This window comes from uncultured Roseobacter sp. (genome assembly GCF_947492555.1).
Classification (GTDB): Bacteria; Pseudomonadota; Alphaproteobacteria; order Rhodobacterales; family Rhodobacteraceae; genus Roseobacter.
On sequence record NZ_CANLNE010000003.1, the window covers coordinates 896,282 to 1,121,558 of the forward strand.

Below are 225,277 nucleotides of genomic sequence, written 5' to 3' on the forward strand. Positions count from 1 at the left end.
CTCGTGGTCCCTGCCCTGCGCGCGCACGTGGTGGAAGGTCGCGCCATCGGCCACGTCCACCTCCATGCATTTGTTGAACCGCGCCGCCGCTGGGCCGCTTTCCAGCACGGTCACTTCCGCGCCTGCATCCACGCGGATCACGTGATGCAGGATCGCGTCCGAGGTTTCAGACCGGTGGTGATAGGTCAGATTGATCGGCTTGGACGGTTTGCCAGTCACATGAATCACAACCCCATCGCTCGCAAAAGCCGTGTTGAGCGCGGCCAGCGGGCGCGGCACGGGGTTTTGCCCTTTGGCTTCCAATACGCCGTAGAGGTCGCGCGCCCAGTGGATGTCGGTTTTTGCCTCGGCCAGCCGGTCGATGGTCACCCCTTCGAGGCTCAAATCGTCAGAGGCTTGCCGATCAAACACCCCGTCCACGAAGACGATGTTCAGACGGTCCATGTCGCCAAAGATCGGTGCCTCATCGTTGTCAAAGAGCGCGGCGGGGACAGCACCAGCTTGGGTCAGCGTGTCCGGGCGGGTGTACTTCCAGTATTCATCCCGACGCTCCGGCAGACTCATTGCCTGCACGCGCGCCAAGGCGTCCTTGCGCGCCGCCTCGGACCAGCCTCCGACAGGCAGGGACAAGCCGCCAAGACGCGCGTCGGTGGTGGAGATTTTTTCTGCAGCGTCAGCCATCACGCCACCTCTGCAAGGATATCGCCGTAGCCGTTATTCTCGACTTCCAGCGCCAGCTCCGGGCCCCCGGATTTGACGATCTTGCCGTCGGCCATGATGTGCACCACGTCCGGCTTAATGTGATCCAGCAACCGCTGATAGTGGGTGATCACCAGAAAACCACGCCCTTCGGAGCGCAGTGCGTTCACCCCTTCGGACACCAGTTTCATCGCATCGACATCAAGGCCGGAATCGGTTTCATCCAGAATGCACATCCGGGGCTCCAGCATCGCCATCTGCAGGATTTCATTGCGTTTCTTCTCACCCCCGGAGAAACCGACATTGACCGGGCGTTTCAGCATGTCGGCGTCGATTTTCAGCTCCTTGGCGCGTGCACGCACGGCCTTGAGGAAGTCGGCGGCGGACATCTCTTCTTCGCCGCGCGCCTTGCGCTGTGCGTTCACGGCAGTGCGCAGGAAGGTCATGTTGCCCACGCCGGGAATTTCGACAGGGTATTGAAATGCCAGGAACAGGCCAGCAGCAGCGCGTTCTTCAGGCTCCATCTCCAAAACGTCCGCGCCTTCCAGCATCGCGGTGCCATCGGTCACCTCGTAGCCATCCTTGCCGGACAGCACGTAGGAAAGTGTCGATTTACCCGAACCATTCGGCCCCATGATCGCGTGCACCTTGCCCGCTTCGATCTCCAGATCGACACCTTTGAGGATCTGCTTGTCCTCTTCTTCCAGTTTCACGTGCAGGTTCTTGATGCTCAGCATTTCGTTCGTCCTTCTATCGGTTCCGGCAGGCGGAAAGTGTTCTTGTTCAGCGTGTTATATCTTTTTGTTCAGGTGATCGTCACGGCGGTGCCGGATACGGAGACCATCAGCATGGAGTCCCCGATCACCTCATAGTCGAGGTCGATGCCGACCACGGCATTCGCCCCCAGTGCGGCGGCACGTTCTTCGATCTCATGCATGGCCTCGTCGCGGGCGTCTTTCAGCTTGCTCTCGTAAGCGCCCGAGCGACCGCCGATCACATCCGTCACGGAGGCAAAGAAATCCCGCACGATATTCGCGCCCATGATCGCTTCGCCCACAACAATGCCGTGATAGGCCGTGATACGGCGCCCTTCGATGGTGTTTGTGGTGGTGAGGATCATACTAGATTTCCATCCCTGTCGCCTCGAGGAGTTTTCTCTTGGCAAGTTGAACTGCGATTTCTCCAAGCATTTTCAAAGTCGCGCCACCGGCGTTTGCAGCCACGTCCTTGACCCTAATCCATACAGTGTCATTGCGCGTTACTTCGATGAAGTCATGACCACTGTTGGTCAGGCGGAAGGAATGTGCAGCAGACGTTGCTCGAACTACCAGGCCAGCATCCTCAAGCAGCAATAAATGGTAGCGCTCCTTTTGGTCGTCAAGGTCCGAGTCCAGCGTCTCCACGTTCATGAAGTAGTAGTCGTCTTGCGCCTCCATTCGAAAAAGCAGATCGCGCGCAAAGTCGTCGTCGCGTCTCACCCAACTGACCCCTCCAGCGAAATCGCCACCAGTTGCTGCGCTTCCATGGCAAACTCCATCGGCAGCGCCTGCAGCACGTCCTTGCAGAACCCGTTGACCACCAGCGCCACGGCCTCTTCCTCGTCCATCCCGCGCGAGCGGCAATAGAACAGCTGATCGTCATCCACCTTGGAGGTCGTCGCCTCATGCTCCACACGAGACGAATTGTTCTTCACCTCGATATACGGCACTGTATGGGCGCCGCAGTCGCCTCCGATCAGCAGGCTGTCACACTGTGTATAGTTGCGCGACTCCTTGGCTTTCGGGTGCATCGAGACCAGCCCGCGATAGGTGTTCTGCGCCTTGCCCGCCGAGATGCCCTTGGACACGATCCGCGACTTCGTGCGCTTGCCCAGATGCACCATCTTGGTGCCGGTATCGGCTTGCTGCATGTTGTTGGCGATGGCAATCGAGTAGAACTCACCCTGCGTGTCATCCCCGCGCAGAATGCAGCTGGGGTACTTCCAGGTCACGGCCGAGCCGGTCTCGACCTGCGTCCACATCACCTTGGCGCGGTCGCCCCGGCAATCGGCGCGTTTGGTCACAAAGTTATAGATGCCGCCCTTGCCGTTCTCGTCACCGGGATACCAGTTCTGCACGGTGGAATACTTCACCTCTGCATCTTCCTCGACGATGATCTCAACGACCGCCGCGTGCAGCTGTGCGATGTCGCGCTGCGGGGCGGTGCAGCCTTCCAGATAGGACACATACGATCCCTTGTCGGCGATGATCAGCGTGCGTTCAAACTGGCCTGTATTCTCCGCATTGATCCGGAAATAGGTCGACAGCTCCATGGGGCAGCGCACGCCCGGCGGCACATAGACAAACGATCCATCCGAAAAGACCGCCGAGTTCAGCGTTGCATAGTAGTTGTCGCTGACCGGCACGACGGTGCCGAGGTATTTCTTCACCAACTCCGGATGTTCCTTGATCGCCTCGGAAATCGAACAGAAAATCACGCCCGCTTTCTTCAGCTCGTCCTGAAAGGTCGTGCCGACCGAGACGGAATCGAACACCGCATCCACGGCCACCTTGCGCGGCTCGTCACCCAGTTCCTCAGCACCTTCAACGCCGGCGAGGATCATCTGCTCTTTCAGCGGAATGCCGAGCTTCTTGTATGTTTCCAGCAGTTTGGGGTCGACCTCGTCCAGCGACTTGGGCTTGACCTCCATCGATTTAGGGCGCGCGTAGTAGTATTGGTCTTGGAAATCGATCTCCGGGTAATCCACCATCGCCCACTTGGGCTCTTTCTTCTGCAACCAGCGCTCGTAGGCGGCCAGGCGCCATTCGGTCATCCACTCCGGCTCTTCGTTCTTCTCGGAAATCAGGCGCACGATATCGGGCGAGAGGCCCTTGGGCGCGTACTCCATTTCGATGTCCGTGGACCAGCCATATTTATACTTGCCACCGACCTCGCGCACCGCATCCACGGTCTCCTGATCGACGCCTTCCTTGACTTGTACTTCGTCCAAAGGTTGGTCCAGTGCAGCCATCTTTCCCTCCAAAACTCACGCCGCCCGGGCGCGAAATTTACGTTCTTTCGCCAGCCAGACCTCAGCAAATCGCTGCACATCCTCGGCGGTGTTATTTAATCCCAGCGACACCCGAATGGCGCTGCTGGCCGTCTCTTCATCGTAGCCCATTGCGCGCAAAACAGAGCTTGCGCGCACCTTGCCGCTGGAACAGGCAGACCCTGCGCTAATGGCAAAACCTGCAAGGTCCATCTGGATCACCTGGCTCTCGCCTTTCCAGCCCGGCGTGGCGAAACAAGAGGTGTTCGGCAGGCGGTTTGCGCCTTTCCCGACAAAAATAGTTGCATTTGTCGAAGCTGCAAGGGTGTTTTCTAGAATCTTTCTAAGTTCTTCGATTTCTTCCCACCTGCCCGCCGCCACATCCCGTGCCGCCGCCTCTGCCGCCGCACCGAATCCGGCGATGCCGATGACGTTCTCAGTGCCGGAGCGTCGTCCCATCTCCTGGCCGCCGCCCCGCACGAGCGCGGACACATCCATGCCGCGCCGCACAATCAGCGCGCCAATGCCCTTTGGCCCGCCCAGCTTGTGGGCTGACAGGATCGCCATGCGGGCCCCGCTTTGCGCAAAATCGACTGGGATTTTTCCAGCTGCCTGAACGATGTCAGAAAACCCAAGGCCCAGCGGCACGTCCTGGATTACGCCCGTCTCGGAATTGGCGGCTTGCAAGGCCACGGTGTCGGGACGTTCAAATCCCGACACGCGCCCGTTTTCATCTGCACGCAAGGTCTCCATGCATAGCAGCGACACGCAATCGTGCTCAATACCCGCTGCCTCGAACGCAACCGGCCCGTCTGCAATGCCCGGACCTGCGTGCAGGCCCAGGGCCGCAGCCTCTGTCGCAGAGCCCGTAAAAACAACTTCCCCCGGCGCACAGCCGACCAGTGCTGCCACCTGTCCCCGCGCGCGCTCGACCAATGCCTTGGCCGCGCGGCCCTCGGCGTGCACGGAGGAGGGGTTGCCGACGATATCCATGGCCGCAAGCATCGCGTCCCGCGCTTCGGGACGCAGAGGAGCGGTTGCGTTGTGATCAAGATACACGCGGCGCATGCTTCTATCCTTTTTTAGCGGGGTAACGCGGCAGGCATCCCATATTGCTTATTCATCCACGACATCAAAGAGGATCGGCACCGCCGGGCATGGCGCCAACTCATTGGCGACCACATCGGAGAGCCGGGTTTGATGCAGAAACACGTAGACATGGGCCGAAAGCCCCTCCCAGAGCCGGTTTGTCAGCGATTGCGCCCGGCTGCCCGAGGCCCCGCCCGACGCGCCTGCACCCTTGTGCATCGCATCGACCGTCTCATCGACGGCGGCCAGCACATCCACGACCCGGATGTCGGAGGGGCGTTGCGCCAGCCGGTAGCCGCCACCCGGACCGCGTACAGAAGATACCAGCTCCGCCCGCCGCAGCTTCACGAAAAGCTGTTCCAGATAGGGCAGCGAAATCGCCTGACGCTCGGCAATTTCACCCAGCGTGATCAGGCTGCCTTCGGGCTGCAGGGCGATATCTGCCAGGGCGACCATCGCATAGCGTCCCTTCGTTGATAGTTTCACGGCGGAACCCTCCCCCGGCCGGTCTGGCCTGCAATTGATTGACGCGGGGCAATTAAATGCCTAAGTCCAGATTTCGCACTCCGACACGCGAAGCGCGCGAGAATTAGAACCGTTCTAAAGTGCCTGAGCGAAGCCGTCAAGATTTCGCAAGGCTCACGTAGACATTGTTACAGGGACGCCCATGCCCGAGGTCATTTTTCCCGGACCCGAAGGCCGCCTCGAAGGCCGCTACCACCCCCAAAAAGAACGGGATGCGCCCATCGCCATCATCCTGCATCCGCATCCGCAGTTCGGCGGCACGATGAACCATGTGATCGTGCATCGGATGCATTACGCCTTCTACAACATGGGCTTTACCGTGCTGCGGTTCAATTTCCGCGGTGTCGGGCGCAGCCAGGGGGAGTATGATCAGGGGATTGGCGAGCTGTCTGACGCGGCCTCCGCGCTCGATTACTTGCAGTCGATGAATAACAACTCCAAACACTGTTGGGTAGCGGGTTTTTCATTTGGTGCGTGGATCGGGATGCAGCTTCTGATGCGCCGCCCCGAGATCACGGGCTTCATCTCGGTGGCCCCGCCCGCGAACATGTACGACTTCTCCTTCCTCGCCCCCTGCCCCGCCTCGGGCCTGATCATCAACGGCACCGCCGACCGTGTCGCACCGCCCAGCGATACGGAATCGCTGGTGGCAAAGCTGCATGAGCAAAAGGGCATCACCATCACTCACGAACAGGTCGACGGTGCCGGGCACTTTTTTGAAGAACCGCACATAGACACATTGATCGACACGACGACATCCTACGTGAAGCGCCGCCTGACAGAGACAACGCGGTAGGCTTATGGGGATTGTCGAAGACGTCGCGGACGAACTGGCGCTGGAAAGCCTCAAGATCATCAACGCAACGGGCGACGATGCCTTTGTGCAACGTGTCGCCGATACCATCGGTGGCTCGTCGCAGACCATGGAAGAGGCCTATCTGACGGCGGTGCGTGTGCGCCGCGCTGAACAGCGGGCGCGTGAGATGCTCAAGACGATCAAGGACGAGATGGCCCGCAGTCTGGAGCCCCCGAAGGATGGGTGACCGTCTGGCGGCGCAGATCGTCTTTCTGAACGAAGCGGACCGGCTGAAATCCGTCCTGCGTGCTTCGCGCCTGCACGACAACAGCCGGTTCGAGAACTCCGCCGAGCATTCCTGGCACGTGATGCTGCACGCCTTTGTGCTGGCCGACCACGCGCCGGAGGGTGTGTCCATTGACCGGGTTCTGAAGATGCTGCTGATCCATGATCTGGTGGAGATCGACGCGGGTGACAACCCTATCCACGGTAATGTGGATACAGTGGCCCAGGACGCGGCGGAACGGGCGGCTGCGGATCGTCTTTTTGGTCTTTTGCCGCACGATCAGGCCACGACCTACCGAGCGCTTTGGGATGAATTCGAAGCGGCTGAAACCCCGGATGCGCGGTTTGGCAAGGCCATCGACCGATTGACTACACCGCTCGCGAATATGGAAAACGGCGGCGGGTCATGGCGCGCCTACGGCGTCACGCTCGACCAGCTCGACACAAGGGTCGGCACCCCGATGCAGCGCGGCGCACCTGTTATCTGGGGCTGGCTGCGCCCCAAGCTTGCCGCTTATTTCGACCGCCTGCGCGCCTGAACATCGCTTTCGGCGCCAATCAGTCGCATTTTCAAGATTTTGGTTTGGTATACATATGTATACATTCTTTTAAACCGCAGTCATCTGCGCTACACCGCGCGCAGGCTGACTCGAACCCCCACGCAGGAGAACTCCATGACAAAGATCAAGGTAGACAACCCCGTCGTTGAACTCGACGGCGATGAGATGACCCGGATCATCTGGGACTTCATCAAGAAGAAACTCATTCTGCCTTATCTGGATGTAGACCTGAAGTACTACGACCTCGGTATCGAGGCACGCGACGAGACCGATGACCAGATCACCGTCGATGCCGCCCATGCGATCAAGGAATTCGGGGTTGGCGTGAAATGTGCCACCATCACGCCGGACGAGGCGCGGGTCGAGGAGTTCGGCCTGAAACAGATGTGGCGCTCGCCCAACGGCACCATCCGCAACATCCTCGGCGGTGTGATCTTCCGCCAGCCGATTATCTGCAAGAACGTGCCGCGCCTTGTGCCCGGCTGGACCAAGCCCATCGTGGTTGGCCGTCATGCCTTCGGCGACCAGTACCGCGCCACGGACTTCAAATTTCCCGGCAAGGGCAAGCTGACGATCAAATTCGTGGGGGACGACGGCACCGAGATCGAAAAGGAAGTCTTCGACGCGCCCGGCGCCGGTGTGACCATGGCGATGTACAACCTCGACCAGTCGATCATCGACTTCGCCCGCGCGTCCATGAACTATGGTCTGTCGCTTGGCTGGCCGGTGTACCTGTCGACCAAGAACACGATCCTCAAGCAATACGATGGCCGGTTCCTTGAGCTTTTCCAGCACATCTACGAGACAGAATTCGAAGAGAAATTCAAGGCCGCTAGCATCACATACGAACACCGCCTGATTGACGATATGGTCGCCTGTGCGATGAAGTGGAACGGCGGCTACGTCTGGGCCTGTAAGAACTACGACGGTGATGTGCAGTCAGACACCGTGGCGCAGGGCTTTGGCAGCCTTGGCCTGATGACCTCCGTGCTGATGACCCCCGATGGCCAGACGGTCGAGGCCGAAGCGGCGCATGGTACCGTTACCCGTCATTATCGCCAGCACCAAAAAGGCGAAGCGACCTCGACCAACTCCATCGCGTCGATCTACGCTTGGACTGGCGGCCTCAAGCACCGTGCGAAGCTGGACGACAATATGCCGTTGATGAACTTTGCCGAGACGCTGGAAAAGGTCATCGTGGATACCGTGGAAAGCGGCTTCATGACCAAGGATCTTGCCCTGCTGGTCGGGCCCGACCAGAAATGGCTGACCACCATGGGTTTTCTGGAAAAAGTGGACGAAAACCTCAACAAGGCGCTTGTCGGCTGAGGCTCTCGTCATTCAGGTATGTGGGGGGCTGTGGCAACGCAGCCCCTTTTTTCATGCCACCTGCGCCGGTTGTGGAGGGGCAAAATCTGAAATCTCGACCGCGTCTTTGGTGAAGCGACAGAAACTCCCCGCAGGAACGGCGTGCCACTCAGCGGCATCTTCTTCATAGGGTTCGGAAACGACAGCCCAGCCGCGACGGGCGTCGTGCCATTGATAGTAAAGCGACGGGGCGAGGTGATCAGACGCGTAGCGGATCGCGTAGAGTGTCTCGCCATCCGAGAGCGCCGCCGTGCAGCGGATGAGCGGCCCCTTAAAACCAAATCCCGCGGCCATGGACTGCAGCCTTCCCACCGCAGCCTCCAACGCGCCACGCGGATCATCATCGAGCCCTAGGGCGCAGGCAATCAGGAACAGGGCCTCGCTGTCCGTGGCGCCGCGTCGCGCCGAATAGAGGGCGTCATCAATCATCATATCGGCGGATTTGCGGAAGTGTTCAAAACCGCCCACCTGCCCGTTGTGCATGAAGGACCAGCGCCCCTGCACGAAGGGATGGCAGTTGTTGCGGCTGGTCGCCGTGCCGGTGGAGGCCCGCACGTGGGCCAGAAACAGCGGCGATTGCACCTGATCAGCGAGAGCCGCCAGGTTGGGATCGGACCACGCCGGGTAAACATCCCGGTAAAGGCCCGGCTCCGGCCGTTTATCATACCACGCCAGCCCGAAGCCGTCCGCGTTGATCGTCGTCTTGCATTCGGTGGCAGCCCGCGACTGAATGATCAGCGAGTGCGCGGGGGCCGTCAGAATCTCGGACAGGAAGATCGGCGCGCCGTGATAGGCGGCCCAGCGACACATCAGTGTCCCCGATTGTGGATGCGTCCATAGAGGCGGGTGATGATCCGGCTGGCCGTCTTCTCAAAGAGGCAGGGCACAAACGCATGCACAAGCGCCGCACCGGCGGCTGCAAACAGCGATAGGGCGAACCGCAGGGCAAAGAGCATGTGCTGAAAGAACGTCTCATCGACGGTTGCCGGGTGAGAAAGGAAAATGCGCTGGAACATGGGGGCCTCCTGTTGTGTTTCGATACATATATCGAATGGATCAGGGGAATTTGTCCCAATTTGCTACGCGAGATAGATTGACTGCGGGATTTTTTCAACCATAAGCTCCGATCATGATGACAATCGATGAAACGGACCGCCGAATCCTCTCCCATTTGCAGCAGGATGCCAGCATGCCACTGGATGCATTGGGCGAGGCTGTGCACCTCAGCCGAAACGCCTGCTGGCGGCGCATCAAGGCGCTGGAAAAATCCGGCGTGATCGCCAAACGCGTCACCGTACTTGATCCCGACAAAGTTGGCCTTGGGCTGATGGTTTTCATCATGATCCGCACGAACGCCCATGCGCCTGACTGGCTGGAGGCCTTTCGCAAAGCCACCCGCGCCATGCCGGAAATCCTCGGCGTCTACAGAATGTCGGGGGACCTCGACTATTTGATCCGGGCGCGCGTGGCGGATATGCCGGATTATGATCGGCTTTATCAGGCGTTGATCAAACGTGTGCCGCTGTCGGATGTCTCTGCCAGCTTCGTGATGGAGCAGATCAAGGACACCTCGCAACTACCTCTCTAGCAAGGGTTTTCATATGCCGCCACACTACCTCTATCTGATCGCTGCGGTTGTGATGGAAACCATCGGAACAACGGCGCTGCAGGCCTCCGCCCAGTTCAGCCGGTTCTGGCCCTCGGTGCTTGTGGTGGTGGCCTATGGCATCTCGTTCTACCTTTTGGCGCTGACCCTGCGGTTCATGCCGGTGGGGGTGGTCTACGCGATCTGGTCCGGGCTCGGCATTGTCTGTATCGCCTCCATCGGCTTTGTGATCTTCGGCCAAAGGCTCGACGGGCCTGCAGTGCTGGGGCTGGCGATGATCATCGGCGGGATCGCCGTGATCCATCTCTTTTCGGCCACCACGTCGCATTAACCAGCGGCGATTTCCCCTAGCATTCTGCGCCGCAGCGGGGTATGCGCGCCCCAACCCGCACGCTCAGGCGTGTCTTTCCCATTTCAAAGGCTCTCTTCATGGACCTGCGCAACATCGCAATCATCGCTCACGTTGACCACGGCAAGACGACGCTGGTGGACGAACTGCTCAAGCAATCCGGCACCTATCGCGAAAATCAGGCCACGACAGAACGCGCGATGGACAGCAATGATTTGGAGCGGGAGCGCGGGATCACCATCCTGGCCAAGGCCACGTCTGTCGAATGGAAAGGCACGCGGATCAACATTGTCGACACGCCCGGACACGCGGATTTCGGCGGCGAGGTCGAGCGTATCCTGTCCATGGTGGACGGCGTTGTGCTGCTTGTGGATGCTGCCGAAGGGCCCATGCCGCAGACCAAATTCGTGACCTCCAAGGCGCTGGCACTGGGACTGCGTCCCATCGTGGTGCTGAACAAGGTCGACAAGCCGGATGCGGAGCCTGACCGGGCGCTGGATGAGTGTTTCGATCTTTTTGCCAACCTTGGCGCAGATGACAACCAACTGGATTTCCCGGCGATGTATGCCTCTGGCCGCAATGGCTGGGCGGATATGGAGCTGGACGGACCGCGCGAGGATCTGTCCGCCCTCTTCGATCTGGTGGTGGATCACGTCCCTGCCCCGACGCAGGTGGAACAACGTGAGGCACCTTTCCGGATGCTGGCAACCACCCTTGGCGCGGATCCTTTCATTGGCCGTATCCTGACGGGCCGTGTCGAATCCGGCACGCTCAAGGCTGGTGAGACGGTCAAGGCGCTGTCACGGGACGGGGATCAGGTGGAAAATTTCCGCGTCACCAAAATCCTCGCTTTCCGGGGCCTGACGCAACAGCCGATCGACCTGGCCGAAGCGGGCGATATCGTCAGCCTTGCCGGCATGTCCAAGGCCACCGTGGCCGACAGTATCGTTGCCCCGCAGGTAACGGAGGCCCTGCCCGCGCAGCCCATTGATCCGCCCACCATCACGGTCACCTTCGGCATCAACGACAGCCCGCTGGCGGGCCGGGATGGCAAAAAGGTGCAATCCCGTGTGATCCGCGAACGCCTGATGAAAGAGGCGGAATCCAACGTCGCGATCAAGATCAGCGATACCCCCGGCGGCGAGGCTTTCGAGGTCGCAGGCCGTGGTGAATTGCAGATGGGCGTACTTATCGAAAACATGCGCCGCGAAGGGTTCGAGCTCAGCATTTCCCGCCCGCAGGTTCTGTTTCAGGACATCGACGGCCAGCGTCACGAGCCCATCGAAGAAGCCACCATCGACGTGGACGATGAATACTCCGGCGCTGTGATTGAAAAAATCACCGGCGTTCGGCGCGGCGAGCTCGTGGAGATGAAACCGGCAGGCGCAGGCAAGACCCGGATCGTGGCGCATGTGCCATCTCGCGGGTTAATCGGCTATCACGGCGAGTTCCTGACCGACACGCGCGGGACCGGCGTGCTGAACCGGGTCTTTCACGGCTGGGCACCGCATAAGGGGCCGATCCCCGGGCGTCGCGCCGGTGTGCTGATCTCTATGGAAAACGGCTCTTCGGTGGCTTATGCGCTCTGGAACCTGGAAGAGCGTGGCAGGATGATGATCGGCGCTCAGGCGGATGTCTATACGGGCATGATCATCGGCGAGCATAGCCGGGAGAACGATCTCGAAGTGAACCCGCTCAAGGGCAAGAAGCTGACGAACGTGCGGGCCTCCGGCACCGATGAGGCGGTGCGGCTGACCACGCCGATCACGCTGTCGCTGGAGGAAGCCATCGCCTACATCGACGATGACGAGTTGGTCGAGGTCACGCCGAATGCGATCCGTCTGCGCAAACGCTATCTGGATCCGCATGAACGCAAACGCATGGCCAGAGCCAGCTAAGCGTCACTTTTTCTTTGGTTCCTTCCCGTCGCCCTCATCTTCCGGTGAAGGCATCGGGAGCGGTTCTGCCTCCTCCATCTCCTTTTTGGTCCAGGGCTTCTGCTCTGGCTGGGAGGGGGAGCCTTTGTTGCCACCTGAGCTGTGCATATCTGACGTCCTTTCTATGCGAACCTGCCCCGACCCAACGCGCCGGGGCAGAAAAGGTCATACAGATCAGTTAATGTTGCGCACCGTATCAAACAACGATTTGGCGTTGTTGTTGAAGTAGGGCGAGTACATTTCCTGCGGTTTCGAGCTGCGGCGATAACTGTTCACGCCGTTGAGATAGTTCGACGTGCCGAACTTCAGCACCCATGGCCCGCCCGAGGACCCCCCCGTCAGATCGCTGCCGACGCCAATGGGCTTGGGGTTCGCACCGACACTGCCATGATAGGCAAAGGAGGAATGGTTGGCGATCAGGCGGCGTCCGTTGAAGGGGGATGCAGCCGGATAGCCGTACTGACACCAATGCTGATACTTTGACCAGTTCCACGCAAAGCCAAGCCAGCCGACGACCTGGCTGATCTTCTTGCCGTTCCTCTTATGCAGAACCGCGGCCCCCATATCCTGCGCGAGGCCCTTTGAGATGCCATGTTTGTACCACGACGTCCGAACGAAAAGTTGCTTGGCCTGCCATTGGCCATAGGGCGCCTGCCCATCGCGATAGGCCGGTACAAAGACCACATTGGTGGCCCACCCGCTGGAGGAATTGTTGCCCGCATGCAGGCAGTGCCCGGCAGAGTAGATCGCGTTGTTGCCAACCGAAGAGGCAGAGCAGACGAAATTGCGCCCGCCCCGTTTGAAGAACAACTTGCCCATGGCCCGATAGGGATACTGGGTGTAGGGGGTGAAAACCTCGTACCGCGTGAAGGGGCCGGGGTAGTTGTATCCGCCCGAGGTGGCCTGGGTGTCTTCCTCGGCGGCCTCGGCATCGTCATCCGGTGCGCCGCCTTCGACGACGGTGCCACCACCCGCGTCCTGCGTTTCCGCAGGGGCCTCATCCTCTGCCAGATCGTCGTCGTCAATCTCGATGATATCGCAGGGCGTGGCGTCTTCCATTTCTGCCGCGGTCCAAAGCTCATCCGATCCATCGTCGGTGGTCTGCATCGCGATCATGGGGGTGGACATGTTGCCTTCGGTGGCGTCCATTTCGGGTTGGCGGCCGCCGTCGCCGCCACTGCCTTTGCTTTTGTCAGCCATTTTAAAGTCCTTCCAATAAAGTATTTTTGCGAAAAATGCGGAAAGAAAATTCCGGTCGCCGTCGAAAATAGATTTTGAAAAAATGCCGGAAAATTCCCGCATACCAAGAATGCAGGGGCACCGGGCCTCTGTCCAGACGGGCTTTTAGAGTAATTTTGTGACTTTGAAAAATACTTAAAAGTCAGATTATTGCGCGCAGAGCTGCGTCCCGGCCCCAAGCTTATCGGCAAGAAACCGCCCAAAAAATGGGCGCTTCACTGCGGGGAACGATTCGGTGCGCGCAGGCCGGAAGGCTAGTCTTCGGAGGTTTCGATGACCATCAGTTCACGCTCGGACGCATCCCGCGCGTGGCTCAGCGCCCGCTGATATTCTGGGGAGTTATAGCAGTTTTCGGCCGCTTCGACGGATGGAAACCTGGCGACGACATTGCGCGGGCGCGCCTGCCCTTCCAGCTGCACGAACCTGCCGCCACGCGCGATGAAGTGACCACCGTGAGCAGCAATCGCCTCGGTCGCAAGGGCTGCGTATTTGCCATATGCCTCGTCGTCGGTGACGGTGACATGGGCGATCCAGAGTGCTCCCATTGATCTATCCTTTCAAAACCTGTTCCGCCGCTGCAATCGCCGCATCGGCATTGGCCACATCGCGCGCGCCGCCCTGGGCCATATCGGGGCGCCCGCCGCCGCCCTTGCCGCCCAATTCGACCACAACCGACTTTACGATGTCCACGGCGGAGAGTTTGCCGGTCAGATCCGTGGTGACGCCGGCGGCCACGGCAGCCTTGTCACCGGTATCTGCAATCAGCAAGACCGCGCCGCTTCCGATCTTGTCCTTGAACTGATCGACCAGCGCGGGCAGATCCTTGCCCGTTACGCCCGACAGAACCTGCGCGATGAAGGGGATGCCAGCGACGTCCCGCACTTCGGGTGCGGCTGTGCCGCTGCCGCCGGACATGGCGAGCTCCCGGCGCAGTTGAGCAACCTCATTGGCAAGGCTGCGCCGCTCTTCCAGCAGACCGCGCACCCGGTCGGGCACATCGGCAGGCTGTGCCTTGAGATCAAGGGCGACCTCGGCCAGCCGGTGATCCTGCGTGCGCAGATAGCTCATGGCGGCCGCCCCGGTCAGCGCTTCGATCCGGCGGACACCGGCACTGCTGGCGCTGTCGCTCAGGGTCACGAAGGCGCCGATGTCACCGGTCTGGCGCACATGGGTGCCGCCGCAGAGCTCCAGCGAATAGGTGTCGCCATCAGTGCCCTTGCCGGAGCCGTCCTTGCGCCCCATGGACACCACCCGCACTTCATCACCGTACTTCTCGCCAAAGAGCGCCTGCGCGCCAAGCGCCCGCGCGTCATCGGGCGTCATAATCCGCGTATCGACCGGGGCGTTCTGGCGGATATAGCGGTTCACATCGGTCTCGACACGCTCCAACTCCTCTTGCGACAGGGCCTGAGTGTGGCTGAAATCAAACCGCAACCGGTCCTCGGCATTGAGCGAGCCGCGTTGGGCGACGTGGTCTCCCAGCGCCTCGCGCAGCGCTTCGTGCAAGAGATGCGTGGCGGAGTGGTTGGCCCGAATGGAGGTGCGGCGCGCGTGCATGACCTCGAGCTGAATCGCGTCCCCGGCTTTCAACGTGCCCGCCTCTGCCGAGACATAGTGTGCAAAGAGCCCGTCACCGCGTTTTTGCACATCGCTGACCTGCCCCAGAAACCGGGTCTCGGAGGCTTCATGCGTGCCCTCCAGAACGCGAACATACCCGTGATCCGCAACCTGCCCGCCGGACTCCGCATAAAACGGTGTCTGGTTGAAAATGACCCAAGCCGGGCTGTCGGTCGTCAGCGCATCGATCTCCTTGCCGTCCTCGACAATCGCCAGGACCACGCCTTCGGCGATCTCGGTGTCATAGCCGAGAAAATCCGTGGCCCCATGTTTATCCGCCAGATCGAACCAGATGGTCGCATCCGCCGCTTCGCCGGACCCGGCCCAGGCTGCGCGAGCCTTGGCCTTTTGCTCTGCCATCGCCGCATCGAAGCCATCGGTGTCCACTGCCCGGCCCTTTTCACGCAGGGCGTCCTGCGTCAAATCCAGTGGAAATCCGTAGGTGTCATAAAGCTTGAACGCCGCAGCACCCGGCAGCTCCGCGCTCTCGGCAAGCCCTGCCAGTTCATCATCCAGCAGCTTCAGGCCGCGATCCAATGTCTGACGGAACCGCGTTTCCTCCTGCAGCAAGGTCTGTTCGATCATGCTCTGGGCCTGGCCAAGCTCGGGGTATGCGGCCCCCATCTGACGGACAAGCGCGGGCACCAGCTGGTGCATCAGCGGATCTTTTGCCCCCAGCAGATGCGCATGCCGCATGGCGCGACGCATGATCCGGCGCAGCACGTATCCTCGCCCGTCATTGCTCGGCATCACGCCATCGGCCATGAGGAAAGAGGTGGAGCGCAAATGGTCGGCGATCACCCGGTGATGGGTTTTGCCCGGGCCATCGGGGTCGGTGCTGGTGGCATCGGCCGAGGCCTCGATGAGGTTGCGCATGAGATCCGTGGCGTAGTTGTCGTTGGTGCCCTGCAGCAGAGCGGCAACGCGCTCGATCCCCATGCCCGTGTCGATGGATTGCGCGGCCAGATCCCGCCGCGTGCCGTCCTCGAACTGCTCATATTGCATGAAAACGAGGTTCCAGATTTCCACAAACCGGTCGCCATCCTCTTCAGGACTGCCGGGAGGCCCCCCCCAGATATGATCCCCGTGGTCGTAGAAAATCTCCGTGCAGGGACCACAAGGGCCCGTCGGTCCCATCATCCAGAAATTGTCATTGGTTGCGATGCGGATGATGCGGTCTTGCGGAACACCAATCTTCTTCCAGATCTCTGCCGCTTCGTCATCGGTGTGGTAGACGGTGACATAGAGCCGGTTCTTGTCGATCCCGAGATCGCGCGTAATCAACTCCCAGGCGAACCTGATGGCGTCCGCCTTGAAATAGTCGCCGAAGCTGAAATTCCCGAGCATTTCAAAGAAGGTATGGTGGCGCGCGGTATAGCCGACGTTGTCGAGATCATTGTGCTTGCCGCCCGCGCGCACGCATTTCTGCGCAGTTGTGGCGCGTTTGTAGTCCCGCGTCTCCACCCCGGTAAAGAGGTTCTTGAACTGCACCATACCGGAGTTCGCAAACATCAGCGTGGGGTCGTTGCGCGGCACCAGCGGGCTGGACGGCACAACCGCGTGACCCTGCTTGTCGAAATAGGACAGGAAGGTAGAGCGGATATCGTTCAGCGTTTGCATGGCGGGCCTTTGAGCGTGTTTACCGGTTTGCGTCAAATAGCCCGCCCGCTGACGGCTGTCCACGGGCGATTGTGGACGAAAACGGGGCGTACCGTGATGATACGCCCCGTTTGAGAATGCTCCGAGACGGTCGCGCCGGTTGCCGGACCGTCGCGTCTGGTCAGGTCAGGCCTCCAGAATGTCGTCATCTTCCTTGCGTTCATGCGCAGGCATGTCGAAATCAAGCCCATGCGCCGCGCGGATCTTGTCCTCGATCTCCAGCGCCATCTGCACGTTTTCGCGCAGGAAGCTCTTGGCATTTTCACGCCCCTGCCCGATCCGCTCGTCACCATAGCTGAACCAGGAGCCCGACTTGTCCACGACGCCAGCCGCGACGCCGAGATCGAGCAATTCGCCCATCTTGGAGATGCCTTCGCCGTACATGATGTCGAACTCGACCTGCTTGAAGGGCGCGGCGACCTTGTTCTTGACCACTTTCACGCGGGTGTGGTTGCCGACCACCTCGTCGCGGTCTTTGAGTGCGCCGATGCGACGGATGTCGAGGCGCACAGAGGAGTAGAATTTCAGGGCGTTGCCGCCCGTGGTGGTTTCAGGCGAGCCGAACATCACACCGATTTTCATCCGGATCTGGTTGATGAAGATCACCATGCAGTTGGAGCGGCTGATCGAGCCGGTCAGTTTGCGCATCGCCTGGCTCATCAGACGTGCCTGCACGCCGACCGAACTGTCGCCCATATCGCCCTCAAGCTCGGACTTCGGGGTCAGCGCGGCCACGGAATCGACGATGACCATGTTCACCGCGCCGGAGCGGACCAGCGTATCGGTGATCTCGAGCGCCTGCTCGCCGGTATCGGGCTGGCTGATCAGCAGCTCATCGAGATCGACGCCAAGTTTCTTGGCATAGGTCGGGTCCAGCGCGTGTTCCGCATCCACAAAGGCACAGACGCCCCCCGCCTTTTGCTGCTCTGCAACGCAATGCAGGGTGAGCGTGGTCTTGCCCGAGCTTTCCGGTCCGTAGATTTCGACAATACGGCCCATAGGCAGACCGCCAATGCCAAGCGCGATGTCCAGCCCCAGGGAACCGGTGGAACTGGATTTGATGTCCTGCACAGCCCCTTCCTGGCCCAGTTTCATGATCGAGCCCTTGCCGAACTGGCGTTCGATCTGCGCCAATGCGGAATCCAGCGCCTTCTGCTTGTCTGCCGATTTCTTACTATCCATGCTCAATAAATCTGCCGTTGCCATTGCGTTTCCTCTTAGTGTCATACTTCGCGAAACTCGGCAATGATTGCCGGCGCGCCTGATCGTAATGTTCTCATTACGTTCCTTATGAGATCAAAAAGAGAACATTTCAATCAAAATTTCGATAAACTATCTTTTGTCGAATCTGGTTAAGGAGAGGTTTAAGCAGCTCAACTTCTTTGCGCCGGGTGCGGCTGCGGGCTGAAAATTGTTTTTTGTTAAAGGCTTACAATGCTCTGGAGCGGCTGCGCCGCCGTCTGGAAGGGCGGGCAGGATGATCGATAACTGTCAGGGTGGGCGCCCGTTTTGCAGTCAGCAAACCATCTGGCAGTTTGCTGTCAGTGCAGCTGCTGGTGCACCGTATCGGTTAGATCGTTCAGAGAGAATGGTTTCGGCAGGAACACGGAGTTCGGAATCTTGATCTGTGTCTCACCAAAACTGTCTTCCGCATAGCCGGAGACAAAGACCACACGCACCCCCGGCCGGTCTTTCAAGGCTTCGCGGACCCAGCTTGGGCCGTCCATGCCGGGCATGACCACATCGGTAACAAAGACATCCACGTTGAGCGATGCATCTTCCAGCGTTTTCAGCGCGGCCTCGGCGGAATCTGCCTCCAGCACCGTGTATCCGCGCAGGCGCAGGGCACGGCTTGCGAAGGCCCGTACTGGCGCCTCATCCTCGACCAGCAGGATCACGCCATCGCCGTGTTTTGCCGCCGGTTTCGGTTTCTCTTCCCGCGCCACCGGTGCCGCGACTTCGGAGGCTTCGAGCACCGGGAAATAGAGGGTGAAACAGGTGCCTGTGCCCACCGTGCTATCGACAAAGATATAGCCGCCGGTCTGTTTGATAATGCCGTAGGCGGTCGAGAGACCAAGCCCGGTGCCCTCGCCCGTTCGCTTGGTGGTGAAGAAGGGTTCAAACACCTTTTGCAACTTGTCCGATGGAATGCCGACCCCATCATCTGAAACCTGCACGGTCACGTACCGCCCCGGCGGGACACGCACGCGATCCCGTTCCAGCGGCTCAGTCAGATCAGTACATTCGGTCACGATCCGGATCTGGCCGCCTTGCGGCATCGCGTCGCGCGCGTTCACCACGAGGTTCATCAGAACCTGTTCCAGCTGGCGTTTGTCCGCGCGGATCGGCTCCAGCACCGGGTCATGGCTGAGCGTCAGGGTGATCTTCTCACCCACCAGCCGGTTCAGCAGATGCGTCAGATCGGAGAGCGTATCGCGCATGTCCAGCGTTTCGGGGCGCAATGTCTGTTTGCGCGAGAACGCCAGCAGCTGACCGACCAGCGCCGCGGCGCGGTTGGCGTTCTGGTTGATCTGCACCAGATCGCTGAAATCCGGGTCGCCCTGGTCATGCCTCAGCAGAAGCAGGTCACAGTGGCCCGAAATCGCCGTCAGCAGGTTGTTGAAATCATGCGCCACGCCGCCCGCCAGTTGCCCGATGGCCTGCATCTTCTGGCTCTGCACGAACTGCGCCTCAAGAGATTTGAGCTCGGTTGCGTCGTTCAGCACAGCAATCAGGGCGGGGACACCTTCTTCCGTCACCCGGTTCAGGGTGACCTGCACAAAAACTTCCTTGTCCGTGCGTTTCAGACGCAGGAATTCAGATTGCTGTGGCGCCCGCCCCGCCAGGGTTTCGCCCAGCCAATCGGTGATCGAGCGCCCCAGCCCCTCCATCAGTTCGGAGAGGTGAACCCTGTCCTTCAACGCCACACCAATGAGACTGGCCGCCAGACGGTTGTAGGCCTGCACGTCGCCTTCCTGACTGATTTTCAACAGGGGAACAGGCAGATCCTGAAAAACATTCCAGCCATCCTTGGCCATGGTTTCGGCTCCCGGCGGCAGGAGATAAAGCGCGCGGCGCCCTGCCCCGGCGTCGACTTCGCTGACCAGCGCGCGGGTGGGTCCTTCTGCCCCGGAAACATCACAGACCGTCCCCGGAATAACCGGCAAATGCTTAAAAAGGCGGTCCAGCGTCTTGACGCGTCCACCTGCTATTTTCCGGGCCTGTTCATTCATGTAAAGCACCGCATTGGTGCGCCCGACAAGGATCATGGGCAGGGTGGGCCCATCCGCCGCCTGTGCTGCCGTCGGCACGTCTTCCAGGCGCCACAGATAGGTCTCCGCCCCGGCCTGATGCACCGCCAGTCGAAGATGCCCGCGCCGTGTGACCAGATCCTCGCGGGCGGAGCCCTCGTGATCGGCGCGTGACTGCAGGCGGAAAACGATACCGCTGGGATTGGCCAGCGTGTTTTTCAACATCCCGCTCAGCGTGTCATCAACGTCATTCTCGAACCGCTTGCGCGCCGTGAGGTTGGAGGAAAGGATTTCTCCGTTTTTGTCAGCCAAAAAACTTGGTGAGGAGTCGTTGGCAATAAAGTCGGACAGCGTGGCGATCATGGCCGTGCGTCTTTTGTTATACCGCTGAGCAATCGACATCAGGATACAGCTTAGAGCAAGGAGGGACAGGCAGGCGGCAAAGAGTGTACGCCGGATCAGCAAATCCGGAGACGCCAGCGCCAGAACGCCCAGCAGGACAGCCAGCAGCACCAAGGTTCCCAAGCGCTTTTGCGCGTTCAGTGCAAATTCCGTAATTTTGGAAGGGGTCAACGCGCTGCGCGGCAAAGTCAGGCTCCAAGAAGATTCGAATCGCATCTGCATTTACACGCCTGATGTCTTAATCTTAACTTAACCACGACAGGCAATGCTCGCAGAGGTTGAGTATGCCCACAGTTTGACGCGCGTCAAGTGTGCTGTGAAGAATCCATGCCAGTGTTGCGCGACGTCGAAACAGCCTTGAAATCTGCGGCGCAAGTCCCTGTGGCGTGCAAGGAAAACAGCTCGTCAGTAATTTGTTTTGCCCTGTACAAACGCATGTGGCAGCGCCAGAGCCCCCTATCGGCAAGGAGAGAGCGAAGACCGTTTAAAAGGTGGCACTCCGGAGAGTTTCAGACAGTTCGCTGATCAACGGTACGGGGGCTGAGCCTTGCCAGGACAGAAATCGTGAGGACAAAAATCTGACCTCTCCTGGTCCACATCTCACGCGGAACGACAAAGCTGTATCCGCGATGGATCGGCGGAGCGTCCCGATCCGTATCGATCTAAAACTGCACGACGAGAAGAAATGGCGCGAAGGGATGTCAGTTCAGGAAGATGACCCCGGATAATCTCTTCAGAAGTCCGGGCCTGGCTGCTAGATCGCGAGAAGCTTGGCAGTGAATTGACAAAGCTTGAGGCCGGGCTTGAGACTGGCAGTCGAAATCACAATGTCGACGGTGGTCTCAAGGCGAAGAACTGATGGTAGTAGGACATATTTTATGACACCGGCAGCACGCATAAGCGCGGCCATTGACTTGATGGATGTTATCCAAGGCGGCGCACTCGCGGACCGTGCCCTGACAGATTGGGGACGCAGGAACCGGTACGCGGGATCCAAGGACAGAGCGGCTATTAGAGACATTGTGTTCGATGTTTTGAGGAGGAGGCAAAGCCTTGCATCCCTTGGCGGTGACGAAACGGGACGGGCCCTTTTACTTGGTTACATTCGCTCGAACGGGCAAGATCCTGAAAGCATCTTTGGCGCACACAAGTATGCACCGTCCGAATTGACCGACGCCGAGCGGATATCCGGCCGTTCTGTTCAGGTCCACAATGACGAAGCTGTCGATTTTCCCGACTGGCTGTGGCCGGACCTCTTACGCTCTCACGGGGACCGAACGCAGGCGATTGCGCAAGCCATGAGAAACAGGGCCCCGGTTCATCTACGGGTAAACCTTGCGAAGCTGAGCCGCGAGAAGGCAATCACCTCACTTGCCGACCAGGGGATCATTGGCGAGGCCCACGCGTTGTCTCCATCGGCCGTGCAGGTTCTGGAAGGGGCACGGAAGATCAGAAACTCGACGTCCTACCTGAACGGAGAAGTCGAGTTACAGGATGCGTCATCCCAGGCAGTGGCCGATTTGGTCCCGCTTCAACAGGGTGAAAGACTGCTCGATTTTTGCGCTGGTGCCGGTGGCAAGGTCTTGGCTGTGGCCGGACGCGTTGCCGGAAAATTCTTTGCGCATGATGTAGATCCGCGCAGAATGACGGATTTGCCGGTCAGGGCTTCCCGCGCCGGCGCGTATATTACGCAAGTGTCGTTCGAGGAAGCCAAGCAGGGCCCACAATTTGACACCGTTCTGGTCGATGCACCTTGTTCGGGCAGCGGGTCCTGGCGCCGTGATCCGCAAGGCAAATGGTTGCTGACCAAAGACAAGCTTGATCGTGTCGTGGCTTTGCAAAAAGAAATCCTTGAGCGGGCCGCCGGACTGGTCAGGCCGCAAGGCCACCTTGTCTATGCGACCTGCTCTTTGCTGGAGTGCGAGAACGAACTGCAAGTAAAAGAGTTTCTGAACCGAAACACAGCATTCTCGGTCACTGTCGAACGACAGTTTACGCCGCTGGCAGGCGGCGACGGTTTCTATTGTTCTGTCCTTCGCAGGCAGTGAAAACGTCGGGTGACGCGGATCATTCATCAAAGCATCACCTGGTGGATAAGGCTTGTTCATCAACATGATAAACGCGTCTGACATAGCTTTGGGCTGAACAGGAGGTCCCGTAGCGCCATAGAACGTTCTGGACAGAACCTCTCCGTTTACTGGGCGTCTTTGACATCCTTGGCAAATGACCAAATGGGCGAACACGTTTGCGAGGATCACACCCTACACTGGCCGGTTGATCAGGGTCGCCGTTGCAAAATACAGTTGCTTTTGCACCCGCTTCCGGGCTCATAGTGTGATCGTACCTTGGCAATAAAGGCATTGCGCGCTGCTGTCTTGGGTGAGCGGAGTCTTCCCGCCCGAATTGAGGCCTGGATTGGCCCAAGCGTGCCTTGACTCCCTTCATGTGACAACCGGCGGTGTGCCGCCACAGCCTGGAGGTAAACCGTGCTACATAACGACCAACTGGAAAAATGGGACCGCGAGAGTTTTTTTCATCCATCCACTCACCTGGCGGAATTTGCCCGCGGGAAACTGCCTCATCGTGTGATCACCGGCGCATCAGGCTGCCATATCGAGGATCGGGATGGCAATCGCATGTTGGATGCGTTTGCCGGGCTATACTGCGTCAACGTCGGATATGGGCGCCCCGAGATTGTCGAAGCCATCGCTGAACAGGCAAAGGAACTGGCATATTATCACGCCTATGTCGGCCATGGGACCGAGGCGTCGATCACACTGGCCAGGATGGTTCTGGAGCGCGCGCCCGAGAACATGTCCAAGGTTTACTTCGGGCTCTCCGGCTCGGATGCAAACGAGACAAACATCAAGCTGATCTGGTACTACAACAACATTCTGGGACGGCCCGAGAAAAAGAAGATCATCTCCCGCTGGCGCGGGTATCACGGGTCGGGGCTGATGACGGGCTCGCTGACGGGGCTGGACCTTTTTCACCAGAAATTCGACTTGCCCTTGGCACCGGTGGTCCACACGACAGCACCCTACTACTTCCGGCGCGAGGACCAGAACCAGGCAGAGGCCGGGTTCGTCGCCGATTGCGTTGCGGATCTGGAAGCGCTGATTGATCGCGAAGGGGCGGACACGATTGCTGCTTTCATCGGTGAGCCGGTTCTGGGCACCGGTGGGATTGTCACGCCGCCAGAGGGATACTGGGCTGCCGTCCAGGCGGTCTTGGACAAGCATGACATCCTTCTGATTGCGGATGAGGTTGTCACCGGGTTTGGCAGGCTCGGCACGATGTTTGGTTCTGAACACTACGGGATGCGCCCGGACATCATCACCATCGCCAAAGGTCTCACATCCGCTTATGCGCCCCTGTCAGGCTCCATCGTGTCGGACAAGATGTGGTCCGTGCTGGAACGGGGAACAGATGAAAATGGCCCGATTGGCCACGGCTGGACCTATTCTGCGCATCCCATTGGGGCCGCGGCAGGTGTTGCGAACCTGCAGCTCATCGATGCGCTTGGGTTGATTGAAAGCGCAGGCAGCGTCGGAGCATACCTGAACGCGGCGATGCGCGACGCGCTGGCAGATCACCCCAATGTCGGAGATGTGCGTGGCGAGGGCATGCTGTGTGCGGTTGAGCTTGTGAACGATAAAGACAGCCGGACGTTCTTCGACGGCTCTGACAAGATCGGGCCACAGGTTGCGGCCAGGATGCTGGAACAGGACAGCGTCATCGCGCGCGCCATGCCACAGGGCGACATCCTCGGATTTGCGCCGCCGTTCTGCCTCAGCAAGGAAGAGGCAGACATCGTGGTTGCATCAACAAAACGCGCCGTCACAACCGTCTTGGGATGACCCCCGTTGCGACCGAAAGGAGGTCTTTCGTCATGTCAAACGCACCCTTCAGCAAGATCGAATACGACCGGCGGCTGGCGAAGACCCGCGCGGCCATGGCCTCGGCCAGTCTTGACGTGCTATTTGTGACCGACCCCTCCAACCAGGCTTGGCTTACCGGCTATGACGGGTGGTCCTTTTACGTGCATCAGGGCGTGATCGTCACCATGGAAGGTGAACCCATCTGGTGGGGCCGATACATGGATATGATGGGCGGCCGCCGCACCTGCTGGATGACCCACGACAACATTCTGGGCTACGGGGATCACTATGTGCAGTCGACGGTGGTTCATCCAATGCAGGATCTCGCCGGGCATCTGAAGGCCCGGAGGCTGGACCGTGCCCGGATCGGGGTAGAGATGGAGAACTATTATTATTCGGCCAGGGCGCATCAGGTGTTCGCGGCTGAATTGCCCGAGGCCACACTCATCGACGCGACCGCATTGGTGAATTGGCAACGGTTGGTAAAATCGGAAGAAGAGATCGGCTTCATCCGCAAGGCCGCCCGCATCTCCGAGAAAGTGATCGAGACCGCGATCGAGCGCGCCGCGCCGGGGGTGCGTAAGAACGATCTGGTGGCCGACATCATGCACGCGGGAATAACCGGCGTGGGCGATGACTGGGGAGACTACCCCGCCATCGTACCCCTGACGCCCTCGGGCCTTGACGCGACGGCTGCGCATTTGACCTGGAACGGGGCCGCAATGAAAGAGGGCGAGGCCACCTTTTTCGAGTTGTCGGGCTGCTATCGCCGCTATCACGCGCCGCTGTGCCGGACGGTCTATCTGGGCACGCCACCCGATGAAATGATCCGAGCAGAGGCAGCACAAATCGAAGGGATCGAGGCCGGCTTGGACGCCGCCCGACCCGGCAACTGCACCTGTGACATCGCGAACGCCTTCATGGAGGTTATGGCCAAATACGGTATCGCGCGGGACGGCCGCATGGGCTACCCGATTGGCCTCAGCTACCCGCCCGATTGGGGCGAGCGCACGGCCTCGATCCGATCAGAGGATTCCACCATTCTGGAGCCTGGTATGGTCTTTCACTTCATGCCCGCCTTGTGGATGGACACCTGGGGCCTAGAGACCACGGAGACGATCCTGATCCGCGACGGCGGCCCGGCGGAAACGCTCTGCGATGTTGATCGCAGACTTTTTGTGAAAGGGTGACGCCTTGCTTGACCGAACCATCGAGATCCTCTCTGATCTGATCGCCTTCCCGACGGTCTCCTCTGACAGCAACCTCGAGATGATGGCCTATCTCGCCGACCGGCTGGAGGCTGCCGGTGCCAAGGTGGATGTCCTGTCCGATGCCGTCGGGCGCAAGGCGAACCTGTTTGCTACTCTCGGTCCCGAGATCGATGGTGGCATTGTCTTGTCCGGCCACAGCGACGTCGTGCCTGTCACCGATCAGGTGTGGTCCACGGACCCTTTCAAGATGGCTGAACGAGACGGTCGGCTCTTTGGGCGTGGCACCTGCGACATGAAGGGATTCATCGCGGCGACCATCGCAATGGCACCAGTCTTCGCCAAAAAGATACAGCACAGACCGCTGCATTTCGCCTTCACCTACGACGAAGAAACCGGATGCATTGGGGCGGGTCATTTGGCCAAGGAACTGAAACAACGCGCCTTCAGACCAAGCGCCGCCATCATTGGCGAGCCGACCGGGATGCGGATTATCGAAGGTCACAAGGGGTGCTATGAATATACCACCCGTTTTCAGGGCCTTGAAGGTCATGGGTCGATCCCGGATCAGGGCGTCAATGCCGTGGAATACGCGGTGCGTTATGTTGCGCGGTTGCTGGACCTGAAAAACGAACTGAGATCCAAGGCCCCTCCGCGAAGTCGTTTTGAACCGCCGTGGACGACAATCAATATAGGTGCGCTGAATGGCGGAACCGTTCATAACGTGATCGCCCCAAAAGCGCAGGTGGATTGGGAGATGCGCCCCGTTCAGGTCTCGGATGCCACCTTCGTGAAAGAGGATTTGAAGAGGTATTGCCGGGAGGTGCTGCTACCTGAGATGCAGAAAACACACGCAGACGCCGATATCACGACCGAGATCATCGGCGAGGTGGATGGGCTTGTGCCGGTCGACCACAACGAGGCCCGTCGGATCGTGTCAGAGCTGACGGGCGCAAACGGCGCAGACCTTGTGTCCTTCGGGACCGAAGCGGGCATATTCCAAAATCTCGGAATGGACGTGGTTGTCTGCGGCCCCGGTTCCATTGAGCAGGCACACAAGGCTGACGAATACCTGGAACGGGATCAACTGGCGCAATGCCTCAAACTTCTTGAGCGCCTTGCCGACAAGTGCGCGGCACCTGCTCCTGGCTGACCCGAGGTGCTGTCGCTGGCGATGATCCACTTACCGATTGGCGGCGTAGTCCGGCAGGCGCTGGGGCTGGTGATCCAACAAATCGGCTTTGGCAGGCGCGCTGGGGCAGCGCCCGCGTCGCCGGGTTCCGAGCTGTCGATTGTCAGGAGCGCGGATCGCAGACGCCGCAACCGTGTCGGGGATTACCGGTGCCTCCTAAGCATCAGACCAATGCGTTGACAAAGACATCTACCGTCATCCAACCCGATAGTTCGGGCTTTCGCGGGTGATCTGAACGTCATGCACATGGCTTTCTTTGAGCCCTGCCCCGGTGATCTTCACAAAGGAACAATTGGTCCGCATCTCATCGACGGTGGCACAGCCTGTGTAGCCCATTGCCGCGCGCAATCCGCCCACGAGTTGATGCAGAACGGCCCCGGCGCTGCCCTTGTAGGCCACCTGCCCCTCGATGCCTTCAGGCACCAGCTTGTCGCTGGCGGCATCCTTCTGGAAATACCGATCCGCCGAGCCGCTGGCCATGGCACCCAAGGAGCCCATGCCGCGATAGCTCTTGAAGCTGCGGCCCTGGTAGAGAATCACTTCGCCCGGGGACTCGTCTGTTCCGGCGATCATGCTGCCGACCATGGCACAGGACGCGCCTGCCGCAATTGCCTTGGCGAAATCACCGGAGAACTTGATGCCGCCGTCGGCGATCACCGGGATATCGCCCGCCGCCGTGGCGCAATCCATGATCGCGGTCAGCTGCGGCACGCCCACACCCGCCACCATGCGCGTGGTGCAGATGGAGCCGGGACCGATGCCCACCTTGACCGCGTCCGCACCTGCGTCGATCAGCGCGCGTGTGGCCTCGCCCGTGGCCACGTTGCCCGCCACGATCTGCACCTCGTTGCTGAGCGCCTTGGCCCGGCGCACAGCCGCCGCCACCCCTTCGGAGTGCCCATGTGCTGTGTCGATCACGATCATATCGGCGCCTGCGTCCACCAAGGCCTCAGAGCGCTCAAAGCCCGCATCCCCCACCGTGGTCGCCGCCGCCACCCGGAGACGGCCCAGCCCGTCCTTGCAGGCCGTAGGGTTCAGCACCGCCTGTTCGGTGTCCTTCAGGGTCAAGAGGCCGGTCAGCTTACCCTCCCCATCGGTGATCAGCAGCTTTTCGATGCGTCGTGCTTTCATCAGGCTGATGGCCTCTTCGCGGTCCGCAGGTTCGTGCAGAATTGCGAGGTTGTCGGAGCTCATCATCACCGAAACCGGCGTCTTGTCATCGCTGGCAAAACGCATGTCGCGGTTGGTCACGATGCCGACCACGCGGCCTTTCTCATCCACCACCGGGAAGCCGGTGACGCGGTAGCGATCCTGCAGCGCCTTGGCATCGGCCAGGGTCTGGTTGGCGCGCAGCGTGATCGGGTTGTAGACGATCCCGCTCTCGAACCGCTTCACGCGGCGGACCTCTCTGGCCTGTTCGTCGATGTCGAGGTTGCGGTGCACCACGCCGATACCGCCTGCCTGCGCCATGGCGATGGCCATGCGCCCTTCGGTCACCGTGTCCATCGCGGAACTGAGCAGCGGGATGTTCATCGAAATGGCGCGTGTCACGCGGGTGCGCGTGTCTGCGGTCGAGGGTAGAACCGAGGATGCTCCCGGCACCAGCAGCACATCATCAAAGGTCAGGGCCTCACGAATCTCCATTAGCATACCTCGCGCGCGGAGTGTCTCATTTGGCAGTTTCCTATTTCACGGAGCGGGGAAAATGGAAAGAGGGAAAACCACCAAATCTGGCGTATCGGCCATTGCCTGCGTCTTCATCTGGGGCGAAACTGGCGCAGGCGTCACTTAAAGGAAACAAATGCCATGGCGGGACACGGATATGAGGGCGGCAGGCTGGACCTGCCTTTTGTGGGCATCTCGACCTTCGGCAAGCGGCCCTATATAGCGGATTGGCAGGCGATTGATGCAGAGGTTGCGGTTTTGGGCGCACCGTTTGATGCGGGCACGCAATGGCGAGCTGGCGCGCGTTTCGGGCCGCGCGGGGTGCGCGAGGCCTCAACGCTTTTCAGTTTCGGCCACGCCGGGGCCTACGACCACGAGGATGATGCAACCTATCTGCCCGCGGATGTGCGCATCGTGGACATTGGTGACGCCGACATCGTGCACACGGACACCGACCAGAGCCACGCCAATATAGAGGCGGGCGTGCGGGCGATCCTGCGGGCGGGCGCCCTGCCCGTCGTGATCGGCGGCGATCATTCGGTGAATATCCCCTGCATCCGCGCCTTTGATGGCGCAGACTACAAGGGCGGTGCTTTTCACATCCTGCAGATCGATGCGCATCTGGACTTCGTCGATGAACGCCACGGGGTGCGGCACGGCCACGGCAACCCGATGCGTCGCGCGGCAGAGCAGCCTTATGTCAGCGGGCTGACACAGGTGGGTATTCGAAATGTCAGTTCCACCGCGCGGGAAGGCTATGTGCAGGCGCGGGCCATGGGGTCGCAGATCATCTCGGTCCGGCAGGCCCGTCAGATGGGTACGCAAGGGGTGGCAAACACTCTGCCAAAGGGCGCCGACGTCTATATCACAATTGATATCGATGCCTTCTGCCCGTCCATCGCGCCCGGCACCGGCACACCAAGCCACGGCGGGTTTCTCTACTACGAGGTGCTGGAACTGCTGCAGCAGGTGGCGCAGCAGCACCGGATTGTCGGGATCGATCTGGTCGAGGTGGCGCCTGACTATGATCCCACCGGCAGTACCTCCATTCTGGCCGCGCAGGTTCTGCTGAACCTTCTAGGGTTCATCTTCCACGCCCGCGCCTCCACCCCCGAATTGGCGGGGTAACACCCGCCTTCAACTGGATTTCATAATGAATATGACAATTTCAGACGCGCAATGCCGCGGCAGGCGCATTATGTGACGCGGACCGGCGCTCGCACGCCTCTGCCGCCCCTATCCTGGCGTCAGACAATCAACAGGTGACCAAGACTTATGAGCAACGACCCCCTTGTCGTCTTCACGCCCTCCGGCAAACGCGGCTACTTCCCGACCGGCACGCCGATCCTGACGGCGGCGCGCCAGCTAGGCGTCGATCTCGACTCCGTCTGCGGCGGGCGGGGCATCTGCTCTAAATGCCAGATCACCCCCAGCTATGGGGAGTTTTCGAAACACGGCGTCACGGTGAAAGAGGACGCGCTGTCGGCGTGGAACAGCGTCGAGCAGCGCTATGACGAGAAACGGGGGCTGATCAAGGGCCGCAGGCTGGGCTGTCAGGCCACGGTGCAGGGTGATGTGGTCATCGACGTGCCGCCCGAAAGCCAGGTGCACAAGCAGGTGGTGCGCAAACGCGCCGAGGCCCGCGAGATCGTGCTCGACCCCTCGACCAAGCTCTTCTACGTGGAAGTCGCCGAACCGGACATGCACGACCCCTCGGGCGATCTGGAACGTTTGCGCGACGCGCTGGAAAGCCAGTGGGATCTGGCGGATGTCACCGCCGATCTGCATATCCTGCAGTCCATGCAACCGGTTCTGCGCAAAGGCGACTGGAAGGTGACCGTCGCCGTGCATCTGGGCGATCAGGAAAACCGCCCGCGCATCATGAACATCTGGCCGGGGTATTACGACGGTACCGTTTACGGGCTGGCGGTCGATCTGGGATCTACCACCATCGCGGCGCATCTCTGTGACCTGCAAACGGGGGAGGTATTGGCCTCTTCCGGTGTGATGAACCCGCAAATCCGTTTTGGCGAAGACCTGATGAGCCGGGTTTCCTATTCGATGATGAACGCCAAGGGGGCCGAGGAAATGACCCGCGCGGTGCGCGAAGGCATGTGCGGGCTCTTCACCCAGATTGCCACAGAGGCGGCGATTGACAAGGAACTGATCGTCGATGCGGTCTTTGTCTGCAATCCGGTGATGCATCACCTGCTGTTGGGCATCGACCCTTTTGAGCTAGGGCAAGCGCCCTTTGCGCTGGCCACCAACAATGCGCTGCGCCTGCGGGCCGATGATCTGGAACTGAACATCCACCCCTCTGCGCGCATCTACCTGCTGCCCTGTATCGCAGGTCACGTGGGTGCGGATGCCGCGGCGGTGGCCCTCTCCGAGGCGCCGGATAAATCCGATGATCTGGTACTGGTCGTCGATGTAGGCACCAATGCGGAAATTCTGCTGGGCAACCGGGAGAAGGTGCTGGCCTGCTCCTCGCCTACGGGACCTGCTTTCGAGGGCGCACAGATCAGCTCGGGTCAGCGTGCCGCCCCCGGTGCCATTGAACGTGTGGAGATTGATCCGGTTACCAAAGTGCCGCGCTTCAAGGTCATCGGGTCAGATCTGTGGTCGGACGAAGACGGCTTTGACGACATGATCGGGGTGACGGGCATCACCGGCATCTGTGGCTCCGGCATCATCGAGATGGTGGCCGAGATGCGCATGCACGGGATTGTCGACGCGCCGGGTCTGATCGGCTCGCCGGAGCAGACGGGCTCGGACCGGGTGTTTCAGGACGGGCGGACGTATTCCTATCTGGTGCATGACGGCAGGGCGTCCGGCGGGCCGCGGATCACCATCACCAATCGCGACATCCGCGAGATTCAGATGGCCAAGGCCGCGCTGTACTCCGGCGCCCGCCTGTTGATGGATAAATTCGGCGCCGACAAGGTGGACCGAGTGGTGCTGGCCGGGGCCTTTGGGGCGCATATATCGACCAAACACGCCATGGTGCTGGGCATGATCCCGGATGCGCCGCTGGACAAGGTCACATCGGCGGGTAATGCGGCTGGCACCGGCGCGCGGATTGCGCTGCTGAACACTGGCGCGCGGGCTGAAATCGAAGCGACCGTGCGGGCAATCCACAAGGTCGAGACCGCCATCGAACCCCGTTTCCAGGAGCATTTCGTGAATGCCTCGGCGATCCCCAATGCGGTGGAGCCCTTTCCCATTCTGAATTCCATCGTCACCCTGCCAACGGCGACCTTCAACACCGGCGGCGGATCGGATGATGCGAGCGGTGGCGGACGGCGCAGAAGGAGACGCGGATGAGCCAGGACAACAGCGATCAGGCGGAATTCTGGACCACGAGCGCGGGTCAGAAATGGGTCGAGCAGCAGGAGATGCTGGATGCCTTCATGCAGCCGGTACTGGATGGGTTGTTTGAGCGCGCGCCTCTGAGGCCGGGAGACCGCGTGCTGGACATCGGTTGTGGCACGGGGGCGAGCACCCTTCAGGCCGCTGAGCGCGTTGGCGCAGCAGGCACTGTTCTTGGCGCCGACATCTCGCCCACCATGCTGGCGCATGCCTCGGCGCGGGCGGGTGCAGCCAATAACGTCACCTTCGAGGTCGCAGATGCGTCAGACTACACCTTTGACGCAGAGAGCTATGATCACCTGATTTCTCGATTTGGCGTGATGTTCTTTGCCGACCCTGTCGCGGCTTTCAGGAATATCCTCAGGGGGTTAAAACCCGGTGCTGATGTAACTTTTGCCGCTTGGGGGCAAATTCAGCAGAACCCGTGGTTCACCATTGCCGCACAGGCGGCAAAGGAGGAATTGGGCGCGCCACCGTCGGTCGATCCCGATGCGCCCGGCCCCTTTGCCTTTCGCGACGTGGCGCGGGTGACTGACATTCTGACGGATGCGGGCTTCACCGATGTTTCTGCTGACGTGGTTGCACTCCACCTGTCTCCACCGGGCCGTTTGCCCGACGTGGCCCGCATGGCGACAAGCGTCGGTCCAGCCGCGCGCACCGTCGAGTATTTCCAGGGGTCTGCTGCCGATGCAGAAGCCATTGCGAACCGGGTCGAGAAGGCCTTTGAAGCCTTCCAGACGGATCAGGGCGTGCGTGTCCCGGCAGAGATCAATTTCTTCAGGGCGCGCCGGGCGGATCGTTGACGGCCCTTGACCGCATGAGGTGGAAATAATACGTCAGCGGCAGAGCGCGGGTATGGTGAAAAGGTATCACGCGAGCTTCCCAAGCTTAAGTTACGAGTTCGATTCTCGTTACCCGCTCCACATAAGAAACATGAAAACCCTATTGTTTTCAATTTTTTGCTTTCTGTAAGTCGCGTTGCAGCGCGCGCCACGGACGGCGACATAAAAATGGGGTGCGCGCGGGAGCATGCCCGTCGTGGCAATACCCCTCTGCGACCTCGACCCAGCTTTGAGCCTGCAAGGGGTGACCATTGGCGCAAATGGTCAAATTGAATGGATCGGTCGCCTGCAACCTCAAGAATGAGCCTTAGGACGGTGGATGTAGTCACGCTGGACTTTCCAAGCAGGCGCACCGGCCTGCCGCAATTGATCTCTGCGAAGAGTGATTTCAGGCCGATAGGATGGTGACTACAGGGCAAATCTTATGCGCCACGCAGCCCCATGTCCCAGAATCCGGCCTCAAGTTCTGTTGCTACGGTGAACCGTGTTTGCAGCCGTGTCCAACGAGGGTTTTGCCTGTAGTCCGGTCCAAGCCTTCGGATGACGGCGGCATCCATCATCTGACCCACAGCAATCATCACCTGCTGGTAGTCGTCGTTCGCATAGGTCGCGATCCAATCGGCATAGGGTGTGTCCGGTGTGGCATTCACCGCCAGTGTCAATCCGATTTCCCCATATCCAAAGCAGCAAGGTGCGAGGGCAGCGATCAGATCGAGGAAATCGCCCTGTAGCCCGCTATCCATGACAAATCGGGTATAGGCGAGGTTCGCGACTTCCTCTTTTGCTCCAAAAAGCTTTTCCTCATCAATGCCTTCGGCTGCACAGGTTTTCACGTGCAACGCCATTTCGTGGTTCACAAGTGCATTCACGGTGCTGGCGCAGATCTTCATCTCGTCAAGGGTCTCCGCCTTGACCACGCCAAGGGACCAAGCGCGGGCGAAGTGAACAAGAAACACGTAATCCTGAACCAGGTAGTGTAAAAACGCGGTGCGCGGCAGCGTCCCGTCGCCCAAACCGATTACAAAGGGATGCTGTGTGTAGGCGGCCCATGCTGACGGGCATCCATCCTTTAGCGCCGCAAAGACGTGGCCATAGCGCGATGCAGTCATGATGCAGTCACATCAATGGCGATGGCGAAGATCGGATTGATGCCAGTGATCGGATCAGCCACGCAGAAGGAGGCGCAAAGCCGGATATTGCGCCCAATATCCAGCGCCGTCATGCGCAGCGAAAAAAGGGGCAGCGTGTCGATCCAGGCGCGTTCATTTGGCTTGTGACGTTCAGGGGAGAATGCCGCAGGATTCCGGTGGCCCACTTGCAGATGATTTTCGATAAACTGCATCGCGTCCAGAACCACTTTTTCAACGTCATCCAAAAACAAGTTGACCTTTTGACCCGCTGGATCAGCGGGCGTCTGGATCGGACCGCCTTGCAACTCCGGCAAGCCGTCGACCGGTGCCACTTCCAGGGTTTCAATGCACTCCGACGGCTGGCCTTCGTGGATTTGCAGGCAGAGCTGAACGGGGCTGGAGATCATGATGCCGGCCTGATCCGTCGCAACGATTTTGGGTGGAGCAAACGGGTCAGTAAACGCAACAGCCTCCGCGCCAAGATCAATTTTCGCGGAATAGCCGGGGTCCTGAACAATAATGAATGGCCGTTGATCGGGACAGATGGACCCGTCAAACATGGCCTTTGCCGGGTGCTGTGCCATTGCCGGAACAGTGACGAGCGTCAAAAGGGGCGCAAGGGACGTCAGTTTCATGGTTCAGACCTCACTCGTAGAATTTGGCGAAGTGGTGGGTCGGGCCGTGGCCTTTGCCAACAGACAGGGTATCTGCGTCTGAGATAGCTGCGGAGACATAGGCTTTGGCCGCCGTCACGGCCTCAGGCAAGGCCGCACCTTTACCTATGTGTGCTGCAAGAGCAGAGGACAGGGTGCACCCCGTGCCATGGGTGTTTTGCGTTAACGTACGCGATGCTTCGAACCACTGCGCCCTCTCTGACGTGACCAGTACATCGGGGCTTTGGGTGGCATCGAGATGCCCTCCCTTCATCAAGACGGCCTTCGGGCCGAGTGTGCAGAGCGCCCTGCCCTGTGCCTCCATTTCCGCTCGCGTTGCGGCGGGTGCGCGATCGAGCAGATGAGCTGCCTCTGGCAGGTTTGGCGTGAGCACCGTCGCCAGTGGTAGCAGTTTCTCGCGCAGTGTTGCGATTGCATCCGCCGCCAACAGGGGAGCGCCCCCCTTGGCGATCATCACGGGGTCTAGGATCACCGGCACCTCTGGATGAGCGCTGATGGACTTTGCTACCGCGCTGGCAATCTGCGCATTCGCGATCATACCGATTTTGATTGCAGCGACATGGATATCTGCAAAAACTGCTTCGATTTGGTCTGAAACAAACTCAGGCGGTATGAGATGCACACCGCTGACACCTTGGGTATTCTGAGCCGTCAGAGCGGTGACAGCGGCCATCGCGAAGGCGCCATTTGCTGAAATTGCCTTGATATCTGCCTGAATCCCGGCGCCACCGGAAGGGTCGGACCCGGCAATTGAAAGAACATTCACGATCATTTTGCGCTCCTGTTGTCTGGGCAAAGGAATGCGGCTGCGGCCAGCTGCGGATCTGTTTTCCCGCAGATGGCAGACACAACGGACAGGCCATCAACGCCTGTTGCCATCACAACGGGCACATGGTCTGCCTTCAAACCGCCAATTGCCACTGTTGGTAGATCTGTTTCCGCAACCAAAGCAGCCAGACCGTCAAAGCCTATCGGACGCTCGTGATCCCTCTTGGTTCCGGTCGCAAAGACCGGCCCCAGACCCAGATAGTCGACGGGGGCAGTTTTCGCGGCCCGCACGGCCTGCGGTGTTTCGCAGGACAGACCTAAAATGCGGTCTGGTCCCAGCCTTGCACGTGCCTGATCGGGCGACCCATCACCTTGTCCGATATGCGCCCCGTCAGCGCCAGACGCGACAGCCGCCTCCAGATCGTCGTTGACGACCAGCGGGACGCCGGTCCCTTTGAGAGCCAGCATCAAAGCGCGCGCCAAGGCAATGCGCTCGGCCGTGGTGGCAGGTTTGTCGCGCAGCTGCACCATCGTGACCCCGCCAGCGACAGCCCGTAGCACCGTGTCCACCACGCCCAGGTTCTTGCACAGCAGGGGATCGGTGACGAGGTAGAGGCGCAATGCCGCACGGTTCAATGCCATTGGATCAACGCGTCCCCGGCAAAGTTGACAGGTTTGGTCTGCGATAACGCATCCAGGAAGGCGACTTGAAAACTTCCGGGGCCATTGGCGGTCCGCGCTGCGCGCTCGCCTGCATATCCGAACATCGACAGGGCCGTCAGTGCCGCCTCGAAAGGCGGCGCGACGGCCACACAGGCCCCCATCAATGCGGTCAGGGAGCAGCCCATCGCAGTCACCTTTGGCATGAGTTCAGACCCACCAGCGACATGCGCCTTTCGGGTGCCATCGGTGACAAAATCCTCCTGACCCGTTATTGCCACGACGCACCCCTGCGCCTTTGCAAACGCGGTGGCGGCACCCTCGGCATCGGCCACACTGTTTCCGCTATCGGCCCCTTTGCCTGCCGTTGCCGTGCCGCTCAGCGCCAGAATTTCAGAGGCGTTCCCCCGCACAATCGCAGGGCCCCTTGCGATCAGATCCCGCACAACCTGGCCGCGATAAGGTGTCGCAAAATGGGCCACCGGATCGAGCACCCAAGCTGTGTCCGACGCTGTGGCCGTATCTGCGGCCTTTTGCATCGCCCTGACCCAGGCCGGGGACAATGTGCCGATGTTAATGGTCAGGGCGCCGCTGACAGGTACAAAATCCGCAACCTCTGCCTCGGCATGAACCATGGCAGGCGACGCACCTGCCGCCAGCAAGACGTTAGCGGCGATGTTCATGGCAACATAGTTCGTGATGCAATGAACAAGTGGGGATTGCCTGTGCAAGGCTGACACTACGTCTTCTGTCTTCACGGTCTCTTCTCCGACCGGCGAAACAAGGAAGACCGCGAAAAAGCGACTTTTACCCTCCCTCCGCCAGCATTATCTGGTTCAGGTTCAAAGGGTACTTCTCAGCCATCAGGCGCCCCCGGTCATGCCTTGGTAGTCAAGCCTTGGGAGATCTGTCAACCGTTGCAAGCGTCCGCAGGTCAGGTTTTCCGTTGCTGAGATGCAATCCTTGCAAGGCCGGCATCCAGTCGCATCGCCGCTATGACCACAGTATCCGCAAAACCGGGAGTGGAGGTCCCCTGGGCGTAAAGCTCAGACAACAACCAAGCGGTCAAGCGTGCACAGCGGGCAGTATTACAGGTCTCGCTTCCCTGTTCTCAACGGCGCGGACCAGGCGGTACCCGCAGCTAAGATGGGTTCCATCGAGGCGATGTTGTAAGGATATGAGAAACTTAAACAAAAAAACTGTAAGGTTCTGTTATCATTACAATTAGTAAGTTGTTATTCGATGTTCTCGACATTAAGAGAATAGCTTTTCACGGCTTAGCGGATACAGCGCATGCCGGTTGTGGCGTCTGAGCGGTACAAATGTTTTGCATCCTTGTCGACAGCGCCCGGTGCCGCCCCGGGTTGTCCTCGGTCACTCAAGCGAAAAGTCGGTGCGCAATCGCAGTATCGTGCATCTGAAAGAGGCGTGCTTTCCGCGTTGGCAAGTGATGTAGCGACGCTCTCCGCAAGCGGCACCGCTTTGGTTTTGTCGCCGGGATACGTCCAACTGGTGGGGTATATTTGGATTTCAATCGTCCAGACTGGTCGCGTCCGCACTGGTTTTGGGCTTCATCGCTGGACCCGTGCGCGTCGCATCAAGCGCCTTCTGCTGAGCTGGAGCGATCATTGGATGTGAGTTGGGGCACTAAGACGCCGGGACGGACGACTTCCGTCTCCAGGGCTTCCGCTACGTGTTTACCGCCGGACGCTGCGCCACTCCAACAGTCTCACACGGGCTTCGCAGCTTGTTGTTCACAACCTGCCTGCGAAGACGGTCAACTCCGGTCCATTCCCAACAGTTGTTTTACGACCGCATCAGAGAGTTTTTACACCACGCCCCCGTCGTGGCGGAGAAAGGTGTCAAGAACATGATGGTCGCTTGCCAAGACAGGCCACAAGGGGGCGAAGGCCACCGCCCATCCCATTGTGATTTTTCGCAATCGCCGGGCTTAGTCCAGCTCGAACGTGATACCGAAAGTCAGCACGCCGTCCGTTGATTGCCCGTCTGCGGGCAGCAGTTGCGTAAAGAAGTTCCGGTAGCGCGCCTGGAGACCGATGAGCGGGATCACGTCGCCAATGGAATGATCGAACCGGTCGCCTTCGCCGGGATAGACGGCGAGGCCCGCGAAGACGCCAACCTCGAATTCCGTCGCAACCTCCACATCGTAGCCGATCGAGACCAGCGGCGAGACATTGGAATAGCTGTTCTGGAAAACGCCGACAGTGTAGTCGAACACCTCCCGCTCCCAAGTGAGGAACACACCGGGATTGAATTCGCGAAAATCTTCAGTGGCATTGAAGTGCTCTGACCCCAACAGGATCGACACACGGTCTGGGCCTGCGAGCGCAGTGGTCGGCAGCGCCGCGGCAAGGATCAGGGCAGGCAACTTCATAGCGTGTCTCCGGGGGCGAAAGTGTAATCACAGGTAGAAACCCTTCTAGGGCACTTTGTCGGACCTTTGGGTTAAAAGAGCCTTACGTCAGCAAGATCTTTGCAAAAGTGTCCCGCAAGTCACGTTTCAGGACTTTGCCCGTCGCATTGCGCGGCAGGGCATCGGTGAATACGACCTTGTCCGGGATTTGCCATTTGGCGATCTTGCCCTCGAAGAAGGCGAGCAGGTCATCCGCGTCCGGCTCCACGCCTTCCGCCTTGACCGCAACCAGCACCGGCCGTTCGTCCCATTTGGGATGGGGTGCGCCGATCACCGCGGCATCGCTGAGGTGCGGGTGGCCGATCGCGATGTTTTCGAGCTCTACCGAGCTGATCCATTCGCCCCCTGATTTGATGATGTCCTTGGACCGGTCGCGGATGGTCAGATAACCCTCCGGGTCCAGAGTGGCGATGTCACCGGTGTTGAACCAGCCGTTCTGCAGGGTTTCGTGCGATGTTGTGCGGAAATAGGCATCCAGTATGAAGTGTCCGCGCACCAGCAATTCGCCCTGTGTCTTGCCGTCATGCGGCAGAGGATTTCCAGCCTCGTCGACAATGGCCAGCTCAACACCCCAAGGCGGCCGTCCCTGATTTTCACGCAGCCGGTGCAACGCCTCGGTCTCAAGATCCAGATGTTTGGCCAGCGGCTGATTGACGGACCCGATGGGCGACATCTCCGTCATGCCCCAAGCGTGGATGGTTTCCACCCCGAAGGTGTCGCGAAACGCCGCGATCATCGAGGGCGGACAGGCAGAGCCGCCGACGACCGTTCGTTGCAGGCTGTTCAACGTACTGCCTGCCTTCTCTGCTTCGCCCAGCAGTCCCAGCCAGATGGTGGGCACCCCAAGGGCGATGGAAACCTTGTGTGTGTCAATCAGGGCCACCAGCGATGGCCCGTCCAGCCCAGGACCCGGAAGAACCATCCGCGCGCCCACCATCGCGCAAGCATATGGCGTGCCCCAGGCGTTGACATGGAACATCGGCACAACCGGCAGCACCACGTCCATGGCGGAAAACCCGAGGCTGTCCTTCAGGTTGCAGGCAAGGCTGTGCAGCACGGTGGACCGGTGCGAGAAAAGCACGCCCTTGGGATTCCCGGTGGTACCGGAGGTGTAGCAGAGACTGGACGCGGTCAGCTCATCGAAGTGCGGCCATTGATACTCCGCGTCCCCCTGCGCCAGCAGATCGTCATAGGCGGTGATGCCGGGCAGAATTTCTGCGGCAGCACCCACGGTGTCGTCCAGCAGCACGATGTGTTTCAGCGTGGTCAGCTGGTCACGGATGGAGGCGACTAGCGGCGCAAAGGTGGCGTCGATGAACAGCACCTCATCCTCGGCATGGTTGATGATGTAGACAAGCTGATCTGGAAAAAGGCGCGGGTTGATCGTGTGACAGACAAAGCTGCCGCCTGACACACCGAAATAAATCTCCAGATGCCGCCGATTGTTCCAAGCGATGGTGGCGCAGCGGGTCTGGGGTCTCAGCCCGAGGCTATCCAGCGCGCTGACCAGTAGTTTTGCGTTGCGGTTCACCGCGCCCCAGCTGGTCGTCTCATGCCCACCGCCGGTATTGACGGAGACGATTGGCGTGTCGCCGTGATAGCGCGCCGCATGATCGATGAGCGAAGAAATCAGCAAAGGGGCTGTCATCATCTGGCCAAGCATTGTGATCTCCCGTCACGTGTCGGTCTTGGTGTACGGAGCGCAGGTGCAGGCCCGTCCCCTACCCTGCCTTGAGGGCCGCGCGCTGGCAAGTCTTGGCAAATTCGCTCCCAGTGCGTAAGGGAGCGGTATGACCCTCCAATACCACACGCCGCTGTCCCTTGAGCGCCAATTGGCGCTTGGCATTGATCCGCCCGCACCGCTCGCAATGGCGGACCGGGTGCGATTTTCAGAGCTGGATGTGCTCAATCACGTGAACAATGCGGTCTATATGCATTGGTTCGAAACGCTGCGTATCAAGTACACGCAGGAGTGGGGCTTGTCGCGTTATATGGGCAGTGAAGATGACCCGCGGATCGTGATCCGGTCAGGCCAAATCCATTACCGGCAGGAAATGCGCATGGATGAAGACTATGTAGTGACCTGCGGCTGTATCGGGTTCCGCACCACGTCGTTTTCACTGGCGCAGACGCTCTGGGCTGGCGGCACACTGCGCGCTACGTTTGACTGTGTGCTGGTACTGCTGAATGCGGACGGATCAGGCCGCTATCCGATCCCCGGGGACGTGCGGCGGAAAATGATCGATATCGACGGCGCACAACCGCATCGCTAAGGGTGGCCTGAAGCCCACCCTACCTGCCATTCGAGACGGTTTCAGCCAGCAGGTAAGGTGGGCTTCAGGCCACCTTTGCTCAGGCTTGGTGTTGGCGTATGAAGGTGACCAACTGGGCGGTTGACCCATCCTTGCCCTGCGGATCGGCGGACCCTTCGACCACAGGCTGTAGGGATGTCGCTAATTCCTTGCCCAACTCCACCCCCCATTGATCGTACGAGTTGATGCCCAGAACCACGCCTTCGACAAAGACGCGGTGTTCATAAAGCGCCACAATTTGCCCCAGCGTGAAAGGGTCCAGTTTCGGATAGACCAATGTGGTCGAGGGGCGGTTCCCGGTGAAAACACGGTGATGCGCTTGGCGCTTCAACTCTTCCCCTGTGAAACCCGCTGCCTGCATTTTGCCCCGTGCCTCATCAAGACTGCGGCCCCGCATCAAGGCTTCGGATTGGGCCAGACAATTCGCAATCAGCAGCTGATGATGATGCGCCAGTTCTGCCTCATGCCCCTCTGCCGCAATCATGAATTCACAGGGCACCACGCGCGTGCCCTGATGGATGAGCTGATAAAACGCGTGCTGTCCGTTTGTCCCTGCTGCGCCCCAAACCACAGGACCACTTGGGACCGCGACGGGCGTGCCATCCATCTGCACACCCTTGCCATTAGATTCCATTTCAAGTTGCTGCAAGTAGTCGGGCAGCTTTGCCAACCGCTGATCGTAGGGCAAAACCGCGCGGCTGGCATGGCCGCAGACCTGTGCATGCCAAAGGCCCACCAGCGCGAGCATGACCGGCAGATTCTCTGCCCATTCAGCGGCGCGGAAGTGCCTGTCCATGTCTTGGCCACCCCGCAGGAAAGCGTCGAACCCCTTGGGTCCAATGGCGATCATCAGGGACAGGCCAATCGGTCCCCAGACCGAATAGCGCCCGCCAACCCAATCCTCGAACCCAAAGACACGCTCTGCCGGGATGCCGAAGTCGCGGGTCTTTTCTTCGGAGGTACTCAGCGCCGCGAACTGCGCTGATGGATCACCCCCGTGATCCTGCATCCAGGCTCTGGCCGTGCGGGCATTGGTCATCGTCTCGATGGTCGTGAAGGTCTTGGAGGCCACGATCACCAGCGTCGTCCTGGCATCCAACCCGCGCAGCGTGTCGGCGATATGCGCGCCGTCAACGTTCGACACAAAATGGCAGCGCGGCCCGTCGTGGTAGGGCGAGAGCGCCTCAACCGCCATCGCTGGACCCAGATCGGAGCCGCCGATGCCGATGTTCACCACATCGGTGATCTCGCTGTCCCGCACGTGATTGGCATAGATCCGCATCCGCTCCAGCGTCGCCAGCACGTCGGGCATGACATCGAAACCGTCCACCAGAACCGGCCCACCGTCGAGATTGCGCAAGGCGGTGTGCAGCACCGCACGCCCTTCGGTGTCATTGATGGGCGCCCCTGAGAACATGGCCTCGCGTTTCTCTGCAACACCCGCCGCCTGCACAAGATCGATCAGGGCCGCACGGGTCGCGTCGTCGATGTTCGTCTTGGAATAGTCAAAGAGCATATCGCCCGTCTGTGCGCTGAATTGCGCCGCACGATCAGGCGTTTCAAAAAGGGATAAGATCGACCGCCCCTCGGTTTTCTCAAGGCGGATCCGCAAAGCGTCCCATTGTGCAGTCATGCGGCCCAATGCACCGTTCCTTCCGTGATGACAGCCGAAATAGGAGCCTCAAGCGGCGACAGTCGTTGCGCCTTTTCAAACGCGGCGCGCTTGTCGTCGCCAAAGATCACCAGATGTTTATTCATCGCCCCGTCCAGCGCCTGCGCGCTGAAGGTGATGCGCTCTTCCGGTTGATCCGCAGGGGTGACGGCACAGACAAGCGGCGCATTGCGCGCCATGGCCGCCTCCACCCCCGGCGCGCCGGGAAAAAGCGATGCGGTGTGCATGTCCGCCCCCATGCCCAAGAGCAGTACAGAGATCGGCATCTCCGTGGCAAAGTCGTCTGAGACGCCCAGGGCGGCCTCCTGCGCCGTCATCCCCTCGCGGTAGAACGACAGAAATGTCGCCGCTGCCGCATTGCCGGTCATCAGCCGCGCTTTCACCAGACCGGCATTCGACCGGGGGTGATCTTCGGGCACCCAGCGTTCATCGGTCAGCATCACATGCACCCGGTCCCAGTCGAGATCCACCGAACTCATCGCATCAAAGATCGGCCCCGGTGTTGTGCCCCCGGGCACTGCAAAGCTCGCAAACTCGTGGTTCAGCAGGCATTTGCGCAAATCGCTGGTCACCGCATGGGCCACGTTCATGATCGCCATATCGCGGTCTGCATTTTCGTTGAAGTTCATGGGGTCACCTCTCGCCATTCCCGATCGTCCCGACGCATCAGCTGAGCGGAGGCATCAGGGCCTGCGCTGTGGCTGTCGTAAGGCTTGGGCACATCCCCCCGTTTTGTCCAGCCTTCGATGATCGGATCGGTCCAGGCCCAGGCCGCTTCCACCTCATCGCCGCGCATGAAAAGCGTCTGGTTGCCACGGATCACATCCATGATAAGCCGTTCATAGGCATCGACATTTTCCGCCCCTTCCGGCCCCAGCGCATCAGCAAAGGTCATATCGAGCGGGACATCCATGAGCCGCATTCCGCCGGGTCCCGGTTCCTTGATGGTCACGCCCAGCTTGATGCCCTCATTGGGTTGCAGCCGGATCGACAATACGTTGCGGTGCCGCCCTGCTTCCTCGCCGAAAATCGAATGCGGCGTGTCCTTGAACACGATAGAAATCTCCGAGGATCGCGCGACCAGCCGCTTGCCTGTCCGCAAGTAAAACGGCGTGCCCGCCCACCGCCAGTTGGCGATATGGGTCTTCATGGCGATGAAGCTTTCGGTCTTCGATTTCGGGTTTTCGACAGCGGTACGATAGTCGGGATGCTCCTCGGGGTCTTCGGGGTCCGCGTCATATTGGCCGCGTACGATGTGATGCGGCTCCACGTCCTCCAGCGCCCGGATCACCTTGAGCTTTTCGTCACGCACCGCATCAGGATCGAACCGCGCCGGCGGCTCCATCGCGATCAGGCACAAAAGCTGCATCAGGTGGTTCTGCACCATGTCGCGCATGGCACCTGACTTGTCATAGTATTCACCGCGCCCGCCCACGCCGACGGTTTCCGCCACGGTGATCTGGATGTGATCGACAAACTGGCTGTTCCAGAGCGGCTCGAACAACATGTTGCCAAAGCGCACGGCCATCAGGTTCTGCACCGTTTCCTTGCCCAGATAGTGATCAATGCGGTAGATCTGCCCTTCGTCGAAAAACGCCGCCAGATCGCGGTTCAACTGACGCGCGGTCTCCAGATCCCGGCCAAAGGGTTTCTCCACGACGATCCTGCTGTCCTTATCCGTCAGCCCGTGGTTGTTGAGCCGTTCGGCCAGATCACCAAAGAGGCTTGGCCCTACCGAGAAATAGAACGCCCGCACCACCTTGTGGCGCATCTGGTCCGCCAGTTGCCGCCAGCCGTTCTCCCCCCGCGCGTCGATGGCCACATAAGAGAGATTTTCCAGAAAGGAGGTCAGCTTGCCCGCATCGATGTCACTGGTGCCGCCGAATTCCCGGATCGCTTCGCCCACCATCTCGCGGTATCCGTCATCGTCCATTTCGGCGCGTGCGGCCCCGATGATGCGGGCCTCGGGGGGCATCTGCCCGGCACAGTAGCGCCGAAACAGCCCCGGCAGGATTTTGCGCCGGGCCAGATCGCCGGTGCCGCCAAAAATCACGAGGTCGAAAGCATCGACCGGAATGACGCGCGAAACCATGAGAATTCATCCTGAAGTACCGGCCCCTCGGGCCTTGGTTGATGTTAGCGCAAACATGCCCCGAATGAATCTCGATCACAAGAGCGTGCACGCAAATGAAAACCTGTTTTCTTGCCTTTACCTATCCCCTAGCACACATTCACGGCAAATGATGACCAAAGGCACCCTCCCCCATGAAAGATCTGGCAACCGCCAATGCAGGTAAATTCATCGATCCGACATGGACGGCAAAGGGAGAGAAACGGGCCACTGTCAGTCTGACGGCCCCCAAGACGCTGTGGTTCAACACCGGCACGCTGTGCAATATCGAATGCGTCAATTGCTATATCGAGAGCAGCCCGTCCAATGATCGGCTGGTCTATATTTCCGCCGCAGAGGTGGCCGCCTATCTCGACCAGATCGAAGATCGCAACTGGCCGGTGACCGAGATTGCCTTTACCGGCGGGGAACCCTTCATGAACCCGGAGATGATCGACTTGGCGCGCAGTGCCCTGGCACGCGGGTATGACGTTCTGATCCTGACCAACGCGATGCGCCCGATGATGCGGCGCAAGATGCAGGACGGGCTCAAGAGCCTGAATGATGCCTATCCGGGCAAGATGACCCTGCGCGTCTCGCTGGATCACTATGATGCCGCGCTGCACGATGCTGAGCGCGGTCCGGGTGCTTTTGCCAAGACGCTCAAAGGGATGGAGTGGCTGCGCGACGCTGGCATTCGGATGGCCGTGGCGGGCCGATCGATCATGGCGCACAGTGACGCGGAAAGCCGTGCGGGATATGCCGATTTTTACACGCGATACGGATTTGCAATTGACGCGCAAGACCCTGGCATGACGGTCCTTTTCCCAGAAATGGACGAAACGGTAGAAGTGCCCGAAATCACGACCGGCTGCTGGGAAATACTGAACAAATCCCCCGATGCGCTGATGTGCGCGTCGTCGCGGATGGTGGTCAAACGCAAGGGCGCCGCGCATCCGACGGTTCTGGCCTGCACCCTGTTGCCCTATACGCCCGAATTCGAGCTGGGCCAGACGCTTGAAGAGGCAGAGCGCGACGTGGCGCTGAACCATCCGCATTGTGCAAAGTTCTGCGTGCTGGGCGGGGCCAGCTGTTCGGCCTGACGGGACCTAGTGCAGGGTGAATTCACCCGTCACATTGCGCCACTCGCCCGGGCTGATCATCTTGCGATGGGTGAACCGGACCGAATGCAGCGGTCCTTCGATTTCTGCCTGCCAGAATTCGACGAATTCAAAGAGCCGCGGGTGGTCCGGCGCAAGGTCATATTCCTGCCAGACGAAGGTGTTCAGCACATGCGTATAGTCCGGCATGTGATAGAAAAACTCCGCCGTGGTCAGGCCGTAGCCTTTCAGCATCAGTTCGGTTTCGGATAGGGGCATTTTCGTCCTCTTGACTGCTTCTCGACCTAAGCATGACACGAACGAATTACTTTTCAATGAAAACAGCGTGTTATCACTTTGCACCACCGGCTGCCAGCCGCAGACGCAGTGAGGGATTGCACCTTATATGTCCCCTCTGATAAGGTTAATCCACAATATATAGACCCTGCGGCAATGATGGGCAGCATACGTGAGCGATACACCACAACCTCCTGAAAATGATGATGAAATGATGCCGGAACGCCCCGCGTACGATGGGCCTTCGGTCAGCATCGAGCACGAGATGCGCACTTCGTACCTCGATTACGCGATGTCGGTCATCGTCAGTCGCGCCATTCCCGATCTGCGCGACGGGTTGAAGCCGGTGCACCGCCGCATCCTGTTTGCCATGCATGAGACCGGGAATACACACGACAAGGCGTACCGCAAATCTGCCCGCCCAGTGGGCGATGTGATGGGGCAATACCACCCGCACGGGGATTCAGCGATCTACGACGCTTTGGTGCGGATGGCGCAGGATTTCTCCATGTCGCTGCCGCTGCTGGACGGGCAAGGCAACTTTGGCTCCATGGACGGCGATAACCCCGCTGCGATGCGCTATACCGAAGTGCGCATGGACAAGCCCGCTGCCTATCTGCTGGCGGATATCGACAAGGATACCGTCGATTATCAGGACAACTACGATGGCAAGCAGCAGGAGCCGACCGTGCTCCCGGCACGCTTCCCGAATATGCTGGTCAATGGCGCGGGTGGTATTGCTGTGGGCATGGCCACAAATATCCCGCCGCACAATCTGGGCGAGGTTGTGGATGCGACACTGGCGCTGATCGAAGAGCCGGACCTGACCTCCGAACAGCTGATCGACTATATCCCCGGCCCTGATTTCCCCACCGGTGGCATCATGCTGGGGCGAACGGGCGCGCGCAAAGCCTATCTTGAAGGGCGCGGATCGGTGATCATCCGCGCCAAGACCCGTATCGAGGAGCTGCGCAAGGACCGCTGGGCCATCGTCGTGGACGAGATTCCCTATCAGGTCAACAAATCCACGATGATCGAAAAGATTGCCGAGCAGGTGCGCGAGAAGAAGATCGAGGGCATTGCTCATGTGCAGGACGAATCCGACCGCAACGGCGTGCGCGTGGTGGTCGAGTTGAAACGCGATGCCACGGCGGAGGTGGTCCTGAACCAGCTTTACCGTTTTACGCCGATGCAAACCTATTTCGGCTGTAACATGCTGGCCCTGAACGGCGGGCGGCCGGAACAGCTGACCCTGCGCAAATTCCTCACTTATTTCATCGACTTCCGCGAAGATGTTGTGGCCCGCCGCACGGCGTATCTGCTGCGCAAGGCACGTGAACGCAGCCATATCCTCTGCGGTCTGGCCGTGGCCGTCACCAACATCGACGAGGTCGTGGCCACTATCCGCGCCTCTGCCGACGCCGCCGAGGCGCGCGCCAAGCTGATGACCCGGCGCTGGCCGGCGCAGGACATCCTGCCCTATATCGCGCTGATCGACGATCCGACCCATACGGCCAATGATGACGGCACCTATAACCTGTCGGAAACCCAGGCCCGCGCCATTCTGGAGCTGCGTCTGCAGCGCCTGACCCAGATCGGTGTCAAAGAGGTCACGGACGAGCTCGAAGAACTGGCCGGTAAGATCAAGGAATACCTGGAAATTCTGGGCTCCCGCGACCGGATCATGGGTATCATCGCGGATGAGCTGCGCGAAGTGCGCGAGCTCTTTGCCGTGCCGCGCCGCACAGAGATCGTGGATTGGTCCGGTGACATGGACGACGAGGACCTGATCGCGCGCGAAGACATGGTCGTAACGGTCACTTCTGGCGGCTATATCAAGCGCACGCCGCTGGCCGATTTCCGCAGTCAACGGCGCGGCGGCAAGGGTCTCGCTGGCATGCAGACCAAGGAAGAGGATGTTGTCACCACCCTCTTCGTGGCCAATACGCACACGCAGCTGTTGTTCTTCACCACCGACGGCATGGCCTACAAGCTCAAGACCTGGCGCCTGCCGCAGGGCGGGCGGACGTCCAAGGGCAAGGCAATTGTGAATATCCTGCCGATCCCGACAGGCGTGTCCATTGCCGCGATTCTGCCGATTGACCGGGATGAGAAGGACTGGTCTGAGCTGCAGATCGTCTTTGCGACTTCTGCAGGCACTGTGCGGCGCAATGCGCTGAGCGATTTCACCAACGTGAAGTCCAACGGCAAGATTGCGATGAAGTTCGAAGACGAACATGCGCAGACGACGCTGATCAACGCGCGCATCGCCTCGCCGGATGAAGACGTGATGCTGGTCACGGCCTCGGGCCGTGCGATCCGCTTCCCCTCGACGGATGTACGGGTCTTTAATTCGCGCAGTTCCGTGGGCGTGCGCGGCGTCCGGCTGACCGGTCAGGACAAGGTCGTGTCCATGTCGATCATCCGCCATTTCGACGCAACCTCGGACGAGCGCGCGGCCTATCTGAAAATGCGCCGCGCGATGGCAGGCCTTGCCGATGATGCGGATGGATCGACCTCGGATGAGGAAGAGACGGATGCCAACGCCACCATCAGCCCCGAGCGCTACGCGGAGATGTCAGCGGCGGAAAACCTGATCCTGACATTGACCTCCAGCGGGTCGGGCAAGCTCAGCTCCAGCCATGATTACCCTGTACGGGGACGCGGCGGCATGGGTGTGCAGGCGATGGATAAAGCCATGCGGGGCGGTGCGCTTGTCGCCTCCTTCCCGGTGGAGATGGACGATCAGATCATGCTCGCTACCTCCAAGGGCCAGTCGATCCGCGTGCCGGTCGATGGTATTTCCTTCCGGTCCCGCTCCGCAGGGGGTGTGAAGGTCTTTGACACCGGCAAGGGCGAGGAAGTGGTCAGCGTCGCGTGGATCGCCGATCAGGGTGATGCCGAAGAAGAAGGCGAGACATCTTAACGTCGCCTCAAGCATTTGTCTGCAAAATGAGCAGGCTCAAGTGCGCGAGGTGCCCAGATGAACGTTTATTGCTGCATGATCACGCTCAAGGACGATGCGAAAGCATTGCTCTTTGCCAAGGCGTTAGATGACTGGATGGGTCATCTGAAATCGGCTGGCGCCATCGGGGACTGGCGCCTGATGCGGCGCAAACTGAACCTGGCCGCCGACTGTTACCGCGATTTCATGCTGGAGATCGAGGTGGATGGGTTGTCCCAACTGGACGATGCTTTCCGGCTGACAGGTACGCATGATGATGACGTCGCCCAGATGCACCGCGCTGTGAACGACCTGATCGCCACGGCGGAATTTGCGCTCTACCGCCCCTACCCGGATATGGAGCGCGCCGAGCGTATGGCGCTTCTCTAAGCGTTATAGCCCATAGATGCCGGTGAATTTCTCTTTCAGATAGGCCAGCAGCGGTGCCTCCGACGGGGCCGCACCGCGCGCCCGCGCCATCACGTCGCGCGGCTCGTAGAGCCCGCCGTGCGTCTGCACATTCTCGCGCAGCCATGCCGTCGCGCCCGAGGTATTGCCCTGGGCAAGCTGGCTGTCGAGATCCGGCAAGGCCGCACGCATCGCCTCATGCAAGCACCCGGCATAGACATTACCCAGCGAATAGGTCGGGAAATAGCCAAAGAGCCCGACAGACCAGTGCACGTCCTGCAAGACGCCATTGGACGCCTTGTCGACGGCAAAGCCGAAATCCGCCTCGAACCTGTCATTCCAGGCCGCTTCCAAATCATCCACCTGCAGATCGCCGGACATCAGCGCACGTTCCAGATCGAAGCGCATCAGAACGTGCAGATTGTACTGTAATTCATCCGCCTCTGTCCGGATGTACCCGTCGGAGACGCGGTTGACCGTGCCATAAAACGCCTCCTCATCCTTTATGCCGAAATCGCCAAAGGCATCACGCATCTCGCCATAGAGCCAGCCGGTAAAGGCGCGGCTGCGCCCGATCTGGTTTTCGTATATGCGGCTCTGGCTTTCGTGCACGCCCATGGACACGCCCTCTCCCAGCGGCGTCAGCAGGTAGTCGCGGTGGATGTTCTGCTCGTAGGCCGCGTGGCCCACCTCGTGGATGGTCGAATAAAAACAGTTAAACGGGTCGGTCGCACTGGTGCGCGTGGTGATCCGCACATCAAGGCCGGACCCGGAACTGAAAGGGTGCACGGCCTTGTCGACCCGGCCATGGGTCATGTCGTAGCCAAAGGTCTTGGCCAGCTTGCGGGTCAGCTTCATCTGGGCCGCTTCGTCAAAATTGCCCGAGAGCTTTGCCGGGGCCTCCGCGTCCAGCACCGCCGCGCGCAGCGCCGCCAGTTCCGGGCGCAACGCGCCAAACATCGCCTCCAGCTCGGCGCCTGTGGTGCCGGGCTCATAATCGGCCAGCAAGGCGTCATAGACATCGCCGCCATCCGCAAGCGCCTGCCCCTCTTCGCGGCGGAGGGCGATGACTTCCTGCAGGGTTGGTGCAAAGGCGGCAAAATCATCCGCCCCGCGCGCCTCGGCCCAGATGCCCTGCGCCTCCGAGGTCAGTCGCGCGATTTTGGCGGCCAGCGCGGCGGGCACTTTGCTGGCCCGATCATAGCTGCGGCGGATGTGGCGCAGCTGGGCCGAGGCCCGGGCGTCCAGCTCTTCACCGTCCAGCGCCGACAGCCACTGGGCCACCTGCGGATCCACCCGGCGCGCGTGCAGCACGCCCGCGATGGCGGCGCATTCCTCGCCGCGCTGCGGGGCCGCCCCGCGCGGCATCATGGTTTCCTGATCCCAATCCAACCGCCCGGCGATCTGCGCCAGCGCCTGCGTTTCACGGGTGTAGGTCATAAGGGCGTCATAGGCGGTCATTTGGCATTTCCTCTCAGGGACGTTGCGATGGGATAGCCACTCAGGAAACGCGCCCGCAGGATTAGTACCCAGAGAACCACGGCAACCAATTGGTGAACAAGGGCGATATGCACGGGCGCACCATAGAGCACCGTGGCGATGCCGATGGCGATCTGCAAGGCAACTGCGGCGATCACGGCATTGAAGGCAAAGCGCGTCGCCGCATGTGATGATTTCCGCCCGCGCAGCCAGACGACGATGGCAAAGGCGGCCAGCAGGTAGCCGGTGATGCGGTGGATGAACTGCACCAGCCCCGGACTTTCAAAGAAATTCCGCCACATCGGTTCCAGGGTGAAGGCCGTGGCGGGGAAGACCTGCCCGCCCATCAGGGGCCAGTCGGTATAGCTGCGTCCGGCGTCGATGCCAGCCACCAGCGCACCGATCAGGATTTGCAAAAAGGTGAAATGCAGCAAGCCCGTGGCCATGCCCCATTGCGTGCCTTCCTTGGCGCGGCGTGCCTGCATCAGATCGCGTGCGGACCGGCCCAGATGCAACACATACCATGTGATGAACCCCAGGATCACAAAGGCCAGCCCAAGATGCGTTGCCAGCCGGTAGCTGGCCACATCCGTGGTGCTTTCCCCCTGCGTCACACCCGAAGCGACCATCCACCAGCCAATCGCCCCCTGCGCGCCGCCCAAGGCACCCAGCAGCAGCAGTTTCGGGGTCCAACCGGCAGGGATCTGGCGACGCACCGCGAACCAGCCAAAGCCAAGTGCCCAGACCAGACCGATCACCCGGCCAAGCTGGCGATGCCCCCATTCCCACCAGTAGATGACCTTGAAATCGTTAAGTTCCATCCATTGGTTCTGGATGCGGAACTCGTCAATGGCCTGATATTTCTCGAACTCGGATTGCCAGTCGGCGGCGCTCATCGGCGGCAGCGCCCCGGTGATCGGACGCCATTCGGTGATGCTGAGCCCGCTGTCGGTCAGACGCGTCAGCCCCCCTACAGCAATCATCAGAAAGACGAGGGCAAAGAGGATCATCAGCCAGATGCGGATGGCCCCGCGGGCGCCTCCCTGCCCCTGATCGATCAGCCCCGGTTGCGCCACCGGTCGGGCGTCCTCGGAACTCTGCACCTCTTCGAAGAGCTTGCGCTTGCTGCTCATCTGCACGTCCTTGTTTTACTCTTGCGCTGCATACCTAATTCCTGTGTGCAGGCGCGTCCAGCGCGTCTAATCACCGCGCATCTTCCAGCGGACCAGCTGGCGCAGCATGCCGTGCATCATCTGCACATCCGCGCGGGTCAGCGGCATCCGGCTCCACATGTTGCGCAGGTTGGTGCGCATCGAGTGGGCCTTGTGTTCGGGAAAGAAGAAACCGGCCTCTTCCATGCGGTCCTGATAGTGGTTCGCCAGATGCTCGATCTCGATCGCCTCGGCCCAATCGGTGCCCGCCATCTCGGTGGTTTGGGCCGTCACGTCCCCCACCGCGCGCATCCATTCATAGCCCACCAGCAGCACACATTGTGCGAGGTTAAGCGAGGCAAAAGCCGGGTTCACCGGCACAGAGATGATCGCATTGGCGCGGGCGATGTCGTCGTTCTCCAACCCGGCACGCTCAGGCCCAAAGAGCACCGAAACCCGTTGTCCTTGCGCGATTTTCTCGGCGGCAAGGCGCATGGCGGCTTCGGGGCTGTAGATCGGTTTGGTCAGATCCCGCGACCGCGCGGTGGTGGCAAAAACAAAGGTGCTGTCGCCGATGGCCCCGGGCAGATCGTCACTCAGCAGGGCTTCGTCCAGCAGCCGCCCCGCGCCGCTGGCCATCGCCACGGCGCTCTGGTTGGGCCAGCCGTCGCGCGGTGCCACAATGCGCATACGGTCCAGCCCGAAATTCCACATGGCCCGCGCGGCAGCTCCGATGTTTTCGCCCATCTGCGGGCGCACGAGGACAAAGGCGGGGATGCTGGAGTGTTCGACAGGCAGGCTCATACCGGCCTCATACGGGGCGATGCGCCCTGCCGCAAGCGCGGGCGTTTTTTGCGGCGTCGAAATGGTCCTTATGATGGCATAAAAGTTTTCATTCACCGTTACTTGCGCTACTGCTCGGAAAAAGACTTCCAAAGGACGGCCCATGGACACGCCCGAGCAACCGCAGCTCTACCTGATAACCCCGCCAGAGGTTGAGCTTAGCAGATTTCCCGACCTTCTTGCCTCGGTTCTGGATGCTCATCCCGTGGCCTGCGTGCGGCTCGACCTGGCCACCCGCGATGAAGACCGTCTTGCCCGCACGGCGGATGCGCTGCGCGAGGTGACCCATGCCCGCGACATTGCCCTGGTGCTGACCGATCACACGCTGCTGTCGGACCGGTTGGGGCTGGATGGCGTGCATCTGACCGATGCGGCCCGTTCCGTGCGCGATACGCGCAAGGCTCTGGGCGAGGATGCGATTGTCGGCACCTTCTGCGGGACCTCGCGCCACGACGGGATGAGCGCAGGCGAGGCCGGTACGGACTACGTCAGCTTCGGCCCGGTGCAGGCCTCTGCCCTCGGTGACGGCAGCTTTGCCGATATGGACCTCTTTCAGTGGTGGTCAGAGGTGATTGAGGTGCCCATCGTGGCCGAGGGCGCGCTGGATGCGGCGATGATCGCACAGCTTGCACCCTATACCGATTTCTTTGGCCTCGGCGAAGAAATCTGGGCCAGCGAGGACCCGGTCAAGGCGCTCGGCGCGCTTGCCTCCGCCATGGCCTAGCGCGTCAGAGGAAGACCCGCTCCATGAACCAATAGGCACCAACCGCCGCGATCACGCAGGAGGCAGGCACCGCGATCCGCGCCCGGTACCATGTCTTTTTTGCGAACCAGCCGACCAGCAAGAAGGCGATGGCGATCACCGTCAGCTGCCCGATTTCCACGCCGATGTTGAAGCCGATCAAGGCAGGCAGGAACTGCCCCGGCGGCAGGCCGAAGTCCCCCAGCACCGAGGCGAACCCAAGGCCGTGCAACAGCCCGAAGGCAAAGATCACCGCCGGGCGCCAGGGGTTCAGGCCAGAGGTAAAGACATTTTCGATGGCCACATAGACGATGGAGGCGGCAATCAGGGGTTCCACGATCTCGCCGGGGATGTTCACCCAGCCGAGCGCGCCGAGCGCGAGCGTCACGGTATGCGCCAGCGTGAAGGCGCTGACCTGCCAGATCAGGGGCCGTAACCGGGTACTGAGGAAAAAGAGCCCAAGGACAAAGAGGATGTGATCCAGGCCTTTGGGCAGAATGTGATCGAAACCCACCGGGATATAGCCCAGAAACGCCTGCATCGACGTTTCGGCCCCGCCCCCTGCGATGGCAATTGGCGGGCTGCTCTCGCCGCCGTTGAGGTACCCGGTATAGGGTTCTTCGACGCCCTGCTGGCGCAGGACCAGCGCCCCCGAACCCGCAGGCCAGTTCACCCTCACCTCCGCCGCCCCTTCCGGCAATGGCGCGGTCAGCGTCAGCAGGGAAATGCGGGGCAGTTCGATATCGATCCCGTCCGGCACATCCAGGCCGGTCTGGCTGAACTCCAGTGCCGCGCCGGCCTCCGCAAGGGGGGCGGCGTTCCAGAGTGCTATCAGCTGGGGCACCTGTTCCGCCAGCGCTTCCGGCGTCAGGGCCCGCAGGTTCGTGTAGACATCGCCCGCGTCGTCGTCATTGGTGTTTTCCACCGCGTCGAGATCGACGCCGGAGAGAAATGCCTCCAGGTTGATGCGCAGATCCAGAACCACCCGCTCTCCCTCCTCGACCGACAGATCGGCAATTGTCGGGACAAGTTCATGTGCCGTGCCGCGTGAAGGTGCGGACCACAGGCTCACGGTTGACAAAAGCGCCAAAAGAAACAGCTTGAGCAGGGTAAGTTGAATGGATGATCTCATGGGTGTCTCACGAATTTTTTTCGTTGCGTTACTGCTAACCTCTACGTCTGCCGTTGGCCATGAGTTTTGGATTGAGCCAAAAAAATATCTGATCGCCCCGGGTGCACCGGTGGTGGCGAGCCTGCGCAATGGCGAGAACTTCAAAGGCACGTCGCTGGCTTGGTTCGACAATCGCTTCACCCGCTTCGAGATGGCAATGGGCGAAAAGGTCACGGCGGTGGCTGGCCGGATGGGCGATACGCCCGCGCTGCAGGGCACGGCCCCGGATCAGGACGGGTTGCTGGTGGTCCTGCACGAAACCGTGCCCTCGCGGCTGACCTACAAGATATGGGAGAAGTTCCTGAAATTCGCCGATCACAAGGATTTCACCACCGCCGCAAGCGATCATCTGGCCGCCGGATGGCCGCAAGAGGGATTCCGCGAAAGCTATACGCGCCATGCCAAGGCGCTGGTCGCCGTGGGCAGCGGGACAGGACAAGACCGGGCGTTCGGGATGGACACCGAATTTGTGGCCCTGACAAACCCCTACGACCCAGAGTTCGACGGGCAGATGCGGGTGCAGGTGCTCTATCAGGATGTGCCGCGTGCAGATGCGCAGGTGGAAATCTTCGACCGTGCCCCGGATGGCGCGGTGACTGTGAGCCTGACCCGGACCGATGCCGCCGGTGAGGCCAGCGTGCCGGTGACATCCGGGCACAGCTACCTGCTGGATGCGGTCGTGCTCCGCCCCAGCCCGGAGGCGGGCACCTCGGAGACGGCGCCAGTGTGGGAAACGCTCTGGGCGGCGTTGACATTTGCCGTGCCGGAGTGAGGCACCCTTGAACCTCGCCACATTCCCGGTCAGAAGACCTTTATGACTGCGACACCCGATATTCTGTGCATTGGTTCTGTCCTCTGGGACGTGATCGGGCGTTCGGCAAGCGCCATGCGGCAGGGATCGGACGTGCCCGGGCGCATCACACGGCTGCCGGGCGGCGTGGCGATGAACATCGCCATGACACTTGTGCGCTTTGGCCTGACCCCGGCGCTGTTGACCGCCATTGGCCGCGATGCGGAGGGCGATGAGCTGGTGGCCGCCTGTGCTGCGCGGGGCATGATCACCGAGACCATCTATCGCTCCGACGACCTGCCCACCGATATCTACATGGCGGTTGAGGGGGCCAACGGGCTGATCGCCGCCATTGCCGATGCGCATTCACTGGAGGCGGCAGGCTCCAAGATACTTGCTGCGCTGACTGACGGGCGGCTGGCCACATCCGAGGCGCCCTTTGAGGGTCTTGTGGCCCTCGACGGCAATCTGAAACTGGATCTGCTGAGCGATATCGCCCGCAGCCCGGTGCTGGCCAAGGCGGATTTGCGCGTGGCCCCGGCCTCGCCCGGCAAGGCGGAACGGCTGGCGCCTTTCGTGCAGGGCGGGCGCGGTACGCTCTATGTGAACCTCGAAGAGGCCGGCCTGCTGTGCCAGCGCAAGTTCGGCGAGTCCCGCAGCGCTGCCGAGGGACTGCTGACACGGGGTGCGGCGCGCGTGCTGGTCACCGATGGCGGGTCCGATGCAACCGAAGGGCGGCCAGATGGCTTGCTGACCCAGACACCCCCGCAGGTGCTGGTGACCCGCGTCACCGGTGCCGGTGATACCTTCATGGCTGCCCATATCGCGGCCGATGCCGACGGCGCGACAGCCGAAGACGCCCTGCGCCGTGCCCTGCATGCCGCCGCCACCTATGTTTCCGGAGAAACTGCCCTATGACCCCCCTGCCCCTGCTTCATTCCGCCGAAGTCTCCGCCGCCCTTGCCACCGGCAAGCCCGTGGTTGCGCTGGAGAGTACGATCATCACGCACGGCATGCCCTATCCGCAAAACCTCGAGGTCGCGCGGCAGGTGGAGGACGATATCCGCGCCGCCGGTGCAACCCCGGCCACCATCGCGGTGATCGACGGCATGCTGCACATCGGCCTCGATGACAGCCAGCTGGAAACGCTCGCGCAGGCCAAGGGAGTCGCCAAACTGTCACGCGCCGATCTGGCCGCCTGCATGGCCAGCGGCGGCACCGGCGCAACCACCGTGGCGGCGACGATGATCGCTGCGCATCTCGCGGGGATCGAGGTCTTTGGCACCGGGGGCATTGGCGGCGTGCACCGCGGTGCCGAGGATAATTTCGACATCTCCGCCGACCTGATGGAACTGGCCCAGACCCCTGTGACGGTTGTTGCCGCCGGGGCCAAGGCCATTCTGGACGTGGACAAGACGCTGGAAGTGCTGGAGACCCAGGGCGTGCCGGTGATCGTCGTGGGACAGGACAGTTTCCCGGCCTTCTGGAGCGCCTCGTCGCCCCTCAAGGCCCCCCTGCGCATGGACAGTGCCGCCGAGATCGCACGGGCGCAGTACATGCGCGGCCTGCTCGGCCTGCCGGGCGGCCAGCTGGTGGCGAACCCGATCCCGGCAGATGATGAGATCGCGGCGGCCACCCTTGCGCCGATCATCGCACAGGCGCAGGCGGATGCGGATGCCCATGGCATTCGCGGCAAGGCGGTGACCCCCTACCTGCTGCAGCGGATTTTCGAGCTTACGGAAGGTAGATCCCTGACCGCGAACATCGCGCTGGTGCGCAACAACGCCCGGTTGGCTGCCGAGATTGCATCGGAATTGGCCACGCTTTCGCGGGATACGGGAAGTTGATGCGCGGCTGTTGCAATTTCATTGTGCAGCCCGGGTATTGCCCCTACCTACGAGGGACGTCAGTTAGAGAAGCGTTATGAATACTCCGTTTGATCCAGAGCCCCCCGCGCGGGGCAGCCTCCTGAGCCGACTGCGCGCATCGTTTCTGACAGGGCTTGTCGTGATCGCTCCGGTGGGCCTGACGATCTGGCTGATCTGGTCGGTTGTGGGGTGGATCGACGGCTTTGTCCTGCCGCTGGTGCCCGGAAACTACCAGCCTGACCGATTGCTGCAGGACTGGCTGGGGCTCGACCCGGAGATCCAGATCAACATCCGCGGCATCGGCGTCGTGATTTTCCTGATCTTCACGATCATTGTGGGCTGGATGGCCAAGGGGCTTATAGGACGCTCCCTGATCCGCTACGGCGAAAGCCTGGTGGAACGCACGCCGGTGGTGCGCACAATCTATTCCGGCATCAAGCAGATTTCCGAAACCGTTTTTGCGCAGTCCGAGCGGTCCTTTGAAAAGGCCTGCCTGATCGAATACCCGCGCAAGGGCATCTGGGCGATCGGCTTCATCTCGACCACCACCAAGGGCGAAGTGGCCATGCGCGGCAATGATGGCGCGCCGATGCTCAGCATCTTTGTGCCCACCACACCCAACCCGACGTCGGGCTTTCTGCTGTTCTTCCCGGAAACCGATGTCATCGAGTTGGACATGACCGTGGAAGATGCCGCGAAACTGGTGATCTCCGCCGGGCTGGTTTATCCGAACGGCAAAGACCCGAGCACTCCGGTGCCTGAAATCAGCACCTGACCTACTGAAACATATCAACCAGATCGACCGAGCTGCGCTTGTTCAGGTCTTTTTTATGATGGGTGATGAAGGTCTCGGCGGCCTGTTGCCCGGCGGTCTTGAGCCGTGACAGCGTGAAGGGCGTCGGCACAAGCTTGGTCGCCACCGACAGCTCGTTCATCAGCGCGTCATCGGCCACCATATGGATCAGCACGCGGCTTTTCTGCTCCGTCGACAACTCGCCGCGTTCCAGCAGCCGTTGCACGAATTCGATGGCGCGCAATTCGCGCAGCAGCGAAGAATTGAAGCTGATCTCGTTGATGCGGTTCTGGATCTCCTGCGCCGAGCGGGGCAGTTCCGTGCGTTCCAGCGGGTTGATGTTGATGATCAGGATATCGTCCGGCAGCGACGGGTTGAAAAGCGGGAAAAGCGCCGGATTTCCGGTGTACCCGCCGTCCCAGAAGGCTTCGGTCAGCCCGGTTTCGGCGTCTTCAACCTCAACCGCCTGAAACACCGTCGGCAGACAGGCAGAGGCGAGAATGGCATCGGTGCTGATCTCACTGTCCTTGAAAACACGCACCTTGCCGTTGCGCACACGGGTAGCACAGATGAAGAGGCACGGACCTTTACCGCCTTCTTCATGCACCGCGTCCAGATCGAATTTCTCGACAATACCGCGCAGCGGATTGCGGTAGAGCGGACCGTAGGCATAGGGCGAGACTGCCCGCGACCAGGCATCGGCCGCCATCACCGGCCAGGAATACTCCAGCGCTTGGCTAAAATCGCCCAGCGAAAACGGCACCATCCAGGCCGGCAGATGCAAATCCGGCCGCGCACCAACCTCTTTCCAGAGCCAGTCCAGCCGATCCCGCGCCCCCTGTCGCCCGCCTTCGATCATGCCCGCCTTGAGTGCGGCCCCGTTGAGCGCCCCCGCCGAAGTGCCGGAAATCGCGGATATCTCGATATCCTCTTCACACAAAAGACGGTCGAGAACCCCCCAGGTAAAGGCGCCATGCGCGCCCCCGCCCTGCAACGCTAGATTGATCCGCTTTACCGCCATCGCCCGCGTCCTTCCTTGTTTCTTCTGGCTGAAAATATCCCCGCCGGAGGCAAGAAATCTCTTAAAGCGCCGTCCAGCCGCCATCGACGCTGATCGTCGTGCCGGTGATCTGCGCGGCGGCATCCGAGCACAGGAAGGTCGCCGTGCCCCCCATCTGCTCGACGGTGGCAAATTCCTTGGACGGCTGCCGCGTCAGCATGACATTCTCGATCACTTCCTCGCGGCTCATGTCATACTCCTTCATCGTATCGGGGATCTGTTTCTCCACGATGGGCGTCAGAACATAACCCGGACAAATGGCATTGGCAGTGATCGGTTCCTTGGCGGTCTCAAGCGCGGTGGTCTTCGTCAGGCCGACAACCCCGTGTTTCGCCGCGATATAGGCTGATTTGTAGGGCGAGGCCGTCAGCCCATGCGCCGAGGCGATGTTGATCACCCGCCCCCATCCGGCCTCGCGCATCATCGGCAAGGCAATGGCCGTGGTGTGAAAGGCTGACGACATGTTGATCGCGATGATCGCGTCCCATTTCTCCACCGGGAAGTCGGGGATCGCTGCGACGTGCTGGATACCTGCATTGTTCACCAGGATATCGCATTGGCCCGCATCATCGATCAGGCGGCGGCAGTCTTCACCTTTGGACATGTCCGCCTGAATGTAGCGTGCAGTGACACCCGTGGCCTCCGCCATCTCCCGGGCCAGCGCATGATCTTCATCAGTATCGGTAAAGGAATTGAGCACGATGTCCGCGCCCGCCTTGGCCAATTCCCAGGCGATGCCCAGACCAATGCCGGAGTTTGACCCGGTGATGACGGCGGTTTTTCCGGCCAGTGAAATCTCGAATGCCATGGTGGGGACCTTTCCCTGCAAAATGAAATGCTGCGTTGCACGCATCATGCCTTGCTGCGCATGCAAAGGAAACGCCTTTCACACCTGTAGTTGTGATCAGCGCCGGCGCGCACAACCCAGTGCAGATCATTTTCAAAACAGGATGGGCTAAAAAAAAACGCCTGCACAAGGCAGGCGTTAAGTTATTGAGGCAGGTTTCATACAGGCAAGAAACCTATCGAGCAGTGACTTGTTTATAAGCAATCTGACGCCGCAGGCCAAGCTAAAAGTTTGATAAGACGGAAATACCTCGGTAGGCTCAGGTCCAACAAAACAAGGGCAGCAGGGGATTGTCTCCAAAATGGGTATTGTTTTTTTCCGCCCGGTTTCACGGTTTCTGGCGGCTTTTGCGGCGATTCTCTCGGCCGCTTCTGTCTTGGCACAGCCAACGCACGGGATATCTATGTACGGTGCCCCCGCACTGCCACCTGATTTTGTGTCTTTGCCCTATGCGCGCGCGGATGCACCGAAGGGCGGCAGCATTACGCTTGGCAACTCGGGCGGTTTTGACAGCCTCAACCCGTTTGTGCGCAAAGGCACAGTCCCCTGGCAGCTCAGATTTTTCACTCATGAGAGCCTGATGGGGCGCTCCTGGGACGAACCTTTCACGCTTTACGGTCTTCTGGCCGAATCAATCGAGGTGCCGGAGGACCGATCCTGGGTCGCTTTCACCCTGCGTGAAGGCGCAGAATTCTCTGACGGCACGCCGGTGACCGTGGACGATGTGATCTTCAGTTACGAGATCCTGGGCAGCGAAGGCCACCCCCGCTATCTCGGACTGGCGGGCCAGATCGACAGCATCACCCAGACCGGGCCGCGCTCCCTGAGGATCGAATTCAACACCGACAACCGGGAACTTGCTCTGCTTGCCGGGCTGCGCCCGATCCTCAGCCGTGCGCAGTGGGAAGGGCGTGACTTTGCCAATGCGCCGCTCAGCGAGGTGCCCCTTGGTTCCGGCCCCTACAGTGTCACGGATTATGAGGCCGGACGCTTTGTGCAGCTGACCCGCAATCCGGAGTATTGGGGGGCCGACCTGCCGTTTCGCCGCGGCACCTTCAATTTCGACGACATCCGCATCGATTTCTACGGAGACACGTCCGTTCTCTTTGAAGCGCTGAAGGCAGGTGAAATCTCCGCACTGCGGGAGTTCAATGCGGAGAAATGGCAGACGCAGTATAATTTCCCCGCTGTCCGGCAGGGCAATATGGTCAAGTCCGAAATCCCGCATCAGAAGCCCTCCGGCATGACCGGTTTTGTCATGAACACGCGCAAACCGCCCTTTGACGACTGGCGGGTGCGCGAGGCGATGATCCAGGCGTTCAATTTCGAATACATCAACGATACGCTCACGGGGGGCGTGCAGCCGCGCATCACCTCCTACTTCTCCAACTCCGATCTGGCGATGGCGCCGGGGCCTGCGGATGACGTCGTGACCGCCCTGCTCGCCCCCTATCGCGACGCGCTGCTGCCCGGCACGCTGGAGGGCTATGCCTTGCCCGTCAGCGATGGCTCCGCCCGCAACCGCCGGGGCATCCGCACAGCGATGAAGCTGCTGGAGGAGGCAGGATGGACGCCGCAGGATGGCATCATGCGCAACGCCGACGGCGCGCCGCTGCAGTTCACCATTCTTGTGGAGCAGAACAATAGCGAGCACATGGCGATTGCCGATCTTTATCTGACGGCGCTGAAACGGCTTGGGTTGGACGTCAGGATTGAAACCACGGATAGCGCGCAATTCACCGAGCGAGAGAGCGCTTTTGACTTCGACATGACGACCTTCCGGCGCGCCGTGTCCCTGTCCCCGGGCAATGAGCAGCGGTTCTACTGGGGCTCGAAGGCCGCGACGCAACCGGGCTCGCGCAACCTGATGGGTGTGGCTTCTCCGGCGGTGGACGGGATGATCGACGTGATGTTGTCGGCGCGCAGTGAAGAGGAGTTTACCGCCGCCGTGCGCGCGCTGGACCGGGCGCTGACCGCGGGGCGCTATGTGATCCCGTTCTGGCAGTTCACCAAGGGCCAGATCGCGCATATCAGGGAGATGAAGTTCCCCGAAACCCTGCCGATTTACGGCGACGGGCCCGAATACATGCCGCAGGTCTGGTGGTACGGCCCGTCCTGAGCCTAGGTCAGGGAGGTGACCCAGAGGATGTTGGCATCCTCTTCGCTGACCGACACCACGTTGTGGCCCATGGTCGCGTCGTAATAGGCGCTGTCGCCGCGCCGCATCTCTACCGGCTCGTAGAACTCGGTATAGAGCCGGATCACCCCGGTCAGCACATAGAGGAATTCCTCGCCGTCATGGCGCACCCAGCCTTCGAATTCTTCCATCTTCCGGGCGCGCACGCGGGCGCGATAGGGCAGCATCTGCTTTTTGGTCAGCGTATCGGCCAGCAATTCATGCTCATATGTGACCGTGGCCTGCGCTGCACCCTGCCCGCTCTTGGTCACCGCCATCCGGCCATTGACCTGCCCGGCGCGCGGCGGCGTAAAAAGCTGCGGCACCGAGATTTCCAGCCCGATGGCCAGCTTTTTCAGCGCGTCGTAGGTCGGTGACATCTGGCCGTTTTCGATCTTGCTCAGCGTCGAGCGGGCAAGCCCCGCCTGGCTGGCCGCCTGTTCCAGCGTCCAGTCGCGGGCCTTGCGCAACTCGCGGACGCGCTGGCCCAGATCGACGGGCGTCCCGTGATCGGAGCCGCCGCTTTCGCGGGCAATCTTGATAAGTGTCTTAGGGTCAGCATTGGTCATCCAAAATCTATAGGACCTCGCGCGCAGGCTTGCAACGTGCCCGGCACCGGGCTAGCACCCGCTCATGTTATCCCTTTTCGATGAGGGGCCGCCCGCGCCCTGCCCTGCGCCCTTCAACATGGCCGCCTATGTATTGTCTGCAGCAGAGCGGGTGCCCGACAAGGATGCGCTGCTGATCCTGGGCGAGACCGGCATTGAACGGTGGCGGTACGACGCGCTGGAACGTGCGGTGCGCGGCACGGCGACTGGTCTGCTGGGGCTGGGGCTGGTCCCGGGGGACCGCGTGCTAATGCGGCTCGGCAATACCGTCGATTTCCCGCTGGCCTATCTGGGCGCATTGGCCGCAGGGCTGGTGCCGGTGCCGACCTCCGCCGCGTTGACCCGGCCGGAAACGGCGCAAATAATTGCCAACATTCAGCCAAAGGCGGTGTTGCAGGACCCGGATGTCGCCTGCGCGGATCACCCCGTGAAAATAGACCTTCAAAGGCTGCGGGGGTTCCGTGATTTGCCGCCCGCGCCTTACGACATGGGCGACCCCAACCGGCTGGGCTATATCATTTACACCTCCGGCACCTCGGGCGTGCCGCGTGCCGTCGCCCATGCCCACCGTGCGATCTGGGCGCGGCGGATGATGTTCGATGGCTGGTACGGGCTGACCCCACAGGACCGTGTCCTGCACGCCGGGGCATTCAACTGGACCTACACGTTGGGCACCGGGTTGATGGACCCCTGGACGGTCGGCGCGACGGCGCTCATTCCGGCGGCAGGCACTACAGCATCTGCGTTGCCAAGGCTTCTGGCAGACCACGAGGTCACGATTTTTGCCGCTGCCCCGGGGGTCTACCGACAGATGTTGAAATCGGGAGATGCCATGCGCTGCCCCGCCCTGCGCCACGGTCTCAGTGCTGGGGAAAAGCTTGCGACCCGCGTGGCGGAGAGCTGGCGCGCGGCCAGCGGGACGGAGGTGTTCGAAGCCTACGGCATGTCGGAATGCTCCACCTTCATCTCCGGCGCGCCTGACAGCCCTGCCGCTGCCGGCGCGCTTGGCCAACCACAACCGGGACGTCGCGTGGCGCTTCTGGGGCCGGACGGTCCCGTGCCGGTGGGAGAGGAAGGCACCATTGCCGTGCACCGAGATGATCCGGGCCTGATGCTGGGATATCTCGGCGCCGAGGCCGAGACCGCCGCGCGCCTGCAGGGGGAGTGGTTCCTGACCGGCGATCAAGCGGTGATGTCTCAAGATGGTCAGATCACCTATCTGGGCCGCAACGACGATATGATGAACGCGGGCGGCTACCGCGTGTCACCCATCGAGGTGGAAACGGCGCTGGCCACCCTGCCCGGGATCACCGGCGTGGCGGTCACCGATGTGGAGGTCAAGGCGGATGCGCGTGTGATCGCGGCCTTTTACACGGCACCCGCCGCACTGGACGAAACCACCTTTGAGACATATGTGAAGGCGACGCTGGCGCGCTACAAGCAACCGCGCCTTTTCATTCACGTGCCAGAGCTGCCCATGGGCGCCAATGGCAAAATTCTCCGGCGGGCCCTGCGTGCCGGATTTGAGGCCCGCAATGACTGACCCCATCAAGCTCGACATCATGTCCGATCCGATCTGCCCCTGGTGCTATATCGGTAAAACCCATCTCGACAAGGCGCTGGCCGATCATCCCGACCACCCGTTCAAGATCGAATGGCACCCCTTCCAGCTCAACCCCGACATGCCGCGCGATGGTATGGACAGGCGTGCCTATCTCGAAGGCAAGTTCGGCGGCAAGGACGGGGCGGTGCGCGCCTATGCCCCGGTGGTCGAGCATGCCGAGGCGGCGGGCCTCAAGATCGACTTCGAAGGTATGAAACGCACACCCAACACGCTGGATGCGCATCGGCTGATCCACTGGGCGGGCATTGAGGGCCGCCAGACTGCCGCCGTTTCCGCCCTCTTCACCGCCTATTTCGTTGAGGCCCGGGACATTGGCGATCACGATGTGCTGGCCGATATTGCCGATGGCATCGACATGGACGCCGCCGTGGTGCGCAAACTGCTGCTGTCGGATGCGGATGAGGAAGATATCCGCGCGCGGGATGCGCACAGCCGCTCCATGAGCGTGAATTCCGTGCCGACGTTCATCGTTGCGGGCAAACACGCGGTGCCGGGCGCGCAGCCGCCCGAACTCTGGACGAAGGTCATTGGCGAGCTGACAGCCGCTGCCTGACTTGCACGGGCGCAGACGCGACTGTGTGAAAATGTGACGTTGTCTGCCCTACAACTGTGGGTTACACCGATTCCAGGCGCAGCTGATCCCCGTCGGGGCTGCGACTGGGGAGTGAAAAGCGTGTCGACATCAGGATCGCAACCGGCCATGGGGCGGGTTGAATTCATCGCATTGATGGCAATGATGTTTGCCACCATCGCCTTTTCCATTGATGCGATGCTGCCCGCTCTGCCCGATGTTGCGCGCGAGCTGACACCCGAAGAACCCACACGCGCGCCCCTGATCATGACCTCCTTCGTGCTGGGCATGGGGATTGGGACGTTTTTCACCGGGCCGCTGTCGGACGCCTTTGGGCGGCGCACGGTGATGGTCTGTGGCGCAGGGCTCTACATGGCGGCCTCGGCCATCGCCTGGGCCAGTTCCACCTTCGAAATTGTACTGGCCGCGCGCATCCTGCAGGGTCTGGGCGCTGCAGGGCCACGCGTCGTCTCCATCGCCATCATCCGGGACCTCTATGCCGGTCGGGAAATGGCCAAAATCGTGTCCATCGTGATGATCATTTTCACGCTGGTGCCCGGGTTTGCGCCGACGCTGGGCTATTTCATCATTGCCACCGAAGGATGGCGCGGGATTTTTGCGGCCTTCATCGTGTTTTCCGCCATATCAGTGCTCTGGCTGGGCCTGCGCTTGCCCGAAACACTGGCGCGCGAAGACAGACGATCGTTCAGGCCGCGCCTGATGCTGGCCGCAGTGCACGAGATGTTCGCCCACCCCATCGTGCGCCTGTCGATCGTGGTGCAGACGCTGTGTATGTCGATGTTGTTCACCGTGCTGATGCTGATCCAGCCAGTTTATGAACAGATTTACGACAAGCAGGATACCTTCCATTTCTGGTTCGGGGGCATTGCGCTGGTCTCTGCAGGCGCCAGTTTTCTCAACGCAATGCTGGTGATGCGGCTGGGCATGCGGCGGCTGATTACCATGGCGCTGGCAGTACAGATTGTGCTGTCCATCACCGTTCTGATTCACAATGAGACCCATGGGGGCACGGCCTTTGCCATTTTCGCCCTTTGGCAGGCCTATCTGTTCTTTCAGGCTGGGTTGACCATCGGCAATCTCAACGCCATCGCGATGGAACCGATGGGGCATATCGCGGGCATGGCCGCCAGCGTGATCGGGTCCGTCTCCACGGTGCTGGCCGCCGCCATTGCCTCGCCCATCGGGCTACTCTTCGACGGCACGGTGCGGCCGCTTGTAGGGGCGGTCTTCGTGATGGCCTGCTGTGCGTTTCTGGTGATGCGCTACATGGGGCGGATCGAGGCGCGGCTACCTGCCGAGTGATCAACTTGCCTTGGCGCGTTTGGCTTTCTTTTCGGCCACGACCTTTTCCGCCAGATCACGGGCAATGGCAAAGGCCCCCTTGATCTTATCCGCATCCGCTTTCCAGTCACGGCGCACGACAATCTTGTTGTCCTTGACCTTCGCCAACCCGCGCTGATCCTGAATGAACTCGACCAGCCCCTTGGGGGAGGCGAATTTATCGTTGTGAAACTGGATCGTGGCACCCTTGGGCCCGCCATCGAGCTTGGCAATCCCGGCCCTCTTGCACATCGCCTTTATCCGCACCACGAGCATCAACGTATTGACCTCCCTTGGTAATTTTCCAAAGCGGTCAATCAGTTCAGCGGCAAACCCTTCCAGTTCGACCTTTGTCGTCAGGCTGCTGAGGCGGCGATAGAGGCCCAGGCGCACGTCGAGATCGGGCACATAGTCTTCGGGGATCAGCACCGGCACGCCAAGGTTGATCTGCGGTGCCCATTGATCATCCGCCTCGCTGAGACCTTCCATCTCGCCTGCACGGATCTTGGCAATCGCCTCCTCCAGCATGGATTGATAAAGCTCGAAACCGACGTCACGCATCTGGCCAGATTGTTCCTCGCCCAGCAGGTTGCCCGCGCCGCGAATGTCCAGGTCCTGGCTGGCCAGCGTGAACCCGGCGCCCAGCGTGTCGAGGCTGGAAAGCACCCGCAGCCGCTTTTCCGCCGTATCCGTCAGCTTGGTGCGCGGTTTGGTGGTGAGATAGGCATAGGCGCGGGTTTTTGACCGCCCGACCCGCCCCCGGATCTGGTAGAGTTGTGCAAGACCGAACATATCCGCCCGGTGCACGATCATCGTATTGGCGGTAGGGATATCGAGGCCGGATTCCACAATGGTCGTGGCCAGCAGCACATCGAATTTCCCGTCGTAGAACGCATTCATCCGGTCGTCGAGCTCGCCCGCCGCCATCTGCCCATGCGCCACCACATAGGTCAGTTCGGGCAGCTGATCCTTGAGGAATTCCTCGATCTCCGGCAGGTCGGAAATGCGCGGCACCACGTAAAAGGACTGCCCGCCGCGATAGTGTTCACGCAGCAGCGCCTCACGCAGGGTGACGGTGTCGAATTCGCTCACATAAGTGCGGATCGCCAATCGGTCTACCGGCGGCGTGCCGATGATGCTGAGGTCGCGCACGCCGGTCAGGCTCAGCTGCAGGGTGCGCGGAATCGGTGTTGCGGTCAGGGTCAGCACGTGGATGTCGCTGCGCAGCTGCTTCAGCCGTTCCTTGTGCGTCACGCCGAAATGCTGTTCCTCATCAATGACCAGCAGGCCGAGGTTCTGGAACCGAATGCCCTTGGCCAGCAGCGCGTGGGTGCCGATCACGATATCCACGGTGCCGCGCGACATGCCGTCCCGGGTCGCGTTCGCTTCTTTGGCAGAGACAAAACGGCTGAGCTGGCGCACGTTGATCGGGAAACCTCGGAACCGTTCGGCAAAGCTCTTGTAGTGCTGCCGGACCAGCAACGTCGTCGGTGCGATCACCGCGACCTGCACGCCGGACATGGCCGCCACGAAAGCCGCACGCATCGCCACCTCGGTCTTGCCAAAACCCACGTCGCCACAGACCAGCCGGTCCATCGGGTTGCCGGAAGTCAGATCGTCAATGACCTCGCCGATGGCGCGCAGCTGATCATCGGTTTCCTGATAAGGAAAACGCGCGGAAAAGGCATCCCACATGCCCGGCGGCGGCTCCAGCACCGGCGCCTTGCGCAACGCGCGCTCGGCGGCAATGCGGATGAGTTTATCAGCGACTTCGCGGATGCGCTCTTTGAGGCGCGCTTTCTTGGCTTGCCACGCGCCCCCGCCCAACCGGTCGAGCAGGCCCTCTTCATGACCGTATTTCGACAGCAGTTCAATGTTCTCGACCGGCAGATAAAGCTTTGATCCTTCAGCATATTCCAGCAGGATACATTCATGCGCGGCCCCCGCGGCGGTGACCACCTCCAGCCCCTTGTAGCGGCCAATTCCGTGATCGACGTGCACGATCAGATCGCCGGGGCTGAGCGATTGCGTCTCGGTCAGGAAGTTTTCCGCACGGCGTTTCTTGGCCGGGCGCCGGATCAGCCGATCTCCAAGCACGTCCTGCTCGGAAATCACCGTGAGCCCCGGCGCCTCGAACCCGTGCTCCAGTGCCCAGACCGCCAGATGCAGCCCGCGTTTGCCGATGCGTGTGGCGTCCGGGACCGGGATCGCCTCGGCGACACCTTCGTCTTCGATGAGGCCGGTCAACCGCTCGCGCGCACCCTCGGAGTAGCTGGCGATCAGGACCGGCCCTTCCGCCAACTTTACCTTAACATGTGCCGCCAGAGCCCCGAAAAGGCTCAGCGATTCCTGTTGTCTCTCTGGCGCAAAACTGCGTCCGATGCGGGCACCTGCATCGGTGACACCCAGGCCCGTCGGTTGCGGAAGGGCGGCCAGCTGCAGCATGCGTCGCGCGTTTGTTGCCTGTTCCCAGGCGGCGTCATCCAGATAGAGCGCGTCCGGCGGGCTTGGCTTATAGACGCTGTCCATCTTGGACCGGTTCGCCATGGCAAGGCGCCGGGTCTCGTATTGATCCGCGATGCTCTCCCATCGGGCCAACCGGCTGGGCGTGACCTGATCATCCAGCGTAACGACGGCGTCCGGCAGATAGTCGAAAAGCGTCTCCAGCCTGTCATGAAAAAACGGCAGCCAGTGCTCGGCGCCCTGATGCTTGCGCCCGGCGCTGATGGCCTCATAGAGCGGATCGTCGGTGCCTGCGGCGCCAAATTCGATGCGGTAGTTCTGCCGGAAACGGGTGATTGCTGCTTCGTCCAGAATGACCTCCGACACCGGGGCCAGTTCCACCAGACCCAGCTTTTCGGTGGTCCGCTGCGTGGCCGCGTCGAAACGGCGCGCGCCATCCAGCACGTCGCCAAAGAAATCCAGCCGCACCGGCCCCAGATCGCCCGGCGGATAGATGTCGATGATGCCGCCCCGAATTGCGTAATCGCCCGGTTCCGTCACCGTGGGGCTTTGCACGAACCCCATGCGCACGAGAAATTGCCGCAATGCCGCCTCGTCCACGCGGTCCCCCACACGGGCGGTAAAGGCCGCATCCTGGAGGGTCGCGCGCGCCGGCACACGCTGGGTCGCGGCGTTCAGCGTGGTCAGCAGGATGAACTGCGCCGGCATGCCGTGCACGAGCCCCGCCAGCGTCGCCATGCGCTGCGCAGAGATATCAGCATTGGGCGACACCCGGTCATAGGGCAGGCAATCCCAACCGGGAAAGGTGATGACCGGCATGTCGGGCGCAAAGAATCGCAAGGCAGCCCGCATCGCCGCCAGCCGCTTGTCATCGCGGGCGACGTGCAGGATCGGTGCCTTCTGCCGCTCCAGCTCGGACAGCAGGAAACGCGCGTCATACCCTTCGGGCACGCCGGAAACGGTGATATGCTTTGGATCAGCCATGGCCTGCTTCAATTGGCTTTTGACCGCGTGGTGTCAACTGCTCAATGGGCCAATGGACAGGTTTTGATACATGCCCCAGAGCGCGGTGACGAAAATCGAGATCATGCCAATGATCTGAACATAGAGGCGATGTCGTGTCAGACGACGGCGTAACAACTCTCCGTTGGCGCTCTCCTGGTGGATGAGCCGCGCGGTGGAGAGCGATAACAGCCCCACGATGGACATTGGCAAGCCCATTAAAAACAGCGCCTGCGCGATTTCCAATGCGTAAAAGAAGCCAAGCACCCCGAACGCCGTGAGCAGGAAACACCCAAGCCCCAGCAGCCAAAGGCCAGAGACATTGGCGATGAACAAGAGCCGGTTGGTGTTGATGCGCACCATATCCTCAAGGTCCTGTTCTGCCTGCCCACCATAACGGCGCGCGCGCAGGACCATATCGTAGGGCACGCCAAGCACCCAGTGGCTGGCGGTGGACCACAGAACTGCCAAGGCGATCCAGAACCACAGGTTCGAGAAGGACCGCATGTCTATGAGTTCAAAAACGTTCTGGTAGAAGCTCAAGGGGGTACGCTTTTGTTATGTGTTTTGACCCTCTTAGCGATAGGGCGCGGCAATTCCTACCCTTGGCTTGCGGAAAAATACATGGCAGTCATGAAGTGTCACCCAAACTGGACATCTCCCATGCGCCCTACTCAAAGCTCCTTTCCAGCAACCCGATTGCGCCGCCTCCGGCAAACGCCAGCTATACGTGCGCTGACCCGTGAAAACAGTCTGAGCGTGGATGATTTCATCTGGCCGGTCTTTGTCCGTGCAGGCACCGGAATCGAAGAGCCGATCCCGTCCATGCCGGGGGTCTTCCGCCGCTCGGTCGACAAAGTGGTTGGCGCCGCACGCGAGGCGGCAGATCTCGGGATACCGGCAATCTGCATCTTCCCCTACACCGGAATCGAAGAGCGGACGGAGGATTGCGCCGGAGCCTGGGATCCGGACAACCACGCCAACCGGGCCATCCGTGCAATTAAAAAAGCGGTGCCGGAGATCGCGGTGATGACGGACGTGGCGCTCGACACCTATAACATCAACGGTCATGACGGATTTGTCGAAAACGGCGAAATCGTGAATGACCGCACGGTTGAGGCGCTGGTCAAGATGACGCTGGCGCAGGCGGACGCGGGCGCGGATATCATCGGGCCATCGGATATGATGGACGGGCGGGTCGGCGCGATGCGGCAGGCGTTGGAGGCGGCGGGGCATCAGAACGTGATGATCCTGAGCTACTCAGCCAAATACGCCTCTGCCTTCTATGGCCCGTTCCGCGATGCGGTTGGGGCATCGGGCGCGCTGACCGGCGACAAGAAAACCTATCAGATGGACCCCGGCAATTCCGATGAAGCCCTGCGCCTGATCGAGCGGGATTTGCGCGAAGGGGCGGATATGGTCATGGTGAAACCGGGCATGCCCTACCTAGATATCTGCCGCCGGGTGAAAGACACCTTTGGCGCCCCCACCTACGCCTATCAGGTCTCGGGTGAGTTCAGCATGATCCAGGCCGCGGCCGAACATGGGTGGATCGACGGCGAAAAGGTCATGATGGAAAGCCTGATGGCGTTCAAACGCGCAGGCTGCGACGGCATTCTGACCTATTTTGCGCCAGCGGCGGCGCGGGTGCTGAACGGACAGCGATAAGCTGCGCAATCACAGACGTTTTCAGTGACACCGTCCCGCAATCAGCGTATGTTCGCGCACAAGTCGGAAAAACCGGCAATCGAGCAACAAAGTACAGGCGGATGACATGAATACTCCAAATTTCTCTCGCAGGGGGTTTACCCTTGGCGCGTTGGCGACCGTGTCGGTCACGGCGGCTTGCGGCAATGGGATCGGGTCGCGCGGTGCGGACACGATTGATGCGCGGGTCGATGCGACCCTGGCAGAGATGTACCGAAGCTATCCGAACACCCGAAATCTTGCGGATAAGGCGAACGGCCTGCTGGTGATGCCACTGGTGACCAAGGCAGGCTTTGGCTTTGGCGGTGCCTATGGGCGCGGCGCGCTGCGGGTCAACGATGTGACAGTGGACTATTACTCCACTACGCAGCTGTCAGGCGGGTTGCAGATTGGTGCACAGCAATACGCACATGTGCTGTTTTTCCTCACCGAAGAGGCGTTGACCAGCTTCCGTCAGTCTCCCGGCTGGGCCGTGGGTGGCGACGTCGAATATGTGATCTCGGATCAGGGCGATGGCGTCAAGGCGGACAGCACCACTGCCCTCGCGCCGGTTCAGGCGGCGGTTTTTGGACGCGCTGGCCTGTTGATCGGGGCGACGCTGCAAGGCACGAAATACAATCGCATTATTCCCTAAGGCATAAAGCCCCGCTATCTGGCGGGGCTTTATTACTCGGATCAGAGCGCCTGCAGACGTTTGAAGAGGCTGGAGGTATCCCAGCGCCCGCCGCCCATTTTTTGAACATCCTTGTAGAACTGATCGACCAGCGCCGTGACCGGCAGACTGGCGCCCGTCTCATTTGCGGTAGACAGGCAGATGCCGAGGTCCTTGCGCATCCAGTCGGTGGCGAACCCGTGGTCGAAATGGTCGTCCAGCATGGTCTCGTAGCGGTTGTCCATCTGCCAGCTGCCGGCCGCGCCCTGGCTGATCACCTCGACCACGGCGCGACCGTCCAGACCGGCCTTGTCGGCGAAATGCAGTGCTTCGCTCAGCCCCTGGACCAGACCGGCGATGGCAATCTGGTTGCACATCTTGGTCATCTGGCCCGCACCGCTGTCCCCGATGCGGCGGCAGATCTTGGAATAGACCTCCATCACCGGCAGCGCCCGGTCATAGGCACCCTCGTCGCCGCCACACATGATCGACAGCGCCGCATTCTCGGCCCCCGCCTGCCCGCCCGAGATCGGCGCATCGACAAAGCTCACCTGTTTTTCGTTCGCCGCGGCATAAAGCTCACGGGTCACGGCGGCGGACACCGTTGTGTGGTCCACAAAGACCGTCCCGGAGGTCATCCCGGCAAATGCCCCGTCCTCTCCAAGACAGACCGAGCGCAGGTCATCGTCGTTCCCAACACAGGACATCACGAAATCCGCGTCCCTGACGGCCTCGCGCGGGGTTTTTGCCATCGTACCACCATAGGTGGAAACCCAGTCGTCCGCCTTGGTTGCAGTACGGTTGTACACGGTCACGTCGTGGCCAGCCTTCTGCAAATGCCCGGCCATCGGCCCCCCCATGACGCCCAGTCCCAAAAATGCCAGCTTGGCCATATGATTACCCTTCCCGTATTCAATGTTGCTTTACGTTCTTCTCCTACCTAACAGTCAGGGCAATAGGGTCAACAAAACGACGCATATTCGATAGGTGATGCACAGATGGGTCTGCTCTTTACTTGGTTGATGCGATTGGCAGCGGCATCGGTGGTGCTCGTGGTGCTGGGTGTCTGCATGGTGTACTACCTCGCCTCGCGGTCCCTGCCGGATTACGACAAGGTGCTGAAGCTGCCCTATCTGACGGCGCCGGTCGAGATCGTGCGGGACAATGCCAATGTGCCGCATATCTTTGGCGAGGCCGATCCGGACGTGTTCTATGCCCTCGGCTACGCCCATGCGCAGGACCGTCTGTGGCAGATGACGATGCTGCGCCGCACCGCGCAGGGGCGCCTGTCAGAGGTGTTTGGCACGGCAACCGTGAACATCGACAAACTGGTGCGGCGGCTGGACATCTATGCGCGCGCTGTCGCCTCGGTCGATGCGCAGGATGACCGTACGATGCTGCTGTTACGCGCCTATGCCACCGGGGTGAATGCACGGCTGGACGAGATCAATTCAAGCGCTCTGGGCCGGGGCGCGCCGGAAATGTTCATCTTCAACGCGCCGGTGTCTGCGTGGCGTCCGGCGGATTCGCTGGCGATCATCAAGCTGATGGGGCTGCAGCTGTCGGGGCATCTGGACAAGGAAGTGCTGCGCGCGCGTATGTCGCTTGCGCTCTCTGATGCGGACCGGCTCGCCGATATCCTGCCGGATGCGCCCGGTAGCGGTATCGCCGCCCTGCCGGAATATGCGCAGCTGGTGCCCGGCGTGTCGCGGTTCGCCGAAGCAACCGAGATGCCCACGCATCCGCTGTCGCCTTTCAACCGCAGCGTCTTTGCGGGGGCGTCCAATGCCTGGGCTGCTGCCCCCACGCGCTCGGCCTCGGGCGGGACCCTGCTGGCCAATGATCCGCATCTGGGCTTTACCGCCCCGGCGATCTGGTATCTGGCGCGGCTGCAGCTGCAATCGGGCGGTGTCATCGGGGCCACGATCCCCGGCATGCCTCTGGTGCTGAGCGGCCGCAGCGAGGCGCTTGGCTGGGGGCTGACCTCGGCCGGGATGGACGATCAGGATGTCTACATCGAAGCGTTGAACCCGGAGAACCCGGAAGAGTACCGCACGCCCGATGGCTACAAGCGGTTTGAGACCCGGGGGTCCATCATCAACATCAAGGACGAGACCCCGATCACCATTACGCTGCGCTGGACGGATAACGGCCCGGTGTTGCCTGGCACACATTACAATCTGGCGAGCATCACCCCGCCGGGTCATGTCGCCTCGCTCGCCTGGACGGTGCTGAGCCCGAAGGATACCTCCATGGCGGCTGCCCTGCGTTTGATGGAGGCGCAATCGGTGCAGGACGGCATAGACGCGATCGAAGGGTTTATTGCGCCTGCCCAGAACCTGATGCTGGTGGACCGTGAGAACATCGCGATGAAGATGATTGGCGCAATGCCAAGGCGGGATGTGCAGCACCAGAGTCAGGGGCGTTTGCCCAGCCCCGGCTGGATCGAGGCGAACCGCTGGCAGGGCCGCCTGCCCTATGCGTCGAACCCCTCCTTTGTGGCGCCCAATGGCGGGATTCTGGGCAATTCGAACAACAAGATCGTGGACAGGCCGTTTCCGAACCACGTTTCCTTTGACTGGGGCGACACGCAGCGGGTGCAGCGCTGGCAACGGTTGATGCAGGCACGCGAGGTGCATACCCGCGACAGTTTCATCGAGGCACAGCTGGACACGGTCAGCTTCACCGCGCGGTCGCTGCTGCCGCTCATTGGCGCGGAACTGTGGTTCACCGGGGAAGCGGCCCCGGAAGGTACACCCCTGCGCAAGCGGCAACGCGCCCTGACCTTGCTCGCGGGCTGGTCGGGCGAGATGAACGAACATATGCCCGAGCCGCTGATCTATATGGCGTGGCTGCGCAGCCTGCAGGCGCGCATGGTGCAGGACGAGCTGGGGCCGCTGGCCAGTGAACTGACCCATGTAGAGCCGCTTTTTATCGAGCGGGCTTTTCGCGACATCGACGGTGCCTCTGTCTGGTGTGACGTGATTCAATCCGCGCCGGTGGAGACCTGCGCCGATATGGCGCGGCTGGCGCTGGACGACGCGCTGATCTGGATCGAGGAGACCTGGGGCCCGGCGCTGGAGACGCTGCGCTGGGGCGATGCGCATCAGGCGACCCATGATCATCCCGTGCTGGGAGAGGTGCCGATCTTGCGGTTCTTTGTGAACATCCGACAATCCACCAACGGGGGCGACAACACCCTGCAGCGGGGCCTGACCAGTGGTTCGGGGCCTGATCCCTTCCATAACGTGCATGGTGCGGGGTATCGCGGGGTCTATGATTTTGCCGATCCGGACAGTTCGGTCTTCGTGACCTCGACGGGACAGTCGGGTCACTTCCTGTCGCGGCATTACGATGATCTGGCCCAGTTGTGGCGGCGCGGCGAATATATTCCGATGTCTCTGGATGAAGATCTGGCGCGGGCGGCAGCCGTGGGTGTCACTGTCCTGCAGCCGCGCCCCTGACGCCATGGGCCGCGTCATCCTGTTTCACAAGCCCTTCGGCGTGCTGTCGCAGTTCACCGACAAGGGGACGGCAGGATCGCCGCGCCCGACGCTCTCTGCTTACATCGACGAACCCGGCTTTTACCCGGCGGGGCGGCTGGATAAGGACAGCGAAGGCCTGATGGTGCTGACCGATGACGGCAAGCTGCAAGCGCGGATTGCCAATCCCAAGTTCAAGATGGCCAAGACCTATCTGGTTCAGGTGGAAGGTACGCCCGATGCCGCGGCGCTGGAGGCGTTGCAGCGCGGGGTCACATTGAAGGATGGCGTGACCAAACCTGCGGAGGTCGATCAGATTGAAACCCCCGACCCGCTTTGGCCCCGAAACCCGCCGGTGAGGTTTCGCAAGACCGTGCCCGATGCCTGGCTGCGCATGACCATTCGCGAAGGGCGCAACCGGCAGGTGCGGCGCATGACGGCGCATGTAGGGTTGCCCTGTCTGCGGTTGATCCGGGTGCAGGTCGGGATATGGAAGCTGAATACGCTGAGCCCGGGCGCGTGGCGGTTCGCGTCGGAAGGTGGCCCATAGGCCCACCCTACCTGCTGTTTGCGGCTGTGTCAGAGACGCTCGAACTGGGCCTCTTGTTGCACGGTCCAGCGCACGGTGATGTCAAAGCCGTCCTCGGTCTGCTGTTCCGCCTCGACCAACTCGTGATCGAAGAGCCATGCGCGCTTTTTGCCGTCAGCGTAGCTGAGATGCAGGTCGGCCTGACGTTTGGCGCCCTGTATCTGCGTCGTGATCGCATCCAGCAATGGGGTGACACCCGTACCTGTGAGGGCGGAGATGGCAAAGACCACGTCGTCCCGGTCTGCGCGGGCGCGCATCGCGTCTGCGGCCTCTTCGTCGAGCAGGTCCAGCTTATTCCAGACCTCGAAGCTGGGACGCTCCTCTTCCACGCCGAGAGAAGTCAGAATATCCCGTACGTCCCGCGCCTGCTCTTCTGTTTCCGGGTGCGAGATATCGCGCACGTGGCAGATCACGTCCGCGGCCAGCACCTCTTCGAGCGTGGCGCGGAAGGAAGCGACGAGTTCGGTCGGCAGATCGGAAATGAACCCCACCGTGTCCGAGAGGATCACCTCCGGCCCGTCGGGCAATTGCACCCGGCGCATGGTCGGGTCGAGCGTGGCAAAGAGCATGTCTTTGGCCATGACCTCCGCCCCGGTGAGGCGGTTGAAGAGAGTGGATTTGCCAGCGTTGGTATAGCCCACCAGCGCCACAATCGGATAAGGCACCTTGGCGCGGGCCGCGCGGTGCAGGGCGCGGGTTTTCACCACCTTGTCAAGTTGACGGCGCAACCGCACAAGCTGCTCATCGATGGCGCGACGGTCCGCCTCGATCTGTGTCTCGCCGGGACCGCCGACAAAACCCAACCCGCCCCGCTGGCGCTCCAGGTGGGTCCAGGCCCGGACCAGCCGCGTGCGCTGATAGCTCAGCGCGGCCATCTCCACCTGCAAGACGCCCTCGCGGGTTGCGGCACGGTCGCTGAAAATCTCCAGGATCAGCCCGGTGCGATCAAGGAGCTTAACACCCCAGGCCTTTTCAAGGTTGCGCTGCTGCACGGGGCTTACCGGGCCATCCACCAGTACCAGTTCGATCTCCTGTTCGTGCAGGGTTTCCTTGATGTCGTCGATCTTGCCGGAGCCGAAGAGCATGCCGGCACGGACAGTCTTGAGCGGCACGACCTCGCCGCCGACCACCTCGAGCTCCGGCAGGGCGCGGGCCAGCGAAATCGCCTCGGCCAATCCATGATCGGCCAGACGACGGTTCGGATCTGATTTGATGTCGGGATGCAAAACCCAGGCGCGGGTGACCCGCGCGGCCTCGTCATTCTCGACTTGAAATGGCGCTTTGCTCAAGAAGCGTCTTCGCCCTCATACAGGCTGATCGGCTGGCTCGGCATAATGGTGGAGATCGCGTGCTTGTAGACAAGCTGGGATTGACCATCGCGACGCAGCAACACACAGAAATTGTCGAACCACGTGATGACACCTTGCAGTTTCACCCCGTTGATCAGGAAAATTGTCACAGGAACTTTTGTCTTGCGCACATGATTCAGGAACGCATCCTGAAGGTTCTGTCTGTCCGACGCCATTTTAGCACTCGCCTTTTTTCTTGCCGGAGCCCGCAGATCGAGCCCGCCCCTCTGGCGCAATTATGGAACGCCAGTCAAGGAGATTCCACCCCAAAAAACAGTCCGTTACGGACCTAAAAAATGGGACCGTTCAGGCCCGCCACAAATCAGGGGTCAAAAGGGCGACAATTGCAAGGGTTTCAAGACGGCCAAGCACCATGGCTGCGCAGAAAACCGCCTTGGCCGCGGTGCTGAGTTCCGTCAGGACGATGGGTGCGTCGGCCGCCAGTGCGGTCAGCGGGCCGGTGGTGGACAGACCTGCGATGCTGAGGACCAGCGCATTTTCAAAGGACACGCCGAGCAGCGCCAGCAGGATCGTCAGCAGGGCCAGCGTCAGGGCAAAAAGCATGAAGAAAATCCATGCGATAAAGGCCCCGTTGCGCTGCAGGCGCCGGGTGTCGCTGCCCGCACCGCTGACCGAAGAGGGGTGTACCAGACGCTCCATTTCGCGCAGCCCGTTCAGGTAGAGCGCAAAGACGCGCAGCAGCTTCACGCCGCCCGCCGTTGTGGCCACCCCGCCGCCGATCAAGGCCAGCCCCATGAGGATCAGCCCCGGTGTGTCGAGACCGGACCAGGCTTGCGTCTGGGCCCAGTGTTCACTGGCAAAGCCGGTGGTGGTCAGGAAGGACATCACGGTGAAAACCGACCCCCAGAGCGCCAGAGCGGCCTGCGACAGATCGTCTTCGGCGGCGACATCAAAGGCGCCCAGCCAGTGGCGGAAGAAAAGAACCAGCGGCACACCAAGGATCAGGACGAGCCCAAGACGGAATTCAGGATCGGTGCGCAGCCCGCCCTGTGTCGCGGTGATGGTGTCGGAGGAAAAGGTCAGTCGCGACAGGGCAAAGAACATGAAGAGCAGCGCCAGCGCCTCGCCTGTGACGCCCGAGCCGCTGAATTCCACGCCGCCCACCGGGGAAATCCCCGACGTGGCCATGACCGACATCGCATGGCAGAGCGCGACGAGAGAGGCGTCACCGCTGATCATCAACAAGACCCACAACAGCAGCGTCAGGCCGATGTAGATTGGCAGCAAGGCGGCAGTCACCCGCACCAGCCTTTCGCGCGGGTTGGCTCGGCCATTCAGGCTGGTGGCGGCTTCGCGTTGCCCTGGCTCGGCCTGTGCCGTGACCTCGAAGCCGCCCAGATTGAGCGGGGCGAGGATTGCCGAGGCGGCGATCCACATCACGGCACCGCCCATCCAGCCGACCTGTGCGCGCCAGAGGTGCAATGTGCCGTCCAGCCGCTCGGGGTTCTGAAAGAGGGTCGCGCCGGTTGTGGTGACAGCACTGACCATTTCCATGTAGGCGTTCATGAATGTGGTGGTGCCCAGGCCTTCGTAGAAGGGAATGGCCAGGAAGGCCGGCAGAAACACGAAAGTGGCAAACAATGACAGCAGCGTGCCAAGGGCACCGTGACGCGGCCTGCGGCCTGCATGGGCAATGGCGATCAGCACGAAAGCGGTGATGCCGAGGATGCCACTGTAGAAAAACATCCGTGCGGTATCGAGGTTGCGCACCACGCCGCCGTGCAGCGCCGGGACCAGCATCGCGACTGCGGCAGCACCGAAGATCAGCAGGAACAACGGCAGGTCCATAAGCTGATCAAAGGCGCTGCGGCGTTTCTGGATGGAACGAATCCGGCCCACGGGTCAGAAGAAATCGATGGAGACCTGCATCAGCCGCTCCACCTCTGGCACGTCGCCCGCCAGCGCAAAGATCGCCACCACATCGCCTTCATCGATGCGGGTCGAGCCCAGCGGGCGGATCACCTCTTTGCCCTTGCGCACCGCGCCGACCAGCACGCCCTCGGGGAAATCGATCTCGGAGATGCGCCTGCCCGCCAGCGGCGAGGTCGACATTACTTCGGCCTCGATCACTTCGGCCTCGGCATCGCCGATGGAATAGACCGCGCGGACCCGGCCATGACGGATGTGACGCAGGATCGAACTGACGGTTGTGGCGCGCGGATTGATGTAGGCGTCGATCCCGAGCGGGGTCATCAGCGGCACCAGCGTCGGGTCGTTGATCAGCGCGATGGTATAGGGGCAGCCCTCGGCCTTGGCGCGCACGCAGGCCAGCATGTTGGTCTTGTCGTCATCTGTGATCGCCAGCATCGCGTCGGCGCGGGAAATTCCCGCCTCGGCCAGCAGCCCCGCATCGAGACCATCGCCGTTGAGCACAATGGTGCGTTCCAGCGCTTCGGCAGCCTTCTCTGCGCAGATGCGGTTTTTTTCAATCACCTTGGCGCGTACGCGTTTGGCCCGCGCCTCCAGCGTCTGCGCCACGGCCAGTCCGACATTGCCGCCGCCGACCAGAACCACGCGCTCCTGTTTGGTGACCTTCTTGCCAAAGATCTCCAGCGTGCGGGGAATGTCATCCACATGGGTGAAGACATAGCAATCATCCCCGACAAAGAGCTGATCCTTGGCCTCCGGCGCGAAGAGCGATCCCTCGCGGCGCACGCCCACAACCGTGGCGCGCAGGGTGGAGAAGAGATCGGTCAGCTGCCGCAGAGGCGTGTTCACCACCGGGCATTCTTCCTCGATGGTGATGCCCATCAGATGTGCCTGCCCGTTCATGAACACTTCGGTGTCAAAGGCCGCAGGCGCCGAGAGACGCTGCAGCGCCGCGGCGGCAACCTCCTTTTCCGGACTGATCACCACGTCGATGGGCATGTGGTCGCGGCGGTAGAGGTCGGAATAGATCGCGTCCAGATAGGATTTGCTGCGCAGCCGGGCAATCTTGCGGTTGATGCCGAAGACGGAATGGGCCACCTGGCAGGTGACCATGTTGACCTCATCCGAATAGGTCGCGGCAATCACCATCTCCGCATCGCGAGCCCCTGCCCGCTCCAGCACATCCGGATAGCTTGCGAAGCCCGCAATCCCCTGCACGTCCAGCGTATCGGTTGCCCGGCGCACCAGATCGGGGTTGTTGTCGACCACGGTGACATCGTTGCGTTCGCCCGACAGGTGGCGTGCAATTTGCCAGCCGACCTGCCCCGCGCCACAGATAATCACTTTCATGCGCTCTTACGTCCTTCGAGCCATTTCGCGGTCTTCTGAATGGCAGATGCCCTCTGGGCGGTCAATTCAATTGTCCTTTCCCGCGCGGCAGGGCAAACTGGGTGCATGATCTCTTTGCGTTTTCTCTTTGTGCTTGGTGTTGGTCTGCTGGTCTGGACCGCCTGTGCCCCTCTGTCGATCTATCATCGCGAAGGCGTGCCCGTCAGCCGCATGCAATCCGATCTGCTGGCCTGCGAAATCTCGGCACTGGCCGATGTGCCGGTCGCCAATCAGGTGCGCCGTGAGCCGCCGCGCTACATTCCCGGTCGCCGGATCTGCAACGCGGATGGATCGTGTTACACGCGGGGCGGCTATTATGTGCCCGGCGAGGTGTATACGGTCGACGTCAATCTGGGCCTGCGTAACCGTGCAGAGCAACAGTGCATGGCCAACCAGGGCTACAGCCCTGCGACCATTCCGAATTGTCCGAACGGCGTATCCCGCGCCGCGCCAAAGGGCGCCACGCAGGTGCTACCGCGTTTGTCCTCGCAAAGCTGCGCGATCCGCAATGATGACGGCTCGTGGCAGATTGTGACCCAGGCGGGCTGATCAGGTCGCATTTGGGCTGGAAGTCGGGGCGCGGCCTTTCTACAGCTTGGCCCATGAACATCCCGAATCTCCCGACACCCGATCTGCAAGCCACCAAATCCGTTATCCGTGACCACTACGCGGCGCTCTCCCAGGCGACGCCGCAGGATGTGGCCACGATCCTGTCGCAGCACATGGCCCCGGACTGCCATTGGTACGGGATGCATCCATTTCACGAACAGACCGGGCCTGCTGCAATCGCGGAGGCGTTTTGGGCACCATTTCTGCAGGCGTTCACCTCCGTGCAGCGCCGCGAAGACATCTTTTTCGCAGGGTTGAACGAGATGGATGGGTTCCAGGGGCAATGGACCTGCTCCATGGGGCATCTGATGGGTCTTTTCGATGCGCCCTTCCTCAATATCCCAGCCACGCGCAAGATGGGGTTTCTGCGCTACGCGGAATTCAACAGGGTGGAAAACGGCCGGATCACGCAGAGTGCGCTGTTTGTCGATTTGCTGCATCTGATGCTGCAGGCGGGCCTGAACCCGCTGCGCGCGCCGCAAACCGGGGTGCATCTGATACAACCGGGTCCGATGACCCACGACGGTTTATTGCTCAGCCCGCAGAACGCGGCGGAAACGGCGCGCAGCTTGTCGCGCATCAATCAGATGATCGGGTCCATCAATCACGCCAATGCAAGCCCCGATCCGCTGCCACCCGAACAGGAACTGGCGCAGAACTGGCATGACGACATGATCTGGTGGGGGCCTGCGGGCATCGGGGCCACCTATACCATCGACCGCTACATCGAACAGCATCAGGGGCCGTTTCGCCGGGGCATATCCGGGCGCGCTTTCAACGGGCATCTTTGCCGGATGGCCGAAGGTACCTATGGCGGGTTCTTTGGCTGGCCCAACCTGACGCTGACCAATACGGGCGGCTTCATGGGCGTGCCGAAAAACGACACCCGCGCTGATATGCGTGTGGTGGATGTTTACCGGCGCGACGGTGACAAGCTGGCGGAGAACTGGATTTTCATCGACATGCTGCATTTTCTGAATATGCAGGGCGTCGATGTGCTGGCCGAGATCGCCGGGTAGCCTACTCCGCCGCCGTTTCCGTTTCCTCATCCACATGCGCCACGCGCGCCCCGGATTTGGCCGAAGTGACCACGCCCAGCGATTTCAGCTTGCGGTGTAGGGCGGATCGCTCCATGCCCACAAAATTCGCGGTACGGGAAATGTTGCCGCCGAACCGGTTGATCTGCGTAAGCAGGTATTCGCGTTCAAAGGCTTCGCGCGCCTCGCGCAGCGCCAGTGTCGCCAGGGCCCCGGAAAGCACCACGCGATTCTCGTCACCGCTGCCTTCATCGACACCGGGCAGCTCGCGCGCCTCGATCGCATCCTGACCATCGCCGAGGATCAGCACCCGCTCCACCAGGTTTTTCAACTGCCGCACGTTGCCGGGCCAGACCATGGTCTGCATCAACGCCTGTGCATCCTCGCTGATCTCGCGCAGCGGTAGACCCTGGGACGCGTTCATCTCGGCAATGAAATGTGCCGCCAGCGCCGGAATATCCTCGCGACGTTCTTCCAGCGACGGCACCGGGATCGGCACCACGTTCAACCGGTGATACAATTCCTCGCGGAAGGTCCCGGCCTGGATCGCCTGCTCCAGATTGCGGTTGGTAGAGGAAATCACCCGCAAATCCACCCGCACCTTGTCATTGCCGCCAACGCGCTGGAATTGCTGATCCACCAGCACGCGCAGGATCTTGGATTGCGTCCCCACCGGCATATCGGCCACTTCGTCGAAATAGATCACCCCGCCGTGGGCTTCCTCCAGCAGGCCGGGCTCCACCCCACGCTCCGGCGTTTCGCGCCCAAAGAGCACCTCTTCCATCCGCTCCGGCGCGACCCCTGCGCAGTTGACCGTGACAAAGGGCGCCGAGGCGCGGTTCGAATTGGCGTGGATATAGCGCGCGGCAACCTCCTTGCCGCACCCTGCGGGACCCGTCAGCATGACGCGCCCGTTCGATTTGGTGACCTTGTCCAGTTGCCCCACCAGCGCCCGGAAGGCCGCCGAGGTGCCGATCATATCCGATTTGGTCACGTCCCGGCGGCGCAGGCTCTGGTTCTCGCGGCGCAGGCGCGAAGTTTCCATGGCGCGGCGGATCACCACCAGCAGCTGTTCGATGTTGAAGGGCTTTTCGATGAAATCATAGGCCCCCTGTTTGATCGCGGCGACCGCGATCTCGATATTGCCGTGGCCGGAAATGATCACCACCGGCACATCCGGGTTGTCGCGCTTGACCGCCTTGAGGATATCAATGCCGTCCATCCGGCTGTCCTTGAGCCAGATGTCGAGGACGATGAGCGCGGGCGCCTCGGCGTTGATGGCGGCCATCGCATCGTCGGAGTTCCCGGCCAGCCGGGTGGCGAAGCCTTCGTCCTTGAGAATATCCGAAATCAGTTCCCGGATATCGCGTTCGTCATCCACAATAAGAATATCGCTCATCGGTCAGTTTCCTCCTGCTCAGGATGTGTTTCGGCGTCTATGGGGGAGCACGGCAAGGTGATCACCGCCATGGCGCCGGCATGGGTGTGGCCGTCAAAAAGCGGCGCATCTTCGAGGGACAGGCTGCCGCCGTGCTCCTCCATGATCTTCTTCACGATGGGCAGGCCCAGGCCGGTGCCTTCGCTTCGCGTGGTAACATAGGGTTCAAACAGCCGGGCCCGGTCTTCGGGCAGCCCGATCCCATTGTCTGCAATGGTGATCCGGGCCCGGTTCTCATCCGACGTCAGTGAAACTTCGATCCGCGGGGAATGATCTTCCGGCGCGCCCTTATTTTGAAGAGATTCAATAGCTTCCCCGGCGTTTTTGATCAAATTCGTCAGGGCCTGGCTGATCATGGTGGCGTCGAGGTCGGCGGTGATCGGCGTGTCTGGCAAGGTCATCGCAATCTTCACGCCCGGCTGTCCGGTCTGTTGCAGCAGCACCGCATCACGCAGCAGATCCTTGAGGTTCACCGGTTTGCGTTCTGGTTCCGGCATGCGGGCGAATTTGGAGAACTCATCCACGATCCGCCGCAAATCCGTGGTCTGGCGGACAATCACATCGGTCATCTGATCCAGCGTTTCGCTTTCCTCGCCCACCTTCGGGGAAAACTTGCGTTTGATACGTTCGGCGGAGAGCTGGATCGGGGTCAGCGGGTTCTTGATTTCATGCGCGATGCGGCGCGCCACATCGCCCCAGGCGGCCATGCGCTGTGCGCTCACCAGATCGGTCACATCATCAAAGGACACAACGTAGCCCTCCAGCGCACCGTCCTGGGCGCGCCGCGTCGCCATCCGAACCAGAAGGTTCTCCAGACGGCCCTGCCGCGACACCTTGACCTCGCCCTGGGCTACTTCGTTGCGCGATTGCACGATGGTTTCGAACATGGGGCCGAATTCGGGCACGGCGACCTTGAGCGCCAGCGATTCCTGACCGCCCTGCCAATCCAACAGGCGTTCCGCCGCGCGGTTCACGAAGGTCACCCGCCCACGCGGATCTAGGCCTACGACGCCGGAGGTAACGGAACTCAGCACGGAATCGAACAAGCGGCGGCGGCGTTCGATTTGTTCGGTGTTCTCCACCAATGTCTCACGCTGTGCTTTAAGTTGTCGGGTCATCTGGTTGAAATAACGACCTAACATCGCGATTTCGTCGTCACCTTCCTCCTCGCGTACCTGCACGTCGAGATCACCGGCCCCGACATGCTGCGCCGCCCCCGTCAGACGTCCGACCGGTCCGCTCAAACGTTCGGCAAACCAGAGCCCCAGCCAGATCGCTGCGAGGATCAGGATCAGGGCAAAGGCAAGATAGAGCAGCCCGAAATCAAAGAGCAGACGACCGCGTTCATCCTCCAGCTGCTGGTAGAACAACACGGTTTCCTTGGTTTCATCCAGCAGCGAGAGGATCTCGCCATCCACGTCCCGGCTGATATAGAGGAAACGGTCCACGAAGGCCGACAGTCGGACAAGCGCGCGAAACTCATTGTTGTCCCAATCCTCTATGACAACGACATCCTGTTCATCGGCGGCCTGCAGTTCCGCAAGGCTCGGGGGCTCATAGTCAAAGAGGTAGGAGCGATCCCCCCGCGCCCGAATTTCCCTTGTGCCGTCAATAAGATAGGCCTCGCGCAACCCGCGCTGGATCTGCCGCTGGCCTTCGCCAAGCATTTCGCTGTCGGAGATGTTGATGCCGGAGCGGCGCGCCTCATCCAGGCTTTCTGCAAGGGCCAGCGCATCTTCGGCTAGATCGCTCCGCTGTTCCGCCTCATAGGCTTGCGCTGCTGCAAGGGAGCTGCCCACCACTTCGCGCACCCGGTCGGAAAACCACCCCTCCAGCCCGACGTTCACCGTAAGCCCGGCAAAAATTGCCACCGTGACCGTGGGTATGAGGGCCAGCGAGGCAAAAACCCCGGTCAGCCGCAGGTGCAGCCGGGAGCCTGCAGATTTCGCCCGCCGCGCGGCGATCAAACGGCCGACCTGCGCCAGCACCAGCGCCGCCACCACAAGGACATAGACGAGATCGGCCAGAAGAATGAGGCGCAGTCCCAGCGTGTTGCTCGCCTGACCCAAGGGACCGAGCACCAGATAGGTCGAGAGCGCCAGAACCGGCCCCAACACCACAAGGCCGAGGGTCGCGAAATTGCGCACCTTGCGAATGCGGCGCAAACGCCCCAGCCGCAGCCATAGTGACCTTTCTACACGGGGATTCACCCGAAGCCCTCACTCATGATGTGGCGCTTGACGCGCCTTACCGCCTTATCTTGTGGTCCTGATCAGGGGTGTCCCCCAATGGCCACGCTTTGTGTGGCAGTTTTACATCAATTTTCGGCGGCGTGTCACCTCTATATCGAGGTCGGTGATCTTTTTTCGCAGGGTATTTCGGTTGATTCCGAGCAAATCGGCGCATTTTGCCTGATTTCCGCCGGTCGCTTCGAGGGAAATTTCGATCAAAGGCGCCTCCACCTCGCGCAGAATCCGTGTGTAGAGGCCTGCTGGTGGCAGCATGTTCCCGTGCAGGTCGAAATATCGCCGCAGGTGCCGTTCCACCGAAGCGCCCAGCTTCTCGGTATTGCCCGAGGCGCGCATCGGCTCCAGATCGGGCTGGGCGCCCAAGACTTGCTCCACCTCGCTGGCGCTGATTTCCGCCGCGCGGCTGGTGAGCCCCAAACGCCGGATCGCATTTTCAAGCTGGCGGACGTTGCCGGGCCAGGAATAGTTGCGGAAGATATCCCCGGCCTCGCGTGACAGCGCGCGCGGGGCGGCCCCGGCGGCTTCGGCCTTGGCCAGAAAATGATCCGCCAGGATCGGGATGTCATCCACCCGTTCGCGCAGCGCCGGGACCGTCAGCGTGGCCCCGCTCAGCCGGTAATAGAGGTCCTTGCGCATCTGGCCCGCCTCCATGGCGGCGTTCAGGTCCGACTGGCTGGTGGCCAGAAACCGCGGCGCGTACTCGCCGGGTGTATCCATCATATGCACCAGCCGCGCCTGCAGATCGGCGGGCAGATCAGCGATCTCTTCGACCAGCAAGGACCCGCCCTTGACCCGCGCCAGCAGCCGCGCCGGCCCCTCCAGATCCTGCAAATCCTCGGAAGACGCGGTGATGAACGGCAGGTTGCGCCGGTCGGAGAAATCATGAATTGCCCGTGCGATCAGCGATTTGCCCGTGCCGGACTCACCCCAGATCAGCACCGGCAGATCGGTGTTCATGACCCGCGCCACAACCCGGTAGAGCGCCTGCATCACCGCCGTGCGCCCCACCAGCGGCAGATCATCGGGCCGCGCCTCCGCCTCATCCGACATACGCCGGTTCTGCGGGCGCGTCTCCAGTGCGCGCGCCGTGCGTTTCATTAGGTCTGGCAGATCAAAGGGTTTGGGCAGGTAGTCATAGGCCTCTGCCTCCGCCGCCTTGATCGCCGTCATGATCGTGTTCTGCGCCGAGATCACGATGACCGGCAGGCCTGGGCGATCCTGCGAAATCTTGGGCAACATCTCCAGCCCGTTTCCGTCTGGCATCATCACGTCCGAAATCACCACGTCGCCCTTCCCCTCGGACACCCAGCGCATCAGCGTCGTCAGGCTGGAGGTCGCGTGCACCTTGCAGCCCGCGCGGGTCAGCGCCTGCGTCAACACTGTGCGGATCGTCCTGTCGTCGTCGGCGACCAAAATTGTACCATCCATCTGTCGGAACTCCTTTTACTGGCTTTGCTGAGCGGCCTTGGGCGCGCGAGGCAGGGAAATGCGAAAAACCGTCCGGCCGGGAATGGAGGTCACGGAAATCCATCCCCCATGGTCGGAAATGATCTTGCTGACGAGGGCGAGGCCCAGACCGGTGCCGTTCTCCCGCCCCGAGACGAAGGGATCAAAGACATCGCCCTTGATCGCCTCCGGAAGGCCCGGACCGTCGTCGATGATCTCGATCTGCAAGGGCAGCGATTGGCCGGTGCCATCGGCGCGGCGCAGGCGGAATGAGTGTTCGTAGTAGCTGTGCAACCGGATGGTGCCCTTGCTCTCGCCTGCCGCTTCGGAGGCGTTTTTCAGCAGGTTCAACACCACCTGCAGCAGCTGGTCCGGGTCGCCGTGCGCCAGCGGCAGCGAGGGGTCGTAATCCTCCACAATCTTCATATGCGCCCCGAACCCCAGGAGCGCGGAACGCCGCGCCCGGTCCAGCACATCATGCACATTCACCGGCTGAAAATCGGGCACGGAGAGGTTGCCAAACTGTTCCACCTGCCCCAGCAGTTTGACGATGCGGCGGCTTTCCTCGACAATTAGATCTGTCAGTTCAAGGTCTTCCGCGCCGAGATTCATGCTGAGCAGCTGCGCGGCGCCGGTGATGCCCGCCAGCGGGTTCTTGATTTCATGCGCCAGCATTTCTGCCATGCCGATCGCGGATTTAGCTGCGGATTTGACCGAATGGTTCTGCGTCATCCGCCCTGCCAACTCGCGCGGCGAAATCATCAGGATCATGTGATCGGGATGCCCGACAAGGGGCGCGACCTGCAGATCGGACTGCATCGGCGCGCGCTCCCCACTGCCCACATCGACATCATTCACAAAAAGCGGTGTGCCGCTGACACGGGCCCGCTCAAAGGCCGCCTCCAGCGGGTCGTTGACCGCGATCTGGTCCCAGACCGGCACGTCCCGGACAGATTTGGCCGAGACGTTCAGAAAGCCTTCGGCGGCGGAGTTGATGTCCACGATCTGGTCGCTCGGGCCGATGATCAATGTCGGCACAGGCAGGCTGGCCCAGATGGCGCGATCAGAGTTCATGCGGCCACCGAGTGTTCGGAATAACTGACCTCACGGAGCAGACGCATCGTTGTGTCAACGCTGTCCGCAGTCAGGATAGCCCGACGCAAGTGGTCCGCGGTGCCACAGATGTCCATGTACCACCCCAGATGTTTGCGGGCGACGCGCAGCCCGAGATCCTCTCCGTAAAACCGGATCATCGCGTCATAGTGGCTCTGCACCATTTGCGAAAAATCACCGCCTTGCGGGATGACAGGGGCAGCCGTGTCAAAGAGCTCATGCGCGATCTGCGCCAGCAGCCAGGGTTTGCCACGTGCGCCGCGGCCCACCATGACGCCGTCCGCGCCGGACAGCGTCAAAGCCTCGCGCGCCGACGTCCTGTCGACAATATCGCCATTCGCAATGACCGGGATCTGCACCGCATCCTTGACCTGCCGGATAGCCGCCCAATCCGCTTGGCCCTTGTAGAACTGGCACCGCGTACGCCCGTGAATGGTGATCATGGCAATACCTGCCTCTTCGGCCCGTTTGGCAATCTGCGGCGCGTTCAGCATCGTATCGTCCCAGCCCAGCCGGGTCTTGAGCGTCACCGGGATATCGACCGCCCTCACCACCGCCTCGATCAGCGTGAGCGCGTGATCGGGCGTGCGCATCAGCGCGGAGCCGGAATAGCCTTGGGTGACCTTTTTGGCGGGACACCCCATGTTGATGTCGATGACCTGCGCGCCCTGCCCTTCGACCATGCGCGCAGCCTCCGCCATTGGCGCAGCCTCGCGCCCGGCCAGCTGCACCGCCGTGCCGACATGGCCCAGGCCCAGCTCTGCTTTCTCCCGGCTTCCGGGGCGCGCGTTCAGCATATCGTGGCTGGCCACCATCTCCGACACCACCAGTCCCGCACCAAAAGACGCCACCAGCGTGCGGAACGGCAGATCGGTGATTCCGGCCATGGGCGCCAGAAGCACGGGAGGTGTCAAATCGAACGGCAGAGCAACTGAGGTCAAATGCTTAATCCTTGGGCACTGCCAACGCTTTATCAATTGAGCCGTATTTCCTCAATATTCCAAGGGGCTCAGGCACCGGCTGTCCGGTCAGTATGCACATTTTTTAAGCAAACAGCAGGATCAATTGCCTCCGTCCTCGCAAAGGCCTAGATACGGGGCATGTGGGAGCCAGCAGATACATGAAAATCGCCGCCGTGATTGTTGCCGCCGGGCGTGGTCTGCGCGCGGGGGCAGGTCAGCCCAAGCAATGGCGTCCCCTGGCGGGTCATTCCAGCGCCTATTTTGCCATGCGGGCGTTTGCTGATCACCCGCAGATCGACCGCCTCGTGCTGGTCGTGAGCGCGGATGATTTTGCCACGGGAGATTGGCCAACCGAGCCTGCCGCCGACATTGTCGCGGGCGGCGCCTCGCGCAGCGCGTCCGTCTTTGCAGGGCTTCAGGTGCTGGAAGGTACATGCGATCAAGTGCTGATCCACGATGCCGCGCGGCCCTGCGTGTCGCGCGGCGTGATCGATGGGGTGATTGAGGCGCTACGCGATGGACCGGCAGCAGCCCCTGCGGTGCCCGTCGTTGATGCCTTGTGGCGTGGCGACGGCGGCACGGTGGCCGCCGCCGTCCCGCGTGATGGTCTCTATCGGGCGCAGACCCCGCAGGGGTTTCATCTGGCAGAGATTATCGCCGCGCACCGAACCTGCCTGCAGGGGGCCGCGGACGATGTCGAACTGGCGCGTCGCGCCGGTTTGACGGTTGCCATTACGCCGGGCAGCGACGACAATCTGAAAATCACCGTACCGGAAGATTTCATCCGCGCGGAACGTATCCTGAGGGCAAGAGATGGACATCAGACTGGGTAACGGATTTGACGTGCACGCCTTTGGTCCGGGCGATCACGTTGTCCTCTGCGGTGTGAAAGTCCCCCATGGTCAGGGGCTTGTGGGGCATTCCGATGCGGACGTGGCGCTGCACACGATTGCCGATGCGATCTATGGGGCGCTGGCGCAAGGCGACATCGGCCAGCATTTCCCGCCGAGTGACCCGCAGTGGAAGGGGGCGGCCAGCGACATCTTTCTGCGCCATGCCGTGTCGCTCGCCACCCAGATGGGGTTTGGCATTTCCAACGTGGATTGCACGCTGATTTGCGAATCCCCCAAGATCGGTCCCCATGCCACCGCCATGCGGGAAAATCTGGCGCGGATCATGGGGCTGGATGTGGAACGCATATCGGTCAAGGCGACCACTTCGGAACGGCTTGGCTTTACCGGGCGCGGCGAGGGCATCGCCTGCCTTGCCACCGCTGCGCTGGTGAAACCATGAACCGCGCGGCGACCTTGATTGCGACAATGATGGGGGTGGGCTACATCCGCCCTGCGCCGGGCACATGGGGGTCGCTGGTCGCCCTGCCCTGGGGCTGGTTGCTGCATGTTCTGGGCGGATTCCCCCTCCTCCTGCTGGCTGTTCTGGTCGGGTTCGCCAAGGGCTGGTGGGCGACAGCTATCATGACAAAGGACAGCGTAGATCACGACCCCTCGGAGATCGTCGTGGATGAGGTGGTCGGCCAGTGGATAGCGCTGCTGCCGCTGTCCTACGCCGCGTGGTCGATGGGGATGAACATCCTTGCAATGTGGCCCGGCTGGATCGCCGCCTTCCTCCTGTTCCGCCTCTTCGACATCCTGAAACCGGGGCCGGTTGGCTGGGCAGACCGACGCGGTGACGCCTTGGGCGTCATGCTGGATGATGTGATCGCGGGCGTTTTCGCGGCGATCGGGGTTCTGATCCTCGCCGGTCTCTACCACGGCGTTTTGGCATGAGCCTCGCGCGCGATGTCCTTGAAAAGGCTGCGGCAGCGCAGATGATGATCACGGCCGCCGAAAGTTGTACCGGGGGCATGGTGATGGCGGCGTTGACCGACATCCCTGGGTCCTCGTCCGTGGTTGAGCGGGGCTTTGTCACCTATTCCAACGAAGCAAAGACAGAGATGCTGGGTGTGAAACCCGCCACCCTCACCGCCCATGGGGCCGTCTCCGAAGAGGTGGCGTCCGAGATGGCGCGCGGTGCGCTCGCCGCATCGCGGGCGCAGATTGCGGTGTCGATCACCGGCATCGCCGGGCCCGGTGGGGCGGAGCATAAACCTGAAGGTCGGGTCTGTTTCGGAGTGGCGCGCGGCGACACGGTGCAGACGGAAACGGTGGAGTTTGGTGCGCGCGGGCGGGACAATGTACGCGTCGCCGCACGCGACCACGCGCTACGTCTTTTGCGCGACGGGCTTTGATGTCTGCAAAACTGTCGTAAAACCTGCAAGATCGCCAGACGCGACGGACTGCCAGAGCACATCGGCTTGTTTCTCGCCCAGAAATCCGCGCGCCTTGTCTCTCAGTTTTTGACGTCGGACGTCAAAGGGCACGGGCGAGGCCAGATCGTAACAACCGTTGATGACCTCTCCGGACGTCAACGCAAGCTCGATACGACATTGCATTTCTGACAGCAGCGCATCCTCCGCGATGTCGATCTTTTGCCGCAAGGCAACCAGTGCCGGATCCTGCGCCATTGCGTCGGAGAAATTTTCGGTGCGGCCTGTATCGATGCCTGACAACGCCATCGCTGCCGTGTGGCGATAGCTGAATTTGGCCGCAAGCCCGGTGTCGGGATCGGGCTTGTTGCAGACGCTCATCCATCTGGGATGCGTGAATACCGAAACGCGCTCAATCTGTTCGATCTCAATATCAACCTCGCGCAGCGCCTCCAGCATCGCGTGGAGCCCGTGGCAGCAGGCGTGGAATTTGTGGCTGATGGTCATGATTTGCCAGGGCGGCGTGCTCAGATGTGCCAGATGCTCCGTTGATCCGGTTGCGTGATGTGTCTCTGCAAAGCCCAGCGGTCCGGCAAGCCCGTCCGCGGCACCGGTCAGCCCGGCCCGCGCCCAGAGGGCCGCTTCCACCCCGCTGCGCGCGGCAAGGCCTGCGTTCATCGGCTTGCCGCCCGTGCCGAATTGCGCCTTCAGACCAGAAGCCAGGGAGGCGCAAAGCCCAAGTGCGTGACGAATCTGACCCGGTGACAGCGCCAGCAAACGGGCCGCTGCCAGCGTCGCCCCGAAAGCGCCCGCCGTCGCGGTCTGGTGAAACCCCACCTGGTAGTGATCCCGGCCCAGCCACAGCCCCACGTGGATCGAGGCCTCGACCCCGATCAGCGCCGCCGCCAGCAGATCGTCGAAGGACGCCCCCGACCGTTCCGCAACCGCCAGCGCGGCGGGGACAACGGCAACTGACGGGTGACCGATATGCGCAAAATGAGTGTCGTCAAAGTCCAGCGCATGGCTCAGCGTGCCATTGACGAGGGCCGCCGTGGAGGCAGGTGCAGCGCCGCCGCCTAAGATCGTTGCCTCTGTCGCACCGCCCGCCCGGGTCACTGCGGCACAGAACCCCGCGAACTCGGCCTCCTGCGCGCCGGCAATGCCGCATGTCGCCCAGTCAAAGAGAGACAGCCGCATCATCTCCAGCGCGTCGCGGTCGGGATCTGCCCCGGTGAAGGCGATCAGTCTGTCGGTGATCCCCATCATTGCCGGTCCTTCGCTGAGCAGATCAAACCTGCTGCGTACCGTAGAGCGCCTGGGCGCGGGTTTCAAAGGCGCGCACGATCCGCTGCATCGCCTCATTGAAGACCACCCCGATCAGGCGCTGCAAAATCATGTTGCGAAAGGCAAAATCGACAAAGAAGCTGACCTCGCAGCCCTCCGGCACATCGCGAAACGCCCAGTTGGATTTCATGTAGCGAAACGGCCCGTCGAGGTATTCGGTGTCGATCTTCTTGTCGTCGGGCATCAACACCACGCGGCTGGTAAACCGCTCGCGGAAAACCTTGAAGCTGATCACCAGGTCGGCCTCCATCACCTGCGTGTTGCCCTGCGGGGTCACCGACTTTACCCGTGCCGCGGAACACCAGGGCAGAAACTCCGGATAACTGCCCACATCGGCCACGAGATCATACATTTGCTGGGCGCTGTAGGGGAGTGTTCGGGTTTCGGCGTGCGTGGGCATTGATTTGTCAGGTTGTGAAGGTTAGCCATCCATGTGCTTTGTCCGCTTGCCAAGATCAAGGTCTAACCCATGCCCACGCGTCCTTATGTCATAGACGAAATGATCTCGGCCAAGGCGATTGCCGCGCGGATCGAGGATCTGTGCCGCGAGATTCAGGGCGAGTTCAAGGACACCGACAAGCTGGTTGTTGTCGGTCTGCTGCGCGGCAGCTTTGTCTTTATCGCCGATCTGGTGCGCGAGCTGGATCTGCCGATCGAGGTCGATTTTCTCGAAGCCTCAAGCTATGGAGACGGCATGGAAAGCACGCGGGAAGTTCGCATTCTCAAGGACTTACGCGGTGCCATCGAAGGCCGCGATGTGCTGGTGGTCGAGGATATCGTCGACACCGGCCACACGCTGAACCACGTGACACACCTCCTCGACAGCCGCCTGCCCGCACGCCTGAAATCCATTGCCCTGCTCGATAAACCCAGCCGACGAGAAGTGGACTTCAAAGCCGATTGGACCGGCTTTGAAATACCAGATGAATTTGTCGTGGGCTATGGGATCGATTTTGCCCAGCGGAACCGAAATCTGCCGTTCATCGGCAAGGTGAGGTTCACGCAGGACTAGGCGCGCCGGAGGTCAGACTTTCGCCCGGCCCTGGCCAGTTTTCCGCACAACGGAAAGAGTATCCTGCGCGTCGCGTGCCATGATGGCAAAAATCGCGTCATCAATGTGGTGGCTTGCAACGTCATAGCGTTTTCGGTCGAGTGCGCAATTAATGTCACGCAGGGCCAGAATTGCCCAATGGATATCGGTCATCTTATCTGCCTTGGAGAGTTTACAATTACCCTCCCCGACTACACAACCATCGCGATAAATGTCACGGGAATGAAACGGGGAATTTCCCCCATTAACGCAACGTCACGTTGATCAGGCGATGCCCAGCTTGCGATTCCGGGCTGCGCGGAGTTGGGCGAAGTCGTCCCCCGCGTGATAGGATGACCGTGTCAAAGGCGTGGCCGAGACCATCAGAAAGCCTTTGCCGTAGGCTGCCTTTTCATAGGTCGCGAATTCGTCCGGGTGTACGAATCGGTCCACGCGGTGGTGTTTCGGCGTGGGCTGCAGATACTGCCCGATGGTCAGGAAATCGATGTCGGCGGCACGCATGTCCTCCATCACCTGCATCACGGCCTGCTTGTCCTCGCCCAGACCCACCATGATGCCCGATTTTGTGAACATTGACGGATCCAGTTCCTTCACCCGTTGCAAGAGCCGCAGGGAATGGAAGTAGCGCGCACCCGGGCGGACCTCGGGGTAGAGGCCGGGTACCGTTTCGAGATTGTGATTAAAGACATCGGGACGCGCCTCGACAACGACCTCCAGCGCTTCCGGGCCACATTTGATGAAATCGGGTGTCAGGATTTCAATCGTGGTGTCGGGGCTACGGTGACGTATGGCGCGAATCGTCTGGGCAAAGTGATCGGCACCACCGTCTTCCACATCGTCGCGGTCCACGGAGGTGATGACCACGTGATTCAACCCCAGCTTCTCAACGGCATGGGCGACACGGCCGGGTTCAAAGGCGTCCAGCGCTTCGGGCGGTTTGCCGGTGGCGATGTTGCAGAAGGTGCAGGCGCGCGTACACACCTCGCCCATGATCATCATGGTGGCGTGACCCTGGCTCCAGCATTCGCCGACGTTGGGACATCCGGCCTCTTCACAAACGGTGACGAGATTATTGTCCCGCATGATCCGCGCGGTTTCGGCATATCCCTGCCCGCCCGGTGCCTTGACGCGAATCCAATCGGGTTTCTTGGGCTGCGGATTGTCCGGGCGCCGCGCCTTTTCAGGGTGGCGCTGTTCGGGGATTTTCAGATCGCGTGGGGCCATGAAAAATGCTCCTTCACATCCGGATGTATGAGACATCCCGGGTCGATCAAGGTGTAGACGATGTCAGGGGTGAGGTTCAACCACGAGGCAATGTCGCGGGCTGCATGGCAGATGTGCGTCAGACGCCATGCAAAACGGGGCGCGCTTTTCAACGCCCCCCGTCTCAGGTCTCGATTGCCTGCCTTGTTATTCTATCCGATGAGCGGCCCGCCGGGGCCGATGGTTTCATCATAGTGCCGTTTCAGCCGCATCAGCGCGATCCGCAGCACGATCTTGCCCGACCGCGCGGACCAGCCCAGCTTTTTCTCGGCCGTTTCAAGCCCTTCGAGGTAGCAGCAGCAGCGTAACACCACATCCGAGAGGCCCGGCCCAAGGTCGGACAGCGCATCCGCCACCCGTTTGCGCGCATTGGAGGGGCCGTCACCCACGCCGCTGTCCGGCACGAAACTGCCCCGCCCGCCTGCTGTCAGGAATCGATCCCAGTTTTGAGCCACGCGCGGGCCCATTTGCGCCAGCTCAAAGTCCTCGCGCAGGCGTTCGCCGACGGTGACCAGATCGTCGTTGAGGAAGGGCTCGCCGTTCTTATCCCGCCGCCGGGCCAGGGCCGTCAGCGGGCTTTCCGCCAGATTGTACCGCATGCGGCGCGGACGTCCGGTGTCGATATCAGGCAATATTTTTTCGCCCCAGCTGCGATGCTGGCCGGCGAAATCAGTTGGTGCCTCGGCAAATCCGCTTGCCGTGGTGCCGCCTTCCTCGTCCAGCATGTCTTCGAGCGCCGCGCGCCCGGCCGGGGTGATCGAATATCGGGTGATTTTACCCGTCGTCTGGGCCGAAATCCATTCCTTCAGCGCCATGGCTTCGGCAATCTGGCGGGACACAACCCCGGTTCGCGTCGCCTGTCCGCCGGCCCCGTCCCGCACGATCACGGCTTTCTCCATCTCGGCGGCCACGGCAAGCACTGCGCCGGTCTCACATAGGCGGCGCAGAACGCGTGCGCCTTCCGCCATCAGCACGTCTTCACTGGGCGGGTTGTCCGAAGGTGACGTCGGAGCAGATATTCTGTCTTGGAAGCTCATGCGCGGAAGATCCTTTTCGTTCACTTTGGCGGCGTTGGAACGGGGAACAAAATGCGCGGCACCCAGTGATTTGAGCGCCGCATCGACCAATGGATCGTCCCGCCTCGTTTCAACCCGCCGTATCTGGCGTAGAATGGTTGAGGCGTGGCAGCCTGCCGCCCGGGCGAGGGCCCGGATTGGCAAACCGGCTTCGGTATGAGCCAGATACACCTGTGCCGCTGCGGGTACCCAGTCGGGCAGTGTTGCCTCGAGTGTGTCGCAGCCGCGTGAGGGGGTCATCTCCAGCTCTTTCATATGATCCGATCCGGCGTCATAGCATGCCTTAGTTGTGCCATAATTCAAAACACAACCTAAAGACGAATTGGTTACCCGTTCGTTAACAGTTTCTGATTTGAGGATTATTGTCTCTAAATTATAAACAGTATTTAAACCTCCGCGCGGCGCTAAACGCGCTGCCGCAACAGGCAGGCAACCGGGCGAACTCCGCATTCTGCGGGCCAGTTGGATATTTCGATCCTTGTCTAAATTCCCACCCTTCTCAGAGTGTTAACAAGTTCCTAAGCCCCCCGAGCGTGGCTCTACGTGCCTGCGCAACAGGCAGGACGCCCGTGTAATATCGCAATCGTCGGGGAGAAAATCCCCTGGGGATAGACGGTACAAAGGAATGTCCAATGCAAGACCTGCTCTCAATGCTGCACGCCATTCGTCGGCCACAACTTTTGATGCGCGCTGCGCGGATCGGCGCGGAGGACTACCGACGCACGGTACATTTGCCCCGGCTGCTGGGGTATGGTGTTTTGCCGCGTCACGGGGCAGCATTGTTTCGCTTGATCGAGATTGAAGCCGATCTGAACGCGCAGCGGACTGGTGGGGATACCAGTTACAGCCTGATCCGCCACGTGGACGTGTTGATCGCCATGCTGGGTGAGGCCCGCGTGCTGCGCGCCTCGCAGGCTGCATAGATCACATGAAACTGTCGGGCTCGGCGGCCTTCTTGCGTGCAATATAGTCCGAAAGCGCTTCGTTGATCGATGGGTCAAGCGCTGGCTGCTTGTAGTCGGCCAGCATCTTCTCAACCCGCAGGCCGGCGAGTGTTTGAGTGTCCCGCGCGCCTTCGTCCTCCCAGGTCTCGAAGGGCTTGTAATCCAGCAGATCTGATTTCCAGAAAGCGGATTTGAAGTTGCGTTGCGTGTGATCACATCCCAGGTAATGCCCGCCGGGGCCAACCTCGCGGATCGCATCCAGGGCCTGGGCGTCCTCATCCACCGAGACGCCTCGTGCAAGATGATGCAGGGTGCCCAGTTGATCCGCGTCCATGACAAACTTCTCAAAAGAGGACACCAGCCCGCCTTCCAGCCAGCCGCAGGAATGCAGCATGAAGTTCACCCCTGCCAACAGCCCCATGTTCAGGCTGTTCGCAGTCTCGTAGGCGGCCTGTGCATCCGGCAGCTTGGATCCGCAGAAGGACCCGGCGGACCGGTAGGGCAGCCCCAAACGGCGGGCAAGCTGCCCTGCACCGTATGTGATATGCGCAGCCTCCGGCGTGCCGAAGGTCGGCGCGCCCGAATTCATGTCGATGGAGGTCACGAACGCCCCCATGATCACCGGCGCACCGGGGCGGATCAGCTGGCTATAGGCGATGCCTGCAAGGCACTCGGCCAGCACCTGCGTCAGCGTACCGGCCACCGACACCGGCGCCATCGCCCCACCCACAATAAAGGGGGAAATGATGCAGGCCTGGTTGTTCTTTGCATAAATCTCCAGAGCGCCCATCATCACATCGTCGAATGTCATCGGCGAGTTGATGTTGATGAGCGAGGTCATCACCGTGTTGTCCTGCACGAACTCCTTGCCGAAGAGGATCTCGCACATCTCCACCGAATCCTGTGCGCGGCTAGGCTCTGTCACCGAGCCCATGAACGGTTTGTCGCTCAGCGTCATATGCGCGTGCAGCATATCCAGATGGCGCTTGTTCACCGGCACATCCGTCGGTTCGCAGACCGTGCCGCCGGAGTGGTGCAGCCATTTGGACATGTACCCCAGCTTCACGAATTTGCGGAAATCCTCCATCGTGGCGTAGCGACGCCCGCCCACCGCGTCGCGCACGAAGGGCGGGCCGTAGACCGGGGCCAACACGAGGTTCTTGCCCCCCACGACCACGTTCCGTTCCGGGTTTCGGGCGTGTTGCGTGTAGCTTGACGGTGCCGTCGCGCACAGCTTGCGGGCCAGGCCGCGCGGGATACGCACCCGTTCGCCATCCACATCCGCCCCGGCATCGCGCCAGCGCGCCAGCGCTGCCGGGTTTTCCACGAAATTGACACCGATTTCCTCCAGCACCGTTTCGGCATTGGTCTCGATGATTTCCAGCGCCTCTTCGGTCAGCACCTCGAAATTGGGAATGTTGCGTTCAATGAAACGTGCGGTTTCAAAGGACACCGCACTGCGTTCCGCGCGTCGTGCTGCTCCACCGCCGCCACGTCCCCGTCTACGCTCCGCCGCCTGTGCCATGTACATACTCCCGATGTCTTACTTGCGCCGGTGCTATAGTATTCCATCAGGCGTCCTCATCCGTATAGCGGCCTTGCAGGGAAAAAAGCGACATGCTGACGTCTTTCGCCCTTTATAATAAGACTATGCACAAGTGTTGGGCATTCGGCCTCTTGCCACTGCGACCGCGCGCGCCTAATCAGCACCCATGAGCACATCCGAACACGACCGCCTCCTCATCATCGATTTCGGCAGCCAGGTGACGCAATTGATTGCGCGCCGCCTGCGGGAACTGAGCGTCTATTGCGAAATCCACCCCTTCAATATGGTGACGGACGCGTTCCTGCGTGATTTCGCCCCCAAGGCGGTGATTTTTTCCGGGGGGCCGTCGTCTGTCTTTGCCGAAGGCGCGCCGATGCCGCCCAAGAGCGTATTTGATCTGGGCGTGCCGATTCTGGGGATCTGCTATGGCCAGCAGGTGATGATGCACTGTCTGGGCGGCAAGGTGGAACGTGGCCACGGCACGGCAGAGTTCGGACGGGCCTATGTGACGCCGGAGGCGCGCAGGCTGGCGCTGCTGGAGGGGTGGTTCGCCGCAGACCGCGAGCAGGTCTGGATGAGCCACGGCGATCACGTCAGTGAAATCGCGCCGGGGTTCGATGTCTATGGCACCTCTCCCAATGCGCCTTTTGCCATCACCGCGGACATCGACCGGAATTTCTATGCGGTGCAGTTCCATCCGGAGGTGCATCACACGCCCAACGGCGCCAAGCTCTATGAGAACTTCGTGCGGCTGGCCGGGTTCAAGGGCGACTGGACCATGGGCGCCTACCGCGAGGAAGCCATCCAACGCATCCGCGATCAGGTGGGCGACGGCAAGGTCATCTGTGCCCTTTCAGGAGGCGTCGACAGTTCGGTTGCCGCCGTGCTGATCCACGAGGCCATCGGCGAGCAGCTGACCTGCGTCTATGTCGATCACGGGCTGATGCGTAAAGATGAAAGCGAACAGGTCGTGGGCATGTTCCGCGAACACTATAACCTGCCGCTGATCCATGCGGATGAATCCGACCTGTTTCTGGGCAAGCTTGAGGGCGTCAGTGACCCGGAGACCAAGCGCAAGATCATCGGTGGTCTGTTCATCGATGTCTTCGAGAGGCACGCCAAGGAGATGGGTGGCGCGGATTTCCTTGCCCAAGGCACGCTCTATCCGGATGTGATCGAATCGGTCTCCTTCAGCGGCGGACCTTCAGTGACGATCAAATCGCACCACAACGTGGGCGGCCTGCCCGAGCGCATGAACATGCAGCTGGTGGAACCGCTGCGCGAGCTTTTCAAAGACGAGGTGCGCGCGCTGGGGCGTGAACTGGGCCTGCCGCCGAGCTTCATCGGACGCCACCCCTTCCCCGGCCCGGGTCTAGCCATCCGCTGCCCCGGCGAGATTACCCGCGAAAAACTCGACATCCTGCGCGAGGCCGATGCGGTCTACATCGACCAGATTCGCAAGCACGGGCTCTATGATGATATCTGGCAGGCCTTCGTGGCGATCCTGCCGGTCCGCACAGTCGGTGTCATGGGCGATTACCGCACCTATGATTATGCCTGTGCGCTGCGCGCAGTGACCTCTGTGGACGGGATGACGGCGGACTACTTCCCCTTCTCCCACGAATTCCTCGGCGAAACGGCCACGCGAATCATCAACGAAGTGCCGGGGATCAATCGGGTCACCTATGACATCACGTCAAAGCCTCCGGGCACAATCGAATGGGAATGAGCCGGTGATGTTCAGGCTGCCGCCACGCGGGCGACGATCCGGGAACATCATCTAAACCTGCCCCTCGCGACCCTCGTCCAAATCAAGGTATCCTCATGTCCCCCATTCTCAAGGCCGCGCTGTGGATGAGTGGGGCCATCGCCTCCTTCTCCACCATGGCCGTTGCGGGACGCGAAGCCGCCTCCCAGCTCGATACCTTTGAAATCATGATGTATCGCAGCCTGATCGGGGTGGTCGTGGTGGTGGCGGTTGCCTGGATCACCGGCACATGGCGACAGATCAACCGCGACAGTCTGGGCGCACATCTGGTACGCAACCTGGCGCATTTCACCGGGCAGAATCTGTGGTTCTATGCGGTCACGGTGATCCCGCTGGCGCAGGTCTTTGCCCTGGAATTCACCTCGCCGCTCTGGGTGATCGTCCTGTCCCCGCTGATCCTGGGCGAGCGACTGACCCTGGTGCGGGGGATCGCGGCCATCATGGGCTTCATCGGCATCCTGATCGTGGCGCGCCCCGATATGGCGGGCATCAACGCGGGCGTGGTTACGGCGGCGGCCTCTGCCATCTTCTTTGCGTTGACGATCATGTTCACCAAACGGCTAACGCGCAGCCAGAGCATCACCTGCATCCTTTTCTACCTGACCACGATGCAGGTGGTGATGGGCCTGATTGCCGCCGGGTACGACGGCGACATCGCCCTGCCGGATGCAGCCAGTCTTCCTTATGTGATCATGATTGGTTTTGCGGGCCTGCTGGCGCACTACTGCATAACAAACGCGCTATCGATTGCCCCCGCGACGGTGGTGGTGCCGATCGATTTCATCCGCCTGCCCGCCATCGCGATCATCGGCATGCTGCTCTATAATGAGACCGTCGACGTCTGGGTTTTTCTGGGGGCCGGAATCATCTTTGCAGGCAACTATTTGAACATTTGGGTCGAAACCCGGCAAAAGACTTGATTTTACGTGGGGTAACAGCCGAGGCTTCCCTAGCGTCACGAATTGACCGGACCGGGGATCGTGATTTATTGCCCCTGCCTACTTGAAAACATCACGCAGAATTATAGGCGCATCTTCTGGGGAGGAGATTCATGAGAAACTACCTAAAAAGTGTAACGGCAATGTGTCTTGCCGCAGGCGGCGCGCATGCCGGTGCATTGGACCGGACGGGACAGTCTGTTGACGTGCTCTTCGAGGACGGTCGGTATGTAGAGTTCAGCTTTGCTACCATATCGCCGACGCTGAGCGGTACAGGAACAACCCTCACACCTGGGATCGGGTCTGGCGATATTTCACCCGCTTACCAGCAATACGGTGCCGCGTATAAGGCGGATATCAATGACCGGCTGTCCTATGCAATTATCCTTGACCAGCCGTTCGATGCCTCGGTCGATTACCCCACGGGCACCGGTTACTTTGCGGCCGGCTCTTCAGCCGAATACGATTCGATGGCACTGACTGGCCTCTTGCAATACAATGTCGGCAATGGCGCGAGCGTTTACGGCGGCCTGCGGCTGCAATCCGCAGAAGCCAATGCAACGATCCAGTTCAACACTCCTGTTCCCGCGCTGAACCTTGACTACGCCGTTGATGCCTCTCGCGATTATGGTGTGGGATATGTTTTCGGTGTCGCTTATGAGAAGCCCGAAATCGCGCTGCGTGTCTCTTTGACGTACAACTCCGAGATATCGCACGCCAACGACACCTTCGAGACGAGCGTGGCTCTGGGAACAAGATCGTCCGTCACCGAGTTCGAAACACCACAGTCGCTTAATCTCGCGTTTCAAACCGGCATTGCGCCCAACACACTCTTGTTTGGGGGCATCCGCTGGGTGGACTGGTCCGACTTTGCCCTGACCCCCTCCTTGTACTTCCAGCGCACCGGCGGCGCATCTTTGCTGAGCTACGCTGAAGATGTGACCACCTATACACTCGGCGTCGGGCGGAAACTGAACGACACATGGTCCGTCGCGGCCTCCTTGGGATACGAGCAGACGCAGGGCAATCTGTTCACCAACCTCGGCCCCTCCGATGGCCAGCGCAGTGTCGGCCTTGCCGCGATCTACACGCAGGGCAAGATGAAGATCACAACCGGTATCCGCTACGTTCGGATCGGAGATACAACGACCGTTGCCGGGCCGTTCTCCCCGGCAGGCACATTCGAAAACAACGATGCTGTCGCCATTGGCGTCAAGATCGGCTACACCTTCTGACGTACTAGACGACCGAACAAACCCGAGAGCCCCGTGGACGAAAATCTGCGGGGCTTTCGCGCATGATCCGGGTGGCTATTCGACCCGGCCCTGCCTAGGCTCCCGGCATGACACAGCAAATGACCCTCTCGACCAGGACCTGGGCTGCACTGATCCTGCTCGCGATGATCTGGGGCGCCTCCTTTCTGTCGATTCGCATCGCATTGGATGAAATCGGCCCGCTGACCTCTGTGGCGCACCGCACCTTCTGGGCGATGCTCGTGCTCTGGCTGGTGGTTGCGGTCATGCGGCTGCCGGTCCCGCGTGATCCTGCCGTTTGGATGGCGTTCCTGATCATGGGACTGCTCAACAACGTGATCCCCTTTGGCCTGATGGCCTGGGGACAGCTGCATATCGAAACCGGGCTGACCTCTATTCTCAACGCAGCTACGGCCGTGTTCGGGGTCATCGCAGCGGCGATCTTCTTTGCGGACGAGCGGTTGAGCCTGCGGAAAGCCATTGGCGTCACGCTTGGCTTTACCGGTGTCGCCACGGTCATCGGGCTGGAAAACCTGCGGGATTTCAATCTGCAATCGCTCGCCCAGCTTGCCGTGCTCGGCGGGACGATCTCCTACGCATTGGCCAGCGTCTGGGGCCGCAAGACCCTGTCGGGGCTTTCCCCACAGGTGGCCGCCGCCGGTATGCTGACTGGCTCGACCCTCGTCACCCTGCCCCTTGCCGTGGTGGTCGAAGGCCCGATCCAATTCGACCTCGCACCCGTGACGCTGATCGCCATTGCCTACTACGCGGTGATCGCCACCGCCGGGGCTTATCTGCTTTATTACTACGTGCTGGCCCGCGCGGGCAGCGGCAACCTGATGCTGGTCACCTTGCTGATCACCCCCTTTGCCATCCTGCTCGGCGCGCTGGTGCTTGATGAAAAGTTGAGCCCCAATGTTTACGCCGGTTTTGCGCTGCTGGCGCTGGGGCTTGCGGTGCTGGACGGGCGGCTCCTGCGCAGGCGTCGAAAATCGCCGCGGGTTGTCGCAGACTGATTGACCCCTTCCATGGTCGCAGCTAGGACTGAGGGCCACTCACGCCGTCAGGACGGACCACATGCTTTATTCTTCCGCTGCCGACTGGCGCGCTGCCCCGCGTAAATCCGTGCTGGTCTACGGTATGTCCGGTCTCGGCAAGACCCATATGTCGAACCTGCTGCGCGCCAGCGGTGACTGGTTCCACTACTCTATCGACTACCGCATCGGCACCCGTTACATGGGCGAATTCATTACCGACAACGCCAAGGCCGAGGCGATGAAAGTGCCCTTCCTGCGCGAACTGCTGATGAGTGACAGCATCTACATCGGTTCCAACATCACCTTTGACAATCTGGCCCCTGTCGCCACCTATCTGGGCAAGCCCGGTGACCCCTCGAAGGGCGGTTTGCCATTGGCGGAATACACACGTCGACAGGACCAGTTCCGGCAGGCGGAAATCTCCGCACTCTATGATACCGCGCATTTTGCTGAGCGGGCCGAGGCGCTTTATGGCTATCCGCATTTCATCTGCGACACCGGCGGGTCGATCTGTGAATGGGTCGATGCGTCCGATGACGATGACGCAATGCTGGCGGATCTGGCCAAACACTGCCTGCTGATCTGGATCAAGGGGGATGAGGCGCACACGCAGGAGCTGATCCGCCGATTTGATCGCGCGCCCAAACCCATGGCCTATCAGCCCGAATTTCTGACCCATGTCTGGCAGGAATACCTCAGCGAAAACAATTGCGTCGAGGCGGATGTTGATCCAGACGCCTTTGTGCGGTTCACCTATGCCCGCGCACTGGCACACCGGCAACCGCGCTATGAAGCGATGTCGCGCTGGGGGGTGACCGTGACCGCCGATCAGGTGGCTGCCCTGAAGACCCCGGAAGACTTCGAGGATTTGATTGCCGCCTGCCTGTAAGACTGCGTCACCGACCTGTGAGACCGCCCCCCTTGAGACAGCCCCGCCAAGGGGCTATCTGACTGCTCTGACATAGCGCCGGAAGAAGACCATGCCGATAAAGATACCTGCAGACCTGCCCGCTTATGATGTGCTGACGCGCGAAGGTGTCATGGTCGTCGATGAGGATCAGGCGGCGCGTCAGGATATCCGGCCCCTGCGCATTGCGCTGCTGAACCTGATGCCCAAGAAGATCCAGACGGAGAACCAGTTTGCCCGGCTGATCGGAGCAACGCCGTTGCAGATCGAACTGAGCCTCATCCGCATGTCGGAACATCAGACCAAGAACACCGCTGCTGCGCATATGGAGAGCTTTTACCGCCCGTTTCAGGAGGTGAAGGACCAGAAATTCGATGGTCTGATCATCACTGGCGCGCCCATCGAGCACCTGCCTTTTGAGGAGGTGACCTATTGGGAGGAGCTGCGCGAGGTGATGGACTGGACCCAGACCAATGTGCATTCCACCTTTGGCGTCTGCTGGGGCGGGATGGCGATGATCAACCACTTCCACGGCGTGCAAAAGCATATGCTGGACGGCAAGGCGTTTGGGTGTTTCCGGCACCGCAACCTGGCACCGGCCTCGCAATACCTGCGTGGTTTTTCCGACGACTGCGTAATCCCCGTCTCCCGCTGGACAGAGATGCGACAGGATGAGATTGACGCCGCCCCCGGGCTGAGGACACTGCTGGGGAGTGATGATGTCGGCCCTTGCCTTGTCGAGGATCCGGGCCATCGCGCGCTCTATATTTTCAACCATTTCGAATATGATCGGGATACGCTGAAGCAGGAGTACGACCGGGATGTTGCCGACGGCAGTGCCATCACCCTGCCCGCGAACTACTATCCCGAAGATGATCCCACCCAGATGCCGCTAAACCGGTGGCGCAGTCACGCGCATCTTCTTTATGGCAATTGGATCAATGAGATGTACCAGTCCGCCCCTTTCGAGATGGCGCGCATTGGGACGTAACGTGCTGCTCTTCGCCCTCCTTTTGATCCTGTTGGCCGTGGCATTGGTCCAATGGCGTGCTGTGGCGCGTGAAACGCAGGCTGAAACCGCCTATCCACCCTCCGGTCAATTTATCGAGGTGGATGGCACGCGCGTTCATCTGCGCATCGAAGGGCAAGGCCCCGATCTGGTTCTGATCCACGGCGCAAACGGATCAATGCGCGATTTCACCTTCGACTTGATGGGGCGGCTGACGGACCGCTACCGCGTCATCATGGTGGATCGCCCGGGACTGGGCTGGAGCAGTCGCGCGGGGGAGAGCTACAGCGGCGTGTTGAACACCTGGGCCGAGCCGCCGGCGGTGCAGGCGCGCGTGCTGCAAAAAGCGCTGGATCAGGTTGGGGTGACACGTCCGATTGTTCTGGGCCATTCCTACGGCGGCGCTGTGGCGCTGGCCTGGGCGCTGGAACGGCCGGAGGATACGGCAGCGTTGGTCCTGCTCGGGGCCGCCTCCAACCCCTGGCCCGGCAACCTCGGCCTGCTCTACCAGATCAATTCGACGCGGATTGGCAGCGCGTTGATGATCCCCCTGATTGCAGCCTTTGCCCCCGCGGCGCGCATTGAGGAGGCGGTCGCCTCCATTTTCGCGCCACAAGCGACACCTGACGGGTATCTCGATCACTTCGGGCCCGAAATGACATTGCGCCGCCCCACGCTGCGCGCGAATGCGCAACAAGTCAACAGCCTGCGCCCGCATGTGGTCGAGATGGCAACGCAGTATCCTAGCCTGAGCCTGCCCGTGGAAATCCTGCATGGCACCGAAGACACTATCGTCCCGCTGCGCGTCCATTCGGAGCCATTGGCGCAATTGTTGCCCAATGCGACGCTGATCCGGATGCAAGGTGTGGGCCATATGCCACATCACGCCGACCCTGATGCCGTCGAAGCGGCCATTGACCGCGCGGCAACCCGCGCAGGTTTGCGTTAAGCCTGTTAACATCCCATATTAAAATCAGAGCACCTGCCCCGGAGGGCCCATGAACCTGCCATTTGACGGCGCGATCAGCACCTACTTTGCCTCAGAAGCCCCCAAGGACATCCGCGACGCCATCAAGCGGAGTGAAAAGGGCGATATCCTGTCCGACACCTACCCGCACAGCGAGCGTATGGCGCGCAAGCCCTACGAGAAGGAGCTGGCCGCCCTGCAGATCGAACTGGTCAAGATGCAGGCCTGGGTCAAGGAAAGCGGTGCCCGTGTCGTGATCGTCTATGAAGGTCGTGACGGCGCCGGAAAAGGTGGTACAATCAGCCGATTCCGCGCCAATCTTAATCCACGCGGCGCCCGCATCGTCGCCTTGCAGAAGCCGACAGATACCGAAGCCGGACAATGGTATTTCCAGCGCTATGTGGCCCATCTGCCGACAGTTGGGGAAATGGCCTTCTATGATCGCAGCTGGTACAACCGCGGCGTTGTCGAGAAGGTCTTTGACTTCTGCACCGACACCGAACGGGAAAACTTTTTCACGCAGGTGACACCCTTCGAGGACACGTTGGTGGAAGATGGCGTACATCTTTTCAAATTCTGGCTGAATGTGGGGCGCGCCGAGCAACTGCGGCGCCTTTTGGCGCGGGAATGCGACCCGCTGAAACAGTGGAAACTCAGCTGGATTGATGTTGAGGGCCTCAAACGCTGGGACGCCTACACGGACGCGATTGGAGAAACCCTGACGCGGACCCACAGAGAAGCGACCCCCTGGACCATCGTGAGATCAGACGACAAGCGCCGCGCGCGGCTCAACGCCATCCGCACGGTGCTGCACGGGTTGGACTACGCGCGCAAGGATGCCCGCGCGATTGGCAAGATCGACACATCGATTTGCGGTGGGCCGGACATCTGGGATGCCTAAACGCGGCTATCATCATGGCAACCTGCGTCAGGCTCTGATTGACGCGGCGCTGCAGCTGATCGAGGCGCGGGGACCGATGGGCTTCACCCTGTCAGAGGCGGCCAAACAGGCGGGCGTAACCCCTGCTGCCGTCTACCGGCACTTCGAAGGGCGTGAGGATCTGATTGCCGAAGCTGCGCTGCAGGGCTACGAGATTTTTGCCGACCTGATGGAATACGCGTATGAAAAAGGCCAACCCTCTGCGCTGGCGGCCTTTTCCGCAACCGGGCGTGCCTATCTGGCCTTCGCGCGCAAATATCCCGGCCACTACATCGCGATGTTTGAAAGCGGGATTTCGGTGAACCGTACGCCCGAACTGGCCGCCGTCGCCACCCGCGCCAACAGTGTTCTGGAAAAGGCGGCAACCGACCTCAGCCAGCATATCCCCGAAGACAAACGCCCCCCGGCGTCGATGTTCTCCGCCCATATCTGGGCCCTGAGCCACGGGGTGGTTGAGCTTTTTGCGCGCAACTCACCGGGACGGGCCTCGCCCTTCCCGGCGGATGATCTGTTGGAAACGGGGATTGGTATCTATTTGCGCGGGCTTGGTCTGATCAACCCGGACGACTAGTCAGGCTGCGAGGTAGGAGCGCAATGCCGCAGCCTCGCGGCCGTTCAGGGTCATCGTTGCGGTCACGCCGAAGCTTTCAAAACCACTGCCCAAAACGGGGAAAAGCGCGTCCAGTTCCGCGCGCTGTGCCGCTTCCAGGGTGCCGAGCGCGTTTTCTCCGTAAAAGAAGCTTTCGGTCAGGGCCCCGTTGGCGCGGACGATCTGGTGGCTGTCGAACATGAAATGCGTGTAGGTCACGCTCTCTCGCGGATCCAGACGCACGCCCGGCACGCCGACTAAATGTTTGGCCGCCACCAACACTTCGGACTTGCCGAAGAGAAGGTCGGCCATGGCGTTCTTTATCCAGATGCGGTGCTGCTGAGAGACGGTCAGCGGTGCATTGTTGCCGATTGCCCCCGCGTCGAACACAACCGGTGCAAAAGCGCCCTGCCCGGTCACGGTCGTGCTGGCCACCCATTGCACCGGCAAATTGCCTTTGTCCAGGGTCCAGAGCGCCTGGCCAACCCTGATGTCCTCGACCGCAATCTCTCCGTCTGCCGTCGCGATCCGCGTACCTTCCGCAAAGCAGGTGACATAGTTATTGTAGCGCGACGTCCCGGTGTTGTTGCCCCCGATCTTGACGTATGACGTGCCGTCCTGAAGCAGTTCGCTGGTAGCAAAGCCCCAGACATCACCGAAATTGCCGTTTTGCGAGAAGACATAGACGCTGATTGTCGGGCCCGTCTGGTTCCCGTTGTCGTCCAGGGCGCGGATGCTGATGATCGATTCCGATTCAACCTGCGTGCCGTCGGCAACCAATCCATTGCCATCGGTTATGACGTGGCTGCCAGGCTGATCGTCGTTGAAACGCCCGCCCCCCCCGCCGGTGTCGTTCAGGGACACTTCCGTTCCACTGCCACCGGTGTATTCAAAAACCGTGCCGTTGGGCGTCGAGGAGTTGTTGATGATTGGATTGCCGACGATGCTCCCATTGGAACTCGACTGTACGACGAGGCTTTCGCTGTCGAAGGCTATGAAATTCCGTATCACCATATCACGTCCAAACGTATTGAATTACCACATTAAAGTAACGGGGAATTATGCCGTAAGTGCGACTCGGCCAAGCAAGATTAGCGAGAAATTGCCTAAAACTCGATGGCTTTGCATCAGGGATCGCCCACACCATCCAGATGCGTCCTAGGTTGGGCCTTGAAACGCAAAAGGCCGCCCGGGGTGGACGGCCTTCTGATATCTGTTGGAAAAGCTTAACGCTTGGAGAACTGGAAGCTCTTGCGCGCTTTGGCCTTGCCGTATTTCTTCCGCTCAACCACGCGGCTGTCGCGGGTCAGGAAGCCGGCGGCTTTCAACGCGCCCCGCAGGGACGGATCGTAAAGCTGCAGCGCTTTTGACACGCCGTGCTTGACCGCGCCGGCCTGACCGGACAGACCGCCGCCCTTGACAGTGGCCACCACGTCAAACTGGCCTTCGGTGCCGGAAACGGTGAACGGCTGTGCCAGGATCATCTGCAGCACGGGGCGCGCAAAATATTCGTTCTGCGGCTTGCCGTTCACGGTGACCTTGCCAGAGCCGGGCTTGATCCAGACACGGGCAATCGCGTCTTTCCGCTTGCCCGTTGCGTAGGAGCGACCCAGATCGTCACGGACCGGCTCGCGCGGCGTTTCGATCACTTCGGGGGCAGCTTCGAGACCTGCGGCCTGGCCGAGCTCTTCGAGTGTGTTGATTTCTTCAGCCATGCTCATGCACTCCGGGTGTTTTTGCTGTTCATGGATTTCACGTCCAGAACTTCGGGGCTCTGCGCCTCGTGAGGGTGTTCACCACCTGCATAGACGCGCAGGTTGGTCATTTGCTGGCGGGACAGACGGTTGCCGGGCAGCATGCGCTTGACCGCGAGGGTTACGACGCGCTCGGGGTGTGCGCCCTCAAGGATTTGCGCCTTGGTACGGGATTTGATCCCGCCCGGATGGCCGGTGTGCCAGTAGTGATGCTCTTCACGCTTCTTGCCGGTCAGCTGGATCTTGTCCGCGTTGATGACAATCACGTTGTCGCCCATATCCATGTGCGGTGTGAAGGACGCTTTGTGTTTGCCGCGCAGACGTTGCGCGATGATCGAGGCAAGACGGCCCAGAACAACGCCCTCGGCGTCGATCAGGATCCATTTCTTGTCGATATCTGCGGGTGTTGCAGAAAAGGTTTTCATGGACGGTTCCCCGTTTGAGGTGAAAGACTGTGCTGTCGCATCAGTCCAAATTCGATTAGGGGGTTATACAGCAGCCAAATTGCGGGTCAAGCAGCAGAACTCAGGTAATATTCAGCAATATCAATGGTTTAAAAATAAGGTATTATTTTACCCCAGTGACTTGATGACTTATTTAGTCGCAACCATTGCGTCGTATCAGGGGGCTCTGCGATGTGATGCGCGTACAGCAACACCTATCGTCAAATCCAGGTCACTGAATGTACGCCGTTGGTGCAAAGCGCCAAGCCTCAATTTCTGTTTCCCAATTCTCGTTAAAATCGTCAGTGAACGATTGTAGTTGCTGTGCTGTCTCATGAGCTTTTTGCGACGAAACCCGCAAGTATGATCTGTAAGTATTGTCTACATACAGCTGATCCAGCGCAGTCTTAGCCATAGCCAAATGAATGATAGGCCAGTCTTGTCCATGCTGTCATCGACACTCTGAGGCTGGTCAAACTTCGCTGTTGCATCAATGATCCACGGCATTGCAATTCTTATCATCGGCGGCCTTCGGTGCTTGAATGTTTCCTGCCTCGAAGGTGCCTTACGTGCCGGGAATACCGTAAGTGGATGGTGTCGAACCTCAAACGCTGATCTGCTCCGGCGGGTTGTCCAGAAGCTGGCACAGCCGTGTTATCGCAGCTTCAAAGCTGCCGAGCGACACGCCGGCGTTGACCGCCATCCGCACCGCATGGGGCGCGCGCGCGTCGCGGCAGACGAACTCCTCGGCGGATCTGATCTGAACACCCACCGCCTCGGCGGCCTGGCAGAATGCCCCTGCCCGCCAGCCCATCGGCAACCGCAACCACAAAAACGGGACATCCTCCCGCCAGCTCAGATCGTACCCGCCCAAGATATTCACGGCGCTTTGCACGTAGATGTTGAACGCGCGGCGGGTCTCCTCGGTCAACGTATCGATCTGCGGATGCATCAGCAGCAACGCGGCCACATCGCTCATCGGGGTGGCCAGGCCAAAGAAGCTGTGCTCGGCATTGCGGCGCAGCACCGACCATTTGCCCTCAGGGGCAATCGCAAAGCCAAAGCGCAGAGCGGGTGTGACCGTCTTGGCAATCGACGAGACGTACCAGCCGCGCTCCGGCGCCAGCATCCGGTACGACGGGGCGCGGTTCACGCCCATCCGGTAACAATCATCTTCCAGGATCTGCGCATCGTATTTGCGTGCGATCCGGGCAATCTCTTCACGCCGGGCCAGAGGGGTGAACCCGCCCGTCGGGTTGTGCACTTCCGGTGAGGTACACAGGACCTGCGCATCATGGGATCGCATCGCCTGCTCGAAGGCGTCAGGCAGGATCCCGTTAGCATCCATCGCAACCGGCACAACATCGGCCCGCAACATCTCGGCTGCGCGGCGGAACCCGGGATAGGCCAGTTCCTCGATCAACACCGTCGGTCTGCGCCCCTCTAGGATCGATTGCAGCACCATTAGGACAGCGTTCTGTCCACCATGGCAGAGCACGATATCCTTGTCGCCGAGCGGGCCCAGCGGCGTCCCTTCCAACCAGCGTAACACCGCACGCCGCGCCGGGCGGGCGCCGGCACGGCTGGGATAGTGCATGACGCCCGAGGGCGGGTCCTCTGCCACCTGCACCATCAACTGCCGGATCAGCTTGTCCTGACCAACGCAGGGCAGATGCGGCGAGAACAGGCTGACATTGTACTGCTCGCCATCTTCTTCTGCGTCATGCGGCACAACGTCGATCTCAATGGGTGCATCCGATACCCGCGTATGGTGCGGCGGGGCCACGAAGGTGCCGCGCCCGACCTCGGCATTCAAGATGCCTTCGTCTGTCAGGATCGTATAAGCGCGCGCCACGGTGCCGGGTGTGATGCTCAGCTTCCAGGCCAGATCGCGCACGGGGGGTAGCTTGTCTCCGGGCTTCAGATCGCCCGCCTCTATCCCCTGTCGGATACTACTAACAACCGATTGATACTTTGGGCCCTGCCCGTCGATCAGCGCTGGCTGCCAAATTGTACCCATTACAATGTTTTCCTAGCACGTTTGTATCAATTATCGTATCAAGATTTCATAGCTATACCGCTATATTGTGTCAATACAATTCAGGAGATTTCCCATGACACACGCACAGACACCATCGCCCCGGACCCTGGCTTTCCTCAACGAGGCCAAAGAGATGCCAACACTGGCCATCGTCGCGATTGAGTTTGCTGTCTGCGTGACGAAATGGGCCACACGCTACCGTACCAGACGCGCGCTGAAACAGTTGACGGTCTGGCAGCTGGACGATGTGGGACTGACACCAAGGCAGGCTCGTGACGAGGCGGCCAAGGTGTTCTGGCGCGCGTAACCTCCCCGGTACGCGACCAGACCTCTTCCTCAAGGCCGGGTTTTATCCCGGCCTTTTTTTATAGGGTGTCTCGGAGATCTCGATGCATTCGATGCTGGTCAGCTCCGGCTCACCGCCACGTGCGCCGCTGCCCGCCGCGATCCAGAGTTTGCGATCATACACACAGCAGTTTGTCCCGTGTCGCGCCCGGTTGAGGCTTGGCCCCATGCGCCAGGTTTCTGTGATCGTATCGAATATCTGCATCTCGACAAAGGCCTCCATGCGCCCGGCCTCGCCCCCCACATAGTGGATTTTGCCATCAATCACACCCGTCCCGCCAGCGGCGGTTTCAACGGGCAAGGGTTCATCATGAACGGACCATGTGCCGGTCTTGAAATCATAGACATCGACATCACCGATCGTGGCAAAGAACAGCGCATTATAGTCCTGCCCGTTGTGGCGCCCGGTCTCCCGTCCACCAAAGAAGTACAGTTTATCCGCCACAATGGCGCAGGGCGCGTGGTCGCGCTTGTTCGGCGCATCGGGCAGCACCTGCCACTCACCTGTCTCGGGATTGATCCGGTCAAACCACGCCTGTGTGCCAGAGTGATGCCCGTCGATGATCCCGCCGACCACGTAGATCCAGCCATCCGTATGCAGCGCGCAGCCCGCCGCCCCGCGCCGCCGCGCCTGCGGGATACGCGGCCCCTCTCTCCAGGTGTCGCTATCGGGTTGGTAGATATAGACCGTCTCCAGCGGCGTTTCGCGCGGGAACTCCCCTGTCATTGTGCCCAGCAGCCAGATCTCGCGCCCGACGATAACCGGTTGAAAGTGGTGGATTTCCATCGGGGGCGGCGCGGCGGACGTCCAGGTATTGGTGTCGGGATCGAAGATGTCGACCGGCTGAATGCGCCGCCCGCCAAAGAGGTAGAATTTGCCGTCGAGGGCCGCAAATCCGTTTTCGTGCCGACAATGTGGCGTGCCCGTACAGTCCAGCGTGATCCAGTCCGACATCGGTTCCTCCCTTTTCAGGTCAGAGATGACCAGATTGGCGCCCCTTGGACAAGGTCCTGTTATATCGACGCTTTTGCCGGCGGAATGGCGTAGGTGAGGCTCGCCCGGGCAACGGGTGCATCGACGCCTTCGGAATAGATCAACACATCGCTGACCGACAATTGCCTGCCCAGTTTCAGCAACCGCACCTTGCCGATCAGATCGACACCTGCTGCAGGCTTGCGCATGAAGTCGATGCTGCAGTTGGTTGTCACCGCCAGCGCCTGCGGGCCGATCCGCGCGAGCGTCATGAGATAGGCCCCAACATCCGCCAGCGCAAAAAGTGTCGGACCCGAAACGGTGCCACCCGGGCGCAGATGCTTGTAACTGACATTCAAACGCACTGTCAGCGTCTCGGGCGCCACCTCCTCAACGGTGAAATCACCGGCCACCTGCTCAAACACCTGATCCAAAAAGGTATTCAACGCGGCTGCGTCCATTTTTATGTCCATGCAGATGCTCCCTTGCCCTGCCGTCACGTTGAGCGAATTCTCCCCGCAGAGCAAGCCAGCGCATGAGCTGGGAACATTTGACGCCACGTCGCACGATTGTTTCCAAATCGGAGCAGCAGAGTTTCTACCTGCGGTATTTTAATTTGGGCAGGAACGTGGCAACTATAGGGCAAGGCGGAAACGTCTTGATGCTTTTGGGTCGCCGTGGGCGGAAGGTCCCTCCAAACCAGTCTCTCGCTGGTTCGACATTCCCGCAGCGGCGACCCCAAAAACTTCCCTCTCATATCACCACGCAGGAGTAGTACCGCCTTGCTGGCGGTTGCACCGCGTGGGGGCCTGCCTTACATGGCGAACATGACAGAAGAATTGCATATCGTCGGCGGCGGCATGGCCGGATCAGAAGCGGCCTGGCAGGCGGCGCATATGGGCGTGCAGGTTGTGCTGCACGAAATGCGCCCCGAGGTCGGCACCTTTGCCCATCAGACCGGGTTGTTGGGCGAGATGGTGTGTTCCAACTCCTTTCGCTCCGACGACAGTGAACAAAACGCCGTTGGGCTCTTGCATTGGGAAATGCGCGCTGCCGGTGGTCTGATCATGCAGATGGCGGACAAACACCGCCTGCCCGCAGGTGGCGCGCTGGCGGTGGACCGTCATCCCTTTGCGCAATCGGTCACCGATGCGCTGGTCGCGCACCCGAATGTGCGTGTCGAATATGGCGAGATCACCGAGCTGCCCAGCGACGGCCAGTGGATCATTGCAACGGGCCCGCTGACCTCCGGCGCGCTGGGACAGGCCATTGCGGCGGAGACCGGGGCCGAGGCTTTGGCCTTCTTCGACGCCATTGCGCCCATCGTCTATTTCGACAGCATCGACATGTCGCGCGCCTGGATGCAATCGCGCTATGACAAGGGCGAGACGGAGGAAGAGCGCACCGCCTATCTCAACTGCCCGATGGACCGCGACCAGTACGAAGGGTTCATCGATGCGCTAATGGCGGCCGACAAGACCGAATTCCACGAAGGTGAAACAGCCGGGTATTTCGACGGCTGCCTGCCCATCGAGGTGATGGCGGAGCGCGGGCGCGAGACCCTGCGCTTTGGCCCGATGAAGCCCGTGGGCCTGACCAACCCGCATCAGCCGGACGTGAAACCCTATGCGGTGGTGCAGCTGCGGCGCGACAACAAGCTCGGCACGCTTTACAATATCGTCGGCTTCCAGACCAAGATGAAATACGGCGCGCAAACAGATGTTTTCAAACGCATTCCGGGCCTGGAAAATGCCAGTTTTGCCCGGCTGGGCGGCATCCACCGCAACACGTTCCTGAATTCCCCGACGTTGCTCGACGGGCAGATGCGGCTGCGCTCACGTCCGAACATTCGCTTTGCCGGCCAGATCACCGGGGTCGAAGGGTATGTGGAATCCGCTGCCATGGGCCTGTTGGCGGGGCGTCTGGCGGCCAGTGCCATTTTGGGCAGCCCGATCGAGACACCGCCTCCCAGCACGGCAACCGGTGCGCTGATCACGCATATCAGCGGCGGGGCCGAGGCCAAGACGTTCCAGCCGATGAATGTGAACTTTGGGCTCTTCCCGCCGGTCGAGGGCCTGAAGGGCGGCAGGCGTGGCCGCAAGGACCGCTACAAGGCCTATACGGACCGGGCCAAGGCGGCCTGGCAAGAGTGGCTTGGCACCGGCGCACTGGACGCCGCCTAGTCAAGCCGGTTACCCTTGGGCCATGACACAAAAATTTCTGGACAAGGTCTACGACGCCCGCGATGCGGATGAAACCCGCACTCTCTATAACGACTGGTCTGCCAGCTATGACGCCGAAGTCGGCAGTCAGGGGTATGCGACCCCGGGCCGATGCGCCGAGGCTCTGGCGCAGTTCATGAAGGATCAGACCCTGCCGGTGCTGGATTTCGGCTGTGGCACCGGGCTTTCGGGGCTGGCGCTGAAGCTTGCCGGGTTTGCCACCATCGACGGTGTGGATCTGTCCGAAGAAATGTTGGCCAAGGCCCGCGCCAAGAGACTCTACCGCACCCTCACAGTGATCGAGGCGGATGCACCGCTCCCCGTCACGCCGGGCGACTATGCCGCGATTGCTGCCATCGGGGTGATCGGGGCGGGTGCCGCGCCGATTTCGGTTTTCGACGACCTGATGAAGGCCCTGGCCCCGGGGGGCTTTCTGGTGCTGTCGCTGAATGATCACGCGCTGCAGGACCGCGCAAACGAAGCCCGTCTTTGCGAGTGGATCGACTGCGGTGCCGCCCGTCTGCTCTTTCGTGACAGCGGCCCGCATTTACCCGGGATCAACTTGAACTCCAACGTCTACGTGCTTGAGAAAAATTGACAATTCGCACCCGGTTTGCCCCGTCACCGACAGGGCCTCTGCATCTTGGTCATGCCTTCTCGGCGCTTGTTGCCTACGACATGGCTCATGCGGCAGAGGGTGATTTCCTGCTGCGGATTGAAGACATCGATACATCACGCGTCCGGCCCGCCTGGGAGGCGCAGATCTATGAGGATCTGCAGTGGCTCGGCCTCGACTGGCCGACACCCGTATTGCGACAGTCGGAGAATATGGCAGCCTATGAAAGCGCCCTGGACCGGCTGTGGCAAGCTGGCCTGCTCTACCCCTGCAGTTGCAACCGCCGGGATATTCTGGAGGCGATGTCCGCCCCGCAGGAAGGTGCGACCCTGCCCATGGGACCCGATGGGTTGATCTACCCCGGCACCTGCCGGGATATCCCCCGGGGTCCGGGCGCAGAACGTCCCCGGGATAGCGCGCTGCGGCTCGATATGCGCCGCGCCGTGGCACAGCGCCTCTTTGCCTTTACCGAAACCGGTGCGGGACCTGGGGGTGAAACCGGCCTGATCACCGTGACGCCCGATCAATTGATACAGCACGTCGGAGACGTGGTTTTATCCCGGCGCGACATGGGCACCTCTTACCATCTCTCGGTCGTGGTGGACGATGCGGCGCAGGACATCACCCATGTCACCCGCGGCGCTGATCTCTTTGAGGCGACGGCGATTCACGTGATCCTGCAGGATCTCCTGGACCTGCCGACACCGCTTTATCATCACCACCGGCTGATCCGGGATGAGGCTGGCAAGAGGCTGGCCAAGCGCGACGACGCGCGCGCGCTGGCCACCTACCGTGATCAGGGTCTGCAGCCCGCCGACATTCGTAGCATGCTGGGCCTGCCCTCGACGGCAGGCTCACAGGGGCTGTGACAGCTCCACCTCACCGGCTTCGGACACGCCCGTATAAAAACAGCTGCGCCGTCCGGTGTGGCAGGCCGCGCCCACCTGCCGGACCTGCATCAGAAGGCAATCGCGGTCGCAGTCCACGCGCATGTCCACCAGCGTCTGGTGATGTCCGCTGGTCTCGCCCTTGACCCAAAAGGCCTGTCGTGACCGGCTCCAATAGGTGACCTTGCCTGTCGCAAGTGTCTGCATCACGCTCTCGCGGTTCATCCAGGCCATCATCAGCACCTCGCCATTGTCGGCATCCTGCGCAATTGCGGGGATCAGACCGGCCGCGTCGTAGCGCAGGCTATCGGGGTCGAAGGGAACGGGATCGTGAGACATGCGAAAAACCTTTTTGCATCTGCTGCGTCAGGACTTATGTATGAAAGTCGAAAACAACGGAAGGCCGTCTGGGTCCCATGTCTGGTGAAAACGATCTGATCAAACTCTATTCCGGCCGTATTCTGGCCCTTGCGGCGGATATCCCGCATCTGGGACAGCTTGATGCGCCGATGGCCCGGGTCAAGAAGCGCTCGCCCCTCTGCGGTTCCGCCGTCACGGTCGATCTGAATGTCGAGAATGGACAGGTCAGCGCCTATGCGCAGGATGTGAAGGCCTGTGCGCTGGGGCAAGCGGCGGCTGCCGTCACGGGCGGTGCGATCATTGGCCGAACCCTGCCGGAGCTTGAAGCGGCGCGTGATGCATTGCGGGCCATGCTGAAAGACGTAGGCCCGGTGCCCGCCGCCCCCTTTGACGGGTTCGAGGTGTTGGAGCCCGCGCGGGACTACAAGAACCGTCACGCCTCCATCCTGCTCAGCATCGAAGCGGCTTGCGAGGCAATGACACAGGCGCTTCAGGCCGACTGCGCCTGAGATCAGGGCCTGTATTAGCAATTTTTAAGTAAATTCGTGACAGTAAGTTCCGCAGGCAAATCTGCGGGGCAGCATGAACATCCAACCTCAGTTTGACGACAACAGGCATGCGGATCGATTAACGCAGGCTGCGGCAGCGCTTGGATATGAAATCGTTGACATTGCCGGGTTTCTCGATCTGGTGGAGGAACACGCAAGGGCGCAGCGCCGGGGGTTGAGCGTGCTGGATGAGCGTGCCAGCGAAATGGGCAAGGCCAATTCCGATGTGCGCGACGCGGTGCAGACCATGGCGCAGAACACCGATGAGACCGCCCGCGATGTGAAATCTTCCGCCGAACTGGTCCGGACAACGGGGGAAAAGACTCGCAGTGTTGCCGGATGGGTGCAGGACCTGTCCCAGAAAACCGAAGCGGTCGGCGATACGCTCTCAGCGGTGAAAACCAACAACCAGCAGATTGCCGGCATTGCGACGCAGGTGAACACGCTGGCGATCAACGCCAAGATCGAAGCGGCCCGCGCCGGGGATGCGGGGCGTGGCTTTGCCGTGGTGGCCGATGCCATCAACGAGTTGTCCCAGAAAACCCGCGATGCAGCGGTCGAGATTTCGAACAACATCGAATCCCTGGCGGACTGGATTTTGGAGCTTGGCAAGGAAGCGAGCGGGATTGCGACACAGGCCGCTGACGTGCTGGAAAATGCCGGTGGCACGGACACGGCGCTCAGCCGGATGGAAACCTCGATCACGTCGGCCAACCAACAGGCGCAGCGGATCGCCGAGCAGGCAGAGCGTATGCATTCCGCCATGTCTGATTTCGAGCCCGCCCTGAAGGAGATCGACACCGCCGTGCAGTCAACCTCTTCCGGTATCGAGAAGACCCATGAACGGGTGTTGCGCCTGATCGACACCTCGGAGACGATTGTTCAATCGACTGCCCTGTTGGGCGGCAATTCCGTCGACACGCCTTTCATTCAACGGGCGCAGAACCTTGCGCGCGAGTTGGGTGACCGCCTGGAGGAGGCCGTGGAGAGCGGGACCACCACGATGTCGCGCCTGTTTGACCGCAACTATCGCCCGATCCCGGGATCCGATCCGGAGCAGGTCATCAACGAGTGTACCGAAGTGATGGACCGTATCCTGCCGCCCTTGCAGGAACCCGTTCTGGAGATGGACAGCAAGGTCGTTTTCTGTGCAGCCGTCGATACAAACGGGTATCTGCCGACGCACAACCGCAAATTCTCCCATCCGCCCAGCGACGATCCGGTGTGGAACATGGCCCATTGCCGCAATCGCCGCATTTTCGACGATCGGGTCGGGCTGAAGGCGGGGCGCAACACCGAGCCGTTCCTGCTGCAGGTTTATCGCCGGGACATGGGCGGCGGAGAGTTCAAGATGATGAAAGACCTATCCGCGCCCATTTTTGTGCAAGGCAGGCACTGGGGCGGGTTGCGGCTGGCCTACACTTTCTGACGCCCTTGCGAAAAAAAACGCCGCACGTCCCGAGCAGGACGGCGGCGTCAGGTTAAGCGTCTCTCGCGGGGGAGTCCTGTACATGCGGCAGGGGGAAGACCCTGATGAGACGTGGAACAGGCAGTGTTCGTCTCAAGCACCGGATTGGGAAAAGTGCTGGCACATACGAGGCGCGAGATCGCAGGCAGAAATCAGGTAAGAGACGGCAGGTGTAACCCCACCACAAGCATCACGATGAGTGCCGTTGCCCCTGCTGCATCCTGAAGCAACGTCGCGTGAGACCGCGATGCGATGTCTTTGATCTGTAGCAGTATGGACATGACAACCCTCCGTTCTGTTGCCCCTTTGTTCTCATAATTTTAATCAACTGTAAAGAACTTAATGAGAACATTCGCGAACAAAAGTGCTTTGGTTCGCCTAACCGACTGAAATCAAACGGATCGCTTCTTCCTGCCGCATCAGCCAAAGCAGCAGGCGCGCGGCCTTGCCCCGCCCGCTCTCCAGTTTGGGATCATCCGACAGCAGACGCCGTGCATCCGTCTGCGCAACCGCCATCAACCCGGCCTGCCGTTCCAGATCAGCCACGCGAAAGCGCGGCAGTCCCGACTGCGCCGTCCCGATCAGATCCCCCGCCCCCCGCATCTGCAAGTCGGTCTCGGCAATGACGAAACCGTCTTCGGTCTCGCGCAGCACCTCCAGCCGCTTGCGACCATTTTCAGACAGCGGCGATTGATAGAGCAGGAGACAGGTGGAGGCCGCCTCCCCACGCCCCACGCGACCCCGCATCTGGTGCAATTGCGCCAGGCCAAACGTCTCCGCCCGTTCGATGACCATGATCGTCGCATTGGGCACGTTCACGCCGACCTCGATTACGGTCGTCGCCACCAGCACCTTGGTGTCACCGGCAACAAACCGCGCCATGGCCGCGTCTTTCTCCGCAGCCGGCATTTGCCCGTGCACCAAGCCGACGACCCCTTCGCCCAAGGCGGCGCGCAGCTGTTTGAACCGGCCTTCTGCTGCCGTGAGATCAACAACCTCACTTTCTTCCACCAAAGGACAGACCCAATAGCATTGGCGCCCGCCCTCGATCACCGCGCGCAGACGGTCGACCACTTCCTCCATCCGGCCCGTGCTGATCAACGCGGTCTTGATGGGTTTGCGCCCTGGGGGCTTTTCATCGAGTACAGAGACATCCATGTCGCCATATTGGGCCAGCGACAGCGAACGCGGGATCGGCGTGGCCGTCATCACCAGCACATCGACCGCCTGCCCCTTGCGTCCAAGCTCCAGCCGCTGCCGGACACCGAAGCGATGCTGTTCGTCAACGACCGCGAGGCGCAGGTCAGCAAAGTGGACATCCGCCTGGAACACCGCGTGGGTTCCGACGAGAATCTGGATGTCACTGCGGGCCAGCGCGTCGAGCTTGCGCCGCCTATCCGTGCCCTTATCGCGGCCCGTCAAAACCTCCAGCACAACCCCGGCCTCCTCGGCAAGGGGTTGCAGGGATTCAAGGTGCTGTCGTGCCAAGATTTCAGTGGGGGCCATCAGGACCGCCTGCCCGCCCGCCTCCACCGCGCGCAGCAGCGCCATGAAGGCAACAAGTGTCTTTCCCGCCCCCACGTCGCCCTGCAGCAACCGGTTCATCCGGGTCTCGGCGGCCATGTCAGCATTGATTTCGACAATCGCCCGGTCCTGCGCGCCCGTCGCCTGATAGGGCAGTGAAGACATTACTCTGGCTTGCAAGTGACCGTCACCGTGACTGGCGCGCCCGGGCTTGCGACGTTCGATCGAGCGCGCGAGCGCCAGTGTCAGCTGATGCGCCAGCAACTCGTCATAGGCCAGCCTTTCCCGCGCGGGTGCCGTCGCTGCCAAATGGTCCAGCCGCGCGGGGCTGTGCGCCGCCCATACGGCCTTGTGAAAGTCCGGCCAGCCAACGCGCGCCTTCTGGGTCGGATCAATCCATTCCGGCATATCCGGTACAAGGCTTGCCGCAGCACGTGTCGCCTTGAACATCAGTTTTTGCGTCACACCGGCAGTTAGTGGATAAACCGGTTCGAAATCAGGGAGTTGCGCAGCATCAGCCTCTGCAACGATGTGATCGGGGTGCACCATCTGGGCGATGCCGTCAAACAACTCAACCCGCCCGGAGACCACGCGCCTGCTGCCCTCCGGCAGCGTTTTTTGCCAGTAGTCGCCGCGCGCATGAAAGAACACCAGTTGAAAGGAGGTCTCCGTATCCTGCACATGAATCCGGTAGGCCCCGCCTTTTGTTCGCGCCTGTGTGTGCGTCCCGATCTCTACGGCAACTGTCAGGGTCGCAGGCAACACTGCGTCCTGAATGGTCGACCGCAGATGCCGATCAATCCCCGACTGCGGCAGGGTGAACAGCAGATCGCGCGGCGCGTCGACCCCAAGGGCCGCCATATGAGCAGCGGTTTTGGGCCCGACGCCCTTCAGCGTTTTCACCTCCGCAAACAGGGGGTAGAGGCATTCGGGCCGTCCGCTCATGCGTCCGAAATCAAGGTCAGCCAGCCATCTTCGTCCAGCGTTTCAATGCCCAGATCGGCGGCCTTCTTGGCCTTGGACCCGGCCCCCGGCCCGGCAACCAGGATGTCGGTCTTGGCGGAGACGGAACCCGATACCTTCGCGCCCAACCGCTCGGCCCGGGCCTTGGCCTCGGCGCGTGTCATCTTTTCCAGGGTGCCAGTAAAGACCACGATTCTTCCGGCAACCGGGCTGCCTTGCGTGTCAGGTCGCGCGACGGGCTGCACATCCAACTGCGTGATCAGGCGATCAATCGACGCCCGCTCCGCCGGTTGCGCCAGCGTGTGCACAAGCGACCCGGCCATGACTGCGCCGACACCATCGATGTCGATCAGATCCTGCCAGGCCGCGCCCTCCTGATCCTGCGCGGCTTGCATCGCGGCATCGAACGCGTCCCATGTTCCATAATGCAGCGCGATGAGGTTCGAGGCCGCCTCCCCCACATGCCTGATCCCAAGAGAAAAAATCAGGCGGGACAGAGAGATCTTGCGTTTCTCGTCAATGGCGTCGAAGAGGTTATTCGCCGATTTTTCCCCCCACCCTTCGCGGTTCTTCAGCTGCTTCATACCGGTGCCGAAGTGCTCTTTCAGAGTGAAGATATCTGCGGGTTCCTTGATCCACTTGTCGCCGTAGAATTGTTCGACCTGCTTTGCACCCAGTCCTTCAATGTCAAAGGCCGCTCTGGAGACGAAGTGCTTGAGCTTTTCCACCGCCTGAGCCGGGCAGATCAATCCGCCCGAACACCGCCGTACCGCATCCCCGGGTTCGCGCAGAGCATCGCTGTCGCATTCCGGGCAACGGGTGGGAAACGCGTAGGGTTGTGCATCATCGGGCCGCTTGCTCAGATCAACATCGGCAACCTTCGGGATCACATCTCCTGCACGGTAGACCTGAACCCAGTCGCCGACCCGGATATCCTTGCCCCCGCGAATGTCGCCTCCCTTGTTGTCACGCCCTGCGATGTAGTCTTCGTTGTGCAGCGTCGCATTGGAAACGACGACCCCGCCGACAGTCACCGGGTGCAGGCGCGCGACGGGCGAGAGCGCACCGGTGCGCCCCACCTGAATGTCGATGGCCTCCAGCCGGGTCCAGGCCAGTTCAGCCGGGAACTTATGCGCAATCGCCCAGCGGGGTGTCGTGGATCGGAAGCCCAGTCGTTCCTGCAGCGTCAGGTCGTTAACTTTGTACACGACCCCATCGATGTCATATCCAAGTGTCGCGCGCTGCGCCTCGATCACATCGTAATGCGCTACAAGTTCCGATGGTCCGGCACATGTTCGGGTCAATGGGTTTGTTGCAAAGCCCATTTCGGCCAGACGCTCAATGGCCTCCATTTGCGTTGTGGCCAGAGGTTCGGACAGGGCGCCCCAGGCATAGGCAAAGAAGCGCAGCGGCCGCGCGCGGGTGATGCTTGCATCGAGCTGCCGCAAGGATCCTGCGGCTGCATTGCGCGGATTGGCAAAAACCTTGCCACCTGTTTCAGTCTGGCGCGCATTCAGAGCTTCAAAGTCCGGGTGAGACATGTAGACCTCTCCACGGACTTCCAGCACCTCGGGCGCCTCTGCAATTTGCGTTGGGATATCACCAATCGTACGCGCATTGGCCGTGACATTTTCACCGATAGAGCCATCGCCCCGCGTTGCTGCCTGCACCAGTTTCCCGTTTTCAAACCGCAGCGACAGTGAAAGTCCGTCGATCTTGGGCTCGGCGGTATAATCCAGCTGTGTCTCTTCCGGGATACCCAGATATCTGCGAACACGCCCATCGAAGTCGGCAATATCTTCGGCGTCAAATCCATTGGCAAGCGAGAGCATCGCAACCGCGTGCTCTACCTTTGAAAAGCCCTCGGACGGCGCGGCCCCAACCTGATCCGTCGGGCTGTCGGTGCGTTTGAGATGAGGGAATCGCGCTTCAATCGCGATGTTGCGCTTTTTGAGCGCGTCATACTCCGCATCTGAGAGGTCCGGGGCATCGGCACCATGGTAGGCTGTATTTGCCTGCGCCAGCACTTCCGACAGCCGCGCCAGTTCCTTCTTTGCGGCGTCTTCGTTCAATTCTTCGATTTCTGCCAGAGACGCCAAGACCTGCCCCTTTCCTTGTCGCATACCCGATTAGATATGCGGAGGTCCGGGTCAGGTCCAGTTCATTTCGTTTGGAAGACTTCACTGCGTCGGGTCCGGCACAAGCCCCCTTGGCCGGACCATACAGCGAGTGATTAAGCGCCGACTGCCAGCCGTTGCGGATCATCGACCTGGTTGGGTTCAGGATCCCGCAAAACGTAGCCACGCCCCCAGACGGTTTCGATATAATTTTCGCCACCTGTCGCGGTGCTGAGTTTCTTGCGCAGCTTGCAGATGAAGACGTCGATGATCTTCAACTCAGGCTCGTCCATGCCGCCGTAAAGGTGGTTCAGGAACATTTCCTTCGTCAAGGTCGTGCCTTTGCGCAGCGACAGAAGTTCCAGCATCTGGTATTCTTTGCCTGTCAAATGCACCGGTTTGTTGTCCGCACTGACGGTCTTGGCATCCAGGTTCACCGAAATCAGGCCGGTGTCGATCACGGATTGGGAATGCCCTTTCGAGCGTCGGATAATCGCATGAATGCGGGCCACCAATTCTTCGCGATGGAATGGTTTGGTCAAGTAATCATCCGCCCCGAAACCAAAGCCCTTAATCTTGTTCTCAGTATCATCAGCGCCCGACAGGATCAGAATTGGCGTCTCGATACGCGACAGGCGCAACTGACGCAGCACCTCGTGCCCATTCATGTCCGGCAGATCGAGATCAAGCAGAATCAGATCATAATCGTACAGTTTTGCAAGATCGATCCCTTCCTCCCCCAGATCCGTCGCATAGACGTTCAGATTGGCGTGTGTCAGCATCAGTTCGATGCTCTTCGAGGTTGTGGGGTCGTCTTCCACTAGCAGTACGCGCATGATTTTCTCCGCATCGGGTGAACGTTTACATCGGAATTAACCGTGAAGAAAAAAGGTTAATCACACGTTACCGTCTGCAAGAATATTACGCGAACAACTTATGGTTGTCTATATTTTTGTAAGGCTGTGGCCTTCAGGGCATCTTCACCATGCTCTGAAACAGCCTTTACCCACTCGTGAAATTCATCTTCGCTGATCTGATAGCGCTTCAGCGCATCGCTCTGTGTGATCAACCCATAGGCCACACCTCGCACGACCGCAGCTTTGCGCGATGCCACCCAACGTTTCGTACGCGCAGGCGGAAGGTCGGCCTGTGTCATGACACTACCGTCCGCCAATGTTACCGATCGTGGCCCATCCACTTTCTTTAGATACATCACTCATACCCGTTCTTACTCTGTTGGACAGACCTTGACGCGAGGGCCTTAAAGACCGATGAAGCGCGCTCTTGAGAGTAATTAGGATTTTCCTATATTTCCTCAGAAGTCCCGGAGAACCCTGATGCCGCTTGATCAAAAGCCCCCATTGAATTCGCTTGGCTTTGCCAAGGCGCCCGCCGACACGCGGGTCGTCGTTGCGATGTCGGGCGGCGTCGACAGCTCTGTTGTTGCAGCTATGCTGGCCGAAGAGGGCTATGACGTCGTGGGCGTGACCCTGCAACTTTACGATCATGGTGCCGCGCTGGCCAAGAAAGGCGCCTGCTGTGCCGGGCTTGATATTCACGACGCGCGACGCGTGGCCGAGACGATGGGTTTTCCGCATTACGTGCTGGATTATGAGAACATTTTTAAAGATGCCGTGATTGACGAGTTCGCAGACAGCTATCTCGGCGGGGCAACACCGGTGCCCTGCATCCGCTGCAATGAACGTGTCAAGTTCAAGGACCTGCTGGAAACGGCCAAGGATCTGGAAGCCGATTGCATGGCGACGGGGCACTATATCCAGCGCAAGACAGGCGCGCAGGGGGCAGAGCTGCACGCCGCAGCCGACAGCGCCCGCGATCAGAGCTATTTCCTGTTCTCCACCACGCCCGAGCAGCTCGAATTTCTGCGCTTTCCACTGGGTCATCTGGCCTCAAAAGGTGACACCCGCGCATTGGCGGCAAAATACGGGCTGAGCGTGGCAGACAAGCCAGACAGCCAGGACATCTGCTTCGTGCCCAATGGCGATTATGCCTCGGTGATCCGCAAGCTGCGACCGGAAGCGGCCGATCCCGGTGATATCGTGCATGCGGACGGGCGCGTGTTGGCGCGTCATGACGGTGTCATTAACTATACCATCGGTCAACGCCGCGGTCTGGGAATCGGCGGGCTGGCCGAACCACTTTATGTGGTGAAACTCGACGCGGACACGAAAACCGTGGTGGTTGGACCGAAAGACATGCTCGCCACCCGCACCGTGCCGGTCCGCGAGATCAACTGGCTGGGGGATGCTCCCTTCGAGAGCCGCGCCGAATGGCACCTCGCGGTCAAGGTGCGCTCCACCCGTCCCCCGACCGAGGCCATCATCCGCCCAATCAGCGCAACAGAAGCCACCGTTGAACTGGTGACACCCGAAGAAGGTGTCTCGCCCGGACAGGCCTGCGTCTTCTACGACCCCGACAGTAGCCGCATCTATGGCGGCGGCTGGATTCACAAGGGCTGACATCCCGATAATGTCCGCCGGTCCGGCACGCGGCAAGCTGTTTGACCCGTCAGGGTCAAATGCATGGTGTCAGGCGTCAGCCTGTCCTTTTGGGAAAACCGGCCCCATGCGCGCGAGAACGGCACGGGCGGCGCGCAGGCCGGGGTCTTCGCCGCCTTCACCCAACCGCTGCATGGTCACCTCCATCGCCGCCTGCTGGGCGTCCGGGTCTTCCATCTGTTCGATCAATGCCGCGCCAATGGCCTCCGGCTCGCACGCAGGACCGAGGTATTCCGGCACCACGCGGGTGTCAGAGACCAGGTTGACCAGCGTCACCGTGTCTATCAACGCCATCGCCCGGATCATCCGGAACGTCAGCCAGTTCATTTTATAGGCAATCACCATGGGCGTGCGCGCCGCCGCCAGCTCCAGTGACACCGTGCCCGACGCCGCAAGCGCCACATCCGCTGCCCGAAAGGCCGCACGTTTCAGTGCGCCCGCAGCCTCAAGGCTCATGCCGCTTGGGTCCAGCACAATCGGCGTCACGGGCCAGTTGGCCACTTCTTCGCGCACCAGATCCGCCACCGGGGCAGCCGCAGGCAGAACCACCTTCAAATCCGTATAGCGGGCGCGCAGGGGCGCGATCGACTGACCAAAGACCGAGGCCAACCGCGAGACCTCGCCGCGCCGTGACCCCGGCAGAACCAACAGCAGGGGCGCATCCCCGACCCCATGGTCCGTGCGAAAGGCCTGTGCTTCCTCAGAGGTTGTCTGTGGCTCTGCCACGACCGGGTGGCCCACGAAATCGCAGACCATGCCATCCAAGGTCATCAAAGGCGGCTCGAATGGGAACAGCGCCAGGACATGGTCAATGCACCTGGCCATCTTCTGCGCCCGCCCTGCCCGCCAAGCCCAGACAGTTGGTGCCACGTAGTGCACGGTGCGCACGCGGCTCGCGGCCTTGACTCGCCGTGCCACACGCAGAGAAAAATCCGGGCTGTCGATGGTGATCAGCACGTCCGGTGCACTCTCCACCACGGCCGCTGCCGTTTCGTTGATCCGGGCCATGAGCGCGCGGTACTTGGGCAGGATTTCCGCAATCCCCATGACGCTCAACTCTTCCATCGGAAAGCGACTGACCAACCCCTGCGCCTGCATGTCGGCACCGCCGATGCCGTCGAACTGCACATCCGGGTTCAGGGCCTTCAGCCCCGCCATCAGCGCGCCGCCCAGCTTGTCGCCCGAAGGCTCTCCCGCGATGATGAAGACGCGCATCAGCCCGGCGCGCGGGCCCAAAGCACCAGCCCCGCCGCATCCGCAGCGGCCACCGTGGCCTCAGGCTCCAGCATCAGGACCCCCCCCGCCTCGACAACCACGCCGGCCAGGCCGGCCTCTGCCAGCACACCAATTGTCTCCGGGCCAATGGTGGGCAAGTCAAAGCGCCGGTCTTGTCCTTGCTTCGGTCCCTTGATCAGGATTGCCCGCGCCCGCGCCGCACCGGTCGGCAGGGTTTTCAGCATATGGTCGGTACCGCCGAGGGTTTCGATGCCCCAGACCTGCCCCTTGCCCACAACACATCCCTGCCCCACGTCCAACGGTGCCAGCGCGGCGAGCACTTCGCTGCCCCGCGCCATGTCGGATGTCATCTGGTCATCCGGTTGCGCCACGCTCAGCACGCCTTCGGGCACCAGAAGATCCGGGGACAGATCATGCGCGGCACGCACCGCAAATCCCCGATCTTCAAAGATTCCGATCACACCACGCAAGGCACCATCGTCCCCTGCCGCGATGGCCTTCATGATCACCGGCACCAGAGGCAGGGTCGCCGCATCAAGTGCTGCGGGGTCGATGGGCGGGCGTTCGATCCCGCCGCAAAAGCAAACCTCGCGCACGCCGCGCGCCTCAAGATCCGCCAATAGCGTACCCAGATGCTCCAGCCGAAAGAGGATATCGGGCACCACGCCCTCGGGTTCAAACCCCTGCAGAACGCACATCAGCGGCCTTTCGGACATCGCGTCGGCAATACGTGCGGGCAGGTTCCCGCGTCCTGAAACAAGCGCCAGCATCAGCGTGGCGTCAGGAAATGGCGGTCACTACCGGCGAGGATGAAATCGACAATCTCGCGCACGTAATCGCTGGTTGTTTCATCCGCCAGACGGCGTGCCCGGTCGTGGAAGGTGCCCTCGCCCTGCGCCAGCATCTGGAACGCGGCCCGGAGTGCTGTGATATCGCTGCGCGCGACCCCGCGCCGTTTGAGGCCAACAAGATTGAGCCCGTCAAGCTCGCCGCGGGGCGCCTGCACCAGCCCGTAGGGAATTACGTCATTTGTCACCATCGTCACCGCCCCGATGATCGCGCCACGCCCGATGCGCACGAACTGGTGTACCCCGGACAAACCACCAACAATGACGTCATCCTCCAGGACGCAATGCCCGGCAATGGCTACGGAATTCACGATGATACACCGGTCCCCGATGATCGCGTCATGGGCAATGTGGCATCCGGCCATGAACAGCCCGTCATCCCCGATGCGGGTCACCCCGCCACCGCCTTCGGTGCCGGAATTCATCGTCACATGCTCGCGGATGCGGTTGCGCTTGCCAATGATCAGCTGGCTGGCCTCCCCCTTGAACTTCAGATCCTGGGGGATCTCGCCAATCACCGAAAACGGGAAAATCACCGTCTCTTCATCGATATCGGTACGGCCGGTAACAACCACGTGGCTCTTCAGTTCCACACCTGCAGCGAGGCTCACCTGCGCGCCCACGCAGCAGAACGGTCCGACCTTGGCAGTTGGATCGATCTGCGCGCCGTCGTCGATCACTGCACTCGGGTGGATGTTGCTCATCTGCGGCTACCCCAGATCCATCATCGCGGTGAACTCGCACTCGGCGGCCATCTCACCCTCAACGGAGGCGACACCACCAAAGCGCCAGACCTTGCCACCGGGCTTGCCGCGCAGGGTTCGCAGTTGCATCTCCAGCACGTCGCCCGGGCCCACTTTGCGCCGGAACTTGGCCTTGTCGATGGCCATGAAATAGACCTTCATGTTCTTGTCCGCCATGCCCAGCGTCACGCCGACCATCACCGCCGCAGTTTGCGCCATCGCCTCGATGATCGTCACGCCGGGCATGATTGGCAGGCCGGGAAAGTGCCCCTGAAAATGCGGTTCGTTCATGGTGACATTCTTGATGCCCGTGGCGGATGCGGTGCCGTCTATATCGACAACCTTGTCGACCAGAAGAAAAGGATAGCGATGGGGGATGATGCGTTGGATGAGCTGAATATCGGCGCTGGTCTCGGGACCGGCTTCGGCGCTTGTCATGTTAGGTGTCCTTTTGTCCTCAAGGGCTTGACCCCTTGCCTAGCAATTCAGCCGCAGCGGAGCAAGCACGGTGGTATCGACCTCCATTGTTTCGCCGTGCAGTGTAGCGCCCTGCTCCGTCGGCGCGGCGTCCGGCGCGGCATGCCGTTCGTCCTTTGTATTACTCGGAAACGCCGTCGCCGTCGCCCAGAACGGCGTTAAGCCGTTCAATCGCCGCACGGGTCACATCAATGGCGTTGGAGCTGAGAAAGACGGAGCGCTTCTCCAGGATCACAGCGGCCCCCGCCTCCCGCATCAGGCGCTCCAACACAGGGGCCGCAGCATTGAGAAAAACGCCGCGCCGTTCCTCAAAGGCAAGATTGAGCTCTCGGGTTTTTGCATCCTGCGTGCGCCGGGTTTTCTGAACTTTTTCGTCAAACGCATCCGCAAGCAGCCGAAATGCAGCCGCCTCCATCGTGGCCCGTTGCTCGGTGAGCTCCCGTTCCTCTGTTTCGAGGGCTTCCTCGATGCGCCGGTTTTCAGCTGCCAGTTCTGCCCCGCGCGCTTCGAATTCGGCGACCATACGCTGGCCAAAATCGCTTTCCGCAAAAAGACGATCCGCATCGATGGTCAGGATCGGGCTTTGCACCGGCCCAATCCGCTGCGCCTGCGCAGGTCCCGGAAGAGCGGCGGTCAGCCAGACAGTTGTGAAAACCGCCAGAATGCCCGACAACCGCGTCATCGGACTAGAACGACGTGCTCAGCGTCAATTCGAAAGTCTGGTCGCGGTCGAAATCTTCCTTGCGGATCGCATCGGTGAAGTTGAACCGCAGCGGACCCACAGGCGTGTTCCACAGGATGGCGAAGCCGATCACGTGGCGGAAGGACCCACCCTCACCGACAATAGTGCCTCCGGAGGTATTCACATCGCTGAGGTCCCAGAAATTACCCACGTCATAGAAGAGGCCACCCGTGATGCCATACTCTTCGGGCAGACCAAGAGGAAATTCCGCTTCGAACCGCGCTGCAACGTAAAGGTTGCCGCCCAGAGGATCCTCACCGCTGACGGAAAGATCGCGCGGGCCGATCCCGCCGGGTTCAAAACCGCGAATGATGTTGGTGTTGTTCAGAAACCGGTCCACGGCCCGGTTGGTACCGTCGCTCCACGACAGGGCTCCGCCTTCCAGTGACGCGCGCAGGGTCACCTCTTCGTTCCACACTTTAGTCTCACCAATCGCACGGGCGACTGTCTTGATGTACTGCGCATCACCTCCCAGCCCGGCAAAATCCTGCGAGAATTGCAGCAGATACCCGGAGTTCGGATCAAGGCCGCCAATACGGGTGTCATAGGTCAACTGGTAACCAACCGCGCTACTGGACTGTGCGCCAACAGCAATCTCGTTGCCGATGACCACGCCATTTACAGGTGTCTCTCGCGCCGTCATTTCAGACTCTTCAGCGGTATAGCGTAATTGCAGGGTCGAATTCTCGCCCACCGGGAATGTCAGTGACGGCTGGAAAATAAACCGGTCAGTATCATAGGTAGTAAAGGAACTGTCCGTCTCGGCGATGTCAAAGCGGAGACCAAACGTCAGATCGCGTCCCAGAAAGGCAGGCTCTTCGAAGGTCACGCCATAGCGGCGCGATTCCTCTGCGGTCGCGACGCTCAGGCTGAGCCGTTGCCCCCGCCCGAGGAAGTTCTGTTCCGCAAACCGGATCGCGAACCCGAGACCGTCGTTGTTCGAGAAGGACGCACCGAAACTGAAGGACCCGGTCGGTGCCTCGACCACGTCCACATCCACAACAACCTGATCCGGTGTTGACCCTTCGCGCGCGTTCACCTCCGCAGTCTCAAAATAGCCAAGGGCGCGGATCCGTTCCGCCGCCTCGCGGATTTCGCGCGGATTGAAGGGGTCACCTTCAACACTGTCGAACTGGCGGCGCACCACCTGATCGAGGGTCGTGGTATTTCCTTCGACATCAATGCGTTCGACAAAGACGCGCGGGCCGCGGGTCAGGACATATTCGATGTCCAGTTCAAGATTGCGGTCATCCCGCGTTACACGCGGTTCGACACGCAGAAAATCGACACCGTCCCGCAGGGCTTGGCGTTCCATGCGTGCGATATCGTTTTCCAGCAAGGTCGGAGAGTAAACGACCCCGGGCTTGATCTTCACAATATCGCGGTAGACCTCGGAGTCCGCCCCGGGCACGTTACTGGTGACATTGATTTCGCCGAACCGGAAGCGTTGACCTTCCTGTACGTTGAACACGAGGAAATAGCCGTCGCGCTCTTCGGTTAACTCAGCGTTGACGGAATTGACCCGGAAATCGATGTAGCCGCGCGACAGGTAGAAGTCGCGCAACAGCTGCCTGTCGAATTCGATGCGGTCTTCGACCAGGAGGTCAGACCGCACGACCGCACGGAAGAACCCTGCCTGCTTAGTTTCGAGAACGCGGCGCAGGCGGCGGTCGGAATATTCGCGGTTGCCGACAAAGCTGAGGCGTTCAATCTCAATGGTGTCGCCTTCGAAAATCTCGAACACCAGATCGACACGGTTGTCAGAGCGACGAATGATGGTTGGGGTCACCTTTGCGGCAAGCCGACCCTCGCCTGCATAGGCATTCGCGATGAGTTCGGCATCCCGTTCCACCTGTGCCGGGTTGAACACCCGCCTTTCGTTGGAATTTATGGCAGCGGCCAGCGCTTCGTCATCAAGACGGTTGTTTCCTTCGAAACTGATGCGGTTGATGGTGGGCAGTTCAACCACGGTAATCAGCAAGCCGTTGCCTTGTGGATCGAATGTCACTGTCTCGAACAGTCCGGATTCGATCAGGCGTTGATAGGCTTCATTCAGCTGCGCCGCGCTGACGGTCTGGCCGCGGGCGATTCCTGCACGGGTCAGGATGGCGGCGTCACCAATTCTGATGTTTCCGTCGATGGAAATCGAGTTGAGCGTCACCTGTTGCGCCAGAGCTGGCGTCGCCGGTGCCATCCAGACCATTGATAAAGAAAGACAAAAGCCAGTTGCTCGCAGTGTCGATGTCAGTTTTTTAGATTGCCCGAAAAAACGTGGGCCTGCGCCCAGTTTGCCCCAATTCATGACCTGCCCCGATCCTCAGTAAATTATGCTTATCTGAGTACCGAGAATGACAGGTCTTGTCAAAACCATGTGGGTAAAAATCGGCCTGCAACTACATACGCGCCTGATGCGGGTTTGCAGGGGACGTCAGTACAGGCGCACAGAGGCGCAATTTCGGGAAATTCAGCCCAGAATTGTGCTCAGCCAGGCACCAGCGCCCAAAGCCAGCGAAACGGTGCCAATATAGAGGGCACGATCCCAATTGAGATCCATCAGCAGGCTGAGGCCACGATAGCTATTTTGAATCGCTTGCATTGCATCTCTCCACTTAGGTGGAAGCAGAAATACACCTGGATTACGGCGCGAGTTTGGCCAATTGTGTCGTAATTATGACATTTACACAGGCCGACCCTGTGTCACGGGCAGAAAATATCGTTTCCAAGCGCAAAAATCATCAACGTCAGAACCATCGCCAGACCAATGCTCATCAAGACCCGCAACGCGCGATCACTGGGCGGCTTACCCGTCACCGCTTCATAGGCGTAAAACACCAGGTGACCACCGTCCAAAGCGGGGACAGGAAAGAGATTCAAAAGCCCCACTGCCGTGCTCAGCACCGCGATGAACCAGATGAACGATTGCGCGCCCTGGCTCGCCATGGCGCCGGAGGTTTGTGCAATACCGATGGGACCGCTCAGATTGCAGGTGCTGATCGCCCCGGTGATCATATGGCCAAGACCGCTGAGCGAGCCTTCGATGATCCGCCCCGTTTGGCGAACGCCACTCCACAAAGCCTCGCCCACGCCAGGGGTGTCCGTTGCCGGTTCAAAGGCCAACCCGCCTGCGATACCAATCCGCCACTGCGTGGCGAATCCGCCATCCGCCTGCGGCTCATCCACCCGCTTGGGCGTGAGGGTTACATTAATTTCTTCTCCCGCACGCCACACACCCAAGGCCAAGGGCGCGCCGTTGCCTCCTTCCACCGCCTGCTTCAGTTGATCGAAAGCAAAGATCGGCGTGCCATCAATGGCGATGATCACATCATCCACCTGCAGCCCTGCTCCCATCGCCGCACTTTGCGGGCTGACCGCCGAGACCAGCGGTGGCAACAGATAGGCGCCGGGCACAACGGTTTCCGTGCCATCGCGGCGTATGGTGTAGTCCAGCACGGGTTCCTGCGGCAGAGTATCGATAAAGTCAGAATAGGCGCCCGTATCTTCCGTGCTGGGGATCGGCACCCCGTTGATGCCCACGACTTCATCGCCTGTTTGCAGCCCCCGCGCCTCGACCGGCAAGGGGCGCAGGTCGCCAACCGTCAGAGGGTCACGCGACACGCCGCTGGTCACGACAACCGCAGCAAAGACAAGTATTGAAAGGGCAAAGTTGAAAATCGGTCCGGCGGCAACCGTAGCCGCGCGCGCCCAGAGCGGCGCACCATGCATGGTGCTGCGCAGGCGTTCGGGATCGGCCTCTGCTTCGGCCATGGCCTCTTCATCCTTGCCGGAGGCCGCATTGGCGTCACCCGCGAATTTCACGTAGCCGCCAAAGGGAAGCGCCGCGATCTGCCATTTGGTCCCGCGTTTGTCCATGCGCGCGTAAAGCACCGGCCCGAAGCCGAGCGAAAAAACATCCGCGTGGATGCCGGACCAGCGCCCGACAATATAGTGGCCATATTCATGGATCGCCACGATCACCGAGAGCGCCACCACAAAGGCAACGATGGTCCAGATCAGCCCGCCAAACTGGGGGATCAGCGCAAAAATATCCAAACTCTAACCTGCTCTCTTGTGAATGACCCGCGTGGCCTCTTGTCGTGCCAGATGGTCTACTTGCGCCACGTTATCAAGGGACATGGTGGCATCAATATGACCGTGCGGCGCTGACATATGCGTCAGAACGTCTTCGACAATCGCTGCCATATCATTAAAGCCGATCTGCCCGGCGATGAAACCATCCAGCGCGGTTTCCTTGGCCGCGTTGAACACGGCACCCGCGAGCCCGCCCGCCTGCATCACCTCGCGCGCCAGCCGCAGCGCGGGCCAGCGGGTCTCGCAGGGAGCGCGAAAGCTCAGCTGCCCGATCTCCGCCAGATCGAGACGCGCCACCGGCAGATCGCGCCGCGCGGGCCAGTGCAGCGCATAGCCGATGGCGTGGCGCATGTCGGGCGGACCCACATGTGCCATCAGCGCGCCGTCACGAAAACCGACCATCGCGTGGATCATCGATTCCGGGTGTACCAGCACCTCGATCTGCTGGGGCTCAACGCCGAAAAACTCCCGTGTTTCAATAAGTTCCATCGCCTTGTTGAACATGGAAGCGGAATCGATGGTGATCCGCTGGCCCATGTCCCAGTTGGGATGGCTGGAGGCCTGGTCGAGCGTGGCATTGGCCAGATCTTCCATCGGCCAGTCCCGGAACGCGCCGCCGCTGGCAGTGATGATGATCCGCTCCACTGCCGCCATATCCTCGCCCACAAGCGCCTGAAATACCGCCGAATGTTCGCTGTCCACCGGCAGCAGGCGGGCACCATTGGTTTTGGCGGTGGACAGCATCAACTGCCCGGCACAGACGAGGGATTCCTTATTGGCCAGCGCCAGGGTACTGCCCTGCTGCAAGGCGGCCAGACCGGGGGCGAGCCCTGCGGCCCCGACGATGGCCGACATGACCCAATCGGCTGGACGCGATGCGGCCTCTGCAATCGCCTGTGTTCCGGCTGCGGCCTCGACCCTGCTGCCGTCCAGGGCTGTGCGCAGGTCTTCCAGCAAGTGGTCATGGGCCGTGACCGCCACATCCGCGTTCAGGCGCCGCGCATCTTTGGCCAGTTGCGCGATGTTCCCGGCACCGGTCAGCGCCACCACGTCATAGGCGTCGGGGGCGCGGGCGATCAGATCAATGGTGTTCTGGCCGATGGAGCCGGTTGCCCCGAGGATGCTGATCCGCCGCATCCCCTACCTCAGCATCATCGGCGACCCGATCAGCGGCCCGCCAATGATCAGCAGAAATACCGCCGCACCCAGCATGCCGTCGAAGCGGTCCAGCAGGCCACCATGGCCAGGGATCAGATTGGAGCTGTCCTTGACCCCAACGCGCCGCTTGATCGCGCTTTCGGCGATATCGCCCATCTGGCTGGCCATGGAAACGGCGATGGAGACGCCGATCAGCTGCGGGCCCGCACCGGTATTGGCCATAAAGAGCGTGCCGACAATGGCCGCCCCGACCCAGCCAAACCCGGTGCCGGCCCATGTTTTCTTGGGGCTGACGCGTGGCCAAAACTTGGGTCCGCCGATCAGACGCCCGGCGAAGTAGCCGACTACATCCGTGGCCACCACAACCAGCACCATCCAGAGCATCCAGTTGAAGCCGAGATCGTCACGCACCGCCATCATGCCGAACCCGGCCAGCAGCACCATGACTGTAAACACCATGTAAATGGTGCGGAACTGCGTCAGCTGCCCAAAGCCCACCAGCGCAGAGGCCAGCAGGATCGGCAGGGCAAAACCGGTCGGCAAATAGATGGCCAGCAGCAAAGCGGCCCCGGTCAGCGCGCCCAGTTGCAGCGCGGCCATGCGCGGGGCGTGGATCATCACCGCCAGTTCCCAGATCATCACGCCGCAGATCACGGCGACCATCACGTGAAAGACGTGCCCACCGGCCCAGACCCCAAGCAGGCCCAGCACCACCATTGCCGCCCCGGAGCCCATCCGGGTTGCTAGATCAGACCACTTCTCCCCCACCTCGCTCATGTCTCGCTAGCCTCGCACCCCGCCATAGCGGCGATCGCGTCCTCCGAAAGCGGCACAGAGATTCTGGAACTCATCCCGGGTGAAGTCAGGCCACAGCGTGTCGATGAATTCATATTCCGAATAGGCGGATTGCCAGAGCAGGAAATTGGAAATACGCGCCTCGCCACTGGTGCGGATCACCAGATCCGGGTCCGGCAGCACGTGCGTGTCCAGATAGCGCGGCAGGGTTTCCTCATCCACTGCATCCGGACTGAGGTTGCCGTCCGCCACGTCCTTGGCCAGACGCTTGGTGGCGCGCGCCACTTCATCCCGCCCGCCGTAGTTGATCGCGATGGTCAGATGCACCCGCGTGTTCTGCTCGGTGGCGACTTCAAGGTCGTTCATCATCTGGATCAGCTTCTTGTCCAGCCGCAAACGATCCCCGATGAAACGCACGCGCACACCGGATTCCACCAACGCCCGGGTCTCTTTGATGATGTACCTGCGAAACAGGCTCATCAGGCCCGCGACCTCGACCTGCGTGCGTTTCCAGTTCTCGGTCGAGAAGGCAAAGATGGTCAGGTAATCCACACCGAACTGAGGACAGCACTCGACGATCTCGCGCACGCGTCTGGCCCCGGCATGATGCCCGTAGAGCCGCGGGCGGCCCCGTTGCGTGGCCCAGCGACCATTCCCATCCATAATGATCGCAACATGTCGCGGGCATCCGGGGATCAGGTCGCTCTGGGGCTGTGGCATACCCGCCATTTCATTCTCCTGCTCGGAACACCGCTGCCTTGGTCTGGCAGAGGGTCTCTTTGTCAGATGACACTTTCCGCTACATTAATGTGGCGCAGAGTGATCTACCTATAGCTTATTTACGGCAGCTGTTGCACCGCCTCCGTAAACTCCGATGGGCGCTACGCCATCACCTGCATCACACCTGCATGATCTCGCCTTGCTTGGTCTCCAGCATGTCGTCCACCAGTTTGATGTAGCGGTCGGTGATTTCCTGAACTTCGCCCTCCCAGAGTTTCTGGTCGTCCTCGGACATGCCGTCGCCCTTGGCCTTCTTGATCTGATCCATGCCGTCCCGGCGGACGTTGCGCACCGAAACCCGTGCGTTTTCCGCATATTGCCCGGCAACCTTGGTCAGCTCACGGCGACGTTCCTCATTCAGCTCAGGGATCGGCAACATGATGATGGTGCCGTTCATCTGCGGGTTGATGCCCAGACCGCTCTCACGGATGGCTTTTTCGACCTTGTTCACCAGCCCCTTGTCCCAGACGTTGATGGTGACCATGCGCGGTTCCGGCACGTTCACGGTGCCCACCTGGTTGATCGGCGTCATGGAGCCATAGGCATCCACCATCACCGGCTCCAGCATCGACGCCGAGGCGCGCCCGGTGCGCAAAGAGGCAAATTCCACCCGGAGATTGGCCATGGCCCCGTCCATGCGCCGTTCAAGGTCGTCGGTGTCCAGCATAAAATCGTCTGACATATATTTATCCTGCCGCAAGTTTCTTGGCGCGCCATGCCGCGCGCTGCGATTGTGTCTGTGTATAGATCAGGAAACGATCGAAAGGCCAGAAGGAGTTGTCATGCAACGCCGCCCCTGCGGGCCGCAGCGATCTCTAGCCCTGCACCCGCGTATAGGTGCCCTCGCCCGCGAGAATGCCCCGGAACCCGCCCGGTTCATCCAGCGAGAAGACGATGATCGGCAGGTTGTTGTCCCGCGCCAGCGCGATGGCCGAGGCATCCATCACGCCGAGGCGCTTGGCCAGCACATCATCGTAGCTGACCGTCTCATAGCGTTTGGCGTCGTCGTGTTTGGCCGGGTCCTTGTCATAGACACCATCCACCTTGGTCCCTTTGAAAATCGCCTCGCAGGACATCTCGTTCGCACGCAGCGTGGCGGCGGTATCGGTCGTGAAGTAGGGATTGCCGGTGCCGGCGGCAAAGATGCAGACCCGCTTCTTTTCAAGGTGGCGCACGGCGCGGCGGCGGATATAGGGCTCTGCCACCTCGTTCATGGTGATCGCGGATATGACCCGCGTATGGATGCCCAGCCCTTCCAGCGCGGATTGCATCGCCAGCGCGTTCATCACCGTGGCCAGCATCCCCATGTAGTCCGCCGTGGTCCGCTCCATCCCCTGGGCCGAGCCCTGAAGCCCGCGAAAGATGTTACCCCCGCCGATGACCATGCAGATCTCCACCCCCAGATCGTGCACCGATTGTACTTCCTTGGCGATCCGCTCAACTGTGGGCGGATTGAGACCAAACCCCTGATCGCCCATCAGCGCCTCGCCAGAGATTTTCAGCATCACACGTTTAAAGGCGGCCTGCGGCTCGGCGTCGGACATTGGGGGGCTCCTGAGGCTTGGGGTTTTGTTCGGCGGCAAAATGTCGGAAAAGCGGGCAGACTTCAATGCATCCTTATGTGGGATGGCGCAGAAAGTGACAGAAGGCCCGATGAGTGGCATCCAATCCCTGATCCGCGGCCTGTCGCGGGACATGCCCGTGCTGATCGCCGGACCGACAGCCTCCGGGAAATCGGCGCTGGCGCTGGAGATTGCCGCGCAGCAAGGTGGCGTGATCGTCAACGCAGATGCCAGCCAGGTCTACGCTTGCTGGCGGATTGTCACCGCCCGCCCCTCCGCCGAGGAAGAAACTGTGGCGCCGCACCGTCTTTACGGACATGTCTCCGCGCAAACCGCCTATTCCGCCGGGCACTGGCTGCGAGAGGTCACACCGCTGCTACGGGAAGGGGATCGACCCATCATCGTCGGCGGCACGGGACTCTATTTCTCCGCCCTGACGCGCGGGCTAGCCGATATCCCGGCCACGCCTGCGGACATACGTGCCAGGGGGGACGCACTCTCCCTGCGCGATTTGCTGGCGGCACTGGATGCGCCGACAAAGGCGCGGATCGACACCGCCAATCGCATGCGCGTGCAGCGGGCCTGGGAGGTTTTGACAGCGACCGGGCGCAATCTCTCAAGCTGGCAAGACGACACCGGCGCCCCACACTTGCCGGAAACACAGGCGCATTGCATTGTGTTTGATGCGCCGAAAGACTGGCTGAATACGCGTATCGCGCGCCGGTTTGACCAGATGATCGCACAGGGTGCTCTGGACGAGGCCCGTGCGGTTCTGCCGGATTATGACCCCACCCTGCCCGCCCACAGGGCCATCGGAGGACCGGAGCTGGTTGCCTATCTGCAAGGGCGGATCAGCCTTGAGGAGGCGCGCGAACAGGCCGTCATCGCCACGCGGCAATTCGCCAAACGGCAACGCACATGGTTTCGATCCAAGATGCGCAATTGGCAGGCGTTGTCACCGCAATAGGCTGCTTATTGCCCGTGAAACCGCCTCGGGCGTGACCTCCATGTGCATTAAGATTACGGTAATTTAATTCAAATACGGTGCATCTCGAAGGGGGCGTTATGTCATCGAATAGGTTGAAAATACTAACGTTATCGCAGTGGAGCATGGGTCAGGATTGGCGCCTGTCGCTGGCCCATGACCAGCCCGAGCATCTGCTGATCTGGATCACTCGGGGTCAGGGCCGCGTGTTGATGGACGGCCAGAGACGCGGTGTGGGCACGCATAATGCCATTGTGATTCCATCGTGCAATCTCTTTGCGCTGGAACTTGGGCGACAGGCCATGGGTCAGGTTGTGGTGATCCCCCAGGAAACCGAACTGCTGATGCCGCAAATCCCGCGGCTTCTGCGCATCCGCGATTCGATTGCCATGAACGAGCTGACGGTGCTGATCGAGGCGGCGACGCGCGAACAGGCCAGCGGCAGACCGCTCCGTACGCAATCGATGGATGCTTTTGGCGCATTGATCTCTGTTTGGATACAGCGACAGATGGCGCTGGAAGAACACGCGCCCAAAAAACACAACGCCGCTGCGCGCCTTTGCAGTGCCTATTGCGCCCATATCAATGCAGGCTTTGCCGCGCCGCTGACCATGTCAGATCATGCCGCCTTTCTTGGTGTCACACCGACGCATCTGACCCGTGCCTGCAAGGCCGCAACCGGCAAGACCGCGGCAGATCTGCTGACCGAGCGCAAACTGCATGAAGCCCGCTGCCTGCTGACGGCCACCGATGTGCCTGCACAGGACATCGCACGCCATCTGGGTTTTGGCAGCGCCGCTTACTTCACGCGATTCATGCAACACCACACGCAGACCACGCCCAGTGCGCTGCGCAAGGCGTCCCTCAGCGCGCTGAAAGCCGCCTAAGCCATTTTCACCGCCTTCATGTCGCAACTGCAGCATCAGTTTGCGACCAGAAAGATGTCGCAAATATACAATTTTGCGGCGCAAGCCTACATTGACGCGGCCCCCAGACTCATGCCTGATGGATTCACAAAAATTACAAAGAGCGCAGAACAGCGCTTGATATCCGGCGTGATCACCGCGCCATCGCCTGACAACAGGGGCACCGATGGGACTATTTATACTCAGACGGCTGGGCGTCATGGTACTGACAGCGCTCTGCCTGACCTTCGTCGTCTTCTGGCTGACGAACCTCTATCCGAATCTTGAAAAACTGGCCAAAACCCAGGGCAACTTCCGCATGTCCGACGAGGCGGTGGCGAGCTATCTGGGCAAGAACGGTTACCTGCAACCGATGCCGGTCAAGTTCGGCCAATGGCTGGGTGTCTTGCCCGGCTGGACGCTCGAAGATGAGGGTGTCGTCACTGGCAAATGCTTCGGCGCGGACACGCCGGAAGAGGATCGGCGCAGTTTCTGCGGTGTGATCCAGGGGGATTGGGGCTTTTCGACGGTGTTCAAGGATGACGTGGGGTCGATTGTGCTCACCCGATTGGGGCTGACCGGCAAGCTGATGTTCTTTGTGATGCTGGTGATGGTCCCCATGGCGCTCATCATCGGAGTACTCGCCGGGATGCGTGAGGGCTCCAAACTGGACCGCTCGCTGTCGACCTTCTCCATCGCCTCGACCGCCACCCCCGAATATGTTTCGGGGGTGATTTTCATTGCGGTCTTTGCCTCCTCCGCCTTCGGACTGAAATGGTTCAAGGGCTCGGCGACAAGCGCGATGGACAGCGTCACCTTTGAAAACTTCACCCTGCCGGTGGTCACCATCGCGCTCTACGGGATGGGCTATATCGCGCGGATGACGCGGGCCTCAATGACCGAGGTGATGACCGCGCAATACATCCGCACGGCGCGGCTGAAAGGGGTAAAATTCTCCGACATCGTGCTGAAACACGCGCTCAGGAATGCGCTGATCGCCCCCTTTACGGTGATCATGCTGCAGTTTCCCTGGTTGTTGAATGGCGTGGTGATCGTCGAGACGCTCTTCAACTACAAGGGTTTTGGCTGGCTGCTGGTGCAGGCGGCCTCGAACAATGACATCGAGCTGCTGCTGGCGGTCTCGGTTGTCTCGGTGATCGTGGTGCTGGTAACCCAGCTGATATCGGATATCGGCTACGTCTATCTCAATCCACGTATCCGGATCGCGTAAGGGAGGGCTGGTCATGGAAGAATTATCCTGGGGCGGCATCCTCGCCCGCATGTTCATCCAGCTGGGTCCGGTGTGGATTTCGCTGATTGTTCTCTTCACCGTGTCGATGACCTACAAAAGGCGTCTGGGGCTGTACGGCAAGCTCTTTGACAGCACCATCGGGATGATCGGATTTGCGCTGGTGATGTTCTGGGTGTTTGTCGGTGTTTACGGTGGCCCGCTGGACATGCTGGTCACCCACGACCCGCTGAGCCAGGTATCGGGGATGAAAAACAAGATTCCCGGCACGCCGATGCGCGGCGCGGAAGAAGGCGAATACGCTTACTTCCTGCTGGGCGGTGATAACCTCGCGCGTGACGTCTTTTCCCGTCTGATCAAGGGCGCATGGGTGGTGGTGCAGATCGCGCCGGTCGCCACGCTCTTTGCCTTCATGGTGGGCATCACGCTGGGGTTGCCTGCCGGGTACTACGGTGGGCGTCTCGACACGCTGCTGTCATTTCTCGCCAACCTCATCCTCGCCTTCCCGGTGATCCTGCTCTTTTACCTGCTGGTGACACCCGAGATCGTGCTGACGGGCATCCCCAACTACATGGCGCTGTTCCTCTTTGTCTTCCCGCTGATCTTTGTCTGTATCCTGCTGAATTCGCGCTACTACACGCAGCCTTCGGTCCGGACGCCGCTGCTCATCGGCGTGCTTGGTGGGCTTGGGTGGCTTTACCTGTCACTGGTATCCTCGGACGGATCAGTGGTAGCGACACCCACCTATTCGATCCCCGGCCTGCCTGCTTTCCTTGATCTTTTCGACATTGATCCGGGCATTCTGGTGGTCTTTGTCTCGGTGGTTTTTGTGAACTCTCCCACGGTTTTCCGGATTGTCCGAGGGCTCGCGATGGACATCAAGACACGCGACTACGTGGCCGCTGCCCAGACTCGCGGTGAGGGCCCGTGGTACATCATGCTGTGGGAAATCCTGCCCAATGCGCGCGGGCCGCTGATCGTCGATTTTTGCCTGCGGATTGGCTATACCACCATCCTTCTGGGCACCCTGGGCTTCTTTGGCCTCGGCCTGGAATCGGAAAGCCCGGACTGGGGCAGCACGATCAACGCGGGCCGTCGCCTGCTGGCGCTTTATCCGCATGCGGCGATTGCACCGGCACTGGCGCTGCTGACGCTGGTGCTGGGGCTGAACCTGCTGGCCGATGGGCTGCGTGAGGAGAGCCTGCGCGATTGATGAGCGGGCGGACCCGGGGCTGTCTGCCCCCGGACCCCCGAGGATATTTCTGGCCAAAAGAAGCGAGACGCGACTGATCGGCCCTCCTGAAAGGAGAACACAGATGCCAAAGACCGATTATGAAGGTCCCATCCTTGAAATCGACAAGCTGTCGATATCGTTTTTTACCCGGCTGCGCGAAATACCTGCTGTCATGGATTTTTCGGTACATGTGCGCCCCGGGGAGGCCGTGGGGCTGGTCGGGGAATCAGGCTGTGGCAAGTCAACCGTGGCCCTTGGGGTCATGCAGGATCTGGGCAAGAACGGGCGCGTCGTTGGTGGGTCGATCAAGTTCAAGGGCCGCGATCTGGCGGAGATGAGCGCGGAGGAGTTGCGCGACATTCGCGGTTCCGAGATCGCGATGATCTATCAGGAGCCGATGGCCTCGCTGAACCCGGCGATGAAGATCGGCAAGCAGCTGATGGAAGTGCCGATGATCCATCAGGGGATGAATGAGAAAGACGCCTATGCGCGGGCCCTGCAGGTGGTGACGGATGTGAAGCTGCCCGACCCCAAGCGTATTCTGGGGTCTTACCCGCATCAGCTGTCGGGCGGACAGCAACAGCGTATCGTGATCGCCATGGCGCTGATGTCGGAGCCTTCGCTGCTGATCCTCGATGAGCCCACCACCGCGCTGGATGTGACGGTTGAGGCGGCTGTGGTCGAGCTGGTGAAAGACCTCGGCAAGAAGTACGGCACCTCGATGCTCTTTATCTCGCACAATCTCGGGCTGGTGCTGGAAACCTGCGACCGCATCTGTGTGATGTATTCCGGCGAGGCGGTCGAACGCGGCTCCATCGAGGATGTCTTTGACAAGATGCAGCATCCTTATACGCAGGCGCTTTTTCGCTCCATCCCTCTGCCTGGGGCGGACAAGAACGCGCGCCCGCTGGTGGCGATCCCGGGTAATTTCCCCCTGCCCCATGAACGGCCCAAGGGCTGCAATTTCGGGCCGCGCTGCGACTATTTTGAAGAGGGTCGCTGCGATCAGGGGTTTATCCCGATGCAGCAGGTGGATGCCGAAGCGCGGCACGAGACCCGCTGCCTGAAGTTTCAGGAGATCGATTGGGCCGCACCGCTGCAATTGGCGGATGTGAAGACCAAGGGGGACGTGGGCGATGTCGTCCTGAAGATGGACAACCTCAAGAAGTACTACGAGGTCACGGCCAACGCGATCTTTGGCGGCGGCAACAAAAAGGTCGTCAAGGCCAATGAGACCCTCAGTTTCGAGGCCCGTGAAAGCGAGACACTTGCTATCGTGGGCGAATCCGGCTGTGGAAAATCCACATTTGCCAAGGTGCTCATGGGCTTGGAAACCGCGACCGAGGGCGAAATTCTGCTCGGCAATAAGCCCATTCAGGACATCCCCATTGAGGAACGCGATACAAAGACCGTGTCCGAGGTCCAGATGGTTTTTCAGAACCCCTTTGACACGCTGAACCCATCAATGACCGTGGGGCGCCAGATCATCCGGGCGCTGGAGATCTTTGGCATCGGTGAGAATGACCGCGAGCGCACGCAGCGTATGCTGAAACTGCTTGATCTGGTAAAACTGCCCCGCGAATTTGCCGACCGTATGCCGCGGCAGCTCTCTGGTGGTCAGAAACAGCGCGTCGGCATCGCCCGTGCCTTTGCCGGGGACGCGCGGATTGTTGTGGCGGATGAGCCGGTCTCGGCGCTCGATGTCTCGGTGCAGGCGGCGGTCACCGACCTGCTCATGGAAATTCAGCGGGAACACAAGACCACGCTTCTGTTCATCTCGCATGACCTCAGCATCGTGCGCTATCTCAGCGACCGGGTGATGGTGATGTACCTGGGGCATGTCGTGGAACTGGGCACGACGGATCAGGTTTTTTCGCCTCCCTACCACCCCTACACGGAAGCGTTGCTCTCGGCGGTGCCGATTGCCGACACCTCGGTGAAAAAGAAACATATCGTGTTGGAAGGCGATATTCCGTCGGCCATGAACCCGCCTTCCGGCTGTCCGTTCCAGACGCGGTGCCGGTGGAAGTCAGAGGTTGCGGGAGGGCTGTGCGAAAAAGAGGTGCCCCCGGTCCGCACGTTGGCGGGCAACCACCAGATCAAATGCCACCTCAGTGATGAGAAGCTTTCCGAAATGGAACCAGTGATCGAGGTGGGGGTCGCCGCAGAATAAAAACGGCGCAGGCTCACGGGGGGAAGAGGCCTGCGCCGTTACCACTCTGTGCCACGGGACGGTGACACTGTTGGTTTGCAAGAGATTCGGCGAGTTTAACGCTGAACCAAAGACTTAGCTGCCGGACTTGATGTCTTCTTCAGGGAGCATTTCGATGACGCGGTCCGCAAAGGCCGTCAGCAGCGCATCGTAGAAATCCGCATCACTGGGCGCGATGGAAACATAGCCGACAGGCACGGCACTTTCATCCGTGTGCGCGGAGAGACGGATTGTGTCGACCACTTCACGGCTGCCGCCCTGAAAGCTGATGTAGCCTTCAAGCTCGTTGAATTCAGCTGAATCCGGCAGGATCGTGTCGCCGTCGAGGCTCACGCGTTTGATCTTCACGGTTAGGGTCGGGTCCGCCGGGTCGTTGCTCAATGCGGTGATGCGGTCGATCAGCGCGCGCTCCAGATCGGCTTCGATCGTCGGATAGAGATCAAGGGCGTTACTGCCCTGCGGCGCCTCAATCTGCGCCTGCACGTCGATGTCGCTGACACCCGCAGCTGCAATTGCACCAGAGGCAATCAGTGTGGTCAAGCTCACGGTCGCGACAGCAGTTGTTTTTTTCACAAAGTTGAACATCAGAAATGCTCCTTTCAGTTCCGTTTCACACCCACCACCTCATCGGCGCGGCGGGGATACAGCGAGAACAGGCGTCCCCGGGAAATGGTTCCAAAATTGCTTGGAATCGATTGGGGTCCCGTCTTGGAAAAGCCACTCAAAAACAGCTAAAGATCGCGGTTTTTCGTTTATTCACAGTGGATAAAGGAACGGAAAACGGGTCGGCAACTACTTGCCGACCCGCCAAATTGCTTTCAGGGATATGTCGCTCAGATCAGCATCGTGATCACCAGGCCCGAGAGATAGCTCAGCGAGAAAAGCGCAAACCCGGGGCGTTTGCTGGCCAGAAAAAGCGAGGCCAGCATCAGAATAGGCGCCAGAGCCAAGCCTGCCAAGGCGGGCAGAAACAGCATCTCGTTCAGGTCCGTGCCCGGCCCCCACGGAGAGTTCTCCGAAGTCAATCCGGTCAGTACCACGGCGGCGATGCAACCGAGCACCGACCCCATCGCCATTGGCTGAATATGCTCAAATATTGGAAAGCGTCTGCGCCCGGCTCGGCGGGCGGACATCGGAATGGGCTGAGACCGCAACGCACGGATAGGTGCGTTCTTGCGGGCGGGCGCAAGACCTTTGTGGGCGCGATTGATGCGCTCGATGCGTGCTTGGAAATTGGCGGTTGCCATCGTCGATCCCCATCGTTGTTTGCCGCAACTTTGCGTGGAAATCAGGCGGCACTGTGGCCGTGGCAGGGAGCCTTTGTGAAAACCGTGGCCAGAATTTGACCCGATATGTAACATCTTAAAATTTAACGTAAATTCGTAACTTTGAGAGCAACTTGACGCTACTGCCCCCCGATGACTTTCACGTAGTTCCGGGTCTCCCGAAAAGGCGGCACGCCACCATATTTCTTCACGGCGCCGGGACCCGCGTTATACGCGGCCAGGGCAAGCCGCCATGTTCCAAAAGCGCGATACTGCTCCTTGAGATAACGCGCACCGCCATCAAGGTTCTCTTTTGGATCAAGCGGATCGACCCGTAGGCTGCGTGCCGTCGCCGGCATAAGCTGTGCCAGCCCAAGCGCCCCCTTGTGCGACTTGGCCTTGGGATTCCAATTGGATTCCTGCTGCACAAGCCGCAAGAACAGGTCTTCCGGCACCCCATGACGTCTGGCCGCATCGCGCGCCATCTCCAGATACTGCCCCCGGTACCGGCCATCATACTGAGGCGTCGCCCATTTGGAGGGCGTGTGCACGGTTGGCGGTTTTAGCCGTACCGAATTGTTGTACTGGCTCGCGGCGCGGGTATCGAGAATCTTCTTCTGCGAGGCGAAAAGCTTACTGCGGCTCTTGGTGGAAATAGTCTGTGCCGCCACGGGTACGGTGACGGCAACAAAGGCAGCCGCCAGAACGCTACAGCCGGTCACCCGCACAAATGATCTAAATCTCGCACCCATCAAAAGCGAAATATACCGAAACTGCGCGCTGATCCAGCCTTTTGCGCAGGGTCGATTTAACTTCAACTCAAGGTTTTAAGGACGTGGAAACCTTCATGCTGTCGGTATAGGTTTAGTCAAATTGTGCAGATCGGGATTCGCAAACCACGGATCACGGCACCGGAACAGTCAGACAAGGGGGACGCGATGGCCGGCTCAGTGAACAAGGTAATTCTCATCGGCAATCTGGGGCGTGACCCGGAAGTGCGCAGCTTTCAGAACGGTGGCAAGGTGTGCAACCTGCGCATTGCGACCTCCGAGACCTGGAAGGACCGCAACACAGGCGAGCGCAAGGAGCGCACCGAATGGCATTCCGTCGCGATCTTTCAGGAAGGCCTGGTGCGGATCGCCGAGCAATATCTGCGCAAGGGCTCCAAGGTCTATATTGAAGGCCAGTTGCAGACCCGCAAATGGCAGGACCAGTCGGGTCAGGATCGCTATTCCACCGAAGTGGTTCTGCAAGGTTTCGGCGGCACGCTGACCATGCTTGATGGCCGCGACGGTGGAAGCGGCGGCGGGAACTTCGGCGGCGGCGGTGGCGGCTCGATGGGCTATGATGATCGCGGTGGCGATAGCCATGGTGGCGGTGGCGGGTCCAGCAGCCCGGCCCCATCACGCGATCTGGATGATGAAATCCCCTTCTGAGGTCCTTGCCGTCCGGCCGTTGACGCAGCAGGACGCAGAGGCGCTCATCCTTCTTTACAATGACCTCACGTTCGGGCCGAAAACGGCCCGGATGCACGATGTGCTGGCCGTTATGGCGCATCCCGGCACCACCATCTATGGCGCGGTGGCGGATGGTCATGTGCTTGGCATGGCCACGCTGCACATCCTACCGAACGTCACCTGGGATGGGCGACCCTACGCGCTGATCGAAAACGTCGCGACGACGGAAAGCCAGCGCAACCGTGGGATCGGGCGGCGGGTGATGCAGGCCGCAATTGACCGTGCGTGGCATCAGAATGCCTATAAGATCATGCTGATGACCGGACAAAAGCGCGGGGCACGCGGTTTCTACGAAGCGCTTGGCTTTGACTGCGAGGACAAGTTCGGCATGGTGCTCCGCCGCCCCTAGGCCGGCACGCGCAGCCCGTCCTGCAGCACACCACGCACCATTTCTCCCGGCACATCCGAGGTGATGAAGGCTTGGCCGATCCCGCGCGTCAGGATAAAGCGCAGTGTGCCCTGCACCACCTTCTTGTCCTGCGCCATGAGCTGCACCAGCGCCTCTGCATCGGGCAGCTCACCGGGGATATCCGCCAGATCGGTCTTCATGCCCATCTCCTTGAGATGCGCGCGCACGCGGCTGGGGTCTTCCTGACTGCACAGCCCCATGCGGGCGGAAAGCTCGAAAGCCAGAGCACAGCCGATGGCCACACCTTCGCCGTGCAGCAGCCGGTCGGAATAGCCAGTCGCCGCCTCCAGCGCATGCCCGAAAGTATGGCCGAGGTTGAGCAGCGCGCGGTCCCCCTGCTCCGTCTCGTCGCGCGTGACGATGTCGGCCTTCATCTGCACCGACCAGCGTACGGCCTCGACCCGCGCTGCCATGTCGCCTGCGGCCAGTGCCGGGCCCTGCGCTTCGAGCCACGCGAAGAAGGCGGCATCGCCCAGCAGCCCGTATTTCACCACCTCTCCATAACCCGCGAGGAAATCGCGCGGCGTCAGCGTGCCCAGCACGTCGGTATCCGCCAGCACCAGAGAGGGTTGGTGGAAGGCGCCGATGAGGTTCTTGCCCTGTGCGGCGTTGATCCCGGTCTTGCCGCCCACCGAACTGTCGACCTGCGCCAACAGCGATGTGGGGATCTGCACAAATCGCACACCGCGCCGCAGGATCGCGGCGGCAAAACCCGCCAGATCTCCGATCACACCGCCGCCGAAAGCCACAACCACATCACCGCGTTCAATCTGCTGGTTGAGCAGCCAGCCAACGCTCTGCTCCAACGGGCCCCAGGATTTGGTGGACTCTCCTGCTGGCAATGCCAATGCCGTCGATGCAATTCCTTCGGCGGCCAGCCCGGCGGTCAGCGCCTCCAGATGCAGGGCTGCAACCGTTTCATCGGTCAGGATAGCAACCTTGGGCCGCGACAACAGCGGCGCGATCTCGGCTCCGGCCTGCGCAATCAGACCCGGACCGATCCGCACGTCATAGGCGCGGCCGGGCAAATTCACCGTCACGGTTTCACGCATGCGTCTTCTCCAGAACATCCGGTCGGGTCAGCAGCACGTCGGCCACCCGTTTCGCCATGTTTTCCACCGACACCGGCGGCGCGCAGGACACCCGCAAATCGGCCTTGCTGTATTCCGGCACCCGCTCGGCATAAAGCGCGGCCAGCGTGGCCTTGGGATCAGCCGTGCGCAGGAGCGGTCGGGTGTCGCGGTGGCGCACCCGCGTCCAGAGCAATTCCAGATCAGCGTCGAGCCAGACCGCCACACCCCGTTGTGAGATGTTTTCGCGGTTCTCCGGGGCCAAAAAGGCACCGCCGCCCGTGGACAGAATACACGCCTGCCCCTGTAACAGCCGAGAAATCACCTGCGTTTCGCGCGCGCGGAAGAAGGGTTCACCGTCCCGGGCAAAGATTTCAGGCACAGTCATATTGGCGGCTGCTTCGATTTCCTGATCCGAATCAAGAAAGGAAACATCCAGATACTGAGCCAGCGCCCGGCCGACCGCCGTCTTTCCAGCGCCCATCATGCCGACCATTACGACGGTTTTTTTCAGCGCGAAGGGCCTGGCTTTGGCATCTTCGGCCACGGATTGCTGAAAATCGCTCATAATTCCCTGAATGACGTGATATTGCTCAAAAGGCCATATATAAGTTTCTAAAAACAGGCAGGCAAACAAGGCAGTAAATCAATGTCGCGCATCTTCAAACTTCTACTTTTTCTCATTGTTATCGGGGCCATCGGTCTCATCGGCTATGCCTACGTCGGTCCGTTTTTCGGTGCCGATTTCTCTGCACCGCAGGATGAGGTGCGCGTGCCTGTGACCTTGGATGCCAACTAAGATTACCTCATATCTGCAAGCAGTGGTGATCTGTGGCCTCGGGGCTCACGGTGTTTCGGCACAGGACGCACCGCTGTCCGTGATCGACTGGGTGCAGCAGAACCCGGATCAACCGGCGATGACTTCCGTGGCGATGCCGGCGGGGGAACCGCCGGTGACATCGTCGGGTATTGCACCTGTTGTAGAGGTCAAACCACTGGAGGAGGAGGCCGTTCGCGTTATCGGGCTGGTTCCGAGCGCCGTGACCGGTCTGCCGCAGGATTTGTGGCGCAAGAGCGATCCCACTGGGCTGAGCGCACGGCTGACCAGCTTGCCCGATTTCCGTCTGCCCGCAGCACAGGCGCTGCTCTTTACCGCTTTGCTGACCGAAGCGCGCGGGCCTGGTCAGGATGCAGAAGAAGAGGACATCTTTACCCTCGCCCGTGTCCATGCGCTGCAGCGCTACGGCGCACTTGATCCAGCCCTTGCCCTGATCGAACAGGCGGATGTGACCCGAGATAAGGCCCATTTCGCCGCCTATATGAACCTGGCCCTGCTGACGGGTCAGGAATGGCTGGCGTGCAATATCCTGACCGCACAGCGGCATCTTTCCCCTGGGCTGGCCCATCAGGTCTTTTGTGCGGCCCGTCAGGGGGATTGGGCCACGGCGGCGCTTTTGTTTGACACGGCGCGTGTCTTGAAAACGATGTCGCCTGCGGAGATCGCGGTGCTGGACCGCTTCCTGCACCCGGAAGTCTTTGAAGGGTTGCCGCCGCTGCGCCCGCCGCGGGCGATCACCCCGCTGCTGTTCCGCCTGCATGAAACCATTGGGGAACCCCTGCCCACGCGGTTGTTACCACGCGCCTATGCGGTGGCCGATCTGCGGGATGTGGCGGGGTGGAAGGCGCAGCTGGAAGCGGCTGAACGTCTGGCTGAAACCGGCGCTTTGCCGGACAATCGGCTGCTGGGGCTCTACACGGAACGGCTGCCGGCAGCCTCCGGCGGGGTCTGGGACCGGGTCGAGGCGATCCAGCAGTTCGATACCGCACTCGGGACACGCTCGGCCGAGGCCGTGGCCAAAACGCTGCCCGCCGCCTGGACCGCGATGCAGGAGGCGGGCCTGGAAACCGCCTTTGCAACGATCTTTGCGGATCGGCTCAGCGGTCTCGCCCTGTCCGGTCGCACCGCGGCGCTGGCCGACACGCTGATGCTGCTGTCCAATGGGTACAGAGAAGCCGCGCCCAAGGTCCAGGATGATCTGTTGCGCGCTGTCGCCGCCGGTGATCCCGCGGGGCTGTCGTCCAGTGACGCAACCAGCCAGGCGGTGATTGATGCTTTCGCCCTTGGAGCCGCACGCAGCGATCTTCTGGCGGATGCACAACGCGGCGCCCTTGGCGATGTGATCCTGCGGACATTGGTGCTGTTGGAAGAGGGTGCAGCGGGCAATCTGCAGGCCATCACCCAGGCCCTTGGCACGCTGCGCGCGTTAGGTTTCGATGACACGATGCGCCGCGCCAGTCTGCAAATACTGCTATTGGAAAGGTTCGGCTGATGACCCGCACGCATTGGATCTCCGCCTTTCTGGAGGCACAGGCCGCTGAACTGGGCGCCGCGCGTAACACGCTGCTGGCCTATGGGCGCGATCTGCAGGATTTTGAGGGCTGGCTTGCCCACCGCGACACCGGGTTCGACAAGGTCAGCAAGGCGGATGTGGAAACCTATCTGGTCGCATGTGACGCGCAGGGGCTGTCGCGCGCCACGCGGGCCCGGCGGTTATCTGCGATCAAGCAACTGTATCGCTTTGCCTTCGAGGAAGGCTGGCGCAGCGACAATCCGGCAATCCAGATCGCGGGTCCGGGGCGGGACAAGCGCCTGCCCAAGACCCTGTCCGAGGCCGAAGTGGACCGCCTGCTGGAAGCCGCCCGCGCCTCGGGACGGTCCAAACGCGACCGTTCGCGCAACACCTGCCTGATGGAGCTGCTTTATGCGACCGGTATGCGGGTGTCCGAATTGGTCAGCCTGCCGGTGAGTGCCGCGCGCGGGGACCCCCGCATGTTGCTCATCCGCGGCAAGGGCGGCAAGGAGCGCATGGTGCCGCTCTCGCCCCCTGCCCGCGAGGCGCTGGCCGATTGGTTACGTCTGCGCGACGCCATGGAGGACACGCGCCGTGCCGACGGCAAGCCGCCGTCCAAGTATCTCTTTGTCTCGCACAGCGCGGCGGGACATCTGACGCGGCACCGGTTTTACCTGCTGATCAAGGAATTTGCCGTGGCGGCGGGTGTCTCGCCCGGCAAGGTGACACCGCACACGCTGCGCCATGCCTTTGCCACCCATCTGCTGGCCAATGGCGCCGACCTGCGTTCGATCCAGACGCTGCTGGGCCACGCGGATGTGGCCACCACGGAAATCTATACCCATGTGCTGGAGGCGCGGCTGTCAGAGCTGGTGCTGACCCATCACCCGCTGGCCAAGGACGGACCGCGCAACTCCTCGGGCAAAATCTCCTCCGACGGCCAGTAGCCGCTCAGCAGCGCTGTCTCGTAGCCCTGCGTCAGCCCGGCGCGGCGCATCTCTGTGGCCGCCGCCTCGGCATCATAGGTCAACCGGTGTATCCGCACCTCACCGCCGTCCAGCAGACCAAACCGCGTTTGCTGGCGCCCGTCGTTTGGAGGCATGCCAATGACGCCTGGGTTGATCCACCGCCCCCGCTCTGTTTCCCGGATGAAGGCCAGCCCGCAATGCCCGGCGATGATGTGATCGACCGGGCCAATCGCCGCCTCCACCGCCCGCCATTCTTCTTCAAAGACCGCCGCGTCGCTGCTGGGCCAGACAAACCGCGCAACATCCGTCAGGCCACCATGCAGCACCGCATATCGCGCGCCCTGATGGCGAAAGCTGATGACATCCGGACAGGCGCGCATCCAGGCTCGCGATGCGGCATCCGCATGGGCCAAGGCATGGGCGTACCAACCGCGGCTCAACTGGTCACAGGTGCTGCCCGCTGCAAATCCACAGCCGCAGTCCAACGCGCCTGCGCCCAGCTGCTTTTCGCAATTGCCCGCCACCACCGCCGCGCCACTGCGCCGGATCAATTCCACCGTGATCTGCGGCGCGGCGCCATAGGCCACCACATCCCCGGTGCAGATCATGTCACCGCCGGAAATCCCGTGCACCTTGGCCTCTGCAAAGAGCGCCCGCGTGGCCTGCGCATTGGAATAAGGCCCGCCAAAGAGCAACACCGGCCCGTTGATCACCCCCAGATCACGCAGCATCTGACGCTCTTGACTTGAATGCGCTTCGTCTCATGCCCATAACCATTGCAACCTCATCTTAGGATAACATTCCAAATGGAAACGGCGACTGCAACGCTTGATAGCGCATTCTGGCTCACCTCCGGCGTGATCCTCTTTCTGCTTGTGCTGTCAGGGTTTTTCTCAGGTTCGGAAACGGCGCTGACTGCCGCCTCCCGCGGCAAGCTGCGCGCGCAGGCGGACAAGGGCTCCAAAGGGGCGCAACGTGCGCTGCGGATCACGGAAGACAACGAGCGTCTGATCGGTTCGGTGCTTCTGGGCAACAACCTGGTGAACATCCTCGCTGCCTCGCTGGCCACGGTGATCTTCACCCGCGCCTTTGGGGAAAGCGGCGTGGCGCTGGCCACGCTGGTGATGACCCTGCTTGTGCTGATCTTTGCGGAAGTCCTGCCCAAGACCTATGCGATCACGAATTCGGAAACGGCGGCCTCCATGGTCTCCGGGCCGATTTCGATCGTGGTCAAGGTGTTTTCGCCCATCGTCGCCGTCGTGCGGCTGCTGGTGCGTGGCGTGCTGCGCGTTTTCGGCGTGAAAATCGACCCTGACAGCAACATCCTCGCCGTGCGCGAGGAGATCGCGGGTGCCCTGCATCTGGGCCACTCCGAAGGCGTGGTGGAAAAGGAAGACCGGGACCGTATCCTTGGCGCGCTGGACCTCAATGATCGCGCCGTCGAAGAGATCATGCTGCACCGCTCGGGCATCGAGATGATCAATGTCGCGGACGAGCCGCAGGCCATTCTGGAACAGTGTCTGACCTCCAACCACACCCGCCTGCCCGTCTATCAGGACGATCCGGAGAACATCATTGGCGTGATCCATGCCAAGGACCTGTTGCGCGCCATGTACAAGATCATCGGCGGACCGGAAGGCGATGCCGCCAAACTACGGGATTTCAAAATCACGGATGTGGCGATGAAACCCTATTTCGTGCCGGAAACCTCAACGCTGGACGAGCAAATGCGCCAGTTCCTGCGCCGCCACACGCATTTTGCGCTGGTGGTGGATGAATACGGCTCCCTGCAGGGGCTGATCACGCTGGAGGACATCCTTGAGGAAATCGTGGGCGAAATCACGGATGAATTCGACCCCGATGCGGAGCAGACCGTGACCAGTGGGGATGACGGGCAGTTCGTGGTGGATGGCGCGATGACGATCCGCGACCTGAACCGCGCCACCGACTGGAACCTGCCGGACGAAGAGGCCAATACCGTCGCCGGTCTGGTGATCCACGAAGCGCAGATGATCCCGACCAGTGGTCAGGTCTTCTCCTTCCACGGCTTCCGCTTTGAGGTTGTCGCACGCGACGGCAACCGGATCACCGAGCTGAAGATCAGACCTCTCTAGGCGAAGCCTGACGTGTAGTAACAGAAGCAAAGAAGGCCCCGTACCGGGTTAGCAGCGGGTACGGGGCCACCGGTCAATCGAGGCGTCAGGCCATATCGAACCAGAGGCTCATCCCGATTTCTCCCGGATCCGGTTCGGGCAGCGCAAACTCGAAGGCATCCTGCTCTGTCGGCGCCTCAATCACTGTCGCAACGATCAAGTCAGGCAGTTCGTCACTATCGTCGTCATCATCGCGTATGTAAAAATCAGGCAAGCCGCCTTCCGCGTCATCGGGCTCTATGATTGTATCATCGGCGAAATCGTGGATCGTACCCGGCCCGGATCCCTGGATTTGATGGTACATCGACATAACCACACCGGGATCAGTTTGCTGTGGTGCGGGCTTACCCTCGCTTGCCGTAGGATCGTCGGGGATGTCGTCCGGATCAGCAATGTCAAGATCACTTGAATTAGGTCCTTCCATGCCGTCGTCGTCACGGCCCACAACATCATCTGGCAACCCGCCCTTGTCACCCGTGTCTCCATGATCAGCGGTGGGATCATCGACAATATCGTCTGGATCTCTTGTGAGAACGTCATCAGGTTTCTCGGAGGTGCCGGTCATGTCTTCCATGATCATATCCAGCAGATCGTCGTCTCGCCCATGGTGCGTAGCGGCGACATTACCCCCAGCCAGGTCCCAGGCAATGTCGTCCGGGATATCAACGCCATCATCATCTGACGGCGCCGCGCCGTCGTCCGCCAGAGCAGTGGTTAGATCAAGCCCATTCGAACTCAAAACCACCGTTTTAAGCGGTGCCATGTCGTAAACAACGGCTGGTGTTGGTTCAGGATGGTCCGGATCAATACTGTTCGGAGTGCTATCGTCGGCCGGCGCCTCCGTTACGTTACCGCCATCAATATCCCCAGCGGCATTTGGTGACTCATCCGGTAATTCGAGATCGTTCATTATTTCTGTTTTTTCTTCAAAGGTCATAAATCTTTCCTACATGCGTTGCGTTCGCGCCAGCGTCTTTCTCACCCCGCGCCGACTGAAACATCCGCGCTTCAACGGGCTGAGGTCGTTTCTGTCCGTCAGCCCATGTACTGAGATTGGCCAGAAAGAAAGCGTTCCATACACTGGCCGCGGGGATCGGGTTCTGCCTGACATCCCAGCGCTACCGCGCGAAAGCGCAGCGCACCAACAAAAAAGTTTTTCTGTGAAATAGAAATGGCTTATAGATTAAAGTTAATGCCGTCTTTTTAACAAATCGAAACCAACTCGGGATTGCAATGGATGAAATCTCAGCAGTACTTTATTCAGTGCAACCCCGTCAGGCACGCAGCCGTGTTCCTTTGGGGTCGAACGGCGGCTCGTGCAGGATCACCGCCTTGTGCGGCTGGCCCAGCACCATGACCTCAACCTGATCGCCCGGCTCCGCATCCTTCACGTATCCCAACGCAAGGCTCATGCCGACCGTGTAGCCATAAGCGCCGGAGGTCACCCGTCCGATGCCCTGCCCGTCCTTGAAGATCGGCTCGCCGCCGGTGGCATCGGCATTGGAGGCCTCCGTCTGCTCAGCGTCCAGCGCCAGCAGCACCAGCCTCTCGCGCGGCGGCTTGGCCAGGGTTTCCGCCACGGCGTCCTTGTTGAGGAAGTCCTTGTCCATCTTGCAGAGTCGGTCGAGGCCCACTTCCTGCGGCCAGTATTCGGGTGAATACTCGCGCGACCAGCTGCCATAGCCTTTCTCCACCCGCAGCGACATCAGCGCACGCGACCCGACCGGTCCCGCCCCGACCTGCTCGCCCGCGGTCAAAAGCGCGGCCCACAACCCTGCCTGATCGCATACGTCGCAATGCAGCTCCCAGCCCAGATCGCCGGAAAAGCTCACCCGCAACGCCAGCACCCGGATGCCGCCCAGCTCGATCCATCGGCTCGCCATGAAAGGAAAATCCTCCGTGGCGAGCGATGCGTTGGTCAGCCGCTGCAACATATCGCGGGACTTCGGCCCCGCCACGTTGAAGCCGCACATGGCCTCCGTGCGGCTCTCGAACGTTGTGCCCGCGGGCAGCGGCACCTCATTGAAAAAGCGACGGTGGTAGCGCTCTGCCATGCCCGATCCGATCACCCAGAACTCCTCCTCCCCCAGCCGTGTCACTGTGAAATCCCCGGCAATCCCGCCACGCTTGCCAATGAGCGGCGTCAGGCAGGACCGGCCCACGGCTGTCGGCATCCGGTTGGCAAAGACCGCGTTCAGCCAAGCCTCTGCGCCCGGCCCCTTGCACAGACACTTCGCGAAGTTGGAGATATCGATGATCCCGGCCTGTTCTCGCAATCTCCGGCATTCGTCGCCCACAGGCCCCCACCAGTTTTGGCGGGTGAACCCATCGGTATCTTGCGCGCCCGGCTCAGCCCCATACCACAGCGGATGTTCCCAGCCATAGTTCAGCCCAAAGACCGCCCCCATGGCCTTTTGTGCCTCATAAACCGGACGTGACCGTACGGGCCGCCCCGCCGCACGCTCCTCGTTCGGGAAATGGATCTTGAACCGGTTTGCATATTGATCGCCTACGCGCGCCTTGGTGAATGCCGCATCCGCCCAGTCGCCGAACCGTGCCACGTCCCAGGCAAACATGTCGTAGCGCGTCTCCCCGGTGACGATCCAATCCGCCGCCAACAGCCCCATACCGCCCGACTGCGAGAACCCGGGAATGATCCCGTTGCAGCAAAAGTAATTCGACAGCTCCGGCACCGGGCCAAAGAGCACGTTCGAATCCGGCGACCAGATCATCGGCCCGTTGATCACCCGCTTGATGCCCGCTTCGCCCACCGCCGGCACCCGCTCGATCGCGCGCATCATATTGTCTTCGATCCGCTCCAGATCATCGGCAAAAAGCTCATGCCCGAAGCCCTGCGGCGTGCCGTCTTCCGCCCAGAACCGCAGGTCTTTCTCATAGGCGCCCACCAGCAGCCCCTTGCCCTCCTGCCGCAAATAATACTCGCCATCCCGGTCGGCGACTGAGGGCAAGCGCCGGTCCAGCGCGTCGATCTCGGCAATGGTCTCGGTCACGAAATACTGATGCTCTGTCGGTTGCAGCGGCAGTGTGACCCCCGCCAGCGCGGCCACCTCACGCCCCCACAAACCGGCGGCATTCACCACCCAGTCGGTCCGGATATCGCCTTTCGGCGTGCGCACGATCCAGCCGCCATCAGGCTGCGGCTCGGTGCCCGTGACCGGGCAGAAGCGGATGATCTCCGCCCCCGCTGCCCGCGCCCCCGCCGCATAGGCATTTGTCACGCCTGACGGGTCGACATTGCCGCCATCAGGCTCCCACATGATGCAGCGGATGCCATCGTAGTTCACCAGCGGGTGCAGCCGCTCCGCCTCGTCCCGGCTCACCTCATGGAAGTTCATTCCGTAAAGCTTGGCCTTCGCGGCCTGCAGGCGCAGCTGATGCTCCCGCGCTTCGGTCTGCGCCAGATACAGGGACCCGGGCTGGAACACCCCGCAGCTCTGCCCAGTCTCCGCCTCCAGCCCATTGTACAGGTTCATCGTATAATGCTGAATGCGGCTGATGTTGGTGCTGTCATGCAGCCCGTGAATATTTGCCGCCGCGTGCCACGTCGACCCGGACGTCAGCTCATCGCGCTCCAGCAGCACCACATCCGTCCACCCCAGCTTGGTCAGATGATAGAGGATCGAGCAGCCGATCACGCCACCTCCGATCACAACGGCCTGGGCATGGGTGCGCATTGGGGTGAGTCCTTCCTGAGGTGTCCTGCGCCCCAACCTGCCGCAGCCCGTTACCCCCGGGTTGCGCAGTCGCGACATATTCCGTCGCAGGCGGACAAGGCCCGACAGGTCTTGAGGCTTTGGCCAAACAACGGCTTTCGGCCCAAACCCTGTGTCGCGATATCAGGGCAAAGGCCCAATCCATCTATGCAAATGCTCAGTGCCGCGTGCTCCCCGGCGGCACCCACCCGCACCTAACGCCCGGTTATTTCTGTCCGCAATCAGATAAATGCGTTTCGAAATAGCTCCGCGCAGTTCCGGCGGCCATTTGCCATTCGGCCCGCCGGAGTTGAGTGGCAAGGGCAGGTTTGACGATGCTCGAAACTCGGGACCACCTATCGGTCACGCCGGGATCGGGAAAAACTCCAGGTCTTCGCCGGAGTGCCTCAGACACCAACCATCAAACCGGAACTCCCGTGCCGACATATTGCCTGCGCTCAGCACCCAGACAGCAAGCAACGCGATGACGCTCGCAGGCAGCAGCCGGTTTCTGGTCTTTGGCATATTGCCCCCTGTCGGTTTTGGTTGAACAGATGCTGCAAAGAAACGTTAAAGCATTCGCACAACCTGATTGCGTATTACGGCCATTGCCCGAGGCACAGAACCTGGAACGGGCGACGTAACCCTTGGCCATTTGTTATCAGCGCGAAATCTGACCGAAATTGGACCAATACACACCTCAAATACTTGCCAGTTGACTCCAAGCATTTCACGGATAATTATTATCCGCGATTCGATGGAGACTCCGGATGAAACTCAGCGACGGTATTGAACAGGCCCTGCATTGCGCCACGCTGCTGGCATCCCTGCCGGACGGCGGGCTGCTCTCTGCGAAAGCCATGGCCGATTTCCACGGCGTCTCCCCCAGCTACCTGCTGAAACATCTGCAAGCCCTGTCAAAAGCAGACCTTCTACACACCGAACCGGGCCCGCGCGGCGGCTACCGGCTCGCGCGGGCGCCGGATCAGATCACCCTGCTGGACGTGGTGCTGGCCGTCGAAGGGCCCGAGCCTGCCTTTCGGTGTAAGGAAATCCGCCAGAACGGGCCAAACCCCCTGCCCGCGTCGCATTTCAAAGCGCCCTGCCAGATCAATGCGGCGATGCTGCGCGCAGAACGGGCGTACCGGACAGAGCTGCGCGCCGTGACACTGGCGGACCTGCTGGCCGATCTGGCCGCTGCGGACGATGGCACCATTGCCGCACGTGGCTGCGCGTTTTTCGACGAGCACATGCGCCGGTCAAAACCTGATCCCACTCCCACCACCTGAAAGGACAATACGATGACCCTCCGCCTTGATTCCATGACCGCCGCCCCCGATGCCGTGAAAGCCGTCTATGGGCTGGAAACCTATGTCGCCAGCCAGTCAGGGCTGGACCATCGGCTCATTCACCTGCTGAAACTGCGCGCCTCGATCATCAACGGATGCGCCTATTGCGTGGACATGCATACCAAGGAAGCGCGCAAGGACGGGCTGTCCGAGCAATGGATCGCGCTGGTCAGTGTCTGGCATGAAGCGAGTATTTTCGACGTCCGCGAGCGCGCGCTTCTGGGGTGGACCGACGCCCTGACCAACCTCGCTCAGACAGGTGCACCCGATGATGCGTATGAGGCCATGCAGGCGGTGTTTTCAGAAGCGGAGATCACCAAATTGACGGTCGCGATCGGTACAATCAACATCTGGAACCGCATGGCCGTCGGTTTCCGCATGCAGCATGCGTTGGACGAAGCGGCCTGACGTATCGTGTTCCGGAGCCTTGCCAACCGGCAGGCTTCGGGGCGCGTTACCTTCGCGCCGCGCGGACTAATCCGGACTTGGACCGGCTTTGGGATCACGCATAGCACCTCGCGATGATGGGCGCGGGGGATATGGGCGAATGCATGACTGACGCCACAGACCGCGCCGCACACGCCCGGCTTAAGCGTCACATTCTGTCGTTTTTGAACCAGCCCCGTCGGTTACCCCCGTCTTAGCTGCACTCAACAGACAGTCGGAGGCTTTCATGCAAACCACCACCCGTGTTGCCATTATCGGAGGCGGCGTCGTTGGCGCTTCGGTGCTCTATCACCTGACGAAGCTTGGGTGGTCGGATGTGATGCTGCTGGAACGCTCCGAGCTGACCAGCGGCTCCACCTGGCACGCGGCAGGTGGATTTCACACGCTCAACGGCGACACCAATATGGCTGCCCTGCAGGGCTATACCATCAAGCTTTACAAGGAGTTGGAGGAAATCACCGGCATGTCCTGCGGGCTGCACCACGTGGGCGGCGTGACGCTGGCCGACAATCAGGACCGCTTCGACATGCTGCTGGCAGAGCGCGCCAAGCACCGTTTCATGGGGCTGGAAACCGAAATCGTTGGTCCCGAGGAAATCCGGAAAATTGCGCCTGTGACCAACACCGACGGCATCCTCGGCGCGCTCTATGACCCGCTGGATGGCCACCTCGACCCCTCCGGCACCACCCACGCCTACGCCAAGGCCGCGCGCATGGGCGGGGCTACGATCGAGACCCACTGCATGGTGCGCGAGACCAACCAGCGCCCCGACGGCACCTGGGACGTGGTCACCGACAAGGGCACGATTCATGCGGAGCACGTTGTGAACGCGGGCGGTCTATGGGCCCGCGAGGTCGGTGCCATGGCCGGGATCTACTTTCCCCTGCACCCGATGGAGCACCAGTATCTGGTCACCGAAGAGGTGCCACTGATCGCCGAGATGATGGCCGACGGCAAGGAACACCCCCATGTGATGGACCCGGCCGGCGAAAGCTATTTGCGGCAGGAAGGCAAGGGTCTTTGCATCGGTTTCTATGAACAGCCCTGTCGTCCCTGGGCCGTTGATGGCACCTCGTGGGAGTTTGGGCAGGATCTGCTGCCCAACGACTTTGACAAGATCGAGCAAAGCATTGATTTTGCTTATAAACGTTTTCCCGACCTGGAGCGCGCGGGCGTCAGATCGGTCATCCACGGCCCCTTCACCTTTGCGCCCGATGGCAACCCGCTGGTGGGCCCCGTGCCGGGGGTGCGCAACTACTGGTCGGCCTGCGGGGTGATGGCGGGCTTTTCCCAAGGCGGCGGCGTGGGTCTCATGCTCGCGCAGTGGATGATCGAAGGCGAAACCGAACGGGATACCATGGCGATGGACGTCGCCCGGTTCGGTGACTGGATCACCCCCGGCTATACGCTGCCGAAAGTCATTGAAAACTATCAGAAACGTTTCTCTGTCGCCTATCCCAATGAAGAATTGCCTGCTGCCCGACCAAATCGCACCACGCCCATGTATGATATCTTCTCGCAGATGGGTGCGGTCTGGGGCCAGCAATACGGGCTGGAGGTGGCGAATTACTTCGCGCAAGGTGATGAGCCTGGCTACGAAACCCCGTCCTTCCGCCGCTCCGACGCTTTTGATGCCACAGCGCGCGAGGTTAAGGCCGTGCGCAAAAGCGTGGGCATCAACGAAGTGCAGAACTTTGGCAAATACCGCGTCACAGGCTCTCGTGCGCGTGCATGGCTGAACCGCATCATGGCAGGCCGTGTGCCCGCACCGGGCCGTCTCAGCCTGACGCCCATGCTGTCGCCGAAGGGCCGCCTGATTGGCGATTTCACCATCTCCTGCCTGGCGGAAAACCATTTCCAGCTGACCGCGTCTTACGGGGCACAAGCCTTCCATTGGCGTTGGTTTCTGCACCATCAGGAAGACGGTGTAACCCTCGAGAATATAAGTGATCGGAGGACCGGTTTTCAGATCGCGGGGCCGCAGGCCCGCGCGGTACTCGCTGCCTCAACCCGCAGCGATATCTCGGAGATGAGGTTCCTCGACGTGCGGCGCCTCACCGTCGGTATGGCCGATTGCATCGTGCAGCGCGTCAGCTACACCGGCGATCTGGGATATGAGATTTACTGCGATCCGATGAGCCAGCGCGCGCTCTGGTCCACCCTCTGGGCAGCGGGTCAGCCGTACGGCATGACCCCTTTCGGGATGCGGGCGATGATGTCCTTGCGGCTCGACAAGTTCTTTGGCAGCTGGATGGCGGAGTTTTCCCCGGATTACACGGCGGCGGAAACCGGGCTGGATCGCTTCATCTCCTTCAGAAAAAATGATGATTTCATAGGACGCGCAGCCGCAGAAGCGGAGCGCGACAACGGCCCTGCCCGCAAGCTCGTCGCCTTCGAGGTGGATGCCGAAGACGCCGATGTGCAGGGATACGAACCCATTTGGCTGGACGGCGCCGTCGTCGGTTTCTGCACCTCGGGCGGCTATTCGCACCACGCGGGTAAATCCATTGCTCTTGGCTTCCTGCCCAGCAACCGCGTGGCGGAACAACCGGATGTAAAGATTGAAATATTGGGACAGATGCGCGGCGCGAAGGCGATCACCGAACCGCTTTTTGACCCGGACGGGACACGCATGCGCGGCTGAGCACCGCTTTCGTTTTCACGGGCCTTGCTGTAAGACTTCAGTATGACCCGGCAGGACACATGCGACCTTCCCGTGATCCTGCTTGCCGCCGGGCAATCCAGACGCATGCGTGGAGCGGACAAGCTGCTGGAGGAAATCGAAGGCGTACCCTTGTTGCGCCGACAGGCGGAAATCGCCTGTGCCGTTACAAATGCGCCGGTTCTGGTTGCGTTGCCCCCTTCGCCACATCCAAGGTATCAATGCCTTGATGCCTTAGCGGTAAATCGGGTTCCTGTTCCGGATGCGGATGAGGGGATGAACGCCAGCCTGCGTACTGCCTTTGCGGCCTTACCCGGTGCGCCAGCCGCGGCCATGTTATTGCTGGCCGATCTTCCGGAACTGACCATTCAGGACTTGAGATCTGTCTTTCAGGCCGTTGATTTAAAGTCAGAAACACTGATCTGGCGGGGCGCAACAGAGGATGGCAAGCCGGGGCATCCAATCGTTTTTTCGGCAGATCTCTTTCCGGCGTTCAAATCGCTCAAAGGGGACGGCGGCGGACGTGAAGTTGTCGCGAAGGCGGACGGGCGGGTAACCCTTGTCCCTTTGCCGGGGAACCGGGCACGACGTGATCTCGACACACCCGAAGACTGGGTGACATGGCGGGCGGAACAGACCGGTTGACGAAAGCACAAGGCTGACTTGCGCCGCGCAATGCTCCCTCGTTACCGCGTCAACAACCTTGCTTCATGGCGCTTGAGCGATCGGCGCGCTGCCTGGTAAGAGGCCACCCCAACCGGCGTTTTCAACTCGGGAAACAGATGTTCAAGCTCAGTGCGCTGCGCGTTACCAATGCCCGCCAGACTGTAGTCCCCGGGTTGGAAGCTTTCCGTCCAGGTACCATTTGACAGCACAACCTCGTGCTGCGCGAACATGATGTGAATATAGGTGGTCCAGGGCACCTCGGCTGTCTTGATACCCGGCATGCCCGTCAGGTGTTTCGCAGCGACCAATACCTCACGTTCCTCAAAGTACAGCGCCGTCTTGTCACTGCACACCAGGACGCGGTGGTTGGGACTGAGAAGCATGTCGCGTTCCGGCAAACCGCCTCCCAACGCGCCCTTGCTGATCCGGATCGGCTTTAGGTGGGCATGCCGTGTCAGCTCCACACCTGTTAGTCCACGGGTCCCTTTCCAGCTGACGTCCTGGATACCATTGTCGCGCGTGATCACCTTGTCCCCCGGACGCAGGTCCTCGATCAGACGTTCGCCCTGCGGTGTCGCGATCAAGGTGCCAGGCGTGAAGCAGATAGGGGTCGGCCCGCCCACGATGTTTTCGATGTCCTCGAAAACCAACTCCCCGGTAGGGTTCCCATCGGCGTCGAAATACGACACCACCCCGTCTTCAAGGTCATCCGATGTGTACCGCAGCGTGAAACTGCCGTCGCCCTGCGATCCGGTCAGGTCAAGAGTGTCGAAATCATCGCCACCATCGCCACCATCGATCTGATCACCTGCGCCCACATCCACGAATGTGTCGCGATCATCTCCGCCCGAGAGCGTATCGCGGCCACCGTCCTCGCCCCCGCTGAGCAGGTCATCCCCCGCGTCACCACTGATTTCATCATCTCCGGCCCCGCCGGACAATGTATCGTTGTCGTCCCCCCCGGAGAGCGTGTCATCCCCAGCCTCGCCAAAGATCGTGTCCTCACCGTCCCCACCGGACAGATCATCATCGTCAAGGACAACCGCCGCGTCGAAATAGACATCGGTGATGTTGATCCCGGTATCGCCTGCGCCGTCTTGCGTGTGATCGATGACAATCCGCGTGATCGGGCCCGCGATGCCGATCAGCGCGGAATAGAGCGCGTTGGTATCTGACAAATATCCGCCTTTGCTATCGGCAGTATCAACGCCCAGGGCCCCTCCGGTGTCGAGCAGGGTAATGCGCCCCCCGGCACTCATGGTAATTGGGACTTCGGTCCCATCCGGACCAAAGGCAGTCACCCTGACGACGCCATCGCCGTCGATGTCATTGATGCGGAAATCGACGTTCGTCACTGGCGCATCAAATGCGATTTCGTAGGTGACGGAACGATCCTGCCCTCGCAGCACGCTGGACAGCGAGCTGTTGGCATCCGCAGGATCACCATCGGTCTCGACCCCGGTGACGAGCTGCGCGTTATCCGCAAACTGAGTCCTACCGTCGTCGTCACCCAAGACCGCAAAACTGACGTTAACCGATCCTGTGTTTTGCTGAAATCCAGCGCTCAGAGGGTCATTATCCTCTACCGGGTCCTCTCCGTTGGGATCGGGTGCCAGATCCCATTGCAGCACTTCGCGCACAACACCCGTCTCGGGCCCGTCCGGTGCGTCCCCCGCCAGCGTTCGGTCCCCGTAGATCAGATCATTTCCTGCGCCACCGTCGACCACATCCGATCCGGACCCGGCATAAACGTCATCATTGCCAGCGCCGGCCTCAACCGTGTCATTGCCGGCGCCGGCATCGACGATATCATCCTGGGGTCCTTCGCCCGGCAGCACAGCGTCGGAGGCATCGATCCGGTCACCTTCGGGATCACCGGTGTACTCCAGATCGATCAGATCTGCATCGATGGAGCCGGATACGATGCCGTCCGCAGTCACCGGGTTGTTGATGATGTCGCGGTTGTAAACAGCAACGGAGTCGATGCTTCCTTCAAAATACTTGCCGTAGTTATCCTCACGGGTTTCGCGCGCCCCAAAGGTAAAATTCTCACCATCGTCGTCATCGGTGACAAGGGTCAGGCCAATGGTATCGAAATCGATGCTGTCCCGTACGCCAGTGGTCAGATTTTCAACCAGAAGCGTTCCGCCTTCCTCAGCAGACCACGCATAGGTCACCCGGACATCATTACCCTCGGAAAACAGACAATTATGTGTTTTCAGCGACAGCCGCGCATCCTGGGAAAAATGCGTGACGGTGACCCGGCCATTCCCTGTCACACCCAAGGCAAAGTAGCCGTCGTGCATCCGGTCATTGAATTCGCCGCGATTGACCAGCACATCCGTGGAGTTGTTCGGCTGATCCCCTTGCGTAAACCGCACGGCGATCGTGCCTTCCGTCAGATCGAATGGGGCGTCTTCCCCCGTGGTCGAAAAATAGTCGCGACGCCCATCAAGTTCCAGCGCCCCGTCCTCTGCCTCGGCATCACCGAAGGCCTGACCGTCCTGTGCAATCCCGTCCGCGAGACCGGTATCTGCATTCTCTTGTCCATCGAGGAAATCCCAAAAGCCAACAAGATGGGCCGCGTTCGGGTCGGTCGTGCTGTCAGACATTCTTTTCCCTTAAACCTGCCCGCAGAGCTGGGGACTCTGCGGGCCATAATCGTTCTCGTACTCACTCCACGGCACAGGTGCCGGGCACACAAACACACATCTCTCGAAAGCACGGGGAAATATGATCAGATCAAATGATCCGACCGAATGCATGCTTCTCCGCGCCCGGAGCGTCAGCACAAACAGCGCTCCCAGAAAGCATAGAAATTTTTGTACCGAACGAAGGCGTACGCACAAAGGGGAATTTGTCAAAAAAAGTCCCAAAATAAGGCGCTTGCGCCCCCTATGGATTTCAATTCACAGTTGATAATCGGAAAAATTCGAAAGATTGTTTCGACGGCGCAGGTAAGAGAAATTTGATCAAATCCGAATGATTTAAACCCACTAGTTCTCTTCAGCATCTTTGCCGCGCGGCCGCTGACGGCCTTTGCGTTTCCATTTGGGAAACAATATGTCCCGTTATGCGGGAACGTTTTTGTGACCTATTTGTCGCCACATTCTTGCCGCAAACTCAACAATATCGAGGAATCAAATCTACTTATGCACACGCATGCACAGTTGCGCTGTATCGCGAATCATTTTGGACTGTGCTGGTCCCTCATTGTCGAAAGGAAAAATCCCGCCCGGCGGGAAAAGTTGCCAATGTGGTACCCAAGGCCGGACTCGAACCGGCACGCCCGAAGGCGGGGGATTTTGAATCCCCTGCGTCTACCATTCCGCCACTTGGGCAACGACAGCGGCTTACCGCGTGGCCGTGCTGCGGGCAAGAGGATTTTGCACTCAATCATTGGCGCGCCGCTTGACCCCGCATCCTGCCCATGCTCTTGCACAGCTCGGACAAAGGGAAATGGCGACCATGTTGCGCAAACTCTACGACTGGACATTGAGCAAGGTCGACCACCCTCAGGCCCTTTGGGTTCTGGCATTTGTCAGCTTCATCGAAAGCTCCGTCTTCCCGATCCCTCCCGATGTGCTGATGATTCCGATGATCATCGCGCGGCCCTCGCGCGCATGGCTGATCGCCGGCGTGGCGCTGGTGGCCTCGGTGCTGGGCGGCATGCTGGGTTATGCCATCGGCGCCTTTGCATTTGACGCCGTCGGACGCCCGATTCTGGAGACACTGGGCAAGGCCGAGGCCATGGAAGCGTTCAACACCCGCTTCAACGACCTGGGCTTCTGGGCCGTGCTCACCGCGGGTGTAACCCCCTTCCCCTATAAGGTCATCACCATCATGTCCGGCTGGACATCGATGCCGCTGGGCACTTTCATCGCGACCTCCATCCTGGCCCGCGGATTACGGTTTTTCCTCGTCGCCTTCCTGTTGTGGAAGTTCGGCGCGCCGATCCGCGACTTCATTGAAAAACGCCTCGGCCTGATGTTCACTCTGTTCATTGTCCTTCTGGTGGGCGGTTTCTTTGCGCTGAAGTTTCTATGACCCGATCCTATGCCATTGCTCTTGCCGCTGCAGGCTCCGCTACGTTGCTGATTGCCGCTTTTGCGTTTCAGCATCTCGGTGGCGTGCCCCCTTGCAAGCTCTGCATCTGGCAGCGCTATCCGCATGTCATCGCCATCGTCATCGGCCTGATCGCGCTGCGGGTTCAAAGCGGGATTCTGATCGCATTGGGCGCATTGGCCGCTTTGCTCACGGCAGGGATCGGCGCCTTCCATGTCGGGGTCGAACAGGGGTGGTGGGAAGGCCCAACGACCTGCACGTCCGGCCCGGTCGGCGGGCTCAGCGCGGATGCCTTGCTGGATCAGATCATGACCGCACCGCTGGTCCGCTGCGACGACATCGCCTGGGAACTGCTGGGCATCAGCATGGCGGGATGGAATGCCCTTCTGTCGCTGGGGCTGGTGGCTCTCTGGCTGACAGCGCTGCGCCGCGCCTAGCTTGCCTTGCGGGTGCTGAGCAGGAGGCTCGTCTCACTGGCTGTCACCCCGTCCAGCCGCCGCACCTGAAATAGGATCTGGTCGAAACGTTCCAACGTCTCTGTCCCGATTTCAACGATCACGTCCCAGCGGCCATTAGTGGAATGCACCCGCCGCACTTCCGGCATGCCGGAGAGATGACGCAGAATGCGGTCCGTGCCGCGTCCCTCGATGGCGATCATCATCAACCCGCGCACGGGATCCGTGAGATGATCCTCTTTCATCACCACCGAAAATCCGAGGATGTCCCCGCGCTCCTGCAATTTCGCCAGACGGCTGCGCACCGTTGCGCGCGTCAGCCCCAACATACCGGCAAGGTCAGACAATGAAGCGCGTGCGTCATGGCGCAGCACGCTGACAAGACGTTTGTCCGTTTCGTCCATTTCAGATTTCCATTCTGATCAATTGAATTTCGATACGCTCAAATTGTACGCTTGTATACCGTCCGTATCGGTCAGTATCGTGGTGAAAATCCATGGACCGGAGCCTCTCATGACCCATCAGACCTGCATTCTCTATGGCGCACCTGTCGACAGTGGCAAACGCCGTCGCGGCTGCCTGATGGGACCGGATGCCTACCGCACCGCCGGTCTGGCGGAGGCGCTGGAGGGGCTTGGCCACCGCGTCGAGGATCGCGGTAACGTCGCGCCGACGGATTTTACGGCAACGCCTCACGACCGCCTGCACGCGTTGGAGGAGACCATCGGCTGGACCACCGCCCTCGCGGAGGCGGCGGAGGCCGGTTTGCAGGACGGTCTCCCCATTTTCATGGGCGGCGATCATTCACTGGCGCTGGGTACCGTGCTGGGCGCGATGCGCCACGCCGAGACCGTCAAGCGGCCTCTCTTTGTGCTCTGGCTTGATGCCCATAGCGATTTTCACACCCTGGCGACCACGGACAGTGGCAATCTGCATGGCACGCCTCTGGGCTACGTGACCGGGCGGCCCGATTTCGAGGGCTTTCCACCGCTGGGCACGCCCCTGCCGCAGGAAAACATCGCCATCATCGGGCTGCGCTCTGTGGATGACGCCGAACGCGCGGCCTTGCAGGACACGGCGATCCATCGGGTGGATATGCGCGACATCGACGAATCCGGCATCGCCAAGCCGCTGGCCAGTTTTCTGCAGCGTGTGGCGGCGGCGAACGGCATGCTGCATGTCTCGTTGGACGTAGACTTTCTCGACCCCAGCGTGGCCCCTGCGGTCGGCACCACGGTGCCCGGTGGTGCCACGATCCGCGAAGGTCATCTGGTCATGGAGATGCTGCATGACAGCGGGCTGATGACCTCCCTTGATCTGGTAGAACTGAACCCCTTCCTCGATGAACGCGGCCGCACGGCGCAGGTCATGGTCGATCTGGCCGCCTCCGCTTTGGGTCGCCGGGTCTTTGACCGGCCGACACGGGCGTTCTGAGCGTGCAGGTCCAAGCCCCCTCTGCCGTGGTCATGATCCGTCCGCATCACTTCCGCTCGAATCCCGAAACGCAACGTGACAATGCCTTTCAGACGCCGGATCAGGGCGAGGTTGCCCCCCGTGCCCGCATGGAATTCGACCATGTGGTGGACAGCCTGCGCGCCGCAGGCGTGACCGTGCATGTTTTCGACGACACCGGCACGGACACACCGGATTCCGTGTTTCCCAACAACTGGTTTTCCACCCACGCGGGCGGGCACATCGCGGTTTACCCGATGTATGCCACCAACCGGCGCCGCGAGCGCCGATGGGACGTGATCGACAGCCTGAAGGCAAACTACCGCGTGCAGGATGTGATCGATTATTCGGGTCTCGAGCACGACGGGCTGGCGCTGGAGGGCACCGGGGCCATGGTGCTCGACCACATCGCGCGGGTGGCCTACGTGGCCAAATCCCATCGCGCCGATCCGGTCATCCTCGAACGCTTCTGCACGCATTTCAACTTTGAACCCATCGCCTTTGACGCCGCAGACGCGCAGGGCCGCCCCGTCTATCACACCAATGTCCTGATGGCGATTGGCACTCATATGGCCCTTGTCGGGCTGGAGATGATCACCGATCCCGCCCGCCGTGCCATGGTGGCAGATCGTCTCGCCGAAACCGGGCGGGATGTCATCGCGCTCACACCGCATCAGATCGGCGCATTCGCCGGCAATGCGATCGAGCTTTGCGGGCGTGACGGCACCCTGCTGGCCCTCTCTGCCCGCGCCCTCGATGCGCTGACCCCAGAGCAAATCACCCGGATCGAAGCTCATGCGCGCCTCCTGCCGCTGAGCATTCCCACTCTTGAGACCGCAGGCGGTTCCGTCCGCTGCATGATTGCAGGTCTTCACCTGTCGCGCCGCACATAGAAAGGCCCCGCCATGACCACGCTTACCCCCTCCGACAAGGCCCTCGTCCCCTTCGTCTCCGTCGATCACATGATGCAGCTCATCCACCATATCGGGGTCGAGGACATGTTGCGCGGCCTGGCCGATTACATCGAGGCCGATTTCAAGCGCTGGCAGCTTTTCGACAAGACCCCGCGCGTGGCCAGCCATTCCGCCGAAGGCGTGATTGAACTGATGCCAACCTCCGACGGCGAGGTCTACGGGTTCAAATACGTCAATGGCCATCCCAAGAACACGGCCGAAGGGCTGCAGACCGTCACCGCCTTTGGCCTGCTGGCGGATGTGGGCAACGGCTATCCCGTCCTGCTCAGCGAAATGACCCTGCTGACGGCCCTGCGCACGGCGGCCACCTCGGCCCTCGTCGCCCGCACGCTGGCCCCCAAGGGCAGCACCGTCATGGCGATGATCGGCAATGGCGCCCAGTCGGAATTCCAGACTCTGGCGATGAAGGCAATCTGCGGGATCGAGGAAGTGCGACTTTATGATACGGACGCGGCTGCAACTGAGAAATGCGCGACCAATCTTGCCGGGATCGGTTTGAAGGTCACGCCCTGCACCACGGCGGAAGAGGCCATCCTCGGCGCGCAGATCATCACCACCTGCACCGCCGACAAGCAATATGCCACCATCCTGACGGACAACATGATCGGCGCGGGCGTGCACATCAACGCCATCGGCGGCGACTGTCCGGGCAAAACGGAACTGGCACCCGCGATCCTGCACCGCTCCGACATCTTCGTGGAATACCCCGAACAGACCCGGATCGAAGGAGAAATACAGCAATTGCCGGCAACTCACCCCGTCACCGAAATCTGGCAGGTGCTGACAGGTCAGGCCGAGGGGCGACACAGCCCCGAACAGATCACGCTCTTTGATTCCGTCGGGTTCGCCATCGAGGATTTCAGCGCCCTGCGCTACGTGCGCGACCAGATCGAAGAGACGCAATTGTTCCACCCACTGGACCTACTGGCCGACCCGGACGATCCGCGCGATCTCTTCGGCATGCTGCAACGGTCGCGTCCCGCATAAGCCATCCGCAAGGCGCCGTTTTGGGCCCGCCCAAAACCAAATCATGGCGTGCGCGGCAACGCCGCGCGCCGTCGGATCACGCCTTGGTCACATCGTGCCGGTAGAGCCAGTCGAATTGCCGCATCATCAGTCCCGGCGTCAAGCGACTGCCCAGTGACAGCCCCAGATGCGCAAGCCGCCGCACGGGCCCTTCTTGCAAATGGTACTTCCAGGCATTGCCGCTGGCGGCGTCGATCACGCGGGTGGCCCGCGCCTTGCGGATCTCCTCGTACTTGTCCGCGCGCCCGTCCATCAGGCAGGTCGCAAGCACCCAGGCATCTTCCAGCGCCAGATTGGCCCCCTGCGCCAGAAACGGCAGGGTCGGATGCGCTGCATCCCCCAGCAAAGCCACATTCCCCGCGCTCCAGGTCTCAGCCACCGGGTGCCGGAACAAGCCCCACAGCGACACCTCCTCCACCCGCTGCAAAAGATCCGCCGCGGGACCTCCAAAATCTTCAAACGCGGCCCGCAGGTTTTCAGGGTCATCCCCGTGATGCCAGCCTTCTTCCGCCCAGGCGTCACGTTCCTGCACAGCAACGATGTTCGTCAGTGACCCAGCCTTTAGCGGGTAGCGTACAAGATGACGGCCCGGCCCCATTGTCACCCGCACCTCCGGCATCGGAGCTTGCGCCGGCACGGTTGCCCGCCACGCCACCTGCCCGGTGAAAGCCGCTGCCGACCCGGGCGAGACAACATCCCGACCGATAGAATGGATGCCATCCGCGCAGATCACCGCTTCCGCCCGCACGGTTTGACCCGCAGCAAGTCGCACCTCCGGCAAGGCACCGGGCGAGACCCCCGTCACCTCCTGGCCCAATTCCAGCGTCACGTTCGCCTGCTTGGCTGCGCTGGCCAACACACGGATCAGATCATGGCGATGTACAAACAGGTATTTCTGGTCCTGCAACCGCGTCAGATCCAGCCGCGCAACCTCCGCCCCGGCCTTGTAGTCTTCCAGGACGACGGATCTGGCACGGACCGCCCCGGCCCGTTCCAGCGCGTCTTCGAACCCCAAAGCGCGCAACACGGCCAGACCATTGGGACTGATCTGCAGACCGGCACCCACTTCCGCGATCTGCGGCGCTTTTTCGTAGAGTGTGACGGCGACCCCCTGGCGTGCCAGGGCCGTGGCCGCAGCCAACCCGCCAATCCCGGCGCCCACCACAATGACATTCCTCATCATCGAAGTCCCTTCAAACAAAAACGCCGAAGCCCTGGCTCCGACGCTTTTACGTTCATTGCGATCTGTCCGCGTGGGATCAATCGTCGCGGTGTACCTTCTCGCGGCGCTCGTGGCGTTCCTGCGCCTCAAGGCTCATCGTGGCAATCGGGCGCGCGTCGAGACGCTTCAGCGAGATCGGTTCACCCGTCACCGAGCAGTAACCAAACTCGCCCTCTTCGATCCGGCGCAAGGCCCCGTCGATCTTGCTGACCAGCTTGCGCTGACGATCCCGGGTGCGCAGTTCCAGCGCGCGGTCGGTTTCCTCGGAGGCACGGTCCGCCACGTCGGGAATATTGCGGGTGCCATCCTGCAGCCCTTCGATGGTATCCTTGGACCCCGCCAGAAGCTCGGCGCGCCAGTTCAATAGCTTACGGCGGAAATACTCAACCTGGCGTTCGTTCATGAACGGCTCATCTTCGGCCGGACGATAATCATCCGGCAGAAACAGTTCCTGTTTCATTTGCTTCCCCTCAACGTGGCTAACGTCATTCATACGCGACTTGTCCTCAGGCCAAGTGCCCCCATGCGCCACGATCTACCCCACGTCCTTTCGATTGTCACTACACAATCCGGAAGAATTCTGGCTAAAAGCATCACAACACCGCGCGCCACAAAGGGTTGACGATACATGAAATTCCAAGGCACCGCCGACTACATCGCCACCGACGACCTGACAATCGCCGTAAACGCTGCTGTCACGCTGGAACGGCCGCTTCTGGTGAAGGGGGAGCCGGGTACAGGCAAGACGGAATTGGCCCGGCAGGTCAGTGCGTCGCTGGAGTTGCCGATGATCGAATGGAACATCAAATCCACGACGCACGCGCAACAGGGCCTGTATGAATATGACGCCGTCAGCCGCCTGCGCGACAGCCAGCTGGGCGAAGAACGTGTGCATGATGTGAAGAACTACATCCGCAAGGGCAAGCTCTGGGAAGCTTTCGAGGCGGATCAGAAAGTCGTCCTGCTGATCGACGAGATCGACAAGGCCGACATCGAATTTCCCAACGATCTGCTGCAGGAACTCGATAAGATGGAGTTCTTTGTCTATGAGACCGGCGAGACGATCCGCGCGCGGCACCGGCCCATCGTGATCATCACCTCGAACAATGAAAAGGAACTGCCTGATGCCTTCCTGCGGCGCTGTTTCTTTCACTACATCCGCTTTCCGGAGATGGAGACCCTGCGCCAGATCGTCGAGGTGCACTTCCCCGGCATCAAGGAGGCGTTGCTGACCACGGCGCTGACGCAATTCTACGAGATTCGCGACCAGTCGGGCCTCAAGAAAAAACCCTCGACCTCCGAAGTGCTGGACTGGTTGAAATTGCTTCTGGCCGAAGATCTCAGCGCCGAAGACCTCAAAAGCTCCGGTGCCAATGCCCTGCCGAAACTGCACGGGGCCCTGCTGAAAAACGAACAGGATGTGCATCTTTTCGAGCGGCTCGCCTTTCTGGCGCGCAGCGGGCGGTGACTGGGTCGTCTGATCGTATTTGACAGAACCCTGCCTTAGCTGCACAGTGGCCGCACAATGACCCGCGGCGCCAAGATCGCGGGCAGAGGCTATAGGCAGGCTGAAGATATGACAGACACCTCGCGTGTCTCCGTGCGTCCCCTAAGCGCGGATGACAAACCCCAATGGGCGGCCCTTTGGACGGCATATCTGGCGTTCTACGAGACAACGCGCCCGCAATCCATCTTTGATCTCTATTTCGACCGGCTGCTGGGAGATGATCCGCAGGATTTCAACGGCCTGGTGGCCGAGCTGGACGGTCGGCTTGTGGGGCTGACCCATTACCTGTTTCACCGCCATGGCCAATTCGAGAAGAACGTCTGCTACCTGCAGGACCTCTATGCGGATCCGGAGGTGCGCGGCCAGGGCATTGGACGCGCGCTGACGGAAGCGGTCTATGCCGCCGCGGATGCCGCAGGGGCACCCAGCGTCTATTGGCTGACGCAGGATTTCAACGCCACCGCGCGCCAGCTTTATGACCGCATCGGTGTGAAAACGCCGTTTATCAAGTACGCCCGCGCATGAAGCGTCGGCTGATCCTGCCCCTGATCATGGTGCTCAACGCCTGCGTGCCGGTCACACAGGGCGGCACCGCCTCGCGCGCGGTGATTGCCGACAGCACCCTGCCCCCGATGAAAACCTTCGGGCGGGCGCAGATCAGCCGCCCTGCAATTGCCAATGCCGAGTTGGTGCGCGATTTCCTTGAACTGTCTTTCCAGATGGAAAGTGGCCGGGAGCTGCCCGTCCTGACCCGTTTCGAAGGACCTATTACCCTGCGCCTGACCGGTGCGCCGCCGTCCACTTTGGCTGCCGATCTTACCGCGCTTCTGGGCCGTCTGCGCGATGAGGCCGGTATCGAGATCAAGACGACAACGGATTCCACAGCCAACATCACCATCCAGGCCGTCTCGCGCGCCGACATCAGGCGTGCTTTGCCGCAAGCAGCCTGCTTCGTGGCCCCCAATGTGGGCTCGCTGAGTGAATTCCGTACGACCCGGCGCAGCCCGCGCACCAACTGGGCTTTGCTGGAAACCCGAACCCGACTGGCAATTTTCCTGCCAAACGACGCAAGCCCGCAGGAAGCGCGCGATTGCCTGCACGAGGAACTGGCCCAGGCGTTGGGACCACTCAATGACCTCTACCGTCTGCCAAATTCGGTTTTCAACGACGACAATGTGCATACGGTCTTGACGAATTTCGACATGCTGATCCTGCGCGCGACCTATGATCCCGCTTTGCGGTCCGGCATGACACGCGCCCAGGTATTGCGTCGCCTGCCCGCGATTTTTGCGCGCCTGAACCCGGCGGGACAGACCGGCCCCCGTCCACGCCCGACAGCAACACCGCAGGAGTGGAGCAAGGCAATCCAGACCGCCTTGGGCCCGGGTGCCGGGTCTGCGGCACGCCGTGCGGCTGCCGCCAAGGCGGTTTCAATCGCGACGCGGCTGGGATGGCAGGACAACCGGCGCGCCTTTGCCCACTATGCGATGGGTCGCGTTTTACAGGGATCAGACCCCATCGCCGCACAGCGACAGTATATTGCGGCGGACCGGTTCTATGCCAGATCACCCGGCACGAAACTGCACCGCGCCTATGTTGCCTCGCAGCTGGCCGCCTATGAAATCGTCAAGGGCGATGGACTGCGCGCTCTGCGCCTGATCGACCCACATATCGATCCCGCACGCAGGTCTCAGAACGCGGCACTGCTGGCGACGCTGCAGTTGCTCCGCGCCGAGGCTCTGAGCTTGGAGGGGCGCGTCGAAGAGGCACGCAGCGTCCGGCTGGACAGTCTGGGATGGGCGCGCTACGGGTTCGGCGCAGATTGGGCCGTGCGGGCGAAACAACGCGAGATCTCGGCGCTCAATCCCGGAAATCCACCGGCCTGATCTTTGCTTCTTTGAGAGCGGGGCGCGTGAGGAAGAACGAGGGACCGAATGATCGTAATCGCAGCTGCCATTCTGGGCGCCATCATCGGCGGCATTACCGCTGCGCGCCGTAAGGGCAACCGCAAGGATATCGCGCAATATGCAGCCGGTTATGCGATGGCCTTCATAATTGTCGGCATGGTCCTGACGGTGGTGATCGACAGGCTGCTGGTATAATCTTACGTCATGTTCCTGCCCTTCTTCGATGCTCTGCGCAAGAATGCCGTTCCCGTGTCGTTGCGGGAATTCCTATCTTTTCTCGAAGCCATGCAGGCCGGGCTGGCAACCTATGATGTCGAGGCGTTTTACTATCTGGCCCGCGTCACACTGGTGAAGGACGAACGCAACATCGACAAGTTCGACCGCGCCTTTGCAGCGGCCTTCTCCGGGTTGGAAAGCATCTCGGTGCAGGAGGTGATGGAGGCCATGGACATCCCCGCCGACTGGCTTGAGAAAATGGCTGAAAAGCACCTGACAGCGGAGGAAAAGGCCGAGATTGACGCTCTGGGTGGTTTTGACAAGCTCATGGAAACGCTCAGGAAACGTCTTGAAGAGCAGCAAGGGCGGCACCAGGGCGGGAACAAATGGATCGGCACCGCTGGCACCTCGCCCTTCGGCGCCTACGGCTACAACCCCGAAGGTGTGCGCATCGGTCAGGACCGCTCGCGCCACCAGCGGGCGACCAAGGTCTGGGACAAACGTGAATTCAAGAACCTCGACGACACGGTCGAGCTGGGCACACGAAACATCAAGGTCGCGCTGAAACGGCTGCGCCGCTGGGCCCGTGACGGCGCAAACGAAGAGCTTGATCTGGGCGGCACCATCCGCGCCACGGCGGAACACGGCTATCTCGACGTGAAAACCCGGCCCGAACGGCGCAACGCGGTCAAGGTGCTGCTGTTTCTCGATGTGGGCGGTTCCATGGACGCCCACGTGAAAGTGGTGGAAGAGCTTTTCTCCGCCGCACGTGTCGAATTCAAACACATGGAACACTACTACTTTCACAATTGCGTCTATGAAGGGCTCTGGCGGGACAACCGCCGCCGCTGGGACGCGCAAATCCCCACGCATGAGGTGCTGCGCACTTTCGGGCCGGACTACAAATGCATCTTCGTGGGCGATGCCTCCATGTCACCTTATGAAATCGCCTACCCCGGCGGCGCATCCGAGCATTGGAACGAAGAGAGCGGTGCCACCTGGCTGACCCGCTTTCGCGACCAATGGCCCGCGACGCTCTGGATTAACCCGGTGCCCGAGAAATACTGGGGCTATACCCAATCCATCACGATGATACAGGATCTGATGGGTCCCGAGGCAATGGTCCCGATGACCCTCTCCGGCATCGAACGCGGTATGAAACTGCTGGGCCGCTGATCGTCCCCCGCTTCTTCTGGCCTAAAATATTCCCGCCGGAGGCTCCCGAACTTGCCGCTTGCGGTCCCCGGCCCCATATTCCCCTCATGATCAAATTCACGCCCATCCTGCTCGCTATTCTCTATGGCCTCGCGATGTACCATTTTTCCGCGTGGCGCACGGCCAAACAGCTGGACGCACGGTCCACCGAACTGGCGGATGCCAAACTCAAGGCCCTGATGGACCGGATGGCGGCCGCGCTGGACCTGCCGCGCATCCGTGTGCACATCTACGAGATCGACCCGGTCAACGGGCTGGCGGCACCAGACGGACGCATTTTCATCACCCGCGGCTTTTACAATAAATTCCGCGCAGGTGAGGTTAGTGACACGGAAATCGCCAGCGTGATCGCCCATGAAATGGGCCATGTCGCCCTGGGCCATTCGCGGCGGCGGATGATCGACTTCTCCGGCCAGAACGCCCTGCGCACGGCGCTCGCCATGGTCTTGGGCCGGTTCATTCCGGGGATCGGGGTCTGGCTGGCGGGCATGCTGACCACCCTGCTGGCCGCGCGGCTGTCCCGGTCGGATGAATATGAGGCCGATGCCTACGCAGCGGCGCTGCTGACCAAGGCAGGCATCGGCGTGGCCCCGCAGATCAGCCTGTTTGAAAAACTGGACAAGCTGACACAACAGAACGGCGGTGCCGTGCCCGCCTGGTTGATGAGCCACCCCAAAACCCAGGATCGGGTGGCCGCCCTGAAAGCGCTCGAAGCGAAATGGGCCGTGACGGAGTAGGTCTCAGCCGGGCTGTGTCAAAGCTTTTGCGACACGCGGCAACCGGGCCTTTTTCAGCAGCGCACGCATCTCCCAGGGCTGACCGGAAAGACGTTGTGCCTCGCCCAAAACCCTGTCCGCTACCGCACGCACGGCATCCGGTCTCTGGCCCAACTGCGCGTACAGGAACTCATCCGGCGCCAGCCGCGACAGACCTTCCTCCGCCAGCGCACCCTTTGGAAAATCCTTTGCGTTCAGCGTCATGATTGCATCACTTGATGTCGAAACCGCTGTGGCAAGCACGTGGATATCGTTTTCGTCCGGCAACCATAGACGGTTCTCGGTCTGCGGTACGGCAGGTGCTTCGGCATCCGGCCAGGCCGACCGCAACAGCGCGATTTCACTGCGCGCCTGCGTCTCTCCCAGCGGGCCGAGCTTGATCGCGGCACGGGCCCATTCCTCCAGAATGCGGGGTGACCAGACCGGCGCGAACGCGCCGGTGGCTGCAACGCCCAGCACCATCTCCCGCATCACCGTGGGATAGAGAACGCAGGCGTCGATGGTGATTTTCATGGATTACAACCGAAAGAACAGGGACTTGAGATAACCGCTTTCCGCCAGCTGCGGCAGTTGCGGATGATCGGGGCCCGCGAACCCGGTGTGGATCAGCGCGGCCCGACGCCCTGCCCGACCAGTACCGCGCACGCTGGCCCCGCGAAAGGCAGCAAGATCGGCCGCATGGGAGCAGGAACACAGGCCCAGAATACCGTTTTCAGCCACCAACCCGGCCGCCAGCCGCGCCACACGCTCATAGGCGCGCAGCCCTGCCTCCAACGCCGGGCGCGTCGGCGCAAAGGCCGGCGGATCACAGATCACCACATCAAATTCCGCGCCCTCTTCACGCAGGGCTGTCAGAACCTCGAAGGCGTCGCCACGTCGCGTCGCGAATCTGTCCGCCACGCCCATCGCCTCTGCACTGGCCTGCGCCAGATCCAGCGCGGGTTGCGCGCCATCCACGGCCAAGGCCCGCTCCGCCCCACCCGCCAATGCGGCAAGGGAAAACCCGCCCACGTGGCTAAAGACATCCAGCACCCGTGCGTCGCGCGCCAGCGCTGCGGCAAAGGCATGGTTTGGGCGTTGGTCATAAAAGAGCCCGGTCTTCTGCCCGCCGGTCAGGTCTGCCATATAGGTCGCGCCATTCATCGGCACGGGTATCGGCGCGTCGGGTGCTGTCCCCGCGAGAACAGCGTTTACATCATCCAGACCTTCCAGCCCCCGCGTCCGGCCAGAGGCGTTTTTCAACACCGTCTGCACACCCGTCACCGATTGCAGGGCTGCGACCAGCGGCGAGAGCAAGGCATCCGCCCAGGCGGCGTTCGGCTGGATGACACAGGTCTCGCCAAACCGGTCGATGATCACACCCGGCAAGCCGTCTGCCTCTGCATGCACCAACCGGTAATAGGGCGCGTCGAACAGGCGCGTGCGTAAGGCCAAAGCCCGGACCAGCCGCGCCTCGAACCAGCTCTGATCAATCTGCGCTGCAGGATCCCGGTCCAGCACCCGCGCGATGATCTTGGAGGTGGGAGTCACGCCAACGATGCCCATAGGATTGCGCGCGTCATCCTGCAATTGGGCCAGCGCGCCGGAGGGCAAGGCCTTGGTACGCCGGTCGGTCACTAGTTCATTGGCATAGACCCAGGGAAACCCGTGTCGGATCGCACGGGCATTGGCCTTGGGTCGCAGCCGGACGACGGGTAAATCGGTAACGGGTGCATCAGATGCAGAAAAGGGCGCTGTCATAGCGCCCTCCTCTAATCCCTTCCACGACTGGGTGAAAGATCAGAATGTATTGTTGATCGCCTGAACCAGACCCAGCCGCTGATTGGTGTAGCCCTCGGCACTGGCAAGCTCGGCCTCGATAACCTTGGCAAGGTGATCGGTGATCCGCACCTTCTGGGTCAGCCCCTGACGCTCAGCGTCAATGGCTTGCTGGCCGCCGAACCCTTTCAGGTCGGCTTTGACCACACGGCGTTCCCCCAGGAGCGCGCCTGTTTCCGCATCGCGCAAGCTCACGCCGAAGGTAATCGAATGCACGCCACCAATAGTATAACGGGTCTTCTCGGTCAGGGCGTGAAAGCGGAATACCTGCACATCGAGAATAACGGGTTGCCCCTTGTCCATGTCATCGGTGCCTCGCGCCATGGCGTTCTCAAAGATGGCTTTGACCTGTGCATGGCGATCCCCGGCGGGATCACCGCGCCATACGATGTCGCCGGAGGGGTAGTAACTATTGGCCTCCGAGACCACCAGTGTCTCCGGCACGATCACGTTCACGCGCTGGATATTCCAAGAGGGTTCTGCAACCTCAAAAACGCCTGTGTCCACAAGGGCTTGCGTCGTAGGTGCATTCGTTGCGCCCGGCGTGTTGAACGGGGCGTTCCGGCTGGCTGTATCTGTCGTCGCGCAGCCCGCTATCAGCGCGGCAAAGCCCAGTGCTGTAATCAGTTTCATCGGTTTCATATCGTGTCTCCACTAAGGGCGACATTCTGCACGCCTGTGTACTTCGAAGGCGTAGATACCCACCGACTGAGGCTGAATTGTGACGAATTTTAGCTAAAACTGTTCCGAATTCGCTGAAAACGGTTAGTTTCTCGGGCGCGATCGCCAGCCGCCACGTCTTTTCGGGGTGGCCATGCCCGACAGACCTCCGGTCATGACAGCGGTCATCGGATGGTCGGCGTGCAGCGCCCCGTATTGCGTGACCAGCAATTGAAGCGCCTGTGCCGTTTCGCGCTCCGGCGGCAGGCTGAGCGCCCAATCGAGGAAAATGGTCCGGCACTCGGCATCGGTAATGCCCTCGATGCGATAGGCCTCAAAGATCAGCCCCTTGGGATCGTTCTCGTCGCCCTTCATGGGGCATCCTCCGCCTTGGGCGCCGAAAGCGCGGCGTCAAGGAGAGCCTCTGATCGGGCATAGCTGGTCGAAAGCCGGTCTTGCAGGCTGGTCATCGTCTCCTCCTCCAGGGCGCGCAACAAAAACGCCTGTCCCGCCGGGCCCAGCGTCTCCGCATCGAGCGGTTGGTCCGACAGCAGGCGCGCCACCTGATACACGCGGGAATAAAAGGCATAGTGCGCGCACAGGTCCCGCCCTGATGCGTCATCTAAAAGCCCCGCAGCGACAGCGGCCCGCAGGCCTGCCTCGGTCTGGCCGCTCACATCACCCTGCAGCAAGGCGCCTGCCTGTGCGATCAACTCGATTTCCTGCAGCCTGCCGGGTCCGATCTTGGCGTCCCACAGGTTGGCAGGGCTTTTGGCAGCGCGGATACGGTCGCGCATCTCGGCGACCTCCATCAGCGTTTTCGCCGCATCACGCGGGGCGCTCAACAACTCTTGTCGAAAGCGCTCCACATCCTTTGCCAAATCCTCCGGCCCCGCGACGACACACGCGCGCGTCAGTGCCAGATGCTCCCAGACCCAGGCCTGCTCCTGCTGATAGCTTTGAAAGGAGGCCCAGCTGGTGGCCACCGGCCCCTGATTGCCGGAGGGCCGCAGCCGCATGTCCACCTCGAAGAGCCGTCCCTGCGCCATCGGTGCCGTCAGCGCGGTGATCAATGCCTGCGTCAGCCGCGCGTAGTAGGGTCTGGTCGACAGGGGTTTCTGCCCGTCAGACATATCGCTGCCCAGCGGATCGTAAACCACGATCAGGTCCAGGTCGGACCCGGCGTTGAGCCGCCCGGCGCCCAGTGACCCCATGCCGAGCACCACGGCCCCGCGGCCCGGCGGTGGCCCGTGCCGTTTGGCGAACTGCGCGATCACCAGCGGCCACAGAACCGCCAGCACCGCCCGCGCCAGATCGGCATACTGTCGGCCCGCAACGTCCGCATCAATCAACCCGCGCAACAGATGCACACCGATGCGGAAATGCCATTCCTTGCGCCAGCGCCGGGTGGCATCCAGTTGCGCCTCGTAGTCCGCCTCTGCGTTCAGGCGCTGGAGCAGCAGGGGTTCCAATCCTGCCTGACCGGGCCAATCGGTAAAGAAATCCCCCCCGATGACCGCATCGAAGACGCCTGCATTCTGCGACAGGTATTGCGCCAGTTCGGGCGAGGTGCCGGTGATGTCGATCAGAAGATCGGTGAGTTGCGGGTTCGCCTCGAGCAGGGAAAAGAGCTGTACCCCGGCAGGCAACCCGGCAAGGAAGCCGTCAAAGGCGCGCAAGGCCTCTTCGGGCCGCGAGGATTGCGCCAGTCGCGTCAGCAAATCCGGGCGCAGGCGCTGAAAGATCGCGCGGCTGCGCTCGCTGCGCAGGGCGGGATAGCCGAGCCAGCGCGACAGCATATCATCATCCAGAATACCCGGCGCGGCGGTGTCAGGTTTCGCTGGGGCAAAAAACCCTTCGGTCATTTCGTGTACCGCTTCCAGCCGTTCCGCCAGTTCCGCCTGCAACGCGGCGCTGTCGCGGTCCATCAGGCAGGCCAGGCGCTCAAAGCCCTCGTCCGTCTGTGGCAGGCTGTGGGTCTGGGCGTCCTGAACCATCTGCAGCCGGTGTTCCACAGTGCGGTGCGCGATGTAGTGATCCGCGAGCGTCTGCGCCATATCGGCGGGCACCCAATCCTTTTCCGCAAGGGCAGCAAGGCTTTCGACCGTGCCACGAAGGCGCAACTCCGGATCACGCCCACCGGCAATCAGCTGCCGGGTCTGGGTAAAGAACTCAATCTCGCGAATGCCGCCGCGACCCAGTTTCATGTTGTGCCCCGGCAGGGTGATCGGACCGCCGAGCCCCTTGTGCTCCCGGATGGCGAGACGCATGTCATGGGCGTCCTGAATAGCGGCGAAGTCGAGATGCCTGCGCCAGACAAAAGGCGACAGCTCCTGCAGGAACCGCCCGCCCGCCATCTGATCCCCCGCGGCGACGCGCGCCTTGATATAGGCCGCACGCTCCCACGTGCGGCCGAGGCTTTCGTAGTAGCGTTCGGCGGCCTCCATCGCCATGCAAACCGGCGTGACGGCCGGATCGGGACGCAGGCGCAGATCGGTGCGGAACACGTAGCCTTGCGCGGTCATCTCGCTCAGCGTGGCGGTCATGGCGCGAGTGGCCCGCACGAAACTGGCGCGGGCGTCGTGGAAATCCGATGGATCAAACCGCGTCTCGTCAAAGAGGCAAATCAGGTCGATGTCGGAGGAGTAATTGAGCTCCCCTGCCCCCATCTTGCCCATGGCCAGAACGCACATGCCTGCGGCGTCCTGAAGATCTTCTTCGGTCTTGCCCGGCAGTTTGCCGCGTTTGATCTGGACGGCGAGACCCGCCCGCAGCGCGGATTGGCAGGCGGCGTCTGCAAAATCTGTCAGGGCACCGGTCACTCGGTGCAAGGGCCAGGCACCGCTCAAATCCGCCAGGGCGGTCAGGAGCGCGACCCGTCGCTTGCCCTGCCGCAAAACGTCCGCCAACCCGTCTGCACCCGCGTCCCGTGCGATTGTGATTTCGGTCTGTAACGTATTGTCCGGGTCGGCGAGCGCCCTTGGCAACCAGACCGCTTCCTTTCCGATGAGACCAGCCAGATAGGGGCTTGAACCGGCGGTCCCCCTGATGAGGTCCTGCAGATCAGAGGGAATATCCGCGACAGCATCCACCGCCTCCTGCCCCCTCTCCGGGTCAAAGGCGCGCGGGCAACGGGTCATAAGGCGGGCAAGGCTCATGTGCCAGCTTTTGCCACAGATGGCGTTGAGGTCAATGGGCCTTCGCACCGGTGTTTTCCCGTGGAGAAGGGTCTTTGCGTCTTGCTGCTCACAGTGGAATCAGTGAATTTTTACAGATTAACTACCTGATTTTTAACACTTAAACGAATTAATGTAAAAAACATTCACATAAAGCCTTGTAAGGACGCGCGCCCATGCCAATCTATGTAATGTGAAAGACATTCACATCCCCAACGACACGGGGATCCGATAACCCGAACAGAAAGGCACTTTGATGACCACCGCGACACAAATGACACCCCTGCCCAGCCAGCCCGGTTGGTTCTCCCGCGCCGAAGGCTGGCTTGATTCCAAAGGTAAGGGCGCGTGGATTGCCGCCATGGTCCTTGGATTTGTCTTCCTTTGGCCCGTGGGTCTCGCCCTTCTCTTTTACATGATCTGGAGCAAACGCATGTTCACATCCTGCAGCCGTAAGTCCACCTCGATGCGCCATGGCATGCGCGCCATGCGGCCCAGCGGCAATTCGGCCTTCGACGCCTACAAGGCGGACACGCTGCGCCGTCTGGAAGATGAACAACAGCAATTCGAGGCTTTCCTTGAGCGTCTGCGCGATGCAAAAGACAAGGCAGAATTTGACCAGTTCATGAACGACCGCGCCGACAAAAATGACGACGGCACGGCAAACGCCTGACCGAAGATGTGCCGGGGCAAGTCCCGGCACTTCCCATTCCCATCGCAAGGTTCCCCAAAATGGCCACGCCCGACCCGCAAACCCAACCGGACTTTTACAAGGACGTTCCGCTCAAACGCTTCATGGCCTGGGGCGTCGATGCGGTTCTGACCTTTCTGGCCTGCCTTGTGATCCTGCCCTTCACAGCCTTCACCGGGCTGTTCTTTTTCCCGTTGCTGTTTCTGGTGGTGGGCTTCATCTACCGCATGATCACGATCGCCAATGGCTCCGCCACCTGGGGCATGCGCCTCTTCGCGATTGAACTGCGCACATCACGTGGCACGCAGCTTGATATGGGCGGCGCCTTTGCCCATACGCTGGGGTATACCATCAGCTGGGGTCTGGCGCCCTTGCAGCTGATCTCCATGGTGCTCATGGCCACGACGGAACGGGGTCAGGGCCTGAGCGATCACGCCTTGGGGACGGTCATGATCAACCGCCGCGCTGTCCACCGCTAGGGTTGTAAACTTCGGGTTGGCGGCTGGCGCGCGTCTTGCTATTCTGACGCGGACAACCTCTGGAATCCCATGCGCCACACACTGCCCATCGCTCCGCAGTTCTACGTAACTGCCCCACAACCGTGCCCCTATCTGGAGGGGCGCATGGAGCGTAAGCTGTTCACGGCGCTACAGGGCGAAAACGCCAGCAAGCTGAACGACAGCCTGTCCCAGCAAGGATTCCGCCGCTCGCAGAACGTCCTCTATCGCCCCTCCTGTGCGGAGTGTTCCGCCTGTCTGAGCGCGCGCATTGATGTCTCCGCTTTCACCGCCTCGCGCAGCCAGCGCCGAACCATCAACCGCAACGCCGACCTGGACCGGCAGGCCACATCCCCCTGGGCCTCCGAGGAGCAATACGAGCTCTTCCGGACCTATCTGGACAGCCGCCACGCCGAGGGCGGCATGGCGGATATGGATGTCTTCGAGTTCGCGGCGATGATCGAGGAGACACCGATCCGCAGCCGGGTGGTGGAATATACCGACAAGGACGGCGGCGGATTGATTGGTGTCAGCCTGACGGATGTACTCTCGGACGGGCTGAGCATGGTTTATTCCTTCTACGAGCCCGGTCATCCGAAACGCTCGCTGGGTACTTACATGATCCTCGATCACATCAAGATCGCCGAAGAGGCGGGGCTGCCCTATGTCTATCTGGGCTACTGGGTGCCGGGCAGTCAGAAGATGGGCTACAAATCCAAGTTTTCAGGGCTTGAGGTCTACATCGGCGGCAGCTGGCAGAAGATGAAAGATCCCTCCGCCTTCACTGCCGATACGCATCCCCTGTCCACCGATCCGATTGCCGAACAGGTCGCTAACATTCATCTGCCGGACACGCGCCCGACGCGGTAAGCGACCGGCCTCACTCCCGAACAATCACCTGCACCGCCAGGCAAAACCGATCATCGGTTTGTGGCCATCAGCATGCTGCCACCCAACAGGAACGACCCGCCTGCATACCCCATTGCCCTGCGCGCCCGCAGGCTGCGCATCTGGCGTCTGGCCTGCGCCGCCACCAGCGCGTACCCCATGAGCACGAAGAAAACGACGCCGCCGGAGGTGGTCAACAGGATCAGGAATTGCGGCGTCATTGGGAGGTCCGGGTTCATGAACTGCGCGAGAAAGACGACATAGAAAAGAATGGCCTTGGGGTTCAGCACGCCGGTCAGAAACCCCGCCCTGAAACTGGCTGCCTGTTGAGTCCCGGTCGTCTGGCGTGTCACTGCCACATCGCTCAACCGCTTGGCCGAGACGATTTGCGTCACACCCAGCCATGCCATATAGGCCACGCCTGCCCACTTCAGCAGCAGGAATGCGTTGCTCGACGCTGCGAGGATCAACCCCAAACCCACGTAAGACGCGGTCATCACGATCACGCCGCCCAGCATGTCGCCAAGAATGCAGAACATCGCTGTGCCTAACCCGCGTGACAGGGATTGCCCGATCACCATGAACACGCTGGGTCCGGGAATGAGGGACAGCATCGCGTAGGCGGCCACATACGCCAGCCAGGTTTCAAAGGTCATGAATCCCCATCTCTCTTTTGGACGCGTGATGCGTCATTTCGCACTCCCGGGTCGTCCCTGCGGCGGCAACGTCAGTAGCCCTGCCGCGAAGATAACAGCTATGCCGGTCAACACCAGCGCACTGGGAAGCTCGCCAAAGAACAGCGCGCCCCACATCACGCTGAACGCCAGGTAGCCGTAGTCAAACACTGCGACGGTGGCGGGGGGACCCTGCTGATAGGCAATCGCCGCCCCGACGCTACCGATGAGAATGAGCACGGCGAGTGCTGCAACGATTGCCAGCCGGTGAAGGGACAATGGCTGCCACGGCCCAAGGATGAAAGAGGCCTCTGGACCGGCGAACAGCCCGAGACCTGCGCCGCCAATGATGAAAACGACATTCAGTGCCAGCGCAAGGACAAGGGGGTTATCGTCACGGCATTTGATCGAGGTCAGCACCATTGCACAGGCATAGAAGACTGCGGCGGCAACAGGGAGCAGCGTGCCGATCTGAAAGCCGGATGTATCAGGCCGGATCACAAGGATCACGCCGACGAAACCGCAGAGGATCGCGAAGAGCGCCCGGTTCGCCGGCCAGCGCCACGCCAGAATCGCCACAAGGGCGACGATGAACAGCGGCCCCGTGTAATAAGCGGCCGCCGCAAGCGATAGCGGCATCAGGGGCAACGCGGCATAGTAGCTCAGCCACATGAAGAAGAGCAGCAGGCTGCGCAGCAGTACCCAACCAGGCGCGTGCAGGCGAATACGCCCATGCCGTCGCGCCAACGACCAGAGAACGGGCACCGCCAACGCGGATCGCAGGATATACATTTGCCACAGCGGCAAGGACAGGCTCGTGGCCTTGATCAGTGCATCGCCGAGAGACAGGGCAAAGACAGACGCCATGATCGCGATGACCGCCCGTGTTTTGTGATGGTGCGCTGTTGTATCTGCCATATGAGGTGCTTTTCTGCAAAGGTCGCAAAACTCCAGAAATCATGTATCAATCCAATTGAAAAAGGAGTTTTCCGAATTTTTGCATGAGCCAGAGTTATGAAAAGTGAATTGCGCGCCCTGCCCCCGCTATCGCGACTAAAGCCCTTCGAAGCTGCCGCCCGGCATGAGAATTTCTCTGTGGCGGCAACGGAGCTTGGCATGACTCAGACCGCTGTCAGCAAGCAGATCGTCCTGCTGGAAGAAGAGATGGGAGTGCCTCTCTTCGAGCGTCGGAACCGGGCCGTTTTCCTGACAGACGCCGGGCGGAGACTGGGACGGGTGGTCAGCGCGTCGCTGTCTGAGATCGCAGCCGAAGTCGCCGTCCTCCGGGGGAGCAGACGCTCAAGTGAGCTGGTTCTGCATTGCCAGCTGTGCGAGGCGTTTTACTGGCTGATGCCGCGTCTTGCGCGCTTTCACGAACGCCATCCGGGGACGGCGCTGCGCATTGTGACGTCAGTCAATCCTTTGACGGACTCTCCGGAGACCTTTGACGTTGCGATCCAGACCTCCGGCAGGGCCTCCGGCACCGCACGGCTCGCCTTTACGGCCTCCGACGATGTCTTCCCTGTCTGCGCGCCATCGCTTCTGCCAGTGGGCAAACACCCCTTGTCCCCCGACGCTCTGCTGGCGTTTCCCCTGCTGTCGCATCTGGTGATCCCGCAGGACTGGATGGAATGGGCGGAGTGGTTCGAAAACGTGGGTACGCCGACGCCAAGGCGCCCGCGCCTAATCCCCTTTGACAGCTATCCGCTGGCGCTGCAGGCCGCCGTAGCCGGTCAGGGTATCGCGCTAGGATGGCGGCGCACCACCGAGAGCTTGATTGAGGAGGGTAAACTGATCCGGCCCTGCGCGGAATTCGTATCGCGCCCGACCGAGATTTCGGTGTTTCGAGGAATAATGCGGAACCCGCATCCGGAGACGGACAAGCTGCTATCCTGGCTGACTGAAGAGTTTGCGACCTAGCCGCCCAAACGCATCGAACCGCGGTCGACTTCGCTTTCAACACCAGAAAAGAAAGAGGGGCACGCGGCCCCTCTCCTGTTCACATGGCCGTGCCCTTGATCAGTTCGGAATGAGATCCGGTACGATGGTCACGATGCCCGGGAAGGTCCAGAGCAGTGCCAACCCGACCACCTGGATCAACACGAAAGGGATGATCCCGCGATAGATATGGCCCGTGGTCACCTCCTTCGGCGCCACCCCGCGCAGATAGAAGAGCGCAAAGCCGAACGGCGGTGTCAGGAAGGAGGTCTGCAGGTTCACCGCGATCATGATCGTCACCCATTTGGGATCAAAACTGCCACCGTAGATCACCGGGCCGACGATGGGGATCACGATGTAGATGATCTCGAGGAAGTCGAGTACGAAGCCCAGCACGAAGAGCACGACCATCACGATCAGGAAGACCTTGAACTCGTCATCGAAGCTTTTCAGGAATTGCTGGATATAGTGTTCGCCACCAAAGGAGATCACCACAAGATTCAGCAGCTGAGAGCCGATGAGGATGGTGAAGACCATGCTGGTGACCTTCGCGGTCTCACGCACCACCGGGCTCAACACGCCGGAAGTGTAGAGGACCCAGCAGGAGAACAGCAGACCAAAGAGCGCATAAAGGTAGGCGGCATAGGCCACGAAGAAAGCGAACCAGCTTTCAAAACCCACGGTGCCGTTGTTGATGCGCAAATCGAAATTGATGCCGACGAGGATGCAGACGATGATTGCCAGCGTGGACCAGATGATCACCTTGGGGGTGCGGTCCTGATCTTTCAGCTTGCGGTAGGCCGCCAGCATGATCGCGCCACCCGCCCCCAACGCCGCCGCCGGTGTCGGGTTGGTGATGCCGCCAAGTATCGAGCCCAGAACGGCGACGATCAGCACAAGCGGCGGAAAGACCACGCGAATGAGCTCATTTGTCGCACAGATCTTCGTGGCGTAGACCACCCCGTACATCAGCGCGGCAAAGGGCAACGCCATGAAGGCGATCATCGTACCCGGAGACGTCGCCGGGCCGACCATCATGATATCCACGAGGATGATCAGGACTGCCCCGACGGCTCCGATCAGAATCGGCTGGACGGAGCTGGAGGGCGACACGCCCCGCGCGGTCGTCAGAAACAGCGAGGTCAGCACCAGAATGATCGCAATGCCGGTGCCGATGGGGGCCGCGTTTGCAATCTTGGCGGCCTGGGCTGCGGCCAGTTCCTCTTCGGTCAGTTGTTGCGATGCTTGCACGCCGCCCGCCTCGTTGATCGCTGCCTGCTCTGCCACGGCTGTGTCCCAGGCAAACTGTCCGTGCAGTTCGATCATCGCGGCCTGACAATCGGGGCTGACATTTGTCCGGAGCGACGCCCCTTCGCCGATGTCGGAGAAGCGGGAGACATTGGTGGACTGGTCACCAATGATGCCGAGGTTACCCAGCAGAATGGTGCCGACGACGATCGCGATCGGTGCGCCGAGGAACCAGGTGAAGGCTTCACCGCGGGTCACAGGCTCGGCGTTGGTGCTGCCCATCTCGACGGCGGGTGCCTTGTCGGGGTTCAGCAGCGCGTAGCCAAAGGCATAAAGCGCATAGAGCAGCGCCAGCATGATCCCCGGAAGGAGGGCTGCCTGGAAGAGCGTGCCAACAGAGAGCACCGCAGGCTCGCCCAGATAGGTCAAAGCGTCGGTACACCCAGCAGTGGTCGCGCGGCGTTCCTGTGCTGCGGAATAGAGATCCCCCGCCAGCGTGCCCAGCAGAACGATCACGATAGAGGGCGGAATGATCTGCCCCAGCGTGCCCGAGGCGGCGATGACGCCCGTCGACAGTTCAGGCGAATACCCGTTGCGCAACATGGTCGGCAGCGCCAGCAGCCCCATGGTCACCACGGTGGCACCGACGATCCCGGTGGAGGCCGCAAGGAAGGCACCCACCACCACGATGGAGACGGCCAGACCGCCGGGCAGCGGGCCAAAGACGCGCGCCATGGTGGTCAGAAGGTCGTTGGCGATCTTGGAGCGTTCCAGCGTGATGCCCATCAGAACGAACATCAGCACAGCCAGCAGCGTCTCGATCGACTGGCCGGCAAGCACCCGCTCGTTCATCCGGTTGACGACAAAGGAGACGTTGCGGTCAAGCGCCACTTCCCAGCCCTTGGGGAACACCGGCTCTTCGATCCGCGGCAAATCGGGGTATCGGAAGACGGATATCGTATCTGCCTTCACCCCGGAATTCACCAGATCTCGGTAGACCTGACTGCCGGTATCAATGGCCTGGTGGATCAGCAGCCCCGCGCTGTCGAGGGCGGCAATGATGCCAAAGGAGATCACCCCGGCCCCGGCGATGGCGAAAGCCACCGGAAAGCCCGAGAGGATACCGCCAAAGAGGCAGATGAAAACGATGATCAGGCCAACTTCGACGCCGTCTAGACCGAAAAACATGTCCTATAGTCCCTTGCTGCGCTGCGTGGATCGCGGCGTCTCGTTAGATTAGTGTGCGCCTTCGTAGGCTTCTTCGCCGTCGCCCAGGCTGTCGCGGTCGAGGTATTTGCCCTCGCTCTCCGGGCCCTCCTTCCACTCCAGGTAGGAGCGGAAGAACATCGCCACCGCCTGCAGGAACAGCATCGCCGTAAAGGCGCAGAGCAGAACCTTGAAGAGGAAATAGCCGTTAAAGCCGTTGGGGCTGAAGCCGATGGTCTCCACGTTCCAGCGCAGCGCGCGGGATTTCAGCAGCAGCCGGTCCAGCGTATCCGAGGCCGAGGGGTTGGGCACGATCAGGTGACGCCACAGGAAGAACCAGCCATACAGCCAGATCAGCACCGCCACCGGAATCATGAAGAAGATCGCGCCGAACATGTCGATGACCTTCTTGGTCCGAAATTTCACCGCTGAATAGACGAGGTCGACGCGCACGTGGCCGCCCTGCACGAAGGTGTAGGCCATGCAGAGGCATACGACCATCGCATTGTAGAGTTTGAGCTCTTCGGCAAACCAGCTGATGTCGAACTGCAGCGGGATGCCAAAGCCGATGGAGATGTCAGGCCGGGTGAAAATCCGCTGCATGAAGACGATGATGATCTGCTGGATCACCATCAAGAGCCCGGCCCAGGCAAAGAAGCGCCCGACCGTGTTCGCAAAGCCTTCGAGCACACGGACACAGCCCCACATGAAGCTGTTCTTCCACAAGCCGACGGCGAAAAAGATCAGGAAGGCCGTGAAGACGACAAAGAAGAACTCAACCGATCCGCCATAGTAGACGAAGCGCATGATTGCTTCCTTGCTGGACCAGTCCAGCCAGAGCGCGGGATGCGTGATCGCGTAGAAGAAATTGTACACGGCCAGGCCGATATTGGTGAAGAACCAGAGCACCCCGTCAAAGATGACAGAGAGTGAGCCGCCTGCTTCGCTCGCGTCGTTTTCCATATGTCCCCTCACCCGTTGCGCCGCTGTCAGCGCCTTCCGTGGTCCCGCAGTGGTGCGGAACTGGATTGCGATAGGGGGCCACTATAGCACAAGTGGCCCCCTATATTTGATTGGCTAAAACTTAGCCGTTCGCCAGAACGCGGTTCCGCTGTGCCACGTAGAAGCCGTCCGACTTCAGCAGCCAGTCAGAGCTTTGCGCCAGCGATTCCTCGAAGGAGCCGCGGATCTTCGCAAAGAGCTCGTCACCCATGTTCTCGTCCATGACTTTCTTGGACGCGGCACCGAAAGCATCCCAGACATCATCCGGGAATTGCAGCGTTTTCACGCCCTGCGCCTGCAGACGCGCCAGCGCCGCACCGTTGTTGGCCAGGGTTTCGGCCAGCTGGATGTGCGTGGTCGCCATGGCGGCATTTGCGATGATCGCCTGATGCGCCGGGCTGAGGTCATTGTAGACGTCGAGGTTCATGCCGCAGGCCAGAGCAGAGCCCGGCTCGTGGAAACCGGCGGTGTAGTAGACTTTCGCCACTTCCTGGAAGCCCGCGCGTTCGTCCGCGAAGGGACCCACCCACTCCAGACCGTCGAGGGCACCGGAAGACAGTGCCTGATAAAGCTCGCCCCCGGGGATGTTCTGCACCGACGCGCCAAGTTCGCCCAGCACCTTGCCACCCAGACCCGGCATGCGGAACTTCAGACCGTTGAAGTCACCTGCGGAGTTGATTTCATTGCGGAACCAGCCACCGGACTGCGAGCCGGAGTTACCCGCGATGAAGGATTTCAGGTTGAAGATTTCACCCAGCTCGTTGTGCAGCTCGTGGCCGCCGCCGTGGTGGTACCAGTTGGTCACTTCCTGCGCGGTGCCGCCAAAGGGCACGGCTGTGAAATAGGCATAGCCCGGGTGCTGGCCGATGAAATAGTAGTCGGCGGAGTGATAGAGGTCTGCCTGACCGGACGAAACCGCGTCAAAGACCTCGAAGGCGCCGACCAGCTCACCGGGGGCTTTCTTGTCGATGGTCAGCGTGCCATCGGACATCGCCCCGACCATTTCCTCAAAATAGGTGGCCGCGTCATCCAGAACCGCAAAACCGCGGGGCCAGGATGTAACCATTGTCAGGACGCGGTTGCCCTGAGCAATCGCGGGTGCGGCCAGCGTTGTGGCTGCGGCGGCGGAACCGCCAAGTGCAGATGTCTTCAGAAATGAACGACGATCCATGTGGATACTCCTCCCAAATATGACGCCCGCAGCGCAAGAACACGCCCAGGTCGTTTCGAGTGTGGCCACACTAGCGACGCGTGATCCAAATGAAATACCTACTACTGCGTAGAAAACCGGCATTTAATTCGTTTTGGTCAGATTTTTAGGCCAGTTTTGGCAGGGTGTTACCGCAGATTGGCACAATCGGCGCATACCATAATCCGGATCAGACTTTGATTCGCCGGTGATTCCACGTAACCAGTCTGCCATGAAACGAATTGGCACTCTTTTCCGGCCAAGCTACGCGCAGAAACTGTCGCTTGTGGCGACGGTACCGCTGATTGCAGCGGTGGCGGCAATTGCCGTGCTGGTGGCCTTCCAGTCGCGCACGCTGGCCGAGCGGGAAATCAAGGCGCTGGAGACGCAGCTGCTGGAGGCCAAGAAGGCCGAACTGGCCAATTACGTGACGCAGGCCCGCAACGGTTTCTATTTCATATACGGCAACGCCGCCCCCGATGATCAGGAGGCGCGCGATCAGGTAGCACAGATCCTCTCGGCGATGATCTACGGCACCGACGGGTTCTTCTTTGTTTATGACTATGATGGGACCAACCTCGTCAGCCCGCGCCAGACCGGCATGATCAACCGCAACTGGTCCGGGCTGGAGGACAGCGACGGCACCCCCATCGTGGACGAGATCATCCGCATTGCCCGTTCGGGTGCGGGATATCACAGCTATCTATGGCCCAAGCCCTCGACCGGGGAAGAGGCGCGCATGATCACCTATGTCACCAGCTTTCCCAGTTGGCGGTGGGCCGTGGGAACCGGTGTTTTCATCGATGACGTGCTGGCCACTGTCGCCTCGGCCCGCGCGGATGTGGAAGCGCGGGTGCAGCAGACGTTTTTCTATATTGGCATGATCACCCTCGCCGCCCTGCTTGCGGTGTTCCTGACCGGCATGGGGCTCAACATTCGCGAACGGCGGCTGGCGGATGCCAAGCTGAAGAAGCTGACCCAACGGGTGCTGGATGCGCAGGAAGAGGAACGCGGCCGTGTGGCGCGCGAATTGCACGACGGGATCAGCCAGCTGCTGGTCGGCGTGCGCTATGCGCTGGATACCGCCCGGCGCAAACTGGATCGCGGGGACCGCACCGCTAACGAGCCCCTCAGCAAGGGGATCGAGACCCTGGGCGAGGCCATTTCCGAGGTGCGCCGCATCAGCCGCGATCTGCGCCCCGGTGTGCTGGACGATCTCGGCCTAGGCCCGGCGATCAAGGCACTCGCCGAAGATTTCAGCGAGCGGACCGGCGTGCGGGTAGATTTCCAGACCGTCGTCTTCCGCAACCGGCTGGACGGGGAGGCCAAGATTGCCATGTACCGTATCGCCCAGGAAGCGCTGACAAATATCGAACGCCACGCCCTGGCGAGCCACGTGCGCATCGATCTGCGCGGCCACAAGAAAGGGGCCACCCTGCGCATCGAAGACAACGGGCGCGGCCTGCCCGATGACAGCATCAACCCCACCGGCGGCCTGGGATTGCGCAACATGCAGGAACGCGTCGAACAGCTCGAAGGCACGTTGCGCATCGCCAGACCCCGCGGCGGCAACGGCACGATCATTGAGGTCTCCGTCCCGCTGTCGCATCTCTTGCCGCCTGAACCTGAAACCCCGACCAGACCCAAAGTACCCGCATGAGTAATACATCCTGCATCAAAACCCTGATCATTGACGATCACCCCATGGTTGCCGATGGCATTCAGTCCATTCTGGAAAGCTACGATGACATCAAGGTCGTCGGCACCTGCAACTCTGCACGCGATGCCATTGACCAGTTGAACACGCTCGACCCGGATGTGATCCTGATGGATCTGAACATGCCGGACATGGGCGGGCTGACCGCCACCGAGGTGATCCTGGAACAGCGGCCGGGCACGCGCATTCTAGTGTTGTCGATGCATGACAGTCCTGAATACATCTCGTCCGCCCTCAACCACGGGGCCATGGGCTATGTGCTGAAAGACGTGCCAACCGATGAGATCAAAAAGGCCATCGACGTGGTGATGTCGGGGGAGCGCTATCTGTGTACCGGGGCACGCGGGTCGCTGGAGCCCAAAGGGGATAACGCGCGCGAAGCGCTGACCGGGCGGGAACAGACGATCCTGCTACAGCTGGCACAGGGCAAGTCCAACAAGGAAGTCGCGATCACGCTCGATATCTCCGTGCGCACGGTCGAGACGCACCGCAAGAACATCAAACGCAAGCTTGGGATTTCCAGCACCGCGGGGCTGACACGCTACGCGCTTGAGCATGGCGTGCTGCAGGGCACGGGCGCGCAGTTCTGACGTGCGGCGCGAACGCGCGAAAACTGGCGTGAGGGCGTCCGTGTTCAGCCTTTGTTAAGCACGACACACGTACACCGGACTCATGAACATCCAGAACCAGATCGCCCTGCCCGACGCCGCAACCATAGGCACCCTTCCCTATCGTGACGCCATTGATCGGGTGGCAACGCTGCGCGCGCTGGTCATGCGGCTGGCCCTTGGCGTCAGCCAGATGTCATGCGACCGGTCGGACAGTCAGATGGAAAAACTGCGTGAGAACCTGCAGGCGCAGGTGAAAACCTTGCATCACACGCTGGCGGTGCTGCGCGGACAGGCCGAGTTTTCAACCCTGCCCGACACCCTGAGCCTTTGGTTGGCGGGCATTGCCGCCACCCAGGAGGCACATCTTCAGGTCATCGCACGCATGGCGGCCATGACCGACCGTTTGTCCGAAAGCGCCCTTACAGAAGACGGTGCGCCATCAGACACTCTCGACGCATACGTCGCGTTCGGACAAGGCGAATTCTTCGAAGCGGTCAGTGCGCTGACCGAAGAATTCTGGGCCCGGATCGAAGACGGCCGCGCGACGCAGCTGGATCAGGCGATGCAATCAGCAGCACGGCTTGGCGAAGGGTTGACCCGGTTGGAACGCATCGGCAAATATGTACGCTCCATGTCGATCAACGCCTCTGTCGAGGCCTCCCGCGCTGGCGAGGCGGGCAAAGGTCTTGCCATCATCGCGCAGGAATTCAAGGTGCTGGCGGAAGAAGTCCAGCAGCTCACCCTCTCCGCGCGCGAGGATATCGAGAGCATTGAGGCCTCGTGAAACGCCGTTCACAGGCGTGATTCCCACGTGATTTTTGCAAAATGTCGCAGAATAGCTCCCCAGCGCAAGGAAGTGGCGCAATTTCCCTGTCTGGAGACATATTTTTTGCCCATAAGGTCCTTGACGCCCCTGATCCGCACTCCTAATGTCTCGCCAGCATTCAGGAGTACCCATCCATGACTACTCTAGTCGTCATTGTAGGACACACGCACATGGGCCGGTAACGGTAGACCATTCTCTGACCCATGTGCCCCCGCCAAAAACGGGGGCTTTTTTATGCGCAACGGTAGCAAGAGGCCCAAAAGCGGCCACCACGGAGTGAAAACTATGACACGGCAAATGTCCGGAGCAAAAATGATTGTCCAAGCCCTGATCGATCAGGGTGTGGACACCGTCTTTGGCTATCCCGGAGGCGCCGTCCTACCGATTTACGATGAAATTCATCAGCAAAACGCCATTCGGCATATTCTTGTGCGTCACGAACAGGGTGCGGTGCATGCCGCCGAGGGCTACGCGCGCTCCACCGGCAAGCCCGGCGTGGTGATCGTGACTTCCGGGCCCGGGGCGACAAATGCGGTGACCGGTCTGACCGATGCGCTGATGGATTCGATCCCGATCATCGTGCTGACCGGCCAGGTGCCGACCTTCATGATCGGCTCCGACGCCTTTCAGGAAGCGGACACCGTGGGCATCACCCGCCCCTGCACCAAGCACAATTGGCTGGTGAAGGAAACCGACGCGCTCTCCGGCGTGCTGCATGAGGCGTTTCACGTCGCCACGCAGGGCCGCCCCGGTCCGGTGCTGGTGGATATTCCCAAAGACGTGCAGTTTGCCACCGGCACCTATAACGCGCCAAAGCCATCGGTGTCGCACTATCAGCCCAAGGTCAAAGGCGACATGGAGGAGATCACCGAACTGGTGGCCGCGATGGAGAAGGCCAAGAAGCCGATCTTCTATACGGGCGGCGGCGTGATCAATTCCGGCCCTGCCGCCAGCCAGCTTCTGCGCGAGTTGGTCAAGGCCACGGGCTTTCCGATCACGTCAACGCTCATGGGGCTGGGCTGCTACCCGGCGTCGGGTGAAAACTGGCTGGGCATGTTGGGTATGCACGGTCTATACCAGGCCAATATGGCGATGCATGACTGCGATCTGATGATCAACATTGGCGCGCGCTTTGACGACCGGATCACCGGACGCATCGATGCCTTTAGCCCGAAGTCGACCAAGGCGCATATCGATATCGATCCGTCCTCTATCAACAAGGTGATCAAAACGGACATCCCGATTGTGGGTGACGTGGGCCATGTGCTCGAAGATATCCTCAAGGTTTGGAAGTCCCGCGGGCGCAAGACCAATTCCGAAGCATTGGCCAAGTGGTGGGCACAGATCGAGAAATGGAAAGCCATCGATTGCCTGAAGTTCAAGCAGACCGGCAAGACCATCAAACCGCAACATGCGCTGGTCCGGCTGGAAGAGCTGACCAAGCAGCATGACCGTTACATCTGCACCGAAGTCGGCCAGCATCAGATGTGGGCCGCGCAATACCTCGGGTTCGAGGACCCCAACCGCTGGATGACCTCTGGCGGTCTGGGCACGATGGGCTATGGGTTCCCGGCCTCGATTGGTGTTCAGATGGCGCACCCGGACGCCTTGGTGATCAACGTGGCGGGCGAAGCCTCGTGGTTGATGAACATGCAGGAGATGGGCACGGCGGTGCAGTACCGCCTGCCGGTGAAGCAGTTCATCCTCAACAACGAACGCCTCGGCATGGTCCGCCAGTGGCAGGAACTCCTGCATGGCGAGCGCTACTCTCAAAGCTGGTCCGAGGCCCTGCCCGACTTCGTGAAGCTGGCCGAGGCCTTCAGGGCGAAAGGCATCATCTGTTCCGACCCGGCAGATCTTGATGATGCAATCATGGAGATGATCAATCATGACGGTCCAGTGATCTTCGATTGTCTCGTCGAGAAGCATGAAAACTGCTTCCCGATGATACCTTCGGGCAAAGCGCATAACGAAATGCTCCTGGGTGAAGCGCAGACGCAGGGCGTGATCGACAGCAAGGGCTCGGTACTCGTCTGACCGCTCCGAAACCAAAACGCGGGCGCGCGACGCCCTGCCGGAATACCTGACCTAGAAGGCTCACAACTGATGTCCGCACTCAAAATCAAAAAAGGCGCCACCAGCCATTCCGCTTACAACCTACGGCCCACGTTCTCGGATGTGGTTGAACGGCACACCCTTGCGGTGCTGGTCGAAAACGAACCCGGCGTGTTGGCCCGCGTCATCGGGCTTTTCTCCGGGCGCGGTTACAACATCGACAGCCTGACCGTCGCAGAAGTGGATCACACCGGGCACCTCAGCCGCATCACCATTGTGACCTCAGGGACACCGCAGGTGATTGAACAGATCAAGGCGCAGCTGGGGCGGATCGTGTCAGTGCATGATGTGCATGACCTGACGGTCGAAGGTGCAAGCGTCGAGCGGGAGCTGGCGATGTTCAAGGTCACCGGCACCGGTGACAAACGGGTCGAAGCGCTAAGGTTGGCAGACATCTTTCGCGCCAGCGTGGTAGACAGCACGCTCGAAAGCTTTGTTTTCGAGATCACCGGCGCGCCGGACAAGATCGATGCCTTCGCAGATTTGATGCGGCCGCTTGGATTGACGGACGTAGCGCGGACCGGCGTCGCAGCGCTGTCACGCGGCGAGTAACAGGAAAATTAAGCTTCTGACGCGTGCGGGTAGTGCAGTTGCACGTCTACGTCGCGCGGCTCAAACGGGATAATCTTGGCTGTTGCCCGAGGTTGCACGTCACGTGACGCGCTTTGACGCAAAGCGTCGGGCAAACCGGCACCAGCCTGTTCCAGAACCAGACGCGGATTATGTGCCCGGCGCATCGACGCCTGCACTTCCATGTCGAATTGAACCACATCACCGGCATCAAAAAACCCGTCGGACTGAAACAAGTCGTCAGTCGAGTTCAAAAATGCCAAATCGCCTTGATCTTCGCACCAAATAACCGCTTTGCGGTCCGATGCGTCGCTCCAGAGAACAACGCCAATCATATCCCAATCCAATCCTTCTGCCTGCCCTATATTGGTACCAAGAAGTTAACGGTACCGCACATGATAAAATCAGCACCGTACGCTTGGAATTTGTGTCGCCCTGCTCTAAGGTTGACACAATTACGATCTGCAAGTGACGCTATTTAGCATCAAAACCGCATTTCAACCTGTAAATGAATGGCGCGGCCGGTCTGAAGGACTAGGTTGCGTAGCAGCGACGAGGCTGAGGGACGAAGATGTCTTTGACCGCCAGAACACCAGCGCAGCTGCGCAGCATGTTTGGGTCCAACCTGCGCACGCTTGCCGCTGACTACCCGTCGATCTCCGCTCTGGCGCGCGACCTTGGCATCAACCGGACACAGTTCAACCGGTATCTCAGCGGAGAGAGCTTCCCGCGCCCGGACGTTCTGGCACGGATTTGTGCGTTTTTCTCTGTCGATGCGCGGGTCCTTCTCGAACCTGTCGATAAAATCAATCCGGCCGCCGGGCTGATCTCGAGCGAATATCTGCGCGACTTCATGGGGCCGAGCATTCAGCCGGTCTCCGAGGAGAGCCTGCCCAGTGGGTTTTACCAATTCGCCCGGCGCAGCTTTGTGCAAGGGGATCAATACGTTAGGGGGCTGGTGCTGATCAAGCGTGAAGGCAGCAACACCTTCATCCGCGGGTATGAGCCCAAGATCGCCATGGCGATGCAGGGCATTCCGGCAGACGCCCGGGCGCGCGAATACCGAGGTTTTGTGATGCAGATCGAAGACGGGTTCGCCGCCACCGTCGCACGGCGCAACGCCATGACCGCCTCGTTCAACTACCTGAGCCGTGTCACCTCGTTCCAGAACAATTTCTGGGTCGGATACGTCGCACGTACTGTGCGGGAGAGCTCCTCCAGCATGAGGATGACCCGCTTAGTCTATGAATACTTGGGGGAAAACACTGAAAGGATTCTCTCCTGTGCGCGCAACGCTGGCTTTTGCAGGTTGGACGAATTGATCCCCTTCCACCAACGGCTGCTTCAGCCCGAAGATCCATTCAGATAGGTATCCCGGTGTTTCCAGGCCATGTCGCCTGCGGGAAACTCGGGTCGCTTTGAGCGCGGCACGCAACGGTTGTTGGCGTATGGTTTTGGCCACGACCGCAAGGAGAGTTGCCATGGATCGCCTGCCCACCGACCTGTCGAACGTGCGTCGCCCGATTGCCGAGGCAAACGGCCTGCCAAACGCGCACTACACGGATGCCACCGTCTTCGAAGAAGAAAAACATGCGTTGCTTTATGACGGCTGGTCGGGTCTGGCCGTGGCCGCGGATGTGCCGGAGATCGGTGATGCCGTTCCGTTCAGTTTTCTGGACATGCCCCTTCTGCTGGTGCGGGATCGCCAGAACACAGTCCGTGTTTTTCAGAACATCTGCCGCCATCGCGGCATGATCCTCGTGGCGGAACCGCGCAAGATCGAAGGCGCCATTCGCTGCCCTTATCACAGCTGGTGTTACTCCACGAACGGCAAGCTTGTCAGCACGCCCCATGTGGGCGGACCGGGCCAGAACAAACACGAAGGGATCGACCGCGACCTTCTGGGGCTGGTCGAAGTGCGCAGTCATATCTGGATGGGCGTGGTCTGGATCAATATCTCCGGCACGGCGCCCGATTTCGAGACCGCCAATGCAGCGTTACTCGACCGCTGGTCGGAGTTCGACCGGCCTCTCTACCACGGCGGTGCAGACAGCGCCTTTGCGCTCGAGGTCAATTGCAACTGGAAGCTGGCGGTAGAAAACTACTGCGAAAGCTACCACCTGCCCTGGGTCCATCCGGGGCTGAACAGCTATTCCCGGCTGGAAGATCACTATCACATTGAAGAAGAAGGGCTTTTCTCTGGCCAGGGCACATTGGTTTACCGCCAGATTAAGGACAGCAACGAGAAGGTTTTCCCAGATTTTGAGGACTTGAGCGATAAATGGGACACCGCAGCGGAGTACATAACCGCCTTTCCCAACGTCCTGTTGGGCGTGCACCGGGACCACACTTTTGCAATCATCCTTGAACCGCAGGGTCCCGAAAAAACCCGTGAGCACGTGCACCTGTTTTATGCCTCGCCCACGACGGATGACGCGCTCCGCGCCCGCAATGCCAAGCAGTGGAAAGAGGTCTTTGTCGAGGATATCTTTGTCGTCGAGGGGATGCAGCGCGGGCGTCATGCGGTGTCTTTTGATGGTGGGCGGTTTTCGCCCGCGATGGACGGGCCGACGCATCTGTTCCACGCTTGGGTTGCCGGGCGGGTGCAACAGCGGCGAATGGCGGCTCAGGCGGCGGAATGAACGAACTTGAGGCGCGTCTTTTGCTGGCACATGCCGATGACGACCGTGCAGCCCTCGTGACGCTTTACACAGAAGCCGCAGATCAGAGCGAAGGTGAAGACGCTGCGGCCTTTTACCTGACCCAAGCCTATATATATGCGCTGGAGCTTGGTGCCCCGCAGTCCGGGGCGCTACGGCGTCGGCTGATTGAGATGGGGCGGGAAACGCCCTCTTCAGGCGGTCTCTGATAGCAATCGATAAAGATGCCAGGAGGCGTGGCCCAGCCACGGCAGGACAATCCACAGACCGAGGAACCCGGGCAGCATGGCCGCAAAGCTGAGCCCGGCAATCAGGGCTGCCCAGGCCAGCATCACCGCCGGGGCCTGCCGGACCACGCCAATGCTGGTGATCATCGCGGTGATAAAATCGATCTCCCGGTCCAGCAAAAGGGGCAGACCGATGACCGTGATGCTGTAGATCAGCAGCGCAAAGAGGCCGCCGATCAGCGTACCAAAAGCCAGCATGGTCAGCCCGTTTAAGGTGAGAAATACTTCGTAAGAGGTTGATATATTTGTCATCGTAGTCAGGCCAAGGAAGAGCGCAAAGATCATGTGGCCAAGGAAAAACCAAAAGAGGAAAATCACTACCATCATGGTGCAAAGCGACGGCAACTGGCGCAGGCGCTGTTGCCAGATTACCCCGAAGACAGCGCCGGGTGGCACCGGCGTGCCGCGTTCCAGGCGCCGAGAAACCTCGTAAAGCCCAACGGCGGCAAATGGCCCCAGAAGAGGAAACCCGATCGCCGCCAGCACAAGCCAGAAACTATGGCCGGTGACGGCTGTGACGCCAATCATCGCCCAGCCGGCGAGGATGTAAAAACTGGCGAAGGTCAGCCCGTAGAACGGATGGCGGCGAAAATCCTGCGCGCCGCGACGGAGCGCTTCCTTGAGATCTTCAAAACGAGGCTGACGCAGGCTTGGTGCGCCCATTCCCATGTCGGCGGTTGCTGATGCGGCCATGACGATTCCTCCCCTGTCGGAAGAAGTATAACATGACAGATGGATGTTCTGACCAGAGCCAGATCACCCGAATTGACGCCAAATAGCATCCACTTGGAGTTAGCTGCCCTGCGCCTCGGCGCGGGTCTTGCCGGAGACGTCCAACGCCAGCGTGGCCGCCATCAGACCATCGAGATCACCGTCCAGCACACCCTTGGTGTCGGAGGTCTCAAAGTTCGTGCGCAGATCCTTGACCATCTGGTAGGGCTGCAGCACGTAAGAGCGGATCTGGTTGCCCCAACCCGCATCACCCTTGTTCTCATGCGCCTCGTTGATGGCCGCGTTGCGCCGGTCCAGCTCCAGTTGGTAGAGCCGTGATTTCAATGCCTTCATCGCGATATCCCGGTTCTGGTGCTGTGATTTCTCGGAACTTGTCACGACGATGCCGGTCGGGTGGTGGGTGATCCGCACGGCGGAATCGGTCGTGTTCACGTGCTGGCCACCTGCCCCGGAGGAGCGGTAGGTGTCGATGCGGATATCTGCAGGGTTCACCTCGATATCGATGTTGTCATCAACAACCGGGTAGACCCAGACGGAGGTAAAAGACGTGTGCCGTTTGGCAGCGGAATCAAACGGAGAAATCCGCACCAGACGGTGCACACCGCTTTCGGATTTCAGCCAGCCATAGGCGTTCACACCGCTGATCTTGTAGGTGGCGGATTTGATCCCCGCCTCTTCCCCGGCGCTCTCCGCCTGCAGTTCGACTTTGTAGCCCTTCTTTTCCGCCCAACGGACGTACATACGTGCCAGCATGGACGCCCAGTCACAGCTTTCGGTGCCACCTGCCCCGGCATTCACCTCCAGGAAGGTGTCATTGCCATCCGCTTCTCCGTCCAGCAGCGCCTCAAGCTCTTTTTGTGCCGCTTTTTCTTCGAGCGACTTCAGCGCGGCTTCGGCCTCGCTGACGACCTCCTCGTCTTCTTCCATTTCGCCAAGCTCGATCAGCTCTACGTTGTCGGTCAGGTCCTGCTTGATGCTCTCATAGGTCCCAAGTGCATCGACGAGCATCTGCCGATCCCGCATCAGCTTTTGCGCCGCGTCCGGATCATCCCAGAGGTTCGGATCTTCAACACGCGCGTTGAATTCCTCCAGCCGAAACGGCGCGGTTTCGACGTCCAGCCGTTGCGCCAGCAGGTCCAGCGATTTTTCGATCTTTTCGACGGTATTTTGTGCGTCAGCACGCATGGTCAAAGCCCTTGGCGTTAAGTCTGAAAGCGGTGATAAACCAGCGCCCTGCCAGCGGCAAGGGAGCCACGCCTCTCCATCGCTAATAAAGACCGCCCGAACTCAACGTCCCGAAATCCGCCTTGGGGCCAACTGTCGCGGTGTCACCCGTCGATGTGGTTACCTGCTGGGTCTGGCGCGTACCCACCTCCTTGAACAGCGGCAGGTTCTGCCCCATCGCAAATCCACCATCATAGGTGATGCCGAAGATCGGTTGCTCCCCCTCACGGAAGTATTCTGCCACCACCGACGCCCCCGTGGCGCTGTCATCCAGTCGCGCGCCGGTAAAACGATCAATCTTGATAAACCGACCACCGGGCGGCACCTCGAACGGTCCGCCGCCGTATTTCTTGGTCGCCTCCTCCATGAATTCCTGGAACACCGGCCCGCACATGGTGCCGCCATAGGCGCTGCGCCCCAGACTGCGGGGCTGGTCATACCCGATGTAGCAGCCCGCCACGATATTGCTGGTGAACCCGACAAACCAGACATCCTTGGCGTCATTTGTCGTGCCCGTCTTTCCCGCCGTCGGCACGGGCAGTTTCACATGGGCCGCCGCTGTGCCGCGATCCACAACACCGCGCATCATCGAGGTCAGCTGGTAGGCGGTGATTGCGTCCATCACCTGTTCGCGGTTGGAGATGACCTTGGGCGGCAGTCCGGGCTCAAGGCTGGGCTGCGCGCAATCGTAACACAGCCGCTCATCGTGGCGATAAATCGTCTTACCATAGCGGTCCTGCACCCGGTCCACCAGTGTAGGTTGAACCCGTTCGCCGCCATTGGCGAACATCGCATAGGCTGCAACCATCTGATAAAGCGTGGTTTCCTCGGAGCCCAGCGAGTTTGCAAGAAAGGTACCCATGTTGTCATAGACGCCAAACCGTTCGGCGTAGTCGGCCACCACATCCATGCCGATCTCTTGTGCCAGCCGGATGGTCATCAGGTTACGGGATCGTTCAATTCCGGTGCGCAGCGGGGTCGGGCCATAGAATTCGCGCGAGGAATTGCGGGGCCGCCAGAGACCCTGCGGTGTATTGATCTCGATGGGCGCATCCACGACGATGGTGGCCGGGGAATAGCCACTGTCGAGCGCGGCGGCATAGACAAATGGTTTAAAGCTGGAGCCCGGCTGCCGCTTGGCCTGGGTGGCGCGATTGAACACGCTGGACTGGTAAGAGAACCCACCCTGCATCGAAATCACACGGCCGGTGTTCACGTCCATCGCCACGAAACCACCCTGCACCTCCGGGACCTGCCGCAAGGTCCAGCGCACAAAGGTGCCGTCCTCATCCGAGGTCATGGCGCGCACATGCACCACGTCACCGACTTCCAGCAGGTCGCCTGCGACCTTCGCCTTACTGTTCAATTGGCCGTCTTCGGTCCGTTTGCGCGCCCAGGCCACATCCCGGGCGGTGATGAAATGCCCGTCTTCATCCTCTTCGACACCTTCGATGCCGATCCGCGCATCGTTGCTGCCGACGGAAAGGACAACCGCCGGGTACCAGGGGCCGTCCAGATCGATATCCCGGGCCATCTTGGTTTCCGACAGCGCCGCGCGCCAGCTTTCCTCGTCCTCCAGTTGGGCGGGGTCGATCTTGATCTTGGCCTCGCGCCAGACGCCCTGCTTGCGGTCATAATCCTCGAGCGCGCGGCGCAGCGAGGTCGCGGCAAGCGGCTGCAACTCCTGATCAATCGTTGCGCGCACGGTCAGACCGCCGGTGAAAAATTCGCCTTCACCAAAATCCTCGGTCAACTGACGCCGGATTTCATCGGTAAAGTAGTCGCGCGGCGGCAGTTCCGCCTTGAAGCTTTCGAAATCGCCGTTCTGCACCGACCGCAGGGGTTCGTTCAGCTCTGACAGCAACACCTCCTGAGAGATATAGCCGTTCTCCATCATTTCCTTCAGCACGAAATTGCGCCGCGCCAGCAGGCGTTCTTTCTGTCGCACCGGGTGATAATCACTGGGCGCTTTTGGCAAAGACGCCAGGAAGGCCGCCTCGTGCGGGGCCAGATCGCTGAGCGATTTGTTGAAATAGGTCTGGCCCGCCGCTGCGACGCCATAGGAGTTCTGGCCGAGGAAAATCTCATTCATGTAGAGCTCGAGGATCTGCTCCTTGCTCAGCGTTTCCTCTAGCCGGGCGGCGAGGATGATTTCCTTGATCTTGCGCTCTGCCCGGCGGTCCCCGGAGAGCAGGAAGTTCTTCATGACCTGCTGCGTGATGGTGGAGGCGCCGCGCACATCCTGCCCGCGCGACCGGACCGCATCGACAGCCGCAGCCCCGATACCGCGCAGATCATAGCCGTCGTGGGTGTAGAAATTCTTGTCTTCCGCCGAGATGAACGCCTGTTTCACCAGATCCGGGATCGTCTCCGCCGGGGCGAAAAGCCGCCGCTCCTTGGCAAATTCGTCAATGATCTGTCCCTGCCCGGAGTAGATCCGGCTGATGGTGGGCGGCGAATACTGCGCCAGCGACTCGTGGCTGGGCAGGTCCCGCCCGTACATCCAGAAGATCGCGCCAACGGTCAACGCAACCATGCCGATGGCCATGGTGATCGTGGTGAAGATGCCCCCGAAAAAGGACAGGATAAAACGGAACACTGGCAAAATGCCTTTCTACGCTGGACTGGGTTTACATATAGGCATTGCGGCAAGGCAGGTCAAAACACGATCAGGTGCCAGAGCAGCCGGATTACGCCGGTTTTCCGCCTTTGCGCATTATTGCCGGACCAGAGGGCGTTTCGCCGCATCCGCGTCACGCCACGTCAGGATCGATTGCACCATACCACTCACAATCCCCGCGCGCCAAACCGGGTCACGCAGGTTGTCCAGATCGCGCTTGCTGGAGAGAAAACCGACCTCGACCAGAACCGATGGGATGTCGGCGGATTTCAGCACCGAAAAACCTGCCCTGCGCAGGGGTCGGCGGTTCATCGGCCCACCCGCCTCCGTCATCCCATCCACAAGCGCCTGCGCCAGCGCATTGGAGCGGGGTTCGGTCTCCTGCCGGGCAAGATCCAGCAGCACACTGGCCACCTGATCATCCGAGCCGGTCAGATCGGTACCGGCGATGATATCGGCGCGGTTGTGACGAGCGGCCAGATGCGCGGTGGCGGTGTCGCTGGCCTCATCGGAAAGGACATAGACCGTCGCCCCCTGCGCGCCGCCCTGGCTCAGCGCATCCGCGTGCAGGGACAAAAACACATCCGCCCCGGCGCGATGCGCAATCGCCACGCGCCCCTCCAGCGAGACAAAGACATCCTCTTCCCGCGTCAGAACCACATCGACGTCACCTGCGCGCAGCAACGCCTCGCGCAGCTCCTGCGCGATCTGCAGCATCAGCTCTTTTTCGTTGATATCCTCCCGTTCCGCGCCGGGATCGACCCCGCCATGTCCGGGATCAATCGCCACAACAAAGCGGTCATCGATCAGCGGTGCCACCACGGGTTGGGCAGCCGGTTCGGGCCAGAGGGCGTTTTTCGGGGCCCCTGCCCGGGCCGCAAATTCACTGTCCGACGCCGGTGTCAGACCGACCCGCAGTACCGCCTGACCGGAGCTTTGATCGACAGTCATGCCGATCTCATCGGGCACCATTGGCTCGGTCATGCCCGCGACAAGCCGCGACCATCCGGGTTGAAAGTTGCCGAACCGTACATCCGTGAGAGCACTGTCCTCCGGCAGCAGATCAGTGGCGCGCACGCCGGACCAATCCACTTCTCGAAAATCGATCACCAGCCGAGGCGGCCCATCCAGTGTGAACACCCGAAATGGTACCCCCTGGCTGAGGTGCAATGTGATTTCGGACCGGCCAAACCACCCCGTCTCGATCCGGCTCTCGTCCGGGTTGACGCGCGCGATGGCGCTGAGCTCTTGCGCCGCGCCCGGACCGGCGCAGAGCGTCACGAGGACCGCCCAAAGGGATATTTGCCGGATCATCTACTGCTCTGCCGGTTGTTGTTTTGCCCACCCTAGCAAAGCTGCGGCACTGGGGGAATCCCCGATCAGCGGCGCTGCATGAAATCCTTGAGCCTGCCCAGCCCCTCGACGATGTCAGCTGTGCTGCGGGCGTAGGAAAATCGCAACGTCGTATGCCCCCGTTCGGGGTCAAAATCGAGACCCGGCGTGACCGACACCCCCGCTTGCTCCAGAATTTCGGCGGCAAAGGCACGGCTGTCCTGCGTCAGGTCAGACACGTCGGCATAGACGTAAAACGCGCCATCCGGCGGAGCGATCCTGGTGAACCCGGCCTCCGGCAGCCCCGACAGCATCAAATCGCGGTTTGCCCGGTAGACGGCCATGTTCGCCTGCAATTCGTCCTCCGCGTCCATAGCGGCAAGGGCTGCGATCTGGCTGGCATGCGGGGCACAGATGAACATGTTCTGGGCAATGCGTTCGACGATGCGCACATGATCTTCGGGCACAACCATCCAGCCCACGCGCCAGCCGGTCATCGAAAAATACTTGGAAAACGAATTGATCACATAGGCATCATCCGTGATCTGCAGAGAGGTGACGGCTTTGGCCTCATATTCGATACCGTGGTAGATTTCGTCCGAGATGAACGAGGCCTCCTGCGCTTGCGCCGCCTCGATCAGGGCGCGCATGGCGGGCCTGTCAAGCATTGTCCCTGTGGGGTTGGCCGGTGACGCCACCATCAGCCCGGCCAGATTCATGCCTGCGAAATCCTGAGGCACCGGCTGATAGCGGTTTTCCAGCGCCGTGGGCAGATCGACGGGTTGCAAATCCAGCGCCCGCAGGATCTGCCGGTAGCTGGGATAGCCGGGCGCGCCGATCCCCACCCGATCGCCGGTGTCGAAAAGGGCGGTGAAACTCAGCAGGAATCCGCCAGAGGAGCCGGGCGTGATCACCACCCGGTTCGGGTCAAGATCGACATTGTACCAGTCGCCGTACATGCGCGCAATGCGCGCGCGCAATTCCGGCAGGCCCAGGGCCACGGTATAGCCAAGCGGGCCCGCCGCCATTGCCCGGTTCAGCGCCTCAGCCGCTGCAACGGGGGCACCGGTGCCGGGTTGACCAACTTCCATGTGGATGACGTGACGGCCCGCGTCCTCCAGACGGCGCGCCGCCTCCATCACATCCATCACAATGAAGGGATCGACCAAGGACCGCCTTGAACTCCGCATGAAATCACTCCAATCTTTTCCTCATGGTCTTTCACCTTGTCTTCCGACTGACGTCAATCCCGGCGCTGCTGGTCTGGCTTCTGGTGGCGCCGTTGCAGGCCCAGGGCCTCCTGCGGGATGCCGATCTGGAATACGGGCTCAAGCAGCTGGCTGCCCCGATTTTGGGCGCGGCAGGCCTCAGCCCCTCACGTGTCAAGGTGTTGGTAGTGAACGACAATTCGCTCAACGCCTTTGTCGTCAGCAATGACGCGATTTTTGTGAACTACGGGCTAATCAACCGGATGCAATCCGCCCCCATGTTGCAGGCCGTGCTGGCCCATGAGGCCGCCCACATCGTCAATGGTCACATTACCCGGCGCATGACCAACATGGCCAGCGCCCGCACTGCCGCAGGCTTTGGCCTTGCGCTGGCAGCGGTTGCGGCGGCGGCGGGCGCTGGCGACGCCGCAGGGGGCATCGCCCTGGGCACACAAAGCTCGGCGCGGGCTCGGTTCTTTAAACACACCCGTGCCGAAGAGGCCTCCGCCGATCAGTCCGGCATCCGGTTCATGAAATCCAGTGGCGTCGATCCGCAGGGCATGGCGGACGTGCTGGATTTGTTTCGTGGTCAGGAAGTGCTCGCTGAAACCCGTCAGGATCCTTACCTGCGCAGCCACCCCCTGTCGCGGGATCGTTTTCGCGCAGTCGAGGGTTTTGTCGCGGCCTATGGGCGGCAGGGAGCTGAAAACCCCGACGCGGCCTATTGGTTCGAGCGGGTAAAAGGCAAGCTCAGCGCCTACACGCGCTCGCCGAAATGGACATTGCGCAGGCTGAATGACAGCCCCTACACCGACGTCCGCCTGCTGCGCGAGGCCATTGCGGAACACCGGCAATCCCGCACAAAACAGGCTTTGAGCGCCATCGACAAAGCCATCGCACAGCGCCCGAACGACCCCTTCCTGCACGACCAACGTGGGCAGATCCTTCTGGAGACGCGGAACTTTCAAGCCGCCGTCGCGGCCTACGGGCGTGCGGCACAGCTTGCGCCCAATGACGCGCTGATCCTGTCCGGCTATGGGGGAGCCTTGCTTGCCACCGGCGACGTCAAGCGCGCACGCCAGTTTCTGGAGAAGGCCCGCACCATCGATTTTCGCGACGGCTCCATGCTGCGCGACCTGTCCGTGGCTTACGCGAAATCCGGACAGACCGGCATGGCGTCCCTTGTCACCGCAGAACGCTATGCCCTGTCCGGCAGAATGGAAGACGCTGGCATCCACGCCAAACGCGCCGTGGGCCTGCTGTCGGCGGGCACCGGCCCTTGGCAACGCGCCCAGGATGTGTTGAGTGCATCCGAACGCGCCGAAAAACAACGGAGATAACCCAATGCTCAACCGCCTGATCCTACCCGCCGTACTGGCCGCCTGGGCGCTTCCTGCGACAGCGCTCGACCTCAAAACAATGGATGCCGAGGAGCGCGCGCTCTTTCGTGCTGAGGTGCGCGCCTATCTGATGGAAAACCCCGAAGTGATCATGGAAGCGGTGCAGGCGCTGGAGAACCGCCAGGCCGAAGCACAGGCGCAGGCGGATTTGACGCTGGTGTCGGACCACGCTGATGCGATTTTCAACGACGGTTTTTCCTATGTCGGCGGGAACCCTGAGGGGGATATTACGCTGGTGGAGTTCATGGATTACCGCTGTGGGTTTTGCAAACGCGCCTATGGTGAAGTAGAAAAACTCTTGGAGTCAGACGGAAACATCCGCTTCATCGTGAAGGAATTTCCGATCCTGGGTGAGCAGTCCCTGCTGGCATCGCGCTTTGTGATCGCCGCGAAACAGCTTGACGGTGATGAGGCTTACAGGTCCTTGCATGACGCGTTGATGGTGTTCAATGGCGACATCACGTTGCCGGCGCTGCGTCGCCTGTCAGCAACATATGGACTTGACGCTGACGCCATCGAGGCGCGCATGGATGACGATTCCGTCACGGACGAGATCGCCCAGACCCGCGCGCTCGCGCAGGAATTGCGCATCACCGGCACGCCGACGTTCGTCATGCATGACGAGATGCTGCGGGGCTTTCTGCCATATGATCAGATGCGCGCCATCGTGGAAGAGAAACGCGACCTATGAACCGCCGCGTCAACGCACGCCTTTAAGGGGCTGAATTCACTCAGCAGCGCTCGGGATTGCCGCCTCCGCGTCGAGCGCGGCAGCCTTTGCCTCTACCTGCTCCACGATGTGGTCGATCATCTCGTCATTATTGAGCTTGTGGCTTTGCTTGCCCGCCAGATAGACCATGCCGGAGCCCGCGCCGCCGCCGGTAAATCCGACATCGGTCATCAGGGCCTCTCCCGGCCCATTCACAACGCAACCGATAATGCTCAGGCTCATCGGCGTCTTGATGTGCTCCAGCCGTTTTTCCAGTTTTTCCACAGTCTTGATGACGTCAAAACCCTGGCGTGCGCAGCTGGGGCAACTGATGATGTTCACGCCGCGATGGCGCAGCCCCAGTGATTTCAGGATTTCATACCCGACCTTGACCTCCTCCACGGGGTCGGCCGAGAGGCTGACGCGGATCGTGTCACCGATCCCCATCCAGAGCAGGTTTCCCAGACCAATTGCAGATTTGATCGTGCCCGACGTCAGCCCGCCCGCTTCGGTGATCCCCAGGTGGATTGGTGCATCTGTCGCCTCGGCCAGCTGCTGATACGCGGCTGCGGCCATGAAGACATCAGAAGCCTTGCAGGAGATTTTGAATTCGTGGAAATCGTTGTCCTGCAGAATCTTGATGTGATCAAGCCCGGATTCCACCATCGCATCCGGACAGGGTTCGCCGTATTTGTCGAGCAGATGCTTTTCCAGGCTGCCCGCGTTGACGCCAATCCGGATGGAGCAATTGTGGTCACGGGCGGCCTTAATCACCTCCTTGACGCGTTTTTCGTCGCCTATGTTGCCCGGGTTGATCCGCAGGCAGGCCGCTCCGGCTTCGGCGGCCTCAATGCCGCGTTTGTAGTGAAAATGAATATCGGCCACGATCGGCACTGAGACTTCCGGCACAATCTCTCGCAGCGCCTTTGAGGATGCCTGATCCGGAACCGAAATACGCACGATGTCCGCGCCAGCATCAGCGGCGGTCTGCACCTGTGCAATCGTCGCTTTCACATCCGTGGTGAGCGTATTTGTCATGGTTTGGACGGTGATGGGCGCGTCGCCCCCGACCGGCACATTGCCTACCATGATCTGACGTGATGTACGACGGTAGATGTTGCGCCAGGGGCGCACATGGTTCAACGACATCAGCCTGTCCTTTGCCAAGAGCTCTTGGCAGTTAAAATAGACAGTCGGGGCGAAGCCCGCAATGGCAGGTTTTCGAAAGCTTTGGGTGTTAGTCCGTCGCCGGGACTAAAGGCGTCTGCAACTCAACAACCGTTGTGGCCAGCGCTTCATCCGCGGCCAGGTCTGCCACCGTGTAGCGCGCTTTCAGTGCGTCCACCTCTAGCGGCAATTTGGAGGTCACTGTCCCCGTCTCGCCAACCGGGCCGTAGTATTCACCACTGAGCGCAAAATAGATCGCACCACTCTCACCCGTGCGCAGGGTCGGGGGAATTTCCGAAGCCGGCGCATCCCACGTATCGCCCGGCTCCATAATTGTCTCGAAGATAACTGTACCATCCGCTGCGCTCACACGTACCCACGATGGGCGCACGGCAACCATTCGGAGCGCAGGACCAGGCGCCTGAACAACCTGCGGTACCGGCGTTGGCTCGATCAAAGCGGCGGATACAACGGCATCAATGGCGCCTGCAAAGCTCTGAGTCTCAGGCACCACATCATTTTCAACGCTGGCGAAATTACCAATGGAGCGTGGATCAATGGTTGAAATGGGTGCATCCCGCGCCACGAGCACCGGTACATCCAATGCCTGCGGGCGATAAAGTCGATCTAGGGCTTCAGCATCAGCACGCGGTTTATCCGTACTCCCGGGCGTTGGTATCGCACCCGTCGTGTCCGGCGCAGCTGCCAGAACGCCGTCCAAGGGATCGAGATCGGAAAGGACAATCGGCGTCTGCTCAACCGGCGCCACCTGAACGCGCTGCACCTCTTGGAGTACAGAGTAGCCGCCGAAGCCGATCGCGCCGATCAGCGCAAGCAGCACCAGAGACGAGCCAACTGCGCTTGGCTCAATACCAGAAAAGAAGCCATCCCGTGTGGGGACAAAAGGTGTCCCCGGACGGCTAAAGATATCGCCGTCCATCGGTCGGTTGATCGCATCATCACGGTTGGACTTCTTGATCACGGATGCCTTTGAGGACATACCGTGCGCGACGGAAAAGCCACTTTCCTCACAGAAGGTCTCAAACGCCTCGTCCGGGTTCATCCCCAGATAACGGGCATAGGAGCGCACATAACCCGCGATAAAGCCCGGCGTATCAAAGGCATCAGGGTCGCAGTTTTCAATTGCTGCAATGTAAGCTGCTTTGATCCGCAACTCACGCTGTACATCAAGAAGGGATTTGCCCATCGTGGCACGTTCGCCACGCATTACATCGCCGAGTCGCAGATCGAAATCATCGAACGCCTTGCGTTCGACTTTCTCCTCAACACTCTCTGAGTGCTTGCGCCCAGTCATACTACGTCCTGCCCCGTCTTCCCGTGCCTGCCTAACGCCTCCGTCAGACTTAGAATCGTCCCCACGATTCGTACCTGACCTCTTGTTTATGTTAGGTTAACACAAGACAACTCCAATTTCATCCAGGGTAGTGTTAACCTACATCTTCGGCACGATTTAGCGCACAATGTGACCAAAGTCCGTCCATTGCGTGAACCAGAGCGTCCATCTCATCCGGCCCGTGTACAGGCGATGGCGTGAAGCGAAGACGTTCCGTGCCTCGGGGCACGGTCGGGAAATTGATGGGTTGGACGTAGATGCCGTGGTCGTCCAGCAGCATGTCGCTGAGCAGTTTCGTATGCACGGGATTGCCCACGATTACAGGGACGATATGGCTGCCGTAGTCGATGATTGGCAAACCCAATCCCTTCAGACGCAGCTTGAGAATACGGGCCTGGGTCTGGTGTTGTTCGCGCAACTCCGGCGCGCGTTTCAGGAAGGCAACGGAAGCCGCAGCACCCGCAGCAATGGCCGGTGGCAGCGAGGTCGTAAAGATGAACCCCGGCGCGTAAGATCTTATTGCATCACACATTTTCTCTGATGCGGCAATGTATCCGCCCATCACGCCAAATGCTTTGGCCAACGTACCGTTGATGATATCGAGACGGTGCATCAGACGGTCCCGCTCTGCCACGCCGGCACCGCGTGCACCGTACATGCCAACCGCGTGCACCTCATCGATGTAGGTCAGCGCGCCGAATTCATCAGCAAGATCGCAGATTTCCTTGATCGGGCCGAAATCGCCATCCATTGAATAAATCGATTCAAAAGCGATGATCTTAGGCGCTGCCGGGTCGTCCGCTTCGAGCAATTCGCGTAAATGTGCGACATCATTGTGGCGGAAGATACGTTTCGCGCCGCCATTCCGGCGCACACCTTCGATCATGGAGGCGTGGTTCAAGGCGTCCGAATAAATGATCAGGCCGGGAAAAAGTTTCGGCAATGTCGAGAGCGTCGCATCATTCGCGATGTAGGCAGAAGTAAAGAGCAGGGCCGCTTCCTTGCCGTGTAGGTCGGCCAGTTCCGCCTCCAACCGCTTGTGATAGACCGTGGTGCCGGAAATATTGCGTGTGCCGCCGGAGCCCGCGCCCGTGGCATCAATGGCCTCGTGCATCGCCTCCAGCACAACAGGATGCTGCCCCATGCCGAGGTAATCGTTCCCACACCAGACAGTCACAGGCTGCGTGGTACCATCCGGGCGGGTGCGTGTGGCATGCGGGAAATGGCCGTTGTGGCGTTCGATATCGATGAAGGTCCTGTAGCGTCCCTCTTCGTGCAGACGCGCAATGGCCTGATCCAGCTTGTCGTTGTAGCTCACCCGGTGTCTCCTTCGTACGATCCCGGGCCGTCCGTGCCTTTGGAATCTTTCTAACTCAAGCAATATAGTTCCCTTGCTTAAGGTTCAATCATCTTAAGGTGCACACCATGTCGCAGCCTTGACATGCATCAAGTGAAGACTCCGTCACATCTGCGCGCGGCTGGCCGCGGATTTCGCATTGGGACCGCTGGACACCGCTCTGCACGCTGATACGGTTTGCCGCGAAGCAAAGGAGCCTTCTGATGTCACTCGACACCGTCCTATCCCGTATCGATTCCGATCTGCCCGCCGCGATGGAGCGCCTCAAGGAGCTGTTGCGGATCCCCTCCATCTCCACTGATCCCGCCTACAATGCCGAGTGTGACAGGGCCGCGGACTGGCTGGTCGCTGATCTCGGCAGTCTTGGGATCAAGACGGAGAAACGTGACACGCCAGGGCATCCGATGGTCGTTGGGCATCTGGACGGCCCTGGCCCGCATCTGCTGTTCTATGGGCATTATGATGTGCAACCGGTTGATCCCCTTGAGCTTTGGGACAACGATCCATTCGATCCTCAGATCGAAGACACGCCCAAGGGCCGCGTCCTTCGCGGGCGCGGGACGTCCGATGACAAGGGCCAGTTGATGACCTTCATCGAAGCCTGTCGCGCGTGGAAGGCAGAACATGGCAGCCTGCCCTGCAAACTGACCTTCTTTCTGGAGGGCGAAGAGGAAAGCGGCTCCCCCTCCCTCGTGCCCTTCATGCAGGAGAACGCGGAGGAGTTGAAATCCGACATCGCGCTGATCTGTGACACCGGCCTTTTCGAGAGCAAGACCCCCGCCATCGTGACGATGCTGCGCGGTCTGCTGGGGGAGGAGATCACCATCACCGGGCCGGACATCGACCTGCATTCGGGCATGTATGGGGGCGTGGCCATCAACCCGGTGCGGGTGCTGTCCCGGATCATAGCCGCCCTGCACGACGATGAAGGGCGGATCACTGTGCCGGGGTTTTATGATGGTGTGCCGGAGCTGCCTGACGAGATCGAGGCGCAGTGGCAGGGGCTGGCCTTTGATCACGCAGCGTTTCTGGGAGATGTCGGCCTGTCCAAACCTGCGGGTGAACAGGATCGCACCCCGCTGGAAATGATCTGGTCGCGGCCCACCTGCGAAGTGAACGGCATCTGGGGCGGCTACACCGGCGATGGGTTCAAGACCGTCCTGCCCTCGAAAGCCCATGCCAAGATCAGCTTCCGGCTGGTCGGGGATCAGGACCCGCTGGTAATCCGCGAGAGTTTCCGCGCCATGGTGCGCGACATGCTGCCCGAAGATTGCGAGGTCAGTTTCAACGACCACGGGGCCGGCAGGGCCTCGATGACAGAGACAGATGATCCCAGTTTTGAAGCGGCGCGCAAGGCGCTCACCGAGGAATGGCAGGTGCCTGCGGCCTATGTCGGTTGCGGCGGATCAATCCCGATTGCCGGACATTTTCAGAACATCCTTGGTACCACACCGATGTTGATCGGGTTCGGCAAGGACGATGATGCGCTGCATTCGCCCAATGAGAAGTACGACGTGGAGAGCTTTCACAAGGGCATCCGCAGCTGGGCGCGCATCCTGGCCGCGCTAACGCAATGACCCGGTCCGCAAGGTGGCCTGAAGCCCACCCTACCGCATACTGGAGAGGGGCGGCGCGATGACAGACGCCCATCGCCCCCTTTTTGCGCAGGTGAATGGGCAGGACATCTGCTACGCGGTCCAAGGCAGCGGGCCGCCCATTCTGCTGCTGCACGGCTTTCCGCAAACCCATGTGATGTGGCGCCCCGTGGCTGACATGCTGGCCGCGCAGTTCACTGTGATCACCCCGGACCTGCGTGGGTATGGCAACAGCAGCAAGCCGCAGGGCACGGAAACCTACAGCTTTCGGCACATGGCGCAGGATCAGATCGCGCTGATGGACCATCTGGGCTTCGACAGTTTTCACCTTGTCGGCCATGATCGCGGCGGGCGCGTTGCGCATCGGTTGACGTTGGATGTGCCGGGCCGGGTCCGCAGCCTGACGGTCATGGACATCGTGCCCACGCATCTGCTGCTCGACAAGCTCACGCAACAGGTGGCAAAGGCCTATTATCATTGGTTTTTCCTGGCTCAGCCCCATCCCTTTCCAGAAACCATGATCGGGCATGATCCGGACAGCTACTTCGAGAGCTGCCTGCTGGGATGGGGGGCTGCGAAGCTGTCGGACTTCGAGCCCGAGGCATTGGCGGCCTATCGAACTGCATGGCGGGACCCGGAGGCGATCCGGGGCATGTGTGCCGACTACCGGGCCGCGCTGGAACATGATTTCGATCTGGATGCCCAGGATCTGCAACGGCAGGTGACCTGCCCTGCCCTCGTGCTTTTCGGCGGACAAGGTGCGATGGCGAAAGCCTATGATGTCCCCGCCACCTGGCAAGACCGACTAAGCAACATGCAGGCCGAGGCGATTCCCGGCGGGCATTTCTTTGTGGATCAGTCACCGCGGGAAACGGCGGATGCCCTGATGCGGTTCTTGACGGATATCTGAGAAAGTGGCGCGGTTGACGGGGCTCGAACCCGCGACCCCCGGCGTGACAGGCCGGTACTCTAACCAACTGAGCTACAACCGCGCAATGCGCTGCGGAATAGGCCATGTCTACCGGCCCGTCAATAGGACAGAGAGCGGACGCTCAGATCCCCCTGCAACAGAAAGCCTTCCCTTACGTCAATTCGGAATGCTAGCCTGCGGGAACGCCACAAAGGCGAGACCTTGGGAGGGGATAGAATGTTTGCACGCGTAACACATTACAGGATGAAGCCGGAGTCCGTGGAGGCGGCCATGGCCATGCTGGACACCATGAAGCCGCAAATCATGGCTTTGCCGGGCATGCACCAGTTCATCAACACGATGAACGATACCGGGGAGGGTTGCGTGATTTCGCTGGTGGAGAGCCGGGAGATTTCGGACGCCAACGCTGGCGCGGTACAGGCGCTCTGGTCGCAGTTTCAAGAGCATCTCGCAGCACCGCCTTCTGCCGAAGGGTTTGATGTGATTGCGGATTGGCGGTAGCGAACCCAAGAAAGCAAAAAAGGGACCCAAGGGTCCCTTTTCAAGCAGCGGTGGCGCGGTTGACGGGGCTCGAACCCGCGACCCCCGGCGTGACAGGCCGGTACTCTAACCAACTGAGCTACAACCGCCCACTGCACACACGGGGCGTTGCCCGCGCGTTGGGACGTCTTAGGCGGCGGCATCAGGCGCGTCAAGCGCGATACTTGCGCCGACGCATATTTTTTTATCCGCAGCGTTGCATTCGATATCGGACGGCCGAATTCGGCCCATCAGAGAGGATGGGATTGCAGGTCTTCATGAATGAACTGCGCGGCGAAATGCCCCCAGTGTCGGTAAATCTCGGGGCCGGGGTGGAACCCATCGGAAGCCATGCCTGTCGTGTCTGCCCCCCAATCGGGGTGCAGCAATCGCACATCCGGAGCGGCCTGGGCCACCCCCTCCAGGGCCTCCGAAAGCTTTTGGGCATGGCGCCCGAGCACGGTACTCAGAGGACGCGGCAGGGCGGGAAACTGGTCGAGGGGTGGCACGGTCGTGGCGTATATCCGGCGCACCGCATAGCGGCTGCGCAGCGTATGGTGCAGTGCCTGCGTCTGGCGCGTCCAGCGCGAGGGATGTGTCAGCCGGGTGACGTCGTTGACCCCCAGCGCAGTAAGGGCAATGTCAAACGACCCCTCGCCGACAGAGGACAACAGCGCCGGGACCGAGGCCGTGGTGATGCCGGTGCGCGCCACCAATTGCCACATCACAGTAGCCCGCGCCCCAAGGGCCTGCACAAGCTGACCGCTCAAAGCCGCGCGCTGCGTCGGGGCACCGACACCGGCGGCGGAAGAATCGCCCAGGATCAGCACACGCAAACGCGGCCCCTGCCCCTCTTGGCCCGCACGCGGTCCCGATGCTTCCGGCAGACGCGGCGTGCGACGGATCACCTGCACCGCCTGAACCGCCAGCACAGGGGCGAGCGCCAACTGCTGCGCGCGGGTGAGAATCATGGAGCCGCCGGAGCCCCCTATTTATCGGGCAAGGGGATGAATTCGCTGTCGTCGCCCGGCGGCAGTTGAAACCGGCCATGCGCCCAGTCTCCGGCGCGCCAGGCTTCCTTGGCCGCATCAATACGATCCTTTGACGATGCCACAAAATTCCACCAGATGTGGCGTGGGCCGTTCAAAGTAGCCCCACCCAATAACATCAACCGCGCCCCGGTCTCTCCGGCCTGCAGGGAGATCTTGTCACCGGGCCGGAACACCATCATCCGGCCCGCCTCAAAGCGGTCTCCGGCCACGGTAATCTCGCCTGAGATCACGTAAACGCCACGGTCCTCGTGGTCATCCGGCAAGGGAATGCGCGCGCCGGGCTCGAGCAGCGCATCCGCATAAAACGTCTCTGAATAGACCTGTACCGGCGCTTCCTCACCATAGGCCGTGCCAAGGATCAGGCGGACCGTCTTGCCCTCCCCCTCCAACACGGGCAGACTGGCCTTGGGCGCGTGTTCGAACGCCGCCGCGTTGTCTTCCGCCTCTTCCGGCAGGGCCACCCAGGTTTGAATGCCAAAAAGATCATGCGGACGCTCGCGAATCTCTCCGTCAGTCCGCTCGGAATGGGTGATCCCATGGCCCGCAACCATCCAGTTCACGGCCCCCGGTTCGATCCATTGATCCGTGCCGAGACTGTCCCGGTGATGGATCTTGCCCTTGTAGAGGTAGGTGACCGTCGCCAGACCGATGTGCGGGTGCGGGCGCACATCGATCCCTTTGCCGGTCACAAATTCTGCCGGACCCATCTGATCAAAGAAAATGAAGGGGCCCACCATCTGCCGCTTGGGGGCTGGCAAAGCGCGCCGGACTTCGAACCCGCCCAGATCCCGCGCGCGCGGCACGATCACCGTCTCGATCGCATCCACCGCATCCCCGATCGGGCAATCGGGATCCAACGCCGGGTTCCAACTCATCGCGCGCCCTCCTGTCAGCAAGTTTCATTGGAAGAATAGCCCCGTGCGCGGGAGAGACAATTACCGATCAGTCAAATCTTGCGTAGATCGTGACCAGATCGCGTCGGTAGGGTATTCTCGTCAATCCGCCGCGCGGCCTGATCGAGCCGGGCCGCCATATGGATTATTTCAGACACATCCCCCGCGCTCTGCTCCAGCGCCATTTCGAATGCTGCATATTCAAGGAACTGCGCGGCGATTTGCATTGCGATGCGAACGCGCTCTTGATTTGGCAAGCCATCTAGCGCGGCGAAAGCCGTCGACAGGTCCACAACCTCTGAAGGAATGTCATCCGTGGGCACGGTCATGTCGTGTCCGCTTTCAGTTGTTTCCGACGCGTTACTGCCACAACATCGCGTCGAACGTTCACCTCTCTCAAATGACCCGAAAGATCAAAATATAGGCCGATCCATCAGTCCGGGATTTCACGCACAACTCCTCGGCGCACCCCTGTCATTTTTCCTGCAACAACGTCTGGACATCACTGTCTCTTATCGAGCAGCCTGCTGTCAACCCAAGGTAGTTTGCAACTCAGGTTTTTAAACCAATTGGTATGCAAAAACTGCGTTTATACCTACTGCATCCGTCGGAACGTCTGAGGAATCGTGTCAGGCATGGCGGTTTGGACATCTGATGACGCATGATCGACGCGCGCCGCGCAATTGATCAGATCGGCCACATCGTCTGCGGAATAGGTACCCGCCATCTCGAAGGCGGCAAATTCAATGAGCCGGGACGCCAGACCAAGTGCACAGCCGGACCGCTCAGATACAGGCAGTTCGTTCAGCAAACACATCAGCCTGTCTGCGGTCTCAGTCACCGATTGATCTGCCATGGCATACATCCGCACACCACTTGCCTTCCTCACGCACATTTGCGTGCCCCTTTCTCATTCTCTCATCGCCATTCTGGCCCCCCATCATCTGGTGAATCACAGAGCGGCAACCTTGGCAAGGCACAGTTTGTGCCAGCCTCTGCACGGCCCTGTATCGGCACCATTGCGCCGGAATTCTTGATTTTCACTACCTATGAGGGTGCGGTGTGCAAAGTGGTGGGTCGTGAGAGGCTCGAACTCCCGACATCTTCGGTGTAAACGAAGCGCTCTACCAACTGAGCTAACGACCCGATTTGCGCGGTTTAGCCAAAGTCTCTGTCCGCTTCAAGCCCCTATCGTCAGTTGCTGCATTTGTCCGTTTTCGAGGTAGTAAATCACGCCCTGTCCGCCCGGCAGCATTCCAATTTCGCTTACATCCTTGTCCAATACGATCAGCCGCAACATGCGCGATGTGATCCCGTGGGTCACAAGCACAGCGGGCTCGCTCAGGTCACCCAGAAACGACCGGCAGCGGTCGTGCAGGGCGGAAAAGCCTTCCCCGCCGGGCGCACGCTCATAGAGGTCCAGCGCACTCTCCTCGCTTTCGTCTATAGCGCGGTCAATTATCAACTCATCACGGCGCAAACCTTCCCAGTCACCAACGCCAATTTCCGTTAGTCTTGGATCGGTATCGATACGCCCAAACAAACCCTCAAGGGCGATGGCCGCGGTTTGAAAACAGCGGCCTTGTGGGCTGCACAAGGCGCGGAAGTCCGTCAAATCACGGGTCTGCAAAATGCGACCCTGGGCTGCCGCCTGTGCCCGTCCAAGTTCAGACAAGGGAGAATCAAGGCTGCCCTGTATGCGATGTTGCGCGTTCCACTCGGTCTGGCCGTGGCGCAGGATGTAGAGAGGTGGGATCAAAGCGGTCAGCTCCTCGGCGCGCTCCGGCACCCGCAGCCCGACAGGTCATATCACCCGGAATCGTGCAGTCGAGTGCCAGGAAAGGGAAATGGTGGGTGATAAGAGATTTGAACTCCTGACATCTTCGATGTGAACGAAGCGCTCTACCACTGAGCTAATCACCCGTGGCAACCGGCCTACCGAAATGCGATCTCGCATGCAAGAGGCCGGCGGGAAATTTCAGTCCTTCGCACCATCGCTTGAAGGTTCGAGCGCCGCTTTCAGGGGCGGATTGGTCTGGCGAATTTTTGCAACAATGACCCGTCCATTGCTCAGCTTCTTTTCGCGATTGATGCGGACACGTCCCAAGGGCGGCAAAACCAGACTGCGACCTTCCGCAAGCGTCTCGCCAAGCTCGGCCAGCAAGGCTTCGACAACCGGCTTGGCGTCACGCTTCTTCACGCCCGTCCGCGCAACCACTTTTTCCACCAACTCTTTCTTGCGCAGGGCATTTGGGAAGTCAGCGGCCTTTGCCGCGTTTTTGGACGCCGCTGTCTTCTCTGACGCTTTCTTGGTTGGGGCCGCGGGTTTTGCCGCGGATTTCTGCGTCACGGGTTTTGCGCGCGTACCGGTTTTGCGGGGTGTGGTCTTTGATGTGCTCATGTCGCCTCTCCAACCGCTTTTGCGGCCTGTTGTCATGCGGTAGCGCCTGTACGCTGTTTCGCGATTGGAAACAGTCTAGAGGGAAGCGGAAAAAAAATCCAGTTCGCCGCCCCTTGCTACCACCGCCCGCGCGGCACCAGCATAACTCGATGCCCGCAAAGAAAGAAACCGCGGCCTTTGGGGCCGCGGTTTCCACTTGTAAAGTCGGGCTGCGCGTTAGTGTGCGGTTGCAGCGTCACTGGCCTCAGATGACCCGGCCAAAGCAGCAGCGGCTGCCGCATCCTCAGCAGCCTGGTCCCATTCGATGGCTTCAGGCTGCCGGACCAATGCGTGTTTCAGCACTTCAGACACATGGGAGACTGGGATGATGTCCAGTCCCGCCTTTACGTTGTCGGGGATTTCCGGCAAATCTTTGGCATTTTCCTCCGGGATCAGCACCGTTGTGACGCCTCCACGCAGGGCTGCGAGCAGTTTCTCTTTCAATCCACCAATAGGCATCGCGTTCCCACGCAGGGAGACCTCACCCGTCATCGCGATGTCCTTGCGCACGGGGATTTGTGTCAGCACCGAAACGATGGATGTCACCATCGCCAGACCGGCACTTGGTCCGTCCTTGGGCGTCGCGCCGTCCGGCACGTGCACGTGGATGTCGATCTTGTCGAATTGCGGTGGTTTGACACCGATGCGCGGGCTGATCGACCGAACGTAAGACGATGCAGCGTCAATGGACTCCTTCATCACATCGCCCAGTTTGCCGGTGGTCTTCATCCGGCCCTTGCCCGGCAGGCGCAAGGCCTCGATGCTCAGAAGCTCGCCCCCAACCGAAGTATAGGCCAACCCTGTCACAACGCCGATCTGATCTTCCTTCTCGGCCAGACCGTAGCGGAACTTTTTTACGCCCAGGAAATCATCAATATTCTCATCCGTGACGGTCACCGCCTCGGCTTCCTTCTTGATGATCTTGGTCAGCGATTTGCGCGCAACCTTGGCAATTTCACGCTCCAGGTTCCGCACGCCGGCCTCGCGGGTATAGGTACGGATCATCTCGGTAAGTGCGGACTCCTCGAGTGTGAACTCCTTGGCCTTCAGACCATGATTCTTGATCTGCTTGGGCACCAGATGCTGTTTCGCGATCTCGCGTTTTTCATCCTCGGTGTAACCCGCCAGCGGAATGATCTCCATCCGGTCGAGCAGCGGTCCGGGCATGTTGTAGCTGTTCGATGTGGTCAGGAACATCACATTCGAGAGGTCATATTCCACCTCTAGGTAGTGATCCACGAAGGTGGAGTTCTGCTCCGGATCAAGCACTTCGAGCATCGCTGACGCGGGGTCGCCCCGGAAATCCTGGCCCATCTTGTCGATCTCGTCGAGCAGGATCAGCGGGTTCGTCGTCTTCGCCTTTTTCAACGCCTGAA

General features: G+C 60.8%; 214 protein-coding genes, 6 tRNA genes and 1 riboswitch (2 of these 221 cut by a window edge). Of the genes, 100 read left to right on the forward strand and 120 right to left on the reverse strand.

The features are described 5' to 3' along the window. The 7 genes from sufD to Q1A07_RS17610 all read right to left on the reverse strand — a co-directional run. A protein-coding gene (sufD, locus tag Q1A07_RS17580; RefSeq protein WP_299783322.1) for a Fe-S cluster assembly protein SufD crosses the window boundary here: on the reverse strand, positions 1-681 show its 5' portion. The gene continues 600 nt to the left of window position 1, outside the view; only the first 681 of its 1,281 coding nucleotides appear in the window; it begins with the start codon at positions 679-681; the stop codon falls past the left edge of the window. Then, on the reverse strand, positions 681-1,436 hold the full coding sequence (gene sufC / locus Q1A07_RS17585) for a Fe-S cluster assembly ATPase SufC (protein ID WP_299783323.1): 756 nt from the start codon (positions 1,434-1,436) through the stop codon (positions 681-683). Before sufC ends, sufD begins: the two co-directional genes overlap by 1 nt. 68 nt (positions 1,437-1,504) lie before the next feature. Next, positions 1,505-1,819 (reverse strand): heavy metal-binding domain-containing protein, encoded by a 315-nt coding sequence (locus Q1A07_RS17590; RefSeq protein WP_299783324.1) that lies wholly within the window; start codon positions 1,817-1,819, stop codon positions 1,505-1,507. Position 1,820: 1 nt separating this feature from the next. Continuing rightward, entirely contained in the window at positions 1,821-2,177 is a 357-nt protein-coding gene (locus Q1A07_RS17595; protein ID WP_299783325.1) for a DUF2513 domain-containing protein, read from the reverse strand. Next, positions 2,174-3,709, reverse strand: coding sequence for a Fe-S cluster assembly protein SufB (gene sufB, locus Q1A07_RS17600; protein ID WP_299783326.1), 1,536 nt, complete (start codon positions 3,707-3,709; stop codon positions 2,174-2,176). The genes Q1A07_RS17595 and sufB overlap by 4 nt, the downstream gene beginning before the upstream one ends. 15 nt (positions 3,710-3,724) lie before the next feature. Beyond that, the gene (locus Q1A07_RS17605) at positions 3,725-4,795 is read right to left on the reverse strand and encodes a cysteine desulfurase family protein (RefSeq protein ID WP_299783327.1); all 1,071 of its coding nucleotides are present in this window, start codon (positions 4,793-4,795) and stop codon (positions 3,725-3,727) included. A gap of 48 nt (positions 4,796-4,843) precedes the next feature. Continuing rightward, positions 4,844-5,302: an Rrf2 family transcriptional regulator gene (locus tag Q1A07_RS17610; RefSeq protein ID WP_299783328.1), complete on the reverse strand. Its 459-nt coding sequence runs from the start codon at positions 5,300-5,302 to the stop codon at positions 4,844-4,846. 181 nt (positions 5,303-5,483) lie between these two features. Between Q1A07_RS17610 and Q1A07_RS17615 the strand changes: the two genes are divergently transcribed. The 4 genes from Q1A07_RS17615 (at position 5,484) to Q1A07_RS17630 (ending at position 8,311) form a co-directional block, all read left to right on the forward strand. Further along, complete coding sequence (locus Q1A07_RS17615; RefSeq protein WP_299783329.1) at positions 5,484-6,137, forward strand: alpha/beta hydrolase; 654 nt, start codon at positions 5,484-5,486, stop codon at positions 6,135-6,137. 4 nt (positions 6,138-6,141) lie between these two features. Further along, the gene (locus Q1A07_RS17620; RefSeq protein WP_299783330.1) at positions 6,142-6,384 is read left to right on the forward strand and encodes a hypothetical protein; all 243 of its coding nucleotides are present in this window, start codon (positions 6,142-6,144) and stop codon (positions 6,382-6,384) included. Next, the gene (locus Q1A07_RS17625) at positions 6,377-6,961 is read left to right on the forward strand and encodes an HD domain-containing protein (protein WP_299783331.1); all 585 of its coding nucleotides are present in this window, start codon (positions 6,377-6,379) and stop codon (positions 6,959-6,961) included. The genes Q1A07_RS17620 and Q1A07_RS17625 overlap by 8 nt, the downstream gene beginning before the upstream one ends. A 135-nt stretch (positions 6,962-7,096) precedes the next feature. Further along, positions 7,097-8,311 carry an NADP-dependent isocitrate dehydrogenase gene (locus Q1A07_RS17630; protein ID WP_299783332.1) on the forward strand — a complete coding sequence of 405 codons (1,215 nt, stop codon included), beginning with the start codon at positions 7,097-7,099 and terminating at the stop codon, positions 8,309-8,311. Positions 8,312-8,362: 51 nt separating this feature from the next. On the opposite strand, the gene Q1A07_RS17635 is transcribed toward Q1A07_RS17630, so the two are convergent. Next, the gene (locus tag Q1A07_RS17635; protein WP_299783333.1) at positions 8,363-9,160 is read right to left on the reverse strand and encodes a class II glutamine amidotransferase; all 798 of its coding nucleotides are present in this window, start codon (positions 9,158-9,160) and stop codon (positions 8,363-8,365) included. After that, positions 9,160-9,366, reverse strand: a complete 207-nt coding sequence (locus Q1A07_RS17640) for a DUF6356 family protein (protein ID WP_299783334.1) — start codon at positions 9,364-9,366, stop codon at positions 9,160-9,162. Before Q1A07_RS17640 ends, Q1A07_RS17635 begins: the two co-directional genes overlap by 1 nt. Before the next feature lie 113 nt (positions 9,367-9,479). On the opposite strand from Q1A07_RS17640, the gene Q1A07_RS17645 reads away from it, so the two are divergent. From Q1A07_RS17645 to typA, 3 genes are all read left to right on the forward strand, one after another. Further along, on the forward strand, positions 9,480-9,938 hold the full coding sequence (locus tag Q1A07_RS17645; RefSeq protein ID WP_299783335.1) for an Lrp/AsnC family transcriptional regulator: 459 nt from the start codon (positions 9,480-9,482) through the stop codon (positions 9,936-9,938). 13 nt (positions 9,939-9,951) lie between these two features. Next, the gene (locus tag Q1A07_RS17650; RefSeq protein ID WP_299783336.1) at positions 9,952-10,287 is read left to right on the forward strand and encodes an SMR family transporter; all 336 of its coding nucleotides are present in this window, start codon (positions 9,952-9,954) and stop codon (positions 10,285-10,287) included. A 98-nt stretch (positions 10,288-10,385) separates the two neighbouring features. Further along, positions 10,386-12,203, forward strand: coding sequence for a translational GTPase TypA (typA, locus tag Q1A07_RS17655; protein ID WP_299783563.1), 1,818 nt, complete (start codon positions 10,386-10,388; stop codon positions 12,201-12,203). Between the two features lie 213 nt (positions 12,204-12,416). Here the strand turns inward: typA and Q1A07_RS17660 are convergent, their stop codons facing one another. From Q1A07_RS17660 to Q1A07_RS17680, 5 genes are all read right to left on the reverse strand, one after another. After that, positions 12,417-13,442: a hypothetical protein gene (locus Q1A07_RS17660; protein ID WP_299783337.1), complete on the reverse strand. Its 1,026-nt coding sequence runs from the start codon at positions 13,440-13,442 to the stop codon at positions 12,417-12,419. Positions 13,443-13,735: 293 nt separating this feature from the next. Next, the gene (locus tag Q1A07_RS17665) at positions 13,736-14,026 is read right to left on the reverse strand and encodes a DUF1330 domain-containing protein (protein WP_195822018.1); all 291 of its coding nucleotides are present in this window, start codon (positions 14,024-14,026) and stop codon (positions 13,736-13,738) included. A 4-nt stretch (positions 14,027-14,030) separates the two neighbouring features. After that, on the reverse strand, positions 14,031-16,718 hold the full coding sequence (gene alaS, locus Q1A07_RS17670) for an alanine--tRNA ligase (RefSeq protein WP_299783338.1): 2,688 nt from the start codon (positions 16,716-16,718) through the stop codon (positions 14,031-14,033). A gap of 165 nt (positions 16,719-16,883) precedes the next feature. After that, entirely contained in the window at positions 16,884-17,963 is a 1,080-nt protein-coding gene (gene recA, locus Q1A07_RS17675; protein WP_195822016.1) for a recombinase RecA, read from the reverse strand. Positions 17,964-18,298: 335 nt separating this feature from the next. Continuing rightward, on the reverse strand, positions 18,299-20,632 hold the full coding sequence (locus tag Q1A07_RS17680; RefSeq protein ID WP_299783339.1) for an ATP-binding protein: 2,334 nt from the start codon (positions 20,630-20,632) through the stop codon (positions 18,299-18,301). A 656-nt stretch (positions 20,633-21,288) separates the two neighbouring features. Between Q1A07_RS17680 and Q1A07_RS17685 the strand changes: the two genes are divergently transcribed. The 4 genes from Q1A07_RS17685 (at position 21,289) to argE (ending at position 26,652) form a co-directional block, all read left to right on the forward strand. After that, positions 21,289-22,458, forward strand: a complete 1,170-nt coding sequence (locus Q1A07_RS17685) for an RsmB/NOP family class I SAM-dependent RNA methyltransferase (protein ID WP_299783340.1) — start codon at positions 21,289-21,291, stop codon at positions 22,456-22,458. A gap of 438 nt (positions 22,459-22,896) precedes the next feature. After that, positions 22,897-24,270, forward strand: coding sequence for an aspartate aminotransferase family protein (locus Q1A07_RS17690; protein WP_299783341.1), 1,374 nt, complete (start codon positions 22,897-22,899; stop codon positions 24,268-24,270). A 32-nt stretch (positions 24,271-24,302) separates the two neighbouring features. After that, positions 24,303-25,481, forward strand: coding sequence for a M24 family metallopeptidase (locus Q1A07_RS17695; RefSeq protein ID WP_299783342.1), 1,179 nt, complete (start codon positions 24,303-24,305; stop codon positions 25,479-25,481). Positions 25,482-25,485: 4 nt separating this feature from the next. Continuing rightward, positions 25,486-26,652, forward strand: coding sequence for an acetylornithine deacetylase (gene argE, locus Q1A07_RS17700; protein WP_299783343.1), 1,167 nt, complete (start codon positions 25,486-25,488; stop codon positions 26,650-26,652). A gap of 234 nt (positions 26,653-26,886) precedes the next feature. On the opposite strand, the gene guaB is transcribed toward argE, so the two are convergent. Continuing rightward, on the reverse strand, positions 26,887-28,335 hold the full coding sequence (gene guaB / locus Q1A07_RS17705; RefSeq protein WP_299783344.1) for an IMP dehydrogenase: 1,449 nt from the start codon (positions 28,333-28,335) through the stop codon (positions 26,887-26,889). A 162-nt stretch (positions 28,336-28,497) separates the two neighbouring features. Here guaB and speB point away from each other — a divergent pair, with 162 nt between their 5' ends. From speB to Q1A07_RS17725, 4 genes are all read left to right on the forward strand, one after another. Further along, a complete protein-coding gene (gene speB, locus Q1A07_RS17710) occupies positions 28,498-29,484 on the forward strand; it encodes an agmatinase (RefSeq protein ID WP_299783345.1) in 987 nt (328 codons plus the stop codon). A 147-nt stretch (positions 29,485-29,631) separates the two neighbouring features. Then, positions 29,632-31,680 (forward strand): ASKHA domain-containing protein, encoded by a 2,049-nt coding sequence (locus Q1A07_RS17715; RefSeq protein ID WP_299783346.1) that lies wholly within the window; start codon positions 29,632-29,634, stop codon positions 31,678-31,680. Further along, complete coding sequence (locus Q1A07_RS17720; protein ID WP_299783347.1) at positions 31,677-32,528, forward strand: class I SAM-dependent methyltransferase; 852 nt, start codon at positions 31,677-31,679, stop codon at positions 32,526-32,528. Before Q1A07_RS17715 ends, Q1A07_RS17720 begins: the two co-directional genes overlap by 4 nt. 46 nt (positions 32,529-32,574) lie before the next feature. Continuing rightward, positions 32,575-32,648 (forward strand) — tRNA-Gly (locus tag Q1A07_RS17725). A gap of 341 nt (positions 32,649-32,989) precedes the next feature. Here Q1A07_RS17725 and tenA read toward each other — a convergent pair. The 7 genes from tenA to Q1A07_RS17760 all read right to left on the reverse strand — a co-directional run bounded on the left by tenA (position 32,990) and on the right by Q1A07_RS17760 (position 39,896). Beyond that, the gene (tenA, locus tag Q1A07_RS17730) at positions 32,990-33,676 is read right to left on the reverse strand and encodes a thiaminase II (RefSeq protein WP_299783348.1); all 687 of its coding nucleotides are present in this window, start codon (positions 33,674-33,676) and stop codon (positions 32,990-32,992) included. Further along, positions 33,673-34,332 (reverse strand): ABC transporter substrate-binding protein, encoded by a 660-nt coding sequence (locus Q1A07_RS17735; protein ID WP_299783349.1) that lies wholly within the window; start codon positions 34,330-34,332, stop codon positions 33,673-33,675. The genes tenA and Q1A07_RS17735 overlap by 4 nt, the downstream gene beginning before the upstream one ends. 10 nt (positions 34,333-34,342) lie before the next feature. Beyond that, the gene (gene thiD, locus Q1A07_RS17740) at positions 34,343-35,143 is read right to left on the reverse strand and encodes a bifunctional hydroxymethylpyrimidine kinase/phosphomethylpyrimidine kinase (RefSeq protein WP_299783350.1); all 801 of its coding nucleotides are present in this window, start codon (positions 35,141-35,143) and stop codon (positions 34,343-34,345) included. Further along, the gene (gene thiE, locus Q1A07_RS17745; RefSeq protein WP_299783351.1) at positions 35,140-35,781 is read right to left on the reverse strand and encodes a thiamine phosphate synthase; all 642 of its coding nucleotides are present in this window, start codon (positions 35,779-35,781) and stop codon (positions 35,140-35,142) included. Before thiE ends, thiD begins: the two co-directional genes overlap by 4 nt. Next, a complete protein-coding gene (gene thiM / locus Q1A07_RS17750; RefSeq protein WP_299783352.1) occupies positions 35,772-36,557 on the reverse strand; it encodes a hydroxyethylthiazole kinase in 786 nt (261 codons plus the stop codon). Before thiM ends, thiE begins: the two co-directional genes overlap by 10 nt. Positions 36,558-36,594: 37 nt before the next feature. Further along, a riboswitch (TPP riboswitch) is annotated at positions 36,595-36,684 on the reverse strand. Positions 36,685-37,750: 1,066 nt separating this feature from the next. Next, positions 37,751-38,194: a hypothetical protein gene (locus Q1A07_RS17755; protein ID WP_299783353.1), complete on the reverse strand. Its 444-nt coding sequence runs from the start codon at positions 38,192-38,194 to the stop codon at positions 37,751-37,753. 82 nt (positions 38,195-38,276) lie between these two features. Then, positions 38,277-39,896 carry a long-chain fatty acid--CoA ligase gene (locus Q1A07_RS17760; RefSeq protein WP_299783354.1) on the reverse strand — a complete coding sequence of 540 codons (1,620 nt, stop codon included), beginning with the start codon at positions 39,894-39,896 and terminating at the stop codon, positions 38,277-38,279. Between the two features lie 127 nt (positions 39,897-40,023). Here Q1A07_RS17760 and Q1A07_RS17765 point away from each other — a divergent pair, with 127 nt between their 5' ends. Further along, positions 40,024-40,506 (forward strand): thioesterase family protein, encoded by a 483-nt coding sequence (locus tag Q1A07_RS17765; protein ID WP_299783355.1) that lies wholly within the window; start codon positions 40,024-40,026, stop codon positions 40,504-40,506. Positions 40,507-40,585: 79 nt separating this feature from the next. On the opposite strand, the gene pgi is transcribed toward Q1A07_RS17765, so the two are convergent. The 3 genes from pgi to zwf are packed head-to-tail and all read right to left on the reverse strand — an operon-like array spanning position 40,586 to position 44,309. Further along, positions 40,586-42,178: a glucose-6-phosphate isomerase gene (gene pgi / locus Q1A07_RS17770; RefSeq protein WP_299783356.1), complete on the reverse strand. Its 1,593-nt coding sequence runs from the start codon at positions 42,176-42,178 to the stop codon at positions 40,586-40,588. Next, positions 42,175-42,846, reverse strand: a complete 672-nt coding sequence (gene pgl, locus Q1A07_RS17775; RefSeq protein ID WP_299783357.1) for a 6-phosphogluconolactonase — start codon at positions 42,844-42,846, stop codon at positions 42,175-42,177. Before pgl ends, pgi begins: the two co-directional genes overlap by 4 nt. Further along, positions 42,843-44,309: a glucose-6-phosphate dehydrogenase gene (gene zwf / locus Q1A07_RS17780; protein WP_299783358.1), complete on the reverse strand. Its 1,467-nt coding sequence runs from the start codon at positions 44,307-44,309 to the stop codon at positions 42,843-42,845. The genes pgl and zwf overlap by 4 nt, the downstream gene beginning before the upstream one ends. 173 nt (positions 44,310-44,482) lie before the next feature. Between zwf and Q1A07_RS17785 the strand changes: the two genes are divergently transcribed. After that, the gene (locus Q1A07_RS17785; RefSeq protein ID WP_299783359.1) at positions 44,483-45,430 is read left to right on the forward strand and encodes a radical SAM protein; all 948 of its coding nucleotides are present in this window, start codon (positions 44,483-44,485) and stop codon (positions 45,428-45,430) included. Between the two features lie 6 nt (positions 45,431-45,436). Here Q1A07_RS17785 and Q1A07_RS17790 read toward each other — a convergent pair whose 3' ends face one another. After that, entirely contained in the window at positions 45,437-45,706 is a 270-nt protein-coding gene (locus Q1A07_RS17790) for an usg protein (protein ID WP_299783360.1), read from the reverse strand. Between the two features lie 229 nt (positions 45,707-45,935). Between Q1A07_RS17790 and gyrA the strand changes: the two genes are divergently transcribed. Then, positions 45,936-48,650 (forward strand): DNA gyrase subunit A, encoded by a 2,715-nt coding sequence (gene gyrA, locus Q1A07_RS17795; RefSeq protein ID WP_299783564.1) that lies wholly within the window; start codon positions 45,936-45,938, stop codon positions 48,648-48,650. A 57-nt stretch (positions 48,651-48,707) separates the two neighbouring features. After that, positions 48,708-49,058, forward strand: a complete 351-nt coding sequence (locus Q1A07_RS17800; protein WP_299783361.1) for a DUF6614 family protein — start codon at positions 48,708-48,710, stop codon at positions 49,056-49,058. 3 nt (positions 49,059-49,061) lie between these two features. Here the strand turns inward: Q1A07_RS17800 and Q1A07_RS17805 are convergent, their stop codons facing one another. The 3 genes from Q1A07_RS17805 to Q1A07_RS17815 form a co-directional block, all read right to left on the reverse strand. Further along, positions 49,062-50,537, reverse strand: a complete 1,476-nt coding sequence (locus tag Q1A07_RS17805) for a carboxypeptidase M32 (protein WP_299783362.1) — start codon at positions 50,535-50,537, stop codon at positions 49,062-49,064. After that, positions 50,534-51,688, reverse strand: a complete 1,155-nt coding sequence (ctaA, locus tag Q1A07_RS17810; protein WP_299783363.1) for a heme A synthase — start codon at positions 51,686-51,688, stop codon at positions 50,534-50,536. Before ctaA ends, Q1A07_RS17805 begins: the two co-directional genes overlap by 4 nt. Before the next feature lie 66 nt (positions 51,689-51,754). Continuing rightward, complete coding sequence (locus tag Q1A07_RS17815) at positions 51,755-52,510, reverse strand: RNA methyltransferase (RefSeq protein WP_299783364.1); 756 nt, start codon at positions 52,508-52,510, stop codon at positions 51,755-51,757. 142 nt (positions 52,511-52,652) lie between these two features. On the opposite strand from Q1A07_RS17815, the gene Q1A07_RS17820 reads away from it, so the two are divergent. Continuing rightward, a complete protein-coding gene (locus tag Q1A07_RS17820; protein ID WP_299783365.1) occupies positions 52,653-53,273 on the forward strand; it encodes a thiamine phosphate synthase in 621 nt (206 codons plus the stop codon). A gap of 4 nt (positions 53,274-53,277) precedes the next feature. Here the strand turns inward: Q1A07_RS17820 and Q1A07_RS17825 are convergent, their stop codons facing one another. Next, entirely contained in the window at positions 53,278-54,423 is a 1,146-nt protein-coding gene (locus Q1A07_RS17825; RefSeq protein WP_299783366.1) for a HupE/UreJ family protein, read from the reverse strand. Here Q1A07_RS17825 and Q1A07_RS17830 point away from each other — a divergent pair. From Q1A07_RS17830 to Q1A07_RS17845, 4 genes are all read left to right on the forward strand, one after another. Then, positions 54,410-55,234 carry a DUF4198 domain-containing protein gene (locus Q1A07_RS17830; RefSeq protein ID WP_299783367.1) on the forward strand — a complete coding sequence of 275 codons (825 nt, stop codon included), beginning with the start codon at positions 54,410-54,412 and terminating at the stop codon, positions 55,232-55,234. The two genes, Q1A07_RS17825 and Q1A07_RS17830, sit on opposite strands and share 14 nt — an antisense overlap. A 42-nt stretch (positions 55,235-55,276) precedes the next feature. Next, positions 55,277-56,170 carry a PfkB family carbohydrate kinase gene (locus Q1A07_RS17835; protein WP_299783368.1) on the forward strand — a complete coding sequence of 298 codons (894 nt, stop codon included), beginning with the start codon at positions 55,277-55,279 and terminating at the stop codon, positions 56,168-56,170. Then, positions 56,167-57,099, forward strand: coding sequence for a pseudouridine-5'-phosphate glycosidase (locus Q1A07_RS17840; RefSeq protein ID WP_299783369.1), 933 nt, complete (start codon positions 56,167-56,169; stop codon positions 57,097-57,099). Before Q1A07_RS17835 ends, Q1A07_RS17840 begins: the two co-directional genes overlap by 4 nt. 76 nt (positions 57,100-57,175) lie before the next feature. Beyond that, on the forward strand, positions 57,176-57,895 hold the full coding sequence (locus tag Q1A07_RS17845; protein ID WP_299783370.1) for a DUF502 domain-containing protein: 720 nt from the start codon (positions 57,176-57,178) through the stop codon (positions 57,893-57,895). 1 nt (position 57,896) lies between these two features. On the opposite strand, the gene Q1A07_RS17850 is transcribed toward Q1A07_RS17845, so the two are convergent. Then, on the reverse strand, positions 57,897-58,934 hold the full coding sequence (locus Q1A07_RS17850) for a patatin-like phospholipase family protein (RefSeq protein ID WP_299783371.1): 1,038 nt from the start codon (positions 58,932-58,934) through the stop codon (positions 57,897-57,899). A 61-nt stretch (positions 58,935-58,995) separates the two neighbouring features. Continuing rightward, the gene (locus Q1A07_RS17855; RefSeq protein ID WP_299783372.1) at positions 58,996-59,781 is read right to left on the reverse strand and encodes a 3-hydroxybutyrate dehydrogenase; all 786 of its coding nucleotides are present in this window, start codon (positions 59,779-59,781) and stop codon (positions 58,996-58,998) included. 442 nt (positions 59,782-60,223) lie between these two features. Here Q1A07_RS17855 and Q1A07_RS17860 point away from each other — a divergent pair, with 442 nt between their 5' ends. After that, complete coding sequence (locus tag Q1A07_RS17860; protein ID WP_299783565.1) at positions 60,224-61,939, forward strand: extracellular solute-binding protein; 1,716 nt, start codon at positions 60,224-60,226, stop codon at positions 61,937-61,939. Between the two features lie 2 nt (positions 61,940-61,941). Here the strand turns inward: Q1A07_RS17860 and Q1A07_RS17865 are convergent, their stop codons facing one another. Continuing rightward, a complete protein-coding gene (locus tag Q1A07_RS17865; protein WP_195821991.1) occupies positions 61,942-62,565 on the reverse strand; it encodes an XRE family transcriptional regulator in 624 nt (207 codons plus the stop codon). 64 nt (positions 62,566-62,629) lie between these two features. Here Q1A07_RS17865 and Q1A07_RS17870 point away from each other — a divergent pair, with 64 nt between their 5' ends. The 3 genes from Q1A07_RS17870 (at position 62,630) to Q1A07_RS17880 (ending at position 66,122) form a co-directional block, all read left to right on the forward strand. Then, a complete protein-coding gene (locus Q1A07_RS17870) occupies positions 62,630-64,147 on the forward strand; it encodes a class I adenylate-forming enzyme family protein (protein ID WP_299783373.1) in 1,518 nt (505 codons plus the stop codon). Further along, entirely contained in the window at positions 64,140-64,781 is a 642-nt protein-coding gene (locus Q1A07_RS17875) for a DsbA family oxidoreductase (RefSeq protein WP_299783374.1), read from the forward strand. The genes Q1A07_RS17870 and Q1A07_RS17875 overlap by 8 nt, the downstream gene beginning before the upstream one ends. Before the next feature lie 147 nt (positions 64,782-64,928). Further along, entirely contained in the window at positions 64,929-66,122 is a 1,194-nt protein-coding gene (locus Q1A07_RS17880) for a multidrug effflux MFS transporter (RefSeq protein WP_299783566.1), read from the forward strand. Here Q1A07_RS17880 and mfd read toward each other — a convergent pair whose 3' ends face one another. Together mfd and Q1A07_RS17890 are read right to left on the reverse strand one after the other, a co-directional pair. Beyond that, positions 66,123-69,587, reverse strand: a complete 3,465-nt coding sequence (mfd, locus tag Q1A07_RS17885; RefSeq protein ID WP_299783375.1) for a transcription-repair coupling factor — start codon at positions 69,585-69,587, stop codon at positions 66,123-66,125. Between the two features lie 33 nt (positions 69,588-69,620). Continuing rightward, positions 69,621-70,148, reverse strand: coding sequence for a component of SufBCD complex (locus Q1A07_RS17890; RefSeq protein ID WP_299783376.1), 528 nt, complete (start codon positions 70,146-70,148; stop codon positions 69,621-69,623). A 120-nt stretch (positions 70,149-70,268) separates the two neighbouring features. Here Q1A07_RS17890 and hemB point away from each other — a divergent pair, with 120 nt between their 5' ends. Together hemB and Q1A07_RS17900 are read left to right on the forward strand one after the other, a co-directional pair. Continuing rightward, positions 70,269-71,273 (forward strand): porphobilinogen synthase, encoded by a 1,005-nt coding sequence (gene hemB, locus Q1A07_RS17895; protein WP_299783377.1) that lies wholly within the window; start codon positions 70,269-70,271, stop codon positions 71,271-71,273. A 106-nt stretch (positions 71,274-71,379) separates the two neighbouring features. Continuing rightward, positions 71,380-71,946, forward strand: a complete 567-nt coding sequence (locus Q1A07_RS17900) for a YSC84-related protein (protein ID WP_299783378.1) — start codon at positions 71,380-71,382, stop codon at positions 71,944-71,946. 41 nt (positions 71,947-71,987) lie between these two features. Here the strand turns inward: Q1A07_RS17900 and Q1A07_RS17905 are convergent, their stop codons facing one another. Next, the gene (locus Q1A07_RS17905; RefSeq protein WP_299783379.1) at positions 71,988-72,857 is read right to left on the reverse strand and encodes an NAD(P)-dependent oxidoreductase; all 870 of its coding nucleotides are present in this window, start codon (positions 72,855-72,857) and stop codon (positions 71,988-71,990) included. Between the two features lie 105 nt (positions 72,858-72,962). Here Q1A07_RS17905 and Q1A07_RS17910 point away from each other — a divergent pair, with 105 nt between their 5' ends. Then, complete coding sequence (locus Q1A07_RS17910; protein ID WP_299783380.1) at positions 72,963-75,428, forward strand: penicillin acylase family protein; 2,466 nt, start codon at positions 72,963-72,965, stop codon at positions 75,426-75,428. 4 nt (positions 75,429-75,432) lie between these two features. Further along, positions 75,433-75,996, forward strand: coding sequence for a pseudouridine synthase (locus Q1A07_RS17915; RefSeq protein ID WP_299783381.1), 564 nt, complete (start codon positions 75,433-75,435; stop codon positions 75,994-75,996). Between the two features lie 29 nt (positions 75,997-76,025). Here Q1A07_RS17915 and hflX read toward each other — a convergent pair whose 3' ends face one another. From hflX to trkA, 4 genes are all read right to left on the reverse strand, one after another. Next, a complete protein-coding gene (gene hflX / locus Q1A07_RS17920; RefSeq protein WP_299783382.1) occupies positions 76,026-77,324 on the reverse strand; it encodes a GTPase HflX in 1,299 nt (432 codons plus the stop codon). Beyond that, the gene (gene hfq, locus Q1A07_RS17925; RefSeq protein ID WP_007119530.1) at positions 77,321-77,560 is read right to left on the reverse strand and encodes an RNA chaperone Hfq; all 240 of its coding nucleotides are present in this window, start codon (positions 77,558-77,560) and stop codon (positions 77,321-77,323) included. Before hfq ends, hflX begins: the two co-directional genes overlap by 4 nt. Before the next feature lie 130 nt (positions 77,561-77,690). Next, a complete protein-coding gene (locus Q1A07_RS17930) occupies positions 77,691-79,193 on the reverse strand; it encodes a potassium transporter TrkG (RefSeq protein WP_299783567.1) in 1,503 nt (500 codons plus the stop codon). Between the two features lie 54 nt (positions 79,194-79,247). Further along, positions 79,248-80,624 (reverse strand): Trk system potassium transporter TrkA, encoded by a 1,377-nt coding sequence (gene trkA / locus Q1A07_RS17935; RefSeq protein WP_195821980.1) that lies wholly within the window; start codon positions 80,622-80,624, stop codon positions 79,248-79,250. A gap of 105 nt (positions 80,625-80,729) precedes the next feature. On the opposite strand from trkA, the gene Q1A07_RS17940 reads away from it, so the two are divergent. Beyond that, positions 80,730-81,212, forward strand: a complete 483-nt coding sequence (locus Q1A07_RS17940) for a hypothetical protein (protein WP_299783383.1) — start codon at positions 80,730-80,732, stop codon at positions 81,210-81,212. 53 nt (positions 81,213-81,265) lie between these two features. After that, a complete protein-coding gene (locus Q1A07_RS17945) occupies positions 81,266-82,291 on the forward strand; it encodes a nuclear transport factor 2 family protein (protein ID WP_299783384.1) in 1,026 nt (341 codons plus the stop codon). A gap of 1 nt (position 82,292) precedes the next feature. On the opposite strand, the gene Q1A07_RS17950 is transcribed toward Q1A07_RS17945, so the two are convergent. The 5 genes from Q1A07_RS17950 to dusB all read right to left on the reverse strand — a co-directional run bounded on the left by Q1A07_RS17950 (position 82,293) and on the right by dusB (position 89,496). After that, on the reverse strand, positions 82,293-83,708 hold the full coding sequence (locus Q1A07_RS17950) for a sigma-54 dependent transcriptional regulator (protein ID WP_299783385.1): 1,416 nt from the start codon (positions 83,706-83,708) through the stop codon (positions 82,293-82,295). Continuing rightward, entirely contained in the window at positions 83,705-85,957 is a 2,253-nt protein-coding gene (locus Q1A07_RS17955; protein WP_299783386.1) for a PAS domain-containing sensor histidine kinase, read from the reverse strand. Before Q1A07_RS17955 ends, Q1A07_RS17950 begins: the two co-directional genes overlap by 4 nt. Before the next feature lie 102 nt (positions 85,958-86,059). Beyond that, entirely contained in the window at positions 86,060-87,424 is a 1,365-nt protein-coding gene (locus Q1A07_RS17960; RefSeq protein WP_299783387.1) for a response regulator, read from the reverse strand. A 15-nt stretch (positions 87,425-87,439) separates the two neighbouring features. Further along, on the reverse strand, positions 87,440-88,516 hold the full coding sequence (locus tag Q1A07_RS17965; RefSeq protein WP_299783388.1) for an ATP-binding protein: 1,077 nt from the start codon (positions 88,514-88,516) through the stop codon (positions 87,440-87,442). Further along, a complete protein-coding gene (dusB, locus tag Q1A07_RS17970; protein WP_299783389.1) occupies positions 88,513-89,496 on the reverse strand; it encodes a tRNA dihydrouridine synthase DusB in 984 nt (327 codons plus the stop codon). Before dusB ends, Q1A07_RS17965 begins: the two co-directional genes overlap by 4 nt. Positions 89,497-89,675: 179 nt before the next feature. On the opposite strand from dusB, the gene ispD reads away from it, so the two are divergent. Genes ispD through Q1A07_RS17990 form a run of 4 tightly spaced genes read left to right on the forward strand, consistent with a single transcriptional unit; the run spans position 89,676 to position 91,765 of the window. After that, the gene (gene ispD / locus Q1A07_RS17975) at positions 89,676-90,350 is read left to right on the forward strand and encodes a 2-C-methyl-D-erythritol 4-phosphate cytidylyltransferase (RefSeq protein ID WP_299783390.1); all 675 of its coding nucleotides are present in this window, start codon (positions 89,676-89,678) and stop codon (positions 90,348-90,350) included. Further along, positions 90,331-90,810 carry a 2-C-methyl-D-erythritol 2,4-cyclodiphosphate synthase gene (gene ispF / locus Q1A07_RS17980; RefSeq protein WP_299783391.1) on the forward strand — a complete coding sequence of 160 codons (480 nt, stop codon included), beginning with the start codon at positions 90,331-90,333 and terminating at the stop codon, positions 90,808-90,810. Before ispD ends, ispF begins: the two co-directional genes overlap by 20 nt. Then, a complete protein-coding gene (locus Q1A07_RS17985; protein ID WP_299783392.1) occupies positions 90,807-91,304 on the forward strand; it encodes a phosphatidylglycerophosphatase A in 498 nt (165 codons plus the stop codon). Before ispF ends, Q1A07_RS17985 begins: the two co-directional genes overlap by 4 nt. Beyond that, a complete protein-coding gene (locus tag Q1A07_RS17990; protein ID WP_299783393.1) occupies positions 91,301-91,765 on the forward strand; it encodes a CinA family protein in 465 nt (154 codons plus the stop codon). Before Q1A07_RS17985 ends, Q1A07_RS17990 begins: the two co-directional genes overlap by 4 nt. Here Q1A07_RS17990 and Q1A07_RS17995 read toward each other — a convergent pair. Next, positions 91,739-93,049 (reverse strand): MmgE/PrpD family protein, encoded by a 1,311-nt coding sequence (locus Q1A07_RS17995; protein WP_299783394.1) that lies wholly within the window; start codon positions 93,047-93,049, stop codon positions 91,739-91,741. The two genes, Q1A07_RS17990 and Q1A07_RS17995, sit on opposite strands and share 27 nt — an antisense overlap. A gap of 22 nt (positions 93,050-93,071) precedes the next feature. Continuing rightward, positions 93,072-93,527, reverse strand: a complete 456-nt coding sequence (locus Q1A07_RS18000; protein WP_299783395.1) for a type II toxin-antitoxin system RatA family toxin — start codon at positions 93,525-93,527, stop codon at positions 93,072-93,074. 69 nt (positions 93,528-93,596) lie between these two features. On the opposite strand from Q1A07_RS18000, the gene hpt reads away from it, so the two are divergent. Further along, positions 93,597-94,139, forward strand: a complete 543-nt coding sequence (hpt, locus tag Q1A07_RS18005; protein ID WP_195821968.1) for a hypoxanthine phosphoribosyltransferase — start codon at positions 93,597-93,599, stop codon at positions 94,137-94,139. A gap of 12 nt (positions 94,140-94,151) precedes the next feature. On the opposite strand, the gene Q1A07_RS18010 is transcribed toward hpt, so the two are convergent. The 3 genes from Q1A07_RS18010 to Q1A07_RS18020 all read right to left on the reverse strand — a co-directional run bounded on the left by Q1A07_RS18010 (position 94,152) and on the right by Q1A07_RS18020 (position 96,757). Further along, positions 94,152-94,331 carry a hypothetical protein gene (locus Q1A07_RS18010; protein WP_299783396.1) on the reverse strand — a complete coding sequence of 60 codons (180 nt, stop codon included), beginning with the start codon at positions 94,329-94,331 and terminating at the stop codon, positions 94,152-94,154. 111 nt (positions 94,332-94,442) lie between these two features. After that, positions 94,443-95,402 (reverse strand): lipoyl synthase, encoded by a 960-nt coding sequence (gene lipA / locus Q1A07_RS18015; RefSeq protein ID WP_195821966.1) that lies wholly within the window; start codon positions 95,400-95,402, stop codon positions 94,443-94,445. Between the two features lie 191 nt (positions 95,403-95,593). Next, complete coding sequence (locus Q1A07_RS18020) at positions 95,594-96,757, reverse strand: DUF6456 domain-containing protein (protein WP_299783397.1); 1,164 nt, start codon at positions 96,755-96,757, stop codon at positions 95,594-95,596. A 392-nt stretch (positions 96,758-97,149) separates the two neighbouring features. On the opposite strand from Q1A07_RS18020, the gene Q1A07_RS18025 reads away from it, so the two are divergent. Further along, positions 97,150-97,440, forward strand: a complete 291-nt coding sequence (locus Q1A07_RS18025) for a DUF6477 family protein (protein WP_299783398.1) — start codon at positions 97,150-97,152, stop codon at positions 97,438-97,440. Between the two features lies 1 nt (position 97,441). Here Q1A07_RS18025 and Q1A07_RS18030 read toward each other — a convergent pair whose 3' ends face one another. After that, complete coding sequence (locus tag Q1A07_RS18030) at positions 97,442-98,986, reverse strand: trimethylamine methyltransferase family protein (RefSeq protein ID WP_299783399.1); 1,545 nt, start codon at positions 98,984-98,986, stop codon at positions 97,442-97,444. A 187-nt stretch (positions 98,987-99,173) separates the two neighbouring features. On the opposite strand from Q1A07_RS18030, the gene guaA reads away from it, so the two are divergent. The 9 genes from guaA to Q1A07_RS18075 all read left to right on the forward strand — a co-directional run bounded on the left by guaA (position 99,174) and on the right by Q1A07_RS18075 (position 108,397). After that, positions 99,174-100,736 (forward strand): glutamine-hydrolyzing GMP synthase, encoded by a 1,563-nt coding sequence (gene guaA / locus Q1A07_RS18035; protein WP_299783400.1) that lies wholly within the window; start codon positions 99,174-99,176, stop codon positions 100,734-100,736. A 95-nt stretch (positions 100,737-100,831) separates the two neighbouring features. Next, on the forward strand, positions 100,832-101,695 hold the full coding sequence (locus tag Q1A07_RS18040; RefSeq protein WP_299783401.1) for a DMT family transporter: 864 nt from the start codon (positions 100,832-100,834) through the stop codon (positions 101,693-101,695). 131 nt (positions 101,696-101,826) lie between these two features. Next, on the forward strand, positions 101,827-102,948 hold the full coding sequence (locus Q1A07_RS18045; RefSeq protein ID WP_299783402.1) for an outer membrane protein transport protein: 1,122 nt from the start codon (positions 101,827-101,829) through the stop codon (positions 102,946-102,948). Positions 102,949-103,055: 107 nt separating this feature from the next. Continuing rightward, positions 103,056-103,982 carry a DMT family transporter gene (locus Q1A07_RS18050; protein ID WP_299783403.1) on the forward strand — a complete coding sequence of 309 codons (927 nt, stop codon included), beginning with the start codon at positions 103,056-103,058 and terminating at the stop codon, positions 103,980-103,982. Positions 103,983-104,043: 61 nt separating this feature from the next. Beyond that, positions 104,044-104,892: an ATPase gene (locus Q1A07_RS18055; protein ID WP_299783404.1), complete on the forward strand. Its 849-nt coding sequence runs from the start codon at positions 104,044-104,046 to the stop codon at positions 104,890-104,892. 91 nt (positions 104,893-104,983) lie between these two features. Beyond that, the gene (gene metA, locus Q1A07_RS18060) at positions 104,984-105,901 is read left to right on the forward strand and encodes a homoserine O-succinyltransferase (protein ID WP_299783405.1); all 918 of its coding nucleotides are present in this window, start codon (positions 104,984-104,986) and stop codon (positions 105,899-105,901) included. Between the two features lies 1 nt (position 105,902). Continuing rightward, a complete protein-coding gene (locus tag Q1A07_RS18065) occupies positions 105,903-106,868 on the forward strand; it encodes an alpha/beta hydrolase (RefSeq protein WP_299783406.1) in 966 nt (321 codons plus the stop codon). A 49-nt stretch (positions 106,869-106,917) separates the two neighbouring features. Next, positions 106,918-107,787, forward strand: coding sequence for a polyphosphate kinase 2 (gene ppk2, locus Q1A07_RS18070; RefSeq protein WP_299783407.1), 870 nt, complete (start codon positions 106,918-106,920; stop codon positions 107,785-107,787). Next, on the forward strand, positions 107,780-108,397 hold the full coding sequence (locus Q1A07_RS18075) for a TetR/AcrR family transcriptional regulator (protein ID WP_195821954.1): 618 nt from the start codon (positions 107,780-107,782) through the stop codon (positions 108,395-108,397). The genes ppk2 and Q1A07_RS18075 overlap by 8 nt, the downstream gene beginning before the upstream one ends. Here Q1A07_RS18075 and Q1A07_RS18080 read toward each other — a convergent pair whose 3' ends face one another. The 3 genes from Q1A07_RS18080 to rplM all read right to left on the reverse strand — a co-directional run bounded on the left by Q1A07_RS18080 (position 108,398) and on the right by rplM (position 110,594). Further along, positions 108,398-109,429 (reverse strand): Hint domain-containing protein, encoded by a 1,032-nt coding sequence (locus Q1A07_RS18080; RefSeq protein ID WP_299783408.1) that lies wholly within the window; start codon positions 109,427-109,429, stop codon positions 108,398-108,400. 212 nt (positions 109,430-109,641) lie between these two features. Further along, positions 109,642-110,130 (reverse strand): 30S ribosomal protein S9, encoded by a 489-nt coding sequence (gene rpsI / locus Q1A07_RS18085; RefSeq protein WP_299783409.1) that lies wholly within the window; start codon positions 110,128-110,130, stop codon positions 109,642-109,644. Between the two features lie 2 nt (positions 110,131-110,132). Continuing rightward, on the reverse strand, positions 110,133-110,594 hold the full coding sequence (gene rplM / locus Q1A07_RS18090) for a 50S ribosomal protein L13 (RefSeq protein WP_299783410.1): 462 nt from the start codon (positions 110,592-110,594) through the stop codon (positions 110,133-110,135). On the opposite strand from rplM, the gene Q1A07_RS18095 reads away from it, so the two are divergent. Next, positions 110,593-110,931 carry a hypothetical protein gene (locus Q1A07_RS18095; protein WP_299783411.1) on the forward strand — a complete coding sequence of 113 codons (339 nt, stop codon included), beginning with the start codon at positions 110,593-110,595 and terminating at the stop codon, positions 110,929-110,931. The genes rplM and Q1A07_RS18095 overlap by 2 nt on opposite strands. Positions 110,932-111,216: 285 nt before the next feature. On the opposite strand, the gene Q1A07_RS18100 is transcribed toward Q1A07_RS18095, so the two are convergent. Further along, entirely contained in the window at positions 111,217-112,632 is a 1,416-nt protein-coding gene (locus tag Q1A07_RS18100) for a PLP-dependent aminotransferase family protein (RefSeq protein WP_299783412.1), read from the reverse strand. A 94-nt stretch (positions 112,633-112,726) separates the two neighbouring features. Between Q1A07_RS18100 and Q1A07_RS18105 the strand changes: the two genes are divergently transcribed. Then, entirely contained in the window at positions 112,727-112,960 is a 234-nt protein-coding gene (locus Q1A07_RS18105) for a DUF1127 domain-containing protein (protein ID WP_299783413.1), read from the forward strand. A 42-nt stretch (positions 112,961-113,002) separates the two neighbouring features. Here the strand turns inward: Q1A07_RS18105 and Q1A07_RS18110 are convergent, their stop codons facing one another. Together Q1A07_RS18110 and Q1A07_RS18115 are read right to left on the reverse strand one after the other, a co-directional pair. After that, on the reverse strand, positions 113,003-113,953 hold the full coding sequence (locus Q1A07_RS18110) for a kelch motif-containing protein (RefSeq protein ID WP_299783414.1): 951 nt from the start codon (positions 113,951-113,953) through the stop codon (positions 113,003-113,005). Between the two features lie 59 nt (positions 113,954-114,012). Next, positions 114,013-114,444: a PaaI family thioesterase gene (locus Q1A07_RS18115; RefSeq protein WP_299783415.1), complete on the reverse strand. Its 432-nt coding sequence runs from the start codon at positions 114,442-114,444 to the stop codon at positions 114,013-114,015. 354 nt (positions 114,445-114,798) lie between these two features. Between Q1A07_RS18115 and trmFO the strand changes: the two genes are divergently transcribed. Genes trmFO through gluQRS form a run of 3 tightly spaced genes read left to right on the forward strand, consistent with a single transcriptional unit; the run spans position 114,799 to position 117,678 of the window. Further along, a complete protein-coding gene (gene trmFO / locus Q1A07_RS18120) occupies positions 114,799-116,154 on the forward strand; it encodes a methylenetetrahydrofolate--tRNA-(uracil(54)-C(5))-methyltransferase (FADH(2)-oxidizing) TrmFO (protein WP_299783416.1) in 1,356 nt (451 codons plus the stop codon). A 22-nt stretch (positions 116,155-116,176) separates the two neighbouring features. Beyond that, entirely contained in the window at positions 116,177-116,791 is a 615-nt protein-coding gene (locus Q1A07_RS18125; RefSeq protein ID WP_299783417.1) for a methyltransferase domain-containing protein, read from the forward strand. A 2-nt stretch (positions 116,792-116,793) separates the two neighbouring features. Beyond that, on the forward strand, positions 116,794-117,678 hold the full coding sequence (gene gluQRS / locus Q1A07_RS18130) for a tRNA glutamyl-Q(34) synthetase GluQRS (protein ID WP_299783568.1): 885 nt from the start codon (positions 116,794-116,796) through the stop codon (positions 117,676-117,678). Here gluQRS and hisI read toward each other — a convergent pair. Continuing rightward, positions 117,664-118,035 carry a phosphoribosyl-AMP cyclohydrolase gene (hisI, locus tag Q1A07_RS18135; protein WP_299783418.1) on the reverse strand — a complete coding sequence of 124 codons (372 nt, stop codon included), beginning with the start codon at positions 118,033-118,035 and terminating at the stop codon, positions 117,664-117,666. The genes gluQRS and hisI overlap by 15 nt on opposite strands. A gap of 77 nt (positions 118,036-118,112) precedes the next feature. Between hisI and Q1A07_RS18140 the strand changes: the two genes are divergently transcribed. Then, complete coding sequence (locus Q1A07_RS18140) at positions 118,113-118,565, forward strand: iron-sulfur cluster assembly scaffold protein (protein ID WP_299783419.1); 453 nt, start codon at positions 118,113-118,115, stop codon at positions 118,563-118,565. A 73-nt stretch (positions 118,566-118,638) separates the two neighbouring features. Next, positions 118,639-120,033 carry a methyl-accepting chemotaxis protein gene (locus Q1A07_RS18145; protein WP_299783420.1) on the forward strand — a complete coding sequence of 465 codons (1,395 nt, stop codon included), beginning with the start codon at positions 118,639-118,641 and terminating at the stop codon, positions 120,031-120,033. A 191-nt stretch (positions 120,034-120,224) separates the two neighbouring features. Here Q1A07_RS18145 and Q1A07_RS18150 read toward each other — a convergent pair whose 3' ends face one another. From Q1A07_RS18150 to Q1A07_RS18170, 5 genes are all read right to left on the reverse strand, one after another. Continuing rightward, positions 120,225-120,353 carry a hypothetical protein gene (locus Q1A07_RS18150; protein WP_299783576.1) on the reverse strand — a complete coding sequence of 43 codons (129 nt, stop codon included), beginning with the start codon at positions 120,351-120,353 and terminating at the stop codon, positions 120,225-120,227. A 97-nt stretch (positions 120,354-120,450) separates the two neighbouring features. Then, positions 120,451-122,541 carry an ATP-dependent DNA helicase RecG gene (gene recG, locus Q1A07_RS18155; RefSeq protein ID WP_299783421.1) on the reverse strand — a complete coding sequence of 697 codons (2,091 nt, stop codon included), beginning with the start codon at positions 122,539-122,541 and terminating at the stop codon, positions 120,451-120,453. Further along, positions 122,538-124,682, reverse strand: coding sequence for an NAD-dependent DNA ligase LigA (gene ligA / locus Q1A07_RS18160; RefSeq protein ID WP_299783422.1), 2,145 nt, complete (start codon positions 124,680-124,682; stop codon positions 122,538-122,540). Before ligA ends, recG begins: the two co-directional genes overlap by 4 nt. A 110-nt stretch (positions 124,683-124,792) precedes the next feature. Continuing rightward, the gene (gene ctrA, locus Q1A07_RS18165; RefSeq protein WP_195821941.1) at positions 124,793-125,512 is read right to left on the reverse strand and encodes a response regulator transcription factor CtrA; all 720 of its coding nucleotides are present in this window, start codon (positions 125,510-125,512) and stop codon (positions 124,793-124,795) included. 98 nt (positions 125,513-125,610) lie between these two features. Then, positions 125,611-125,889 (reverse strand): DUF1153 domain-containing protein, encoded by a 279-nt coding sequence (locus Q1A07_RS18170; RefSeq protein ID WP_195821940.1) that lies wholly within the window; start codon positions 125,887-125,889, stop codon positions 125,611-125,613. 124 nt (positions 125,890-126,013) lie between these two features. On the opposite strand from Q1A07_RS18170, the gene mnmA reads away from it, so the two are divergent. Further along, positions 126,014-127,156: a tRNA 2-thiouridine(34) synthase MnmA gene (mnmA, locus tag Q1A07_RS18175; RefSeq protein WP_299783423.1), complete on the forward strand. Its 1,143-nt coding sequence runs from the start codon at positions 126,014-126,016 to the stop codon at positions 127,154-127,156. 69 nt (positions 127,157-127,225) lie between these two features. On the opposite strand, the gene lpxB is transcribed toward mnmA, so the two are convergent. The 13 genes from lpxB to pyrH all read right to left on the reverse strand — a co-directional run bounded on the left by lpxB (position 127,226) and on the right by pyrH (position 139,607). Then, complete coding sequence (lpxB, locus tag Q1A07_RS18180) at positions 127,226-128,410, reverse strand: lipid-A-disaccharide synthase (protein WP_299783569.1); 1,185 nt, start codon at positions 128,408-128,410, stop codon at positions 127,226-127,228. Continuing rightward, a complete protein-coding gene (gene lpxI / locus Q1A07_RS18185; protein WP_299783424.1) occupies positions 128,410-129,201 on the reverse strand; it encodes a UDP-2,3-diacylglucosamine diphosphatase LpxI in 792 nt (263 codons plus the stop codon). The genes lpxB and lpxI overlap by 1 nt, the downstream gene beginning before the upstream one ends. Further along, positions 129,201-129,983: an acyl-ACP--UDP-N-acetylglucosamine O-acyltransferase gene (gene lpxA / locus Q1A07_RS18190; RefSeq protein WP_299783425.1), complete on the reverse strand. Its 783-nt coding sequence runs from the start codon at positions 129,981-129,983 to the stop codon at positions 129,201-129,203. The genes lpxI and lpxA overlap by 1 nt, the downstream gene beginning before the upstream one ends. A gap of 6 nt (positions 129,984-129,989) precedes the next feature. Then, entirely contained in the window at positions 129,990-130,460 is a 471-nt protein-coding gene (gene fabZ / locus Q1A07_RS18195) for a 3-hydroxyacyl-ACP dehydratase FabZ (RefSeq protein WP_299783426.1), read from the reverse strand. Positions 130,461-130,620: 160 nt separating this feature from the next. Beyond that, positions 130,621-131,181 carry an OmpH family outer membrane protein gene (locus Q1A07_RS18200; RefSeq protein WP_299783427.1) on the reverse strand — a complete coding sequence of 187 codons (561 nt, stop codon included), beginning with the start codon at positions 131,179-131,181 and terminating at the stop codon, positions 130,621-130,623. Positions 131,182-131,185: 4 nt separating this feature from the next. Beyond that, entirely contained in the window at positions 131,186-133,444 is a 2,259-nt protein-coding gene (gene bamA, locus Q1A07_RS18205) for an outer membrane protein assembly factor BamA (RefSeq protein ID WP_299783428.1), read from the reverse strand. A 261-nt stretch (positions 133,445-133,705) separates the two neighbouring features. Next, a complete protein-coding gene (locus tag Q1A07_RS18210; protein WP_299783429.1) occupies positions 133,706-133,837 on the reverse strand; it encodes a hypothetical protein in 132 nt (43 codons plus the stop codon). Between the two features lie 101 nt (positions 133,838-133,938). Continuing rightward, on the reverse strand, positions 133,939-135,291 hold the full coding sequence (gene rseP, locus Q1A07_RS18215; protein ID WP_299783430.1) for an RIP metalloprotease RseP: 1,353 nt from the start codon (positions 135,289-135,291) through the stop codon (positions 133,939-133,941). A gap of 3 nt (positions 135,292-135,294) precedes the next feature. Next, positions 135,295-136,467: a 1-deoxy-D-xylulose-5-phosphate reductoisomerase gene (gene dxr / locus Q1A07_RS18220; protein ID WP_299783431.1), complete on the reverse strand. Its 1,173-nt coding sequence runs from the start codon at positions 136,465-136,467 to the stop codon at positions 135,295-135,297. 3 nt (positions 136,468-136,470) lie between these two features. Then, positions 136,471-137,265 (reverse strand): phosphatidate cytidylyltransferase, encoded by a 795-nt coding sequence (locus Q1A07_RS18225; protein ID WP_299783432.1) that lies wholly within the window; start codon positions 137,263-137,265, stop codon positions 136,471-136,473. A gap of 6 nt (positions 137,266-137,271) precedes the next feature. After that, positions 137,272-138,012: a polyprenyl diphosphate synthase gene (gene uppS / locus Q1A07_RS18230; protein ID WP_299783433.1), complete on the reverse strand. Its 741-nt coding sequence runs from the start codon at positions 138,010-138,012 to the stop codon at positions 137,272-137,274. Positions 138,013-138,181: 169 nt separating this feature from the next. Next, complete coding sequence (gene frr, locus Q1A07_RS18235; protein ID WP_299783434.1) at positions 138,182-138,745, reverse strand: ribosome recycling factor; 564 nt, start codon at positions 138,743-138,745, stop codon at positions 138,182-138,184. A 133-nt stretch (positions 138,746-138,878) separates the two neighbouring features. After that, positions 138,879-139,607 (reverse strand): UMP kinase, encoded by a 729-nt coding sequence (pyrH, locus tag Q1A07_RS18240; protein WP_299783435.1) that lies wholly within the window; start codon positions 139,605-139,607, stop codon positions 138,879-138,881. 109 nt (positions 139,608-139,716) lie between these two features. On the opposite strand from pyrH, the gene miaA reads away from it, so the two are divergent. The 5 genes from miaA (at position 139,717) to Q1A07_RS18265 (ending at position 146,171) form a co-directional block, all read left to right on the forward strand. After that, entirely contained in the window at positions 139,717-140,592 is an 876-nt protein-coding gene (gene miaA, locus Q1A07_RS18245) for a tRNA (adenosine(37)-N6)-dimethylallyltransferase MiaA (RefSeq protein WP_299783570.1), read from the forward strand. Positions 140,593-140,735: 143 nt separating this feature from the next. Further along, complete coding sequence (locus tag Q1A07_RS18250; protein WP_299783436.1) at positions 140,736-141,497, forward strand: AraC family transcriptional regulator; 762 nt, start codon at positions 140,736-140,738, stop codon at positions 141,495-141,497. A 205-nt stretch (positions 141,498-141,702) separates the two neighbouring features. Next, positions 141,703-142,746: an ABC transporter permease gene (locus Q1A07_RS18255; RefSeq protein WP_299783437.1), complete on the forward strand. Its 1,044-nt coding sequence runs from the start codon at positions 141,703-141,705 to the stop codon at positions 142,744-142,746. Positions 142,747-142,759: 13 nt separating this feature from the next. Next, positions 142,760-143,977 (forward strand): ABC transporter permease, encoded by a 1,218-nt coding sequence (locus tag Q1A07_RS18260; RefSeq protein WP_299783438.1) that lies wholly within the window; start codon positions 142,760-142,762, stop codon positions 143,975-143,977. Positions 143,978-144,080: 103 nt separating this feature from the next. After that, on the forward strand, positions 144,081-146,171 hold the full coding sequence (locus Q1A07_RS18265) for an ABC transporter ATP-binding protein (RefSeq protein WP_299783439.1): 2,091 nt from the start codon (positions 144,081-144,083) through the stop codon (positions 146,169-146,171). Positions 146,172-146,285: 114 nt separating this feature from the next. Here the strand turns inward: Q1A07_RS18265 and Q1A07_RS18270 are convergent, their stop codons facing one another. The 3 genes from Q1A07_RS18270 to Q1A07_RS18280 all read right to left on the reverse strand — a co-directional run bounded on the left by Q1A07_RS18270 (position 146,286) and on the right by Q1A07_RS18280 (position 148,197). Next, the gene (locus Q1A07_RS18270) at positions 146,286-146,756 is read right to left on the reverse strand and encodes a hypothetical protein (protein WP_299783440.1); all 471 of its coding nucleotides are present in this window, start codon (positions 146,754-146,756) and stop codon (positions 146,286-146,288) included. 287 nt (positions 146,757-147,043) lie between these two features. Then, a complete protein-coding gene (locus Q1A07_RS18275) occupies positions 147,044-147,457 on the reverse strand; it encodes a hypothetical protein (RefSeq protein WP_299783441.1) in 414 nt (137 codons plus the stop codon). A gap of 158 nt (positions 147,458-147,615) precedes the next feature. Then, positions 147,616-148,197, reverse strand: a complete 582-nt coding sequence (locus tag Q1A07_RS18280; RefSeq protein WP_299783442.1) for a lytic transglycosylase domain-containing protein — start codon at positions 148,195-148,197, stop codon at positions 147,616-147,618. 216 nt (positions 148,198-148,413) lie between these two features. Between Q1A07_RS18280 and ssb the strand changes: the two genes are divergently transcribed. Both ssb and Q1A07_RS18290 read left to right on the forward strand, forming a co-directional pair. After that, positions 148,414-148,911, forward strand: a complete 498-nt coding sequence (ssb, locus tag Q1A07_RS18285) for a single-stranded DNA-binding protein (protein WP_299783443.1) — start codon at positions 148,414-148,416, stop codon at positions 148,909-148,911. A gap of 19 nt (positions 148,912-148,930) precedes the next feature. Beyond that, a complete protein-coding gene (locus Q1A07_RS18290; RefSeq protein WP_299783444.1) occupies positions 148,931-149,341 on the forward strand; it encodes a GNAT family N-acetyltransferase in 411 nt (136 codons plus the stop codon). On the opposite strand, the gene aroB is transcribed toward Q1A07_RS18290, so the two are convergent. Further along, positions 149,338-150,453 (reverse strand): 3-dehydroquinate synthase, encoded by a 1,116-nt coding sequence (gene aroB / locus Q1A07_RS18295; protein WP_299783445.1) that lies wholly within the window; start codon positions 150,451-150,453, stop codon positions 149,338-149,340. The two genes, Q1A07_RS18290 and aroB, sit on opposite strands and share 4 nt — an antisense overlap. Then, positions 150,446-151,039, reverse strand: coding sequence for a shikimate kinase (locus tag Q1A07_RS18300; protein WP_299783446.1), 594 nt, complete (start codon positions 151,037-151,039; stop codon positions 150,446-150,448). Before Q1A07_RS18300 ends, aroB begins: the two co-directional genes overlap by 8 nt. 81 nt (positions 151,040-151,120) lie before the next feature. Between Q1A07_RS18300 and Q1A07_RS18305 the strand changes: the two genes are divergently transcribed. Genes Q1A07_RS18305 through Q1A07_RS18315 form a run of 3 tightly spaced genes read left to right on the forward strand, consistent with a single transcriptional unit; the run spans position 151,121 to position 153,769 of the window. After that, positions 151,121-151,270 carry a hypothetical protein gene (locus Q1A07_RS18305; RefSeq protein ID WP_299783447.1) on the forward strand — a complete coding sequence of 50 codons (150 nt, stop codon included), beginning with the start codon at positions 151,121-151,123 and terminating at the stop codon, positions 151,268-151,270. Continuing rightward, the gene (locus tag Q1A07_RS18310) at positions 151,260-152,801 is read left to right on the forward strand and encodes a hypothetical protein (RefSeq protein WP_299783448.1); all 1,542 of its coding nucleotides are present in this window, start codon (positions 151,260-151,262) and stop codon (positions 152,799-152,801) included. The genes Q1A07_RS18305 and Q1A07_RS18310 overlap by 11 nt, the downstream gene beginning before the upstream one ends. Continuing rightward, a complete protein-coding gene (locus tag Q1A07_RS18315; RefSeq protein WP_299783449.1) occupies positions 152,801-153,769 on the forward strand; it encodes a site-specific tyrosine recombinase XerD in 969 nt (322 codons plus the stop codon). The genes Q1A07_RS18310 and Q1A07_RS18315 overlap by 1 nt, the downstream gene beginning before the upstream one ends. Here the strand turns inward: Q1A07_RS18315 and Q1A07_RS18320 are convergent. Further along, entirely contained in the window at positions 153,706-154,521 is an 816-nt protein-coding gene (locus Q1A07_RS18320) for a metallophosphoesterase family protein (protein ID WP_299783450.1), read from the reverse strand. The genes Q1A07_RS18315 and Q1A07_RS18320 overlap by 64 nt on opposite strands. A gap of 75 nt (positions 154,522-154,596) precedes the next feature. On the opposite strand from Q1A07_RS18320, the gene Q1A07_RS18325 reads away from it, so the two are divergent. Next, positions 154,597-155,904 (forward strand): HlyC/CorC family transporter, encoded by a 1,308-nt coding sequence (locus Q1A07_RS18325; RefSeq protein WP_299783451.1) that lies wholly within the window; start codon positions 154,597-154,599, stop codon positions 155,902-155,904. An 85-nt stretch (positions 155,905-155,989) separates the two neighbouring features. Here Q1A07_RS18325 and Q1A07_RS18330 read toward each other — a convergent pair whose 3' ends face one another. The 3 genes from Q1A07_RS18330 to Q1A07_RS18340 form a co-directional block, all read right to left on the reverse strand. Further along, on the reverse strand, positions 155,990-156,880 hold the full coding sequence (locus Q1A07_RS18330; RefSeq protein WP_299783452.1) for a hypothetical protein: 891 nt from the start codon (positions 156,878-156,880) through the stop codon (positions 155,990-155,992). A 337-nt stretch (positions 156,881-157,217) separates the two neighbouring features. Continuing rightward, positions 157,218-159,638: an FAD-dependent oxidoreductase gene (locus Q1A07_RS18335; RefSeq protein WP_299783453.1), complete on the reverse strand. Its 2,421-nt coding sequence runs from the start codon at positions 159,636-159,638 to the stop codon at positions 157,218-157,220. Positions 159,639-160,019: 381 nt separating this feature from the next. Next, a complete protein-coding gene (locus tag Q1A07_RS18340) occupies positions 160,020-160,181 on the reverse strand; it encodes a hypothetical protein (RefSeq protein WP_299783454.1) in 162 nt (53 codons plus the stop codon). A 245-nt stretch (positions 160,182-160,426) separates the two neighbouring features. Here Q1A07_RS18340 and Q1A07_RS18345 point away from each other — a divergent pair, with 245 nt between their 5' ends. The 4 genes from Q1A07_RS18345 (at position 160,427) to Q1A07_RS18360 (ending at position 164,759) form a co-directional block, all read left to right on the forward strand. Beyond that, positions 160,427-160,945, forward strand: coding sequence for an Rrf2 family transcriptional regulator (locus Q1A07_RS18345; RefSeq protein ID WP_299783455.1), 519 nt, complete (start codon positions 160,427-160,429; stop codon positions 160,943-160,945). Between the two features lie 12 nt (positions 160,946-160,957). Then, positions 160,958-161,413 carry a carboxymuconolactone decarboxylase family protein gene (locus Q1A07_RS18350; RefSeq protein ID WP_299783456.1) on the forward strand — a complete coding sequence of 152 codons (456 nt, stop codon included), beginning with the start codon at positions 160,958-160,960 and terminating at the stop codon, positions 161,411-161,413. Positions 161,414-161,678: 265 nt separating this feature from the next. Beyond that, positions 161,679-164,096: an FAD-dependent oxidoreductase gene (locus Q1A07_RS18355; protein ID WP_299783457.1), complete on the forward strand. Its 2,418-nt coding sequence runs from the start codon at positions 161,679-161,681 to the stop codon at positions 164,094-164,096. 42 nt (positions 164,097-164,138) lie between these two features. Further along, complete coding sequence (locus Q1A07_RS18360; protein WP_299783458.1) at positions 164,139-164,759, forward strand: NTP transferase domain-containing protein; 621 nt, start codon at positions 164,139-164,141, stop codon at positions 164,757-164,759. Positions 164,760-164,800: 41 nt separating this feature from the next. Here Q1A07_RS18360 and Q1A07_RS18365 read toward each other — a convergent pair whose 3' ends face one another. Beyond that, positions 164,801-167,392, reverse strand: coding sequence for a Hint domain-containing protein (locus tag Q1A07_RS18365; protein WP_299783459.1), 2,592 nt, complete (start codon positions 167,390-167,392; stop codon positions 164,801-164,803). 645 nt (positions 167,393-168,037) lie between these two features. Then, a tRNA-Leu gene (locus Q1A07_RS18370) sits at positions 168,038-168,121 on the reverse strand. A 127-nt stretch (positions 168,122-168,248) separates the two neighbouring features. On the opposite strand from Q1A07_RS18370, the gene Q1A07_RS18375 reads away from it, so the two are divergent. Together Q1A07_RS18375 and Q1A07_RS18380 are read left to right on the forward strand one after the other, a co-directional pair. Next, positions 168,249-168,827, forward strand: a complete 579-nt coding sequence (locus tag Q1A07_RS18375; protein ID WP_299783571.1) for a YqaA family protein — start codon at positions 168,249-168,251, stop codon at positions 168,825-168,827. Beyond that, entirely contained in the window at positions 168,824-169,282 is a 459-nt protein-coding gene (locus Q1A07_RS18380) for a disulfide bond formation protein B (RefSeq protein ID WP_299783460.1), read from the forward strand. The genes Q1A07_RS18375 and Q1A07_RS18380 overlap by 4 nt, the downstream gene beginning before the upstream one ends. On the opposite strand, the gene Q1A07_RS18385 is transcribed toward Q1A07_RS18380, so the two are convergent. Next, positions 169,279-169,704 (reverse strand): Lrp/AsnC family transcriptional regulator, encoded by a 426-nt coding sequence (locus Q1A07_RS18385; RefSeq protein WP_299783461.1) that lies wholly within the window; start codon positions 169,702-169,704, stop codon positions 169,279-169,281. The two genes, Q1A07_RS18380 and Q1A07_RS18385, sit on opposite strands and share 4 nt — an antisense overlap. A 109-nt stretch (positions 169,705-169,813) precedes the next feature. Here Q1A07_RS18385 and rocF point away from each other — a divergent pair, with 109 nt between their 5' ends. Genes rocF through Q1A07_RS18400 form a run of 3 tightly spaced genes read left to right on the forward strand, consistent with a single transcriptional unit; the run spans position 169,814 to position 172,713 of the window. Then, positions 169,814-170,734 carry an arginase gene (rocF, locus tag Q1A07_RS18390; RefSeq protein WP_299783462.1) on the forward strand — a complete coding sequence of 307 codons (921 nt, stop codon included), beginning with the start codon at positions 169,814-169,816 and terminating at the stop codon, positions 170,732-170,734. Positions 170,735-170,766: 32 nt separating this feature from the next. After that, on the forward strand, positions 170,767-171,645 hold the full coding sequence (gene ctlX / locus Q1A07_RS18395; RefSeq protein WP_299783572.1) for a citrulline utilization hydrolase CtlX: 879 nt from the start codon (positions 170,767-170,769) through the stop codon (positions 171,643-171,645). Positions 171,646-171,657: 12 nt separating this feature from the next. Next, the gene (locus Q1A07_RS18400) at positions 171,658-172,713 is read left to right on the forward strand and encodes an ornithine cyclodeaminase (RefSeq protein WP_299783463.1); all 1,056 of its coding nucleotides are present in this window, start codon (positions 171,658-171,660) and stop codon (positions 172,711-172,713) included. Between the two features lie 76 nt (positions 172,714-172,789). Here the strand turns inward: Q1A07_RS18400 and Q1A07_RS18405 are convergent, their stop codons facing one another. Continuing rightward, the gene (locus Q1A07_RS18405; RefSeq protein WP_299783464.1) at positions 172,790-173,932 is read right to left on the reverse strand and encodes an FAD-dependent monooxygenase; all 1,143 of its coding nucleotides are present in this window, start codon (positions 173,930-173,932) and stop codon (positions 172,790-172,792) included. Positions 173,933-174,011: 79 nt separating this feature from the next. After that, a complete protein-coding gene (gene dksA, locus Q1A07_RS18410) occupies positions 174,012-174,434 on the reverse strand; it encodes an RNA polymerase-binding protein DksA (RefSeq protein ID WP_299783465.1) in 423 nt (140 codons plus the stop codon). 168 nt (positions 174,435-174,602) lie between these two features. Here dksA and Q1A07_RS18415 point away from each other — a divergent pair, with 168 nt between their 5' ends. The 6 genes from Q1A07_RS18415 to Q1A07_RS18440 all read left to right on the forward strand — a co-directional run bounded on the left by Q1A07_RS18415 (position 174,603) and on the right by Q1A07_RS18440 (position 179,556). Beyond that, the gene (locus Q1A07_RS18415; RefSeq protein WP_299783466.1) at positions 174,603-175,442 is read left to right on the forward strand and encodes a MoxR family ATPase; all 840 of its coding nucleotides are present in this window, start codon (positions 174,603-174,605) and stop codon (positions 175,440-175,442) included. A 108-nt stretch (positions 175,443-175,550) separates the two neighbouring features. After that, complete coding sequence (locus Q1A07_RS18420; RefSeq protein ID WP_299783467.1) at positions 175,551-176,006, forward strand: GNAT family N-acetyltransferase; 456 nt, start codon at positions 175,551-175,553, stop codon at positions 176,004-176,006. Continuing rightward, positions 176,003-177,367: a DUF2927 domain-containing protein gene (locus tag Q1A07_RS18425; RefSeq protein ID WP_299783468.1), complete on the forward strand. Its 1,365-nt coding sequence runs from the start codon at positions 176,003-176,005 to the stop codon at positions 177,365-177,367. The genes Q1A07_RS18420 and Q1A07_RS18425 overlap by 4 nt, the downstream gene beginning before the upstream one ends. Before the next feature lie 48 nt (positions 177,368-177,415). Beyond that, positions 177,416-177,583 (forward strand): apolipoprotein acyltransferase, encoded by a 168-nt coding sequence (locus Q1A07_RS18430; protein WP_299783469.1) that lies wholly within the window; start codon positions 177,416-177,418, stop codon positions 177,581-177,583. A 9-nt stretch (positions 177,584-177,592) separates the two neighbouring features. Then, positions 177,593-178,780 carry a VWA domain-containing protein gene (locus tag Q1A07_RS18435; RefSeq protein ID WP_299783470.1) on the forward strand — a complete coding sequence of 396 codons (1,188 nt, stop codon included), beginning with the start codon at positions 177,593-177,595 and terminating at the stop codon, positions 178,778-178,780. A gap of 86 nt (positions 178,781-178,866) precedes the next feature. Further along, the gene (locus Q1A07_RS18440; RefSeq protein ID WP_299783471.1) at positions 178,867-179,556 is read left to right on the forward strand and encodes a M48 family metallopeptidase; all 690 of its coding nucleotides are present in this window, start codon (positions 178,867-178,869) and stop codon (positions 179,554-179,556) included. Between the two features lie 3 nt (positions 179,557-179,559). On the opposite strand, the gene Q1A07_RS18445 is transcribed toward Q1A07_RS18440, so the two are convergent. The 5 genes from Q1A07_RS18445 to Q1A07_RS18465 form a co-directional block, all read right to left on the reverse strand. After that, positions 179,560-180,108, reverse strand: coding sequence for an RSP_2648 family PIN domain-containing protein (locus Q1A07_RS18445; RefSeq protein ID WP_299783472.1), 549 nt, complete (start codon positions 180,106-180,108; stop codon positions 179,560-179,562). A 3-nt stretch (positions 180,109-180,111) separates the two neighbouring features. Further along, positions 180,112-181,335 carry an RSP_2647 family RNA methyltransferase gene (locus tag Q1A07_RS18450; protein WP_299783473.1) on the reverse strand — a complete coding sequence of 408 codons (1,224 nt, stop codon included), beginning with the start codon at positions 181,333-181,335 and terminating at the stop codon, positions 180,112-180,114. Between the two features lie 39 nt (positions 181,336-181,374). Further along, entirely contained in the window at positions 181,375-182,055 is a 681-nt protein-coding gene (locus Q1A07_RS18455; RefSeq protein ID WP_299783474.1) for a DUF6778 family protein, read from the reverse strand. A gap of 123 nt (positions 182,056-182,178) precedes the next feature. Further along, the gene (locus tag Q1A07_RS18460) at positions 182,179-182,448 is read right to left on the reverse strand and encodes a hypothetical protein (RefSeq protein WP_299783475.1); all 270 of its coding nucleotides are present in this window, start codon (positions 182,446-182,448) and stop codon (positions 182,179-182,181) included. Next, complete coding sequence (locus tag Q1A07_RS18465; RefSeq protein WP_299783476.1) at positions 182,445-185,231, reverse strand: glutamine-synthetase adenylyltransferase; 2,787 nt, start codon at positions 185,229-185,231, stop codon at positions 182,445-182,447. Before Q1A07_RS18465 ends, Q1A07_RS18460 begins: the two co-directional genes overlap by 4 nt. Before the next feature lie 274 nt (positions 185,232-185,505). On the opposite strand from Q1A07_RS18465, the gene Q1A07_RS18470 reads away from it, so the two are divergent. From Q1A07_RS18470 to Q1A07_RS18480, 3 genes are all read left to right on the forward strand, one after another. Beyond that, the gene (locus tag Q1A07_RS18470; RefSeq protein WP_299783477.1) at positions 185,506-185,922 is read left to right on the forward strand and encodes a DUF2852 domain-containing protein; all 417 of its coding nucleotides are present in this window, start codon (positions 185,506-185,508) and stop codon (positions 185,920-185,922) included. A gap of 59 nt (positions 185,923-185,981) precedes the next feature. Then, positions 185,982-186,419 carry an RDD family protein gene (locus Q1A07_RS18475; protein WP_299783478.1) on the forward strand — a complete coding sequence of 146 codons (438 nt, stop codon included), beginning with the start codon at positions 185,982-185,984 and terminating at the stop codon, positions 186,417-186,419. Positions 186,420-186,488: 69 nt separating this feature from the next. Then, complete coding sequence (locus Q1A07_RS18480) at positions 186,489-187,307, forward strand: arginyltransferase (RefSeq protein ID WP_299783479.1); 819 nt, start codon at positions 186,489-186,491, stop codon at positions 187,305-187,307. Between the two features lie 50 nt (positions 187,308-187,357). On the opposite strand, the gene Q1A07_RS18485 is transcribed toward Q1A07_RS18480, so the two are convergent. Further along, complete coding sequence (locus Q1A07_RS18485; RefSeq protein ID WP_299783480.1) at positions 187,358-187,981, reverse strand: LysE family translocator; 624 nt, start codon at positions 187,979-187,981, stop codon at positions 187,358-187,360. Between the two features lie 33 nt (positions 187,982-188,014). Further along, positions 188,015-188,917, reverse strand: coding sequence for a DMT family transporter (locus Q1A07_RS18490; protein WP_299783481.1), 903 nt, complete (start codon positions 188,915-188,917; stop codon positions 188,015-188,017). Positions 188,918-189,013: 96 nt separating this feature from the next. Here Q1A07_RS18490 and Q1A07_RS18495 point away from each other — a divergent pair, with 96 nt between their 5' ends. After that, positions 189,014-189,919 carry a LysR family transcriptional regulator gene (locus Q1A07_RS18495; protein ID WP_299783482.1) on the forward strand — a complete coding sequence of 302 codons (906 nt, stop codon included), beginning with the start codon at positions 189,014-189,016 and terminating at the stop codon, positions 189,917-189,919. A gap of 99 nt (positions 189,920-190,018) precedes the next feature. Here the strand turns inward: Q1A07_RS18495 and Q1A07_RS18500 are convergent, their stop codons facing one another. From Q1A07_RS18500 to Q1A07_RS18510, 3 genes are all read right to left on the reverse strand, one after another. Further along, positions 190,019-192,373, reverse strand: a complete 2,355-nt coding sequence (locus tag Q1A07_RS18500) for a TRAP transporter large permease subunit (RefSeq protein ID WP_299783483.1) — start codon at positions 192,371-192,373, stop codon at positions 190,019-190,021. Positions 192,374-192,421: 48 nt separating this feature from the next. Then, a complete protein-coding gene (locus tag Q1A07_RS18505; protein ID WP_299783484.1) occupies positions 192,422-193,354 on the reverse strand; it encodes a TRAP transporter small permease subunit in 933 nt (310 codons plus the stop codon). Positions 193,355-193,475: 121 nt separating this feature from the next. Next, positions 193,476-194,564 carry a TRAP transporter substrate-binding protein gene (locus Q1A07_RS18510; RefSeq protein WP_195821882.1) on the reverse strand — a complete coding sequence of 363 codons (1,089 nt, stop codon included), beginning with the start codon at positions 194,562-194,564 and terminating at the stop codon, positions 193,476-193,478. 250 nt (positions 194,565-194,814) lie between these two features. Between Q1A07_RS18510 and Q1A07_RS18515 the strand changes: the two genes are divergently transcribed. The 5 genes from Q1A07_RS18515 to ilvN all read left to right on the forward strand — a co-directional run bounded on the left by Q1A07_RS18515 (position 194,815) and on the right by ilvN (position 200,403). Beyond that, positions 194,815-196,242, forward strand: coding sequence for a cache domain-containing protein (locus Q1A07_RS18515; RefSeq protein WP_299783485.1), 1,428 nt, complete (start codon positions 194,815-194,817; stop codon positions 196,240-196,242). Further along, positions 196,239-196,889, forward strand: a complete 651-nt coding sequence (locus Q1A07_RS18520) for a response regulator transcription factor (RefSeq protein WP_299783486.1) — start codon at positions 196,239-196,241, stop codon at positions 196,887-196,889. Before Q1A07_RS18515 ends, Q1A07_RS18520 begins: the two co-directional genes overlap by 4 nt. 82 nt (positions 196,890-196,971) lie before the next feature. Continuing rightward, a complete protein-coding gene (locus tag Q1A07_RS18525) occupies positions 196,972-197,694 on the forward strand; it encodes a methyl-accepting chemotaxis protein (protein WP_299783487.1) in 723 nt (240 codons plus the stop codon). A 327-nt stretch (positions 197,695-198,021) separates the two neighbouring features. Beyond that, positions 198,022-199,773, forward strand: coding sequence for an acetolactate synthase 3 large subunit (locus Q1A07_RS18530; RefSeq protein WP_299783488.1), 1,752 nt, complete (start codon positions 198,022-198,024; stop codon positions 199,771-199,773). Positions 199,774-199,842: 69 nt separating this feature from the next. Beyond that, the gene (gene ilvN / locus Q1A07_RS18535; RefSeq protein WP_299783489.1) at positions 199,843-200,403 is read left to right on the forward strand and encodes an acetolactate synthase small subunit; all 561 of its coding nucleotides are present in this window, start codon (positions 199,843-199,845) and stop codon (positions 200,401-200,403) included. 8 nt (positions 200,404-200,411) lie between these two features. On the opposite strand, the gene Q1A07_RS18540 is transcribed toward ilvN, so the two are convergent. After that, on the reverse strand, positions 200,412-200,675 hold the full coding sequence (locus Q1A07_RS18540) for a hypothetical protein (RefSeq protein ID WP_299783490.1): 264 nt from the start codon (positions 200,673-200,675) through the stop codon (positions 200,412-200,414). A gap of 356 nt (positions 200,676-201,031) precedes the next feature. Between Q1A07_RS18540 and Q1A07_RS18545 the strand changes: the two genes are divergently transcribed. The 3 genes from Q1A07_RS18545 (at position 201,032) to Q1A07_RS18555 (ending at position 203,290) form a co-directional block, all read left to right on the forward strand. Next, positions 201,032-201,790, forward strand: a complete 759-nt coding sequence (locus Q1A07_RS18545; RefSeq protein WP_299783491.1) for a helix-turn-helix transcriptional regulator — start codon at positions 201,032-201,034, stop codon at positions 201,788-201,790. 112 nt (positions 201,791-201,902) lie between these two features. Continuing rightward, positions 201,903-203,063, forward strand: a complete 1,161-nt coding sequence (locus Q1A07_RS18550; protein WP_299783492.1) for an SRPBCC family protein — start codon at positions 201,903-201,905, stop codon at positions 203,061-203,063. After that, on the forward strand, positions 203,060-203,290 hold the full coding sequence (locus tag Q1A07_RS18555) for a hypothetical protein (protein WP_299783493.1): 231 nt from the start codon (positions 203,060-203,062) through the stop codon (positions 203,288-203,290). Before Q1A07_RS18550 ends, Q1A07_RS18555 begins: the two co-directional genes overlap by 4 nt. On the opposite strand, the gene Q1A07_RS18560 is transcribed toward Q1A07_RS18555, so the two are convergent. The 5 genes from Q1A07_RS18560 to Q1A07_RS18580 all read right to left on the reverse strand — a co-directional run bounded on the left by Q1A07_RS18560 (position 203,276) and on the right by Q1A07_RS18580 (position 210,466). Beyond that, positions 203,276-204,037 (reverse strand): DUF2189 domain-containing protein, encoded by a 762-nt coding sequence (locus tag Q1A07_RS18560; protein WP_299783573.1) that lies wholly within the window; start codon positions 204,035-204,037, stop codon positions 203,276-203,278. The two genes, Q1A07_RS18555 and Q1A07_RS18560, sit on opposite strands and share 15 nt — an antisense overlap. A gap of 123 nt (positions 204,038-204,160) precedes the next feature. Then, positions 204,161-205,285 (reverse strand): peptide chain release factor 2, encoded by a 1,125-nt coding sequence (gene prfB / locus Q1A07_RS18565; protein WP_299783494.1) that lies wholly within the window; start codon positions 205,283-205,285, stop codon positions 204,161-204,163. An 82-nt stretch (positions 205,286-205,367) separates the two neighbouring features. After that, a complete protein-coding gene (locus Q1A07_RS18570) occupies positions 205,368-207,923 on the reverse strand; it encodes a penicillin-binding protein 1A (RefSeq protein ID WP_299783495.1) in 2,556 nt (851 codons plus the stop codon). Positions 207,924-208,040: 117 nt separating this feature from the next. After that, a complete protein-coding gene (locus Q1A07_RS18575) occupies positions 208,041-209,258 on the reverse strand; it encodes an N-acetylmuramoyl-L-alanine amidase (RefSeq protein ID WP_299783496.1) in 1,218 nt (405 codons plus the stop codon). Positions 209,259-209,323: 65 nt separating this feature from the next. Continuing rightward, positions 209,324-210,466: an aminotransferase class I/II-fold pyridoxal phosphate-dependent enzyme gene (locus Q1A07_RS18580; protein WP_299783497.1), complete on the reverse strand. Its 1,143-nt coding sequence runs from the start codon at positions 210,464-210,466 to the stop codon at positions 209,324-209,326. Positions 210,467-210,489: 23 nt separating this feature from the next. On the opposite strand from Q1A07_RS18580, the gene Q1A07_RS18585 reads away from it, so the two are divergent. Together Q1A07_RS18585 and Q1A07_RS18590 are read left to right on the forward strand one after the other, a co-directional pair. Beyond that, on the forward strand, positions 210,490-211,824 hold the full coding sequence (locus Q1A07_RS18585) for a M48 family metalloprotease (protein ID WP_299783498.1): 1,335 nt from the start codon (positions 210,490-210,492) through the stop codon (positions 211,822-211,824). Positions 211,825-211,828: 4 nt separating this feature from the next. Beyond that, positions 211,829-212,575, forward strand: a complete 747-nt coding sequence (locus tag Q1A07_RS18590; RefSeq protein ID WP_299783499.1) for a DsbA family protein — start codon at positions 211,829-211,831, stop codon at positions 212,573-212,575. A 36-nt stretch (positions 212,576-212,611) separates the two neighbouring features. On the opposite strand, the gene ispG is transcribed toward Q1A07_RS18590, so the two are convergent. From ispG to hemA, 3 genes are all read right to left on the reverse strand, one after another. Then, on the reverse strand, positions 212,612-213,742 hold the full coding sequence (gene ispG / locus Q1A07_RS18595; RefSeq protein ID WP_299783500.1) for a flavodoxin-dependent (E)-4-hydroxy-3-methylbut-2-enyl-diphosphate synthase: 1,131 nt from the start codon (positions 213,740-213,742) through the stop codon (positions 212,612-212,614). Positions 213,743-213,830: 88 nt separating this feature from the next. Further along, positions 213,831-215,075, reverse strand: a complete 1,245-nt coding sequence (locus tag Q1A07_RS18600; protein ID WP_299783501.1) for a helix-turn-helix domain-containing protein — start codon at positions 215,073-215,075, stop codon at positions 213,831-213,833. Positions 215,076-215,208: 133 nt separating this feature from the next. Then, a complete protein-coding gene (gene hemA, locus Q1A07_RS18605) occupies positions 215,209-216,432 on the reverse strand; it encodes a 5-aminolevulinate synthase (RefSeq protein WP_299783502.1) in 1,224 nt (407 codons plus the stop codon). Positions 216,433-216,674: 242 nt separating this feature from the next. Between hemA and Q1A07_RS18610 the strand changes: the two genes are divergently transcribed. Beyond that, a complete protein-coding gene (locus tag Q1A07_RS18610) occupies positions 216,675-218,048 on the forward strand; it encodes a M20/M25/M40 family metallo-hydrolase (RefSeq protein WP_299783503.1) in 1,374 nt (457 codons plus the stop codon). A gap of 58 nt (positions 218,049-218,106) precedes the next feature. After that, positions 218,107-218,976 (forward strand): alpha/beta hydrolase, encoded by an 870-nt coding sequence (locus Q1A07_RS18615; RefSeq protein ID WP_299783504.1) that lies wholly within the window; start codon positions 218,107-218,109, stop codon positions 218,974-218,976. A gap of 5 nt (positions 218,977-218,981) precedes the next feature. Here the strand turns inward: Q1A07_RS18615 and Q1A07_RS18620 are convergent. Beyond that, a tRNA-Asp gene (locus Q1A07_RS18620) sits at positions 218,982-219,058 on the reverse strand. Positions 219,059-219,213: 155 nt separating this feature from the next. Here Q1A07_RS18620 and Q1A07_RS18625 point away from each other — a divergent pair. After that, a complete protein-coding gene (locus Q1A07_RS18625; protein ID WP_299783505.1) occupies positions 219,214-219,498 on the forward strand; it encodes a hypothetical protein in 285 nt (94 codons plus the stop codon). Between the two features lie 51 nt (positions 219,499-219,549). On the opposite strand, the gene Q1A07_RS18630 is transcribed toward Q1A07_RS18625, so the two are convergent. The 10 genes from Q1A07_RS18630 to lon all read right to left on the reverse strand — a co-directional run. Continuing rightward, positions 219,550-219,626: transfer RNA gene (locus Q1A07_RS18630), tRNA-Asp, on the reverse strand. 141 nt (positions 219,627-219,767) lie between these two features. After that, entirely contained in the window at positions 219,768-220,487 is a 720-nt protein-coding gene (locus tag Q1A07_RS18635; RefSeq protein WP_299783506.1) for an SGNH/GDSL hydrolase family protein, read from the reverse strand. Positions 220,488-220,504: 17 nt separating this feature from the next. Continuing rightward, a complete protein-coding gene (locus Q1A07_RS18640) occupies positions 220,505-221,443 on the reverse strand; it encodes a pirin family protein (protein WP_299783507.1) in 939 nt (312 codons plus the stop codon). Positions 221,444-221,514: 71 nt separating this feature from the next. Beyond that, entirely contained in the window at positions 221,515-221,790 is a 276-nt protein-coding gene (locus tag Q1A07_RS18645; RefSeq protein WP_299783508.1) for a hypothetical protein, read from the reverse strand. A 266-nt stretch (positions 221,791-222,056) separates the two neighbouring features. Further along, the gene (locus Q1A07_RS18650) at positions 222,057-222,317 is read right to left on the reverse strand and encodes a hypothetical protein (protein WP_299783509.1); all 261 of its coding nucleotides are present in this window, start codon (positions 222,315-222,317) and stop codon (positions 222,057-222,059) included. Positions 222,318-222,531: 214 nt separating this feature from the next. Then, positions 222,532-222,607, reverse strand: a tRNA-Val gene (locus Q1A07_RS18655). 34 nt (positions 222,608-222,641) lie between these two features. Next, positions 222,642-223,220, reverse strand: a complete 579-nt coding sequence (locus Q1A07_RS18660; RefSeq protein ID WP_299783510.1) for a histidine phosphatase family protein — start codon at positions 223,218-223,220, stop codon at positions 222,642-222,644. An 89-nt stretch (positions 223,221-223,309) separates the two neighbouring features. Beyond that, positions 223,310-223,384, reverse strand: a tRNA-Val gene (locus tag Q1A07_RS18665). A gap of 55 nt (positions 223,385-223,439) precedes the next feature. Beyond that, on the reverse strand, positions 223,440-223,862 hold the full coding sequence (locus Q1A07_RS18670) for an HU family DNA-binding protein (protein ID WP_299783511.1): 423 nt from the start codon (positions 223,860-223,862) through the stop codon (positions 223,440-223,442). A 216-nt stretch (positions 223,863-224,078) separates the two neighbouring features. After that, positions 224,079-225,277 carry the final stretch of an endopeptidase La gene (gene lon / locus Q1A07_RS18675; protein WP_299783512.1) on the reverse strand. It continues 1,213 nt past the right edge of the window, so only the last 1,199 of its 2,412 coding nucleotides appear in the window; the start codon falls outside the window, past its right edge — the gene reads right to left on this strand; its stop codon occupies positions 224,079-224,081.

What these genes read in the sequence shown, in the direction of transcription:
- sufC (WP_299783323.1), bottom strand. Translation starts at nt 1,436, where the DNA reads ATGCTGAGCATCAAGAACCTGCACGTGAAACTGGAAGAAGAGGACAAG.
- Q1A07_RS17590 (WP_299783324.1), bottom strand. Translation starts at nt 1,819, where the DNA reads ATGATCCTCACCACCACAAACACCATCGAAGGGCGCCGTATCACGGCC.
- sufB (WP_299783326.1), bottom strand. Translation starts at nt 3,709, where the DNA reads ATGGCTGCACTGGACCAACCTTTGGACGAAGTACAAGTCAAGGAAGGC.
- Q1A07_RS17605 (WP_299783327.1), bottom strand. Translation starts at nt 4,795, where the DNA reads ATGCGCCGCGTGTATCTTGATCACAACGCAACCGCTCCTCTGCGTCCC.
- Q1A07_RS17615 (WP_299783329.1), top strand. Translation starts at nt 5,484, where the DNA reads ATGCCCGAGGTCATTTTTCCCGGACCCGAAGGCCGCCTCGAAGGCCGC.
- Q1A07_RS17620 (WP_299783330.1), top strand. Translation starts at nt 6,142, where the DNA reads ATGGGGATTGTCGAAGACGTCGCGGACGAACTGGCGCTGGAAAGCCTC.
- Q1A07_RS17625 (WP_299783331.1), top strand. Translation starts at nt 6,377, where the DNA reads ATGGGTGACCGTCTGGCGGCGCAGATCGTCTTTCTGAACGAAGCGGAC.
- Q1A07_RS17630 (WP_299783332.1), top strand. Translation starts at nt 7,097, where the DNA reads ATGACAAAGATCAAGGTAGACAACCCCGTCGTTGAACTCGACGGCGAT.
- Q1A07_RS17635 (WP_299783333.1), bottom strand. Translation starts at nt 9,160, where the DNA reads ATGTGTCGCTGGGCCGCCTATCACGGCGCGCCGATCTTCCTGTCCGAG.
- Q1A07_RS17640 (WP_299783334.1), bottom strand. Translation starts at nt 9,366, where the DNA reads ATGTTCCAGCGCATTTTCCTTTCTCACCCGGCAACCGTCGATGAGACG.
- Q1A07_RS17645 (WP_299783335.1), top strand. Translation starts at nt 9,480, where the DNA reads ATGATGACAATCGATGAAACGGACCGCCGAATCCTCTCCCATTTGCAG.
- Q1A07_RS17650 (WP_299783336.1), top strand. Translation starts at nt 9,952, where the DNA reads ATGCCGCCACACTACCTCTATCTGATCGCTGCGGTTGTGATGGAAACC.
- typA (WP_299783563.1), top strand. Translation starts at nt 10,386, where the DNA reads ATGGACCTGCGCAACATCGCAATCATCGCTCACGTTGACCACGGCAAG.
- Q1A07_RS17660 (WP_299783337.1), bottom strand. Translation starts at nt 13,442, where the DNA reads ATGGCTGACAAAAGCAAAGGCAGTGGCGGCGACGGCGGCCGCCAACCC.
- Q1A07_RS17665 (WP_195822018.1), bottom strand. Translation starts at nt 14,026, where the DNA reads ATGGGAGCACTCTGGATCGCCCATGTCACCGTCACCGACGACGAGGCA.
- alaS (WP_299783338.1), bottom strand. Translation starts at nt 16,718, where the DNA reads ATGCAAACGCTGAACGATATCCGCTCTACCTTCCTGTCCTATTTCGAC.
- recA (WP_195822016.1), bottom strand. Translation starts at nt 17,963, where the DNA reads ATGGCAACGGCAGATTTATTGAGCATGGATAGTAAGAAATCGGCAGAC.
- Q1A07_RS17680 (WP_299783339.1), bottom strand. Translation starts at nt 20,632, where the DNA reads ATGCAGATGCGATTCGAATCTTCTTGGAGCCTGACTTTGCCGCGCAGC.
- Q1A07_RS17685 (WP_299783340.1), top strand. Translation starts at nt 21,289, where the DNA reads ATGACACCGGCAGCACGCATAAGCGCGGCCATTGACTTGATGGATGTT.
- Q1A07_RS17695 (WP_299783342.1), top strand. Translation starts at nt 24,303, where the DNA reads ATGTCAAACGCACCCTTCAGCAAGATCGAATACGACCGGCGGCTGGCG.
- guaB (WP_299783344.1), bottom strand. Translation starts at nt 28,335, where the DNA reads ATGGAGATTCGTGAGGCCCTGACCTTTGATGATGTGCTGCTGGTGCCG.
- speB (WP_299783345.1), top strand. Translation starts at nt 28,498, where the DNA reads ATGGCGGGACACGGATATGAGGGCGGCAGGCTGGACCTGCCTTTTGTG.
- Q1A07_RS17715 (WP_299783346.1), top strand. Translation starts at nt 29,632, where the DNA reads ATGAGCAACGACCCCCTTGTCGTCTTCACGCCCTCCGGCAAACGCGGC.
- Q1A07_RS17720 (WP_299783347.1), top strand. Translation starts at nt 31,677, where the DNA reads ATGAGCCAGGACAACAGCGATCAGGCGGAATTCTGGACCACGAGCGCG.
- tenA (WP_299783348.1), bottom strand. Translation starts at nt 33,676, where the DNA reads ATGACTGCATCGCGCTATGGCCACGTCTTTGCGGCGCTAAAGGATGGA.
- Q1A07_RS17735 (WP_299783349.1), bottom strand. Translation starts at nt 34,332, where the DNA reads ATGAAACTGACGTCCCTTGCGCCCCTTTTGACGCTCGTCACTGTTCCG.
- thiD (WP_299783350.1), bottom strand. Translation starts at nt 35,143, where the DNA reads ATGATCGTGAATGTTCTTTCAATTGCCGGGTCCGACCCTTCCGGTGGC.
- thiE (WP_299783351.1), bottom strand. Translation starts at nt 35,781, where the DNA reads ATGGCATTGAACCGTGCGGCATTGCGCCTCTACCTCGTCACCGATCCC.
- Q1A07_RS17755 (WP_299783353.1), bottom strand. Translation starts at nt 38,194, where the DNA reads ATGAAGTTGCCTGCCCTGATCCTTGCCGCGGCGCTGCCGACCACTGCG.
- Q1A07_RS17760 (WP_299783354.1), bottom strand. Translation starts at nt 39,896, where the DNA reads ATGCTTGGCCAGATGATGACAGCCCCTTTGCTGATTTCTTCGCTCATC.
- Q1A07_RS17765 (WP_299783355.1), top strand. Translation starts at nt 40,024, where the DNA reads ATGACCCTCCAATACCACACGCCGCTGTCCCTTGAGCGCCAATTGGCG.
- pgi (WP_299783356.1), bottom strand. Translation starts at nt 42,178, where the DNA reads ATGACTGCACAATGGGACGCTTTGCGGATCCGCCTTGAGAAAACCGAG.
- pgl (WP_299783357.1), bottom strand. Translation starts at nt 42,846, where the DNA reads ATGAACTTCAACGAAAATGCAGACCGCGATATGGCGATCATGAACGTG.
- zwf (WP_299783358.1), bottom strand. Translation starts at nt 44,309, where the DNA reads ATGGTTTCGCGCGTCATTCCGGTCGATGCTTTCGACCTCGTGATTTTT.
- Q1A07_RS17785 (WP_299783359.1), top strand. Translation starts at nt 44,483, where the DNA reads ATGAAAGATCTGGCAACCGCCAATGCAGGTAAATTCATCGATCCGACA.
- Q1A07_RS17790 (WP_299783360.1), bottom strand. Translation starts at nt 45,706, where the DNA reads ATGCCCCTATCCGAAACCGAACTGATGCTGAAAGGCTACGGCCTGACC.
- gyrA (WP_299783564.1), top strand. Translation starts at nt 45,936, where the DNA reads ATGATGCCGGAACGCCCCGCGTACGATGGGCCTTCGGTCAGCATCGAG.
- Q1A07_RS17800 (WP_299783361.1), top strand. Translation starts at nt 48,708, where the DNA reads ATGAACGTTTATTGCTGCATGATCACGCTCAAGGACGATGCGAAAGCA.
- Q1A07_RS17805 (WP_299783362.1), bottom strand. Translation starts at nt 50,537, where the DNA reads ATGACCGCCTATGACGCCCTTATGACCTACACCCGTGAAACGCAGGCG.
- ctaA (WP_299783363.1), bottom strand. Translation starts at nt 51,688, where the DNA reads ATGAGCAGCAAGCGCAAGCTCTTCGAAGAGGTGCAGAGTTCCGAGGAC.
- Q1A07_RS17815 (WP_299783364.1), bottom strand. Translation starts at nt 52,510, where the DNA reads ATGAGCCTGCCTGTCGAACACTCCAGCATCCCCGCCTTTGTCCTCGTG.
- Q1A07_RS17820 (WP_299783365.1), top strand. Translation starts at nt 52,653, where the DNA reads ATGGACACGCCCGAGCAACCGCAGCTCTACCTGATAACCCCGCCAGAG.
- Q1A07_RS17830 (WP_299783367.1), top strand. Translation starts at nt 54,410, where the DNA reads ATGGATGATCTCATGGGTGTCTCACGAATTTTTTTCGTTGCGTTACTG.
- Q1A07_RS17825 (WP_299783366.1), bottom strand. Translation starts at nt 54,423, where the DNA reads ATGAGATCATCCATTCAACTTACCCTGCTCAAGCTGTTTCTTTTGGCG.
- Q1A07_RS17835 (WP_299783368.1), top strand. Translation starts at nt 55,277, where the DNA reads ATGACTGCGACACCCGATATTCTGTGCATTGGTTCTGTCCTCTGGGAC.
- Q1A07_RS17840 (WP_299783369.1), top strand. Translation starts at nt 56,167, where the DNA reads ATGACCCCCCTGCCCCTGCTTCATTCCGCCGAAGTCTCCGCCGCCCTT.
- Q1A07_RS17845 (WP_299783370.1), top strand. Translation starts at nt 57,176, where the DNA reads ATGAATACTCCGTTTGATCCAGAGCCCCCCGCGCGGGGCAGCCTCCTG.
- Q1A07_RS17850 (WP_299783371.1), bottom strand. Translation starts at nt 58,934, where the DNA reads ATGGCGGTAAAGCGGATCAATCTAGCGTTGCAGGGCGGGGGCGCGCAT.
- Q1A07_RS17855 (WP_299783372.1), bottom strand. Translation starts at nt 59,781, where the DNA reads ATGGCATTCGAGATTTCACTGGCCGGAAAAACCGCCGTCATCACCGGG.
- Q1A07_RS17860 (WP_299783565.1), top strand. Translation starts at nt 60,224, where the DNA reads ATGTACGGTGCCCCCGCACTGCCACCTGATTTTGTGTCTTTGCCCTAT.
- Q1A07_RS17865 (WP_195821991.1), bottom strand. Translation starts at nt 62,565, where the DNA reads ATGACCAATGCTGACCCTAAGACACTTATCAAGATTGCCCGCGAAAGC.
- Q1A07_RS17870 (WP_299783373.1), top strand. Translation starts at nt 62,630, where the DNA reads ATGTTATCCCTTTTCGATGAGGGGCCGCCCGCGCCCTGCCCTGCGCCC.
- Q1A07_RS17875 (WP_299783374.1), top strand. Translation starts at nt 64,140, where the DNA reads ATGACTGACCCCATCAAGCTCGACATCATGTCCGATCCGATCTGCCCC.
- Q1A07_RS17880 (WP_299783566.1), top strand. Translation starts at nt 64,929, where the DNA reads ATGGGGCGGGTTGAATTCATCGCATTGATGGCAATGATGTTTGCCACC.
- mfd (WP_299783375.1), bottom strand. Translation starts at nt 69,587, where the DNA reads ATGGCTGATCCAAAGCATATCACCGTTTCCGGCGTGCCCGAAGGGTAT.
- hemB (WP_299783377.1), top strand. Translation starts at nt 70,269, where the DNA reads ATGCGCCCTACTCAAAGCTCCTTTCCAGCAACCCGATTGCGCCGCCTC.
- Q1A07_RS17900 (WP_299783378.1), top strand. Translation starts at nt 71,380, where the DNA reads ATGAATACTCCAAATTTCTCTCGCAGGGGGTTTACCCTTGGCGCGTTG.
- Q1A07_RS17905 (WP_299783379.1), bottom strand. Translation starts at nt 72,857, where the DNA reads ATGGCCAAGCTGGCATTTTTGGGACTGGGCGTCATGGGGGGGCCGATG.
- Q1A07_RS17910 (WP_299783380.1), top strand. Translation starts at nt 72,963, where the DNA reads ATGGGTCTGCTCTTTACTTGGTTGATGCGATTGGCAGCGGCATCGGTG.
- Q1A07_RS17915 (WP_299783381.1), top strand. Translation starts at nt 75,433, where the DNA reads ATGGGCCGCGTCATCCTGTTTCACAAGCCCTTCGGCGTGCTGTCGCAG.
- hfq (WP_007119530.1), bottom strand. Translation starts at nt 77,560, where the DNA reads ATGGCGTCGGACAGACAGAACCTTCAGGATGCGTTCCTGAATCATGTG.
- Q1A07_RS17930 (WP_299783567.1), bottom strand. Translation starts at nt 79,193, where the DNA reads ATGGACCTGCCGTTGTTCCTGCTGATCTTCGGTGCTGCCGCAGTCGCG.
- trkA (WP_195821980.1), bottom strand. Translation starts at nt 80,624, where the DNA reads ATGAAAGTGATTATCTGTGGCGCGGGGCAGGTCGGCTGGCAAATTGCA.
- Q1A07_RS17940 (WP_299783383.1), top strand. Translation starts at nt 80,730, where the DNA reads ATGATCTCTTTGCGTTTTCTCTTTGTGCTTGGTGTTGGTCTGCTGGTC.
- Q1A07_RS17945 (WP_299783384.1), top strand. Translation starts at nt 81,266, where the DNA reads ATGAACATCCCGAATCTCCCGACACCCGATCTGCAAGCCACCAAATCC.
- Q1A07_RS17950 (WP_299783385.1), bottom strand. Translation starts at nt 83,708, where the DNA reads ATGAGCGATATTCTTATTGTGGATGACGAACGCGATATCCGGGAACTG.
- Q1A07_RS17960 (WP_299783387.1), bottom strand. Translation starts at nt 87,424, where the DNA reads ATGGATGGTACAATTTTGGTCGCCGACGACGACAGGACGATCCGCACA.
- Q1A07_RS17965 (WP_299783388.1), bottom strand. Translation starts at nt 88,516, where the DNA reads ATGAACTCTGATCGCGCCATCTGGGCCAGCCTGCCTGTGCCGACATTG.
- ispD (WP_299783390.1), top strand. Translation starts at nt 89,676, where the DNA reads ATGAAAATCGCCGCCGTGATTGTTGCCGCCGGGCGTGGTCTGCGCGCG.
- ispF (WP_299783391.1), top strand. Translation starts at nt 90,331, where the DNA reads ATGGACATCAGACTGGGTAACGGATTTGACGTGCACGCCTTTGGTCCG.
- Q1A07_RS17985 (WP_299783392.1), top strand. Translation starts at nt 90,807, where the DNA reads ATGAACCGCGCGGCGACCTTGATTGCGACAATGATGGGGGTGGGCTAC.
- Q1A07_RS17990 (WP_299783393.1), top strand. Translation starts at nt 91,301, where the DNA reads ATGAGCCTCGCGCGCGATGTCCTTGAAAAGGCTGCGGCAGCGCAGATG.
- Q1A07_RS17995 (WP_299783394.1), bottom strand. Translation starts at nt 93,049, where the DNA reads ATGATGGGGATCACCGACAGACTGATCGCCTTCACCGGGGCAGATCCC.
- Q1A07_RS18000 (WP_299783395.1), bottom strand. Translation starts at nt 93,527, where the DNA reads ATGCCCACGCACGCCGAAACCCGAACACTCCCCTACAGCGCCCAGCAA.
- hpt (WP_195821968.1), top strand. Translation starts at nt 93,597, where the DNA reads ATGCCCACGCGTCCTTATGTCATAGACGAAATGATCTCGGCCAAGGCG.
- Q1A07_RS18010 (WP_299783396.1), bottom strand. Translation starts at nt 94,331, where the DNA reads ATGACCGATATCCATTGGGCAATTCTGGCCCTGCGTGACATTAATTGC.
- lipA (WP_195821966.1), bottom strand. Translation starts at nt 95,402, where the DNA reads ATGGCCCCACGCGATCTGAAAATCCCCGAACAGCGCCACCCTGAAAAG.
- Q1A07_RS18020 (WP_299783397.1), bottom strand. Translation starts at nt 96,757, where the DNA reads ATGACCCCCTCACGCGGCTGCGACACACTCGAGGCAACACTGCCCGAC.
- Q1A07_RS18025 (WP_299783398.1), top strand. Translation starts at nt 97,150, where the DNA reads ATGCAAGACCTGCTCTCAATGCTGCACGCCATTCGTCGGCCACAACTT.
- Q1A07_RS18030 (WP_299783399.1), bottom strand. Translation starts at nt 98,986, where the DNA reads ATGGCACAGGCGGCGGAGCGTAGACGGGGACGTGGCGGCGGTGGAGCA.
- guaA (WP_299783400.1), top strand. Translation starts at nt 99,174, where the DNA reads ATGAGCACATCCGAACACGACCGCCTCCTCATCATCGATTTCGGCAGC.
- Q1A07_RS18040 (WP_299783401.1), top strand. Translation starts at nt 100,832, where the DNA reads ATGTCCCCCATTCTCAAGGCCGCGCTGTGGATGAGTGGGGCCATCGCC.
- Q1A07_RS18045 (WP_299783402.1), top strand. Translation starts at nt 101,827, where the DNA reads ATGAGAAACTACCTAAAAAGTGTAACGGCAATGTGTCTTGCCGCAGGC.
- Q1A07_RS18050 (WP_299783403.1), top strand. Translation starts at nt 103,056, where the DNA reads ATGACACAGCAAATGACCCTCTCGACCAGGACCTGGGCTGCACTGATC.
- Q1A07_RS18055 (WP_299783404.1), top strand. Translation starts at nt 104,044, where the DNA reads ATGCTTTATTCTTCCGCTGCCGACTGGCGCGCTGCCCCGCGTAAATCC.
- metA (WP_299783405.1), top strand. Translation starts at nt 104,984, where the DNA reads ATGCCGATAAAGATACCTGCAGACCTGCCCGCTTATGATGTGCTGACG.
- ppk2 (WP_299783407.1), top strand. Translation starts at nt 106,918, where the DNA reads ATGAACCTGCCATTTGACGGCGCGATCAGCACCTACTTTGCCTCAGAA.
- Q1A07_RS18075 (WP_195821954.1), top strand. Translation starts at nt 107,780, where the DNA reads ATGCCTAAACGCGGCTATCATCATGGCAACCTGCGTCAGGCTCTGATT.
- Q1A07_RS18080 (WP_299783408.1), bottom strand. Translation starts at nt 109,429, where the DNA reads ATGGTGATACGGAATTTCATAGCCTTCGACAGCGAAAGCCTCGTCGTA.
- rpsI (WP_299783409.1), bottom strand. Translation starts at nt 110,130, where the DNA reads ATGGCTGAAGAAATCAACACACTCGAAGAGCTCGGCCAGGCCGCAGGT.
- Q1A07_RS18095 (WP_299783411.1), top strand. Translation starts at nt 110,593, where the DNA reads ATGGACGGTTCCCCGTTTGAGGTGAAAGACTGTGCTGTCGCATCAGTC.
- rplM (WP_299783410.1), bottom strand. Translation starts at nt 110,594, where the DNA reads ATGAAAACCTTTTCTGCAACACCCGCAGATATCGACAAGAAATGGATC.
- Q1A07_RS18100 (WP_299783412.1), bottom strand. Translation starts at nt 112,632, where the DNA reads ATGGGTACAATTTGGCAGCCAGCGCTGATCGACGGGCAGGGCCCAAAG.
- Q1A07_RS18105 (WP_299783413.1), top strand. Translation starts at nt 112,727, where the DNA reads ATGACACACGCACAGACACCATCGCCCCGGACCCTGGCTTTCCTCAAC.
- Q1A07_RS18110 (WP_299783414.1), bottom strand. Translation starts at nt 113,953, where the DNA reads ATGTCGGACTGGATCACGCTGGACTGTACGGGCACGCCACATTGTCGG.
- Q1A07_RS18115 (WP_299783415.1), bottom strand. Translation starts at nt 114,444, where the DNA reads ATGGACATAAAAATGGACGCAGCCGCGTTGAATACCTTTTTGGATCAG.
- trmFO (WP_299783416.1), top strand. Translation starts at nt 114,799, where the DNA reads ATGACAGAAGAATTGCATATCGTCGGCGGCGGCATGGCCGGATCAGAA.
- Q1A07_RS18125 (WP_299783417.1), top strand. Translation starts at nt 116,177, where the DNA reads ATGACACAAAAATTTCTGGACAAGGTCTACGACGCCCGCGATGCGGAT.
- hisI (WP_299783418.1), bottom strand. Translation starts at nt 118,035, where the DNA reads ATGTCTCACGATCCCGTTCCCTTCGACCCCGATAGCCTGCGCTACGAC.
- Q1A07_RS18140 (WP_299783419.1), top strand. Translation starts at nt 118,113, where the DNA reads ATGTCTGGTGAAAACGATCTGATCAAACTCTATTCCGGCCGTATTCTG.
- Q1A07_RS18145 (WP_299783420.1), top strand. Translation starts at nt 118,639, where the DNA reads ATGAACATCCAACCTCAGTTTGACGACAACAGGCATGCGGATCGATTA.
- Q1A07_RS18150 (WP_299783576.1), bottom strand. Translation starts at nt 120,353, where the DNA reads ATGTCCATACTGCTACAGATCAAAGACATCGCATCGCGGTCTCACGCG.
- recG (WP_299783421.1), bottom strand. Translation starts at nt 122,541, where the DNA reads ATGAGCGGACGGCCCGAATGCCTCTACCCCCTGTTTGCGGAGGTGAAA.
- ligA (WP_299783422.1), bottom strand. Translation starts at nt 124,682, where the DNA reads ATGCGACAAGGAAAGGGGCAGGTCTTGGCGTCTCTGGCAGAAATCGAA.
- ctrA (WP_195821941.1), bottom strand. Translation starts at nt 125,512, where the DNA reads ATGCGCGTACTGCTAGTGGAAGACGACCCCACAACCTCGAAGAGCATC.
- Q1A07_RS18170 (WP_195821940.1), bottom strand. Translation starts at nt 125,889, where the DNA reads ATGTATCTAAAGAAAGTGGATGGGCCACGATCGGTAACATTGGCGGAC.
- mnmA (WP_299783423.1), top strand. Translation starts at nt 126,014, where the DNA reads ATGCCGCTTGATCAAAAGCCCCCATTGAATTCGCTTGGCTTTGCCAAG.
- lpxB (WP_299783569.1), bottom strand. Translation starts at nt 128,410, where the DNA reads ATGCGCGTCTTCATCATCGCGGGAGAGCCTTCGGGCGACAAGCTGGGC.
- lpxI (WP_299783424.1), bottom strand. Translation starts at nt 129,201, where the DNA reads ATGCTGGCGCTTGTTTCAGGACGCGGGAACCTGCCCGCACGTATTGCC.
- lpxA (WP_299783425.1), bottom strand. Translation starts at nt 129,983, where the DNA reads ATGAGCAACATCCACCCGAGTGCAGTGATCGACGACGGCGCGCAGATC.
- fabZ (WP_299783426.1), bottom strand. Translation starts at nt 130,460, where the DNA reads ATGACAAGCGCCGAAGCCGGTCCCGAGACCAGCGCCGATATTCAGCTC.
- Q1A07_RS18200 (WP_299783427.1), bottom strand. Translation starts at nt 131,181, where the DNA reads ATGACGCGGTTGTCGGGCATTCTGGCGGTTTTCACAACTGTCTGGCTG.
- bamA (WP_299783428.1), bottom strand. Translation starts at nt 133,444, where the DNA reads ATGGTCTGGATGGCACCGGCGACGCCAGCTCTGGCGCAACAGGTGACG.
- Q1A07_RS18210 (WP_299783429.1), bottom strand. Translation starts at nt 133,837, where the DNA reads ATGCAAGCGATTCAAAATAGCTATCGTGGCCTCAGCCTGCTGATGGAT.
- dxr (WP_299783431.1), bottom strand. Translation starts at nt 136,467, where the DNA reads ATGCGGCGGATCAGCATCCTCGGGGCAACCGGCTCCATCGGCCAGAAC.
- Q1A07_RS18225 (WP_299783432.1), bottom strand. Translation starts at nt 137,265, where the DNA reads ATGAGCGAGGTGGGGGAGAAGTGGTCTGATCTAGCAACCCGGATGGGC.
- uppS (WP_299783433.1), bottom strand. Translation starts at nt 138,012, where the DNA reads ATGGCGGGTATGCCACAGCCCCAGAGCGACCTGATCCCCGGATGCCCG.
- frr (WP_299783434.1), bottom strand. Translation starts at nt 138,745, where the DNA reads ATGTCAGACGATTTTATGCTGGACACCGACGACCTTGAACGGCGCATG.
- pyrH (WP_299783435.1), bottom strand. Translation starts at nt 139,607, where the DNA reads ATGTCCGACGCCGAGCCGCAGGCCGCCTTTAAACGTGTGATGCTGAAA.
- miaA (WP_299783570.1), top strand. Translation starts at nt 139,717, where the DNA reads ATGAGTGGCATCCAATCCCTGATCCGCGGCCTGTCGCGGGACATGCCC.
- Q1A07_RS18250 (WP_299783436.1), top strand. Translation starts at nt 140,736, where the DNA reads ATGGGTCAGGATTGGCGCCTGTCGCTGGCCCATGACCAGCCCGAGCAT.
- Q1A07_RS18255 (WP_299783437.1), top strand. Translation starts at nt 141,703, where the DNA reads ATGGGACTATTTATACTCAGACGGCTGGGCGTCATGGTACTGACAGCG.
- Q1A07_RS18260 (WP_299783438.1), top strand. Translation starts at nt 142,760, where the DNA reads ATGGAAGAATTATCCTGGGGCGGCATCCTCGCCCGCATGTTCATCCAG.
- Q1A07_RS18265 (WP_299783439.1), top strand. Translation starts at nt 144,081, where the DNA reads ATGCCAAAGACCGATTATGAAGGTCCCATCCTTGAAATCGACAAGCTG.
- Q1A07_RS18275 (WP_299783441.1), bottom strand. Translation starts at nt 147,457, where the DNA reads ATGGCAACCGCCAATTTCCAAGCACGCATCGAGCGCATCAATCGCGCC.
- ssb (WP_299783443.1), top strand. Translation starts at nt 148,414, where the DNA reads ATGGCCGGCTCAGTGAACAAGGTAATTCTCATCGGCAATCTGGGGCGT.
- aroB (WP_299783445.1), bottom strand. Translation starts at nt 150,453, where the DNA reads ATGCGTGAAACCGTGACGGTGAATTTGCCCGGCCGCGCCTATGACGTG.
- Q1A07_RS18300 (WP_299783446.1), bottom strand. Translation starts at nt 151,039, where the DNA reads ATGAGCGATTTTCAGCAATCCGTGGCCGAAGATGCCAAAGCCAGGCCC.
- Q1A07_RS18305 (WP_299783447.1), top strand. Translation starts at nt 151,121, where the DNA reads ATGTCGCGCATCTTCAAACTTCTACTTTTTCTCATTGTTATCGGGGCC.
- Q1A07_RS18310 (WP_299783448.1), top strand. Translation starts at nt 151,260, where the DNA reads ATGCCAACTAAGATTACCTCATATCTGCAAGCAGTGGTGATCTGTGGC.
- Q1A07_RS18315 (WP_299783449.1), top strand. Translation starts at nt 152,801, where the DNA reads ATGACCCGCACGCATTGGATCTCCGCCTTTCTGGAGGCACAGGCCGCT.
- Q1A07_RS18320 (WP_299783450.1), bottom strand. Translation starts at nt 154,521, where the DNA reads ATGCTGCGTGATCTGGGGGTGATCAACGGGCCGGTGTTGCTCTTTGGC.
- Q1A07_RS18325 (WP_299783451.1), top strand. Translation starts at nt 154,597, where the DNA reads ATGGAAACGGCGACTGCAACGCTTGATAGCGCATTCTGGCTCACCTCC.
- Q1A07_RS18330 (WP_299783452.1), bottom strand. Translation starts at nt 156,880, where the DNA reads ATGACCTTTGAAGAAAAAACAGAAATAATGAACGATCTCGAATTACCG.
- Q1A07_RS18335 (WP_299783453.1), bottom strand. Translation starts at nt 159,638, where the DNA reads ATGCGCACCCATGCCCAGGCCGTTGTGATCGGAGGTGGCGTGATCGGC.
- Q1A07_RS18340 (WP_299783454.1), bottom strand. Translation starts at nt 160,181, where the DNA reads ATGCCAAAGACCAGAAACCGGCTGCTGCCTGCGAGCGTCATCGCGTTG.
- Q1A07_RS18345 (WP_299783455.1), top strand. Translation starts at nt 160,427, where the DNA reads ATGAAACTCAGCGACGGTATTGAACAGGCCCTGCATTGCGCCACGCTG.
- Q1A07_RS18350 (WP_299783456.1), top strand. Translation starts at nt 160,958, where the DNA reads ATGACCCTCCGCCTTGATTCCATGACCGCCGCCCCCGATGCCGTGAAA.
- Q1A07_RS18355 (WP_299783457.1), top strand. Translation starts at nt 161,679, where the DNA reads ATGCAAACCACCACCCGTGTTGCCATTATCGGAGGCGGCGTCGTTGGC.
- Q1A07_RS18360 (WP_299783458.1), top strand. Translation starts at nt 164,139, where the DNA reads ATGACCCGGCAGGACACATGCGACCTTCCCGTGATCCTGCTTGCCGCC.
- Q1A07_RS18365 (WP_299783459.1), bottom strand. Translation starts at nt 167,392, where the DNA reads ATGTCTGACAGCACGACCGACCCGAACGCGGCCCATCTTGTTGGCTTT.
- Q1A07_RS18375 (WP_299783571.1), top strand. Translation starts at nt 168,249, where the DNA reads ATGTTGCGCAAACTCTACGACTGGACATTGAGCAAGGTCGACCACCCT.
- Q1A07_RS18380 (WP_299783460.1), top strand. Translation starts at nt 168,824, where the DNA reads ATGACCCGATCCTATGCCATTGCTCTTGCCGCTGCAGGCTCCGCTACG.
- Q1A07_RS18385 (WP_299783461.1), bottom strand. Translation starts at nt 169,704, where the DNA reads ATGGACGAAACGGACAAACGTCTTGTCAGCGTGCTGCGCCATGACGCA.
- rocF (WP_299783462.1), top strand. Translation starts at nt 169,814, where the DNA reads ATGACCCATCAGACCTGCATTCTCTATGGCGCACCTGTCGACAGTGGC.
- ctlX (WP_299783572.1), top strand. Translation starts at nt 170,767, where the DNA reads ATGATCCGTCCGCATCACTTCCGCTCGAATCCCGAAACGCAACGTGAC.
- Q1A07_RS18400 (WP_299783463.1), top strand. Translation starts at nt 171,658, where the DNA reads ATGACCACGCTTACCCCCTCCGACAAGGCCCTCGTCCCCTTCGTCTCC.
- Q1A07_RS18405 (WP_299783464.1), bottom strand. Translation starts at nt 173,932, where the DNA reads ATGAGGAATGTCATTGTGGTGGGCGCCGGGATTGGCGGGTTGGCTGCG.
- dksA (WP_299783465.1), bottom strand. Translation starts at nt 174,434, where the DNA reads ATGAAACAGGAACTGTTTCTGCCGGATGATTATCGTCCGGCCGAAGAT.
- Q1A07_RS18415 (WP_299783466.1), top strand. Translation starts at nt 174,603, where the DNA reads ATGAAATTCCAAGGCACCGCCGACTACATCGCCACCGACGACCTGACA.
- Q1A07_RS18420 (WP_299783467.1), top strand. Translation starts at nt 175,551, where the DNA reads ATGACAGACACCTCGCGTGTCTCCGTGCGTCCCCTAAGCGCGGATGAC.
- Q1A07_RS18425 (WP_299783468.1), top strand. Translation starts at nt 176,003, where the DNA reads ATGAAGCGTCGGCTGATCCTGCCCCTGATCATGGTGCTCAACGCCTGC.
- Q1A07_RS18430 (WP_299783469.1), top strand. Translation starts at nt 177,416, where the DNA reads ATGATCGTAATCGCAGCTGCCATTCTGGGCGCCATCATCGGCGGCATT.
- Q1A07_RS18435 (WP_299783470.1), top strand. Translation starts at nt 177,593, where the DNA reads ATGTTCCTGCCCTTCTTCGATGCTCTGCGCAAGAATGCCGTTCCCGTG.
- Q1A07_RS18440 (WP_299783471.1), top strand. Translation starts at nt 178,867, where the DNA reads ATGATCAAATTCACGCCCATCCTGCTCGCTATTCTCTATGGCCTCGCG.
- Q1A07_RS18445 (WP_299783472.1), bottom strand. Translation starts at nt 180,108, where the DNA reads ATGAAAATCACCATCGACGCCTGCGTTCTCTATCCCACGGTGATGCGG.
- Q1A07_RS18450 (WP_299783473.1), bottom strand. Translation starts at nt 181,335, where the DNA reads ATGACAGCGCCCTTTTCTGCATCTGATGCACCCGTTACCGATTTACCC.
- Q1A07_RS18455 (WP_299783474.1), bottom strand. Translation starts at nt 182,055, where the DNA reads ATGAAACCGATGAAACTGATTACAGCACTGGGCTTTGCCGCGCTGATA.
- Q1A07_RS18460 (WP_299783475.1), bottom strand. Translation starts at nt 182,448, where the DNA reads ATGAAGGGCGACGAGAACGATCCCAAGGGGCTGATCTTTGAGGCCTAT.
- Q1A07_RS18465 (WP_299783476.1), bottom strand. Translation starts at nt 185,231, where the DNA reads ATGAGCCTTGCCCGCCTTATGACCCGTTGCCCGCGCGCCTTTGACCCG.
- Q1A07_RS18470 (WP_299783477.1), top strand. Translation starts at nt 185,506, where the DNA reads ATGACCACCGCGACACAAATGACACCCCTGCCCAGCCAGCCCGGTTGG.
- Q1A07_RS18475 (WP_299783478.1), top strand. Translation starts at nt 185,982, where the DNA reads ATGGCCACGCCCGACCCGCAAACCCAACCGGACTTTTACAAGGACGTT.
- Q1A07_RS18480 (WP_299783479.1), top strand. Translation starts at nt 186,489, where the DNA reads ATGCGCCACACACTGCCCATCGCTCCGCAGTTCTACGTAACTGCCCCA.
- Q1A07_RS18485 (WP_299783480.1), bottom strand. Translation starts at nt 187,981, where the DNA reads ATGACCTTTGAAACCTGGCTGGCGTATGTGGCCGCCTACGCGATGCTG.
- Q1A07_RS18490 (WP_299783481.1), bottom strand. Translation starts at nt 188,917, where the DNA reads ATGGCAGATACAACAGCGCACCATCACAAAACACGGGCGGTCATCGCG.
- Q1A07_RS18495 (WP_299783482.1), top strand. Translation starts at nt 189,014, where the DNA reads ATGAAAAGTGAATTGCGCGCCCTGCCCCCGCTATCGCGACTAAAGCCC.
- Q1A07_RS18500 (WP_299783483.1), bottom strand. Translation starts at nt 192,373, where the DNA reads ATGTTTTTCGGTCTAGACGGCGTCGAAGTTGGCCTGATCATCGTTTTC.
- Q1A07_RS18505 (WP_299783484.1), bottom strand. Translation starts at nt 193,354, where the DNA reads ATGGAAAACGACGCGAGCGAAGCAGGCGGCTCACTCTCTGTCATCTTT.
- Q1A07_RS18510 (WP_195821882.1), bottom strand. Translation starts at nt 194,564, where the DNA reads ATGGATCGTCGTTCATTTCTGAAGACATCTGCACTTGGCGGTTCCGCC.
- Q1A07_RS18515 (WP_299783485.1), top strand. Translation starts at nt 194,815, where the DNA reads ATGAAACGAATTGGCACTCTTTTCCGGCCAAGCTACGCGCAGAAACTG.
- Q1A07_RS18520 (WP_299783486.1), top strand. Translation starts at nt 196,239, where the DNA reads ATGAGTAATACATCCTGCATCAAAACCCTGATCATTGACGATCACCCC.
- Q1A07_RS18525 (WP_299783487.1), top strand. Translation starts at nt 196,972, where the DNA reads ATGAACATCCAGAACCAGATCGCCCTGCCCGACGCCGCAACCATAGGC.
- Q1A07_RS18530 (WP_299783488.1), top strand. Translation starts at nt 198,022, where the DNA reads ATGACACGGCAAATGTCCGGAGCAAAAATGATTGTCCAAGCCCTGATC.
- ilvN (WP_299783489.1), top strand. Translation starts at nt 199,843, where the DNA reads ATGTCCGCACTCAAAATCAAAAAAGGCGCCACCAGCCATTCCGCTTAC.
- Q1A07_RS18545 (WP_299783491.1), top strand. Translation starts at nt 201,032, where the DNA reads ATGTTTGGGTCCAACCTGCGCACGCTTGCCGCTGACTACCCGTCGATC.
- Q1A07_RS18550 (WP_299783492.1), top strand. Translation starts at nt 201,903, where the DNA reads ATGGATCGCCTGCCCACCGACCTGTCGAACGTGCGTCGCCCGATTGCC.
- Q1A07_RS18555 (WP_299783493.1), top strand. Translation starts at nt 203,060, where the DNA reads ATGAACGAACTTGAGGCGCGTCTTTTGCTGGCACATGCCGATGACGAC.
- Q1A07_RS18560 (WP_299783573.1), bottom strand. Translation starts at nt 204,037, where the DNA reads ATGGGAATGGGCGCACCAAGCCTGCGTCAGCCTCGTTTTGAAGATCTC.
- prfB (WP_299783494.1), bottom strand. Translation starts at nt 205,285, where the DNA reads ATGCGTGCTGACGCACAAAATACCGTCGAAAAGATCGAAAAATCGCTG.
- Q1A07_RS18575 (WP_299783496.1), bottom strand. Translation starts at nt 209,258, where the DNA reads ATGATCCGGCAAATATCCCTTTGGGCGGTCCTCGTGACGCTCTGCGCC.
- Q1A07_RS18580 (WP_299783497.1), bottom strand. Translation starts at nt 210,466, where the DNA reads ATGCGGAGTTCAAGGCGGTCCTTGGTCGATCCCTTCATTGTGATGGAT.
- Q1A07_RS18585 (WP_299783498.1), top strand. Translation starts at nt 210,490, where the DNA reads ATGGTCTTTCACCTTGTCTTCCGACTGACGTCAATCCCGGCGCTGCTG.
- Q1A07_RS18590 (WP_299783499.1), top strand. Translation starts at nt 211,829, where the DNA reads ATGCTCAACCGCCTGATCCTACCCGCCGTACTGGCCGCCTGGGCGCTT.
- ispG (WP_299783500.1), bottom strand. Translation starts at nt 213,742, where the DNA reads ATGTCGTTGAACCATGTGCGCCCCTGGCGCAACATCTACCGTCGTACA.
- Q1A07_RS18600 (WP_299783501.1), bottom strand. Translation starts at nt 215,075, where the DNA reads ATGACTGGGCGCAAGCACTCAGAGAGTGTTGAGGAGAAAGTCGAACGC.
- Q1A07_RS18610 (WP_299783503.1), top strand. Translation starts at nt 216,675, where the DNA reads ATGTCACTCGACACCGTCCTATCCCGTATCGATTCCGATCTGCCCGCC.
- Q1A07_RS18615 (WP_299783504.1), top strand. Translation starts at nt 218,107, where the DNA reads ATGACAGACGCCCATCGCCCCCTTTTTGCGCAGGTGAATGGGCAGGAC.
- Q1A07_RS18625 (WP_299783505.1), top strand. Translation starts at nt 219,214, where the DNA reads ATGTTTGCACGCGTAACACATTACAGGATGAAGCCGGAGTCCGTGGAG.
- Q1A07_RS18635 (WP_299783506.1), bottom strand. Translation starts at nt 220,487, where the DNA reads ATGATTCTCACCCGCGCGCAGCAGTTGGCGCTCGCCCCTGTGCTGGCG.
- Q1A07_RS18640 (WP_299783507.1), bottom strand. Translation starts at nt 221,443, where the DNA reads ATGAGTTGGAACCCGGCGTTGGATCCCGATTGCCCGATCGGGGATGCG.
- Q1A07_RS18645 (WP_299783508.1), bottom strand. Translation starts at nt 221,790, where the DNA reads ATGACCGTGCCCACGGATGACATTCCTTCAGAGGTTGTGGACCTGTCG.
- Q1A07_RS18650 (WP_299783509.1), bottom strand. Translation starts at nt 222,317, where the DNA reads ATGGCAGATCAATCGGTGACTGAGACCGCAGACAGGCTGATGTGTTTG.
- Q1A07_RS18670 (WP_299783511.1), bottom strand. Translation starts at nt 223,862, where the DNA reads ATGAGCACATCAAAGACCACACCCCGCAAAACCGGTACGCGCGCAAAA.